Origin of the sequence: Halobaculum sp. CBA1158, assembly GCF_021431925.1 — an archaeon.
Taxonomy (GTDB): Archaea; Halobacteriota; Halobacteria; order Halobacteriales; family Haloferacaceae; genus Halobaculum.
Window position 1 is genome coordinate 56,641 of the sequence record NZ_CP090371.1, and the last position, 223,585, is coordinate 280,225.

Below are 223,585 nucleotides of genomic sequence, written 5' to 3' on the forward strand. Positions count from 1 at the left end.
GACTTCCCGGTCCCCTTCTCGCCGCGCACCAGCAGCCCCGAGAGGCCGTCGTGCGCGCCGACGGCGACCAGCGCCCGCTTCAGCTCCGCCTGCCCGACCACGTCGCCGAAGGCGGCGTCGGGCGTCGGCGGACCGCTCGCACGGCCTTCATCAAACACAGTTGAGATACCACAACGAGTCTTTACAAACCTTATGACGACGATCGGACTGTACACGGCGACGGAGAACGAACTCGGCGCGGTGGCGACGGCCGTCGACGAGACGGCGGCGTCGCTGGTGGCGCGCTCGAAGAGCGACCTGGGCGATCCCACGGACGTGGACGCCTTCTGCGACGACCTGGAGGCGGCCGACGCCGCGGCGGTCGTCCTGTGGCTCCACGGCGGAGTCGACAGCATGCCCGGCTACGAGCGGGCGCTCGACCGCCTCGACGAGGCCGGGATCCCGGTCGTGGTGCACTCGACCGGCGACGCGTTCGCCGCCGAGGACACGACCGCCGACTCGGAGACCGCCGGGACGGTCCGCGAGTACCTCGAACGCGGGGGCGCGGCCAACGCCGCCAACCTCCTGCGGTATCTCGCGGACGCCTACGGCGACCCCGGCGACGCCCCGCCGGGCGGCTACGAGTACGACGACCCCGTCGCGCTGCCCTCGGAAGGGGTGTACCACCCCGACCACCCGGGCGCTGACTACGAGGAACTCGTCTCGACGTTCGACCCCGAGACGCCGACGGTCGGCGTCTGGTTCTACGAGTCCCACTGGACCCACGAGAACACCCGCTACGTCGACGCGCAGGTTCGCGCGCTGGAGGCTCGCGGCGTCGACGCCCTCCCGGTGTTCTGCAACCCCGCGGGCGACGAGAACGGCTGGGACGCCGAGCGCGTCACCGACGAGTGGCTGCTGGACGCCGACGGCGACCCGGTCGTCGACGCGATGCTGTCGTCGTTCATGTTCGCCCTCTCGATGGACGAGCGCGGACGCGACGCCGACGACGAGGGCACGGGTGCCGAGGAGGTGTTCCTCGACCGGCTGGGCGTTCCGGTGATCCAGACGGTGACGACGATGCGCTCGCGCTCGCGGTACGCCTCGAGCGACACCGGCGTCATGGGATTCGAATTGGCGCTGTCGGTCGCGCTGCCGGAGTTCGACGGCAACGTCATCACCCACCCCGTCTCGGGGAAGGAGCGCACGGACGACGCGGCGGGGATCGGATCCGCGCCGAAACAGCACTTCCCCATCGACAACCGCGTCGAGCACGCCGCGTCGCTGGCGGTCAACTGGGCGCGCCTGCGACACCTCCCGAACGACGAGGCCGACGTGGCGGTCGTCCTCCACAACTACCCGCCCAGCGACGACGGCATCGCGACGGCCTTCGGCCTCGACACGCCCGAGAGCACGGCGAACCTTCTCGCGGAACTCGACGAACGCGGGTACGATCTGGGGGACGCCGGGAGCGACGCGACCGACGAACCGGTCGACGACGGGCCGCCGGCCGACGGGGCGGCCCTCATCGACGCGCTCACGGCTCAGCTCACCCTCGACGACCGCTGGGTCGCCCCCGAGGACGTGCGCGACCTCGCCGTCGACACGGTCGCGCCCGACACCTACCGCGAGTGGTTCGACGATCTGGACGACGACTTCCGCGGGAACGTCCGCGAGGAGTGGGGCGAGCCCCCGGACCGGCCGTTCGCGATCCCCGGCGTCGAGTTCGGGAACGTCCTCGTGACGGTCCAGCCGCCGCGCGGGTTCGGGATGGACCCCGAGAAGGTGTACCACGACTCCGACCTCCAGCCGCCCCACGACTACGTCGCCTTCTACGGCTGGCTCCGCGAGATGTTCGACGCCGACGCGGTCGTCCACATGGGGACGCACGGCTCGCTGGAGTGGCTCCCGGGCAAGACGGTCGGCCTCGACGGCGAGTCCGCGCCCGACCAGCTCGTGGGCGACCTGCCGAACGTCTACCCGTACGTCATCAACAACCCCGGCGAGGGGACGCAGGCGAAGCGGCGGTCGTACGCCGCCGTCGTCGACCACCTCACGCCGCCGATGGCCAACGCCGGCACCTACGACGACCTCGCGGAGCTGGAGGAGCTGGCCGAGCAGTACCGCGAGGCCGGCGCGACCGCCGCCCGCGGCGACGACGGCGACCGGATCGAGCGACTGATCCGCGAGAAGGTGGACGACCTCGATCTGGCGGTCGAGCTCGGCGTCGCCGGCGACGTCGACGAACGGGTGGACGTGCGCGGCCCCGAGGAGGCCGGCACGACGCTCGCGGACGGTGAAGTCGAGGGCGACGACCTCGCCGTCGACGACCTCGTCGAGCGGATCCACGCGTACCTCACGGACGTGAAGACCACCCAGATCCGGATGGGCCTGCACACGCTCGGGGAGCCGCCCGCGGGCGACCGCCTCGTGGAGTACCTCGTCGCGCTCACCCGGCTGGAGAACCCGGGCGCGCCGAGCCTCCGCGAGTCCGTCGCGGGCGTGCTCGGCGTCGACTACGACCGCGTGCGCGAGGAGCCCGGTGCCTACGACGAGGACCTGGGGATGACGTACGCCGCGGCCGCCGACCGCGTCCACGAGGTGAGCTGTGACCTGATTCGGACGCTCGCCGAGCACGGCTTCGACGTGCCCGACTCCGAGCGGGACGGCGACGCCGACAGCGAGGTGAACATGAACCTCCTCGTCGTCGACGTCGACACGATCGGCGACGCCCGCGCCCGGTCAGGCGCGCACGACGACCTCCGTGAGGCCCTGCACTACGTCTGCGAGGAGGCCGCCCCGCGCGTCGGCGGTGCCCGCGCGGAGGTTGGGAACGTCGCCGACGCGCTCGCCGGCGAGTACGTCCCGCCGGGCGGCAGCGGCGCGCCCACCCGCGGCGGCGTCGACCTGCTCCCCTCGGGCCGGAACTTCTACACGCTGGACCCGCGGAAGGTGCCCGCTCGGGCCGCCTGGGAGGTTGGCCGGGAGGTCGCCGAGGGCATGCTGGAGCGCCACCTGGACGACGAAGGAGAGTACCCCGAAGAGGTCGGCGTCGTCGCGTGGGGCACCCCGACGGTCAGGACCCGCGGGGAGACCATCGCGCAGGTGCTCGCGCTGATGGGCGTCGAGCCGGTCTGGTCGGACGCCGGCCGCGTCGAGGACGTGGAGCCGATCCCGCTTTCGGAGCTCGACCGCCCGCGGGTCGACGTGACGACGCGCGTCTCGGGGCTGTTCCGGGACGCCTTCCCCGCGGCCGCGGGGGTGATCCACGACGCGGTGGACGCCGTCGTCGACCTCGACGAGCCCCACGAGATGAACTACGTGAAGAAGCACGTCGAGGAGGAGACGGCGGAGCTCGCCGCCGAGGGCGTCGACGACCCCGAGGCCGCCGCGCGCCACCGCGTGTTCACGACGAAGCCCGGCGGCTACGGCGCGGGCACGAACAAGGCCGTCGACGAGGGCAACTGGGACGACCGCTCGGACCTGGCGGACGTGTACACCCAGTGGGGCGGCTACGCCATGGGGAAACGCGGGAGCGTCAGCGAGGCGCACGACAGCTTCGCCCGGCGGCTCTCGGGCGTCGAGGCGACCGTGAAGATCGAGGACACCGACGAGCAGGACGAGTTCGACTCCTCGGACTGGTACGCGTTCCACGGCGGGTTCATCACCGCCGTCACCGAGCACGCCGGCGAGGAGCCCGCCTCCTACGTCGGCGACTCGGCCGACCCCGACGACGTGCGGGTGTACACGAACGAGGAGAAGGTCAGGAAGACGATGCGCTCCAGAGTTCTGAACCCGCGCTGGCTCGACTCCATGGAGGAGCACGGCTACAAGGGCGCGGGCGACCTCTCGACGACGGTCGACGTCGTCCTCGGCTGGGACGCGACCACGGGCGTCGTCAGCGACACGCTCTGGGAGGCAGTCGCCGAGGCGTACGCCCTCGACGACGACCGCCGCGAGTGGATGCAGGAGGTGAACCCCTGGGCGGTCGACTCCATCGCCGACGCCCTGCTGGAGGCGATCGACCGCGGGCTGTGGGACGCCGCGGACGCGACTGAGGAGCGCCTGCGCGACCTGAAACTCCGCAACGAGGGCGCGATCGAGGAGCGCGAGACGCGCGACCCCGACGCGCTCGCGGACGCCGCGGGCGACGACTGAGAACCGAGCCACCGAGCACACGACACACCGCATGAACGACACACCCGACGCGACGGAGACGGCGGAGGAATCGACGGACGGAACGGCGAGCGACGGCCGCGAGGCGTACGCGGACCTCGGCGCGACGACCGAGGCCGCGATGGACATCGCGGAGACGAGCATGGACCGCGTCCACGAGCTGGTCCCGCAGGAGACGCTCGCGGACCGACTGCGCGCGAAGGCGGTCCACGCCACGGGCGACCCCGAGTTCCAGCACCTCGTGCGCTTCGCCGGCGACGACGAGGACGAACCGGTCCGCGCCGGCGCGCGAGCCGTCCTCGACGAGCGACCGATCGTCACCGACATCACGATGGTGAAGGCCGGGATCACCGGCCGCGGGCACGACTGCGAGGTGCGCAAGGCGATCGGCAACGGCGCGGAGCTGGCCGCAGAGACGGGGATGACGCGGACCGCGGCGGCCGTCCTCGAGCTCGACCGCGAGGGCGTCTACGACGGCGCGATCGCGGTCGTCGGCAACGCGCCCACCGCGGCGCTGGCGCTTTCCGACTGCATCGAGGACGGCACCCGCCCGGCGGTCGTCGTCGCCACCCCGGTGGGCTTCGTGAAGGCCGCCGACTCCCGCAAGCGCGTCCGGAAGGTCTGCGCCGAGCACGGCGTTCCCGCGGTGACGAACGTGGGACGCCGCGGCGGGAGCGGCCTCGCGGCCGGCCTGACGAACGAACTCGTTCACGTCGCCAGCGACGCCCGGGACGGCGAGGTCTCCCTGGAGGCCTCGGGGCTGGCGAGCGACGAGGACGCGGAGCCGCGAGACGGGGAGGGAGATCTGTGACCGGTCGGGACGACGGCGACCCGGAGCCCGGTCTCGACCTCCCGGACCGCCCGGGAGTCGCCGCGAGCGCGGAGCCGGAGCCGCACGCCGGCGACGAGCCGGTCGTCCACGCGATCGGGATCGGTCCGGGGAACCCCGAACTCCTGACGCGCCGCGGCGGCCGCCTGCTCCGCGAGGCGGACGTGGTCGTCGGCTTCGAGACCGTCGTCGACTACGTCGCCGACGAGACGGACGCCGACCTGCTGACGTGCGGCTACCGCGACGAGCGCGAGGCGCTGGCGCGGTTCGCCCGCCGCGTCGCCGCCGGCGACCGCGGGGTCGCCGTGCTGATGGGCGACCCGAACCACTCGGGCTACCAGTTCCTCGGGAAGGTCGAGGCGGCCGTCGACGCGCCGGTCCGCGTGGTTCCGGGGATCTCCTCGGTACAGGTGGCCGCGAGCCGGGCGCGGACGCCGCTGGAGGACTCGACGTTCGTCACGCTCCACGTCCGCGGCGACGTGACCGCGGACCTCGACCGGCTCGTCGGCGACGCCGGGGACCGGCACCTGATCGTCATTCCCCGTCCGTACGACTGGATGCCCGAGGACGTGGCGGGGCGGCTGGTCGACGCGGGAGCCGACCCAGCGCTCGACGCGCTCGTCATGGAGCGGCTCACCCACTCGGACGAGGCGATCACGCGGACCGACCTCGGATCGCTCGCCGAGGACGCCGGCGGCGACGCCCCGGAGGACAGCCCGTTCTCGGACCTGTCGGTGCTGGTCGTGCGACGGAACTCAGATCGGGTCTGATAGCGGGTCCCCGTTCAGAACGTGTACGCCATCATCGCCTCGTCGACGTACTCGTCGCCGATGGTGTAGTGGTCGCGGCGGATCGCCTCCGTCTCCCAGCCGTGGTCGCCGAGGAACTCCAGGGCGGCGGCGTTCGTCACCGGGACGCTGTTGTACACCTTCCGGAAGCCGTTGGCCTCGGCCCAGTCGAGCCCGCGTCCCAGGAGCTTTCCGCCGATCCCGGACCGCCGGTACTCGGGAACGACCCCGACGGTCTGCTTGGCCGTCTCGCGCACCCGCGACACCTGGGGCAAGTCGAGGTGAGTCCACCCGACGATGGCGTCGTCGGCCACGGCGACGAAGAACACTCGCGACTCGACGGAGTTGTGCCGCGTCACCGTCTCCTCGTACAGCAACTGCTCGGCGATGCTCTCGGCGACGACGTACGTCTCCTCGTCGGTGACTTGCCGGATCGCCGCCACGAGCCCCTCGAAGTCGTCCTGATCGGCCGGTCGGATGGTGAACGACGTGTCGGCGCTCTCGTACTCCTCGACCGCGCCGACGTCCAGCGCGATCCGGAGGGTCCCCCCGTCGTCGTCGAGGTAGCCGCGCGACTCCAGGCGGTCGAGCTCCCGCTCGAACTCCTCGGCCGGTGCCGAGACGGTCTGCTGGACGACGAGACGGTTCGCAGTTCCGTGCCGCTCGACGTACTCGTATATCCGCTTGCTCACCTCGGACTCGAACGTGGGCCGCTCTGCGACCTCCATATCGGCCTATCGACCGCTCGGGATTTAGCGTTTGGCACGCGGTAGCATCCAACGTGATTACGCGCGTTCGCCTACTCCCAGGGCTTCACGAGCACCTTCACCGCCTCGCGCTCGTCCATCATCCGGTACCCCTCGGGAACGCCGTCAAGCCCCACGGTCTCCGTGAAGATCGGCGAGGGGTCGAGGGTCCCCTGCAACACGTCGTCCATCAGTTCCTCGGCGTACGCCCGGACGGGCGCGACGCCGCCGCGCAGCGCGACGTTGTCGCCGAAGAACGGGAACAGGTCGAGGCCGCCCTCCATGCCGTGCGGGACGCCGACGTAGCCGACGGTGCCGCCGGGGCGGGCGACCTCGACGGCCGTCTCCATCGCCGAGGTCGCGCCGACGCACTCGAGCACGTGGTTCGCGCCGCCGTCGGTGACGTCGAGCACCTCCTCGACGGCCGCCTCGCCGCGTTCGGCGACCGTGTGGGTCGCGCCGAACTCCTCGGCGATCGCGAGGCGGTCCTCGTGGTGGCCGACGGCGACGATCCGCTCGGCACCGAGCCGGCGGGCGGCGGCGACGCCGCACAGGCCGACCGCGCCGTCGCCCACGACGACCGCGTCCTCGCCGGCTTCCACCCCCGCCGAGCGGGCGGCGTGGTGACCCGTCCCCATCACGTCGGTCAGTGGAAGCAGCGATTCGAGCACGTCCTCGTCGTCGGCGTACCGGTCGGGCACCCGGACGAGCGTGCCGTCGGCGTGTGTCGAGCGGACGAACTCGCCCTGGCCGCCGCCGTTGTCGCCGCCCCACGAGTCGCCGTTCACACAGGAGGTGTGCAGTCCCTTTCGACAGAACTCACAGGAGCCGCAGGAGATGGCGAACGGGGCGAGCACGCGGTCGCCCGGTTCGACCGAGCGCACGTCCTCGCCGACCGCCTCGACGACCCCCATCGGCTCGTGGCCGACGCCCGTGCCGGCGTCGCGGTCGCTCTCGCCGCGGTAGAACCACAGGTCCGAGCCGCAGATGGCGGTGTGGGTGACGCGGACGACGGCGTCGGTCGGCTCCTCGATCTCGGGCTTATCGACCTCCTCGACCCGGATGTCGCCGGGACCGTGGAAGACTGCTGCGCGCATGGTCGACACCCACGGGCGGGGACGGCTTCAACCCCAGCGTGTCGGCGACGCGTCCGCGACCGCACCGGCGACGGGCGCGGTCAGGCCGGGATCGCCCGCGACGCGGGACGAACGGTCACCGTCGCGCCGCAGTCGGGGCACCGCAGCGCCTCGCCGCCGGGTCGCGTCTCGACGATCCAGTCGCCGCCGGTGGTCGCGGCGTGGTCGCACTCGGGACAAAACAGCGTGCGCTTCGGGGGCGGCCGTCGCGTCGGTGTGGAGGAGTCGTTCATACACGCGATACGCGCCGACGACGGATAACCCCGTCCCCGATATTTCGGCTCGAGAGAGACTCACACGCTCGATCGTGTTACAATCGGCCGCTCGGCGAGAACACGCCCTCGGGGTCCCACTCGCGTTTCGCCCCGCGGAGCCAGCCGTAGTTGTCGCCGTACACGTCGCGGGCGGCCGACTCGCCGCGCTCGGTCCCCGAGAAGTTCGGGAGCTCGCCCGCGACGGTGCCGACCTCGCGGACGCGCGCCGCGGACTCCCGCGCCCACGACACGTGCGGGTCGTCGGCGGCGGGGTCCGACCAGCACGCCTCGAAGTTGCAGACGACCTCCGCGTCGCGCTCGGGCACGGCAGTCCCGTCGGGGTCGTGCTCCGCGATCGCCGCGCCCATCGGCCAGACGACGACCGTGCTGTCCGGTCCCGGACCCGGGTCGCCCGGGAGCGCCGCCATGCGGTCGGCGACGAGGTCGACGAGGTCGTCGGTGAACGACTCGACCGCGACCGACTTCCAGTAGTAGCGGTCGCCGGCGGCCGAGTCCCCTCCGAGGTACGCCTGTAGCTCCCTGTAGGGTACTCGCTCGGCGCGCTCGAACAGGGGATCGGCCGCGTCGCCGGCGCGGCCCGCCTCGCGCGCGAGGTCACGGAACGGCGCGAGGGCCCGCTCGCCCTCGGCGGGCGGGCCGGCGTGCGCGCCGAGGACACACACCGCGAGGTCGCCGACGCGGTCGTCCGGGAATCCCGGCTCGTCGGGGATCCGGGCGACGTACGGCGAGACGTTCGTCTCGCGGCGGGCACCCCGGTGGAGCCGACGGTACGCCCGGAGGAGTCCCGCGATACCGTCGGCGTCGTCGACCGCGAACCACGCGTCGCACATCGCCAGTTCCTCGGGAATCGACACGAGGTCGAACTCGAGTTCGACGGCGACGCCGAAGTCGCCGCCAGCGCCCCGGACCGCCCGGAACAGGTCGGGGGTCGACGACGGGCTTGCGGCGACGCGCTCCCCGTCGGCCGTCACCAGGTCGACCCGGCGGAGCCGGTCGCACGCGAGCCCGTGGGCCCGCGAGAGGTAGCCGGTTCCGCCGCCGAGCGTCAGGCCGGCCACGCCGACCTCGGGGGCGACCCCTTGGGGCGTCGCGAGGCCGTGGTCGGCCGTTGCGGCGTCGAGTTCGCCGATCGTGACGCCGGGTTCGACCACCGCCACCCCCTCCTCGGAGTCGACCTCGACCCGGTCCATCGTCCCCACGTCGCACACGAGCACGCCGTCGCCCGTCGAGGTGCCGACCGAGGAGTGGCCGCCCGACCGCGTCGCGATCCCCAGTCCCGTCTCGCGAGCGACTTCGACGACGCACGCGACGCCCTCGGGCGTCGTGGGATACGCGACGGCCGCCGGAAACGCCGAGACGAGGCCGTTCCACACCCGCCGGGCGTCGTCGTAGCGGTCGTCGGCGGGAGCCACCACGTCGCCGGGGAACAGCGTCCGCCAGTCGCCGACGGCGTCGCGGGCGACGGGTCGCCCCCCGCCCGTCAGGTCGGTCGCCAGCGACGCGAGCGCGTCGCCGTGTTCGGCCGCGAGGGACGCGGCGTCTCCGCGGTCGAACCCACCGTCCGCGGTCGCGCCCGCGGCAGCGTTTGATTCACTAGTCATACCACCCGGTCACCGCTCGGGGGACGAAAACCCGTCGGGCGGTGGCGGGAGCGGTCGCGACCGATCGCGAGCCGGAACCGGTCCCGAGCGACGGCCGCGGGTCGCCGCGATGGCGCAACGGCTATCCGCCGGCCGGCCCGACTGGCCCGCATGGAGCGACGGCGGGCGCTTGCGTACGCGCGGGTCGGGGTCGCGTACCCCGTCGCCACGGTGGTCGCGGCCGCGGGCCTCGCGCGGCTGCTCGGGTGGGATCCCGGCCTGGCGGTGCTGGCGCTCTCGATGGGGTCGGCGGCGACGCTGGCGGGGCTGCTCCTCTCGGAGACGGGCGGGATGCGTCCCCCGGAGGCCGACCGCGGGCGCGAGCAACAGCGCGGGGTCCTCGGGCTCGGCGGCGGCGGGGGCGGCGGCTCGAACGGCGACGTGCCGAACGTGGCCCGGAGCCGCCAGGCGCGACTGCGCGCGTTCTCGCTGGGGCTGTTCGTGCTCACCGTCGCGCTCGTGTTGGTGCTCGGCGGGGCGGTCCCGGGGCTGTAGGCGGACTCGTTCACGACTGACGGGCTCGTTTTCGGTTCGAGCGCGACACCGTGAGCCGCCGCTATCGGGCGCGGCGTCGAAGAAAATCGACGGTCGGTCGGGGAGCGATACGAGGGGGAGTCGGAGGTGGGTGGGGTGGCCTACGCCGCGATCTACATCGCGCCGCCCATGCCGCCCATACCGCCCATGCCGCCCATGCCGCCGGCCCCGCCGGGGCCGCCGGCGGGCTCGTCGCCGCCGTCGTCGGTGCCGCCGCCCTTGAGGTCGCCCGCGGCGATCACGTCGTCGATGCGGAGGATCATCGTGGCCGCCTCGGTGGCGGACTCGATGGCCTGCGTCTTGACGCGGCGCGGCTCGACGACGCCCTCGGCCTCCATGTCGATCACGTCGCCCGTGTAGGCGTCGAGACCGGCACCGAACTCGCCGCCGTCGTGGCGGGCGCGCAGGTCGACCAGCGAGTCGATCGGGTCGAGGCCGGCGTTCTCGGCGAGGGTGCGCGGGATGACCTCCAGCGCGTCGGCGAACGCCTCGACGGCGAGCTGCTCGCGGCCGCCGACGGAGTCGGCGAAGTTACGCAGCTCCAGCGCCAGTTCGGTCTCGGAGGCACCGCCGCCGGGCAGCACCTGTCCGTCTCGAAGCGTCGTGCGGACGACGCCCAGCGCGTCGTCGATGGCGCGTTCGACCTCGTCGACGACGTGCTCGGTGCCGCCGCGGAGGACGAGCGTGACCGAGCGGGCGTCCTCGACGTCCTCGACGAAGATGCGCTCGTCGCCGCCGATGTCCTTCTGGGCGACGGAGCCGGCGAAGCCGAGGTCGCTCTCCTCGATGTCGTCGAGGTTGGCGACGACGCGGCCGCCCGTCGAGCGGGCCAGCCGCTGGAGGTCGGAGTCCTTCGCGCGGCGGACGGCGAGGATGCCCTCCTGCGCGAGGTAGTGCTGGGCCATGTCGTCGATGCCGTCGCCGACGAAGACGACGTCCGTGCCGACGGCGGTCAGCTTGTCGACCATCTCCTTGAGCTGCTTCTCCTCCTGGTCGAGGAACTGCTGGAGCTGGTCGGGGTCGGTGACGTTGACCTCGGCGTCGATCTCGGTCTCCTTGACCTCGATTGCGCCGTCGAACAGCGCGACGTTGGCGTCCTCGACCGCGTAGGGCATGTTCTCGTCGACGCGCTCCTTGTCGACGATGACGCCCTCGATGAGCTCGGAGTTCCCGATCGAGCCGCCGACGACCGTCTCGACGGAGACGTTGTCGGTGTCGACGCTGCCGTCGTCGTCGCGGACGGCGAGCACGGCGTCGACGACGAGCTCGGCGAGCGTGTCGCGGGCGGACTCCGCGCCCTTGCCGGTCATCGCCGTCGCGGCGATCTTCTCGAGGGTCTCGCGGTCGTCCGCGGTGACCTCGATGGCGTCCTCATCGAGAACCTCCTTGGCCTTCGCGGCGGCCTGGCGGTAGCCCTGGGCGATGGTCGTCGGGTGGACTTCCGAGTCGATGAGCTCCTCGGCCTGGTCGAGCAGCTCACCGGCGATGACGACGGCCGTCGTGGTGCCGTCGCCGACCTCGTCCTCCTGGGTCTCGGAGACCTCGACGATCATGTTGGCCGCCGGGTGGTCGATGTCCATCTCCTTCAGGATGGTCACGCCGTCGTTCGTGACGACGACGCCGCCCGAGGAGTCGACGAGCATCTTGTCCATCCCTTTCGGGCCGAGCGTGGTGCGGACGGACTCCGCGACGGCCTTGCCGGCCGTGATGTTCATCGACTGGGCGTCCTTGCCCGACGTTCGCTGGCTGTCCTCCGAGAGTACGATCATGGGCTGGTTGCCCATTCGCTGGCGCTGAGACATGAGTCACTCTCTGATTGTTTTTGATTCTATAAAAAGGTTTCGCCAAGAGCTCGTCACGCCGTCGCACGACCGCTGTCTCGCCATGTGTGACAAGTTACCATACAACGTTTATATATTCGAAGTTCGGCCGATTCCGGGTCGCGTCCGGGCGGTCCCGACGGCCGGTGGTCCCGACAGCCGGTCGGCTCGGCGGTCGGTCGTCGTCACGAGTTCGCGGTGACGGGCGTCGTCGAGCCGCCCGATCGCCGCTACCGCGGCTCCTCGGCGCTTCCCGACGGCGTCGAGAGGTCGGGCGCGCCGTGGAGTTCGTTGTGCTTGCGCTCGAGGAACGAGTACACAGCGCCGTGGGGAGCGCCGTCGAGGATCATCCCCGTCGCGCGCCGGACGGCCTCGACCTCCTCGGGCTGGCCGATGACGCCGAGGGTGGTGCCCTTGATGACGACGTCCGCGCCGGTGAGATCCTCCATCAGCTCCCGGGTGCGGCCGTTCTCGCCGATGAGCCGGCCCTTCTGGCGCTGGAGGTCGTTCTTGTTGCGCGTCTCGGCGGCCAGGTCCACGAGTTCGAACCGGCGCAGGTCGTGATCCAGAAGCGACAGCGCCGCCTCGGGGGTGAATCCCCGACCGATGGCGCGAACGACGTCGGGGGCGACCAGCGCGGTGACGGGGTCGCCGACGGCGTCGATGGCGACCGAGCCCGACTCGGAGTCGATGTCGAGTCGCACCTCGGCGCGGTTCTCGATCTCCCGCATCGTCTCACCGCCCTCGCCGATGAGCACGCCGATGCGGTCCTGCGGTACCTTCACGTGCTGCATACACCCGGATTCCCGCCGGACGCGGTTAAGGGTTCCCTCGGAGACACGCCGAGGCAGGCCCTCACACGGTGAGTTCGTCGGCGTCGCCGACGCGCCCGACGGCGTCCCGATCGCTCGTCGTCGCGGGCGCGGTCGGCACTTCGTTACTCGCGCTCGTCGCCGTCGCGGTCGGGATTCGGGTCCGTCGCGGGGTCGGGCTCGGCGGCCGGCTCCGGCTCGGCGGTCGTCACGTACTCGCGCACGTCGTCGCCGTCGAGGTCGAGCCCCTGTCGCGAGAAGAAGGAGGCGACGTTGCGGCAGTCGCGCTCGAGGAACTCCTCGGCGTTGGGGTGGTGAACCGTCGCCGCCTGTCCGAGATCGATGACGACCAGTTCGCCGTCGTGGATGATGAGGTTGTACTCAGAGAGGTCGCCGTGGACGAGCCCCGCCGAGTAGAGTCGGCGCATGTACTCGCGCACGACCTCGTAGGCGGTCTGCGGGTTCTCCACGTCGACCTCCGCGAGCCGGCGTGCGCGGTCGTCGGCGTGGCCCACCAGCTCCATCACGAGCACGTTGCGCTGGACGGCGATCGGTTCGGGAACGCGGACGCCGGCCTTCCGGGCGCGCCGGAGGTTCGAGAACTCCTTGCGCACCCACGCGAGGACGACCTTCTTCTTGTCCGAGCCGATGCCCTCGAAGCGCGGGTCGCCCTCGAGGTACTCGCGCATGTGGTGGAAGTTCGAGGCGTTGATCCGGTACACCTTCGCGGCCACCTCGCGCTCGTCGGCCCCGAGCGCCTCGTAGACGTTCGCCTCCTTGCCGGTGGAGACGGGGCCGCCGAAGGCGACGATGTGGCCGTCGCGGGTGAGCTTGTACAGCGCCGCCAGCGTGGCGTCGTCGAACACCGACGCCTCGACTTTGAACTGCTCGGTGTTCTTGATCCGCTTGCGGAACTCGTCGAACTCGTCGTCCTGTCGGCGTGCGATCTTGTCGGCCTCGGTCTGCGCGATCTCTTCGAGGTCGAGGTCTTCCCACTCGTCGCCGGGCGCGTCCGCCTCGTCGGACTCGACGAACCCGAACTCTCCGGTCATCTACGGCGAGGTACGCGCCGGGGCGTGAAAAGCACCGGCACCGCGATCGTCCGTCGACGCCGCGCCCGTCGCGCGGGTGATCTCGTCGCCGTCGCCGACACGCTAGGCGATGTGGCCCTCCTCGCGCAGTTGGTCGGCCTCCTGGCTCTCGTACCGGTGCTCGATGTCCGCCTTCTCGTCCTGCCAGTCCCACGGGCTCACGAGGACGATGTCGCCCTCGCGGATCCAGGTGCGCTTTTGCATCCGGCCGGGGATGCGCGCGGTTCGTTCGGTGCCGTCGTTGCACCGCACCTTCACCCGGTTCGCGCCGAGCATGTCCGTCACCTCGGCGAACACCTCGTCGTCGTCGGGCATTCTGAGGTTCGTTCGGCCCGTCGCGTCGCCGTCGCTCATAGTTCCGTGTTCTCGGTTCCGACAGTTAAACTCGGTGGGTGCGCGGTCGAACGGACGTGAGACCGCGACGACGCGAACGGGGAGTGGAACGACCCGTGAGTAGGTGCGAGGTGCGAGCGCAGCGAGCACCTCGAATCGAGCGGGGAGCGCGTCGCCGCGAGACGCTGCGCGGTCGAGCGTAGCGAGACCGCGGAAACGCGAACGGGAGCAGCGATCCCGACCGCGCGTCGACCCGCCGCCCTTTTCCCGGCCTGCGACCACGGGCGCGTATGCTCGACAAACTCGGAACCGCCGGCATCGCCGGCGCGGCGCTGCTGGTCGCGGGACTCGCGCTCGTCGCGTGGGCGGCCCCAGTCGTCGCCGCCGGCCTCGCGCTCGTGCTCGTCGGCACCGGACTCGTGGTGAAGGGACTCGCGACCGGCCTGATGCGACAGTTCGGGTTCGCGTAGCGCCGCTGGACCGTCCGAGTGGCGGTCACCGCGGGTTGGAATATCCAAAAAATTCTTTACGAACCACGAACAATACGCTAGTGCAACGCGAGGTGACACAGCCATGGCGCTTCCCAGTAACACGGCGAGCTCCTGGATGCAGAACCTCGACCTGCCCTCGCGCGTCTTCGGCGAGGGCGGCTTCGGCGGCACCGACTACGAACTGTACGAGGAGGACGACGAGTTCGTCCTCACGATCGACATGCCCGGCTTCGACCGGGAGGAGATCGATCTCGCGTGGGACGACGGCGTCCTCAACGTCGCGGCCGAACACGTCGACGAGAACCGCGGGCGTCGCAAGACGTACCACCGACGCTTCCGGTTCCCGCGGGAGGTCGACGAGGACGCCATCTCGGCGCGCTACGAGAACGGCGTGCTCGAGGTGACGCTCCCCGCCGTCGTCGACGCGGCGGCGACGGGGACGACGATCCCCATCGAGGGCTGACGACAGCGTAGTCGGCCGCCGCGACGGCGGCGTCGCGACGGACGGTCGCGTCCCTGTTTCTTCGACGTATCGCGTCGGTCCGGACGCTACGTCCCGCCGAGTTCGCGCAGCACCTCGCGTCCCGGCGCGATCAGTTCGTCCAGGTAGTCGGCGAGCGCCCCCTTCGCGTCCGCGGGGTGGAGTTCGCCTGACTCCAGGTCCGCCGCCAGCGACTCGTAGTCGTCGTAAGTGAGGTCCCCGCCGTACTCCTCGGGGCGCTCGACGACGACGGTGTCGAACCGCGGGAACACGGAGTACTCGAAGATCTCGAGCACCGGGTTCTCCCGCTCGTTGCCGTCGTCGTCCGGCTCGGGATCGCGCGTCGGCGGGCAGTACGCGCCGTTGATCTTCGCTTCGATGTCCTCGCTGGAGTCCTCCATCGAGATGGTCGTTCCCGACGAGGAGGACATCTTGCCGACGCCGGTGTCCAGGTCCGCGAGGATCGGCGTGTGGAGGCACGGGCGAGCCTCGTAGTCGTGGTCGCTCTCGCCGTCCATCGCGGGCACTTGCTCGCGGTGGAGCATGTGGACCTTGCGCTGGTCGAGGCCGCCGACGGCCAGGTCGAGGTCGAGATAGACGATGTCGAGCGCCTGCATCAGCGGGTACACGAGGTGGCTCACCTTCGCCGTGTCGCCGCCTTGGATCTCCGCCATCGCGCGCTGTGCGCGGTTGAGCGTCGTCGACACCTCCAGTTCGTGGGTGTCGAGGACGTACTCCTCGTCGAGTTGGAACTCCGAGCCGTAGACGAACTCCGTCGCGTCGGCGTCGAGCCCGTACGCGAGGAACTGGTCGCGCATGCGCTCTGCGGTCTCGCGGATCTCGGCGAACGTCCCCTTGTCGTTGAGGTAGGCGTGCACGTCCGCCAGCAGGACGACGACCTCGAAGCCCGCTTCCTGCAGGTCGATCAGCTTGGTCGCCGTCAGCATGTGCCCGATGTGGAGAACGCCCGACGGCTCGTAGCCGACGTACACTCGCTTGCCCTCGGGCTCTTCGGCCAGCGCGCGTACCTCCTCGTCGGTGACCACCTCGGTCGCGTTCCGGGTGATCAACTCGTAGGCGTCCATACCCGAGGGTGTCGGGTGCGCCGAGTATGTCTTTCGGATGTGTGTCACGGCTTTTCTCCCCGTGCCGAGCGTCCGGGCCGTTCGCGCTCGCGACCGCCCGCGTCGACCGCACAGGGCAGGGGGTCGCGCCGTCCGCGCCCGGCTACCCCTCGATCCGCTCCAGCACGGCCTCGGGGTCGTACGCCAACGAGATCGACCGCGACCGCCCGCGCCCCTCGACCTCGGCGTACTCCGTCTCGACGAGTCCGAGTTGGTCCAGCTTGTTGACGATCTCCGAGTAGCGCGTGTAGCCCAGGTCGGTCCGGTCGTGGAACGCCTCGTAGACGGAGCCGGCCTGCTCGCCGTCGTGTTCCGCGAGCACCTCGACGAGCGCCGTCTCGGAGTCGGACAGCCCCCGCAGGCTCCGCGAGAGGTGGACGAACTTCGACTGCTCGTAGGCGGTCTCGATGTCCTCGCGGTTGATGCTGCGGGAGGCGCGCATCTCGGCGTTCAGCCCCGCCCGACGCAGCAGGTCGATGCCGACGCGGAGGTCGCCCGACTCGGCGGTCAGCTCGGCGACGCGGTCGAGTTCGGGCGCGCCGAGCACGCCCTCGTGAAAGCCGCGCTTGGCCCGCTCGCGGAGGATGTCGACCACCTCGTCGACGTCGTACTTCGGGAAGTACACCTCCTCCGGGCGGAACACCGACTGCACCCGCGAGTCCAACTCCTCGATGACCGACAGCGACAGGTCCGAGGAGACGCAGATGACCCCGATCTTCGCGCCCGCGTGGGCCTCGTGGGCGCGCAACAGCGAGTACAGCGTGTCGGACGCCTCGTTCTCGTAGAACAGGTAGTTCACGTCGTCGAGCGCGACGACGAGCACCTCGTCGTCGTCGACGAGGCGGTCGGCGATCTGGCCGAACAGCTTCTTGAACGAGATGCCCGAGGAGGGCGGCTCGTAGTCGAAGATGCCCTCGAACACCCGCGAGAACACGGCGTATCGGGTGGAGTCGACCTGGCAGTTCACCCGGACCGTCCGCACGTCCGTCTGGGCGCGGAGTTCGCCGAACAGCTTCTGGACGGCCGTGGTCTTGCCGGTGCCGGGGGGGCCGCGGACGACGGTGTTGAGCGGGCGCGACCCGCGCGCGGCCGGTCGGAGCGCGTACTTCAGCGACTCCAACTGGCTCTCCCGGTGGCGAAACGTCTCGGGAACGTAGTCGATCTCGAAGACGTGTTCGTCCCGGAAGACGGACTCGTCCCACGAGAGCATCTCGTCATCCGGGTCCCCGGACATGATACCGGAGTCTCGCTCGCCCGGCCACTTAATCGTTCCCCGGTGGCGAGGCGGAAGTGAAACCGCCTTCGAGACCCGATGAGACGAGTACTCGTCCGGTATCGGATTTCAGTATCGCCTCGGTTGATACGGCCGGCTCGGCGGCAGCAAGCGGGGTCGTCGGGCCCGACGTGCGGGGTGAATCCGAGTTAATCCGGCGAACCTGTCGTCGGGGTTGAGGAGGGAGCCGGCCGTGCGTCGGATCGATGACGGGGCACACCGACGGGGCGAGCGACGAGGGGGGCGATCCGGACCGGTCGGGTGTGCTCGTCGTCGACGACGAGCCGGACGTGCGCGAGCTGTACGCCGCCCGGCTGGCCGACGGCTACGACGTTCGGACCGCCGCCGACGGGGCGGCCGCGCTCGACGCGCTCGACGACGCCGTCGACGTGGTGCTGCTCGACAGGCGAATGCCGGGGATCCACGGCGACGACGTGCTCGAACGGATCCGGGCGTCCGGGACCGACGCCCGCGTGGCGGTCGTCACCGGCGTCGCCGCCGACCTCGACCTGGTCGGGCTTCCGGTAGACGCGTACCTGGAGAAGCCCGTCGACGCGGGCGAACTCCGAGACATGGTCGACCGGCTGACCCGGGTGTCGCGCTACGACGAGCGCGTCCGACAGTACCTCGCGGTGACGCGCAAGCGGGCCGCGCTCGACGACGCCGGCGTCTCCGAGTCCGCGTCGGCCTACCGCGAACTCGTTCGCCGCCAGGAGACGCTCGATAGGGGCATCGACGACCTCCGCCGTCGGCTCGACCACGAGGACTACGCGCTGCTGTTTCGTGACCTCTCCTCGGACGACTCTCACGACGAGCCCGCGGACCTGTACGCGTAAGCGCTGCATCGGGTCCCGCCGCGCGTCCGTCTCGATTCAGAACTTCTCCAGCAGCCCCTCGTAGAACGCGCGGTCCCCCTCCCCGGAGTCGTTCGCGTTCCCACCGTCACCAGCGTTCCCGTCGCCGGCGTCCCCGTCGGCCTCTCTCGCGAGCTTTTCGACGATCAACTCCGGCGTCGACCGGGCGAGGTGATCCTTCTTCGGCGAGCGGTTCACCACGAGGTCGCCGTCCTTCAGTCCGACCGCCTCGATGCCGTCGACGGCGACGGGCACGTCCGCGGCCTCGCGGATCTGCCTGGCGAGGTGGGAGACGAACACGCCCGTCGCGCCCTGCTCGTCGAGCGCCTCCAGGATGCCGGCGATGATCTTCGCGGAGGCACCCGGCTCTGTGATCGACTCCAGTTCGTCGACGAGGACGAGCCGACCGGACGCCCCGTCGACGAGGTCGCCGAAGTCCCGCAGCGTCGCCTCGAACGCACCGGCGTCGAGCGTCCCCTGCGACTTCGCGTAGTAGTGAAGCTCCGAGACGCGCCCGACGCGCGCCGAGTCGGCGGGGACGGGCAGCCCCATGTGCGCGAGGGTGACGATCAACGCGACGAGATCCAGCGTCGAGGTCTTCCCGCCGGAGTTGACGCCCGACAGCAGGGTGACGCCCGACACCGCGTAGTCGACTGGGTCGACGTCCCCGAACGGCACGTCGAGCAGCGGCGACCGGCCCTCCTCGATCGCGAAGCCGGTGCCCTCGTCGTCGATCTCGGGGACGACGCAGTCGAAGTCGCGGGCGAAGCGCGCGACCGCCAGCTCCACGTCGAGCTCCAGCGCGTCGGCGATCAGCGCGTCGGCGGCCTCCCGGAGCGCGGCGAGGTCGGACGCGAGCTCGGACTTGAGCGACGCGGCGCGACGGTCGCGCGCGGTCTTCAGCTCGGTTCTGAGCCGGTTCAACGGCTCCTCGTTGTGCTCGGTCGGGAAGGAGGGATCGCCCGCGAACACGCGCTCGGCGAACTCCGCTTCCCCCTCCCGGAGGTCGAGCGCGTCGACGAAGTGCTCGCGCGCCCGGCGGATCGCTTCGTCGTGCTCGTCGGCCAACTCCCGCGAGAGGAGGCTGTCGACGCGCGCGCCCTGCTCGACCAGCGAGAGGAAGTCGGTGCCCTCGATGGTCACGTCGCGCTCGCGGATCGCGTCGCGGAGGTGGTCGTTGGCGACCGAGGCCGCCGTCGACGCCGCGGCGTCGAGGTCGTCGACGGCGTTCGAGAGCCGCGTCAGCTCCTCGTCGCCGCGGACGGTCCCGTCGTCGTCCAGCCGCGAGAGCGCGTCCCGCAGCGCCGCGGGGTCGAGCCCGGGATCGATCCCGGCGGCCTCGTGCACGTCCAGCGCCGCCAGCAGTTCCTCGCGGTTCGCCGCGAAGAAGGCCAGCAGGCGCTCGGGGACGACCGTCTCCAGGTGGTCCTCGGGCTCGGTGATCACGCGCACGTCGCCGTCGACGTCGACGCCGGCGAACTCCTCGTCGACGGCGACGACGGTCGCGTACGAGCGCGCCAGCTCCGCCAGGTCGCGCGCGTTCTCGACGACTTCGACCGACAGCTCGGGGAACGCGTCCGACACCGCCGCGTAGCGCTCGGCGTCGGCGGTCGCGAGCGCCCGGTCCCGGACCCGCACGTCGCGCGGCTCGGTCGGTCGTTCGACGCCCGACAGCGCCGACCGGACCGCCTCGCTGGGCTCGCGTTCGACGGCCTCGGCGGCCCACTCGCGGGCCTCCCGGATCCGCGACTCCGTCCGCGACGGGTACAGGGTTCGCAGGCGCTTCTCGGCGTAGTCGGTGACCGCTCGCTCCTGGAGGAGGCCGAGGGCGTCCTCGTACACCTCGCGGGCGCGGTCGGTCGCGAGCCAGCCGCCGGGGTCGTCGTGTCGCCTGCGGATGGCCCCGCGCGCGATGGCCGCGGCCCGACCCTCGGTGAGCCCGCGGGCCCGCGCCAGCGTCGCCACGTCCCCGCGCCGCAGCGCCGCCTCCGCTCCGTCCAGATCCGCGAGGGCGGCGGCGGTCTTCTCGCCGACGCCCGGGACCGACGTGAACTCCATTCGCCACCCGGTAGCGCGGCGGGGGTCAAAACCGTGCCGGGGGCGAGGCGGGAGCGCAGCGACCGCCTCGGAGACGCGAGCGAGGAACGGAGTGACTCGCGAGCAGGGCGTGGCCGAGCGAGCGGAGCGAGCGAGGCCACGGAAACGCGAACGGCGAGCGTGCGCGGTCGAACGGAGGTGAGACCGCGGCAGCGAACGGCGAACGGAGTGAGCCGTGAGCGACTCGCCCACGCCGGTGTCGGGGGGCTTTTGCGTCCACACCCCCTCGCTCCGGGCATGAACGACGACGTGGCGGCGAAGGCGGCGGACGCGCGCTCGGCGCTCGCGGAACGCGACGGCGTGCTCGTCGCCTTCTCCGGCGGCGTCGACTCGTCGGTGGTGGCGGCGCTCGCACGCGACGCCCTCGGCGACGACGCGGTCGCGTGCACCGCGAAAAGCGAGACGCTTCCGGCCGAGGAACTGGAGGACGCGACCCGCGTCGCCGACGACATCGGTATCGACCACGCGATCGTCGAGTTCTCCGAACTGGACGACCCGGACTTCGTCGCCAACGGCGACGACCGCTGTTACCACTGCCGGACGATGCGGCTCTCGCGGATGTACGAAGCCGCCGCGGACCGCGGCATCGGCACGGTCTGCGACGGAACGAACGCCTCCGACCCGGGAGAGGGGCACCGCCCGGGGCTCGAGGCCGTCGAGGAACTCGACGTGGTCTCCCCGCTCCTGCAGGCCGGCATCACGAAGGAGGAGGTCCGCCAGATCGCCGACCACTACGGCCTCGACGTTGCCGACAAGCCCTCGATGGCGTGTCTCTCCTCGCGCATCCCGACCGGGCTGGAGGTGACCGAGGAGCGTCTCACCCGAATCGAGAAGGCCGAGCGCCTGCTGCGCACGTGGGGCTTCTCCCAGTTCCGCGTCCGCGACCACGACGGCCTCGCGCGGATCGAGGTCGGACGCGACGAGCTTGAGGCGGCGCTGAACCCCGACTTCGTCGCCGCCGCCCGCGAGCACATACTCGATCTCGGCTTCGACCACGTCACCCTCGACCTCCAGGGGTACGAGACCGGCAGCGTCAGCCCGGCCGGCGAGCCGGGTTCCGCCGACGGCGACGAGCAGAGCGCGAACCGCGACGGCGAGCCGGTGGTCGAGGACGTGTTCGCGCGCGACTACCCGACATCGTAGGGTCGTCGTCGATCCGACCGCCGTCGCTCCCGTTCAGTAGTTCTCCTGCGTCGTCGCTTCCGAAAGGAACGACGTGACGTTCTCGCGGACCAACTCGACCGTCGCCGATCCGTCGGACGCGACTCCGCCGTCGTCGTGTCCGACTCGAATCTCGTTCACCGCGCAGTTCCCCTGATCCTGGTCCAGCACCGCCGCGACCACGTCGAGCCCCTTGATATCGCCGGTCACGGCGTAGAGCGGACCGCCGTGGGCGACGACCGCGACCGTCTCCCCCTCGCCGAGGTCGTCCCGGAGACCGGTGAACCCCTCGCGGACGCGCTCCCACATGTCGAGGAGGGACTCGCCGCTCTCGGGGACCGCCTCGGCGGCGGCGTAGCCGATCTCGGAGAGCGTGTACTCGGGGTACGCGCCGAACAGTTCGTCGTAGGTGAGCCCCTGCATCCGGCCGAAGTCGCGCTCGCGCCACCGGGCGTCGAACGTCGCCTCCGCCCCCGTCGCCCGCGAGACGCCCCGGGCGGTCTCGGCGGCGCGCTCGAGGTCAGAGGCGACGACTCGGTCGACGGCGTACTCGGCGTCGAGGAACCCCGCGAGCGCGTCGGCTTGCGCGCGACCGCGCCCGGTCAACTCCGTCGGTGCCCACCCCTGGACGCGACGGTCGCGGTTCCACGTGGTCTCGCCGTGGCGACACAGCAGGATCGTTCCCATTCGGTTGGAGGTGAGCGTGGAGACGGCAAAAGCGTGTCTCGGGGCCGCGGCGGGATCGGTTCGGGCTAGTTCCCGGTCCAGCGCAACAGCGCGAGGGTCCCCTCGAAGAGCACGATCATCGTCGCGCCGACGATGATCGGCGACATCCCGGTCGGGTCCGGAGAGACGATGAACGCCAGCCCGACGAACGCCGACCAGAACAGCAGCCGGCGGTCCTCCATCCACTCGCGGGTGACGATACCCATCATGATCGCGAGCTGGATGAACAGCGGGATCTGAAAGACGATCGCCATGTAGCCCATCAACAGGAGAATGAGGTTGAACGTCTCCCGGAGACTGAACGCCAGCACCGCGCTGTCCTCGGTGTAGCTGATGAAGTAGTTGAAGATCGCCGGCAGGACGATGAAGTGTGCGAACGCGACCCCGACCAGCCCCAACACGAGGCTCGTCGGGACGGCCGCCAGGTAGTAGCGCCGTTCGTGGGGGTAGAGCCCGGGGCGCATGAAGCGGTACGTCTGGTAGACGAACACCGGCAGGCCGACGAGCAGCCCCGCCAGCGACGCCACCTTCAGCTTCGTCAGGAGGAACTCCAGCGGGCCGTACACCCGCGGGGCGTTCTGCTCGAAGCCGACGTGCGTGTCCCACAGGAACGCGATGATCTCCTCGGCGCTGGGGATCGTCGGCGAGACCGTCCCGACGAGCAACACCGCGACCACGACGACGCCGGCGATCGCGAACACGACGCCGAGCCGCCGCATCATCTCCTCGATGTGCTCGGTCAGCGGCATCTCCTGGTCCGCGCTCGGCCCGTCCTCGCCGCCGCCGAGCGCGTCGACGCCCTTGTTCACCGCCGCCATCCCCTTCTCGGCGGCCGTCAGGTCCTCGTCGGGGGCGGCCGGCGCGTCGCCGCCCGCGCCGACGCCGTCCGGCTCGTCTCGACCCCGCTCCTCGTCGACCGACGGCGTCGGTACCGGCTGCTCCGGCTCCATTTCCGGCTCCCGCACGACCGCCTCGGCGTCCGGCGCGCCGTCGCCGTCGCTGTCAGGATCGCGGTCGCCGTCGGAGTCACCGCCGCCGGCGTTGTGATTCTCGGGCATGAACCCCCCGTCGATACCCTCCACGCCGTCGTAGTTGTCGGACCCTGCATCGTCGTCGCCATCGCCGTCGCCGTCGCCGTCGTCGCCGTCGTCGCCATCGCCGTCGCCGTCGCCGTCGTCGCCGTCGTCGCCATCGCCGTCGCCGTCGTCGCCATCGCCGTCGCCGTCGCCGTCGTCGCCATCACCGTCGCCGTCGCTGCCGCGGTCCTCGAACGGGCTCCGACGGTCGATCTCGGACTCCTCGTCGTCTGCGTCGCGTGGTTCGTCCGAATCGCCGTCGGCGGTCGCGGTCGACGGCTCGGCCGACGCGTCGGGGTCGGAACCGCCGTCGGTGGCGTCCTCGGGTGGGTCGGTGGACTCGGGACCGCCGGCGTCGTCGCCGTCGTCGTCCGCCGGGGAGTCCTCCGGCGGGTCCGAGTCCGCAGTCATGGTGAGGGTCTCACCTCCGGTCGGTTATAGGCCTTTTCGGATTGGCTCGCGAGCGCGGGCCGCACGCGCCGCCGGGGGCGACGCCCGTGTTGAAAAGGTTGATAACCGGCAAGCGGCACCCATCCGGTATGTCCAGCGCGCTCGACGAGGACACCCAACGGACGCTGGCGGCCGGTCGCGAGACCGCCGGCGCGATGTTGCGGTCCGCACAGAAGGACCTCCAGAAGGTGTTCATCGTCTTCCTCGTCGGGTTCATGGGAACGTTCTACGCCCTCCGGCTGTACGTCTGGGACTTCCTCAAGCGCGTGACCCGCGCGCGACTCAGCGAAACCGCCGGGCAGGAGGTGGAGATCATCGCGCAGACGCCGTTCGACGTGATCCTGTTGCAGGCGAAGATCGGACTGATCGTCGGGATCGCCGTCGGGATCCCGCCGCTGTTGTACTTCTCTCGTGACGCCCTCCGGGACCGGGGGATGTGGCCGCAGTCGCCCGTCCCGCGGTGGAAACTCGCGCTCATCGCCGTGGTCGCCGTCGGACTGTTCGCGGTCGGCGTCGCCTACGGCTACCTCGTGTTCTTCCCGTTCATGTTCGCGTTCCTCGCGAACAACGCCCTCTCGGCGGGCATCCAGCCCACCTACTCGATCGTCAAGTGGGCGCAGTTCATCGCGCTGCTCACCTTCTCGTTCGGCTTCGCCGCCCAGATGCCCCTCCTCATCACGGCGCTGTCGTACGCCGAGATCGTCCCCTACGAGACGTTCCGCGACAAGTGGCGGCACGCAGTCGTCGCGATCTTCGTGTTCGGGGCGGTCTTCTCCCCGCCCGACCCGTTCACCCAGGTCATGTGGGCAGCGCCGCTGCTGGTGCTGTACGGCGCGTCGCTGTACCTCGCGAAGGTCGTCGTCACGGCCAGACGGGGCAGCGAACGGATCGACGCCGCCGCGACCGCCCGCCTGCATTGGAACGCCCTCGCCGGCGTCGGCGTCGCCGCCGCGGCCGGGGTGTACCTGTTCTACGACCGCGGCGGCGCGGCCGCGGTCAACGACCTCGTCGCCTCGACGAACCTCACGAACTACCGATTCCTCACGGATCTCGCGACGCCGGCGCTGTCGGCGCTCGCCGTCGCCGTCGGCCTCGTCGCGGCGGTCGTGACGCTCGCGTACTACGTGTACGCCGAACTCGACGCCACGACCGACCTCGTCGGCGAGACGGGCGATCCCGACGCGATCGATCTGGTGGCGCTCGACGAGGCAGGCGTGCGCGCGGCCCCGCCGGAGGCGTTCGAAGGGATGAGCGAGCCCGAGGCGCTCTCGGCGGCACAGACCGCGATGGACGCCGACGAGCCCAGAAAGGCGAAGGCGATCCTCGACCGCTTCGACGAGGCCGCTGCCGCTGGCGACGCCGGGGAGGCGACCGGCACGGGCGACGCGGAGGGGGGTGCCGCCGCGGGCGACGCCGCCGGCGCGGGAGCCGGGGCCGCGGCCGCGGGACCCCCCCGCGACCTCCTGGCGGGCGACGGAGGCGTCGCGGCCGCGATCCGCCGCGGCGCGGGCCTCGTCGACTGGCGCGGGCGACTCGGCTCGCTGTGGAACGTCCTGCTGGGGATCGCGGGCGTCGTCGCCGCCGCGGGCTACGTGCTCGTCGAGCGCCCGGCCCTCGCCGACTCGGTGCTGACCGAGTACGGCACCAGCGCGTCGGCGATCCTCGCGTCGCTGGGCGTCGACGGCACGGTCGCGCTGGCGGCGTTCGTCGCCGCCGGCCTGTCGCTGTCGGCGGTGCTGGCGCTGGCGCTTGCGGTCTACGTCGCGTACCTCGCCGGCACCGACCCGACGGCGGTCGACCTGGAGGTGCTGACCGCCGAGGAGGTGCGACGCGCGCCCGACGCGACGTTCGCGGCCCTCTCGGAGCGCCGGGCGAACTACCTCGCGGACCGCGCCGCATCCGCCGACGACTCGGCGAAGGCGCGGGCGGTGTTGGACCGCTTCGACGAGGTACAGTCCGTCACGGAGGCCGCCGAGTCGGCGGGCGGTCCCGGCGTCGACCCCTCGGCCGTCCCCGGGGCGGCCGACGACGTGGGGGACCGCGCCTCCCGGGCGACGGGGACGTTCCTCGAGGGGCTGACCGACGGCGACGCCGACGAGGACGACATCGGCGGCTACTACGACGACCTCGCGTTCATCGCGGCGTCGCTGCGCTCGCGGGCGTTCATCCTGACGGGCGTGTTCGGGGTGACGCTCGCGAGCGTGTTCGCGTTCCTCTATCTCGGCGGGATCGGGACGGTCCGGGAGAACTTCGTCAACCGGATCCCCGAGGAGATCGTCGGTCCGAACGCCGAGAACTTCGGGGTGATCGTGCTCCACCCGGTCGAGGCGCTCATCTTCGAGGTGAAGATATCGACCATCGCCGGGGCGGTCGCGGTGTTGCCGTTCGCGGCGTACTTCGCGTGGCCCGCGCTCAGGAACCGCGGGTTCGTCAGGGGTCGCAGACAGGTCATCTTCGGGTGGATCGCGGCCCTGTTGGCGGGCTTTCTGGGCGGGCTGACGCTCGGCTACAACGTCATCGCGCCGGCGGTCATCTCGTGGCTCGTCAGCGACGCGCTCCAGGCGGGCATGGTGATCAGCTTCCGCATCAGCGACTTCGCGTGGCTCGTGTTCTTCACCACCCTGGGGATCGGCTTCCTCGCCGACATCCCGGTGCTGATGGTGCTGCTCAACACCGCCGGCGTCTCCTACCGGGCGATGCGCTCGCGCTGGCGCGAGGTCACGGTCGCGATCCTGCTCGCGGCGGCGCTGTTCACCCCCGCGGACGTGTTCACCATGTTCCTCGTGACGGTCCCGCTGATGGCCGCCTACGGCGTCGGTCTCGCGATCCTGTGGGTGGTGACGCTCGGCGGCCGCCGCGACCTCGCCGAGCCGACGCTCGACCTGGTGCGCGACTCGAAACCCGGGACGTGACGCCCGGAACGCGAGTCGGCCGGCGGCCCGGCGGGGCCGACCGCTCTCGTCGCCCGCGTCGCCACCGAAGTGAGAAGACTCAAACCTTCCTCAGATAATCTCTGAGTATGCCCAAAATAAGCGTGGAGATGCCCGGAGAGCTGTTGGCGGACCTCGACGAGCACGTCGGCGACGACGGGAAGTTCGTGAACCGAAGCGACGCGATCCGCGCGTCGGTGCGCAAGACGCTGGACGTGCTCGACGAGATCGACGCCCGACACGGCCGCCTGGAGACCGATGGCGCAGCCACGGCTGTCGCGGACGCCGCGAATTCGGATGCCGATGCCGAGGCCGATACCGAGGCCGACGACGAGGGCGAACGATGAGCGCCGGCGAGGGGGGAACGGACGGCGTCGCGGTCGCGGAGCCGCCCCGGCTGCGCGTGCCGCTCGCGGCGGTCGTGCTCACCGCGCTGTTCGTCGCGGCGCTGGTCACCGCGCAGGTCATCTCGGCGAAGCTGCTGGCGGTGTCGCTGCCCGTGCTCGGGGCCGTCACCGCGCCCGGCGGGACGCTGGCGTACGCGGTCACGTTCTTCGCCTCCGACTGCCTGTCGGAGCTGTACGGAAAGGAGTACGCCCGGAAGGTGGTCAACGTCGCGTTCGTGATGAACTTCGTCCTGCTGGCGCTGGTGTTCGCCACCATCGCCGTCCCCGCCGCCGAGGGGTCGGTCGACCCCGCCGCCTTCGAGACGGTGCTGGGCCTGTCGGGCAACGTCGTCATCGGCTCGCTCGCCGCCTACGTGCTCAGCCAGAACTGGGACGTGATCGCCTTCCACCGCATCCGGGAGCTCACTGACGGCGACGCGCTGTGGCTGCGCAACGTCGGCTCGACGGCGACGAGCCAGCTCATCGACACGGTCGTGTTCACCCTCGTCGCGTTCGCGGTCGCGCCCGCGGTGTTCGGCGTCGGGGTTGCGCTGCCGAGTTCGGTGCTCGCGTCGCTGATCGTCGGGCAGTACGTCCTCAAACTCCTCATCGCGCTGGTCGACACGCCGCTGGTGTACGCCGCCGTCGCGGTCGTGCGCCGCGACGAAGCCGACACCGCGGGCGTGAGCGTCTGAGGCGGAAAAACGGGGGTCAGTCGACGCGCTCGGCGAAGCCGAACCGCGGCTTCACGTCGTCGACGACGACCTCGACGGTCTCGCCGGTCTCCGCGCCGGGGACGAACAGCGTGTACCCCTCGACGCGGGCGACGCCGTCGCCCTCCTCGCCGGTGTCGGTCACCTCGACCGTCAGGCGTTCGCCCTCGCTCACGGGCGCGTCGGTGCGGCCGCGGGCGATGAGGTAGCGCTCGGAGGAGCGCTTCCGGCTGGCCTCGGGCGTGTACGCCCGGACGTACTGGAAGCGCTCGGCCACGTCGTCGCGGAAGTCGGACAGGTCGGGGCCGTCGAACACCTTCACGACGAAGTCGCCGCCCGGCTCGAGGAGTTCCAGCGCGGTGTCGAACGCCTGGCGCGCGAGGTGGATCGAGCGGGCGTGATCCAGCGAGTACTCGCCGCTCATGTTCGGTGCCATGTCCGAGAGCACCACGTCGACCGGGCGCTCGGGGTCGGTGTCGTCCGCGGGATCCGGGTCCGGGTCGACCCCGAGTGCCTTCCGGAGGTAGTAGCGCGTGCGCTCGTCGGTCATGTCGCCGCGGACCGTCTCGACGTGCGGTGCTTCGAGGTCGTCGATGGCTTGGAGATCGACGCCGACGACGGTGCCGGCCTCGGTCACCTCCTCGGCGGCGACCTGGAGCCAGCCGCCCGGTGCGGCCCCCAGGTCGACGACGGTGTCGCCGCGGTCGAACAGGCCGACCTCCGCGTCGATCTGCTTGAGCTTGTAGGCCGAGCGGGCGCGGTAGCCCTCCTGTTTCGCTCGGTTGTAGTACTTATCCCGGTCTGTCATACGTACCTCACCAAATTCCTTGACATGTTCCGCGCAGGAACTGCCGGCGAATTCGCGTTCATACGAGAAGAGACGACGTCAAAGCGGAAAGGGACATCGGATGGATACCCTGAGGACGACTCCTAATGTGTAGCCTGATGACCGGTATATATCTCCTCGCAGTAGCCAGTTGAGTCTTTATAGTGAATAGTGACCTTGGCTGTAACTGTAATCGGGACACGTCCCACCGACGATATTTTAGGAGTTAGTGATAATTACTCTGTATGATGGAAGATTCTCGATTGGCGTACGCATCAATAACTGACTTTGATTGTTACGTCTGTGGAACTCCGTTTGAAATACAGCGTTTGAAATTTGAGTCGGGAGATGATACTGATTTCATTTCGGATTATGATTGTCACAAATGCGAAGCAGAATATGTGGTAGAGGTGGATGTTGACGAAGATGGGGTTGAAGCATATGCCTCCAGAACAGATCCTGAAGTACCCGACACTGAACTAGAATTTGATATTTCTCGCAGTTCAACTAGAGAAGCACTGTATGAAACAGCACATCCCGCACGAGACCTCGTTCAGGCATTGACTGACTTGAATAAAGCCGCAAGTATTCTATTTAGTAATGAAGAACGAGTGATGGATGTACAACAAGAGCTTGAATCAATCGACAATCTTGCTGAAGAGAGTCTAGATTCCGACCCATATCTTGAGACCCACAATTATCTATCGTCATCATATACATTTGACCAAATACTAGAGACAATCAAACCAGATTTACCAACAGGTGGGCCGGTTGCTGAAGCGATGGAGACGTATAATGAACAGCGTAGAGTGATTAATGGTCTTAGAATATATGCCCAGCATCATCTCATACCTGAGATTGGGTTTACGCACTATTATAGCTCTGAAGCAGACGAACAACGCTTTGCCCTTACTATTGATCTGGAAGAAGTCTCGACTATTGACTCATTAGAAGACGGGTATGAAAACGGTGTTGAGCACCACTATGGACATATTGACGATGACCTAATAGATGTCCCATTATGGACACAGAGATATTCTGAGGCCGCGAATGAGCTAATTGAGACGATCTGGACACACGTAGAAGACACAAAAGGAGATGATCTGGAAGATTATCAGGAAAAGACAAGCAGGTGAGTTACGGAAACGTGATTGCGGTAGTTGTAAATTAGATAGAGGGTACATACACGCATTTATGTTAATTATTCTCAATTGACCACGAAATGGCTGCCCCCTGTCTATGGACATCGTGCTGGAGGCCGTCGAATTCGGCGATGCGACACACGCTCGCATCAATCCCGTACCAGTGCTCGATATCCCGGACGATCTTCTCGGCGATCTCTCCCGCCGTGTACCGCTCCGGTAGCGCCTCTACCGTCTCTGGGTCGTCGTCGCTATGCTTGTAGAACAGGCCGAGCAACCCACTCAGTCCGCTGAACTCCGACGCATAAAGTCGGCGTGCATCCGTTAGCAGCGTGTTCTGGTGGAATGGGCTGAACACGTGGCCGTACATAGCGGGCTCCGGATCGCCGTTCGCCCGCCAGTAGCGGATCAGTTTCGCTTCGATGGGCATCCCGTTCGGCAGAACAAGATCGCATTTCTCGCTGCTATCAGGATACGGCACCTCGCGGTTGATCTCTTCGTAGCGGTCGTCCATCTCGCGGAGATGGTTGAGCAGCAATTCCACCTGACGTTCCTCGTCTTCCGACCCGATCCCATCGCCGTACTGGCCAGTTGTGTTGCGGTCGACCGTCGGTACTGCGTCAGCGATGGCCCCAGTGAACACATCAAGCGACAGGGCGTCCTCCATATATTCACCAGAGGCGTGGCTGTGATAGAACTGCCGTCAGAGTCAAGCAGGACACTTCAAGACATTTGCGGGCTTTCAGTCTCTGGAAAGCGGAATTTCAAGTTTTTCGCCCTCGGTATGAGTTGGTGTGTGCAACGAACGCGACTATCGCGAGCAGCGGTGGCACAGAGAGAGAAACTCACCTCCGTACGAGAGCGTAGCGGAGGCGCGTCAGGAACTCGATGATCTTGGGGTGTCGCCCGCAACGATCAACGAACTCTTCGAGGCCGCACAGAATGCGGCCGTCTCGCTTGTTTCCGAGTACGGGGTGAGAGATGAAGTGGATGCCGAGGTAGTCGCAAGGTGGCTGATGATCTCGGCGTGCGAATCCAGCGTGCAGTTCATCGAGAACGACGTGTGGGAAGATCCTCAGGAGGGCGTAGAGAGGCTGGTTGCGGATATGGATCAGAGTGCGGTCACGCTGGTCGGCGGAACGGAGACTCGCAACCGAGATATGGCCGTCCTGTTCAACGCAATGCTGGGCGAGAATCACGCGCAAAGATAGTTGAGAGTAATGCACTCGTCAGTTCCATAGCGGGCATCCGCGCGACTCGGTCGTATGATATGCGGTTCTATCGCCGTCCGCTTTCTGATAGAAGAAATCCTTATCGGGCTTTAGAGAATCTATGCCGGCATTTATTATCGTGTGGACGCTGGGGCCGATATGCCCAGTGGGAGTGACCCCGGTCGCGTGGAGGAATACACCGATCGACAGGTGGAACGCGTTAGGCGCACCGTCCAAGAACCAAATCGCTCGGACATCCTGAAAACTGTCCGGAAGGGGCGGCGAGGGAACATCGCGAGCCCGAAACCGAACCAGCGCACCAAGCCGTCGTGGAGCAAGGCGACAATCCGCAACAACGCTCGGGATCTCCGCATTCTTGCAGGACAACTGCAGGGGCTGGACGAGGTGGAGTACGAGGGTACGACGTGGACGGGTCGCGAGGGACGCGACGATTATCCCGACCGTCTCCTCGATCTCACGCCCGAACAAGTGACCGAACTGATCACCGAGATGTCCATCGAACGCGACTGGGCAAGAAGCAACGAGCGAGATTACTGCCTGACCGTACGGAATCACTTTCTCGCGCACGACCGAGTCGAGACTGCCACGGAAATCGACTATCCGCAGGTCGGACTGGAAAACGCCGCCGTGGATATCGAGACAGTTCCCAGCCGCGAGGATCTGCTCACGCTCATCGACAGCGAAAGCATCCGCGACAAGGCGATGTACACCGTTCTCTGGGAGTCGGGCTGTCGCGTCACCGCCCTTGCCTCCCTGAAGATCAAGCACTGGAAGCCGAAGGGCGAGGGATACGGCGTCGTCCAAGTTCCCGGCGCCTACGTCACCGGTCTCAAGGGTGCCGAACACTCGGCGAAACCCATCACATTCGCACGCGGGTACTTGGACAACTGGCTATCGGAACACGAGCTGTCCGACGATCCCGAGGCTCCTCTCTTCCACGGGATCCGCCCGCAAGATGATCCCTCCGAGCACCTGCACCCACACAGCGTTCACCAGCAACTCAAGCGGATCGCTCGTCGAACCGAGGAGATCGATGCCGAACACATCAGCCCGCACACCTTCAAGCACGGTCGCGCGAGCGAGATGCGGGCCTCCGACAAGTACAGCAAGGAAGATATCGAGCAGATCCTCGACTGGGAGGAGGGCACTCCGATGCACGGGAGATACGAACACGTCACGGAGATCGACGAGGCCGAACGTATCTTGAGAAAGCACGGCTTCGCGCCGACGGACGACGGCGACAGCGTCGAACACCGGGAGTGTCCTCGCTGCGGCACCATCGTGGACATAGATGCAGAGTACTGCCCGAAATGCTCGCTTCGGCAGCGCAACGAGCCCCCGCGCTGGTGGCGCATCTACCGCAGCATCACCGACGAGGACGATCCGGTTCGGGAGAAATATCGCGAAGAGCTACCGCCAGCCGACGCTGCCGAACTGGTTCCCGACCTCTTCGACCACGTGAAACGCGTGTTCCTGAGCGGGATGATCGGGGGTGCAGTCCGAAGCAAGGTTGACGGAGAACTTGCCGAAGAGCAGAAAGATACGTACCATCGGTCTATCGAAGACCCCGATGACAGGCAGTGGGTCTACGACAATATCAGCGGAATTGATCAACAGCACGTCGAAGAACATCCTCATGCAACGGACATCCGGCGTATCGAACCGAGCGAACTCGAAGGCTGACACTCTGGTTTTCATACAGTTCGGATAGTGGCAGGCATTTTGCTTCCACTCTCAAACAAACTACATTTTTCAATGGGTTTTTATCCGATCGGAAGATCTCGGCCGGCAGCGATGCTCACAAAAATCGGTTTGGAGGTGTCCGGCGGCGGACAGGAGAGATACAACAACTACTGGCCAGTGTTCCAGCACGGCCGTCTTACCGATGGGATCTATGACTGAATCCAGTTCGCCACCTTCGAGTCCGGATGAGTTCGTTGACGAACACCGGGAGGAGCTGATGGAAATCCTGCTTAACGGTGATAGAACACTCCGTGCGCTGGCCATTGCTATTCTTTTGGAAGGTGGCGATGAACCCGATGTCGATCTCGTCAAGCGCGAGTTGGAGTTGTTCGAAGACCTTGACGAAAAAGTTCGAGAGGAGTTGAGATAGGCTGTAAAAGGGCTATTTAAAGAATATTACGAGCCCTTGAAAATAGTTCGAAGGTCATCCTCCCCCTCACCCAACAATTCCATCACGCGATCGATGTTGATCCCATCGTATTCGGTCATCAAGGTGAATGCGACACTCTCTTTCGTTAGTTCGGGGTTGGAGTCCATCGCCTCAACTATATCAAGAGCGGTTTCCATCGAGCTAGCACTCACATCATAGTCACTAATCCGTTCCCTCAGATTCGACTTGGCGGCATGATTCATCTCCGCTTTGTTACGCAGTCTCTCCACTTCTGAGTCCCCTGTTTGCTCGTCTCCGGTCAGGTTCGAGCCACACCAGAAACAGGCCTCCAAATGTTGGGGAGACCACTGCTCACAACTGGAGCATTTGATCGGCGAGGGCTCGACATAGTCCTCCGCGATTTGGATCGGCGCACCGTCGATATCTGCGATCTGTTGGTTCGCTTCATCGCTGAATCTCGCGATGTAGTGTGCAGGAGCGGATGATCCAGCTTCCCAACCGAATCGGGTTCTAAGTGTGGATTGGTTGACCCCTTTCGCAGCGAGTATGCTCGCTCGACTTTTTCGAAATTGTTTGAGATTTGTTGGTCGACGATATCCGAGACGGTTTCCGATTCTACTACCACGCTGTTCAAATGTTGACTCCTTCAGTTTCTCGGAGTCTTTTTGTTTTGTCCATACCGGCTGGTCTGGAGGGAGGGACAGAGGCGAGGTCGGCAGTTTGACATCGTTGGTCATCTTGTCAACCTCCAAGAGCCACTTACGAAGGTACGGCATAGAGACCTGCAGGTGCGGGGTTCGATCGTATGTTTTGCTGTCTTCCACCTCGAATAAGAAGTAATCCCCCCGGTCGGAAAGATGGCCAGCTTTCATCCTAAATATTTCCGAGGGGCGAGCACCCGAGTCCCATGCGACTGCGATCAGGGCCTTATCTCGCAAGTGAACTTTCCCAGAGTCCAAGATCGGAACGACTGACTCATCCCAATAATGAATATTACTTCGTTTAGGTGTTGGATCAGTGTCTTTTTGTCGTGGAGAGAGGCTAGAGATATTTTCGATGTGGCTCGGTCGACCATTGTCTCCCATAAGATCGCCGTACTGCCGAACCATATTTCGATAATGCGACTCTGTTTTCGGCGCAATTCGATCGCCATCTTCGGTCTTGTGTTGAGTGATCCAATCTACGAACCGTTCTGCTGCGCTCGGTTCCTCTAAAAGTGCTTCAAGCGAGATGCTGTGAGCGGAGTCGTCGTACCCGTTCGGTGTTGGCGGATTTCGGTATCTACAGAAAGCGAGGGTCTTCTGCAAAAGAGTCGTATGATATCTGTCTTTTTTATGTCGGGTCAAGCGTTCATCAAATTCTATCAGCAGCGGTTTGTCTTCTGAATCGACGGGAAGGGATTCCATGGCTTGGTGTTCCGGGGCATCCTCGTGACACCGCTGTATGACCGTTCCGTCAGTCGGTACCTCCCGAATGGTTGCCTGCACCCGAGCGAGGCGTTCCTGAGTCATCGATCTGTGGGCATTCTATTTGTGGCGAGGGTGTTAAACCTCTAGGATAGTTTACACTACCACAATAATACTTATGCTTTTGAGGGGTGCCAGATGACCTCAGGGAGCAATAGAATTCATAAATAATATGTTAAATGCGGCCTTTAAATAGTATCCATCTAGCCCCTGTTGCACCACGGATTCGAACCCTCAAACCACCACTGCTAGAGGGATCCTTAAAAAGCGGCGTTCCGTAACCAGTCTTCGTCAACCGACATAAGATACGGAAGACAATCTCGAAGCATAGAATCAGAGGACATCTCTGGCGAGTGAGAGGGCTGTAACTGGGGCCACATACGCTTTTATGAGACAGGCGTGAAATCAACTAACAAATGAGTAATTCTTCGGGCGACTATACTGTAGAGGAGGCGAAGGAAAATCTCGATGTCCTTCGAGCAGTCCCGGATCAGGTTGTCGAAGCAATTGGTGATGCGAGCGATGAACGCGTTCTCGAATTCCTAATCCGCGAACAGCAACTCGACATCCATCATGAGGGCGACCAAGGTGTGGGAGTGATCAGGCAGGCCGTCCTCGAGTCACCTCTTGCGTCACAGGAACTGAAGCGGACAGTCATCACTCGAGGTGACGACACTCCAGAAGAGATACTGGTTCCCGATGATGTCGAGAGGAACGCGAGAACTGCCCTACGGACAGGCAAGCCGGTAGTTCTCTATGGCCCAACTGGAACCGGGAAGACGACGTTCGCAAAACAACTCGCTCTCCAGCACTGCGTCGGTTTCTCACTACACACGGCAACGCCCTCGTGGACAGCGAAGGACATCATCGGGGGTATCGGGCCAAATCTAACTGGCTCCTCGGGCTATCGGTCGTTGAACTACGAGACTGAACTCGGTGCTGTCTCGGAAGGTGTTAAGCGGGCTCGCGACTTCGACATCCCATACGCAGTCATCCTCGACGAGATCACCCGGGCCGATATCTCCCAGATCTTCGGGCCGCTGTACACGGCCATCGAGAATCGCAACCAGACCCTCATCGAGACCGACGACGGTGAGACCATCGAGTTGGACGAGGACGTGAGCATCATCTGCACGATGAACATGTCCGACCGGACGGTCAACGAGCTGGACAACGCCATCACCCGGCGATTCGCGATGGTCGAACTCGACGAGTACGAGGACGACGACCGACGGGCACTATTCGAGGGCTGGCTTGAGGATAACCTCGGAGACATCCCTCTCCTCGGCAATGACGATCTGCTCGACCTTTTCGAGGCCGACTACGACGGTATCAACAACGGCTCCGAACAGGCATCACGTGGCCCGATTATGCGGTTTGGGCCGATGCATTACCGCGACGTGACGATCTTCCTGCGTGAGGCACTCCAAGACGAGGCCCTGTATATGGACGCTCCCGAGCAGGCGGTCGGACAGGCGTTCCGCACGTTCATCGTACCGCGCCTGCTGAACTCGGCGGCCTTCCCGCAGATCGAACAAATTGAGGAGCACTATCGGGCACTCGACAACGACTTCGAGATGTTCGATCTCGCGCCGGCAGCCGACCTCGCCAGCCGGGAGCTTGAGGCTGAACGCCGTCAGATGGGTACCTACGAGCAATGAGCGTCTCCGATCCGGACGCATCGTACACCTACCAGCCCGGCACGTTCAGCGTGCCCGAGCGCGGTGAAATTCGCATCGAGGGATGTCCGCCCTCGATCGACGACCAACTCCGCCGGGCCTCCTTCGAGCAGGAAAGCGACAACGTCTTCGTGAAGACGCAGGAGTCGCTCGACGACCGCGACAAGGAGTACCGGGTCGTCAAAGTCCGGGTCGATGGCCCGGTACTGCACGTGACGGCGCGGGACAACGTGGGCATCGTCAGCCTCACGCCCCGGTCGAAGCTCCGCATCGAGCCGAAGATCGACTGGGACTACATTTTCGATATGCTGCTGGCGGTACACGGCCGCAAGCGGTCGGTCGAATACCACGGCATCCCGCTCGACGAGTTCCGCACCGAGGACGTCGATCTGGAGGACGTATTCCTGATTCTGGCGATCAACTACCTCAACGGGTTAGAGACCATCCACCGCAACGGGTTCGTACGGCGACTGGAGACGCGGCGTGCTGACCTCGAACAGCCTCGGGGTGTCATTGACATCGAGCAGTCGCTGGTTAATCAAGCCGAGGGTCGCGCCCAGCAACACTGTCTGCTAAAGGAGGTCAACTACGATAACGCGGCCAACTCGCTTCTCCACTACGCAGGCACGCACCTTCTTCGTCTCTTCCGGCAATACGAGGACGAGTACGACCATCAGGCGTACTATCATATCTTCTCGCAGGTGCATCAAGAGGTGCGCCACTTGGAGGAGCTGGACGTGACGAGCGGCCGTCGACGTATTCCCGAATACCGACGCTTCTCTCTCCACGACCTCCCCAAGCAGCGCCACTACTATCGACAGGCCATCGAGGTTGCGAAGGCGGTAGTGGCTTCCTCGCTTGGAACGCCGTCGATGGAGGGCGACCGAGAGCTGGTCGTGGATTACGTGTTGAATATGGAGTCGCTGTTCGAGCAGTACTCGCAGGTCGCCATCGAGGATGAGTTGGACGCCATCAAGACCTATGACCGGCTCGACCAGACCGCGAACGTCTCGGCCGTCCGGTCGCCAACGCTCCAGCCCTTCGAGAAGGAGGGACAAGTGTTCCACCAACCGGATCACGCCGTCGAGGAGGGCGACGAGACGCTGGCCGTCCTCGACTCGAAGTACTACGCCGAGGGCAAGGATCCGGTGAAGAGTGGCGGCTCGCGGTCGCGGCTGTTCAGTTACGCGTACCTGCTGAATACGCCACGGATGGGTTTCCTGACACCGCTCGGTGAGCCGCGGACGCGGACGGTCGCCCAAACCGGGGCGGAACTACAGGTGATCTCGCCCGACAGCGACCACTTCTCGCTCGATGGATACCACGCCTGCGTCCGTGACTACCTGCACGAGGCGCTCGCTGACGTGTATCCCGCCCTCGACGTCTACCGTGCCGTTGAGGAGCACGCTCTCTGTCTCGATCAGCACGACGCGTCCGCACTGGATCGCCTGACCGACCCGGATGGGCCGTTCGACTTCAGCAACGTCCACGAGTTCTCGCTTCGCGTGATCAACGCAGCCGCGGACACGCTATCGACACAGTACCGGTCGCGCTCCGATCTCGAACAAGATGGCAAGTGGACGCGGCGGCAAATCGAGACGCAATGCCGAGAACGGTCGGCGGAGTTCACGACTTGCGTCCCGGTCTTTCGTCGCGAGAACCGCGAGGAGCGAATCGACCTGTACTTCGTGACGCGTGGTGAAGACGGGAAGCCTACAGACGTTTCCGCCGAAGGCGATTTCCGGTTGCTCTGAGCAGGCACCTCAGAATGGTGCCGTGAGCCAGCCACCACTCCGACGCTCAATCTGCGGCCCAAACACGCGGCTGAGCCGGTAGAGATCACCGCCAGTCTGTAATTCAAAGTCCCGCTGACGTCGCTGAAACGACCCCTCGACGGCGAATTGGATAGTCGGCAGTGGACTGCGATTTTCAAGGGTGTTTGCGCTGCGATCCATCAGCGTCGACAGCTCGCTCGCCGCATCGTCGTCGCCAAACAGGTCGTCGAGGCCGACGACGCACACCTCGTCGGGCACATCGTTCTCGCGGAGCATCTCTTCGAACTCCTCGACCGGCACTCGGTGATCGAAGAGATCGTACTCGTCCTCGACGACGATGTTATACTCGCCGGGAAGTTTGCCGTGTTCGACCATCGTTACTCGAAGTTGATCTCGACCGAGATGTTTGATGCCTCGTCAGGCATACGCTCGAAGAGGTCGCGCACCTTCGTGAAGTCCTCGCCGGATTCAAGAGTGAGCTTTGTCATCGTCTCCTCGACTCTTGCAGTACCTTGGAGCGGCCCGGGAATCCCCATTCGATTGGTCAGCTGGAACCTCACCTCGCCGTAGGTGACCTCCCCGGAGTCTTCCTCCTCTCGCCATTTCCGACGCAGCGCGGCTGCGTCGTCGCCGTTGAACACGAACCGCCAGCCACCGCTCGGTATGCGGAACTGGTAGCCCGGCGACCACCGTGTCGGGTCGCCAGAGCCGTCAGAGGCGATGACGTACTCGGGCTCCGCCTCACGTCCGAGGTTTCGAAGCAGGAATGTCTGAACGGCGTCTTCTGAGACCGACGCATCAAACCGGTCAGCCACACTCCCAACCGTGAACTCGTCGCCCCCATCGAGCCCCTCGATGTAGTCGAGGATCTGTTCGGCGATGTCATCCGAAACTACGGGGACAAGCGTAACGTCGGTCGGATCGCGCTTGTCAAGCCCGTCAGCGTACTCGCGGTTGATGTCGACGAGGTAGTCATCGACGAGGAAGTCCGTCACAGCCTCGCGGAACGCACGCTCGGTCTCGCCGTCAGGGAGATAGACGGTTTCGTCGCGTCGAATGTCTTCGAGGATACGGTGGGTATTCGCTCGACCGCTGTCCTCTAGGGCTTCGTCGATGCGCTCGCGAACTTCGGACGCACCGATACGTTCAGCCTCGGAGATATCGCGGATCGTCGCGTCGGACTGGGCCTTCGTGACGATCTCGGTGCCGCTGTAGATGACGTATTGGCCGTCCTGTGCAAGTCGGCCAGCAGCGGTCATCACGGTGTCGTGGCCGTCACCTTCCAGCCATATCTCGGTGTCTTCGAGAAGTTCAAGCTCGAAATTCCCAATGTCGACCGACTTGGTACCGCTCCCGAATCGCTGGCGGAGTTCCTGCTCGACATCATCGGACGTCCACCGCTGGACGTCGCGTTCGTGGAGGAGCGTCGTGTCGAGAGAACTCCCCTCAAGCGACTCCGAGAAGCCGTTCGAACCGTGGGTGATCACTGGCTTGTCTTCAAGGGCATCAACGACGGCATCAACTACGTCGCCCGGACTACCCGGGATTGGATAGGTGGGCTGTCGGAGGAACTGCTCGTAGACATCTTCGATGCTGGCCTCGCCTCGCCGGTCGAGGAGGTCGTCAACGATCCCCCAGACGTGCTGTTGGAGGTCAATCCCTTCGGCAGCGACACTGTCGGCAATGTCGCCAGCGTTGAGCGGCTCGCCATCGGAGACGAACACGTCGAGATCCATCTCGGCGGCCAGATCGAACTCGTTCAGGAGGTCGTCGCCGTCGAGAATCTCGCCGTAGGCGAGTTCGACGCGATCGCGGAGTTCACGCTGCTCGTCCTCGCGCTGGCGCCTGACAGACGAGCGAATCTCGTCGTCGAGTGAGTTGTCTTCGAGGACGCGCTCGGCACCCTCGATGTAGCGAGCCTTCTCGATGAAGCCCGTTCCCGACTCGATTGCCTTGTCGCCGGCCGGCTGGACGAACACGAGCGTGTTACGCCACTCGCGCCCGGGACTGCCGTCCGCGTTCTTGATGACAGTCTCGACCTCCTCTTGCGTCCAGTCATCCACCTTGACGACGACCTTGACCTCCCGGTTGTCAGGCACCTGTTTGAGATCGCCGTCAGTGAACCCAACGGGGTACGCGTCGGAGCCAAAGACCTGCTCGACTGTGTCTGCGATCTGGCCAAGAGCAACCTTCTCGTCGACGTCCTCGGCCTTGTTCTGAATGAGCGCGTTGGGGTTTTGCCGGTCGCGGATAGCGTACTTGCCGTTGAGCTTGTGGAGGTACCACGCGACGCCGTAGAGCTGTTCGAGGTTGAGGACGATATCCGAGACGAGGTCTCCCGTCTGGTAGGTGCCCATCACGATCTCGGCCTTGCCAGCGCCCTCGCCCTCGTCGGGCTTGAGGCTGTAGAGGAGGATCGTGTTCAGGATGCGCCGGCCGTAGGGAATCGAATCGGGATCGACGCGGTTGCGGATATCGTCGATGCAGACGCCCGGACGATCGATATTGATCCGGGTCAGTTCGTCGTCGAACAGGACGGCGTCGATGTCGCCGTGTGTGACGAGGTCGGTCTCCTCGATGAGTCGGGAGGCGTCCTCATCGTCTGGATCGGCCTCGGGATCCGCGGCAGTCGTGAGAATTTTTGAGAAGAGATAGATCATCCCCCGCGTGTTCTGGTTGCCCTCGTCCGCGTAGTAGCGGGTCTCGAGGGCGTTGAGGAGAACGGGGTGGAACGGGTACGTGTCCCGCATCTTCTGCGCGAGGTCGCTCGGGATGTCGGAGTCCGGGACGTGGTCGTTGTCGGCGTACGCGTCCACGTAGCCCGAGACAATCTCGCTAACCGCACTCTCATCGATGTCGTCGATGAGGCGGTGGCGGATGACCTCCTGCTTGCTCACCTTGCTACTCATATTGACCTCGGACGCGTTCTCGCGGTCGAGGATGTTGTGAACCTCCGAGCCCTTGCGGAGGACGGACACGATGGCGAAGATGTCGCTATCGTCGAGGTCGGCGGTTTCGAGGAAAGCCTGCAGGAAGCCACGATTCCGCTTCTTGCGGTCGCCGCTGAGCGGTTCGAACCAGTCCTCGAGTTCGTCCATCAGGTAGGCGACCGTGCGCCCGTCGACCGCCTCCTGAATCGTCTCCATGTCGGGGTAGGGATCGAGGTCGCTGTCGGAGGGCTCGTAGTCGAGAATGTCGAAGAAGGGCTCCCAGAGGTAGTCCGGCTGGCGTTGCTGGAGGGAAACGGTGACCGCTTCCGAGTTCTCGGCCTCGGGCAACGCATCGCTGAAACCGTCGACGTGGCGGTCGCCGAACTCGCCAGCGGCCTCGGGATCGGCGAAGCAGTGGTACATCGCCACCATCTGGTGGGACTTCCCACTCCCGTACGGCCCGTAGAGGATGTGCGTGCCGTAGTTCGCGTCACCACGGAGCGTATCTCGAAGGTCAACGAACCCCTCGCGGAGTCCCTGTGTCATCAGCGTCCGGTCGAAGAAAGTGGACGCGTCGGCCTCGAATTCGTCGTCTTCATCGACGTTATAGAGCTTGACTTGGCCGTCGATTTCGCCCTCTTCTCGGAGTTCTTGGCTTATTGTGACCGTGTCCGCGATTGATTGTGAGAGAGATTCCGTACTGGCCATCTGATGTCATATACACCGTATGTTGACCGCTTAAGTACTGTGACTCGACGCACACACATAATCCTCAATGGGAATAGTGGAGGATTGGTCAATCTCGACAAAGAGATTATTATATAAGCGGGAGACGTCCGGGACATGCTCCTCCATTTCGTTAATGATGATAAACATGCCTTCTATTTTCCAGATGCCTCTGATTTTGATCAGCACTGGAAAGAAGCCCAGTCCGATCCCGACCAGAACTACCATATCAAGGCGACTCTCCGTTCCGTGTTCGTTTGGATTGAGGTTGCGGAGGCGTTCGGTGAATCACCACGGTACAAGATTTGGGATTTGATAGAGAATACAAGTACGAATAGTCGAGCGTTAGTCGCGGCTGGAGCCGCCACTGAGTGGTACGAAAAGAGTGGACGAGACGCCTATGATAATGCCCGTGCTGCAATTTCCTTACTCGATCAGGCCTACGAAGATGCTATTGCACGAGGGTGGAATTCAGTTGCTCTGTTTTGTCTTCAGAGGATCACCGATCTCGAAAACCAGCTTAACTCCGCAGGTTCCATCGAGAAGGAACGAGCCGTTGATCTGATCGAGATCATCACCGATACGTCCGATGTCCATCTCGGAAATCTATCTGAGGCGCTGCAACTGCTCGTTGACAACGAACCAATTCTCAACCCACAGGGACAACACGAAAAGCGAGCATTTGTATTGTGTATTAAGCAGGCCAACCGTCTACGCAATCAGAAGCAGTTCTCCCAAGAGCGGAGCCTTCTGTCGACTACCATCGAATTGGCAGAGATACTGAACATACCGACAGCAGATCTAGAAGACAGGTATGTCGACACCTATCGACTCAATGCCGATCTACAATCGGAGCGAAGCCCCTCCCTTGAAGCCCACGAGCTTGTTCGAGCATTCGAAGACCAGACTGTACTTGATCGCCTCTCGGATGACGAAAAAGAAGAGTGGAAATCACGGTTGCGTTCCGCTGTTCAATCCGCTGCACAAGAACTGAAGCGTGAGGGTGCGACCATAGACTCACCCCACCAACGGTATCTTCATCAGGCTAGCGTAGGGAAATTCGTTCGCCAATTCGAGCAGATCAAGGACGTGTACGATTCTGATGCTGCCTTGTTTTGGCTCCTGACTCACGATGAACTCATTCCAACTTACACTAAGGACACGGAATCATTCGGTATCCACGATATAATAACTCAGACGATGTACTCTCTCCAAGGGCATCTAATCGAGTTTGACCCTGACGAAGCAGATCTCTCAGCACGATATGCGATCGAAGCTAGAATTGCTATATCTACGATTGTCAACGTGATTAGCACGCTTATCTCCACTGGCAGTCTGACAGAGGCAGAGATCCACGCCTTCCTTAACGGGGTTCCAGATCTGGACTCGGAGAATCAGTGGTACCTCACGCGATTCATCTCCAACGTCTTTGACGGTAATGATGTTGAGGCAATTCATCTCGGTGCTACCCGAATCGAACCGATCTTGTACAATCTACTGCGGGAAGAGGGAGAGGACGTAGACGCGCTTATGGAAGAGGGGACTGGAACGCGGACACTCGGGAGTCTCATTCCAAAGCTAGACCAGTACGTGAGTGCGGATTTTCAGGAGTACCTTCGCTATGCGTACCATAAACCAGTCGGGCAGATGTTTAGTGGGAATATCCGAAATCGGGTCGCTCACGGGTTATTACTCCCGAGAGAGAACAACAGATTGTACTCGTTGCTCATACTGACTGACCTCCTCCGAATTGTGACTCGAATGAATCTCACAGTGCATCACGCCAGACACGGTATTCCAGACACTGTTCTCCTACCAACTCGGGGCTTGAACCCGTCTTTCCCTCTTGTGATACGGTCGTATAGTCAATCTGAGCTACCCGATCTGGATCGATTCTTGGAATATCTCGATGGTCAATCTCGCACAGTCGATGAAGTCGCCGAGTACTTCGACATTCCCTACAGTTTGGCGTTGACAAGTATCCGCCTCTCAGAAGCCGAAGCGGATGTTTCGTTTGATGAAAAGTCCGGAGTAGTTGAGAAAGACTGGCTCTCTGGTCATAGCTTGCCTGCGTGGTTTTAATTGCGCACGATCCGTCTACCGGGGTAGTAATGACATCTCCTGATGAGGTCTTTCGAGATTTCGCCGATAGTGAGGAGGCTCAGGAGTACTACGACGACCACAACCGTACGCGAGACGAGGTAGCTGAAGAGAACCTCGGGCCACTCATCGACGAGTTCCTAAACGGTGAAGTAGACATTGTCGAGTTTCGGAACCGGAATAACGGACTCAACAAGCAACACCCGCTCTGGGGATTCGACGGGTTCGTCGGCGGGATGCACTTCAACAAACTGCTCAAGGCCGTCCCGGACGAGTCCGAGTTAGAGCAGAAGCTCCGAGACGTCATCCAGCCACCAGAGAGTGATGCAGAAGCCCACGAAACGATCGACGCATTCGCCGAATACACACAGCGGCTCAAGGAGAACGACCTCGATTCTGACCCGTTTCCGAAATCGACGATTTTCTTCCTCAGCTATTTCTGGCACATCCAACAACCGGGCGAGTGGCCGTTGTACTACCCGACGACGGAGCAGTACCTCAAAGAGGTGGGGCTATTCGAGATGGAGGAATCGTACGGAGCGAGCTACGTCGACTTTATCGAGACGATGGATGATCTCCGGGAGGAAGCGTCCACGTGGTTAGAGGCTCCCGTTGAATACCGAGATGTCTCGAATGCGATCTACTGGCACGAGGAGTGGGATGAGTCTGAAATTGAGGAAGAGGAGACAAGCGGAGAAACCGAGGAAAGGGACACGTTCGTCGATGTGGACAAACCGTATCTTCCACCTGTTGTGGCCGATCTGGACGAGGTGGCGGCTGGTACTGACGAGGCCGTAAATCGGTACGCACCGGTCGAGACGGATCTCGCGGTCGTCTTCGAAAAGAAATGCGGGAGACTGTTCGAGATGCTCGGGTTCGACACTGAAATCTTGGGACAGGGGTCAGGGCGAAACCCAGACGGGATCGCCATCGCAGTTCGGAATGACTACGCGGTCATCTACGACGCCAAGAAGCGGGAAGACGGATATCGAATTGGCCGGGACGACCGAACGATCCGGGAGTACATTGAGGCGCACACGCGTCGGCTCCGCGATCAGGGGAAGCGGCACATCTACTTCGCTATCGTCTCAAGTTCGTTCCGGGACACCGAGGAGTCGACGCTTCGTGACCTGCGGACGAATACCGACATCGACAACATCGTCCTGCTCAAGGCCGGCGTGCTGCAGGAGTTGCTCAGGATTCGGTTGGAGGAACCGTATCTGAATCTTGACGACGTAGAGTGGGTTTTTGGGAACCGTCCCGGAGAAATTCAATCCGAGGAGTTAGAGAATATTGTACCTGAGTGGCGACAGAGTGACAGTGAGTTCTCTGTTTCGTGACCGATATTGTCTACACTCGATAGTATCGAAGGAAGACTGGTAAAGACCATATAGAATATCAATTTAGCGTCTTCACCAGACAGGACGAGAAGCTATACAACCCTCCCGAGAGCACGTAGAAGATAATCAATGTCTCAGGAGACCGGCGACTCTGAAAAAGGGGAGCGTAAAACGCTGCCCATTGAAAGAGGCTACCCCATCAAGCGAGTGAATGAAATTGTTGATAAAGAGAATCAAGCTAAAAGGTACTATCGCCCACTTTACACTATGCACAAATGGTGGGCTCGTCGTTTAGGGTCTGTCTTTCGCACAATCTGTTTATATACACTAGCGGATAATCCCGATTCGATTACCGTCAACGAACCGGGCAGTGACAACAGAAAATTAGCCGAGTTCTCAGAACGTGATGTAGATCTAAGTAAAATTGTAGAGGACGTCAATTTAGAGGATCCGTCTTCTCTATGGGCTCTTTATAACAAAGATACAACTATCGATGATAAGAAAATTCTTGATCCGTTTATGGGTGGGGGAACTTCCTTAATAGAAGCATCTCGGTTCGGTGCATCTATTGTCGGAAACGATCTAAATCCCGTTGCTTGGTTTGTTGTAAAGAAAGAACTTGAAGCCGCAGATACAAGCATTAGTGAGCTTGAGTCGGCGTATGAAAGAGTGAAATCTAGGGTCAAAGATGAGATAACAAGACACTACAAAACAGATTGTCCAAATTGTGATGAGAAAGCCGATGTGATGTATCATCTTTGGGTCGATGGAGTTCAATGCGTTTCCTGCGATGAGGTTGTTTCTCTATTTAAAGATTACAGAGTGGCAAAAGGTCGGTATGAACACAAGGGCACGTACAATGTGCTATGCCCCTCTTGTGAACACATCAATCGAGTAGATGACTGGAAGGACGAGTGTACTTGTGAATCATGTCAGGCAGAGTTTGTTCCGGCAGAAGGGAACGTAGGTAGTGGTGATTACTCTTGTCCGGCATGCGGGCAACAATATGGAGTGATGGATGCTGGTCAAGAACAAGGTGGGTACAGTTCTCACTTGTATGCTATCGAGTATTATTGCCCACATTGTGACGAAAATGGCGAGGAAAGATCGGTATATAAGGGTTATAAATCAGCAACCTCCGAAGATCGAGAAAAGTACAGGGAAGCAGTTGAGCAGTGGGAAGAGAGTACAGAGCTTCGTGAATTTGTTCCATCACAAGAAATTCCCTTAGGTATTAAAACAGATAGTTCCGCATTTGATGGCAGTATTGGGGGTGGATTTAATGTTCTCAGACAGGGATTCGAAGACTGGACAGACATGTTCAATGATAGGCAGCTTCTGCTATTATCTAAACTTCTTAAAGAAATAAATGAAATTGAAAACAAGAATATTAGAGAATATCTTCTCTTAGCATTCTCTGATTCCCTGATGTTCAATAACCGATTTACTATATATAACTTGCAGGGGCACAAGATCGAAGGTATATTCAAAGAAAATTCATTTAATCCACAGAGAGAATATGTGGAAAACAACGTATGGGGAACTGAGTATGGACGAGGGACTTTCGAAAAGAGTTGGAAAAAAGTTCTCGCAGGAATAGAGTGGGCACAGAATCCTGTTGAGCGTTATATTGAGGATGACGGGTCAACAGCAAAAACAGCCCCATTCAATACACCAGCAGGAGGCGAACACGAGATCTATTGTAGTGATGCCCGTGATCTTGAGTTTGAAAACGAATTTGATGCCGTAATAACTGACCCCCCATATTATCACAACGTAATCTACTCAGAATTATCAAATTTCTTTTATGTATGGCTTCGACTAGTGCTGGAACAAGACTATGACCAGTTTAAACCCGACACCACACCGAGAAAGGAAAGCATCGTAGCCAACCCTGCAGAGAATAAAACAGAGGCGACATTTGAGGATGAGTTGAGGGAGTCATTTGAAACGGTTCAAAAGGCGTTAAAGGATGATGGAGCACTTGTATTTACTTATCATCATAGTGATTCAGAGTCATGGGGGGAGCTTCTGGGGGCACTTTGCGATGTCGGATTTGAGGTTACCGCTACATACCCAATAACAGCAGACACAAACCGTGCTACTTCGAAGCTGACAGAAGGCGAATCGGTAGATTTCGATATTATTATTGTTGCTCGTACAGCTGTGGAGCGAAAATCTATTTCTTGGAACAGTCTACGCCGGAATATTTATCGAACCGCTCAAAAGACTCGCCAACGCTTGGAAGAAAATCGTGAATTATCTCGCGGGGATATTGGAGTAATTGAGATGGGACGGTGTTTCCACGAGTATTCGAAGCACCACGGCAAAGTCGAACGCGCCGGCGAGACGATGACTGCCAAGGAGGTAGTCGACGAGATCTATGGCGTCATTCAGCACGGCAGCGACATCGGCGAAATCGATGTCTTCCTCGACCTGCTGGAGACGCCGGATGCGTCCTACGACGATCTCAACAAGCTCTCTCGGGGGACGAACGCTACCCCCGAGCGTATGGAGGATATGCACCTCTACCGGATGGACGACGGCTTCACACTCGGAACGTGGGACGACGAGAAGCGCATCGCCTACATCCAGTCACGCGTCGACAGCGACGAAGAACTCACCGACCTCGACAAGGCGCAGTTCCTCCGCTATCGCTGGGAACACGGCAAGTCCGTCTCCGAGTACCTCGGTAAATGGGAGATCACCGACGATTTGCGAGAGCTGTGTGAGGGGCTGGCCGATGCGACCGGCGACGACACCTACCGGAACATTCTGGAGTCACGGCTGAGCGACTACTGAGGGCTGCAAATTTCCTCAACCACTTGAAGACGGTTTATTGCTTATCGCCTGTAGCAAGAGGTGGAAACGATTACGTAGGAGTGAACTGATGACCGTAACAACTAGAGATCCTGATGAAGTTGGAACGTTATTTCACTTGGAAGATCTATAGGGGCGGGGAGAAAGATGAAGAATATACGACTAGAATCGAGGTAGGTCACAGTGACACAGATATATTTCTCCTCGCAGAAGCGAAAAACAGGAAGAAGACACTCTACGAAGGGTTCCAGACACAATCTGATAAGGTGCTTAATTTCTGGACACAGAACCCTGAAGCGTTTACCCCTCTCATTAATAGCATATCACAGGCCCTGTCGACCCCGTCCGGTACAACAGTAACGGGAGTGATACCAGATGTATCTGGTGAATTCAAGGATCGATACGAGGATGAACCAGAACTGGATTTTGACTCGGTAAAGCACGAGATCGATGAACGTGCCCTTCATCTCCATCCCTACAACGATGATGAGTTTCTCGGTCACGTATTTGTCCCCTCCCGCCCCGAGATGCGAGATGGAGAACTATCAGAAGAAAGTCAGTTAGAAGAATTGAAGAGTCTACTTGAGTCAGTCCAGTCCTCGTTCAATTCCTCCGACAGTGATGATGAAACGGCTCCGGAAGGAGAATCAGCAGAGGAGTCAGGCCCCGATATTAGCGAACTACGAAAGAAAGAACTTGTCGAACTTTTGGAACAGGGAGAATCAGAACGGATTGAGTTCAAGGAGACGTTTCTATATCACACATATAAAGAAGAGCCGGATAAAGAACTCAAACAAGAGATTGCCAAGGAGGTCTGCTCATTTGCTAATACAGAGGGTGGTGTAGTCATTATCGGTGTTGAAGACGATGAAAAGGAGGTAACGGGCCTAAGCCGCGATTATGATATTATAAATAAGGGGAAAGATGGCTTCGAGGTTCAATTGCACACGGAGATCGCAAGCAGACTTGGAGATACAGTTGATGCGTCGTGTGTCGAGTCAGAATTCAGAACTCAAGATGAAAAAGAGATATGTCTGATTTGGGTTAGTACTAGTTCTGAACCTGTCTATTTCGAGGATGATGACAATACAACCTTCTACGTGAGGAGTGGGTCATCCAAACGGCCCTTGTCTATAGATGATGCTGTTAGATATATTGGCGAACATTGGAATTGAATTACAGAATGACACAAACCGACAGGAGCCTTTGAATATGAAAAAATTCAGGAGGCGATAGATGGTGTCAGAAGACCTCGTGGACGTCGAATTCCGCCACGAGGGCACCGATGGGTTGGTAACCCAAATTGTTGACGCGTCCTCGCTGGATGATCACTTCCTCACCGTGCAAGCCAACCGGCTCCAAGCCGGCCAGCCGGACTCGGAACTCCGGTCGCTCTCCCACCTCGACGAGGAGAACGTCAAACTTCTCGAACATCAGGTGGACGCCGCCCATCGCGCCCTCTTCGAGATGGACGGAAAGGCTCTTCTCGCCGACGAGGTCGGCCTCGGCAAGACCATCGAGGTCGGGATGATACTGAAGGAGATGCACTACCGCGGTACCGACGACGCGGTGTTAATCCTCACGCCGGCACAGCTCGCTCAGCAGTGGCAGGCCGAGATGCTGGAGAAGTTCGGCCTCGACTTCACCTGCAACTACGACGACGACTTCGCCGGATTCGATGCCCACGACCACATCATCGCCAGCATCGACACCGCCAAGAGCGATCGTCACCGCTCGACCGTTCTCGCCCGCGACTGGGACGTCCTCGTACTGGACGAGGCCCACTACGTGAAGAACGAGGACACCGACCGCTACGCTCTCCTCGAGAAGCTCTCCTACGACTACGCGTTCTTCCTCACCGCGACGCCCATCCAGAACGACGTCACCGACCTCTACAACATCATATCGCTGCTCCGCCCGGGCCTGTTCGGCACGCGCGAGGCGTTCCACAACTACTTCGTCAACTCCTCGCAGGAGACGCTGGTCAACCGCAACGAACTCCAGAACCGGCTCCGCGAGGTGATGATCCGCAACCGTCGCGAAGAGACGGACATCGACTTCACGCCGCGCAACGTCACCACGCATACCTTCGATCCGTCGCCGGAGGAGCGCGACCTCTACGAGGCTGTCACCGACTACGTTCGGACGGCGTACCGCGAGAGTCAGGGCCAGAAGCTCGTCCTGATGACCCTCCAGAAGGAGGTCGTCAGCAGCCCCGCTGCACTCAAACAGACCGTCGAGCGCCAGCTCGAAGGCGACGACGTGGAACCCGAGCACGTCGCCCCGCTCAAGCAGATTCTGGAGCGGATCGACGCCATCGAGACGCCGACCAAGCTCGAACGCGTCCGGCGCATCACTCGCGAGGCTCGAGACCGCGTCGACAAGGGCCGGGTGATCGTCTTCACGCAGTTCCGGGCGACCCAGCAGGAGTTGCTGGAGACGCTCGACGACAAGGGCTACACCACGCATCCGTTCCACGGGGGCCACTCCAGCGACGAGAAGGAGGAAATCGTCGAGCGATTCGAGGAAGAAGGCGGTGTCCTCGTGTCGACGGATGCGATGAACGAGGGGCGCAACCTCCAGTTCTGCAACGTGATGGTCAATTACGACCTGCCGTGGAACCCGATGAAGGTCGAACAGCGCATCGGGCGCATCCACCGGATCGGACAGGATCGCGAGGTCTACGTGTTCAACACCGCACTGAAAGATACTATCGAGGAATACGTGCTGGAACGGCTCTACCACAAGATCGACCTGTTCCAGCAGTCTGTCGGTGAACTGAGCGAGATCCTCACTCGACTGGAGGAGACTGGTCGTAACTTCGAGGACGAAGTGTTCGAGCGGCTGGTCGAAGCGGACTCAGAGATCGAGCTGGAGAACGACTTCGACGCGATGGCCGTCGACCTGCAGGAGCAGCGCGACCTCGCCGACAAGGTCGAGGACTTCAACAGCGGCGTTTTCGAGGGGTTCGACTTGGGGGCCAGCGATGACTGACGCCGCCCTTGCGGTTACAGAGCGGGCTGTCGAGCGATTCACCGAGACCTACCTCAAGTCTCTCGGAGCCGAAATTACGAAGGAAGGACGCCAGTGGACGGTCAGCCTCCCCGAGGATGCCCCCACTGATCTGGAACTGGATGGGGCGGTACTGGAGATCATCGACGATCCGAACGATGTGGACGAGGGAGTCTTTGCCATCGCCCCAGAGAGTCCCTTCGTAGAGCGTTTGCTCGACGAAGCGGCCGATCGAACCCCCACCGGTTCACTAGCGCTAACTGGCGAGCGGGTAGATATCCACCTCCCGCCGTGGCTGACTGATTCCCCGGTCGACGTTGTGGATCAGACGTTCACGCCGTACTACGACCGGCGGGCGGTCTGTGCGCTCTTTCACGTTGGAATCGAAACCGTCAGCGAATATCAGCGGGAAGAGCTTCACGCCGTCGCGATCGATCTCAACGATCACGAGGAGCGTCCCCGGCTCGCAGACACGTATCTTGAGCTGACCGACGACGAACAACCGGAACTCGACGAGGGGCGGGCTATCGACGAGCAGGAGCTGACGGACGCACTCGATGTTGCATATACCACCCTCGAAAACGAGCTATCGTCGACGGTACGAGAGACTCGCGAGCGGGCGACACGTGCCGCCGAGGTCGAACTTGACGAGTATCGCCAGTTCGTACGCCAGCGACGTGACGAACTATCGGACGAGATCGATAGCCTGACGACGCGAATAGAGGACGTGACCGAAACGATCGACACTGCCTCCCAACAGGAGGAACGCGTCGAGGCACTCCGGAAGCGGAAGGAACTCCGAGCAGAACGGGATGATCTCCGTTCCGAATTGGACGACTTGACGACCAAGATTGAAGCTGGATTCCCCGACAAGCGCCAAGAGATACAGGAGCGCCACGCCCTCACTGTTCGTTTGCGACCGGTGGCTGCGACAGCAGTTTCGTACGAACGTGGCGATCTCGATCTCACGCTTGGAGCTGACGAGACTACAATCTCGAAATCGTACGGATACGCCCTCGGTGTCGGCGTCGTAGAAGAAGTCGCCTGCGACAGGTGTGGGAAACAACTGACGGCCGAGAACCCGCTGGATATAGATGGGAAGCAAACGGTGGGAGCAGCCTGCTGTGACGATTGATCGGTTAGTCACCCACCCGATAGAGGAGAACATCTGAGGGGTGAGCGAGAACGCTCCCCACGAGAGCATCGGTGGTTGACCCGGCGGTCGAAACGCCGAACGCACAGACGGAAGCCGGATCTTGATACCCAACGTCGATCAGGGTCTCCCGTATCTCGGGCGCCAACTCTGCCTTCCCCACATCGACAGTTGGCACTCCCGCATCGCGGAACGCCTCGAAAGCCGCCGATGTCCTTGACAACACGAGTTCGCCGGAGTGCAGGAAAGAAAACTCCTCGTCGAGGATTGCCAGCAACCGCTCTTGCCGATCAGGATCGTCAACGACGTTTGCCCATTCGAGGTCATCCGAAGCTGTCTCACTGGAGTAGGTCTCGACGTCATTCTCGTCGAGAAGGTCGACAACATCGTCTGGGAATGCCGCTTCGGCCTGTCCACGGTAGAAGTCCCATACATCCGTCTTCTGTACGGTTGACTGTTCCTCGCTCGATAGGAGTTCGTGAAAGGTTGCGGGCACGTACAAGTCTCCAAGACGAGGTTCCGTGGGTGTCCGACCGAGTGTAGCCTGCGTCTGTGACGCGAAGACCGTCGAGTCGGCCAATCGTTCGAGAGAGCGGTTAGCAACGAGTAGTGACGGATCGAGTAGTACGTCGATCGGTGGTTGGAATTTGCGATCGAGTTCGGTTCGGAGTTGGTCGTTACCCGCACTCATTGTTACATCATTCAGTCCAACTCCTGATAAATCACGTCGTACTCTTTCAGGTACTGCTATCGAATAATCGGATCTTCCTCGCCGTCAGGCTGCGCTTCGGCATAGTCCCGATCGATCAAGTCGGCAATCTCGTCCTTCGAGAGAGGATCAATCTCGATGCGATCGCCATCAGCAGTGTAGAAGAGTGTCGTCGTGACGCGGGAATCAGGGAATGCGGCCCGAACGACGTGGTAATAGACGCTCAACTGCTTCCGATACTCCGATTCGGCATGGCGACCGAGATCGGTCTTGTAGTCCACGATGTCGACCCTGCCTTCGGCGACGTGGAGCAGGTCGATGATTCCAGAGATGGTCACCTCCTGTTCACCGACCGTCACCGGGAGGTAGGCGTTCTCCTCGGCTCGTAGCTCGCCGTCGAGAGCGTCCAAAAACTCGGCGACGCGCCGTTCATCTTCGTTCGACGGTTCGACGACCGCTCCCTCGGCATACTGTTCTGCGAAGTCGTGAACCTGATTGCCGAACTCGATCCCCCGACCCTCGTCAACATCGCTGAACACCCGGTCGTCCATCAGCGAGTGCGGGGACTGACCGGCCGGTATATCGGGGACTGGAACGGATACCTGCAACCGGGACTGTTCCGTCCGCGCTGTCCTTGCCTCCTCCACATCGGGTTCGACCGTCTCGGGCTCGAGCGGCAGGTTCTCGAAGAGCGGACTGGGTGATGAGCCAGCGGAGAACAGGACGTGGCTCTCCGCACGAGTGATCGCGACGTACATCAGCCGGCGCTCCTCGTCGTAGTCACGGTTGAGACACTTCGAGAGGATGCGGTATCGCCAGTTATCGTAGATGTGGGGGCGTCCGTGAGCATCCGCGTAGTGTTTCGTTTGCCGGAGCGCGACCGGATCCTCGTACCGAATTCGGTCGGCTCCGCCACCTGACGGCGGGAAGCTGTACTGGTTGATGTTCGCCAGAATGACGATCGGATGTTCGAGGCCCTTCGCGGCGTGGATCGTCTGGACGGTTATCGAGTCGCCACCGGGGTTGTCGTCCACGTCGTGGGTGGCGTCGGCCTCCAGACTCTGCTCCATGAAGCGAACGATGGCCCCACGGTTGTGGGTCGTGCTGTCGAACGTTCCCTGCAATACCGCCACCAGTGCATCCGCGTAGGCGTCCTCGAAGCCGTATCGATCGAACACCAGCCGTGCGATCCCCCCGACAGTCTCGGCGCTGGCGAGCCGTTCCCGGAACGAGAGCATATTCGACGGATACGACTCCCTCTCGAGGATCGCCTTGACCTCATCGAGTGTGTACCCCGCCTCTTCCAGCACGACCGCCCAACCTCGCTCTGAATGCCGATCTTCGAGGAGGCGCAACCACGCCAGCAGTAGGATCGCCTGTTCGGTGCCGAACAGCTCGACACCACCCTCGTAGGCGACCGGGATGTTGTACTCGCGGGCGTGACTCTGCAACTCACGACCGAACCGACGAGTCCGGGTCAAGACCGCGATATCCTCGTGAGAGGGAGGACGCAACTCACCGTCTTCGCCCTCGACAGCGTACGCACGATTGCCGACGATCTCCTGCACTCGCGTCAGAATGGCCTCGCACTCGTCGTCGCTCGTGAACGCCTCGATGTTCGAGTGGTCGTGGTCGGTGGTGGCCGTCAGTGGTGTGATGTCGTCCTCGATATCGAGGGCGACCTCCTCGTTGCTCGTCGCCGGCAAGCCGAGACTGTGCCGCGAAAAGTCCAGTATCGACTGGGTAGAGCGGTAGTTCTTCTCCAGTTTGATCTCGGTCACGTCGTCGACCGGAAATGCGACCCGCTCGCTGTCGCTGTTGAGTTCCCGCTTGTAGTTCTCGAGACGTTCCCCGAACTGACGGATGTTGTCGACCGAGGCGTACTGGAACCCGTAGATGCTCTGCTTCCAATCGCCCACCACGCAGAGGTTGTCTGTCCCCGCGAGCAACAGGGCGAGCTTGAACTGAATCTCGCTGGTGTCCTGAAACTCGTCGACCATCACGTGGTCGAACTGCACTGACTCCCGCAACGCGTGATCCTCACACAGCAACACGAAGGCGAACATCTGGAGGAAACTGAAGTTCAGATAGTTCTGGCGGAGCGCGAACTCGATGTACTCGAAATAGATGTCGTGGACGAACGCCTTCAGCGCATCGCGCTCCTCGTCGAAGGCACGGCCGGCCCACTCGTGGTCGATACTCGGGTAGTTGTCCCGGAGTTCCGACTCGGCCGGGGCGTCGGGAAGGAAACAGCGGTCACGCTCGAACCCACTTAGACCATCCCGTAAATCGGATTGCGTCGGCCCGTTTGCCCCCTCATTCGGCTCGTTTGCCGCCTCGAACAGTTCCTCGAAGGCCTCGAAATCGCCGTCGAGGTAGGACTCCCCGTTCCGGTACCAGCCGTCGGCAGTCGGGAAAATTCCCTTCGCAGCCAGTTCGCGGATCACCTCCAACAGCGACGTGTTCTCATTGAGAACACGGAGGTAGTCGTGGTGTTCGGGATGCTCGTCGGCGAACTGCGATATGAACTCCCGGAACCGATCTTCCTCGACCACCTCGTTTTCGAGCAGGCGCGTCGAGGACGTGATCCGATCGTCGATCCCGAGGTGTGTCGGAGCCGAGAATCCGTCCCGGAGCAGTAGGTCGTGACAGTGTCCGTGGAACGTGTTGATGGGCGCGTCCCGGAGCGCCGACATCGAGTAATCGCAGTTCGTGACGACGCGCTCCTTCATTTCGGCTGCAGCGTTGTTCGTGAACGTGATCAGCAGGATATCGTCCGGTTCGGTCTCGTCCTGCTGCAGGAGGTTCGCATACCGACGCGTGATGGTGAACGTCTTGCCCGTCCCGGCACCGGCGTCGACGACGTGAATGCCGCTCGTGGCATCGATTAACTCCTGCTGCTGGTCGTTGGGTTCGAAGTCAGTCATCGATTTGAATGAGGTCGCGGTGATCGACGCGGTCGACGTTCGGATCGCCGATGGGGAACTGGGAGCGCCGATACTCGTTGATTCGCTCGATCTGTCCTTGCAGGAACTGCTCGAAGGCATCCACCTCGTCCTCGAAGTAGTTTCGGCCACGCAGCCTGTGAAGTTCCTTCAGCGCTGAGTCGGTTCCATCGTCCACGTACACGTAGTCACCCACCTCTGCTTTCGCGCGTTCGGTGAACTCGGCGGCGAGGTCGGTTTCGAGCAGCGCGTCCGTGTCCTCGACGTCCGGGAAGTCGTGGCGGTCGAAGAACGCCTCGTAGACATCGTAGCCCATTCGTTCGAGCGTCTTGCGGCGGTCGTTGCTCTCGGCGACGCCTTCTCGAAGTGTGTCGAACGCCGCCCGTCGCTTGGCGAACTCGTGGAACGGTTCGGGATGGTACGTGACCCGGGTCAACGCGTCTTCGAGGGTAGCTTCCCCGACCACCTCCTCGTCGACCAACTCGAGAAAGTGGAAGAACACGAATCGAATCCGCTCGTCGGGATGGACGCGCCGGTGGTGAGCGAGGTAGAGGAGGGCTTGGAAATCCGGTTCATCGCTGATCTCATCGATTGCCGACTTGTCGACGACCTTGGAGGCCGACGTGTGGCTGCCGCTCTTGTAATCGACCAACTGCGATGGGGTGTGGATGAGGTCGACTTTTCCTTCCCCGCCGAGGGTGGGGTTCTCGAACCATCGCTCCGTGATGGGCGAATCAATCGGCTGGTCGAAGTGCTCGGCAAAGAAGTTCGAGTCTTCGCGATGCCCGTATCCCTCGTATTCACGTTCCGTCGGGTGTTCCTCGGTCAGGAATCGCTGGATGAGATCGATACCGATCTCGAACTCCGTCCGTAGCACCTCCAAGTCGACATCGTCGATGTAGGGGCGCATCTCGGCCAGCATACGGTCGACCAACTCGTCTCCGGCGGTCGCGTCGATGATGTCGGGATGGTTGACGTAGAACTCGGCAAAGTCGTGAAAGAGATTGCCCTTCTGGAAGTGATCGCGGTCGGGGCTGGTCACGACGCGATCAAAGAAATAATCGCGCGGACAGTTGGCAAAGGTGCTCAGACTCGACGGGCTGAGCGTCTCGATGGTCGTCGGCTCAGCGTCGATCGGTTCCTTCTCGAATCCGTCTCCATCACGACCGAGGAACCGAGTATGGGACGTGCTCGGAAGATCTCCGAACGTATCGAAATCTCCGTCGAGCAGGTCATGGAAGTAGAGACACGGTGTTACTGGTTCGCCGGCACTCGTCTCCTGCACGAGGAAGTACTGCTCGTTGCCGTTCTGCAGGAGCAACTGGAATTGCCGGAGGTACTGGCGATCCTTGGCATCGGCGTCGATCCACGGCCGGTCGAGGATGCGGTGCGTCCAGTCGGCGTCCATCCCGAGATAGAATACGGCCGGGCGATCCACGTAGGCCGCCGCGGTCGCGTCCGCAAGCAGGACGCCGGCGTCGTCTCGGTCGATTGGGACGTCGAACGACTGAAGGTAGAATTCGATCCCGTCGAGCGTGCCTTCCCTGACAGTAGCGTGTCGCACGCCGAGCCGATCCAACTCCTCGCGGAAGGCGTCTAACGACCGATCGCACCACGTCTCGAACGTGGAGAGAGCCTCGTCAATTGATTGCTCGTGAATGGTTTCACAGAACTGCTGGAGCGGTTCGATCTCCGGATGATCGAGTTCGTGCAGGCGTTTGTTATCGTCCTCGACTGACGGCCGGATACCGAGATGGTGAAGAATCGGTCGAACGTCGCCCAGCCGCGCGTGTCTATCGACGTGGGCCGTCCGCAACAAGCGGATGAATGTCCGCAAACTCTCGTCGTCGGCGAAGCCGGGGCCGCCATAGAACGGGATGTCGTTCGCCTCGAGTGCGGACTCGACAAGCGCGGGGTACTCACTGCCCCGATCCATGATGATGGCCACGTCTTCAGCGTTCTCGGGCGTCACGTTGCTAACGACGGTGTCGACGATGTCGGTTGTGGACTCGTAGAGATGGAACTCCGGCAACTCGAAGTCGTCGCCACCGAATGGGTCAACCGTCTCGTACTCGTCGGGGAGAACGGATCGGTCAAGTGCCGTGAATTGCTCTTCGCCGATGACGGCGACAGACCGCTCCTTTGGGATCGTATACTCGGCGAGGTCGTTGTGAGCACTGTCGGCAGTATCGATCACGTCGATGGCGCGGCGCGTGGCGCGGGTGTCGAACTGGTCGTATTCGAGGATGGCACGGAGGTCTCCGGTCTCCTCCCAGCAGCCGAGGATGCTTTCTAAGAGATACGCGGCGTGCTTCCAATTCAGGTCGGTTGCGTCGATGAGTTCGAGAAAGAGCTGTCGGTCGTCACGTGGACGAAACTCCCCGGAAGCCAGCATCCGCGGTGTCGCGGCAAATGTCCCGAGCCGGGGGCGATCTATCCGTCGGTTCAGAGCCTGACTGAGTGGTGCATCTGTCGTCAACACCAAGTCGTAGTCGTCGACTTCGTCATAGAGATCATCAATAGTTCGAGCCCGTCTTATTGACACATTCCAAATCCGCCTGTTGGCCTCAAAAAGATTGGTAGCCAAGTCGCATCTAAGCGGCAACAGTCCCTGTAACAGTAGTTGGGACTGCGATTCCGTTATTCAGCACACTTATGAAATGATATGCGACGTATCTTCTATCGCAATCCGAGAGAGATGCGGATTGCGTCATCAACAGCATCCATTTGCGACTGAGAGAGGCTACCGTACTTTTTCGTGATTCGCGCACTGATGTCAACGGTGCGAATCTGGTCAAGCTGGACATGCGAGTCTTTCTCCAGCTCCGGCATCGTTCCGGGTAGATTCACGTGGAACGGGTATCCCGTGTGGCCGTCAGAAATCGGGGCGATAATGGTCGTCGGGGAATTCTGGTTGCCCGCATCGTTTTGAATTACCACCGAACGGCGCGGTTTGTATATTTCACTTCCGCGGGTGTCGTCATCGTGTTTGCCCCCGAGATCCACTCGTACGACATCTCCTCGCTGAATATTCATTCGTCTCGTGGGGGGTCACCGAGATGCTGGTTTGCTTCCGTGCTGACCGCTGACCACTCCTCGTTCGTTTCCGCCGCGTGCTCGGCGTTCGCTTGATATGCCGCCGCGAGTTCGTCCTCCGTGGGACTCATTTCCTCATCAATCGCGTCTTGGACGAGTTGCGACAGGTTGATGTCTTGCTCATCAACCCACTCCTCCTGATCTTCTCGGATGGTGACGTTTTTCCGCTCCATATGAGTGTGTATCGAGTGTGTATTATTAAACTCACCGATGGTTCCTCGGGTTCTTGTTTTCAATAGAAATGCGAACGAAAAGCACACTCCCGACTACTGGTAATGAAAGGACTGAACGAGCGAAGCGATGGAAGCCCGCTTACTGGGAGTCTCTGACAGCATCTACGAACAATCCGACTCCCTTCACGGGATGATATCCATCGTCGGATTCGGAAATCAAGCGCAGTTCTTGCAAGAATCTCATCGTCGGACGATCCCTGTCGACAATCCCATTCGAATTCAGCTGGGTGAGAATTTCGTATGGTTCAAGCGGTGTATCGCTGATTCTGTCGACCTCGCTTTCGACTGTCGCTCCCGTCGGCGGAAGCTTTGTTGAGTCGTTCTGATCCGTGTCGAACGTTTGATCCGGTTGGTCGGTAATCTCGTCCGATGATGCCGCGGGATATGTGTGTATGATTCGGATGATCGATGCCGCTATCCTCTTCAACTCCTCCCGCTCAACTCCCGGTACTGCCGTGAACGTGTCTTTCTCGGTTATTTCCGCAGACTCAAGAGGGGAGGCTACCCGCTCAAACCGCTGTCCTGAAGCCTCCGTTCGTTCCCGATACTGGAGGAGGGTGTGCCATCCATCACTCGCCATGCCACTCTCTCCAATTACCCAAATGTGTGGAGTTGCAAGCTGTGTCTCCTCGCCAACGCTTCCAAACAATTTCAACAGTCCCGCATCTCGGTCGACATAGGACTCTGTCACCCTTGCGCTGAAGGATCTGTCCGCAGTTTGGAACTGGAGTATATCGCCGCTGGAACTCCGGTCGATCACCTTAACGATCTCTTCGTCAGAAGACGATCCCCCGTGAGCCGAAGGATTGGACTCCTCTTCCCTCGACATCAGAGTCAACTAACATATTGCATTCCAATCAGCGTTATCCCATCTGCTCCATCTCGAATTGAGTAGACGAAAAACAGTGGGTGGCTGTGAGAACGTTGAGCTACTCAGGGTCAGCAGGCGGGTCGAAATAGAACGTGTCGTCGCACTCCGTGTCCGAGTAGTGTTCGAGGAACTCATAGCGACACCCCATACGAATGGCGTCTAATGGGATCGCCTCTGTCCACGGAATCTGGACGAGCGTTTTCCCGTCCATCGTAGGGTGTGACGCTTTGAACGATACCGCTCCGTCGGTCGATATCGCGTAGTTCGGCAGCAGTTGTGTTGCGAGTACTGATGGGGGATCTAGCGGCACGTAGACCAGCAGGGCGATGTAGCCATCGTGCCGAAACAGCTTCGTCAGCTGTTCAAACCAGATCTTGAAGTTGCCTATCTGTCCGTCCTCGTATCGGTACTGGCAAGACTTGAGTTCGACTTTCTCACCTTCGCGCGTCCGGGCATCGTACCATGACCCGTGGTCTTCCTCCAGATCGAATTTCTCACGGAGATACCTCTCGGCACGCCACCAGATCGGCGGATCGTCTGAACTCGAAGAGGTGTGGTCGAGCTGGTACTCCTCATCGCGTAGAGGGTAGCGTCGCATCAGCGTCACCTCCAACCCCTATGGAATCGCTTTGAGGAGAGGGTGAAGCGACTCTTCAGCCCTCTTAATTGATGGCGAGAGGTTATGAATGGGTTGTCTCTCCCGGGCCGATCAACTGATCGTGCCAATCTTCCAGATAACCGTCTTCCGGCTGGTTGAATGTCAGTGCCTCTCCATCGTGGTCTTAGATGGCCAGTCATGCCTGTCTCGATCATTGTTTGCCCGTCTCCTGTGGTCGCTCTATAGCACCGACTGCTGGTGCTGCCCTCGAGGATCTACCCCGGGTAAATAAGAATTATGTCAGGAGTGGGATCTCGATGACTCCGGCCGTATTTATGGACAATAGGTATGAGTGGAATGCCCCGCTCAAAGAAGCGGTAAATTAGTTGCACCCTCCCAAAGGGCCAACAGCCCACCGCAGTCCGTGCGGTGAGTGCCGCCGACTGAGCGGGGCAACAGCATATAGTGACGTGATAAAAATGGGTGTAATACTGCCGGTAGATGTTGCAGGTTCTCCTCTTGATGACCTCACCTGACGTTCCCGCGGGAGCACACACCCCGTGTCTTGAATGAATATCTCGGCCCTCCACCTCTGTAGAGTCTCGGAGACTCTGGCACACACCCCTCGTCTTGAATGTAATTGCGAATCACGCTCCGTGAGAGAGGAGCCCTCACTCGATACTTTCTGTTATCGGAAAGGCAACATATTCTATCATACAGTGCATTGTCCCGAGTATGGAACGCCGCGAGTTCTTCGTAGCGGCTGCTGCTACGCCCATCGTGGGGTTTCCCGACTTTGAGAAGGCGCAGAGCGATTCCTCGAAGCTTCCAGACTCAGATGATCCGATGGTTTGGTTTGGCCTGCTCTCCGTGGCTGTAGAAGCGCCGGTCGACGAGGCGGAGGCGCTTGAGGCAGCTGAGTGGATTCGTGATGACCGCGAGATAGAGGAAGCGATACAACGGGCAGCTCGGGACGAGTACGACGAAGATGAACTGATCGAACGGTTTGTTGCGACATCGGACTGGGTGGAGTATGAGTGACGAGCTTCCTTCACACTCTGAATTGGATGATCTCCCGGATGTGATCCTTGAGCCGCCAGAACGGTTCGACCGGATCGAGAACCGGATCGGGTGTTGTGGCGTGAAACCGAACCTCGTCTATGGTGGGTATGTCCATCGGATTTGGGTGACGCACGCCGTCGATTTCGTTCGGGAAGTGTATGACGGAGATGTCGACGCCTATGTAGATATGTTCGCACCCAATCTCTGTTCCCCAGAGGTAGAGAAAGAAATGCGGGAAGCTGTCAAGCAGGCTCTCGAGTTCCACGACGAATACGAGCGAGAATTCGAGACACTGCGTGAGTACCGAGAACAGGAGTGGCAGCGGATCCGTGAGGAGAGCAGTAACAGTGGCTCAGATACCGTCCAATAGCTCCTGTAGCTCCCGCATTTTCTGCTCAGCTTCCCACTCCTCCGTCTTCTCGTGTTCTCCAGCGATTCGATAGGAGTGGGCGACGAGCGAGTTCACGCTTGCCAGAAAGTTCTGCATATTGTGTCGTAGCTGCTCGTCTGACTCGCTGCTTTCCAGCTCTTCGTAGTTCCTCCTCAGGATCTCCATTGTTGTGCCAAGGTCATCGGGCATATCCGGATCCGATGACTCAACCCTAATGAATGCCGGCCTGCAGCTGTTCTGACGTCTCTTTGACTGTGATGGCGTTCTGGCCTATTCCCGTAGGCACCATACTAACTTCACGGCTCTAATCAGTACGTCACGACCGGGATTTTAGAGTTCCACGAGAAACAGAGGGGTTAGAGTAGATTTCATTCAAGACGTGGGGTGTGTGGGTATCCAACTGGACTCCGGGACTGGTGAACTGTATTCTTGAGTTTTCATTCAAGACGTGGCGTGTGTGGGTGCTCAATTCAACTGCGGTGTCGATGATCTATACTCTCAAGCTTACATTCAAGACGTGGGGCGTGTGGGTAGATTTTGTTAGTCCTCGCGTGGGTCGCCAACTGGAACATCACCGTATTCCGGACAGGAGACCCAGCCCTGTCCAAAGGCACCGCCGAGCCCCTCATCAGGTCGCCACTCGTGTTTCTCGCCACAGTTTGGACACTCGACCACGGGTGGATCGATCTTGATCGCTTCTCTGCGAATGTAGTGGTTGCCTTGATAGGAATCGCAGTGCTGGCAGACGTTTCCCCACACCTCTTTTTCGAGAGTGTTGCTGTAGACACGCTCAACAGGCGTGTCGTAATTCGCAAGGACATCGCCGATTGGTGTATCGAGATGATCGTGCCGTGGCCAAACAACAGGAGTGTCCTTACCACACTGCCAACACTCTGTGCGCCACGTCAGCAACTGATCGGCGTCGACAGGAAGATCATCGGGAAGCATCTTAACTAAGATTTCTCAGCACAGTATTTGATTGCTATCTTCAGCGTGAGTAGTCGCACGCCGGTATTCCACCAGCACGGTCTTATCCAAGTAGAGGAGTACCAGTCGCGATATGTCTATCTCCCTTAAAAATATAAAGGGAGCTTCCGTTGGTCAAAAGCAGAACTATCGTAAGTGCAGAAAGAGAACATCAGACAGGTGAACGATGGAAACCGACCCACGTATCGACGCAACCACTCTCGACGACTTTCTTCTCGCGGCTCGTGAGCGGATGCGCGATGACGGTCGGATCAACTTTCGCGTCGTCTGTGTAACATCAGAGTTGGAGTGGGAGGATTTTCTTACTCGGTGTAGAGGCTGGTTTGACATCGAAGAACAGGGTGATTTCTATGAACTGCACGCAACATACACGAAGCACAACAAGAAGTTTGATGTCTTTCTCTACCTGTTCCGGCATCCCGAGACGGGATCGCCAACCTTCCTCACTCTGAACTCGCACGACGACTTCCGCCGGACAGCAGACTCGATGATCACCCGGGCCGAAGGAATCTACTATATGTGGTTCCCGCCTGACGAGATGTCTTTGCTGAAGGAGCAGATTCTTGACGAGGAGGGCAGTCGTCTAATCAAGTTTGAGGGCAAGAAGTTCGGTCGTGACCGGAAGTACGAGGAAGAGCGGAGACCGGGGACTCGCCGTGAAGGTGAATACGCCGGTGAAGATGCCGCAGAGACTCTTGAGGAACGGAAGAAAGAGTACGGGATTACGCCCACCCATCTCTACTTCGAATGGCCGACGAAGGGCGACTTCCACTTCCGCGACGAAGGTGAGTTCGTCCTCACGCGTGGCGACCCCAAGTATTTCTTCAATGAAATAGTCACTTCGGGCCTCAACGAGGTTGAGCCGCTCAACACCGCAATCAAAGCCTCGGAACTCCACATCGTAGAGCAGCAAGGCGTTCAGCAAATCGAGAAGGAAACCTTAGAGATCAAGCTGACGAAACCGCTGGAATATGAAGAGGCCGACGACCTCATTAATCAGATGAAAAACGTCGGTTTCTACCCGTACTCCTATCAAGCTGCCGAGGGCAGTCTACTTCTTAACGGCCGCATCGTTGACGAGTCGAATGGCGGGATGATTTCTCTCTCGACTGATGGCGAGGTTCTTTCTGTTCTCCCGCGGTACGAGTCTGGCTTCGACTCTCTCCTTCGATTCTACCGATTCATCGTGGAGCAAATTGACGCCGATGCCACCGTCGTGGGGGTGTCCTGATGACAAGCAAAGATCTCGATGCACGGATCGAAAATCTCCCCGAGGAGAAACGCGAGGAGTTTGAGGCTCGAATTGAGCCATTCGAGGAAGAGTTACATGAAGAGTTGTTTGACCAACATACGAGCGAGATTGAGAACCAGATCACGGATGACGAGGCCGAATTGAGTGACTTCAACGTCGTCGTCTCCGGATTTCTTGAACGGGATGGCACCGAGTACACGTTCATTAGGACGGAACCCCTCATACACGAGCAGGACAAGAACTTCGACCTGCTTGTCGCGGCCCCCTCAAAAGGGGTAGCGGTGCTAGTTGAGATTGAACGCACGCTTCTTGACCGGCTTCCGGGGAAACTCTCGAAATTCGAGGGTAAGATGGATGTCGTCAAGTCTAACGGGGCCGACTTTGACGTGAATGAATACTTCGAGAGGGTACTATCGATCAAGCCCGACGAGACCGATTACGTCCTCTCTTCCCAGCACCTCGGTGAGAGTGAACTCCGGGATGCGGCCGCTGCCGAAGACCTCAATTTCATCGCATGGTTGTTGGGATCCCATGGGAACACCTGTCGAATCAAGGACTTCACCATCAAGACAGACAGAACAGCTCCCTTCGACGGACACGCGGATGACGAGTTGACAGAGTACATCCAGACAGAGTTGGCCAAGGGAGTTGAGAAGCAGGATTACGTCAGCTTCACCTACTCCTCGTCGAAGTATTTGAAGCTGAAGCATATGTCGATCGCGCTGGTTAACCGATACCAGCGGCACTCCGAAGACGGCTCGTTTGATTACGAGGATTGGAAGCGACTGTTTGAGGCGGACGTTGATTTGTACAACTACCTTGAAGAGGAGAAGCGGACGCTGTTCAAGCGATATATCAAGTACGCGAAAGAGATTGGCGTCGTCACGGTTGAGGAGGACAACGGTGACCGTTTCGAGAACAAATACCGAGTGAAGTCGCGGGCAACGAAGGATCAGGAGAAGCTTATTGACGAGTTGATGGAGAAAATGGCGAAGACACGGATGGAGGAAGACTTTGAGGAGGCGTTGCGCGAGAAGAAAGAGCAGATTGTGACTGAACTGGAGCAGGATCACGCGACCGGTGGCACGACATTATTCGATTTCGAGGGCATCGAACTTGAGGAAGACGACGCTGAAGCGGATGATGATTAAGTCTTAGTGAAGGAGAAAGTACGATAAACTCTTGTCACAGAATTCAGTTCGCGTTCTCACACACCCCATCTGTGAGAGTATGCATGCAAAGTGAGTACTAGCACCCGCGCGAACGGGGGGAGCGTGATTCACTGAACCGAGGTCGAAGGTCGAGGTTCAGCCTTTTAAAATAGATTTTTGGGAGTGATTCCCGTAGCGAGCGAAGCGGGCGAGGAAATCCGACCGGAAAAAGTACGATGTATTGAACGAATACTGCTTGAGAGTGGAAACGGTCTATGTGACTCTTCCCCATAAGCAAATTCATATATCCAATACGTACCACGATTGTAAGTAATGAGCGACGCGGAACTATTAGACGACCTCTCTGGCTTCGAGTTTGAGGATCTGATGGAGGATGTTTTCCGGAATCTCGGCTACGAGAACGTTCGACAGGCCGAGCGTACAGCCGACAAAGGACGGGACATCCTTATGGAAGAGGTCGTCGACGGAACGCGTCGCGCAATCGTCGTGGAGTGCAAGCACACCGGTTCGGTTGGCCGGCCCGTGGTTCAGAAACTCCACTCGGCGGTGTCGACGTTCGACTTCGACGGCCCCAAACGCGGCATGGTCGTGACGACAGGCCGGTTCACCTCGCCGGCAAAAGAGTACGCTGACGACCTCCGCGAGGCCGGCGATCCCCATGCCATCGAACTCATCGACGGTACCGACCTGCGAGAGATCGCCGACGAGATCGGCCTTGATCTCTACAACGGCCGCATCGAGATCATCTGTGACGAGACCCTGCGCCCGTTCGATCCCACCAGCGGTGTCGATGCTCCCGTGCGCGAGGCCTTCCGCGACATCGACAACATCGACGCGGGTGAGATACCAACGCCCCAAGCACGGGCGGAATTCCAGCCGGTCGTCCTGATCACGGCGGATGTCAACGCCGTGTTCGAAACGTCGGTCGGCGTCATCCATCGTGTTGACGAAACCGACCGCTTCGTCGTCCACGCTCGGCGAGGACGGCCCGACATAATGAAAGGGGCGGTTCGTAGGCTCATTCAGGAGAACAGGCGCCAGACGACCGATCTGGATGAAGACGAGTTCGCCGATGTGTTCGATGCCATCGACATCCACCGGTTCGGCCAGACTGAGACAGAATACAAGGACTGGGCCGTCGACCGCCTACAGGAGCGCCACACCACGACGGTCTCCTACACCGGCGACAACAACGTCACCTACACCAAGACGTGCGAGCCGAATCAGTCGGACATCTCAGTGCAGTCGATCACTCCGATCTACCTCCCGGAGATCCGCCAGACCACACGTCTCCAGCAGTACGAGTACCCCTACGAGTACTATGCCGCTGGCCCGTCACGCGTGACAGTTGAGGATGGCATCCATCGGTGTGTCCACTGCGAGACGGCCGGACAGGATACCGACTACACGTTCTGTACCAACTGCGGGAGTATCAACTGTCCAGACCACACCAAGACGGAGCGGCTGGAACAGGCGCCCGTTTGCACGGGCTGTGCCGTCACCGAGCGATTCGCGTTCAAGACGAAGTACTTCTACGACGAGGAGAATCTGGAGACGTTCCGTGCCGAGTACGAGGAGATGCCGCTGCACGAAAAGGCACGAGAAAATCCACCTCTCGTTGCAGGTGTACTGGTATCGATGCTTCTTGCACTCATAGTCGGTCTCGTCAGTACAGGCATCATCTGACTGAGGGAGAACTCTATCGCAAATCGCTCCCCGTCAAGTACGTCGTTTGCCGTCGAATCGGTCTGTGAGCCGCTCCTTTGGGGAGTAACTCGGCAAGATAAACTGGCTACCACCTTCTTCGGCGAGAGCTTACGACCTTCTCGACCACTGGGTCTTCCCGGGTGCGCAGGCAGTATCAACCATTGAGGGCTGATGGCCCACCGTGGTCGCCTGAGTCGGTGTAGGCCTCGACGGCCTCTGTTGCGTCTGCGAGCGCGAGTGCGGCCCGTGCAAGCTTCAGGTTCCGATGCGTCGTCTGCCACTCTGTCACTGCCGCCGCATCCAGTTCTGTGTCATCGATGGCCGCGGCGCGTGGGGATTCTGCGCCGGTCTGTTCCTCGAATTCCCGGACAGTCTCGCGAAGCTCTGTGACGCGAGCCGAAAGCGTCTCAACATCGACCGAATGGAGGATCTGCCCCGCGCGTTCGAGGACAACCGAGCGGGGAGCGCGTTTGTACCGCGTCCCGTTCTCATCCGGCGGGGAGGCTGTCTTGACGAAGCCCTCCTCGGCGAGGATATCCAGATGCTTGCGTGCAGTCGTCTCCGAGATTAGCGCCCGTTTGGCGATGGTGACGACCGACTGGGGGTCGTACGTCCGTTTCATCACGGTGCGAACGCGCTCGCCGGGGTTGGTGTCCGCCGCCCACTCCTTGGTAACACGCTTGTTCACGTTGGTGGGACGGTCGTCGGCCATACGTCATCTCGTGGACGCGGATTAATTTATTTTGGGAGCAGCATACCTGTTCCCTGTCAGCCGCGATATCCATACAGAACACCAATGGTTCACGCTTTTGCTGTAGCCGGCTCTTTTCTCCTTTGGGGTGTAATATCCGAATATGGACGTGATCGAGGCTCTGGATAAGTTGCGTGAGGGCGAGATTGAGGCCGACGAAGTCCGTGAAATGCATTCGGATATAGACGGGATAGAACGATCGATCTCGGTCGCTATCGTACAGCGCGAGCAGACAATGGACGAGGATGAATTTAAGCAGTCATTTGAAGCGGATTTCGAGTTGGAGTGAATCCGACGCCGGCAACTAAGTTACCACACGGAGGATCCGGAGTCATGACCGATGACCTCCCCGACTCCATCCGAGACGCGCTCAACGATGCCAAGGAGGCATTCGAGCCACCTGCCGATCCCGACGAACTGGAGCCCGACTATCCCGCCGATATGACCCCGGAAGAGCGGGTCGATCACGTCCTCACGAACGAGTACCCGCGGTGGCGGGGGATGGAGTGGATCGCCGCTGCCGCCGACACTGATATCGAGCAGGCGCAAAGCGTTGTCCGAGAACGCCTCTCCGAGGGGGAAATTGAGGCCTCCGGTGAGGGAGTGAGGCGGAACCGGTATCACGTCTACTTCGAGGAGGTCGAGGAGCTGACTGAGAAGCTGGACGATCGGGGCCAGATCTGATAGTCTGGTCGGGAATGGGCTGTCACCCAGTCGACCGACCAGTCGGGAAATATGCTCGAGTGACCGTGACCTACTTGCTGCTAAATGTCTCCTGCATAATAGCACCGCTGAGTCGCATCATATCTCGGTGACGGGAGGCGACCCGACCCACCATCATTTTCGTGTTCGCCTCTGCGCACTCGTCCATCTCGGTGACGATCCGCTCCACATCTTCGTCTCCATCCCACACTCCCTGATCCGTCATCCACGCGATGTCCTCGCAGCAGGCGATCTTCAGGTACTCCCTCACAACATCGATGTCGACCTCTTCTTCAACACCGTACTCTTCGAGGAGTTTGGGAGCGACCTCGTCGGTTTTATCGAACAGTTTGTCGATCGACGCACGACTGATTCCATGAACTGTGGCCAGCGCGTCTTTGCCGTCCTCGCTGGAGTCGAACTTGGGCCCTCGCATATGGCGCCGACGTCACTGGATTCGGATAAATGCCGGCCCGATCACTGGGAGTTCAAATAAGGTAATTCAGAATTAGGTATTCTAAAATACCCTATTTTAATCTACCTTATCCGACGCTGTTATTGCGGTGGCCCCAGACTGTGAGCATATGGACGCGTTCGTTGACCGTGATGCGGACATTGCGGCCCTCCAAGAGCGGTACGATACCGACAAGCCCTCGCTAATCACCGTCTGGGGCCGCCGGCGTGTCGGGAAGACGGAACTGGTCGAACACTCCATCCGCGACAGGGACGACGTCGTCTACTACCAAGCCACGGAGACGACGAAGCAGGTGCAACTCGACGATTTCGTGGCAGAAGCTGCACGAACCTTTCCGGGTATCGAGCGCATTCGCCGCGAGTGGGAGGATGTCCTCGGCTACCTGATCGAGCAAGACGCGCTGATCGTCCTCGACGAGTTTCCGTTCCTGATCGAGAGCGACGAGAGCCTTCCCTCGGTCATCCAGCGACTGTGGGATCACGAGGTCGAGGGCACGAGTGCCACGCTAGTGCTCGTCGGCTCGTCGATCAGCATGATGAAAGAGAAGGTGATGAGCGGCGGAAGCCCGCTTCACGGCCGGTTCGATATGCGCCTCCAGCTTGAGGAGCTGTCGTTCGACGCTGCCACAGAGTTCTTCCCCGACTACGATCCCGAGGAGACAGTACTGGCGTGGGGTGTCTTCGGCGGGACGCCGCACTACCTGCAGGCCATTGACGACGATCAACCATTACGGGAGAACATCCGGGATGCCGTGCTTTCGAAGCGTGGATTCCTCCACGACGAACCCGAGTACGTGCTGCGTACCGAGCTGGAGAACCCGAACCGTTACTTCTCGATCCTGAAGACGATCGCCGCCGGGAACGAGAGCCCGAACGAGATCGCACAAGCAGCTGGCATCGACTCCGATCAGATCAGCCACTACCTGAAGAACTTGCAGGACTTGGAGATCGTCGACCGAGAGGTGCCGGTGACCGAAAACCCCGCGCAATCGCGACGCGGGCAGTACGTCTTGAAGGATGCGCTGTTCCGGTTTTGGTTCCGATTCGTCTACGGGCAGGGTGACAAGTACGACCGGGCAGGCACCGATGCCTACGAGGAGTTGATCGAACCACACCTCGCGGACGCGGTCAGTCCGAAGTTCGAAGAACTGTGTCGAACCGCCGTGTACAATCTCTACGACGAGTACACGTTCGATCGCGTCGGTCGCTGGTGGTATCAGGAGCAGGAGGTCGACGTGGTCGGACTGACATCCGGCGAGACGATGGTCGCCGGCGAGTGCAAGTTCACTAGCCAGCCGATGGGGTACGACGTGCTGCACGACCTCGAACGCGACGTGGAGGACATCCGTTGGACGCCGCAGGGCGGGGGAGACGTCACTCACGAGTTCTGCTTGTTCTCTCGGAGTGGCTTCAACCAGAGCCTGATTGAGGCCGAAGAGGAACGTGACGACCTCCGCCTGTTCTCCGTCGCGGACGTCGTCACTGTGTTCTGATTCCGCGACTCAGGTGGCCAACACTCGTTCCTTCCAGAAAGTGACGGCGGACGATTGTTTGACGTCAGATGTTTCCTGAGCAAGCACGAAGAAGAACCGATCACATACCAACTGGTTTGAACGAGAGCGACGGGAGAGTCGCTCAGTCACAGGGGTGGATGGCTTGCTCGATTGGAGTGTCCCCACCGAAGAGCCGGATCGTTTCTCCGACCGTCGCCTCGTCGTCGAGACAGGCGACGACCGTCTGCGCGACATCAGCTCGCGGGATGTCGGGCCCGTCGTCGTCGTGGTACTCGAAGGCTGCTGACACCCGCCCTGTTCCCTCCTCGTCGGTGAGCGTCGTCGGCCGCAGAATCGTGGCACCCAGTGCTGACTGTTCCAGATAGTCGTCGGCACAGCGTTTGACCACGCGATACGGGGCAAGTGCTTCTGGCTCGGCCAGCGGCTCGCTCGCGTTGTACGCGCTGATCATCACGTATCGATCGATGTCGCCGTCGACACAGGCGTCGATGCTCCGGCGGGCTCCCCACAGATCGATCAGCAGCGTCTTGTCCCAGCCGGTACCTCCACCGGAGCCAGCGGTGAATACGACCGCGTCGACACCCTCGAGCGCCGGCGCAAGCTCGCCCTCGAGGTCACCGTATCGCGGCTCCCCACCTCGCTCGCGGACGGCGTCGAATTGGGATTCGTCACGCACGACGCCGATCGGATCGTATCCGGCGTCCGCGAGGCGAGGCACTAACTCGCGGCCGATGCCGCCGTTCGCACCGATAACTGCGACTTGCATCGTGTATCGTATCGATGTGGACTCGGCTCAATAGACGCTGTGGTCGTCGAACACCGTCCTGATGGAACGACTGGGTTCAGAAATGCGATTGAGACATGACGACGCAGAACGATCAGAAAGAGTCGTACTGATACAGACAGAGGCAGACACGCGCCGATAGTCGAGTCCCGTATTCACCGGGTTCGTGTGCCGACAACGTTGCTCCATCCGTTAAGCATAATCCCAATGCCTGACATATAAGAGATAGCTGTACAGGGAAGTAGTGGTAACCAATCCTGACAATATATTTTAATAGTGGCAACCATGGCATCGTACAAACACCCGCTCGGTATCGTCGCATCGCTCCCGGAAGAAGACGTGAAAGAGCTGGACGAGGGAATCCGCGGCGATCTCGTCCTCCCTGATTCTGAGGACTACGAGGACACCCGCAACGTCTGGAACGGGCTCGTCAACAAGTATCCCGCACTCGTCGTCCGGGCGAAAGGGGCGTCCGACGTGGCCAATGCCGTCGGCTTCGCCACCGACCACGACCTCGACCTCGCCATTCGTGGCGGGGCACACAATCAGGCAGGCACCGCCCTCGCGGAGGGCGGGCTCGTCGTCGACCTCTCGGAAATGGACAGCGTCAGCGTCGATCCCGACGAACAGGTCGCGCGTGTCGAGCCCGGGACGCGAGCCGAGGATGTTCTCGCCGAGACCCAACCCCACGGCCTTGCGCCGCCGACTGGAAGCGCCGGTGATGTCGGCATCCCGGGCAGCACGCTGGGCGGCGGTATCGGCTGGATGCGCTGCAAGAACGGCCTCGGCATCGATGCCCTCCGGAGCGTCGAACTCGTCACCGCCGAGGGCGAGCTGGTGAAGGCCTCGCCCGAGCACAACGAGGATCTGTTCTGGGCGGTGCGCGGTGGCGGCGGCAACTTCGGCGTCGTCACCAACTTCGAGTTCGACCTGTACGAGGTCGGCCCGATGGTGCAGGGCCTCGGCATCTTCTACCCCGCCGACGCCGCGGAGGACGTGCTGGAAACCTACCGTGAGGTGATGGTGGATGCCCCCGAGGAGCTGACCACCATCCTCCTGCGGGGCGAGGTGCCGGGACTCCCGCCGATGCCCGACGAGTTGGCTGGCACGCCCGCGGTCGGCATCCTCGGCTGCTACACGGGCAACCCCGAGGAGGGCGAGGAGGTCATTGAGCCGCTTCGCAGCGTCGCCGAACCGTTGATCGACATGAGCGACGTGATGCCCTACGAGATGCTGCACGACCTCGGCACGCAGATGTACCCGTGGGGCCGCAAGTACACCCATCGCTCGGTCTTCCTCGATGAGCTGACCGACGAGGCTCACGACATCATCTTGGAGCAGATGGACGAGGCCCCGACGCCGATGGATGCGATCGGTATCTGGTCGATGGGCGGGAATATCGGTCACGGCCCGGACGCGGCCTACGCGTGGGCCGACAAGCAGTATATGATCACCATCGAGGGCAACTGGGAGGAGACCGCGAACTCCCCCAACCTCGAATGGGCTCGTGAGACCGAGCAGTTGCTCCGCGACCTCGATGATGCCGGAGCAGAAGGTGCGTACGCGGGCTTCACCGGTGTCGAAGAACAGGAGTGGGAAGACTGGAGCGAACAGGTCTACGGCGACAACTACGACCGGCTGGCCGAGGTGAAGGCTGAGTACGACCCCGACAACGTGTTCAGCCTGAACGTCAACATCGACCCTGCTGATCGCGGCGACTAGACCGTCGTACTATGGGAGTGAACGAGCACCGATCACTACATCGCCTTGACCCAGCCGGGGACGCTGGCCATCCCGTCTTTGTCCTCCCAGCCGTTCTCGAAGAGGTACTCGGGTAGGCGCGTGAACTCGAACCCGAACCGTTCTTCGAGTGCCGGGATATCAGCTGAGTAGCCGACCTCGTTGAACCACTCGCACATCACGGTGAATTCCTCGCCGAAGTCCTCGACGGCCTCGTCGGTCGGCACGTGGACGGGGTCGACGTCGACGCCGGTCACCCGCGAGAAGATCTCCGCTGTCTCCCTGAGCGTCAACTCGTCACCGGCGAGTTCGATGCGCTCGCCGATGAACTCGTCGGGGCGCTCGAAGGTAACAGCTGCAGCGTGTCCGAGGTCGTCGACGTCGATCATCTGCAGTTCGACGCCCTCCTCGAGCGGGAACGCGAGCGTGCCGTCGAGGATATCCTCGGCGAAGGCCTCGAAGTTCTGGAAGAAGAACACCGGCTGGAGGACGGTCATCGGGAGGTCGAGATCCTGTGCATGCTGTTCGATCTCCCACGCCGAGTCGAAGTGGGGGATACCGGTGTCCTTCTCGTGGCTGCCGACGCCGCTGAACACGAAGTGGTCGACGCCCGCCTCGGCGGCCACGTCGGCGATGTTCTTGCCCTGCTGCACCTGCGTCTCGTACCCCTGTGTCCAGAAGTTCGTCACCGCGAACACGGCGTCCACGTCGTCGACGTGTTCACGGAGGGTGTCCGGTTCGTTGAGGTCACCCTCGACCATCGTCACGCCACGGTCTTCGAGTCCTTGTGCGGTGTCACTCCCCGCGTCGCGAGTCAATCCACGGATGTCGAAGTCCGTGTCAGCGGCGAGCAGGTGATCGATGACTGCGCCACCTTGATTGCCCGTTGCGCCTGTCACGAGAACGCTGGTCTGGTTGTCACTCATAATTGAATTATCTACGCGTTGATTCGAGTGAAGCTAGTTGGCTTCCGATACACAGCCGCGATACGCAGTCGTACTGTTACAGCGGAAGGTAAAAATGACTTCTGTGGACGCCGGAATCACCACGTGACACCGATGTCACCTTGTGGAACCCAGATTGACGATTCGTTCGGCAGATTAGCGATCTCTAGCTACTACCGTTGGCCGCTTGTCGTTCGATCCTCTCTGATCGGCGGGCACAACGAATGAGACGCTGCCATCCCAACGGCCGGTATGGTCACTTACGACGGTGGTGAAGGCGTTTTGCTCGGGCTGGCGTGTGGTGACGCGCTCGGCGAACCGGTCGAAGGCTGGTCGGCCGACCGCATCGCCGCAGAGTATGGGACACTCACGGAGTTCGTTGACGGTCGCGTCCCGCCGGGCGGTCTCACCGACGACACTGAGCAGGCACTTCGGTTGGCGCGAAGCCTCGTCGAGTGTGGCGGCTTCGACCCCGACGACGCCAGCCGGCGATTCATCGAGTGGTTCGAGGGCGGCGCCGTCGGCATCGGCGGCCTGACCCGTCGCGTCCTGCGCCGGATCGTGGACGGTGACGACTGGGAACGAGCGAGCCGCGAAAGTTGGGAAAACAGCTCGGAGGGCCGCAACGCTGGCAATGGGAGCGTGATGCGGTGTGCCCCTATTGCTGTCGCGTACGCCCACGATTTCGACGAACTGACGACCGCCAGTCGCACCTCCTCGAAGCTCACCCACTACGACCCCCGCTGTGTCTACGGCTGTGAACTCCTTAATCGGGCGATCGCAGGCTACCTCCGTGACGAACCACGGCCGCTGGAGGACGCACTCTCCGCACTTCCCGAGGAGGCCCCGGACGAACTGATCGCGGCAGTCGAACCTGTTCCCGACGAGATCGATCCCGAGACGCTCTCGCCGACGGGATACGTCGTCGATACGCTGCAGGTGGCGACGTATCACGCGCTCACGGCCGACGACGCCGAGTCGGCCGTCGTGAACGCCGTGAATGGGGGCGGTGACGCCGATACTATCGGCGCCGTAGCGGGTGCGATAGCAGGCGCTCGCTTCGGTGCCAGCGCTCTCCCCGACAGATGGGTGGATGAACTCGATCGCGGCGACGACCTTCGGCGACTCGGTCGCGAGCTGGCCGACCTCGATACGTGACCATCACGCCCACTAGACGGTAACAGGGACTGAACTCGTCGTTGAGCGCGTCGCTTCCGACAAGAGAGAGTGAACAAGGAGCAGGCGGTACGGTTCGATGAGAGACACGACGAAGCCAACCCCGTCGACAGCGCACCCGACCGCTCTTGTGGTCGGTGACCTGAATGTCTCGTATGGTCGAGGTTCGAGCACTCGCGACCGACGCGGTGATCGTACTCGAAGGGGAGGTGGTGCTCCTTGAACGGGCACACTCGCCCTTCGAGGGAAGCTGGGTTCTTCCGGGTGGCCTTGTTGAACCCGACGAAACCGCACGAGAGGCCTGTGTCCGCGAGGTGAGTGAGGAGGTTGGTCTCGATGTCTCGGTTGAGGAGTTCGTCGGGCTCTACGACGATCCGGATCGGGACGAGCGGGGAAACGTCAGCGCGGCGTACCGATGTACGCCTGTCTCCGACGACACACCGACACCGCGTAAGGAAGCACGGCAGGTGGAGACCTTCGACCCGGCTGATCTACCGGAGATGGGCTTCGACCACGAGCAGATCGTCACCGACACGCTCCTCGACTGACAGGCGTATCGGCGAGTCAAATGGCTCGGTACATAGTCACCGGTCTGTCGGCTGCCCGAGTTTGTGTTTAGAGCCGGCTCTGGACACGGCGTATGACTTATATTACAGTAGTATATGTAATACACTATGGGAAGTGTGAGTTTCCGTGTCCCCGACGAGGTGAAAGCACGGATGGAAGAACACGATGAAGTAAACTGGAGTGCAGTGCTCCGTGACCACATCGAGGAGGAACTCCAGCGTCTGGAATCGAAGAATATCGCCCACGCAGTTGCGACCAGCGAGCGATTGAGCGGTGCTATCGACGCCGACGAGGTGGCGACGACGAACACGGCAGAACGGATTCGTGAGTTCCGTGATGCGCGGTACAGCGAGGAGTGACCCTGATGGCCGACGTCGTCGTCGATACCAGCACTGTTGTCAAGTGGTACATTCCCGAGCAGCATCACGAACAGGCCCGAGCACTTCGTGACGATTTCCTCAACGGCAAACACGACCTGTGCGCACCGGCACTCATGCCCTTCGAGGCCGTCAATGCACTCAAGTACAGCGGCCACTACGATGGCGAGCGCCTTCGCGAGGCTGCACACTCGCTCGATAACTACGGTATCGAACTCGTCTCGTTCGGGTCAGTCGGCCCCATCGCGGAGATTACGAACACCGTCGATATCACAGCCTACGACGCTGCCTACGTCGCACTCGCCGTCGAACGGGATGGGACAGCCTACACCGCCGATGGGAATCTCTTGCAGGATTTAGACGGGAGTGAGTACGAGGGCACCGTTGCCCACATCAAGACCTACTGAGCGATAAGTTGTGTTTCCTACTGCATACAGCCACTCTATTCAGCATCCCGCTCCAATCAGTTCCAGATGGTTTCAACAGAACCCGCGGTTCGTAATCACTGTGGCCGAACAGGTTCCTCACACTCGTAGCATTCCGCGAAGACCTGTGTCTCGTCCTCAGCCTCGTACTCGATGAGCACAGCTTCCGCTGGGATAGCCGACCCGCAGAACGGGCACGTGCCAAGTTCCGACGCTGTGTTCGCCATGGGAGTTGGGAAAGGGGGAACTTGGAGCGTGTGACAAGGTTCCAAGTTCCACGTGGATATTGAACCTCCATATGTAAATCACTCGGGGAAGCACGGTGAAAGTGATAAACGAGGCCGAGATCACTGAGCCGCCGAAGTCTCGACGGCGTGTTCCTCAACCAACTCAACGACATCGTAGACGTGAATCCCGGATTTGAACCACAGCACGCAGTCGGCGGTGTCGCCGAAGTCCTCCTCGGCGCAATCCAATCGCTCCGAGACGGCCACCACCAGATTGTCGACATCCGCGTCGCGGATCTTCGACAGCTTCTCGTCGAGATACTCGGGCGTCCAGAATCCCACGATTTCGAGGAGAGCCCGGCGACCGTCGGGATGTTCGACCGCAAAGTCCGGTAGCATCACCTCCTCGCCAAGATCCAGCACGTCATCCTCGCGCACCAACTCCCAGTCAGTGTTCGCCCGCTCCCATTTGGAAGCGAGCGTCCGCTCGACATCGCTGTCGAACTCGTCGCCGGAGCTGTAGGGCGATGACAGCGAATCTGTGTGGTCGAGTGCGAGTGTACGCGTCCGACTCACTGCGTCATCGTCTGCAATTGCTGCCTCCATCTCCCAGCGGTCACACAGCGGGAGCGCCGGCAGGAAATTCGCTAACCGGATGCCGTACTTGCGCGTTTGAGAGAACAGCGACGCCGGCCCGTCCAGCACGGCCTCGTATCCATCGGCCCGACCCGTGTTGGCCACGCGCTCGCCCTCTGCGTCGATGGGATAGATACGATGCATCAGCCCGAACAGCTTGACGTAGCTGAACACTGTTGCAAAGCGATCCCACACGCGGATGCGCATCTCCGTGGCGTCGTACAGCACGGCCTGCGCGAGTGCGAGATTGTAGCGGGCAAGCAGCCAATCGACCGTGATGTCGTCCTCGCGGTAGCGGTCGTCGGACTGGCCCGTGAGTTGGGTGGTTGATGAGCCGCTCTCGTCGTCGGCGTGATCCTCATGGATGCGATTTCCGAACCGAACGAGGCGCTTGTTGCGCTCCAAGTCCGCGTACATCCCCGTGTAGCACTCCTCCAGCGAGATGCCCAGCTCGTCGGCCACGGTGCTGTACACCTCCAGCTTCTGGGTGTCCTCACCGAGTGTGGGCTGGCGCACGATCGGATACCGCTCGTTGGCCTTCTCGAAGAGTCGCTGGCGAATCTCGCGTGGCTCGACAGGCGCCACTGTCTCGAACTCGGACTCGTCTCGCAACAGCTTCGCCAGTCCTTGGATGATCTTGTAGTCCGTGTCGGCGACGGTCAGCTCATCGATCTCGTCCTCGAGGTCGCCCTTCGGTTCGCCCAGATGTGCATCGAACAGGTCGATCAGCTCGCGGGCTGTCTGCCGGTATCGCTTCTCGTGGGGATCGATGAACTGGGGTTTGACCTCATCGTCGGTCGTGCGCGAGCGGGCGAGATCAGCTGTCAGCACTGCCGGTCACCCCCTGTCGTCGCTGTTGGGAGACGTAGTTTTCCTTGGTGTCGGCGGCGATGATCTCATACAGGCGGGCGGGTTCGCGTTCCTCTGTTGGGCGAAGAATCCGGCCAAGCCGCTGGGCGTACTGCCGCTTGGAGGCGCTTCCCGAGAGGATGATGCCGACGTTTGCGGCGGGCACGTCGATGCCCTCGTCCAGCACCTGCGACGTCGCCAGCATCGAGTACTCGCCGGTCTTGAACCGCTCCAGTATCTCGGTGCGCTCGTCGGTCTTGGTCTGGTGGGTGATGCAGGGGACGACGAACTCCTTGGAGATGTCGTAGGCGAACTCGTTGTTGGCGGTGAAGATGATGACGCGGTCGTCGTGATGGCGCTTGATCAGGTTGTCCAGCGTGTCAAGTTTCTTTGCGGCGGTGCGGGCGATCTTCTCGGCACGCTGCTTGGCGATCAGTGCCCGTCGTCCCTGCGGGTCGTAGGAGGTGCGCTGGAGGAACTCTTGATAGCCCGTCTCTTTCCAGAGGTCGAAGTCGTGGCTGTCGACGTAGTCGCGATAGATCTGGTACTCCTCGTCGTATCGCTCGCGCTCCTCGGACGTGAGATCGACAGAGAGATGGATCGTCTCGTACTCGCTGAGGTACTCGCCGGCGAGATTGTCCACCTGCTCCTCGTAGACGACCGGGCCGATCAGGTCTTCGAGCACCTCGTGCTTGTCGTCGGCCCGCTCGTAGGTAGCGGTCAGCCCCAACCGGTAGGGCGCGATCGTCATTTCGGGAATCTGCTGGTAGGTGGGGGCTGGCAGGTGATGCACCTCGTCTACGACGAGCAGGCCGAACCGGTCACCGTACTCGTCGATGTAGCGATAGGCGCTGTCGTAGGTGGTGACCGTGATGGGCGTCACGTCGTGGGAGCCGCCACCGAGGACACCGATGTCTTGTGAGAGCTGGTCGCCGAAGGCGTTGGTGAGAGTGGCGTGCCATTGGTTCATTAGGTCGATCGTCGGCACGACGACCAGCGTCGCGACACCGGCGTCAGCGATGGCTTGGATGCCGAGAAACGTCTTCCCGCTGCCAGTCGGGAGCACGACGCTGCCTCGACGGCCGTGGTCGCGCCACGCATTGAGCGCGGCCTGTTGATAATCCCGGGATTCGATCTGGACGGCTGGCATGAGCGCGATGTCGGGATAGGCCCGCGCGTCGTCCGTGAGATCGACGTCTTGTCCTGCACTCTGGTGGAGTTCTAATTGCCCATTCTCGGCCGTTGGATCGTCCCACTCACCGGCCCAGTCTCGAATCGACCGATAGTGGCGGGCCTGAGCGCGATACTCGTCGACGCGGTCGTCCCACTCCGCGTGAGGCACACCATCGGGGGCGTCCCGGAGCAAGAGCGTTCCATCGTCGAACTCGATACGCATTTCGGGTGGAGTGAGACTTTGCGACTGAGGCGGTTATCAGTACCGGAGATAAGGGTGTTATTCAACGGTTCAAAACACCAGTTCTCTGCTTCCTTGGTTAGTACAGAGGAGGTGAGTGGCGGCAATCACCGAAAGCTTATCAGCGTGATTCGCCACTAAACAGATATGGCGAGCACGTCACGCGACAAGAAGCGGGATGGGGTGGAATTCATCCGTGAAGATGACGGGAGCGTGACCGCTCATGATATCGAGACCGGTCTCGCGAGGGGTGGAGACACTCGTGCCGACGCCCTCGCACAACTGGCCGAAGTCCTCCGACTCGAAGACGGGGGCGGAGAGCCTATCGACGATCCGGACGACTTCCTCCGGACAGAGATGAACATCGATCCTGACGACCTCGACGAGCACGACGAACTGCCAGAATTTTTGCAGTGAATGGTTCGGAAAACGTTTTCCGGACGAGAGATAGCGAAAGTCCTCCGGAGTTTTGGATACGTTCCCGTCTCCCGCGAGGGAAGTCACGTCCGACTCCGATACGAACATCCCGAGACCGGTGAAGTTCGGAATGTCGACGTCCCTCAACACAAGGAAGTACGAATTGGAACACTGCGGTCAATTGCAGACCAGTGTGGTGCAGACGACTTCGAAGCGTGGTGTGAGTGGATCGACGACCACGCCTGAGCTTGGTTCGAATAGCCCTGAAGTCAACGCCAGTGCGAACTGCTATGTGATATCCGGGCACCAGAGTCCCGAATACCGTGTTGTCTCACGCGTCGCCGTGGTGGAACTCATCACGTCCGCACAATTGTAGGTCTTGAGCACGAATCGACGCGTATGGGCCGGAATATGCTCGTCGACGGCGAGTGGAAGACAGACCTCGAACCGTATACCGACGAGGGCGGCGCGTTCGACCGGGCCGAAACCTCGTTCCGCGACTGGATTCGGGGCACCCACCGAAACGCAGAAGATGTCGTCACGGACGGGCCGGAACCCGAGGCCGGTCGCTATCATCTCTACATCGCGCGGAACTGTCCGTGGGCACACGGGGCCGCGCTCACGCGCCAGTTGGCTGGACTCACCGACGCCGTCACGATGGACATCGTCGACCCCGTCCGCGAGGACGAGGGCTGGGAGTTCACGCCCAAAAAGGACGGCTGCACGCCCGAAACCGTCAACGGCGCCGATTACCTTCGCGAGGTGTACGTCGCCGCCGACCCCGAGTACACGGGCCGCGTGACCGTCCCCGTGCTGTGGGATAAACGGGAGGATACCATCGTCAACAACGAGTCGATCGAGATCATGCGGATGTTCGCCACCGCGTTCGACGATGTCGGTAACGACGGGATTGACCTGTATCCCGAGGCCTACCGCGAGGAGATCGACCGCATCATCGACGCGATCTACGACCCCATCAACAACGGTGTCTACCGCGCCGGCTTCGCGGAGTCGCAGGAAGCCTACGACGAGGCCGTCACCGATGTCTTCGACGCGCTCGACCACTGGGACGAGGTGCTGGCCGACCAGCGGTACCTCGCCGGCAACCGGCTGACTCTCGCAGACGTGCGGATGTTCCCGACGCTCGTCCGCTTCGACCACTGCTACCACACGGCCTTCAACTGCGACCGGCAGTACCTCCACCAGTACGAGAATCTCTGGCCGTACCTGCGCGACCTCTACCAGACGCCCGGATTCGCAGAGACGGTGCGAATGGAGCACATCAAGGATCAGGGCTACTATCAGGGCGAAATCACGCCCATCGGCCCGGATATTGACTTCGACGCACCACACGACCGCGACCAGCTGTCAAGTGAAGAGCCAGCAGTACAGACATAGGACGTGGGAAAGGCCAGCTGCGCCATCGAAGATGAACCTCTCCACCGAACAGATCCGCGATCTCGGCACGAGTGAAGTGTTCGATCGCGCCCGCAACTACCGCGACGAGGAGCGCATAGAGCGCATCGACCGCTTCGACGAGACCGTAAGCGCCGCCGTGCAGGGCTCCCAACCTGAACCCTACGAGGTCGAGATCCAGTTCGTGGATGGCGCTGTCGAGCCCGAAACCGTCGACGCCACCTGCACGTGTCCGTACGACTGGGGCGGGTACTGCAAGCATATCATTGCGGTGCTGCTGGAATTCGCAGAGGGCGATGTTGACCTAGAAGACGAGCGCGAGGCCGTCGAACGTGTCCTCTCTAACGCCCATCCCGAGGAACTCCAGAAGTTCTTGCTCGAGGAGTCCGAGCGCGACGCCGATCTGCGACGGCGACTGCTGACACGCTTCGAGGAGCAGGACACGCAGAGCCTCTACGATTACAAGAAGGAGATGAGCCAGCAGTACCGCGGCCCCTACACATACCAGTACGAGGGCCCCGACTTCTCGGAGTTTCACGACCTCGCGGAGACCCACCGTGAGCAGGACAATCCGCTGGAGGCGGCCATCATCTACCGCGCGATGACCGAGGTTCGGATCGAGAATATGGACATGGTGCAGGATTACTACGGCGAGGACTTCGAGACAGAACTCGACGCGTTCGTCGAGTGCATCCGCGAGGCCGACCTCGGCCACGAGGAGAAACGCGAGTACATCGACTACCTCTTCGAACGGTGGGGAAGCGACGATTCAGCCGTCGGCACGTTCTCGGGCCAGTACGAGGACGCACTCTGGGATCTTTGCACCCACGACGCGGATCTACAGTACTGGCGCGACCTCCTCGAAGACGACCTCCCGGCCGAGATTCCCGAGACGAACGAGCCCGACGACGGGATCGGATCGTTCGATACGCGCCGCTACGAGGCCGAACGACGCATCGAAATGTACGCGGACGTGCTGGATGCGCTCGGCGACACCGAGACACTCCGGGAGGTGTACGAGCAATACTATCCCAACATCCGGGAGTTCTGTGTGCGGTATGCCCGTCTACTCGCAGCTGAAGGCGAGAGCGACCGGGCAATCGAGGTTGCTGAAGAAGGGCTGGACGCGCTCTCGAATGTCGGAGAGCTTCGATGCTTTCTGATCGACGCGTACGCCGACCGCGACCCGGAGCGACGCAAGGAACTCCTCCGGGAGCAGTTCCTCCAGTCGGGGGACTGGGAGTACTACGAGCAGTTGCGGTCACGCTGCTCGGACGACGAGTGGAAGGAGATGGTCGCGGACTTCGAAGCGCGGTTCAAGGACTCGAACGTGCATCGCTTGATCGACCTCTATCTGCGCGAGGAGCACACGGCAGACGCGTTCGAGACGGTCATCGAGGCGGCTCGCGAGGAATCTGACGATACCTTCCGGCGAGCGGTCGGTGACAACGGCCTCACGATTTTGAGCGAATACCGTGATGATGTCGCGGACTACGATCCGGTGACCTACTACGAGGTCTACGAAGAACGTCTCGAACCGTTCCTCGCGGACACGACAGGCCGCGATCACTATCAGATGGTCGTGGAGTACCTCGAAGAGATGCGAGATTTGGGTTTCGACGAGGAATTTGAGGCGTTCGTCGCGCACCTGAAAGAGAAGCACTCGAACCGACCCGCCTTTCTCGACGAAATGGAGGCGCTCGATAATGATGTTTGAGCCACCGATCCCGCTCAAAACCAGCCCAAATTTTTGCCGCCACGGTGAGTACGTTCTTCCGTATGCCCTCCACCAGTATATCGTCAAATGTGCCCGATTGGATGAAGACACAGCGGAACCTCACAATCCTTGTAGCGATCCTCGTAGCCGTTCCGATAGCGTACGGCTTTCGGGTGATGGTCAGCGGTGCGGACTTCGGAGGCAGCTTTCTGCTGCTGATGACCCTTGCGGTCGGCGTTCCTTCGGCCTACGACGAGTACTGGCCGAAACACGACCGAATATGGAACGCGGTCATCTGGATGGTTTTGGCCTGCATAGTCGCCACCACGGAGTTCATCGGTCTCTATCTCCTCGGAACTGAGCTTGGCAATCTCTCTCCATTCCCTGCGTCAATCGGTGCGTTCCTCATTACTGACCTCGGGAACCTCGCGTGGCTCTCAGTTCGGAAACGTCAGCGCAATTCTGGCAGGTAGCATCTGTCCTAAGCTGTTCTCAGGGAAATCAGCGTGTCATAGAAACTTCCGCACGCTCTGCTTATCCAAGTCTTGTCAAGACTTCCGTGCAAGAGACAACGCGCGTATCGCTCACTGATCAAGATCGATATCGGTGAACTCAAACCGGGCTCCACCGTCAGTCCCATCGACGACCGCAACCTGCCAGCCGTGGGCCTCGGCGATCCGTTTGACGATCGTCAGCCCAAACCCCGTCCCGCCGCTTGCCGAGGTGTGCCCGGGGTCAAACACGTCCTCACGGGCCTCTTCAGGAATCCCCGGGCCGGTGTCTTCGACGTAAAATCCGCTGTCGTCAATTTGGCCGACGCGGACGGTCACGGCTGGCCCGCCGTGTTCAAGTGCGTTCCGAAAGAGGTTCTCGAAGACATGCTGGAGCCGGCCCCGGTCACCAGTAATCGTGACCTCGTCCGCGATCTCGATGGTTGCCTCGTCTGTTCGGACGTTTTTCCAGCACTTACCGAGTATATTGATTAACTCTATGCGTTCGGGGTCGGAGACGACTTGGCCCTGTCTGGCGAGTGTGAGCGTATCGGAGATGATTTCTTCCATACGATCAAGCGACTCGGCTATCGGGACAAGATGCTCGCTATCGCAGTCGTCGGCGAGCAGTTCTGCCCGGGCCTGTGCGACGTTGAGGGGATTGCGCAAATCGTGGGACACCACGCTTGCGAACTCGTCGAGTTGCTCCTTCTGGCTCCGGAGTTGTCGTTCCTGTTTGACCCGCTCGGTGATGTTCCGTGTGATACCGATGATCTGGGTCACCTCTCCGTTCGTCATAACTGGCGTAAGAACCGTTTGCCAAAACCGTGCGCCCGTCTCGACGGGGAGTTCCTCCTCGTACGAAATCGGTTCACGGGCTTGGACACACCGGCGGTAGTTAGCCTGAAGATCCGCTCCGATGTCCTCACCGAACACGTCTGTCGGGGTCTTCCCCTGAACCTCAGCGGTTGTAATCCCGGTCTGTTCCTCGTAGGCCCGGTTCAGGCGCTCGAAGCGAAACACGTACTCCGTGTCCTCTGACTCGACGGTCAGGAAGAAAATACTATCCTCGACATTCGCAAGGAGTGTTCTGTACTCTTCGGCGAGCCCCCGAAACTGTTGTTCCTGTCGTTTTCGCTGGGAGATGTCACGGCTATTCACGAGGATTCCGCTGATGTCCGGATCGTCGAACCGATTTTGCAGCGTTGCCTCGATCCAACACCACGAGCCGTCGGCACGACGAAACCGCGTCTCGATCACTTGGACATCATCAGGGTTCGTCTGAATGGTCTCGATAGCATCGGCAACGGCATCACGGTCATCGGGATGTTGATACTCATAGCCGACTTCTCCGACCAACTCCCCGGGCTCGTATCCGAGCGTCCGAGTGACCGAGGGGCTCACGTACGTAATCGTCCCATCCGAATCGATGATAGTCGCAATGTCCGAAGATTCTTCGACGAGCTTCCGATGCAAGTCCCCGTCCATAGAGGTGCTATGATGGGTCAGTACATAACTAACAGCACCGAACACAGAAAGCTGGCCCCCAATGAATTCACGCTCTATATCTTGCACTGCCTTCTGTAACTAGATCTACCCCAATATTTTCACGCCCGGTGGCACCGCAGTAAATCGGGTGGGACTGTTTCTATGACACGCTAGAGGAAGTAGTAAGGTAGGCAACTGTTGTATGACTCCCTGTGAGTGACAACACCGACCGCGCGTTGTCCGCTCGACACACCTCGGCCGATCACTGGAGCGCCCGATCTGTGAATGTCTCGTAAGCTTCGGCGATGGTCTCGATGATTTCGTCTCTGTCTTCGTCTGCGAGGCTGTCGCCTCGGAATTCGATGAGCGAATCGAGAACGACTTCAAACTCTGGTGGATCGACCGTCTTCGCCACGACAGTCCAGCCGTCCGCGTCGGTGTACGCGAGCGACGCCACGACGTTCGCAGTGAACACGAGGACGTTCCGAATTTCGCCAAGCGTTCCATCGCCTCCGACGAGACTGTCCGGAGTGGCTGGAATCACGAGCAGGTCGTCACGCTCGTGGGACAATCTGAGCGTCTCGCTAGCTGCGAGTGGTCGGTCGAGAAGTCCGCTGATCATTCTGCTCTCGACTCCGTATGGTACTCACCACCGGTCTTGAACTCGGTCAGCTCCTCGATCCGGCTCTCCAGCTCCTTGATCTCCTCGCGAAGTTCCTCGGCTTCAGGGTCGTCGCTCGTAGCGAGCCGGTCTTTCAGCCCCTGCAGTCGCGTTTCGCGTTGTTCCTCGTCAACCTCGGCCTTCCGGACGTACTCCGTTTCCTCGATATCGTACACGTCCGATTCGGAGAGTTCCGTCACGTCGAGAGCGTCGTCGACCTTGTCGCGGTCGACGCTCACCACGCGCTCGCGGTCGATGCCCGCGTCCTCCAACGCGGCCAGCACTTCCTCGTCGTCCCGGAGGTCTCGGTTGCGCCGCGTCGTTCGTTGGACGGAGCCGAACTGGCCGTGAACGGGCTGGTCATGGTGCAGGCGATCCAACAGCACGTCTGTCACGGTCTGGCGCAGGTCGTTGGCATCGCGCTGGATGTCCGAGAGCAGGGTGTAGAGATTGATGAGGGCGGGCGTGTCCAGCGCCTCCAGCGAGGAGAGGTCGTTCCGCTCCAGCGCGTCGACGAGAAGGAGTGCATCGCTGTAGACATCCACGTCGGGTTCAGTGCGCTCGGTGGAACCCTCGTCCGAGTCCTCGTCGTCTGTCCCCGTGATGATCTGGCTCCCGGTCGGTTCGTCGGTTTCGCGGATCACGCCCGCGCTCTCGTCGACCTCGAATCGTGGGTGCAGACTCAACACGGCGGGATACGGATCGGCGTCGGGCGGGAGCCGCGAAAGGTCGAATCCGTCGACGGTGTTACTGATGCGCTCATGGAGCGTCTCGAACTGGTCGCGCTGGAGCGGTCGGGTCTCGTCCACGTCGCGGTTGAGAAACTCGACGACGATTCGGTGTTCCTGTGTGTCGGTGATCCGGAAGCGACTTTGAGAGAGTGGTGTGAGCAGGGTCGCATCCTCGGCGAGATCCTCGCACTCGTCGAGGAGCGTATGCCACGTGACGCTGAACGGCATTACTGGGGAGTATCGTCGGAAGACAGGTAAAGCGTGAGGGTGGTTCGCTCAGACGCCGAGATCGCGGAATGTCCAGTCGTTCGGCAGGTTGGCGTCGAATCCGGTCTCTTCGACGAGGTCACGGATGCGCTGTTCGACCGTTTCGTCCAGCTCGAACGTGTAGTCGAATTCCTCGTGCCAGTCGTAGTACCGCGGCATCCCCGGCCAGTGGTCGTCCGTCTTCAGCCCGTAGACGCAGTCGAGCAGGTAGCGGCGATACGGCATATTGTCACGGGTGACGCGAGGGAGCGTCCCGTCGATCGACTCGTCTCTCACCAACTCTTCGAGCAGATCGACCGCCGCGTACTGGTCGGCGTAGAACGCATGTTCGAGCGTCGGATTGACGGAGAAGATGTCCTCCGAGGCGCGGGCACGGAGACGGTCGGCGACCGAGTGATCGGGATGGCCGATTCCCCATCCGTACGCGGGGACTTCCTCCCGCGCGGTATCGGCTGTATCGGGGGCATTGACTGCGATGTCATCGAGGTATTCGAGCCCCGCAACTGGAATCGCCGACACACCGTCGGTCAACCGCGTGCGGATCAGATTCCGTCCCACGGCGTTCGCAACCGTGGGTGTCACGAGCGGAATTTCGTCGTCTTCAGTGGGATCGTGAGCATCAATCACATCCTCGAGGAATGTCCAGTCCGCTGATCGCGCCGCCTTGTCGAGGGCGTCACTGACGCGCTCGTGGTACGGCCAGAACACGTCCCGGTATGTGTCGCCACTGTTGTCTTCCTCGAGTGCAGCCGAGAGCGCCGACTCGAATTCGACGACTGCGTAGTGAAGGGCGTCTTTGTCACCGTCCGAGAATCGATCGAGCAGGGTATCGAGTTCGGCAACGGACGCGTTTCGCTCTTCGGTTGGCGATGAGTAGCCGGAGTCAGAGCGATTTGAATCGGACGAAGTAGAGGATGTCTCCGATTGGACATCGCCACAGTTGTGGAGTCGAAGACGCGTGAGCGTATCGAACGACTCACCGCAATCGTCGCACTCGTGAGCCATAGTTCACCTACAGATGTCTGGCAGAAATGTGTTCCCGCTTTAGGCGGTCAGTTGGCTATCTCATCGCGATGACTCGCGTCGATGTCCACGTCGTGCTCGTCGGCGAGCATCTCCAACGCCGGTTCGTACGCCGGTCGGGTTTCCACCATCTGGCTGACCGTGGCGTCCAACGGAATCACGGGATTGCCGTCGACCCACTCGACGTCGATACTCTCTTCCTGCGGGAACAAGACATAGTGGACGCTCCCGTCAACATCGGCCGCATCCGGGCGCTCACCCACGGTCGTGTCGACCCCGAACTGCTCGAAGAACTCGATCCACCGATCGACATCGCGCTCGTGAACCTCGATAAACACGGGATAATCGTCGTGACTTCGAGCGATCTGGAATCCGCCGTTCGTCCAGACGTAGGCGGCATCGATCTCCGTGTAGGCGAACTCCATCCCGGCGAAGTGGGGGATCACGTACGCGTCCTCCTGTGAAACATCGTCGCGGCTGTACAATGTCCCCATCATCTCCTCGTAGCGCCGTCGCATCTCGTAGTCAAGAACTCGAACTCCGTTATCTGTATTTAAGATGATCTCTGCGTCGTCCAAGCGACCGATCCAGTCGTAGACCCATGAATACGACGTACCGATCTTATTCGAGATTCGGTTGATAGAATCCCCATGCTGTGCAGCCAATACGATCTTCGCAGCGGTAGGATTCATGAAGTCGGTCGTCGCCATCGTCTATTTAATTATCTCGAACGAGATGATAACTGATGAATATAGCGGTGCTGTGTTCCATCTGTGGCTCATCACCCATCTCAAGAATAGAAGTGAGAACAAGGAGTAAATATTCCCACACCATCTTTTCGGACATGAGTGGAGAAGTGCGAACGGACGAGCGTGGGCGCGTGACGATTCCGAAGGAGGTACGCGATCGCTACGGCGAGAAGTTCCGCCTCGTCGAGCTGAACAGCGGTATCAAGCTGGTGCCGATTCCCGACGATCCACTAGAGGCGTTGCGAGCGGCGGCTTCCGACGAGCTTTGCGAGGCGTCTCTCGCTGATCTCGAAGAGGCGGCTCAAGAAGAGGCACGCGAACAGGCTGTCGAGCAGATACGCTAATCTCAACTTCTGGCTGGCGCTACTGAAAGACGATGACCGGCTGACCGTCCTTGAGGTGGTGTATCTCCATCGTCCTGATCTCGATTTCCTTGCCCGTCGGAGGACGCCTCATCTGTCATCCTTCTGTATGCCGATTTACCCACTTTTTTGTGTGCTACCTCTGTTCACTCGCCAGTAAGAGCAATATTGTATGTCACTAGCTGATGCGCACAGACCGACGAACACGCGCGAGCGGTACCGCTTGATGACTGACGCGGCCTCCCGACCGTTTGCGGTCGGCGCCGTCGTCGTTCCCTTAGTACTGCCCGTCTTGGGCTATCTCTCGGGCGATGTCCGAATTATGTTCACTGTCCACCTCTTCCTCGGTGCCTTCTGGTTCGGAACTGCGGTACTCGGCGCGGTCGTGCTCGGGCCCGTGATGGGGAATCTCTCAGAGGAAGCCAACGTCGAGTTCGCTGAAGGCTTCGTCCCGAAGATGAACCTGCTGATGGAACCGGTCTCGGTCGGTGTGGTCGGCTCGGGGATTGGGCTCGCCAGCATGATGGGGCTGTGGGCATCTCCGACCCCATCGCTGTGGGCGGCACTCGTTCTCGCGATTGCGCTGCTCGTTCTCGGGTTCGGCCCACTCCACAAGTTCACAGCAGGCATGTTCGACGAGATCGCCGCCGACAATACTGACCACGAGCGCCTCGCCTCCCTGAACAAGAAGTACGGGATGCTGAGTCTGGTCGAACTCGTCCTGATGATCGCCATCGTCGCCACGATGTCCGGCCTCCGCTGGGGCTTCTAACACCGAATTTCCCGCCGGACAGCACTCGTTTTTCGCTCCATTCTATCCCTCTAACACTGTCTTCTCGGGGTAGTACCGACAACTTTGACGCGGCTGGCGCTTCAGGGAGGACATATGGCTGTTGACATCGCTATCTCTGATGCGCTTGTTCTCACGGTCGACGAGCGCAACCGTCTGTACGAGCGTGGGACGGTGCTTGTCGACGACGGTCGCATCACGGAGGTTCGAAAGTCCGAGGACGGCGATGGGGAGATCGAAGCCACGCACACGATCGACGGCGACGGAAAACTGGTGATGCCGGGACTGGTCAACGCCCACACCCACCTCGAACTGACGCCGCTGATCGGTGCGTTCAGCGACCTCGATTTGCTGGAGATGATGGGCAGTATGACGGCCATCTACGGCCGTCTCGGCGAGGGCGACTTCGACTATCTGGTCGAGGCAGGGTACGAGCTTGCCGCCCTAAACTTCCTCCTCGGGGGCGTCACGACGATCAACTCGATGGATATCCGGCCGAGTGCGGGCGCGGAGACGTTCGGCGAGGCGGGACTCCGGGGCTTCTTCGGATCGACCATCACGGATCTGTTCTGGGATGTTCCCGTCGACGAGCAGTTCGACCGCGCTCGGTCGTTCATCGACGAGTACCACGACACCTACGGCGGGCGAATCCGGGCGACGATCTGCCCGCACGACGACTGGTCGTGTACGCGTGACCTGTGGGAGCGCACCGCGGATCTCGCCGCCGAGTATCCCGACCTGCTCGTCCACACCCACTTGCTGGAACTCGAAGAGAGCAACACGATGGCGCGAGCATATGGCGGCGAGGATTCGCTCGATCTGCTCGATGACGTCGGATTGCTCGACGACCGGCTGGTTGCGGCGCATTTCCGCGTCGCCGACGAGGCGGATATCAAGCGCACTGCCGCGGCAGACGCGTCCGTGGCACACTGCCCGTCGGTGTTCTGCTACTGGAACCCGGACGCCGAGATGCAGTGGACGCCCGTCCCCGAACTGCGGGATGCAGGTGTCGACGTCGGGCTGGGCATCGACGACCACTACTGGCACGACTCCTACAGTATGTTCGGCGAGGCCCGACAGGCTCGTCTCGCGGCCAACGTCAAGCGGACGACCGGCCAGTTCTCTTCGATGGAACTGGTGCGGATGCTGACGATCGACGGGGCTCGTGCTCTGGGTGTCGGCGACGAGATCGGGAGCATCGAACCGGACAAGCGGGCGGACATCATCCTCCTCGACGTGGACAAGCCGAAGTTCACGCCGCTGACCAACGTGCCTGCCCACGTCGTGAACAACGCCGCGCCAGCCGACGTGGAGACGGTCATCGTCGACGGAAAAATCGTGATGCAAGGTGGGACACCGATGACGATGGACGCTGACGCGGTACAGGAGCGCGTGGAGGGAGCGGTCGAACGCTTCGCCGACGAGACCGGATGGGAACTGGACATTGGAGGCGGTGAACCGCCGGGGTCGGTCGAGACGATTCGAGACCTTCCTAAGCGTGGGCCCGCCCGCCTGCTCTCTCGGCTCGCCCTCCAATCGGCGCGTGACAAGCTCCCCTTCTGATCGACGATGTCCACGTCACTGTTTCCTCCCGGCTACGTCCGGTTCGATGACGTCCGAACCTCGATGCCGGAACCACGCCGGGTGCAGGTCTCTGAATCGGTCGCATTAGAAACGATTCATGTGGAAGGGCCGGATCCAGCAGTCGTGTTCGTCCACGGTGGTCTCGGCTCGCTGTGGAACCCGTATCCGCAACTGGACGCGTTCGAGGGCGAGCAGGAACTGGTGACGTATTCGCTGGCCGGAAACGGCAACTCCACGACGCGTCCAGAACAATCGCTCACCGGGCACGTCACCGACCTCCGGAACCTGCTCGATGCGCTCGACATCGACCGGCCGATCGTCCACGGCCACAGTTACGGCACCGCCATCGCGCTCGAATACGCCAAACGCCATTCGACGGCTGGCCTCGTGCTCCACGCAGGGGGAGACCACGACCTCACGCCGGCGTGGGAGAAACCGCTGTTACGGCTGTTCCTCGCGTTGCGGCTGTATCATCTGCCTGCGAACGACGCGCTCATCCGTCAACTGGCCTACGGCGTCGGCTTTCACGAGGAGACAGCCGAGGCCGTCGTTGAGGATTTCCTGCAATCAAACCCCTTGCCGCGCCGCCGATCAGCGTGGAACACCGTGACCGAGGCGTTCTGGGGCTACGACGGACGCTCAGATACAGAGCGGGTCGACGTGCCCACGCTCGTCATCCACGGCCCTGCCGACGGGATCGTCTCGGTCGATGCGGCACGCGGGACTGCGCGTCGGCTTCCTGACGGCGTGTTCTGCCGGATGGAGCGAACTGGGCACGTCGCTATGATCGAAAGGCCAGCAGGATACAATTGCCTCCTCCGAGCACTCATCACGACCGTCGAAGAGGAGTATGATCTCGAATCGGAGGTTCGAGACCGGCTTGGTGAGTACAACAGCGGGTAGTTGACCACCCCCACGAACACGTTGCCTCTCCGCTCACCCGGAACTTCTAACGAGAACGAGGTGACTGGCTTGGCGTAATGATAATCCGCAATCAAGCGTGTTCGGTTCCAGTAATCTCGAAACGTGTCCCGCCGGCCTCGCTTTCTGTGATCGTGATGTTCCACCCGTGGGCGTCGGCGATCTGCTTGACGATGCTCAGGCCGAAGCCTGTCCCGTCCTCCGCTGTTGAGTATCCTGCATCGAACACCGACTCGCGCTCGTCCGCCGGAATCCCCGGGCCGTCATCCGCAACGTAGAACCCGTCTTCGAGGTCTCCAACCGTCACCGTGACGTCGTCATCTCCGTGTTCGACGGCATTGCGAATGAGATTCTCTATTAGCTGCTGGAGACGGCTTCGATCGGCTCGAATCGTTGTGTCGGTCGTGATCTCGAGAGTCGCCTCGGCCGTTTCGACGTGTTGCCAGCACGCATCGCAGACATCCCCGAGATCGACATCTTCCATCTCGCTCACTCTGTCGCCCTCGCGAGCTAACGTCAGGATATCCTCGATCAGCGCATCCATCCGGTCGAGTGCTTGTTCGATGGGCGCTACCTGTTCGGTTTCACAGTCCTCTTTCAGGAGTTCCAGTCGTCCTTCGGCCACCCGCAGTGGATTCCGCAGATCGTGGGAGACGACGCTGGCGAACTCCTCCAAGCGCTCGTTTTGACGCGTCAGCTCCGCCTCGCGAGCGCGTATCTCTGCAGTCCGCTCGACCTGTTCGAGTGCCGCTGTAATATTGCTGGCCAAAATCTCCGCGAGAACACGATCCTCATCGTCGAAAGTTGCCGCTGTCGGTGAGCTGGCGATCAAAATCCCTGCCTCGCCGAGTGGAAGGATGAGTTCACTCCGCACCGGGGAGTCCGGATTGTAGATCTCCGGATTATCGTGGACATCCTCGATTGCACGTCCCTCGCCCTGTTCGTACACGCGCCACGCGATGCTGTCCTCGCCCGTGAACGTCGGTGGCTCACCGATGAGATCGCGTCCAGCATCGGTCTGCGCGACAGGAACGAGCCCGTCCTGCTCATCGTACAGATGAATCGCACTCGCCTCCAACCCCAGCACGTCGGCGGCGGCCTCAACGCCAATCTCGGCGACATCCGTTCGCGTCTCCGCGGCCATCAGCTCCGGCGTCGTTTCGTTGAGGGTTGCAAGGCGTGTCTCGCGCGTCTTTCTCGCGGTGATATCACGGTAGACCCACAGATGCCCGTCACCCTCCGAGAGTTCGATTGGATGGTAGCTCCGTGCATACGTCTGCCCGTCAGCAAGCTCCAACTCTTCGTTATACACCGGTTCTTGCCCAGCGATCAGGTCGTCAATCCGGTCGACGAATGCCTCAGAGTCAGCGAACGTGTCACTGATATCTGCCGCGAGTTGGGCGCAGTCCGTACCACGAATTTCGTCGGGGGAACCCGGCAGGTCGAACAGCTCGAACATCTGTTCGTTGACGGCGACGACGTTGCGTTCCTCGTCTTCGGCGAGCACGCCAACCGGGAGTGTATCGAACAACGTCGACAGGAGCGCATTCGTCTGCTCGAGTTCCCGCTCGTACTCCTTTTGCTCTGTAATCTCGCGGTCGGAGATGATGAGTGAGACGACGTCGCCCTCTTCGTCTCGGACAGGCCTGAAGACACCCTTGACGGTATATTGCTCACCACCGGGTTGGAGAAGATCAGTCTCAAACTCCACGTATTCGCCGTCTGCCGCCCGCTTGATCCAACCTTTCACGTCTTCTTGAAGCCTCTCTGAATAATTGAACCACGGCGTCTCCCAGAACGGTTTGTCCGTCACGTCCTCCCGTGTGGCGTTAACGTAGTCCATCGCGGTCTCATTGATTTCGAGAACCGTCCCGTCCGTGTCGATCAGACCGACGAGGATATTCGGATCGTCGAAGATCGCTTGATAGCGACGTTCCTTTTGCTTGAGTTCTTGCTCTCGCTCCTTGTACTCGGTAATCTCGCGAGCGATACCGATTACTTGGCGTGACTCACCACTGGATTCATTCTGGACAGAGACGGTATCCCGAATCCAGCGTACATCGCCCATCTCGGGTGTTGTTCGGTACTCTAATTGGCCGCCATCCCTCTCTCCGTCGACCAGTTGTTGGTAGAATTGCTGGAATTGGTCGCGGTCGTCTGGGTGTACCGCCTGCGCGAGATGGTCTTCCCACGTCGGCACCTCGTCTGCCGACAGCTCGAAAAACTCGTTGTAGGCCCCGTGTCGAACGACTTCGTCTGTGTCGCAGTCGATCTCGAAGATCACCGAGTTCGTGTGTTCGAGCGCGAGTTGCATCCGCTCGCGCGTGCGTTCAAGTGCCCGTTCGTGTGTCTTGCGCTCGGTGACATCCGCTGCGATACCGAGGACGGCCTGATCGTCGACATCGCCGAACTCGTACGGCTGTAATCGCGGTTCGAAGATGTGTGGCTCACCATCTGGATCGGCAATCTCAACTTCGGGAACTCGCTGTGTCGTCTCATCTTCGAGAACTTCGTCCAGATGTCGTCGAAATTGGTCAGCAGCCGATGCTTCAAGAACCTCCGCAATATTCGACCCTTCAATATCTTCAACAGTCGTGTCGTGGAACGTCGCGAGTGCTTCATTCGCCAGCAGATAGTTCCCTTCCTCGTCAACCACATAGAGAAGATGAGGAAGGGCATCGACGATCTCGCGCAACCGTTGCTCGCTTCGCTCGACTCGCTCCTGTGCCCGGTGGTGTTCGACAGCGTTCGTGATGCGGTTCGCAAGTACCGTGTACTGGTCGGTGCCGCCTTCCTTCTGGAGGTAGTCGGTCACACCAGCGGAGATGGCATCGCTCGCAACCTCCTCTGAACCCTTGCCAGTGAAGAGGATGAACGGCAGTTCGGGATGGTACTCCCGGACGGACTGGAGGAACTCAATCCCGTTCTGTCCGGGCATCTCATAATCCGATACCACACAGTCGAATTCGTTCTGTTCGAGTTCGTCTTTTCCATCGCTCGCACTGGTGGCTGTTTCGACAGCGAACCGGTCGTCCTCACGTTTGAGGAAAGTAGCGGTCAGATCAGCGAAATCAGGTTCGTCGTCAACATGAAGAACCTGAATGGAGTTTGGAGAGCCGTTGCTCATTATGTACAGCGTGATTGAGACAACGAATAACGGTTGGGACGTGAATATCGAGACTGAGTTCGACCATCTACATTTCCCTCCCCGATTGTTCAAATACCGTTGAAGTGGTGAATCAAATGTCTATGACATACTCGCGTATAATGCGAACCGAGCAACTATCAGCTCCAGAACTTCTTAGTGATTGCCAGATTCCGAACCTAGTATGGAACCGAAAGACTATGCCGTCCTGTTTGTACTCGACGTGATTGCAACCGTCGTTGGTATTTTTGTGTATCTTGGAATTGGTGGCTCATTCTAACCAGCGAGCAGGATAGAGATTAGCTGGGGTTGCGAGCGGCGGATTCAGACGAGCTTCGCGAGGCGTTGCTCGCCGATCTTGAAGAAGCACGCCGCGACGAGGCACGCGGGCAGACGAAAGAGCTGTGACGTACTCGGGGCGTCCGATACTGCCTCCGAGTGCTCGGGGGCTAATTAGTAGTCACAACAGGTCGGGCCGAGTAGTTGTAGAAGTCGTCCTTGCCAGACATGGGGATACCCGTTCGTTTCGTGTCGACCCGGGTAACTCGTTCGTTCGGCGGCCACGCGAACCGAAACGACCACGTCCCTCCCAGCACCCGCCGGATCGTATGCCGCCGTCTCTCGCGTCACCGCCGCCGGCGACGCTCCAGTCGTCAGCGGCTCTCGGGTCGCCGACGGGCATCGCGTCGACGTACTCCGCGGTCTTCGCGCCCGAGTTGTTCGTGCTCCTGTGCGGGCTGATCGCCCTCGGCTACGAGTGGCGGCGAGCGAGCCGACGATCGCTGGCGGGCCTCGCCGCCCGGATCGGCGTCCTCGGCGTCGGCTGGGGGGTCGCGTTCGCGGTGTATCAGGGGCTCCCTCGACTCCTCGCCGCCGCGCCCGCGTGGACGACGGACGCCACCGGAAGCGTGGGGCTCGGCGCCGGGTTGCTCGTCATCCGGGGATGGTGGCGACGCGCCGGGTGGGGAGCGGTCGTCCCCGAGTACGCGCTCGTGCTCGTCGCCGTGACCGTCCCGCATCTCGTGATCACTCCGGTGTGGGACGTGTCGAGCCACGTGCTGTACGCGGTGGTTCCGGCGGGCGTTCTCACCCTCGTTGACCGGCGGGCCGCACCGCTCGTGGTCGTCGCACTCGGCATGGTCGTCGCCCGACCGCTCGCCGGCGCACACACCTGGGGCGAGTCGATCGGCGGGCTGGCCCTCGGGGTCGCGGCGCTCGCGGTGTACGTGTCGGTCGGCGGGTTCGACGACCCGTCGCGGGCCGACACCTCGTCGCGACGACCGTGACAGTCGGAGAGCGGGTGACGCCGGAGACGAGCGGGTGGTAGATTAGCGTTCTACTCGTCCTCGTCGTCGCCCGTCTCGTCGCCGCTCCCCTCTTCGGACGCTTCATCCTCCTCCTCGACCGGCGCGTTCGGCGCGTGACGCTTCACGCGGTTGACGGCGTCGAGCGCCTTCGAGCGCGAGGTGTACCCCTCGCCGGAGGTTCCGAGGATCGTCCCGTTGCGGTGGCGAAGCCGCCAGCGGAACTCGCCGCCGGCGTCCTCGTACACCTCGACGGCCGCCGTGGTCATCGTGAGCCGGTCGGCCTCCGGGGCGTACTCGCGGACGCGGTCGACGGCGTCGGTCAGCGCCGAGCGGGAACTGTATCCCTCGCCCGAGTCGGCGATCGCCTCCCCGTTCGCGGCGACGAGCCGCCAGCGGTGCTCGGCGGCGGCGTCCTCGTACGTCTCGAAGCGGACGCCCGAGTCGGCGTCGACGCCGGCGTCGCCGGCGACCTCCTGGAACCTATCGGCGGCGCGTCGGGCGTTCGAGCGGTTCGCGTACCCCTCGCCGGAGTCGCTCAGGATGTTCCCGTTGCGGTGGACGAGTCGCCAGCGGAACTCGCCGGCGGCGTCCTCGTACACCTCGATCCCCGCGGGATCGAACTCCAGGTAGTCCGCGGGTCCGATCGACGACTGCACCGTCGCGACGCCGTCCGTGGCACCCCGCTTCGAGGAGAAGCCGCGGGTTCCGGCCGCGATGGTGTTGCCGTTGTCGTGGCGGAGCCGCCAGCGGTACTCGTCGTCGCCGTCGCGGTACAGTTGGAACCGCGCGGACGGCTCCTCGGCGACCGGCTCGACGATGGGCTCGGGCTCCTCCTCGTCGCGCTGCCACACGACCGCCGCGCCCAGCGAGTTTCGCTTGACGCTTCGCATCCCGCGGCGGGCGGTCCGGTCGCTGGAGTAGCTCTCGCCGGAGGTGGCGATGATGTTCCCGTTGCGATGGACGAGCCGCCAGCGCCACTTGCCGGACTTGTCGCGGTACACGTCGAACGTGGCGGAGCTCTTCGAGAGCGCGTTGACGTGGGAGGCCGCGGCGTTCAGGTCGTCGCGCACCGACGCCGTCTCCGTCCGGGCGGCCGCGCTCTCCTCGCTCGCCGTCTCGGCCGCGGTTTCGGCCGCTGCGGTCTCCGCTCGCGACTCCTCCAGGTCCGACTCGAGGGCCGCGATCCGGTCGTCGCGCTCGGCGACCGCCGCCTCCAGTTCCTCGATGCGTCGGTCGTCGGCCTCGTCGTCGGCGCGGGCGTCGACGAGCTGTTCCTCGACCGCCTGTCGGGCTCGACTCTGCCCCACCGATATCGGTGCGAGCGCGCCCGAAAGCGTGATGAGCGCCAGTCCGACGGTGTACACGGCGACGACGCCCCGTGCGGTTCCGGAGCCGAGCGCCCACTGCTGGGGGAAGACCGTGAGGAACCACGCCATCGCGGCCAGACAGACCACGAGGCCGACGTACACCAGTCGCTTCGCATTTCGATGGAACGACTGGCCGACGACGAGCCCCGCGAACGCGGTCGCGAGGCCGATCCCGGCGAACAGATACGCGATGCCGCGGGTGCCGGTCTGCCCTGCGCCCATCGACGTGAGGAACAGCGCCATTCCCACGATGGCCACGATCGTCCCGGCGACGAACAGCCAGTACCCGTACACCTCGTCGGTGGTGAACGGCTCCCCGAACCGTTCTCGGTACGTCGACACGAGCCGGCCGGTCTCGGATTCTACCATGGTATCTGGTAGCAAATTCCTGCCCGTTAGCTTCAACTTACGTGTTGCCGGTCCGCGGTCGACGAGCCCGATCCGACGACACCGGTTCGGGCGTCGACGGCCTCGCTCGCGACAGCGCCGAAACCGCGCGGTCGATCGGAACGGGAACCGCGGGTACTCGAAACGGGAACCGCGGGTATTTTTACGGGCACACTCGTAGCCCGCGATATATGTTCAAGGCCATCGTGAGTGCGTCTACCCTCCGCGACGCGCTCGATTCGGTGAGCGTGCTGGTCGACGAGTGCAAAATCCGTCTCAACGAGGACGAACTCGCGATCCGCGCGGTCGACCCGGCCAACGTCGGGATGGTCGACCTCACGCTCGAGGCCGCCGCGTTCGAGTCGTACGAGGCCGACGGAGGGGTCATCGGGGTCAACCTCAACCGCCTGGAGGACATCGCCGGCATGGCCGACACCGGCGACCTGATCGAACTGGAACTCGACGAGGAGACCCGAAAGCTCCACATCCATATCGAGGGGCTCAGCTACACGCTCGCGCTCATCGATCCCGACTCCATCCGCCAGGAGCCGGACATCCCGGATCTGGACCTCCCCGCCGAGATCGTGCTGGAAGGGGCACAGCTCGACCGCGGGATCACCGCCGCCGACATGGTGAGCGACCACATCCGCCTGCGCGTCGACGAGGCCGAGGAGGCGTTCTTCATCGAGGCGGAGGGCGACACCGACGACGTCGACCTCCGACTCGACCGCGAGGACCTCATCGATCTGCAGGCCGGCCCCGCGGACTCGCTGTTCAGCCTCGACTACCTCAAGGACATGAACAAGGCCATCCCGAAGGACGCGGAGGTCCGCGTCGAACTCGGCGAGGAGTTCCCTGTCAAGATGCACTACGAGTTCGGCGAGGGGATGGGTCAGGTAACGTATATGTTGGCTCCGCGTATTCAGAGCGACTGAGGTAGGCGTTTATTCTGCTCCCCGACGTTTGTTTAATTCCGATAACGCAGCGGTTGCGCTGTGCCGACGGTCCGAATTGTGGCCACTTACAACGGTGAGTAAGCACGCCACCGAACCGGCACTCTCGGTCCGTACCGGACCGCTTTTGTTGCACACATCCGACACGAAACCGTGACCGCCGCCTGGTTCTTCGACTGCGACGGAACGCTCGTCGAGTTCACGGCTCCGTACGACGAGATATTCGCGGACGCCTGCGTCGCCGTCGGCGTCACCCGCGACGACGCCGCGTCGATGCTCGATCCGTACAACGAGGCGTTCTTCGCCGCCTTCGACGACTTCCACCCGGAGCCGTACTGCGCCGGAATGGCGGCGGCGCTGGAGGAGACCGGACTCGGCGAGTCGACCGACGCCGACGCGGCGACGCTGGCCGAGTCGCTGTGTGAGACGGAGACGACGGCGACGACCGTTCGGGACGGGACCGTCGAGACGCTCGACGCGCTGGCCGAGCGCGGCGTCGCCTTGGGGGTGCTGACGAACGGGGTCGCAACTCAACAGCGCCGGAAGTTGGAACGCCACGGGCTGTTCGACCGATTCGATGCGTACGTCCCGAGCTACGAGGCCGGCGCACACAAGCCCGACCCCGAGCCGTTCGCGGTCGCCCGCGAGCGACTCCCGGCCGACGAGTACGTCTACGTCGGCGATTCGGCCGACCACGACATCGCGCCGGCCCGGGAGGCCGGCTTCCACGCCGTCCACGTCGACCACGACGCCGAGCGCGGCGTGGCGACGGTTCGGGACATCGGTGCGCTGGGGGGCTTGATCGTACAGCGCTAGCCGGACGGTCGCTCAGTCGTCGCCCTTCACGTCCCCGACCCCCCGCCGAGCGTCCTCCCCCGCGCCAACACGTACACCACCGGGACCAACAGCACAGCGCCGGCGACGAACGGCGACCAGTACGCCAGCACGTACGCCGAGGCGGCGACCGGCGGGCCGACGGTTCGACCGAGGCTCCCGGCCCCCTGCGTGACGCCGAAGGCCGCCCCCTGCGTCTCGTCGCTAGCGCGCTCGGAGACGAGCGTCGACAGCGAGACGTTCAGCGAGCCGTTGCCGAACGACAGCAGCGCGCCCACCGCGAACAGCGCGACCGTCGGGCCGGTGAGGACCGCTCCGTCCAACAGGCCGTCGCCGGTCCCGCCCGGCAGCGGGAGCAGCCCTCCGAGTTCGGGCGTGAACGGCAGGAGCGCGAGCGCCGTCGCCAGCGCTGTGCCGCCGATCACGGCCAGCCGGACCGCGCCGAGCCGGCGCTCCAGCGGCCCGACGAGCGCGCCCTGGTTGACCGTCCCGAGCACGCCGATGTAGGTGAGGAAGACGGCCGCGGCGGTCGCGTCGTAGCCGTAGAAGTCGGCCGCGAACGGGATGAACATCACCTGGATGCCCGCGAACGCGACCGAGGTGACGAAGTACGAGGCGACCAGCGGGCGGAGCGCGTCGTCGGCGAGCGCCGACCGGAACTGGCCGACGATCGAGCGGCCCCCTCCGCCCGTCCGGGTGCGTTCGGGCTCCGTCAGCACAGCCACCGCCGCGCCGGCGGCGAGGAACGACAGCCCGGCGGCGAGGAAGCTCGGGAGGGTGAACCGCGTCGTCGGGACGACCGCAGGGAGGAGGTCGTCGGCGGCGGCGACGACCTGATCGCTGGCGGCGACACCCCCCAGCGCGGGGCCGAACACGAACCCGAGCGAGAAGGCGGCACCGACGAGCCCGAGCGCGCCGGCCCGCTTCTCGCGCGGCGTCACGTCGGCGATGTACGCCTGCGCCGCGGAGATGTTGCCGCCGGCGGCTCCCGCGAGCGCCCGCGACAGCAGGAGCGTCGCGACGGCGGCACCGGTGCCGGCGACCGCGCCGATCTCGGTGGCGAAGCCGAACACCAGCCACGCGACCCCGGCCATCGCGACCGAGAAGGTGATGACGGGCCGGCGACCGCGCTCGTCGGAGATCCGGCCGAGCGTCGGCGCAGCGAGGAACTGCGCCAGCGAGTACGCGGCGGCGATCAGCCCGATGAACACGTCGCTGACGCCGAACGAGCGCACGTAGAAGGGGAGGATCGGGATGACGACCCCGAAGCCGAGCAGGTCGAGGAAGACGACGCCGATCACGACCGCGACGGCGCGGCGGGAGCCGCGCGGGCCGTCGCCGTCCGTGGACCCGGACGCGGAGTCGGGCGGGGAGCCGTCGCGGGAAGCGCACACGGGGGAATCGTCGGCCGGCGATGACTTAGCGGTCGTGGTGAGTTCCCGGGACAAGACACTTGACGCTCCTGTGTCCACGCCCGACGATGCCCTCCGATCGCACAGCACTCGTGATCCTCCTCGTCGGGCTCCTGCTGGTCCCGGGCCCGGCGTACGCGTTCGCGCTCGACGACCTCGGCCAGGAGGAACGGCACCGAAGCTCGACGGGGTACTCCGCTACTGAAGTCGACGTTTCGAACGACACGGTGCTGGCGGATCGCTACGGGACCGAACTCTCCGTCCGGCCGTCGAGCTTCCAGTATCGCCACGTCCGCGAGCGCTACCGCGCGCCGAACCGGACGCGCGAGACGCTCGAAGCCGCGATGGCCGACGGTGACGCGGCCGTCGAGTCGGACGCGGTCGCCGCCGACCTCCGTCGGCTCGACCGGAACCACTCGTTCCTGACGGCCGAGTACGACACCTACTACGCGTTCGATGTCGCCGACGGCGAACTCACGGCGACGCCCGCGAACGACGCCGAGGTCGCCGGGGTCGTCCGAGACCAGTTGGTCGTGAACTACAGCGCGCTCCCGCCCGACGAGCGGCGCACGTTCCGGAAGATCCGCAACGCGACCGCCTCCGAAGAGGCGTTCGACTACCGGCCGTGGAGCGACGAGCCGGTCCCCGAACGGCCGATCGTCGAGCGCGACGGACGGTACTACGCCGTCGAGGTCACCTCCCACACCGACGACTTCGATTTCCCCGACGGACTGCTGCTCGGGCTGGCCGGCTCCGGCGTCGGCGTCGTCGCTGTGGTGGGGGGACTCGGCACCCTCGGGTACAATCGCTGGCGAGGCTGACGTGAGACGGGAGACCGGCCCCGCGACGGCCCCGACTCAGCCGTGCCGTTCGATCACGCGCTGTGCGGCCTGCGCTTTCTCCTTCCAGCCGTAGCCGGCCTCGTACACGTGACGCTTGCTGTCGACGAGCTGCTCGGGACTGGACTCCTCGAAGCCGCCCCGCTCCCAGGTGCCCGACCGGTGGAGCCAGTCGATGACGTTCTCTCGGGTCTCCGCCCACGAGAGACCGACCATCTCGTACCAGGCTATCAGACTGAATATCGCGTTGTCGTGACACCCCGGATAGCTCCCCTCGCGGTAGACGGTCGCCATCGGCTCGCGGGTGGGCTCGGACACCTCCTCGCGGTAGCGCTCGGCGGTGAGCAGCTCCAGCGTGTCGCCGTTCTCTTCGATGCGGCCCTCGCGCCGGAGCAGGTCCAGCGCGGCGCGGTGGAGCCCGGACCACTCCCCGTGGACGGCGTGCTGGAGCGCCGATTCGGTGACGGACTCGTCGACGAGCACGGTCAGGACGTCCGTGTACGCCTGCTCGATGTGGTGCCACTCGGTCCCCTCGAAGTCGCAGTCGGCGTCGTGCAGGCTGTTCGTGGTGCGACAGCCCGGACAGGGATACGCGAACCGTGGCACGGTCACTCTCCGATGGGTGCGTTCCCGCCTTAGATGTCGTGGTTCGCCGATCGGGGGGCGGCACTCGACACCCGATTTCCCGGAGTTCGACCGACGGGCTCCGACGCTCAGGGCTCGTGGACGTGCCCGCACTCGGGACACTTCACCTCCTCGCCGCGCACCTCCGCGCTTGCCTCCCGAACGTCGCGCATCACCGAGGAGATCTTGTCCTCGGCGGCCAGCTCCTCCTCGACGGCGAGGTCCGCGCCCTCGACCTCCAGCAGGAACTTCGCGACCTCCGTCGACTCGTACATCACGTCGTCGAGGTCCTCGGCGGTGAAAAAGCCCGACATCGCGCCGTAGAGGAACGTCGCGCCCGCCTTTCGCACCTTCTCCTCGAAGGAGGCGCGCGCCTGGTTCACCGCCTGCGGCGTGTAGGTGTCGGTCATGAACGGCACGAGTTCCGGGAGGTTCTCGCCGATCTTCGTCATCTCGACGCCCGTCTCCGTCCGGAAGTCCGCACACAGCCGCGCGATCGCCCACTCGCGGGCGGTGACGTACGTGCGGTCGCGGAGGAACTCGTTGACGCGGTCGTACTCGGCGCGCTCCATCTTCTGGAAGCGGTCGTACTTCGCCACGTCCTCCGGCACGTCGGCCCCGACGTCCGGTCCCGGAACCGATCCCTCGCCGGCGCGGTCCGCGTCGTCGGCGTCGCCGGTTCGGTCGGCGTCGCCGCCGTCGTCGTCGCCGTCGCCGGTGCGGTCATCGGCGGCCTCGCTGGCCCCTCCGTCGTTTCCGGCGGCTCCGTCGACATCGCGCTCCTCACGGGCGTCGGCTCCGGCGGCCGTCTCGCGCTCGTCCGTCTCGCCGGCGACCTCGCCGCCGTCGGTCGCGCCCGTCCCGGCGGCCTCGGCGGCCGGACTCTGTCTCTCCCCGGAGTCGTCGGTCATGACGCCCCGTAACCGACCGACCGAGAAAAAGCCGTCCCCGCGTCGGTCGGGCGTCCGACGGGTCGCGCACGGCTTCCGTCGCTGTCTTCGGTGCCGTCGCTGTCCTCGGCGACCGCGTCGCCGTCGCGGTCGATGCCATCGCCACCGCCGCAGTCGCCACCGCCGTCGTCGAGACTGTCGCAGCCATCGTCGAGACTGTCGTCGCTGTTACCGGGACCGCCAGCGGTCGCGGTCACCGTCACGGCCGGCGATCGTCGTCGCCGGCGGCACGTTTTTGTCCGGCCCAGCCGACCGTCGGCGCATGAAGGTACTGCTGGGCGTCGGCGGGAGCGAGGACTCCTTCCGGGCGCTCGAGGAGACCGTCGAACGGGCGCGGGCCGCCGGCGACGACCTCACGGTCGCGGTCGTCGAGAACCCGCAGTCCGACCACACGCCCGACGCCGTCGAGGACCGCGTGCGATCGGTGCTCTCGGAGGTCGACCTCGCGGCCGACGTGCGCCGCGTCGAGGGCGACGCCGGCAGCCGGATCGTCGCCATCGCCGAGGAGGAGGGGTTCGACCAGATCGCCATCGGCGGGGGCGAGACGAGCCCGATGGGCAAGATCAACCTCGGCAGCATCGCCCAGTTCGTCCTGCTGAACTCCCACGTCTCTGTGAAACTGGTCAGATGAGCGGCGACCGCATCTACCCGGACGAGCCCGCCGGCCCGTTCGAGCCGCCGCCGACGACCTTCGAGGACCGCGAGGGTCGCGCCATCGAGATCCGACCGTACCCCCCGGACGCCGACGGTGAGTCCGGCGAGGCGGCCTTCGAGTCGCTCGTCGAGATGTACCTCGCGTTCGACCCCGCCGACCGCGCGCAGGGGATCCCCCCGGGTCGGGAGTCGGACGTGCGGTCGTGGCTGGAGACGATCCTCGGAGACGGCGGCTACAACGTCATCGCCTGGGAGGGAGACACCGCCGCCGGCCACGCCACGCTGGTCCCCGACGGCGACGCCTACGAACTGGCGATCTTCGTGCTCCAGGCGTACCAGGGCGCGGGCATCGGCACGCACCTGATGGAGGCGCTGTTGGGCCACGGTGCCGACAACGGCGTCAAGAACGTGTGGCTCACCGTCGAGCGGTGGAACCGGGCGGCCGTCGGCCTCTACAAGAAGGTCGGCTTCGAGACCAGCGACGCCGAGTCGTTCGAGTTGGAGATGACCGCCCGGCTCGCGACCCCGGAGTAGCGGCCGTCGGCGACGACGCTCCTCGCCGCGCGGGTCGCGGGTGTCACAGGTACTCCACGTCCGTCGCCTCGGTCCCCCAGATCCGCCAGTTCCCCTCGTACTCCCGTAACACGTGGACTCCCTCGGTTCTGTTGTCGCGGAACTCCCCGTCGCCCTCGGCGGTCGTTACCTGTATGAACCGGACACGCGCCTCGGGCGGCTCCTCGCAGTCGTCCTCCTGGACTTGTAGCGGGCGCAGCTCCGACTGCTCCTCACAGCCACACCCGTCTTGCACCTGTAGCGGTCGGAACAGCGACTTGTCCTGGCAGTCGTCCTCCTGGACCTGCAGCGGCCGGATCGCTGAGAACGCCCCGTCGTCGGTTCCGTCGCCGAAGCCGCCGTCGTCGGTCCCCGGTTCGTCGCCGGACGTCTCGGGTCGCTCGACCACCGTCACCTCCTCGAGTTCGTACTCCAGATCGTACTCACCCCACGCCTCGCGGGCCTGGTCGATGGCGGCCTCGTACTCCGGCGCGTCGGGGTGAAGGGTTCGCCGGTAGGCATCGAGATCCTCCCGGTTGAGCGCCGCCACGTTCTCGCGCACGACCGCCATGTACGGATTCGACGACCCGATCGGTCCACCGGGATCGCCCTCGTCACCACCGTTCGCGCTGTCGGTCGTGTCACCGTCACCGGGGCGTCGTGTTCGGGTCGGATCGCCGTCCGACCCGTCGCCGGAGAGACACCCCGAAACCGCGACTGCTGCGGCCGTCGCCGTTGCACGAAGCGCGGTGCGTCTATCCATGCTCCCGGATTCGCCTCACGGGCAAATACTGTTTCGCTGTTACTTGGCCGTGTCCTCAAGGTCGGATTACACCGACAGGACGGGCTGGCTCGCGTACAGCAGGACGTACTCGGCGGCCTTCTCCAGCACCTCGCCGGGCTCGCCCGTGAGCGGCTCGCGCGGGATCACAATGAAGTCGGCGTCGAGGTCCTCGGCGGTGTCGAGGATGACCGACCCGGGGTGGGTGGTCTTGCGCTTCGTCGAGAAGCCGTAGGCGATGGAGGAGGAGACGGGGACGCCCTCGGCCTCGGCGATGGCCCTGACCGAGTCGGTGAACGCCTCGGTGTCCTCGGCGACCTCCGACTGGTCGACGGCGGATTCCTCGATGGCGCGGACGACCTCCTCGCCGAGCACGTACACCGCGTGCACCTGCGCGCCGTAGCGCTCGGCGACGGCGACGGCGTACTCCACCGCCTCCAGCGACTCGTCGCTCCCGTCGACGGGAACCAACACGCGATCGACGGTCAGGCTCATACGCGTGCCTGCGGCGGAGGGCGTGAAAGGTGTTCCCCTCGTCGCCGTTTCGTGCCGTCGTCGACCGCCCTCGCCGGCCGGTCTCCCCCGACCGAGGTCGGTATCAACACCCCGACCCGGGCGGCCGGCAGCGACGATCCGGCCCGCGCGGCCGAGCGCCGGCGGCGAAACGTTTACCGAGCGGTAAGCGAACTACGCGGTACGAATGACACCGAACCACACGTCGACGCTGGGAGCGCCCCCGCGGACCGCGGTCGAGGAGGACGCGCCCAGCCCGACCGTCGGAGGCGACGCATGAGCGACGGCGACGACGGGCGGATCCTCGAGGGGGTCACCGTGCTCGACCTCTCGACGTTCGTCACCGGCGGCTTCTGCTCGGCGATGCTCGCGAACCAGGGCGCGGAGGTCGTCAAGGTCGAACAGCCCGGATACGGCGACGCGGTCCGTCACTCCGGCCCGCCGTTCATCCAGGGGGAGTCCCCGTACTACTGGACGCTGAGCTACGGGAAGAAGAGCATCGAACTCGACCTGAAGAACCCCGAAGCGAAAGAGGCGCTGTACGACCTCGTCGAGGAGACGGACGTGTTCATTCAGAACTACCGACCCGGGACCGCCGAGCGACTCGACGTGGACTACGAGACGCTCTCGGAGTACAACGACGACCTGATCTACCTGGCGATCTCGGCGTTCGGACAGACCGGCCCCTGGAGCGAGCGCTCGGGGTACGACCTGCTCATCCAGGGAATGAGCGGGATCATGAACGTCACCGGCGAGGAGGGCCGCCAGCCCGTGAAGGTCGGCCTGCCGATGACGGACCTCATCACGGCGATGTGGGCCGCCTTCGGCGCGACGACGGCGCTGTACCGTCGCGAGCGGACCGGCGAGGGGGAGTACATCGATCTGGGGATGTTGGAGGCGACCCTCCCGTGGCTCACCAAGCAGGCGGGGATGGTGTTCGCCGGCGAGGAGACCAAGCGGATGGGGACGAAAGACCCCGTCCTCGCGCCGTATCAGACGTTCGAGACGAAAGACGGCTTCATCAACATCTGCATCCTCAACGAGAAGCTGTGGGGGGAGCTGTGTGAAGCGCTCGACCGGCCGGACCTCCCGGCGGACGACCGCTTCGAGCAGAACGCCGACCGCGTCGACCACCTCGAGGAACTGGAGGCCGAGATCGAGGCGACGCTCGCCGAGCGGACCACCGACGAGTGGATCGAGATCATCGCGGAGGACGCGGGGGTGCCCGCCGGCCCCGTCTATGACGTGGAGGAGGCGCTGAACAACCCCCAGATCGACGCCCGAGGCACCGTCACCGAGATCGACCACCCCGAACTGGGGGAGATCCCCGTGATCGAGCACCCGTTGAAGTTCGGCTCCGCCGAGAGCGGCTTCGAGCTCCCGCCGCCGCTGCTGGGCGAGCACAACCGCGACGTGTTCCGCGAACACGGCTACTCCGAGGCGGAGATCGACCGCATGGAGGAGGCGGGCGTGTTCGGCGACCCCGACTCCGAGGAGTAGCTGACGCGGCGGAGTCGCCGTCGCAGTAACGGTCGCGGTCGCGGTTGCGGATTCCCTACGCCTCGTACAGCGAGTCGAGCACGAACTCGTCGATGGCGCGGCGGGCCTGTTCGGGGGCGTCCTCGTGCCCCAGCGAGATCCGCCGGCCGCGGGCCGCGTGGATCACGTCGGTGACGAGTTGCCCCATCAGCGTCGCGTCCACGTCGCGGAACTCGCCCGACTCGATCCCCTCTTCGACGACCTCGACGATGCTCCCGCGGATCCGGTCGTAGTGCTCGTCGAATATCTCGCGGTGCGCCTCGTCGTTCTGCGCGTAGGTGTACAGCTCGTGGTACACCTTCATCCGGTCCCAGTGGCCGAACTCCTCGAACTCCGGTCCGAACAGACACTGGTCGATCCGCGCGTCCAGTTCCGTCCGCGGGTCCGCGTCCGCTTCGACCTCGACGCTCCCCTCGTACTGGTCGATGACGTGCTCCAGAAACGACGACAGCAGGTCGTACTTCCCGTCGAAGTGGTAGTGGATCACCTGTCGGGTGAGGTCCATCTCCTCGCCGATGTCCCGCATGCGGAGGTCCTTGTACCCGTGCTTGCTCAGCGCGCGAAAGGTCGCCTCCATGATCACCTCCCTCGTGTCCTTGGCGGAGACCGTCTCGGAGGAATCGCTCATACGTCCTCTCACACGGAGAGGCATATAATACGATTGCCCCGACCGCCGTGTTTACCGTGCGGTAAACTTTTGTCCTCCTGGTCAAACCCACAGCCCGGAGATGCCACAAACGATCATTCAGGATGGGACGGTCGTCTCGCTCGACCCCGACATCGGGACGCTCGAGGGGGCCGACGTGCTGATCGAGGACGGCGAGATCGTCGAGATCGGCGGGGACCTCGCGGACGCGAACGCCGAGCCGATCGACGCGTCGGGCAAGATCGTCTTCCCGGGACTCGTCGACTCGCACATCCACCTCGCGCAGACCCAGGTACGGGGCATCGCCGGGGACTGGTCGCTCATGAACGAGTACTTCGACCACATGCTCGGCAACATCACCGGGCTCTACCGACCCGAGGACATGTACCTCGGCGGCCTCTTCGGGGCGTTCGAGAAGCTTCACACGGGGACGACGACGGCCCTGGACTGGTCGTACCCCAACACGCTCGAACACGGCGAACGCGCCGTCGACGCGCTGCAGGACGCCGGGATCCGCGCGGTGTACACCTACGGCCCGCCGGGAGACGACGCGGCAAAGTGGTGGTTCGAGAGCGACGTCGGACTCCCGGAGGAGAACATCCGCGAGCTTCACGAGGAGGCGATCCGCGACGACGACCTGCTCAGCCTGGCGCTCGGGCTTCGGGGGCCGGACTTCTGTACCGACGAGACGGCCCGAGCGGACCTGGAACTGGCGCGCGACCTGGACGCGCTCTCGACCATCCACATGGGCGCGGCGCTGTGGCCGTCGTCGGTGTACGGCGAGGACTACCAGGGGTTCGGCGCGATCGAGGACATGCTCGGCCCCGACGTGAACGTCGCCCACGGCAACCACTTCGCGCAGGAGGACATCGACCACGCCGTCGAGCAGGGCGTCTCCTTCTCGTCGACGCCGGAGGTCGAGATGCAGATGGGCCACGGCATCCCCGTCACCGGGAAGGTGCTGGAGGCGGGCGGCCGCCCGGCGTGGGGCGTCGACGTCTGCTCGAACGTCAGCGGCGACATGGGCTCGCAGATGCGCATCGGCATGCAGCTCCAGCGGATGTTCGACAACCAGGCGGTCCTGGAGGGCGACGAGGAGGTCACCGAGGTCTCCATCGCCGCCCGCGACACCCTGGAGATGGCGACGATCGAGGGCGCTCGCGCGCTCGGTCTGGACGACGAGATCGGGACGCTCACCCCCGGCAAGCGCGCCGACGTGGTGGTGCTCGACGCGAGCGACTTCATGACCGCCCCGTCGCACTCGCCGATCGAGACGATCGTCTTCCAGTCGGACCCCTCCCACATCGACACGGTCCTCGTCGACGGCGAGCCGGTCAAGCGCGACGGCGAACTGACGAACGACCTCGTCGAGTCGGAGTTCGACCGGTTCGTCGAGTCCGGCCACCGGCTCGTCGACGAGGCCGGGATCGAGCTCTGAGACGGGCGCGACGACGCGACGCCACTCACGCGTTCTTTCACGACACCGATACACATGCGACTTGGACAATACAGCACACCCGAGGACGACGCCGCGTGGACCGGCGTCGCCCGAGATGACGACGCGATCGTACGCCTCCCAGAAGCCGGCGCGGCCGCGGGGATCGAGATCCCCGACGCGACCGCCGATCTGCTCGGCGACTGGCGGTGGGAGCGAAAGGCGGAGTTGGCCGTCGAGTACGCCGAGGCGACCGGCACCGGCGTGTACGACGCCGCCGAGGTGGACAGACACGCGCCCGTCGGCGACCCGGAGAAGGTCGTCTGCGTCGGCTTGAACTACCGCGACCACGCCGAGGAGGGGGGAAACGAGATCCCCGAGACGCCGGTGCTGTTCTCGAAGTTCCCGACGACCGTGGCCGGGCCGGACGACGCGATCGGCTGGGATCCCGAGTACACGCAGAAGGTCGACTACGAGGCGGAGCTCGTCGTCGTCATCGGTGAGGAGGCCCGCCGCGTCGACGAGAGCGACGCGATGGACCACGTCGCCGGCTACCTCGTCGGCAACGACGTGTCCGCGCGCGATCTCCAGCACGGTGACGGCCAGTGGGTCCGCGGGAAGAGCCTCGACGGGTTCGCCCCGACCGGGCCGGAGCTCGTGACGGCCGACGAGGTCGACGACCCCCACGACCTGGACATCTACGCCGAGGTCAACGGCGAGCGCCTGCAGGACTCCTCGACCGACCAGCTCATCTTCGGGATCGACGAGCTCGTTTCGTTCTGCAGCCAGGCGTTCACGCTGACGCCGGGCGACCTGATCTTCACCGGGACGCCGCCGGGCGTCGGCGTCTACCGCGAGCCGCCGGTGTTGCTGGAGGAGGGCGACACCGTCACCGTCGGCGTCGAGAGACTGGGCGAGGTGACGAACGACTGCGAGTATCGCTAGGCGGGGTCGGTAGCCCCATCCGGTAGCTCCGTTCCGACGGATTCGTTCAACCTCTCGTCGGTGAAACAGCCGTTAGGTAGCTGCTGCATACTAGGCGACCCTCCTTTGGATGCCTAACCGCTCAGTAGACCTGCCAGTCTGTCAAACGAGTCTTTCATGTTACCTTTTGCTTTTCTTTCCCACCCTCTAAGTGAAAGCAATGAACCGCCGCCAACTCCTCGGTGTCGCAGGCGGACTGCTACCGGCACTTGCAGGCTGTCTCGACAGTGGTTCTGCGCCATCAACAACACCCGACTCACCGACCCCTCCCTCCGTAGAGTTTGAATTGGTTGACCCGGAGTTGAAAATCGAGGCCCCACCGGAAGTGAGTGTAGACGACGACACTGTTACTGTTCGCGGAACAGTGCAATACGGTTCAAGCAGTTGCGGAACAGTCAAATTGGCCCATGCTGAGTACGAGGATTCACAAGACCGGCTGGACCTGCTTATTGTCGCTGCGGACAATTCAGAGGACATCGAAGTCTGTACGGACGACCTCGTAGTGACCGGGTATCGCGCCGAGATCACCGTTGACGGACGACTTCGACGCATCGCCGCGACTGAACATCACATCTTCGGCGAAACATACTCAACAACCGTAGATTTGACAGATTACTGAATAATACTGTATGGAGCGGTAGAGATGGCTCCATGATTGCACCACCTGTATCTACCAATAGATCCTTTCCCTGTATCTATCGATCAGGCACGCAATTCCACATAGTCTCAGGGACTCCCGACAGCACCACCCTCCCGCGCCGCTCCGCGAACCGTGGCCCGTTCTTACTCCTCGAACCCGAGCACCCGCCTCGGGTTCTCCCACACGACCGTCCGGATGTCCTCGGCGTCGATGCCGTAGCGGTACAGTTCGAACATCGCCCGCTTGATGGCGTACGGGTCCGTCCGGAGCACGTTGGCGCAGTCGGTGTCGATCATGATCCGCTCGGGGCCGTACTCGTCGATGGCGTCGGCGACGGTCGCGGCGTCGACGCCGACGAGCCACGAGTGGCCGATGGTGTAGCTGAGGTGGCAGTCGGTCTCCTCCATCAGGTACGCCGTGTTGTTCTCGTCGGCGTGGGAGGCGATCACCCGGTCCTCGGGGAGACCGGCGTCGTGGGCCGCCGCCACGTCGATTTTCACCGCCTCCAGCGCGGGATTGTCGCCGTCGATGACCGGCTCGGTCCCGAGCCCGGGGTTCTTCTCGTACCCCGGAGTTCCGAGTTCGGGGCGGTAGGACCGTTTCGCCGGCGGCGACGTGTTCGGCGTGTGGAGGATCGCCGGGAGGTCGTGGTCGGCCGCCAGCGCCAACTGCGCCTCGACGACGGCGCGCTGCTCGTCGAAGTCCCACCCCTCCACGTGCTGGGTCGGCGTGACGCCGGTCTCGCCGACGGCCGCGACCGCGTCCAGGGTACAGTAGTCGGCCATCGCCGCCAGCAGTTCGTCGGGGTCCTCGATCCGGACGCCCGTGTGGACGCCCAGGCCGAGTTTCGGCTCGAAGAAGTGGTTGCGTTCGATGGCCGCGCGGCGGTTGATCGCGTCGTCCCAGAGGAACCGGACGTCGGCGGCCCGGACGGGCTTGTACGGCGTCCAGTGATATCCCGAGGCGACCATCACCATCCCGGCACACCCGGAGAGGGCGTACCGCTCGCGGTCCTCCCACGACAGCGTCTGGGCGTGGTTGTGGCCGTCGATCCACGGCGTGTTGAGCAGTTCCGTCGGGAGATCAAGGTCGTCATCGAGGTGCGAGGCGTCCGTCGGGCGGGCGGTGATGTCGTCTGAGGTCATTTGTGGATGTGGTGTGGGGTCGGTTTCGAGCCGCGGATACTCGCGGTTACACCCGCCGACACTTAGCGTTTTACGGCTTGGTAAAACTTTATTACGCGATCGACGTACATTCACGACCATGACACTCCTGATCGGGACCGACGACGGGCTCTATCGCGTCGCCGACGTGCCCTTCGACCGCGACGAACTCGAGCCCGTCCTCGAGTGTGGAGTCGTGACGGCCGTGAAGTCCTGGGACCACACCGAGGGGGTGTTCGTCGCCTCGACGACCGGCGCGTACCGCTCGGTCGACGGCGGCGACACGTGGGAGGACCTCGGCGTCCCGCTCGGGGACCGCTTCTGGCACGCCGGCCAAAGCGAGGTGTGGTCGATCCTGGCGACGCGCGACGGCGCGCTGTACGCCGGGACGAACGACCCGTACGTGTTCCGCTCGGTCGACGGGGGCGAGACGTGGTCGGAGCTGAAGGGGTTCCGTGACCTCCCCTCGCGCGGCCATTGGGAGTCGCCGATCGACCCGCACTACGCTCGACTGCGTGCCCTGGAGGCGGTCCCCGGCCGTCCCGACCACCTGATCGCCGGCGTCGAAGCCGGCGGGATCCACCTCAGCCGCGACGGTGGTCAGACGTGGCTCGACCGACGCGACACCATCGTCGACGACGTCCACCAGGTGCTTCCGATCTCCGAGGAGGTGTGGCTCGCGACGACCGGGTACCTGGACCACAATCTGGAGAACCTCGGGCTCGGTCACGCCGTCGGCGAGGGCGGCCTCTGGCGGACGACCGACGCCGGCGACTCCTGGCGGCGGATCGACCGCGGCAACGACTTCTCGTACATCCGGCGGGTGTTCGTCCACGACGGGCGCGTCTTCTTCTCCGGCGGCGAGGAGGCCCCGCCGGCGTGGGTGAACGACGACCACGAGACGGCGCTGTTCGAGTCGACGAACTTCGGCCGCGACCTCGAGCGCGTTCCCTACCCGGGCGACCCTCACGAGGTCGTCGAGACGTGGGCCGTCCTCGACGGCGACGTGATCTGCGGTTCGGGGCTGTTCGACGTGCCCGACCAGCGCGACGACGTGGCGGGTCGGATCGCCCGACGGACGGCCGACGGCGAGTACGAGACCGTCGGTCGCGTCGACGCGAACGTCAGCCGGATCGAGGTGGTGGAGTCGTGAGCGACGCCGGTTCCCCCGGCGACGCGCCGACGGACGCGACGAACGCGACGGCACCCCCGTCAACCCCGGCGACCACAGCGCCCTCGCGACTCGGGCGGACGCTGTACGCCGGCATCCTGGCGTACATGGCGATCGACGGCTTCCGGAGCAACGACAAGCGCGTCGCCGTCGCCGAGGAGAAGGGCGTCCCGATGCCCGACGTGCTCGTGCCGTTCGTCACCGGCATGCTGTTCGTCGCCAACCTCGGCGTCCTCCTGTGGAAGTTCCCGCGCGCCTCGGCCGGCGCGCTCGTCGTCTTCTTCCTCTCGACGACGCCCGCTATCCACGACTTCTGGACGATGGAGGGGGAGGAACGCCACGCGAACAAGATCAACTTCTGTAAGAACGTCGCCCTGCTGGGTGGGGCGATCGTGCTCCTCGACGCGGCCGCCGACGCCGAGGAGTAGCGCCGGCGACGCGCTCGGAGCCGGCGTCGCGCTCGCGGTATCGCCAGGGAAGAACGGTCCGCGTTACCGCAGCGCCGACACCGAGAACTCGAAGGCGGCCACCGGAACCTCCATGTCGCGGTCGACCAGCACCTCGGGGTGGAGTTCGCCCACGACGCCGACGGACTCCCCGTCGACGACGACTTCGGCGACGCGGCCGTCGAGGAAGCTCGGGTGCTCCGTCGCCGGCGTCTTCAGGTCGGCGTCGAAGTCGTTGCAGACGGCCTGCAGGCGCGCCTTCGCGTCCTCGTAGGTGGCGTCGGTGCGCGCGAGCACGCCGGCGACGCGGCGGTCCTCGGCGACGCGGGTGGTCACGTCGTCGTCGCGGTGGGCGACGAAGCCGACCTCCGCGAGGTCCTGCGGGTAGCTCCGGTGGGTGTTGTTCTCCAGCACCTGCACCAGCGAGGGGAGCGCCCACGTCCGCAGTTGGGTGTAGTCCTCGCTGTACGGGCTGGTGATCTCCGCGCGCGGCTCCGCGCCCAGCGGCGCGTCCGACGGGTCCGCGCCGGCGTCGCGCTCGTCCAGACGCATCCGGTCGTAGTTCTCGGCGGCCGAGGTCATGTGGAAGTTCAGCATGTCCTCGAACCCCAGACCGATGAGGCTCGTGCGCACCGCCCGCTCCAGCCGCGAACGCTCGTGGCGTCCGCCGATGGTGCCGATGTCCGGATAGCTGGGCTCCAATTCGTTGAAGCCGTACGCCCGGCCCACGTCGTCGACGAGGTCGAGGGGGTGGAGCACGTCGACGCGGTACGGCGGGACCTCCACGTCGTAGACGGTCTCCTCCTCGCCCAGGCTGTAGGCGGCGTCGAGGCCCGAGCGCTCGAAGAGGTCGACGACCGCCTCGCGCTCCAGTTCGATCCCGAGCATCGTCTCGATGCGGTCGTGCGTGACGGACTTCTCGTCGGTGTCGAGGTCCGGTCGGATCAGTTCCGGGCCGTACTCGTCGGGGTACCTCGCGCCGTCGGCGTAGTCGACCTGCACCTCCTCGACGGTGCCGCCGCGCGCGGAGAGGGCATAACAGAGGATGACGCACATCTTGTCGATGGTCCACTGGTCGGTCCCGGTGAGTTCGATGAACAGGTCGCGCGAGCCCGCGTCGACCTCCGTGCGCTTCCCGTTGATCACCGGCGGGAACGAGAACAGCCCCAGCTCGTCGTAGATCGCGGGGTAGCGGTCCAGGTCGGCGACGAGGTCGGCGTACGTCTCGCCGGTGTCGTGCTCCGCCAGCACGTCCGCGGGCGTCATTTCGCTGTTCGCGTCCAGCGGGACGAACCGGTCGCCCTCGGGCTCGACACCGCGGTAGGTGATCGTCTTCTCGGTCGCACCCAGGTCCGCGGTGGCGGCGTCGATGGTTCCGGAGGGCTCCGACTCCTCGGTGAGCGCCTGTCCCTTCAGCATCGTGAGGTCGTGGACGCCGATGGCACCCTTCGCGCGGCCGCGGCCCATCGTCGCGTGCAGCTTCTCCTGCAGTTGGATCAGCGACTCCAGCCCGGACTCGCCGAGCTCGACGCCGCGCACGACCGCGCCGGTGACGTACGGGCGCTCCTCGGGCACCGACGGATCGACCTCGATCGTCCAGTCGGCGTCGTTCGTCTCGGGGACGTACACGCCGCGGTCGTTCCCGTACTGGTAGCGCAGCGAGCGCGCGACGCCCTCGACGGAGAGGCGGTCGAGTCGGTCGGGGCCGAACTCGAACTGGAGCAGGCCGTCGTCGGTGTCGCCCTCGTACTCCAGTCCGAGCGCGAACAGGTCGGATTTGAACTCCTCGTCGCTCTTGTCCTCGCCGGTCAGTCCTCGAAGCTCGTCCGTGTCGATGTCGACGACTGGCATCAGTAGGTCACCTCCGCGTTCCGCAGGAACTCGAGGTCCGCAAGGGTGCCGTGCAGGTCGCGGATGTCCTCCGCGCCCGTCGTGAGCATCGCGAGCCGTTCCAGCGCGAGCCCCCACGCCATCACGTCGCAGTCGATCCCCAGGGGTTCGAGCACCTCGTCGCGGAACATCCCCGAGTTGCCGATCTCGATCTCCTCGCCCGTCTCGGGGTGCTCGCCGAACAGCTCGAAGCTCGGCTCCGTGTAGGGGTTGTAGTGCGGCTTGAACCGGATCTCCTCGATGCCGAACTGTCGGTAGAACTCCTCGAAGGTACCCATCAGGTCCCGCACCGAGAGGTCCTCGGCCATCACCCACCCCTCGATCTGGAAGAACTCCAGCAGGTGGGTGGCGTCGAGCGTGTCGTTGCGGTACGCCTTCTGCACGGAGAAGTACCGCTTTGGCGGCTCCAGGTCGGCGTCGGCGTACCCCGAGAGGTAGCGCATCGACAGCGACGTGGTGTGCCCGCGCAGGGCGATCGCCCGCGCGAAGTCCTCCGACCACGGCGAGTGGTAGCCGTCGCCGTCCTCGCCGACGCCGTCGCGGTGGGTCGCCTCCACGCGGTCGACGAGCCCCTCCGGGAGGTCCGCCACCGGCGGCACGTCCAGCGCGAATCGGTCCCAGTGGGTGCGCGCCGGGTGGTCCTGCGGCATGAACAGGCAGTCGTTGATCCAGAAGTCGGCGTCGGCGTGCGGGCCGTCCATCTCCTGGAACCCCATCCCGACGAGCACGTCCTTCACGCGCTCGGACATGCTCCGGAGGACGTGCTCGCGGCCCCCCTCGACGGCCGGGGCGTCGGCCTCGACGTTGTAGTCGGCGAACTCCACGTCCGCCCACTCGCCGCTGGTCAGCAGTTCGGGCGTGAGGCGGTCGACCGTCTCGGCGACCTCGACGCCCTCCATCAGCGCGGTGACGCCCTCATCCGTGAGCGTGACCGAGCGAACGGTCCGCTCGTCGACCTCGACGAGTCCGCGGCTCTCCAGTCGGTCGAGCAGGGCCGCGTCGTCGACCGCCTCGCCGTCGGCGAGCGCGTCGAGCGCGGCGGCCTCCTCGTCGCCGTCGGGGTCCGCGTCGCCGTCGGCGGTCACCTCGCCGGAGTCGACGACGCCGTAGCCCTTGCGGGCGTAGTTGGCGAGCGCGATGTCGACCTCGGGGCCCTCGAGCCCGGCCGCGCCGATGGCCTCGCCCATCGCCACCGGGTCGCCGTCGCCGACCTCGCGGGCGGCGCGGTGGAGGCGAACCTCGGGGAGCCCCTCGCTCCGGTAGGTCTCGCCCTCGTCGGTGAGCGTCGCCGACTCCTCGAGGCGCTCCTCGACGGCGACGAGCCCCTCCTCGCGGAGGTCGAAGGCGGCGCGAGTCACAGTCTCGGGCTTCAGGTCCGTGTCGCTCGCGAGCTGTTCGACGGTCGTCGCGTCGGTCGCGCTGGCGCGTTCCAGCAGCGCGACCTGCGCCTGTGGGAGTCGCATTCGGTTGTGTGCTTGTCCGTCCGGTCGGTGGTTAGTCGTGTCGTTCCGGGACGACGGTTCACCTCCCGAGTCCGCCGCTCCGCGGCGTCGACTCGCTCGGACCGGATTCCCCGCGGCGTCGACTCCCCCACCCCGGCCGCCACACCGTTTATATCCCCACGTGGGAATCTCGTCAGCATGTCATCCGCCTCGGCCGACACGTCGGTGCTGAACGACACGTCCACGTTCAAACACGCGGCCATCGGCGCGGTCATCACGCTCGTGACGTTCTTCCTCCCGTTCTCGCCGGTCATCGGGGGCGGCGTCGCCGGCTACCTCCACGGCCCCGACGGGCGGGACGGGGCGATCGTCGGCGGGCTCGCGGGGCTGCTCGCTGCGGTCCCCGGCGCGGTCCTCGCGACGCTGGTCGCCTCGGTGTTCATCATCGCTGGCCCGGGCGCGCGCTCGGGGATCCTCGTCGCGCTCGTGTTCTTCCTGCTCATCCTGCTGGTTTCGACCCTGTACGGCGGCGTCCTCGGCGCGCTCGGCGGCTTCGCCGGCGCTGTGCTCAACCGCGAGTTCGACGGCCCGACCGAGACCGATCCCGACCGTCTGCACGACCCGACGACGCTCCGAGACGACAGCCCGGAGGTGGACGACGGCCTCGACTCGGACGACCACCCCGATTCGGACGCCGACGGCGGCCCCCGCTCGGAGTCGACGGAGTTCGACGCCGACGGCTCCTCGCGGGAGTGACGGCTCGGGCCGAGCGACAGCTCGGCCGGACCGACTCCCCCGAGTCGCCCGCGCGGTTCAGGCGACGTTGCGCTCGACGGGCCCGCCGCCGTCGCCCTCGAACCGCTCGCGAGTCAGCCCGGACACGTCCACGGTCGACGCCGCGCCGTCGAGAACCAACTCCGCGACGCACGCGGCCGTCGCCGGCGCGTGCTGGAAGCCGTGGCCGGAGAACCCCGCGGCCGTGACGACGCCCGGCAGCGACTCCTCGACGATCGCGTGGTGGTCCGGGGTGACGGCGTACAGGCCGGCCCACCCGCCCGCGAGGCGGCTCTCGGGGCCGAAGTAGTCGGCCACCCTCCCGGCGCGCTCGAGTGCCGACACGGCCCAGTCGGTGTCGGGCGTCTCCGAGAACCGGTCCGGGTCGTCGACGACGGGATCGGCCTCGGCGAAGTGACCGCCGACGAGCGCGCGGCCGTCGCGCTCGGGCCGGAAGTGCGCGGTCGTGTCGGCGTCGATGACCAGCGGGTCGGTCTCGGGGACGGGGGACTCGGGCTCGACGACGGCGGTCTGCCGGCGGTGGGCGACGATCGGGAGGTCGTACCCCGCGGTCTCGGCCAGCCGGGGAGCCCACGCGCCCGCGGCGTTGACCGCGGCGTCGGCCACCAGCGGGTCGGCGTCGTCAGCCAGTTCCACCCGGACGCCCGACTCGCGCGGATCGAGGCTCGAAACCGGGGTGTTCGTCCGTATCTCGACGCCCTCGGCGCGTGCGGCGCGGGCGTACCCCTGGAGCGCGAGGTGCGGGTCGGCGAAGCTGTCGGTCGGACAGTAGGTGCAGGCGACGAACTCGTCCGGTCGGAGTCCGGGGCACAGGTCGGCGGCGTCGGCGGGGTCGACGAGGCGGCTCTCGACGCCGTACTCGCCCTGCATGGCGACCTGGTCGGCGAAGGCGTCGGCGACGTCCCCCTCGCGGGTGCAAAAGAGGTAGCCGGTGGTGCGGCGGTCGACGTCGACGCCGAAGCGCGCCTCGAACTCGTTCCACACCTCGATGGAGGCGACCGAGAGTTCGACGTTGACGCGGGTGGAGAACTGCGCGCGGATGCCGCCGAGCGCGCGGTCGGTGCTGCCCGCGCCGAGGCTCCCGCGTTCGAGGAGGGTCACGTCCGCGCCGCGGGCCGCGAGTTCGTACGCGCTCGCGACGCCGACGATCCCTCCGCCGACGACGGCGACGTGCATGGTCGCCGCAACGTCGGCGCGTCACAAGAGCGTTGCCGACGGGGACCCCGCGGACGAGACGCCGCCGCCCGCCGATGGCGGCCGACGCGAGGAAACACCGAAGTCCCGCCGCGTCGACCACCCTCCATGCACGTTTTCGACGACAACGCGGTCGCCTCGCTGCTGTCGCTCGATCCGCTCCTCCCGGTGATCGAGGAGGCGTTCCTGAAGCAGGGCCGCGGCGAGGTGGAGCGCCCCGAGCGTCCGCACTTCCCGGTCGGCGAGGGCCTCGACGGCCGGAGCGAGCCCGCGGGTACGGCCCTCGCGATGCCGGCGTACCTCCACGGCGATCCCGCCTACGCGACGAAGCTCGCGTCGGTCCACCCCGGAAACGCCGACTCCGCCGTCGACCGGCCGACCGTGCAGGCGCAGGTGATGCTCACAGACGCCGGGAACGGCGCGCCGCTGGCGCTGTTTGCCGGCGAGCGAATCACCAACGCCCGGACCGGCTGCATCGGGGGGCTTGCCGTCCGAGAACTGGCCTCCGGCGACGACCCCGTCGATCTCGCGGTGCTGGGCGCGGGTGCACAGGCCCGCTGGCAGACCCGCGCGATCCACGCCGCCCGCGGCGTCGCCCGCGCCCGGATCCACTCGCCGACGCCCGCCTCCCGCGACGGCTGCGCGGCGGACCTCCGCGCGGCGGGGATCGACGCCGCGGCGGTCGACTCCCCGGAGGCGGCCGTGCGCGACGCGGACGTGGTGGTCACCGCGACGACGAGCGAGACTCCGGTGTTTCCGGGTGAGGCGCTTTCGCCCGGCGCGCTCGTCGTCGCCGTCGGGGCCTACGAGGCGGGAATGTGCGAGCTCGACGCCGCGACGTTCGCGCGCGCCGACCGCGTCTTCGCCGACGTTCCCGAGGAGGTCGCGGGCATCGGCGACGTGGCCGACAACGACGTCGACCCGGCTCGGCTGGTCCCCCTGTCGGCGGTGTTCGAGGGGGAGGCGGGTAGGGGGGCCGCGGACGAGGTGATCGTCGTCGAGAGCGTCGGCTCGGCGGTGTTGGACGCGGCGACGGCGACGCACCTGTGGGAGGTCGCGAGCGACGGAGACGGAGCGGAGATCGACTTCTGAAACCGTACCGCAGACGTGAGAGACGCGCGGGCGGTAGCCTCAGTTCTCGCCCTGCAGGGTCGTGATGGTGAGCCCGTAGGTGGACCCGCACTCCTCGCAGACGGCGACGGTGTTGACCTCCACGTCGTCCCCGCGCGTGAAGTCCGCAACCTCCGCCCCGCAGGAGCACTCGAACGCGTATTCCATTTGATCTGCAACTCTTGCGTGGCGGTAATACCTTTTTCGGTCCCGAACTCCTTCGAATCGATCCTCCCGGCGGCTCCCGGGCGGAGCGACACAGGCCCCCGCCGCCGGTGTGCCGGGGCGCTCGCTCGGTCCGTCCGGGCACTCCCTCGAGTCCCGCTACTCCTCGTCGCCGGGGATCCCCCGCCGCGACCCGTCCACGTCGAGGTCGATGTCGAGGTCGTCGAGCAGCTCCTCGGCCTCCGCGCGCTTCTCCTGGTGGTCGGCGAGGAACTCCTCCATCAGCGTCGCCGCCTGCTCCTTGCAGCCGCCGCAGAGGCGCTCGCCGTTCACGCACTCCTCGTACACCTCTTCGGCGAGCCCGTCGTCGTCGCCCGCGAGCAGGTACGCGTACAGTTCGTACACCGGACACTCGTCGGCCTTCCCGCCGAGTTCGCGCTGCTTCTCGGCCGTCTCGCGGCCGCCGGTCGTCGCGGATTTCACCTTGTCGTACCCCTCCTCCGGGTCGTCGAGCAGCGAGATGTGACTCGCCTCGATGGATGAGGACATCTTCCCGCCCGTCAGGCCGGTCATGAAGCGGTGGTAGATGGACGAGGGCGTGTAGAAGCCGAAGCCGCCGTTGTCGACTTCCACCTCGCGCGCGAGTTCCTCGGCGGCCTCGCGGTCCAGTTCGAAGGAGTCGACGTGCGCGTCGAACACGCGTTTCTCGCCGGGCACCGCCTCGATGAGCGCCTCGAACGCCGCCGCGCTCGCGTTGCGGTCGAGGAAGCGCGTCCGGGGGCGAAGCGGCTCCATCCCGGCGTTCTCCAGCTTTTCGACGGCGCTCGCGCGGGCCGCCTCGAACTCCGCGTCGACCTCGGCCCCGCGCAGGTACTCGGCTGCGTTCTCACACCGCGGCGTCTCCGGGTCGTCGGCCCACGCCTCGCGCTCGTCGTACGCCTCCCGGACCAGGGTTCGCTCGGGGGCGTCGAACTCGGGGCTGGCGAACGCCTCGGTCACCCTGAAGTACCGGGACTTGCGCGCGATGTCCCGCGAGAAGCGGACGTGCGGGTCCTGGTCGGGGCCGACCGGGATGACCGTCGGCTTCGGCTCGTCCAGTTGTGGGTAGAGGATGTCGGCCATCTGGGTGACGACCGACTGCATGTGCGAGACGGAGGTCTCCCCGCCGAAGCCGTAGATCGACTCGAACTCCGCGAACCGGGCGTTCGACCCCAGCTCGAAGGCGAGGTCCTGCAGCCGGCGGTTGGTGGACTGTCGGTACAGCGTCCCCTCCTCGGCGTCGAACCCGAGCGCGAGCAGCGACAGCAGGTAGTCGCGGGCGTGCTCGTCGATCTCCGCCCAGGTCATCCCGCGGGCGGAGTGCGCCTCCAGATCCGCGATGAGGCCGTAGGTGTCTGCACCCTGCTCCTGGTGGTAGATCAGCTCGTCGAACACGAGCTTGTGGCCGATGTGGGGGTCGCCGGTGGGCATGAACCCCGAGAGCGCCGCCGCGGGCTCGTCGTTCGCGAGCGCTCGGGCGACGGCGTCGTAGCCGCGGTGACCGAAGATGACCCCCCGTCGCATCAGGTAGTGCGGCGCGGGCACCTCGTCGATGATCTCCTCGAAGGCCTCGATCCCGAACTCCTCGAACAGCCCGCGGTAGTCGTCGACGGTCGCCGAGCCCCACGGGTCGAGCGCGACGCCAGCGCCGTCTGTTCGCGCGCGCTCCGCCTCGGTGTCGGCTCCGTCGTGACCCCGTCCGGGGCCGGTGTCGTCGTCGCTCATGGGGTGAGTCGCTCGACCGTCAGGTAGCTGTTCGAGTCGTCGCCGGCGAGCGCAAAAACCATTCGCTTCCGCACGCCGCCGGCCAGCCGCACGTCGAGCGCGAGCTCGCGCGGATGAAAGCGGTGGTCCGACGGCACCACGCGAACCAGCGCCTCCGAGTGGGGAAGGTCCTCGACGGAGTCGACTGCGTCGTAGGTGCGGAAGTCCGCCCCGAACTTGTAGCCGGTCTTCGGGACGACCCCGCGATCGCGAAGCGCCCGGTAGACGGACAGCCGGCGGTCGAACCGGTTGCCCTCGACGCTCCGACCGCGTTCGATCACCGCGTCTGCGCCGAGGTCGACCGCGCCGCGGGCGGCGAGGTCCGCGGCCTCGACCAGCGACAGCTGAAGCGCGTCCACGTCGGCGTCGTCGCGTCCGGAGACGGGCTGACCGTAGAACGCGGAGGCGTACAGTCGCTTCGGGGGCGACCAGCAGACGACGCGGTCGTCGAACAGGTCGGCCTCCAGCCCGGTCGGGAGGTCGTACTCGCTCGCGCCCGCGAAGCCGCCGCCGGCCGAACACGCGAAGTACGACACCTCGCTCTCCTCGTCGACGACCGCGAGCGTCGTCCCGCGGAGGTCGCCCGCGGGCAGCTCCTCGCGCTCGCCGGCGACGCGCACCCGGTGGGCGACCGGCCCGCCGGGCTTCTCGCCGCGCTCGAACACGAGGATGTCCGCGTCGCCGTCGCGCTCCTCGGCGTCGCGGTCGCCGGCGCTCCCGTCGTCGTCGCTCCCCGCTCGGGAGCCGCCCCCGGTCCCCGGCCATCCCTCGCGTGCGGGGACGAGATAGAACCCCCGCTCGCGCAGGTCGGCGTAGACGAGAAACCGGGCGGCGAAGCGGTCGCCGGCGGCGACGCTGTCGCCGAAGAACGCTCGAAAGTCCATCCCCGACACCGTCTCGATGTCGCCGCGATACAGCAGGTGGGCCGCCTCCACGCGCGCGAGGGTCACCTCCGGGCCGTCGGCCCGTCCGTACCCCCGGGCGTCGTGGAAGCGCTGGCGGGCGTCGCCCCCGGCGCGGACGACGTCGCCGTCGAGTGTCGCATTCATCGTGTGTGAACGGGCGAGTGGTTCGGGTATAGTGGCTGTGGTCGCTCGACACGACGTGTCACGCCGCGATCTGGTCGGGCGTCGACTCAGCCCCACCGGTCGGCGGACGGACCGAGCGTCGTCGGGGGCGACTGCGTCGTCGGGGGCGACTGCGTCGTCGGGGGCGACTGCGTCGTCGGGGGCGACTGCGTCGTCGGGGGCGACTGCGTCGTCGGGGGCGACTGCGCCGCCACCGCGCCGGGATCAGGGGCCGACGTTCGGCTCGGCGGGTCGGTCGCGCTCGCAGGTACCGTCGAGACAGCGCACGCCCGTCGCCGTCTCGAAGCGCGGCAGGCCGCAGGCGCACTCGCCGGCGAACGTGCCCGACGGCACGGAGAAGGCCGTCTCGCAGTCCGGATAGCCGTCGCACCCGAGGAACGCCCGGCCGCGGTGCTCCCGGACGCGCAGGTCGCGCCCGCAGTCGGGGCAGTCGAACCGCCGGTCGAGCACCCCTCGAACCGCCTCGGTCAGCGACTCACACGCGTAGTCGACGCACAGCCGGAGCTTCTCACCGCGCGCGACGGTCATCGTCGGAAGCCCGCAGTCGTCGCAGGTGTCGTCGTCGTGGACCGTCGCGCCCGGCGGGAGGCCGTACGCGTCGCCACAGCCCAGACAGACCACGTCGCCGCCGGCCCGCACCAGCGCCGCCCGGCAGTCGGGGTCGGGGCACTCGCCGACCGGGACGCCGGCGGCGGATATCGGTCGCTCGACGACCTCGCCGGCGTCGTGTGAGCGCACTGAGAGCCGTTGGTCGCCGTCGCGGGCGGTGACCGCGAAGCCGTCGTCGTCGGCCTCGACGGTGAGCGAGTCGGGTCTGGTGAGCCACGCGACGGGCTGGTAGCCGGCGCGGTCGTGGACGAGGACCGTGCGGTCGGGCTTGGCGAGGACGACGACCCGCCCGCGATGGATGCGCTCGTCGCTGGTCGTCGCCGTCTCGAACCGGGTCGTGCAGTCGCCCGCGAGGATCGTCGTGGTCTGCGACATGGGGGCGGTGGTCCCGTCTCCCTACTTGGACCCTCGCAGGCGATCGACGATCCGCGGTCCCGATCGCCGACCGGTGCCGTCAGACCTCCGTCGGGGCGACCCCACTCGCGGGCCGGAACGCCCATGCCGCCGGGCGGGAACCGTTCGGTGTGAGCGACTCATCCGGCGGCGACGCGGGCGACGCCCGGAGCGGCACCGACTCCCCCGACGCCACCGACGCGGCGGACACGACCGACTCGGCGCGGGTCGATAGCTCGGACTCCGCGCCCGGGACCGAACAGGCGGTCGCGACCGACGGCCCGCCGGTCGTCGTCTGCCTCGATATGGACGGCGTCCTCGTCGACTCCGAGGACTACTGGCACGCCGCCGAACGCGAGGAGATCCTGCCGCGCGTGCTCGCGGACGGCACCCCCGTGCCCGACCTCGACGAGATCACGGGGATGTACTACGGCGAGATCTACGACTACCTCGCGGAGCGCTACGAGCCGACCGTCGACAAGGCGGCGTTCATGCGACTGTACGACGAGGCGGCCGAGTCGATCTACGGCGACCGAGTGGCCCTCCTGGCGGGGGCCGGCGACTTCGTCGCCGACCTCCGGGAGCGCGGCGTTCCGGTCGCGCTCGTCTCCTCGTCGCCGCGCGACTGGATCGAGACGGTGGTCGATCGGTTCGACCTCGCGTTCGACGGGATCTGCCCGGCCGAGGAGTTCGACGGGCCCGGCAAGCCTGAACCGGGGCTGTACGAGGCGGCGATCCGCGACCTGGGCGGGGTGCCGGACCGCGCGGTCGCCGTCGAGGACTCCGAGAACGGGGTGGCCGCGGCCGCCCGGTCGGGCGCGTACACGATCGCCGTCCGCGACGACCACAACGCGGACACCGACCTCTCGGCGGCCGACGAGGTGGTCGACCGCGACGACCCGGCGGCCGTGTTCGCCGCGGTTCGTCACTCGATGCGGACGATCCGCGAGTCCGTCTCGGGCAACAGCGGCAGTTCCGGATAGACCACCTCCACCTCGTAGCGCATCTCCTCCTCGTCGGGAGCGCCGAACACGCCGACCGGGACGGTCGTCTCGTCCGAGAGATACAGCGTTTTCTGGGTCATCTCGACTCCGTTGGCGGTGACGCGGACCCCGGCGCGGGCGCTCCCGCCGACGTTGCGGACGGTCACCTCCAGCATCTCGTTTTCGCCGACGCCGATCGCGTCCGGGAACGCGCCCCACTCGACGACGGCGTTCGGGAGGTCCTCCGCCTGCCGGATCACGCGCTCGGCGACCCCCTCGGACAGGCCCGCGCGCGCGAGTCGCTCCGCGCCCGCCGCGATCACGTCCGCGGGGGTGGTGAGCCCGCCCGCAGACAGCGACTCCGCGCGCCCCTCGCCGACGCCCTCGATGGCGGTGAGGCCGACGGCCTCGCGCTTGACGCCGTGCTCGACGCGGGCCTCGACCCGGCGGACCAGGTTCGCCGCCCGCGGACCGGCGACGGCGTCGGCGAACTCCCGCAGCGCCGCGAGCAGCCGCAGCGCGTTCTGCCGGATGATCCACGCGTCCGAGCGCAGGTCGGAGGGCATCGACCCGCGGACGGCGGCGTGGAGGATCGCGAGCACCTTTCGGTTGCCGCCCTCCAGGTCGGTCTCCACGTCCGAGAGCACGCGGTCGACGGCGTCGGCCTCCGATGAGCGCGCGGAGGCGGAGTCGAACTCGGCGGCCGAGGCGACGGCGCGGAGGACGGCGCTCTCGTCGACCGTCTCCCGGTCGGCGAGGCCGGCGAAGCGCTCGGCCGTCTCCATGCGGAGATAGTACTTCGAGGCGAGTCGCCCCAACGTGGTGGCCTCGATCCCGAGTCGCTCGTCGGTCTCGACGAACCCGCGGTCGACGAGTGAGTTCAGCGTGTCGCGCACGCGGTCGCGGACGCCCTCGAAGTCGTACGCCTCCGGTTCGGTGCCGGCACGGACGTAGTAGAAGGTGGTCTCCAGCCAGTCCATCACGTCGTCGAGTCCCGAGATCGTGCCGAGCGCGATCTCGGCGTTCAGGTGGGAGTCGAGGTCCTCCGCGAGTCGCGATTCGATCTCCTTGCCCTCCCGGAGGAGGCTCCGGTACTTGTCCGCGTCCGACCGGTCGCAGACGACCCAGCCGTACCCCACGTCGTCGTAGCCGGGTCGCCCCGCCCGGCCGAGCATCTGGAGCACGTCCAGCGGGCTGATGTCGACTTCGCCCTCCAGCGGATCGTGGTACTTCGTGTCTCGGATGACGACGCACCGGGCGGGGAGGTTCACCCCCCACGCGAGCGTCGAGGTCGAAAAGAGGAGCTGGATCTTTCCCTCTTTGAACCACTTCTCCACCCTGTCTTTGTCGTTCTTCGAGAGTCCGGCGTGGTGGAAGGCGACGCCGTCGACGACGGAGTGGCGCAGCGTGTCGTTGTCGAGTTCCTTCGCGGCGGTGTGGAAGTCGTAGTCGCCGCGCGCGCCCATCTCCAGGTCGCGCTCGCCCACCTCGTCGCGGGCCTTCTTCGCCGCCATCACGGTGTCCTGGCGCGAGGAGACGAACACGAGCGCCTGCCCCTCCTCGCGGATGTGCGGCTCCGCGAGGTCCAAGGCGCGATAGAGGCGGCGGTACTTGTCGGCGAAGGAGTTGTCGCCGTGGGTGTACGTCTTCACGCCCGTCTCCAGGTCGACGGGGCGGTACTCGTCGCCGAACTGGAAGGTGGTCTCCGGCGGGGCGTCGAGCCACTCGGCCACGTCGTCGACGTTGGGCATCGTCGCCGACAGCGCGACGACCCGGGGGTCACAGAGGCGGCGCAGGCGGGAGACGGTGACCTCCAGCACCGCGCCGCGCTTGTCGGAGTCGAGCAGGTGAACCTCGTCGATGACGCAGCAGTCGACGTCGTTGATGAAGTCGTAGCGCGCGGACTCGTGTTTCCGCGTGGCCGAGTCGGTCTTCTCGGGCGTCATCACGAGGATGTCAGCGCGCTCGGCGCGACGGGGGTTGAGGTCGCGCTCGCCGGTGACGACGTACACGGAGTAGCCGAGTTCCTCGAAGCGGTCCCACTCGGCCTCCTTCTCGTTCGTCAGGGCGCGCAGGGGGGCGATGAAGAGGGCTGTGCCGTCGTCCTTAAGCGTCTCACAGATCGCGAGTTCCGCGAGCGCGGTCTTGCCGGAGGCCGTGGGCGCGGCCGCGACGACGTTGTCGTCGCGCTCGAGGATGGCCGGCAGCGCCTCCCGCTGCATCCGGTTGAACTCCTCGAACCCGAACGCGTCGGCGAACTCCGGGACGGCGTCTGCGACTTTCATTCGTTGAGTGTCGTCATGGGCGGTTGACTCTGGGGGTGGCGCGGTCCGCGATCGGTCGGGACTGGTGGATCGGATCGAGTCGGATCGCGTCGGCGGACCGCGCCGGCAACTACGAGTAGGTCGGGGCGCTTCGGCGGATGAACCTTTCCCTCTGCGTCGATCATCGGTTGTCGGGTTCGTGTACGTATCCTCCGTGTCCGAGTTGGAGCGGTGGATCGCGAAAGCCCCCGCGCACTCGCGGCCCTTTTCAGTCCCACCACGATCGCACTACCACACCCTACCCGGCCGACTCACTCGCGCGCGTCCGACGGGAACAGAGGCCCGTCGGCGCGCGCCCCTGCGGTGTCACTAGCAGTTGTACCGCGAGCGAGGCCGAAGGCCGAGCGAGCGGCTGCTTTTGGCATGAACGGGTTTTCAACGGGGGGTTCCCGCAGGGAGCGAGCGAAGCGAGCGACCGAGGAAACCCCCCGTCAGAAAAGAGGTTCGTTAGAAGTCCTCGACGTGCGGCCGCAGGTCCAGTTCGAGCGTCCACGCGCTGCGGTCCTGCTGGACGAGGTGCCAGTAGCTGTCGGCGATCGCGTCCGGATCGAGGTACTCCTCGGGGGCCTCCGGCTCCGTTCCAGGCGGTCGGATCCCGCCGTCGATCACGACGTGGGCGACGTGGATCCCCTCCGGGCCGAGCTCCCGCGCCATCGACTCCGCGAGGCCGCGGGAGCCGAACTTCCCCATCGAGAAGCCGACCGCGCCCTCGCGCCCGCGCACGGACGTGGTCGCGCCCGTGAAGATGATCGTCCCCGCCGTGTCGTCGCCGCCCGCGCCGGCGCGCATGTCCCTGACCGCCTCCTGCGAGCAGAGGAAGTCCGCGCGCGGACCCACCTTGTACGCCCGGTCGAACGCGTCGAGGTCGGTGTCCGTGAGGCCGGTCCACCCGGCGGCGCTGGCGTGGTTCACGAGCACGTCTACGGGGCCCAACGCCGCCCGAACGCGGTCGAACGCCGTCGAGATGTCCTCCGGGTCGGCCAGGTTCGTCGGGGCCGCGACCGCCTCGGTCGGGAGGTCGGCCGCCAACTCCTCGATGTACCCCTCGCTTCGCGCGAGCAGCCCCAGGTCACAGCCCTCGGCGGCGAACCGCCGCGCGATCGACTCGCCCAGTCCGGGTCCGACGCCCGCGATCACCGCTGTCGTCATGCGCGGTGGATCGGACGCGCGACGCATAACCGTTGGCGCGAGGACGCCGGCACCCGGCGGAGGCGACGGCGCTCCCGCCGTGTGACCGCCCCTCTCACAACCGAGGCGCTTAACAGTCGTTCGGGGGAAGTACGGGTGAAATGCCCAGTGGGGACTACGACCCGGAGACCACAGAGCCCGAGTGGCAGCGGCGCTGGGTCGACCAGGAGACGTACGCGTACGACGAGGAGGCCGCGACCGACCCGAACACCGTCTTCTCCATCGACTCCCCGCCGCCGACGGTATCCGGCGACCTCCACATGGGCCACCTGTACGGCTTCACCCTGCAGGACTTCGTCGCCCGTTTCGAGCGCATGAACGGGGAGACGACGTTCTTCCCGTTCGGCTACGACGACAACGGCATCGCCTCCGAGCGGCTCACCGAGGACGAACTCGACATCCGCCATCAGGACTTCGAGCGCCGGGAGTTCCAGCGAAAGTGCCGCGAGGTGTGTGCCAACTACGAGGAGCAGTTCACCGAGAACATCCAGGGGCTGGGCGTCTCGGTCGACTGGAACCACACGTACCAGACGATCGAGCCGCGCGTCCAGCGGATCTCCCAGCTCTCCTTCGTCGACCTGTACGAGCAGGGCCGCGAGTACCGCGAGAAGGCCCCGGCCATCTGGTGTCCCGAGTGCGAGACGGCGATCTCGCAGGTCGAGACCGAGGACGACGAGCAGGACAGCCACTTCCACGACATCGAGTTCCCGGTCGGGAGCAGCGACGACGACGAGACGTTCACCATCTCGACGACGCGCCCCGAACTCCTGCCCGCGTGCGTCGCCGTCTTCGTCCACCCCGACGACGACGAGAACCAGCACCTCGTCGGCGAGTCGGCGGAGATCCCGCTGTTCGGCCACGAGGTCCCGATCCTCGCCGACGATGGCGTCGACATGGAGACCGGGTCGGGGATCGTCATGTGCTGTACGTTCGGCGACCAGAACGACATCGAGTGGTACCAGATCCACGACCTGGATCTGCGCGTCGCCATCGACGAGTCCGGTCACATGACCGAGGTCGCCGGCGAGTACGAGGGGATGCACTCGGAGGAGGCCGGGGAGGCCATCGTCGAAGACCTCGACGACGCGGGGGCGCTCCTGGACCGGCGCGCCATCACGCACACCGTCAACGTCCACGAGCGCTGCGGCACGAGCGTCGAGTTCCTCGTCACCGAACAGTGGTACATCGAGATGCTCGACAGGGCCGACGAGTACCTCGAGGCCGGCCGGGAGATGGAGTGGTTTCCCGAGAAGATGTTCACCCGGTACGAACACTGGATCGAGGGGCTGCAGTGGGACTGGCTCATCTCCCGCCAGCGTTCATCGGGGATTCCGTTCCCGGTGTGGTACTGCGCCGACTGCGACGAGGAGGTCATCGCCGACAAGGCCGACCTCCCGGTCGACCCCCTCTCGGACGACCCGCCCGTCGACGCCTGTCCCGCGTGCGGGCACGACGAGTTCGTTCCCGAGGACGACGTGCTCGACACGTGGGCCACCTCCAGCCTGACGCCGCTGATCAACGCCGGCTGGGACTGGGACGACGAGGCCGGAGAGTTCACGATGGAGCACCCGGAGCTGTACCGCTTCGACATGCGCCCGCAGGGCCACGACATCATCAGCTTCTGGCTGTTCCACACAGTCGTCAAGTGCTACGAGCACACCGGCGAGGTCCCGTTCCACGAGACGCTCATCAACGGGATGGTCCTCGACGAGAACCGCGAGGCGATGTCGAAGTCGAAGGGGAACGTCGTCCTCCCCAAGGAGGTGCTCGCGGAGTACCCCGTCGACGCCGCGCGCTTCTGGGCCGCCGGCTCGGCCGTCGGCGACGACCTCCCGTACAACGAGAAGGGGCTGCGCGCCGGCGAGAAGCTGCTCCAGAAGCTGTGGAACGCCTCGAAGCTCGTCGAGTCCTTAGTCGGCGACGCGCGCGAGGACCGCCCCGCCCTCGCCCACGAGGACCTGCGGGAACTCGACCGCTGGCTGCTCGCGGAGCTGGACGACCTCACCGAGACGCTCACCGAACAGCTCGAGAACCGCGAGTTCTCGAAGGCCCGCGACGACCTCAGGGGGTTCTTCTGGCACACGTTCTGTGACGACTACCTGGAGGTCGCCAAGACGCGCGTCCGGGAGGCCGAGGACGACGACCCCGCCGCACGGTACACGCTGTCGGTCGCCCACGAGCGTTTCCTGACGCTGTTCGCGCCGATGCTCGCCCACGTCACCGAGGAGCTGTGGCAGGACATGTACGCCGAGGAGCGCGCGGGAGAGGACTTCGACTCGATCCACCTGCGCGAGTGGCCCGAGCCGCTGGGCGTCGAGGCCGACCACGAGGCGGGCGTCGCCGCGATGTCGGTCGTCGGCGCGCTCCGGCGCTACAAGAGCGAGCGCGGGCTTCCCCTCAACGCCGAGGTCGACCGCGTCGAGGTGTACGGCGCGGGCGACCTCGCGGCGTTCGCCGACGACATCCGCGGCGTGATGAACGTCGGCGACCTCGCGGTGCTCGCGGACGAGCCCGAGATCGAGTCGGTAGTCACGGGGATCGACCTCGACTACGCGCAGGTCGGCCCGCAGTACGGCGAGCGGGTCGGCGACATCGAGGCCGCGATCGCGAGCGAGGACTACGAGATCGCCGACGGCGAACTCCGCGTCGCCGGCGAGACGCTCGGCGCGGACCTGTTCGAGGTCGAGCGCGAGCGCCGCTACTCCGGTGAGGGCGAACTGCTCCAGCCGGAGGACGCGGTCGTCATCGTCCACGACGGCGAGTAGCCGACGCGTTCACCGACCGACCCAAACCCTCTTTTCGTCGCCGGCGCTTCCACACGCGTGCACAGACGCGCCCTCTCGCTCGGCGGATTCGTCGTCGCCGGCGTCTCCCAGTTGCTCCTCGGCGTCGCCATGTACGCCGCCGGCGACTCCCCCGCGAATCCGCTGTTCTCGGTGCTGGGCGGGCTGTTAGTCGCGGGCGTGTTCACGCGAGCGCTCCTGCAGGGGAACGACCTGAACGGCCTCGCGACCCGCCCGCTGTTCGTCGCCGTCGGCGTCGCCTCCGGCGTCCTCTCGGCCGTGCTCACCGGCGCGGTACTGTTCGGCGCGTGACCGACCTACAGGTCCGCGCCGACCGCGTCGCCGACGGAGTCGAAGCCGTCCCGTTCGAGCAGGTCCAGCAGGCCCTCGTTGATGTCGCGCGCGAGGCTCGGCCCCTCGTACACGAGGCCGGTGTACAGTTGGACGAGGCTCGCCCCCGCTCGGATCTTCGCGTACGCGCCCGCGGCGTCGGAGACGCCGCCGACGCCGACCACCGGCACGTCCGTCCGCTCGGCGATGAACCGGACCATGCCCGTGGCGCGCTCCTCGATCGGTTTCCCCGACAGGCCGCCCCGTTCCGCCTGCTGGGGGCTTTCGAGCGTCTCCGGACGCTCCGTGGTCGTGTTCGTCGCGATGACGCCGTCGAGGTCGAGGTCGTCGACGACTGCCAGCGCCTCTTCGATCGCCGGCTCTGGGAGGTCCGGGGAGAACTTCACGAGCAGGGGATCAGCGCCGGCGTCCGCGAGGGTGCCGAGGATCCGCTCCAGCGACTCGCGATTCTGGAGCGAGCGCAGCCCGGGCGTGTTCGGCGAGGAGACGTTGACCGCGACGTAGTCCGCGTGCGCGCCCACGCGCTCGAAAGTGTACAGGTAGTCGTTCGCGGCGTCCTCGAGGGGCGTGGTCTTCGACTTCCCGACGTTGACGCCGAGCGGGACCTCCGGCGCGGGCTCGCGGTCGAGTCGGTCGCCGACCCGGTCGGCTCCTTCGTTGTTGAATCCCATGCGGTTGATCAGCGCCTCGTCCTCGCGCAGGCGGAACATCCGCGGACGGGGGTTTCCGGGCTGGCCCTCGGCCGTGACGCCGCCGACCTCGACGTGCCCGAATCCGAGGGCGGCGAGCGCGCGCGGCACCCGGGCGTTCTTGTCGAAGCCGGCGGCGACGCCGATCGGGTTCGAGAACTCGAGGCCGAACGCGTCCGTTCCCAGTCGCTCGTCGTCGACGACGTACCGGTCGCGAAGGAGCGACTCGACCGGCGTCCCCTGTGCCGCGCGTAACAGTCGGTGTATCCCCTCGTGGGCGGTCTCGGCGGGTAGCGCGTACAACGCGGGCTTCGCCAGGTCGTAGGCCCTCATGTCGATAGTCGGGCGGAGGTCCGCCCGGGTCGGCCTTGAACTGCGGGGGTCTCCTCCGGTCAGAAGTCGTGCTCGACCTCGTCTGAGTCGGCCTTCTGAATGATGATCTTTCCGTCTCGGACGCGAACGAACACCTCGTCGCCGATGTCCATCCCGGCGACGGCGAGTTCGTCCTCGTGGAGGTTCACGTGAACGTTGTGGTACTCGCCGTCCTCGTCTTTCGCGCCACTCGGGCTGAGCGTCTTCTTCCGGACCATCGCGTTCGGTGTCCCGTGAGTCGAGAGACGAGACACATAAGTATTGTTTCCCCCCGATCGCCAGCGCCCCACGGCGTCATCGATGTGATTCCGACGCGCGCACGAGCGAGTTCGGGCCTCGATCGGCGGCGATTCCCTCGATCGACCGGGCAAATCGCGTGGCGGCGACAGCATAATATAAGTGCTTTGTGACCGATTCGGGTCGAACCCCCGATACGTTTATCATATAGTGTGTGTTCGCTTCACACGGAGGCGAAAAACCATGGTACGTGAGGACGGTAAGCGGAACTTCGCGCTGCGAGAGAGCGACGGATCCGAGGAGAGCGTCTTCTCCGGCAACACGCCGCGCCAGGCGGCGCTGAAGGCCGCCCGTCGGCTCGAACCGGCCAGTTCGGAGGACGCGGCCGATCGGATCGAACTCAGGCTCCGAGAGAAGGGTACCGACAAGGTACACATCTACGAGGGCTGGTCGTGGCGCGAGACCGCCCCGGACAACAAGCCGGACTGGATGCCCGACGAGATCACCGAGGCGAACGTCTCGAAACAGGGCATCGAGCATCTCGAGAGCTGAACTCGCGAGCGTCGACGGTTCTTTCCCGAGCCGATTCGTCCTCCAGCGACAGCACAGCGTCGACCGCGCTCGCCCGCTGTCACGACGGCTCGAGCGCACCTCTGCGACCGGCTTACCGTCGGCGGGCCGTTCGTCGTACCGCGCCGTGAAACCGCATGACGTGGCGTCCTCGAGACGACGACCTTTTACGTACCCCTGCCATTCGATGTGATGCGAAGGTCGCCCGGTCACCCGGGTGACACGGCACGCCCCTTCGGGGCGTGTCGGAGGACGTTCCGACGGCCTTATGTGCGAACATGGCCTCGGAGAGAACGCGAAGACACAGGCGCGAACTGAGGCGGTTCGATTCCGTCGCCGTTCGCCGCGTTCGACCGCGCTTCGAAGGGGTTAAGTCCCCTCGTGGCGTTGGTTGAGATCCGCAAAAGATGAGGATTCCGCCCCTGCGGTCCGCCGCAAGACGGTATCTGATGTGAGCCTCGACAGTTCGGTGTCACCCGATCGGTGTCGCCGAACTTGGACCACGCAATGGTGAAGTCACGCATTGCGCGTGACTTCCCGCCAACCCTCCCTCTTTGAGGGAGACATTCCGGTTGATCCTGCCGGAGGTCATTGCTATCGGAGTCCGATTTAGCCATGCTAGTCGCACGGGTTCAGCCCCGTGGCGAATAGCTCCGTAACACGTGGCCAATCTACCCTACAGACCGGTATAACCTCGGGAAACTGAGGCTAATCCCGGATATCGCTCTCACGCTGGAACCGCCGAGAGTGTGAAACGTTCCGACGCTGTAGGATGAGGCTGCGGCCGATTAGGTAGACGGTGGGGTAACGGCCCACCGTGCCAATAATCGGTACGGGTTGTGAGAGCAAGAACCCGGAGACGGAATCTGAGACAAGATTCCGGGCCCTACGGGGCGCAGCAGGCGCGAAACCTTTACACTGCACGACAGTGCGATAGGGGGACTCCGAGTGCGGAGGCATAGTGCCTTCGCTTTTGTGCACCCTAAGGCGATGCACGAATAAGAGCTGGGCAAGACCGGTGCCAGCCGCCGCGGTAATACCGGCAGCTCGAGTGATGACCGATTTTATTGGGCCTAAAGCGTCCGTAGCCGGCCGGGCAAGTCCGTCGGGAAATCTACCAGCTCAACTGGTAGGCGTCCGGCGGAAACTGCACGGCTTGGGACAGGGAGACTCAAGAGGTACGTCCGGGGTAGGAGTGAAATCCCGTAATCCTGGACGGACCACCGATGGCGAAAGCATCTTGAGAGAACTGCTCCGACGGTCAGGGACGAAAGCTGGGGTCTCGAACCGGATTAGATACCCGGGTAGTCCCAGCTGTAAACAATGTTCGCTAGGTGCGACGCAGACTACGCGTCTGTGTTGTGCCGTAGGGAAGCCGAGAAGCGAACCGCCTGGGAAGTACGTCCGCAAGGATGAAACTTAAAGGAATTGGCGGGGGAGCACTACAACCGGAGGAGCCTGCGGTTTAATTGGACTCAACGCCGGACATCTCACCAGCCCCGACTGTTCGAATGAAGACCAGTGTGATGAGCTTGTCAGACGAACAGAGAGGAGGTGCATGGCCGCCGTCAGCTCGTACCGTGAGGCGTCCTGTTAAGTCAGGCAACGAGCGAGACCCGCATCCCTAATTGCCAGCAAGACCCACGAGGTCGTTGGGTACATTAGGGAGACTGCCGCCGCCAAGGCGGAGGAAGGAACGGGCAACGGTAGGTCAGTATGCCCCGAATGGGCTGGGCTACACGCGGGCTACAATGGTCAGGACAATGGGTTCCAACGCCGAAAGGCGACGGTAATCTCAGAAACCTGGTCGTAGTTCGGATTGTGGGCTGAAACTCGCCCACATGAAGCTGGATTCGGTAGTAATCGCGTGTCACAAGCGCGCGGTGAATACGTCCCTGCTCCTTGCACACACCGCCCGTCAAAGCACCCGAGTGAGGTCCGGATGAGGCCTGGGTTGCCAGGTCGAATCTGGGCTTCGCAAGGGGGCTTAAGTCGTAACAAGGTAGCCGTAGGGGAATCTGCGGCTGGATCACCTCCACAGATCGAGACCGGGCCGACGCGCCCGGCTCACCTTCAGCGGTCCGTTCCCGACGCCGATCGGGCACCTTCGAACTGTCGAGGCTCGCTCGCTCCCCCGAGAGGGGGTGGGCCCATAGCTCAGTGGTAGAGTGCCTCCTTTGCAAGGAGGATGCCCTGGGTTCGAATCCCAGTGGGTCCATGTACTCGTGGTTCACCGCGAACCGTGTGCCTTATACGGCAGACGGCGATACGGTGAATCCCGACGCAAGACCGATGCACCATTCCGCGAGAGCGGGAATGGGAAGGGTTGAGCACGCTCGCGTGACACCCACGTGACGTGCGATGACGACCGTATGTACGTGCAATCCAGACGTCCACTGGACCCGTTCACTGGGTCACAGTGTACCATCAGTCAACTGGCTACTGTGCCAGCTGGTGAATGGCTCGGCTCGAGAGCCGACGACGGACGTGCCAAGCTGCGATAAGCCGTAGGGAGCCGCATGGAGGCGAAGAACTACGGATCTCCGAATGGGAATCCCTCTACAATTGCTTCGCGCAATGGGGAACGCTCCGAATTGAAACATCTCAGTAGGAGCAGGAAGAAAAATCAAACCGAGATGTCGTTACTAACGGCGAGTGAACGCGACACAGCTCAAACCGAAGCCCTCACGGGCAATGTGGTGTTCGGGCTGATATCAATCGGAACACTCTCACGAGAAGTCTCCTGGAACGGAGCACGATACAGGGCGACAGTCCCGTATCGTGAGCGTGTTCCGAGGATCAGTTCCCAGAGTAGCGGGGGTTGGATATCCCTCGTGAATATCTCAGGCATCGACTGAGAAAGCTAAACACTCCTCGAGACCGATAGCGAACAAGTAGCGTGAGCGAACGCTGAAAAGCACCCCGAGAAGGGCGGTGCAACAGGGCCTGAAATCAGCTGGCGATCGAGCGACGGGGCATAAAAGGCCCCTCACAGAATGACCGAGGCGCGAGCCTCCAGTAAGACGTGAGGGGAGCCGATGTCGCGTCGTGCGTTTTGAAAAACGAACCAGGGAGTGTACTGCTCCGGCGAGTCTAACACGAGCATCGTGGAAGGCACAGGGAAACCGACATGGCCGCAGTCTTACGACGAGGGCCGCCGTGTTCAAGCGCGGGGAGTCGAAGCAGTACGACCCGAAACCGAGTGATCTACTCCGAGGCAGGATGAAGCGTGCCGAAAGGCACGTGGAGGTCCGTTAGCGTTGGTGTCCTACAATACCCTCGCGTGATCTTGGAGTAGGGGTGAAAGGCCCATCGAACTCGGCAACAGCTGGTTCCGACCGAAACATGTCGAAGCATGACCTCTCCCGAGGTAGTTCGTGCGGTAGAGCCACCGATTGAGAGACCCGCCTCCGAGAGGAGTCGGCCTCTCTGTCGAACTCCGAACGTACGAACGCTGTCGACGGAGGGAGTCCGGTGTCCCGGGGTAAGCTTGGGCACCGTGAGGGGAACAACCCAGAGTTAGGTTAATGACCCAAAGTGTGGATTAAGTGTAATCCTCTGAAGGCCGTCTTGAGCCCTAAACAGCCGGGAGGTGAGCTTAGAAGCAGCTACCCGCTAAGAAAAGCGTAACAGCTTACCGGCCGAGGTTCAAGGCACCCAAAATGAACGGGACTCAAATCCACCTCTGATACCTAACCGTCCCTGTAAGAAGGGAACCGTGTAGGTCGGCGTACTGTCCGGGCGGAAGCACGGGTGAGAACTCGCGTGGACCAGACAGTAACGACAATCCTGGTCACAGTAGCAGCGATATTCGGGTGCGAACCCCGAAGGTCTGAAGGGTAAGAGTTCCTCGGCACTGCCAATCAGCCGAGGGTTAGCCGATCCTAAGTCCGGCCGCAATTCGAACCGGACAACCGGGAAACTGGTTAATATTCCAGTGCCACCACGCACTGAAAGTCGACGCTTTGGGAACTGGTGAACCGGGCACTCGCCCGGTCCAATCAGGGAATCCCGTGGAAGCCGTAACGGCACGAAGCGAGAGAAGCCTGAAACAGCGCAAGTCACCACTACCCAGAGCCCGTGAAAAGACGAGCGTGGTGTTCGTATCGAGATCCGACACAGGTACCCTGGCAGCGCAAGCCAAGACCAACGGGAACAACCGACGTTAGGGAATTCGGCAAGTTAGTCCCGTACGTTCGCAATAAGGGATGCCTGCCTTTCGCGAGGCAGGTCGCAGTGACTCGGTGGCTCCGACTGTCTAGTAACAACACAGGTGACCGCAAATCCGCAAGGACTCGTACGGTCACTGAATCCTGCCCAGTGCAGGTATCTGAACACCTCGTACAAGAGGACGAAGGACCTGTCAACGGCGGGGGTAACTATGACCCTCTTAAGGTAGCGTAGTACCTTGTCGCTTCAGTAGCGACTCGCATGAATGGATCAACGAGAGCCACACTGTCCCAACGTTGGGCCCGGTGAACTGTACGTTCCAGTGCGGAGTCTGGAGACCCCCAAGGGGAAGCGAAGACCCTATAGAGCTTTACTGCAGGCTGTCGCTGAGACGTGGCCGCTGACGTGCAGGATAGGTAGGAGACGCTACACAGGTACCCGCGCCAGCGGGCCACCGAGTCAACACTGAAATACTACCCGTCAGTGGCTGCGACTCTCACTCCGGGAGGAGAACACCGGTAGCCGGGCAGTTTGACTGGGGCGGTACGCGCTCGAAAAGATATCGAGCGCGCCCCAAAATCTCCTCACGCGGGACAGGAACCCGCGGAAGAGCGCAAGAGCACAAGGAGGTTTGACAGTGTCATTCCAAGCGAGTGACGCTGACGCGAAAGCGTGGTCTAGCGAACGGATCACGGGCCTCAATGGCCCGGATTTACGACAGAAAAGCTACCTTAGGGATAACAGAGTCGTCACGCGCAAGAGCACATATCGACCGCGTGGCTTGCTACCTCGATGTCGGTTCCCTCCATCCTGCCCGTGCAGAAGCGGGCAAGGGTGAGGTTGTTCGCCTATTAAAGGAGGTCGTGAGCTGGGTTTAGACCGTCGTGAGACAGGTCGGCTGCTATCTATTGGGGGTGTTACGGTACTTGACGGGAACGGTCGTATAGTACGAGAGGAACTACGACTGGTTGCCACTGGTGTATCGGTTGTCCGAGAGGGCAGCTGCCGAGAAGCTACGCAACACGGGGTAAGAGCTGAACGCATCTAAGCTCGAAACCCACCTGGAAAAGAAGTACCACCGAGACCACTCGTCCAAGACGAGTTCAATAGACTCGGGATGTACGCGCCAAGGCAACGAGGCGTTCAGTCCGCGAGCACTAACAGGTCAAGCCACACTCATATGCACTGGGACCCACGAACGGGTCCAGGCGTTAGCTGGATTGCACGTACACCACGGTTACCACACACATACCGGACCCCACAAGTCCACACCCGAATCCGAACCCGGGATCACCCCCGGGTTCGATTCACCACCGACGACGGCGTACATCGGATCATTCCCGATGGTCGGAATTCGGGCGGCCACAGCGGCGGGGAAACACCCGTACCCATTCCGAACACGGCCGTTAAGCCCGCCAGCGTTCCGGCAAGTCCTGGAGTGCGCGAGCCTCTGGAAACACCGGTTCGCCGCCCACCACTCATACACACACACGAACCAGAGTCATCCACGCCCACCGGTCGCCACGCCCGTGGGCATTTTTCATATACACCGACCGTTCCACCAGCGACAGCGCACACCCCTCACGAGCGACGGCGTTCACCGCCCGCGCGATCTCCCGCACGCGAACCCACGACCGCGGGGGGCGGATCCGCTAGGCTTAAACGCCCCACACGACTCGATTTACACGCGCCAAGGTGGCAGAGTCTGGCCATACGCATCTCCCTGCAGAGGAGAACCACGCCGGTTCAAATCCGGCCCTTGGCTTCGTACCTTCTCTTCGAACGCGGACACGCGGCAGCGGCCGGTGTTCAACGAAAGAAAACGGTTAAACTCCGGGCGACCTGTCCATCGGGTATGCAACGACGTGCCGCGGCTATCTACGTCGCGTTCTTCCTCGTCGTGGGTGCGGCTTCGTTCTCGCTCATCGCGACGGCGAGCGCGCCGCAGCTCTCCTTCGAGAATCCCGACCACAGCCTGAGCGAAGGCGAATCGATCACCGTCGACGGGGAGGAGTATCTCGTCCAAGACATCTCAGCGGAGACCGAGGAGGGGGAACTCACCCGTTCGGGGACGCTGAACACGACCAACGAATCGGCACGCTACGCCATCGAATGGGCGAACGATTCGACCGTCACCTACGACGGCACCGACTGGACCGTCTCGACGGATAACGAGTCGGAGACGTTCACGCTGACCGAGGAGATCGACCGCGCGGCGATCCTCCAGAACGACTCCGACGTCGAGAACGAGACGACGACCGTCGACGGCCAGGAGTACGTCGTCGAGCGTGCGAGCGGTAACGAGAGCCGAGAGCTGATTCCCGTCGACGAGTACTTCCCCGCGCCGGAGACGCGCGAGTACGCCGTCGGCGACGAGATCGAGAACGTCGAGAACGAGACCGTGACCGTCGCCTCGGTGACCACCGACGCGGCGACGCTGGAGTACTTCGCCCCCGAGACGACCGAGATAGCGGTGTCCGACGAGGCGAACGTCACCGTCGGCTCGACGACCTACTTCGCGCACTTCCCGGACAACTCGACGATGGTGCTCACCCAGGAGTTCGAGACGTACGACCAGTACGAGGAGGAGGTCGCGATGCAGACCACGATGACGAACGGACTGTGGGGCGTCAGCATTCTCAGCGGCCTGTCGGCGTTCTTCCTCCTCGGGCTGGCGTACCTGCCCTCGCGGTACTGAGTCGCCTGCCCTCGCTCGGCGCTTGCGTCTATTCTTTCGGGCTACCGCTTCCGCGACAGCGACGCCTCAGCCGTCGAACCGATACAGCGACGTGACGAACGGCAGGCGGTTGAACATCCAGTAGGCGACCGGTAGACCGACCACGGTCACAGCGAGGAACGCGGCGACGTTGGCCCACAGGAGGCTGGCCCACCACCCGACGAACAGGAAGTAGACGCCGCGAACGACCAGCGATCGCTGGCCGCGACCCCCCTCGGGTGCGGACAGCGACCGCGGCTCCTTCAGCGACAGCACCGTCGGAACGACGTTGATCAGCTTGATCCCCAGCGGGAGGCCGATGACCGTCGCGTTGAGGAACCACGCGACGTTGACGACCGCGGGCGTGGCCCACCAGCCGACGGCGACGAACCACAGCGCGCGTGTGAACAGCGAGCGTTGTGCCATGCTCGAGGGAACGCGCTCGCCGGGTGAAGCCTTTGTCCCGACTCGAGCGAGATGCCCCCCATCGTCGCTGTCGCTCGGGAGCCGGAATACGGGCGCGACGGGAGTCACGCGAGCGAACGGCGTGAGCGAGTGTGACTACGTCGCGGTTGTGAACGAACGAAGTGAGTGAACGGGCGCGACGGGATTTGAACCACGCCGAGACGTGCTCGCTCCGCTGTGCGCGCCTCGTTTAGTTCAAATCCCGCGTGCCGGTTCGCTCGTCGCTTCGCTCCTCGCTGCACGGGCGCGACGGGATTTGAACCCGCGACCGTCGGATGGCTCCCCACGCCGGTACCCCGGCGCGGTTAGAAGTCCGACGCTCTGAATCCGGACTGAGCTACGCGCCCACGAACGGTGACAGACGCGGCGTCGCCAAAAGCGGCGCGGTCGCGCCCGACGGCGACGCGTCCGGTCCCCGTCTCGGCGTTGACGGCGGTCGTTCGTCTCGCAGGGTTTAATCCGGCCAACGGCGAACCACGGACGATGCGAGTCATCGGAACGGTCGGCCTGCCCGGAAGCGGGAAGGGCGAGGCCGCCGCCGTCGCCGAGCGGGAGGGCGTCCCCGTGGTCACGATGGGCGACGTCATCCGCGCCGAGTGTCGCGACCGCGGGCTCGACCCCGCACAGCACCACGGCGCGGTCGCGCGGGCGTTGCGCGAGGAGGAGGGCCCCGCCGCCATCGCCGAGCGCTCGATCCCGCTGATCGAGGACGCCGCCGCGGACGACGCGGACGCCGTGCTCGTCGACGGCCTGCGCGCGCCGGTCGAACTGGAGCGCTTCCGCGAGCGCTTCGGCGAGGGGTTCACCCTCGTCGCCATCGAGGCCCCGTTCGACCTCCGAGCCGAACGGCTCGGCGCGCGCGGCCGCGACGACTCCGACCTCGACACGGAGGCGCTTCGCGACCGCGAGGAGCGCGAACTCGGCTTCGGGATGGGCGAGGTCATCGACGCCGCCGACGTGACCGTCGAGAACACCGACAGCCTCGAGGCGTTCCGCGAGCGCGTCCGCGGGATCCTCCGCGGCGACGCCGCCGCCGGAGGAACGGACGACTGCGCCGGGCCGGACGGGCCCGCGGCCGCCGACGCGGGGGTGGAGAAGTGACGACCGTCTACAGCGTGGACGCCCGGATCGAGGCCCCGGTGCACGACACCGAGGTCACCGACCGCGTGCGCGACGCGGTCGAGGCGCTGTTTCCCAACGCCGAGTTCGTCTCCGAACCGGGCCGGCTCGTCGCCGAGACGCACACCCTCGACGACTTCTCGGACAGACTCCACGAACAGGAGATCCTCGACACCGCCCGCCGGGAGTTCCGGCGCAACCGCACCGACGACGGCTTCAGGTTCTCGCTGAAGAAACAGGCCGCCTTCCAGGGCGTCGTCAACTTCGCCGTCGGCGAGTCCGACGAACTCGGCGAGATCGACGTCGAGGTGACGGTCCGGTCGCCGTCGGTCGACGAGTACGTCGACCACCTCGCCCCGCCGACGGAGGACGGTACTCCCGTCGACCCCGACGGGCGCTGACCGGGGACGGCGCGCCCGTCGACACGGACCCTCGCCGACCACGGTCGCGCTGCCGGCTACGCCGACCGAGCCGGCTCGACACGCGCTTTGAGGTTCTCCAGGGTCCTGCGGAGCTGGCGCTCGTTGTACCGCACCGCGAGGGGATCGGCGACCGCCCCGAGCACCCCGCCGGGCAGGTCGTACTCGGCGGCGTACGTGACGTGCGTCCCCCCGTCGTCCTCCTCGAACGTCCAGGTGAGCGTCCCCGTGAGGTCCCCGTCCATCTCGAAGACGATGCGTTCGTTCTCGACGTATTCGGGCGTGGTGAGGGTCCCGGTCAGCTCGACGCCGATCATTTCGTAGGTGTACTCGAGGCGCTTGCCGCCGTTGTCGAGCGGCTCGACGTTCGAGACCGCCGTGATACTCGGCGTCAACTCCACGTGGTTCTCGGGTTCGTCGACGCACGCGAACACTTCCCCGACGGGGGCGTCGACGCGGACCGTGTGGCTGGCGGCTGCCATCCTCGATGGATACGGTCGCGGAGGCAAAAACGGCGGCGTCGAGTCCTGTCGTCCGGACGCGCCAGCCCCCCGGCGGCTTAACGACCGTCGAGGTGGACGTGGATCGTCCGCCCGCAGTCGACCTCGCCGCACACCGGACACGCGCCCTCCCCGTCGCCGCCGCCCCCGCCCGTCCGCCCTTCGGCCAGCGTCGCCGCCCCGTCGGGGTCTAGGTCGGCGGCCGCGAGGACGACCCGCTCGCCCGCGTGTCCGAGGACGTAGCCACCGTCGCGCTCGCGAACGAACCGTCCGCGAAGCTCCCCGAGGTGGTAGTTGAACCGTCCGGTGTCGCGCATTCCGACCCGCTCGCGCAGCTCCGAGAACGTCAGCGGGGCGTCGGCGGCCGCGAGCTCGCGGAGGATCGCGACGCGATGTTCGGAGGCGAGCGCCGAGAGGTCGTCGGCGGCGTCGCGGGCGGTGCCCCCGGATCCGCGACTCGTCTCGTCCCCATCGTCGTTCCCAGTCCCGCCGTGACGCCCGCTGTTCGGCGTGAACTCCATGGTCGACGGCCGACCGCCGCCGTGACATACTTTCTGTGTCGGCGATCGAACAGAAACGTCGTTCGCGGAACGCGTTTCACGGCCCCCGCCGTCGAGGCGGGCATGTCCGGTGCCGATATCGAGTTCCGGTTCGAGTCGACCGACGACGAGGAACGGTTCGTCCGGGAGTACCTGCCCGACGCGTGGACGCGGTTCGAGACGGCGGACTACTGGGAGACGGGGTGGTTCTGGCGGTACGGCGGTTTCGCGGAGTACGATTCGGGACCCGACGGCGGGCTCGTTCGCCTCGTCCTCGAGGGCGACCCCGACGGGATCGTCGACGCGGAGTCGCCCCGGTGGGACGCGTTCGAGGGGCTCGACTCGTGGGAGCTGCGCCGGTATGAGGAGACGGACGAGGGGTACGACTCCCTGCTGGCACAACAGCGCGACGCGAAAGGGCGCGTCGGCGGGGAGCGCGAGTACCTGCTGAAGCCGCTTGCGGCGCGGTTCGTTCTCGACTACTACCGCACGTTCGAGGAGTCGCTCCCGGCCGTCGGGGAGGCGGCCGACGAGAACCCGGCCGGGGTCGGCTTCTGGGCGCACCTCCACTTCGCGATGATCCAGGCGGGGTACGACTGGTACGACGAGACGGAGGCGTGTCTGAAGGGACTGCGAAACCGGCTGAAGTCGCTCGCGAGCTACCGCGGTGGCGACGCGGCCCGCAGGGAGTACGAACGGCTCCGCGAGGACTGGCAGGCGTACGGGGACGAACTGGAGACGTGGATCGCCGAGCATCCGACCGGGGAGGCGAGCGAGCCGTGAGTGGGGGACGACCCGCGCGACCGATCCCCTACCCGAACAGTACCACCGCGGCGAACAGCGCGACGACCCCGGCGCGTCGACCCTCCGGAGCCGTGTCGACGCCGGCGATCGCCGACCGACGCGCACTTGTCCTCGAGCGCCCACGTTCCGCCGATGACCGCCTCCCGGCCGCACGTGTTGGTGACGAACGACGACGGGATCGACTCGCCCGGACTCGCGGCGCTGTACGAGGAACTGCGCGCCGTCGCCGAGGTGACCGTCGTCGCCCCCGCCGAGGACCAGTCGGGGGTGGGTCGCTCGCGCTCTCGCGCGGTCGACGTGGACGACCACGAGTGGGGCCACGAGGTCCACGGCACGCCCGCCGACTGCGTCGCGTTCGCCCTCCGCGCGCTCGAGGCGGAGTTCGACCTCGTGGTCTCGGGGTGCAACCTCGGGCCGAACTGCGGCGAGTACATCATGGGCCACTCGGGCACGGTCGGCGCGGCCGTCGAGGCGGCGTACCTCGGGGTGCCCGCGCTTGCCGTCTCGGCGTACCACCGCGAGGAGTTCTTCCCGCCCGCCGAGTTCACCTTCGAGACGCCGGCGCGGGTCACGCGACTGCTCGCAGAACACGTCCTCCCGACCGCCGGCGACGACGAATCGACGCCTGACGACGAACCGACGGACGGCGACGGGGAGAACGACGCGGCCGCCGGCGCGCCCCGCGCGGATCTGGCCGGGGCGGACTTCCTGTCGGTGAACGCGCCCGTCGACGGGAGCGACGGAGTCGGCGGGACGGACGGCGATCTCCGTCTGACGGAGCCGCTCGCCGACTACGGCGTCGAGGTCCGCGAGGCCGACGCCGACGAACGCGAGACGTACGGCGGCGACTGGCGGCTGGCGTCGGACTTCTGGGCGCGACTGGACCAGCCCGACCGCCACCCGACGCTGGAGCAGGTCGGCGACTCCTACCCCGCGTGGTCCGACCGCGCGGCGGTCGTCGACGGCGACGTGAGCGTCTCCCCGCTTCGGGTGCCGCAGACGCCGGTCCACTCCGAGCGCCTGGACGCCCTCGTCGCCGCGGTGAACCGCGACTGGCGGGCCGAGCGCGAGGCCGTCGCCGCCGCGGACGACGACTGAGGCTCGCCGCCTCACCCGGCGGGACGCCTACACGACGGCGGCCTCGCCGTCGGCCCAGACCTCGTAGCCGACCTCGCGGCCCCGCTCCTCGACGGCGTCGGTGTGCATGCGGAGTATGTGCTCGGAGACGTTGGTCGCGACTCGCCGGTCCGCGTCCAGGCGAGCGATCCCCTCGTGCAGGATCACGGCGTCGGCGTGGAGTTCCGCCCCGAGGACTGACCCCTCCGCGAACAGCAGGTCCAGCGCGTTCGCCGGAACGGCCCCGGGGCCGGGCGCGGCGTTCAGGTCCGGAAGGTAGCCGACGGCGGCCTCGTCGGTGTCGCCGGTGGTCCCGGAGAGCCCACGGACGACGTACCCGAGCGTCGGGAACAGCGGCTCGCCGTGTTCGACTCGGAGCGCCTCGACGGTCACCGGGCCGACGCCGACGCGCTCGCCCGGCGCGACGACCGCCAGTCGGAGGCGGTCGGCCAGCCCCGGCCGCTCCGTAGCGTATCTCTGGAGCACGCTCCGCGGCACGCGCACCTGGAACGGCTCCGCGACCGGGTGGTCGTGACCGAGTTCGGTGCCGTTCCGGAGGTGTCGGTCGTAGCGTGCGTGATTCAACTCCGAGAGCCCGGCGGAGTGGTCGTAGTGGCCGTGGGTGAGGAAGGCGGCGTCGAGGTCGGTCACACCGGCCTCGTGAAGTCCCCGGGTCACGTCCGGCGGCGCGTCGAGGAGTACGGCCGTTCCGGCGGCCTCGACGAGCAGACCGGGCCGTCGTCGCGGGTCGCTCTCCGCACAGTACTCACACTCACACAGCGGCGCGGGGACGCCGACGGCATCGCCCGTGCCGAGCAGGGTGCAGCGCATACGGATCCGAGGCGCACCTCGGACTACCAGATTGCGAACACGCAGACGACCTGTCGGTCCACGCCGCCCGTCCGTTCGGGCCACCGCTCGGCCGATCAGTCCACCACCGCGACGACGCCCGTCAGCGCCACGGCGGCGATCATCGCGGCCGCGAGTAGGCCGAACGCGACGCGGAAGTCGGTCGCGTCGGCGACGCCGCCGACGACGGCGGGCGCGAGCGCGCCGGCCCCCATCAGCAGCGTGCGGACGACCCCGAGGCCGCCGCCGGCGGCGGAGTCGGGGATGACCGCCGCGAGGTACGCCCCGCGCACCGGGCGAAAGCCGTGACAGCCGAGGCCGAACGCGACGACCGCGCCCCCGACGAGGAGGACGCCGGACACCGACAGCATGGCCGCGAGGCCAGCCGTCGCCAGCACGAGCGTCGCTGCGATCACCGGGAGTCGGCCCACGCGGTCGGAGAGGTCACCCGTCACCAGTTGGACGAGCGAGACGACGAACAGTCCGCTGTACAGCAGCGAGGCGGTCGTCTCGGGGAGGCCGGCGGCGTCCGTCAGGAACAGCGGGAGGAACGCGACCGCGCCGTTGTACGCGAACGAGAAACAGATCGTGAGGGCGACGAACGTCGCGAAGGCGGGATCGCGAAACAGCGCGGCGTACGCGCGGAGTCCGCGGGTGTCGTCGCCGTCGCGGTTGCTGTCGTGGTTACCGTCTCCGTCGCGGTTGCTGTCGTCGTCGCGGTGGCGACCGGCGGCGTTCTCTCGGTCGCGATCGTCGCGGGGAACTCGGCGAGCGAACAGCGCCGCGAGTCCGCCGGCGGCGACCGCGCCGGCCAGGAACAGCACGTGCCAGTCGAGGGAGACGCCGTCGAGGCCAACGACCGCGAGCGTCGTACCCGTCACCGCGACGACGGCGGCGGGCGCGGCGACGCCGCCGAACGCGCCGAGGGTGTCGAGGATCCCCAGCGCCCGCCCGGTCCGGGCGGGGTACATGCGCGCGAGCAGGCGAACGGCGACGGTCTTGTGCGCGCCTGTGCCGAGGCCGACGAGGAGCATCCCCGCGCCGATGGCGACGAGCGCCGCCGACTCGGGGACGGGAACCGCGAGCACGAGCGCGCCCGCGCCGGTGACGGCCGCGCCGGCGACGATGACCGCCCGCGCGCCGACCCGGTCGGCGAGCGCGCCGCTGGGGAACTGCATCGCGGCGTAGACGGTCAACATGGCGGTGAACGCCAGTCCGAGGACGCCGTTCGAGACGCCCAGCGAGTCGCGAAGCGTCGGGAACAGCGGGGGGAAGGCGTACCGGAGGAACTTCGCGAGAAACCAGATGAGCGCCGAAAGCGCCAGCACGTCGTAGTCGGCCAGCGCCCGAAGTCGACCGCGCGATTCTGCTCCCATTCGTCTCTCGGGAGGCCCCTGGGGGGCAAAAGACGCGCGAATGCGGTCGATACAGCACGGGCGAGGCGCGTCGCGAAGTGGCTTGGCCGGCCCGCGCGGTCGTCCGTTGTGCCGCGCTTCGTTCCTACGCTTCTCCTGCTCTTCTCCTGCCTTTCGTTCCTACCCTTCTCCTGCCCTTCGTTCCCGCGTTCGCTACGGGGCCCCGGCGAGCACGAACGTGCTCTCGGCGTCGCCGTTGCGGATCTGCCGGCTCGACTCCGGGGGGATGCGAATCGCGTCGCCGGCCTCCATGTCGACCGCCTCGTCGTCGACGGTCACGGTCGCTTCCCCGTCGATCAGGAGGTACACCTCCTCGTGGTCGCGCTCGGCGTGATCGTGCTCCTTGCCGGTCCACCCCGGCTCGCAGTCGACGACGGTGACGCCGACGTGCTCACACTCCAGCGGGTCGCGCAGGAAGTGCATCGCGCCCGCGGTCGGTTCCACGTCTCGGTAGTTGACTCGGGTGTACGACACGTAGTACCGATCGACGCGATCCGCCGTGTAGCTGACGGCCGTTCCCGCGTCGGACGAAGGCAGCGCTGGGGAGTCGGACGGCTGCCGGGAGCGCGGGCCGGGACGGAACTCTGACTACCCGAACGGACCCATGCCGCCACCGCCCATTCCGCCCATTCCGCCGCCACCGCCGCCCTGCTGTTGCAGCTTCTTCATCATGCGCTGCATGTCGCCGTCGCCCATGTTTCCGAACTGGTCCATCGTCCGCTTCATCATGTTGTACTGCTCGAGCAGTTCCTCGATGCGCTCCTCGGGGACGCCCGACCCGCGGGAGATCCGTTCGAGGCGGTCGCTTCTGATGATCGACGGGTCCTCCATCTCGGCCTCGGTCATGGAGTCCATCGCGATCTCGAAGCTGCGCATGCGCTCTTGGGTCACGTCCATCGCGTCGTCGGGAAGTTGGTCCATCATCCCGCCGCCGAGTCCGGGGATCATGTCCATGACCTGGTCGAGGGGGCCCATCTTGTCCATCGCCTTCATCTGGTTTCGCATGTCCGTGAGGGTGAACTCCCCCTCCATCATGTCCTCGGGGTCCCAGTCGTCCTCCTCGCCGGTCTCGCTCATCGCGCGCTCGACGCGCTCGGAGAGCTGCTTGAGGTCGCCCATCCCGAGCAGCCGCGAGATGAAGCCGTTGGGCTCGAAGCGCTCGATGTCCTGGACCGTCTCGCCGCTGCCGAGGAACGCGATCGACGAGCCGGTCTCGTTGACCGCGGTCAGCGCGCCGCCGCCCTTCGCGGTCCCGTCGAGCTTGGTGATGGCGACGCCGTCGATGCCGATCGACTCCTCGAACTGGCGGGCCTGATCCTTGGCTCCCTGCCCGATCGCGGCGTCGAGCACGAGCAGCGAGCGGTCGGGTTCGACCACGTCGTCGATCCGTTCGATCTCGTCGATGAGGTCGTCCTCCAGCGCGTGGCGGCCGGCGGTGTCGACGATGCGCACGTCGGCGTCCTCGGTGGCCTCGAGCCCCTCGCGTGCGATCTCGACGGGGTCGTCGGCGTCGGGGTCGCCGTAGAACTCCACCTCGGCGTTCTCGGCCATCTGCTCGGCCTGCTCGTACGCGCCGGGCCGGAACGTGTCGGTCTGGATGACCGCCGGACGAAGCCCCTTCTTCGAGAACCACCACGCCATCTTGGCGGCCGTCGTCGTCTTCCCCGACCCCTGGAGCCCGGCGAGCATGATCGTCTGCTCCTCCAGCGGGATCTCGGTCGACTCGCCGATGAGGTCGACCATCTCCTCGTAGACGATCTTGAGGACGTGGTCGCGGGCGGTGGTGCCGCCGGGGGGCTCCTCCTCGAGCGCGCGGGTCTCGATGCTGTCGGACAGCTCCATCACGAGATCCACGTCCACGTCCGCCGCCAGCAGCGAGCGCTGGATCTGCTTGACGACTTCCTGCACGTCGTCCTCGTCGATGCGGGACTTCCCGCGGAGCGAGTCCATCGTGCCCCGGAGAGAGCTTCCCAGGTCGTCGAGTACCATTGGTCTTACCCGAGGTTGTCGGTCCGTGCGGTAAAGGCTTCCCTGTCCTCGATCCGTGATCGTGGTCGGGGTTCGCGGTTCCGGTTCGTGGTTCGCGCGAGCGGCTCGGATGAGTGAGACGAGGCCAGCGGTGGCTCCGGCGACCTCGAACGCCTCCGCTCAGTCACGCCCGCCGCGACCGCAGCGCACTCGCCCTCCGGATCGCACCGGAACGCCTTCTGTCGATAGCGCGAATACGGAGCCGTGCTCGCCGTCGACCCCGCCACCCTCGCCGCCTACGTCGCCGCCGCGGGCGCGCTGATCCTCGTCCCCGGTCAGGACACCCTCGTCGTCCTCACCCACGGCCTCGCCTCTCGGAGGGCGGGCGTCGCCGCGGCGGTCGGCGTCGCCGTCGGCGTCCTCGCGCACGCGACGGCCGCGGCGCTGGGGCTGGCTGCCGTCTACCGCGCGGTCCCGGCGGCCGCGACGACCGTGACGCTCGCGGGCGCTGCGTACCTCCTCTGGCTCGCCGTCGAGACCGCTCGCGGGGACGGGATCGGGTCGACCGCGACCGATGCCGGGGCGGGCCCCGACGCCGGCGACGACGCCTCGCGAGCCGCCGGTCTCCACACCGGCAGCGCGGCCGCCCGCGCCGGCTTCCGTCGCGGGCTGGTCACCAACGTCGCGAACCCGAAGGTGGCGCTCTTTTTCCTCGCGTTCCTCCCGGGGTTCGTCGGGGGCGGCGAGACGGCTGCGATGATCGCCCTCGGGGGCGTGTACTCCCTGCTCACCGTCGCGTACCTCGGCGCGGTCGGCGCGCTCGCCGGCCGGATCGGTGCCGTGGCGACCGGACAGACCGCGCGAGCGATCCGGCTCGGCTCGGCGACGGTGCTGGTCGCGCTGGCGGCGGCGCTGGTCGTCCGGGTCGCGTGAGTCGCCGCCTCCGTAGATGGTCGCCTCCGCGGATACGGCTCCCGTTACGCGGACGCCTCCCCACCGTCCAGGTCGCGTCCGCGGAGGCGGTCGATCCGGTCGCCCAGGGCGACGTTCGCCGAGAGCGGGTTCGGCACCCGCCGACGCGACGGCTCCATCGCGTGCACCTCGGCGTACCGCTCCAGCGCGTCGGCGACGGCGTCGGCACCGACCGACCCGGCCGCGCGGTCGTCGGCCGCGACGATCCCCCGGCGCGCGTACCACAGCCCCCCGACGAGCGCGACGCAGGCCACGGCGACGAGCGGGCCGTTCGGACCGCCCGAACCGGAGAACGCGGCGATCAGCGGGACGGCCGCGGCGATCACCGCGCCCATGCGACGCGACAGCGCCCGCGAGCGGACGCGTCCGGCCTGAACGGCCAACAGCGCGGCGGCGGTCTCGTCGTCGAGGGCGTCGAGGAACGTGCTCGTCACGAACAACCGGCGGGCCGGGCCGATCCCGCGGACGAACGCGTTCGCGGTCTCCTCGTCGTCGGTATCGAGCACGCGAACCTCGTCGACGAGCCCCGACCCGACCCCGGCGCGCTCGCGAAGGCGGTCGATCCGGGCGGCGTCGTCGCCGGACGGCTTTCGCGTCGACCGGAGCACGCCGACTACCCACGGCGACGCCGCGAGCGCCCCGACCACCAGCACGATGAGCCCGACAGCGACGGTGACGGTCGACGTTCCGACCCCCAGTCCGAGTCGAAACGGCGTGATGACGAGCGCGAAGACGGCACTCGCGCCGAGCAGCCACCGGGCCATCAGGGCGACCGCACGGCCCGTCCCGAGGTCGATGTCGCGGACGGCGCGGACGCCGCGAACCGTCGGGGCGTACGCGACGAGCGCGACGGTGCCGGCCGCCGCCATCGTCAGGAACTCCGAGAGGAACACGTCGACGGCGACGGTGCCGGTCGATCCGCCGGCGAGCGCCGCGCGGACGGCCGCCCCCAGATCGAGGACCGACAGGAGGCCGTACGCCAACACCCCGAGCGGGAGGACGCCGCCGACGTACAGCAGGCGATACTTTCCGACGGGGTTCGAGAGCCGGCGGGCGACGGCGCTGCCGACGACGCCGACGACCGCCCCGAGCAGACAGAGGAGCACCCAAAAGGCCACCGGCGGGCCGAGATCGGCCGTGGAGGACGCGACTGCGGACTGAAGCGGGACCATGCGCGGCGATCCATTCGCGCGGATGAAAACCGTGCCGAACCGCCGGGCTTCCGGGAGCAGTCTCGGCGACGAGCTCGGTGCCGGCCCCGACGGACTCAAGGACGGCCCCGCCGTCCCCCCGCCCATGCGCATCGCCGTACCCAACAAGGGCCGCCTCCACGAGCCGACGATGGCGCTGCTCGAACGCGCCGGCCTGCACGTCGAGGAGACGGCCGACCGGCAGCTGTACGCCGACACGGTCGACCCCGACGTGTCGATCCTGTTCGCGCGGGCCGCGGACATCCCGGAGTACGTCGCCGACGGGGCCGCGGACGCCGGGATCACCGGGCTCGACCAGGCTCGCGAGTCCGGCCGAGAGCTGGCCGAGCTGCTGGATCTGGAGTTCGGTCGCTGCCGACTCGTGCTCGCCGCACCCGAGGACGGCGACGTCCGGTCGCCGGCGGACGTGGCCGGCGGCACCGTCGCCACCGAGTTCCCCCGGATCACCCGCGAGTACCTCGACGGCGAGGGCGTCGACGCCGAGGTGGTCGAGGTGACCGGCGCGACCGAGCTCACCCCCCACGTCGACATGGCCGACGCCATCGTCGACATCACCTCCACCGGCACTACTCTTCAGGTGAATCGCCTCGCGATCATCGACGAGGTGCTCGCCTCCTCGGTCCGACTGTTCGCCCGCCCCGACGCGGCCGACGACGAGAAGGTCACGCAGGTCGCGACCGCCCTGGAGTCGGTCGTCGCCGCCGAGGGGAAGCGCTACCTGATGATGAACGCCCCCGCCGACAGCCTCGACGACGTGAAGCGGGTGCTCCCCGGAATGGGCGGTCCGACCGTGATGGACATCGCGGACGGCGACGACGACCACGTCGCCGTCCACGCCGTCGTCGACGAGCGCGACGTGTTCGAGACGATCACCGCGCTCAAAGGCGTCGGCGCGAGCGACGTGCTCGTCACCGAGATCGAACGGCTCGTGGAGTAGTCCCGTCGTCCGAGGCGACGCCGCCTCCCCGTCTCGCCCTGCCCCGCCCCGCCTCGTCTCGATCCGTCCCGCCCCGCCTCATCTTCCCCGTCCCGCCCCGACTCGTCTTCCCCGTCCCGTCCTTAGTCCTCGTTCGTGGTTGCCGGCGTGGTCGATCGTGATCCCCCGTGTTCGTCCCCGTTCTCGCTCTCGCTCTTGCCACGGAGGTCGGGCACGGCGATCCGGGAGTCGATCAGCCCCTCGGGCAGGCCATCGCGGACGCGGACCCACCACGCGGTCGCCGCGACGCCGACGAGGACCGCGCCCATCCCCAACAGGCCGGCCTCCGGGCCGAACGACCCGCCGGTGACGAGCGTCGGGCCGGTCGGCTCCAGGTCGACGACGGCCGCCTCGACGCCCAGGCCGCTCACGGGGAAGCCGAACACGAGCCCCTGGGCGGCGTTCCAGGACACGTGGACGCCCACCGGGAACGACAGCCGCCCCGTCAGCGCGAAGCCGACGCCGAGGAACAGCCCCGCGAGGGTGATCCCGACGGTCGACGCCGTCGACGCCCCCGGGTTGCCCGCGTGAAGGAGTCCGAACGTCGCCGAGGAGGCCGCGAGCGCGACGCCGACGGCGACGCGGTCGCCGGCGAACCGGAGCCCCTCGGCGACGTTGACAAGCAGCAGCCCCCGGGCGAACAGTTCCTCGTACACGCCGACGACGAGGAACACGAGGAGGACGGTCGCGCCCCCGGCGACGCTGCCGACGAAGGCGTCGACGACGCGGAACCAGCCGGCGGCGACCCCGACGCCGGCGATCAGCGCCTGGAGGAGGACGCCGAGCGCGAGGCCGGCCCCGAGGTCGGCGATCCACCCCGGCTCGCGACGCAGTCCGAGGTCCGACAGCCTGCGACGGTCGACGTACCGCGCCGAAAGGAGGGTCGCGCCGGCGACCGCGAGCATCGGGAGGACGGTCGAAAGCGGGGCGGAGAGGCCGGCGACCGCCGCTCCGCTCCCGGCGACCACGAGCGCGACGACGGCGAGCGCGGCCGCCGTGAGGAGTCGGACCGGCGCGCGCGGTCTGTGCTCTGCGGCGTTCCACACCGGGGAGACGAGACGGCCGAGCAGCGAGGGCTCGCGGGAGTCGCGGTCGCGGTCGCCGTCGGCGGGCGGTTCGTCTCCATCTCGCTCGGGGTCGCCGACGCGGTCGTCGCTCATACGGGCGCGGTCTGATACACCGCGAGCACCCGCTGGACCCCGACGGCCGCGATGACCGTGAGCGCGTAGTGCATCGCCGTGATCATCGCGGTGCCGCGGCGGTCGAGTCCGTACGCGAGTCGGACCATGACCGCGTCGACGACGAGCGCGAGCGCGATGACGGCGGCGGCGGGGAGCACGGCCGCCGTGAGGCCGACCAGCGCCATCGCGACGCCCGGGGGAACCGCCTGTCGGAACTCCGCCTCGTCGCCGAGGACGAAGTAGGCGGACGTGTTGGCCAGCAGGGTCGACAGCACCGCGATCAGGACGAGGCCGCCCAGCAGGCCGACGACGGCAGTCTGAAGCAGCACGTCAGCCGAACAGCCCGAGCTCCGAGAGGCGCTCGGAGATCACCTCGACCGCCGCGTGGGCGTCGGCGGGCTCCTTCCCGCCCGTGATGACGAGCTTGCCGGAGCCGAACAGCAGCGCGACCACGTCGGGGTCGTCGAGGCGGTACACCAGTCCGGGGAACTGCTCCGGCTCGTACTCGATGTTCTCCAGCCCCAAGCCGATCGCGATGGCGTTGAGGTTGAGGCTCTCGCCCAGGTCCGCGGAGGTGACGATGTTCTGTACAGTGACCTCGGGGTCGTCGCCCACGGGGATGTCGAGCTCGCGCAGCTTCTCGAACACGATGTCGAGCGCCTCGTGGACCGCGTCGGTGCTGTTCGCGCCCGTGCAGACGATCTTCCCGGACCGGAAGATGAGCGCCGCGCTCTTGGGATCGATCGTCCGGTACACCAGTCCGGGGAACTGCTCGGGGTCGTAGTCGGCCCCTTCCAGGTCCATGGCGACCGTCTGGAGGTCCAACTCCTGGTCGATTCCCGTCGACGCGACGACGTTCTCGATGTTGATCGACTCCGTGGGGTCAGCCATTCTCTTGTTTAAGTGTCGGCGCTGGCGTTTAAAGTAGTACCGCCGCGCCCGGTGGGGGTTCCCGGCCGCGCTCCCGGCGACGCGGGGGGGACCGACGGGTCGCGGGCCGTCGCGAGGCGCTTCGACCCGTCGTGAACCGTCGTGAACTGCGAACCCGTGCGTTCAAGCGCGCCGGCGCGCCACGTCCGGGCGTGTACGGACTCGAGTTCGTCGGCGAGGAGGACGCCTTCGCCGCGCGGGAGGCGCGGGTCGCCGCCGCCGGCGTCGACCGCGTCGCCCCGGGAGTCGCGGTCGCCGACGCCGTCGACGCCGAGCGGGTCCGCGGGCTGGCGTACACCCGCACGGCCCTGGACCTCCTCGGCCGCGCCGACGCCGACCTCCACAGCGCCCGCGCGGTCGTCGAGGCGGCGTCGCTCGACCGCGCGGGCACGGTCGCCGTCCGAGCACGCGTCGTCCGCGACTCGGCGGCCGTCTCGACGGGCGAGGCCGAACGCGCGTGCGGCGCGGCGCTGGTCGAGCGCGGGTACGACGTGGACCTGGACGACCCCGACCACACCCTTCGGGTGCTGTTCGCGGGCGACGCCTGTCTGGTCGGGTGGGTCGTCGCCGAGTCGCGCCGGGACTTCTCGACGCGCCGGCCGACCGACCGGCCGTTCTTCCAGCCGGGGAGCATGGCACCGATGGACGCCCGCGCGTACGCCAACGTCGCCGGCGCGGGCCCTGGAAGCCGAATCCTCGACCCGATGTGCGGCACCGGCGGCGTGCTCATCGAGGCCGGCCTCGTCGGCAGCGACGTGATCGGCAACGACGCGCAGGCGAAGATGGTCCGGGGCGCACGCGAGAACCTCTCCCACTACCTCGATGCGGCGGGAGGATCGGCGAGCGTCGCCGGCGACGATACCGACGACAGCGACGACAGCGCCGTCGCCGCCGCCGACGACGCGGCTGACGGCACCGTCGACTGCGACGTGATCCGCGGGGACGCGACGGACCTGGGTGTTCGCGACGACGCCGTCGACGGCGTGGTGTTCGACGCGCCCTACGGTCGGCAGTCGAAGATCGCACGCCACGACCTCGCGGACCTCGTGAGCGAGGCGCTCGAGGAGGCCGTCCGCGTCGCGCCGCGAGGCGTGCTGATCGCGGACCGCTCGTGGCACGAGGAGGCCGTCGCCGCCGGCTGGCGCGTCACCGACACCTTCGAGCGTCGGGTCCACAGAAGCCTCGTCCGCCACGTGCACGTGTTAGAGCGGACGTGATCGACCGGATCCGTCGCGGCGTCGCTCCGGTCGTGACGGTGCAGTCGACCTCGCTGTCGCTCCGGTCGCGAGACGCCGACTGAGAAGTCCGTCGGGGTCGAGCCGAGCGCGGTCTACTCCTCGCCCAGCAGCGAGTCGACCAGTTCCTCGGGGTCGAACAGCTCGAGGTCGTCGTACCCCTGCCCGACGCCGAGAAAGAGGATCGGCTTGCCCGTGACGAACGCGATGGAGATGGCCGCCCCGCCCGAGGAGTCGGCGTCGGCCTTCGTGAGCACCGAGCCGTCGACGCTAGCGGCGTCGTTGAACTCCTGGGCGCGCTTGACGGCGTCCTGGCCGGCGACCGCCTCGTCGACGAAGAGGGTGAGGTCCGGGTCGACGACCCGGTCGATCTTCTCAAGCTGCGCCATCAGGTCGTTGCTCGTGTGGAGGCGACCCGCGGTGTCGCCGAGCACCACGTCGATGTCGTTCGCCTCGGCGTACTCGACGCCGTCGTAGATGACGGCGGCGGGGTCGCCGCCCTGCTCGTGGGCGATGATCTTCCGGTCGAGCGCGTCGGCGTGCTCGCGGAGCTGCTCGTTCGCCCCGGCACGGTAGGTGTCGCCGTTCGCCAGCACCGACGAGTAGCCTCGCTCGTCGAGCCACTCCGACAGCTTCGCGATCGTGGTGGTCTTGCCGACGCCGTTGACGCCGGTGAACACGATGGTGACGGGCTTGTCGGACTCGGCGATGCGCTCCTCGAAGTCGAACTGGCCGACGGAGATGACCTCCAGCAGCGCGTCGTGCAACGCCTCCGTGACGAGCTGGTCGGTCGTCTCCACCTGCGCACGCGTCTCGCCGACCATCTTCTCGCGTACGGTGTCGAGGATCTCGCTGGCGACGCTCATCTCCACGTCGCTCGAGAGCAACGCGAGCTCGAGGTCCTGAAGGGGCCCCTCGAGGTCCTCCTCCTCGATGATGACCTTCCCGGTGGCCAACGCCGCGGCGCGTTTGAGCCGACCCGGTCCGGCGTCCTCGCCGTCGCCGTCGGCCGCATCGGCGTCGACGCCGTCGGCGGCTCCGGCGGAGTCGTCGGGTCCGGCCGTCTCGGCCGCGTCGGCGGGGGCCTCGGCGACCGCGTCGCTCTCCGATTCGGCCTCGGCCTCGGCGTTCGCGGCCTTCTCCTCGACCTCCTCGGCGGCGTCCTCGCGGAAGGAGGAGAGCTTGTCCTTCAGCCCGTCGAACATCCCTTACTCGTCCCCGTCGTCGCTCTCGTCGGCCATCTGCTGCATCTGCTGCATCTGCTGTTGCTGCATCTGCTGTTGCATCTGCTGGGCCTGCTGTTCGAGCTGCTGGCTCTCGGCCTCGAGGTCGGCCTTCTCCTCGCGGACGCGCTCGATCTGCTCGTCGAGGGCGTCCTTTCGGTTCTCGAGCGCGTCGACGGCGTCGCCCTCCTCCAGCTCAGCGGCGTAGTCGCCGCCGAGGCTCACGACGATCTCGTCGAGGTCCTGCACCTCGGCGCGGACGTACGCGCCGCCGCCCAGCGGGACCTGCACCGTCGAGCCGGTGTCGATCTCGCCGATCGCGTCGATCGCCTCGTCCATTTCGCGCTGCTCCTGCTGGAGGTCGTTGATCTCCTCGTCGAGCTCGTCGATCTCCCCCTCGATCGCCTGGATCTCCTGGGAGATCTGCTGCATCTGCTGCTGGCCCGGACCGCCGCCGCCGCCGCCACCACCGAGGCTCATTCGGCGACCACCTCGCCGATCTCGATCTGGCTGCGATTCAGGTTGTGCTCGGCTCCGAACTGCGAGAGGACGTGCTCGCGGGCGACGTTCTCGTTGACCGCGTCGATGCTGCGTGTGAACGTCTGCAGCCCGTCGCGCGCTTGGAACTCGCCGCTCACGGTGAACTGGCTCATGTGCCTCAAAAACCGCTCGGGAGCGGGAAGTACCTTCCGACTCGGACCCCGTAGCCGGGTCGACGCCCGCGGCGACGGCGAACGTCGGATCGGCCGGTGGTCCGGGTCTCGCTTCTTCGATGGGCGGCGCGCCCGCAAGCGCGCCGCCACCTGTCTGTCGCCTCGCTCGCTACGCTCGCTCGGCGACGCGTCCTTCATGGGCGGCTCGGCACGATGACCTCGCCGCCGTTAGGCGAGCCGCTCGCTACGCTCGCGGCTCGCCCTACTCGATGAACCCGAGCGTGTCGTCGATCCGACCCAGCTCCGGCCCGGTCGTGTCCTCGCCGACGGCGTACCCGTCGTCGTTGGCGAGCAGTCCCGAGCCGACCAGCGGCGCGCCGTAGTTGACCGTGCCCAGGTCGGCGTACACGTCGAGGTGCTCCTCCAGCGCCTCCAACTCCGGCTCCTCGCTTTGCGGGTGACAGAGGACGCCGGTGTTGGTGGCGACGGCGGCGGTGCCGACGGTGTTGACGCCGCCCAGCGAGCCGCGCTCGACGGGCACGTCGAGCGTCTCGGCGACGGTGTCGACGGCCTCGTCGGTCAGCTCCGGGTGGACGTACGCGCCGTAGTCGTTGGCGAGCACGACGTTGCCCGCGGCGTTGAGCTTCCCCGGGAGTCGGGCGACGGGGTCGCCCGTCGCCTCCGCGAGGGCGTCGACCTCGCGGTCGGTCGCCTGTCGGGAGACGAGCGTCCCGTGCTCGTTGCCCGCGACGAGCGACCCGACCGTCCCGGAACCGCCGACGGTCGTGGCGAGCACGTCGACGCCGAACTCGTCGCCGAGTCGGTCGACCAGGTCGTCCTCGACGTCGGGGCGCACGATGAGGCAGTCGCTGGCGGCGTGCGCGTAGACGCCGACGTACGACGACCCGGCGAACGAAACGCGAAGCACGCCGTTAGGCGGGCTCCGCCTCGACGACGACCGAACCGTCCTCGTCGAAGCGGGCCGCGCGCAGGCGCACCTTGCTCGGCGGCTTCTTTCGACCGCGCTCCCAGACGGTCTCGTTGACCGCGGGGTCGAGGCGCACGTCGGACTCGTCGACCGAGAAGTGCTTCGCCAGGTGCTCGCGGATGAGCGACATCGCCTTGTCGCCGCGCTCCTGGGCGGGCGCACGCTTCGCTTCGCGCAGCGGGACCGTGACGACGCGCTCCTCGAAGTCGCTTGCGCTCATTTACTCGTCGGTGTCCGAGCGCCGCCAGTGGCGTCGCTTCGGGTTGCGGGTCACTTCCATGTCGGTCTTCATCATCACCCACGCCGGAACGCGGCTGTTCTGCCGCTCCAGCTTGGCCAGGCGCTTCTTCTTGGCCTTGGATTTCTTGGTCATGGTATCCGGCAGATTCCACGCCGGAAGGGAAAACCCTGTCCATCCGCGAGCGGACCCCGGTACGGCCGGCGAACTTTTATTCGATCGCCAACGCCCTCCACCGCACCGAGGGCTGGGACGAGTACCGCTTCAGTTGGCGACCGAGCGACCTCCCCGACGAGGTGTACCTCTCGCTCGGCGTCGCCGTCGTCTGGGAGGCCGATGCTACCCACTACCTCGATGACGTGCGCGTCGAGGCGATCCGGTAGTTCCGCCGCCTCCTCGTCACAGCCCCGAGAGGGAGCCGAGTCCCGCGCCGACGGCGGCCGCGAGCGCGCCGCCGAGGACGACCCGGACGGCCGCCTCCACCACGTCGCCGCCGACCAACTGCACGCGCAGGCCGGCGACGACTCCCAGTTCGACCGCGACGACGGCGACGCCCGGGAGGAATCCACCGGCCAGTCCCGACGACACCACGAGCGAGGGGAGCGCGCCGGCGAGGAACCCCCCGCCGGCGGCGATCCCCGCCCGTCGGATCGGCTCGTCGGCCGCCGAGAGCGCGCCGTCGTCGTCGCGGGCGGCCGCCAGTCCCGCGTGCAGCGCGACCCCGACGGTCGCCGCGAGGCCGACGAGTCCGCCGGTCCACGGCCCGAGTGCCACGGTGGCGGCGAACAGCGGAGCCGGAACGACGACCGCGCCGGCGGTGAGGTCCGACACAGCGGGCTCGCTCACCCGGTGGCGCACGGTCGTCCGCGTCCGGCCGCGTCGGCGCATTCGCTCGGTGTTTTCAGGGTGACATCATAAACCCCCCGTCGGGGACGCGGTCGGCGAGGGAGGCAGTCGTGCGAAACCGGCTTGTGGACGCGACCCCGTCCCATCGGTAATGGCGACCCCCGGCGTCGACGCGCTCGCCCTCGCGATCGCGGACCTGCTCCCGCTGGTCGCGGACGCGCTCGTCCGGGTGGCCCGGATCGCCGTGCTCGTCGCCGTCGGCGTCCTGCTGGCGAACGTCGCCGTCGAGTTCGGCCTCGTCGAGCGGATCGCGGGGTTCTCGCGGTACCTCACCGGTCCGGCGAACCTCCCGGACGAGGCGGGCACGGCCATCGTCACGACCGCGGCGTCGACGACGGCGGGGTACGGGATGCTCGCGGACTTCCGCGAGTCGGGCCGCCTCTCGGACCGCGCGACGCTGGTCGCCGTGACGATAAACACGTTCTTCGGGTTCGTCCAGCACCTGTTCACGTTCTACGTCCCCGTAGTGATCCCGATCCTGGGCCGCGAGACGGGCGTGCTGTACGTCGCAACGAGGGGGGCCATCGCGCTGGGGATCACCCTGACCGGCGTGCTCGGGGGCGCGCTCCTGCTCCGGGGCGAGGCGGCCGACCGCGCGGACTCCGATCCGGACTCGCTCCGGGAGGCGACCGACGGCGGCACGGCGGACGATACGGACGCCGACGGCGACCGCGCGAGCGACTCCCCCGCCGACGGCGGCACGGCGGGCGACGCGGACGCCGACGCGACGGCTCGCGAGCGCGTCGCGGCCGCGGCGCGGTCGACGTGGTCGACGCTCCGGCGGATCCTCCCCCGCCTCGCGGTCGTGTACGTGTTCGTCACCGTGCTGGTCGCTCGGGTCGACCTCCGGGCGCTGTCCGGTGACGTGGCCGGCCCGTTCGCGGAGGTGTTCGGGCTGCCGGCGGCGACGATCCCCGCGATCGCGGTGTTCGTGTTCGATACGACCGCGGGGGCGGCGGCGTTCGCGCCGCTCGTCGGGACGACGCTGACGCCCGAGCAGGCCGTCGCGGGGATGTTGATCGGGGGGATCGTCTCGTTCGCGTTCTCCACGTTCAAGCGGTCGATCCCGTTCCAGTACGGCGTCTGGGGTCCGGCGTTCGGCTCGAAGGTCGTGCTGTTGAACACGACGCTGAAGGTCGCGTTCATCGGCGCGGCGCTGGTCGCGTTCCTGGCGTGAGCGGTCGCCGGCGCGGTCGCCGTGCGGGGCAAATCCGATCCCGACGGATTCACGCCCCCGCCGCCGCCACCCACCAACATGACCGACACACTCGCCGTCGCGGGCGGCCGCGTGCTCACACCCGAACTCGCCGTCGTCGAGGCGGACGTCCTCGTCGACGCGGACGCCGGCGATATCCTGGAGGTCGCCCCGGACCTCGCGGGCGACGCCGACGGCGTGCTCGACGCCGCCGACGGCCTCGTGATCCCCGGACTCGTCAACGCCCACTGTCACGCCGCGATGACGCTGCTGCGCGGCTACGCCGACGACGAACCGCTCGAGACGTGGCTGCGCGATCACGTCTGGCCGGTCGAGGCGGAACTCGGCCCTGACGACGTGCGCGTCGGCACCGAGTTGGGGCTCGTGGAGATGGTCCGCTCGGGCGTCACCGCGTTCGCGGACATGTACTTCCACGTCGACGAGGTCGCCGACGCGGTCGAGCGCGCCGGCGTGCGCGCCCGCCTTGGCCACGGCGTCGTCACGGTGGGCAAGGACGACGAGGCCGCCCGCGAGGACCTCGACGAGTCAGTCGCGGTCGCCGAGCGCCTCGACGGCGCGGCCGAGGGACGGATCCGAACCGCTGTGATGCCGCACTCGCTGACGACCGTCTCGGACGACCTGCTCGCCCAGGCCGCCGACCGCGCCCGCGACGCGGCCGTCCCGATCCACTTCCACCTCAACGAGACCGAAGCGGAGGTGGAGCCGATCGTGGACGAACACGGCGTCCGTCCCAGCGAGCACGCCGACGACCTCGGTCTGCTCCGCGAGGACACCTTCGTCGCCCACGGCGTCCACACGGACGCCGCGGAGATCGAGACGCTGGCCGAGCGCGGCACAGCCGTCGTTCACTGCCCGGCCTCGAACATGAAGCTCGCGTCCGGGATGGCACCCGTGCAGGAGCTGCTCGACGCGGGCGTTCCAGTCGCGCTCGGCACCGACGGGGCGGCCTCGAACAACGACCTCGACGTGTTCGACGAGATGCGCGACGCCGCGATGCTCGGCAAGCTCGCCGCCGACGACGCCGCGGCCGTCGACGCCGAGTCCGCGGTCCGGATGGCGACGACGGGCGGCGCTGCCGCCCTCGGCTTCGACTCCGGCCGGATCGAGGCGGGCGCGAACGCCGACCTCGCCGTGCTCGACCTCGACGCCGCCCACCTGACGCCCGAACACGACCTCGTCTCCCACCTGGTGTACGCCGCCCGCGGCGGCGACGTGCGCCACACGGTCTGCGACGGCGAGGTGCTCATGCGCGACCGGGACGTGCTCGCGTTCGACGATGCGGCCGTCCGCGAGCGGGCCCAGCAACACGCGGAGGCGGTGGTGTCCCGGGCCGAGGAGTAGCGAGGAGAGGGAACGGAAGGAACCGCGACCGGACGCCGCGACGGATCCCGCGTCCGCGACACGGACCACGAGGAATCCCAGCCGAACCGGCTGTGCGAAATTATCGCACGACCGAGGGGCGTTTACGGGACTGTTCGGCGAGGTGTCGCCGTGGCGCTTCCCTCCGCAGGAGACGAGCGCGTCCTCAAACCGAGCGGTCTCCTCATCGCCGTCGTCGCCTTCCTCCTGACCCGGTTCCTCGTGGCGGACCTGATCTACACGACCGCGGCCCCCACGCCGCGGATGACGGTCCTGCGAACCGTCCCGTTGGTGTTCGGCTTCGCGGTGGTGTTGTACGGATTCAACCTCGGGATATCGACGTACGGCAGGCGGTACGTTCGCACCGTCGCCGGCTGGTTCGCCGTCGGCTGCGTCTTCTTCGCGGTGACCTCCCTCGTCGCCGTGACGGGGGCGATGGGGGGTCCGATGGGGTCGCGCCTCGGCGGGGTCGTCGCGACGATGGTGCTCACCGGCGGGGCGGCCGGCGCTGTGATCGGGACGCGTTCGGCGACCGCCGACCGATACCGGAACCGACTCGAACGGCAGGCGGACCAGGTGATCCTGCTCGACCGGAAGCTCCGCCACGAGGTCCGCAACTCGATCACCGCCATCCGAGGGCACGCCGACCTGCTCGCCGACGGCGACGCCCCGGACGCCGACCGCAGCCACGCCGCGATCCGGTCGGGGATCGACCGCATCGAGCGGACGATCGAGGGGCTCGAGTTCCTGACCCGGTCCTCCAGCGAGACGAACGCGTCGCTCGCGCCGGTTCCGCTCGGCGAGGCGCTCGCGTCCGCGCGCGAGGCGGTCGACGGCTACGTCACGGTTCGGGGCGACGACGTCGGGTCGGTCTCGGTGCGCGCGGACTCGGACCTCGCGACGCTGCTGGTGGAACTGTTCTCGCTGCCGCCGGCATCGACCGACGACTCGACGACCGTCGACGTCGCGATCGACGCGACGACGGTCACGGTCGCCGTCGAGGCCCCCGGCTCGTGGCTCTCCGACCGCGAGACGGACGTGCTGGTCGACGGCGTCCCCGAGTACGAGCGCAACGACGTCGACTACGGGGCACCGATCCTCCACCTCCTCGCCGCGCAGTACGGCGGCGGGGTGGAGGTCGTCCGCGACGCCGGCCGGACCCGGGTGGCGGTCCGCCTGCTCCGGACCGGTGAACACGCCCCTCCCGGGAACGACCCGGGCGTGAAGCCGGAGACGCTGCGACGGTCGCTGGTCGCCGGACTCGTCGCCGGAGTCGCGATGGGGGCGATCCTGGAGGCGACGACCGGGTCGCTCGCCGTCATCGGCGCGCTGTACGGCACCAGCGCCTCGCTCAGCGGGTGGGTCGCACACCTGTTCCACAGCGCGGTCTTCGCGACGGTCTTCGTCGCCGGGCTCTCGGCGTCGCCCGCGTCGGCGGCCCTCGGCTCCCCACGCCGATCGATTCCCCTCGGGATCGCGTACGGCGTCGCCCTCTGGCTCGTCGCCGCGGGCGTCGTCATGGGGCTGTGGCTGAACAGCGTCGGGATCCCGACGGAGCTTCCGAACCTCACGCTGCCGTCGCTGCTCGGTCACGTCGTCTGGGGCAGTCTCGTCGGGGCGTTCGCCCCGCTCGTGGCCCGGAACGGCTGAGGCGGCGTGATCGGAGTTCGGCGGGATTATACCGCCCCCGACCCACCTCCTTCACATGAGTACGCAGTCGTATCCGCCCGTCACCGACCACCTCGACGACCCCGAGTCGGCCCGCGAAGAGGGCCGTCGCAAGATGGACTGGGCGCTCCAGCACATGCCCATCCTGAACCACCTCCGGGAGTCGTTCGAGGCCGACCAGCCGTTCGCCGGCCAGACGATCGGCATGGCGATGCACGTCGAGGCGAAGACCGCCAATCTCGTCGAACTGCTCGCCGAGGGCGGCGCGGAGGTCGCCATCACCGGCTGCAATCCCCTCTCGACGCACGACGACGTGAGCGCGGCGCTGGACGCCCACGAGAACATCACCTCCTACGCCGTGCGCGAGGTCGGCGACGAGGACTACTACGCCGCCATCGAGTCGGTCATCGCCCACGAGCCGACGATCACGGTGGACGACGGAATGGACATGGTCGCGGCCATCCACGAGGACTACCCCGAACTCATCGACTCCATCGTCGGCGGTGCCGAGGAGACGACCACCGGCGTCCACCGCCTGCGCGCGATGGACGCCGACGGCGAGCTCCACTACCCCGTCTTCGCCGTGAACGACACGCCGATGAAGCGGCTGTTCGACAACGTCCACGGCACCGGCGAGTCCTCCCTCGCCACCATCGCCATGACGACGAACCTCTCCTTTGCCGGCAAGGACGTCGTCGTCGGCGGCTTCGGCTACTGCGGCAAGGGCGTCGCCAAGAAGGCGGCCGGCCAGAACGCGAACGTCATCGTCTGCGAGGTCGACTCCCGCAAGGCGCTCGAGGCCCACATGGAGGGGTACGACGTGATGCCGATGGCGGAGGCCGCAAAGGAGGGCGACGTGTTCATCACCACCACCGGCAACCGCGACGTGATCACCCGCGACCACTTCGAGGAGATGCAAGACGGCGTGCTGCTCGCCAACGCCGGTCACTTCGACGTGGAGATCAACCTCGACCAACTCGACGACCTCGCGGTCGACCGCTACGAGGCCCGCGACGGCGTCGAGGCGTACGAGCTGGCCGACGGCCGGCGGCTGAACGTCCTCGCGGAGGGGAGGTTGGTGAACCTCGCCGCGCCCATCGCGCTGGGCCACCCGGTCGAGGTCATGGACCAGAGCTTCGGCGTGCAGGCCGTCTGCGTGCGCGAACTCGTCGAGAACGGCGACGCGTACGACGCGGGCGTCCACGAGGTCCCCGACGAACTCGACCGCGAGGTCGCCGAGGTGAAGCTCGCCGCCGAGGGCGTCGAGTTCGACGACCTCTCCGACGAGCAGCGCGAGTACATGGGCTCCTGGCAGCACGGGACCTGACGCGAGCCGCTCCTCCTCTCCTCTCCTCTCCTCACCGCCGATCGCTCGGCTCGGTATCCCCCTCGCGAGCGGCTGGGTCGCCCGGCGCGTTACCGCGACTCGCCGAACCGGAAGCCGTCGTCGTCCGACCCGCCGTCGGTCGCCGCCACGGCTCCGTCCGCGCCGGTCTGGCCCCCGGAGGTCGCACTTCCGGGTCCGTCGCCGTCGGCGTCGTCGGCCGTCTCGAAGGCGTCGACGCGCTGATCGAGGCGTCCAGCCTCCTCGCGGAGCGCGTTCGCGCGCTCTGCGGCGTCGCCGACGGCCGTCGCCCCGCGACCGGCGGCGTCGTCTGCGCGGTCGGCCGCCTCCGCCATCGTCCGCCCCGCCTCGCGCGCCTCCTCGGCGGCCGTGACGACCGACTCCGCCGTCGCCGCCTGGTCGTCGGTCGCCCGCGAGATCGCCTCCACCGAGTCGGCGGCCGACTCGACCGCGTCCGCGAGGTCGTCCATGCGCCCGACGGCCGACTCGACGGCCGACGCGCCCGACTCCATCCGGTAGCTCATCCGACCCATACGGTCGGAAGTCTCCCCCGTCGCCTCGGTCACCTCGTCGATGGTCGCGGCGATCTCCTCGGTCGCCTCGCCGGCCTCCTCCGCGAGGGTCTTCACCTCCTCGGCGACGACCGCGAAGCCGCTGCCAGCCTCGCCCGCGCGGGCGGCCTCGATGTTGGCGTTGAGCGCCAGCAGGTTCGTCTCGGCGGCCACCTCCTCGATCAGCGCCACCATCTCCGTGATCTCGTCCATGCGCGACTCCAGCGTCACCACCGCCTCGTTCGCCTTGTCCACCTGGTCGCCGATGGCCGACATCTCCTCGGCGGCCTCGCCGGCGGCCTCTCGACCGGCCTCGCCCAACTCCGCGGCGTCCTCGACCTCGCGTGCGACCTCGTCGGTCTGGCTCGCGACCTCCTCGACGGTCGCCGAGAGGTCGCTCAGGTCCGCCGCGACCGCCTCCAGCCGGTCGCGCTGGTCGTCCGCCGTGCCCGCGATGTCGTCGACCGCCGCGGTCGCCTCGTCGATCGCGGTCGCGGCCGCCCCCACGTCGTCGGCCAGGGCGTCGCTGTCGGCGTCGACCGCCCGCGCGTCCGCTTCCACCGCGCCGACGGTCGACTCCAGGTCCGTGAGCATCTCGTTCGCGGCCGCCTCCAGGTCCGCCAGCGCCGCCTCATCCGTCTCGGCGTCGAGCCTGACGGTGAGGTCGCCCGCCGCCGCGGCCGCAAACGCCGTCTCGTACTCGTCGACGGCCGTCCGCATCTCCCGGACGACGCCCTCGGCGCGCTCGCGCGCCGCCGTCGCCTCCTCGCGAGCGTCCCGGGCCTCGTCCAACCGCTCGCGCAGCGACTCCTTCAGTTCCGTGAGCGCGTCGTTCAGTTCGCCCAGTTCGTCCTCGCGGTGCTCGTCGAACGTCTCGGAGAAGTCGCCGTCGGCGAGCGACCGGGCGCTCTCAGTCAGCCCGTTCGAGACGCCGATGAGGTCCATCGAGATGATCGCGCCGCCGCCGACGAACCCCGCGGCGGTGACGCCCCAGCCGAACGCCGCCGCCGACAGCGGAAGCCCGAGGGCGGTCGCACCCCCGGCGGTCACGGCCGCGGCGACGACGGCGATCAGCCCGTACGTCGCCATCACCTCGGTGATCATCCGTTGTCGTAACACGCGCGGCATCAACGAGACGACGTCCATGCCGAGGGTGGGTCCGTCCGAATGATAAACCGTTTCGACCCAGCTATTCGAACCGATAACGCCGGAATACCGGCGGGACGACGGTACCGCCGCGGGCTACAGCGACACCCGCGCTCGCGTCTCGTACTCCGGCCCTTTCTCCGTCAGCGTCGACTCAGTCAGCCGGATCTCGTCGACCTCGAACCGCCCGACGGTCGGATCCGTCTCCAGGTACTCGAGCACCCGATCCTTCCCCCGAGCGTCGTCCATCCGGGCGAGCGTGACGTGCGGCGTGAACTCGTGGTCGGCCTCGTCGAACCCGAGCGCGACCGTCGCGCGCTCGACGGCCCCGGCCAGCCGCGTCAGCTCGGCCGCGCCCTCCCCCTCCCGGACGCCGACCCAGATCACGCTGACGTACTCGCGCGACGGGAAGACGCCGAGTCCGCCTACCTCGGCGTCGAACGGGCCGACGCCGGCGTCGTCGGACTCCGTTCGGCTCTCCGCGGCGCTTCGCGCCGCGCTCGCAACGGCGCGCTCCAGCGCCTCGGTCACGTCGCCGACGCGGGACTCGTTGACCTCGCCGAAGAACTTCAGCGTGACGTGCGCCTGTTCCGGGTCGGTGAACCGGAGGCTCGGAACGTCCCGGAGGGGGTCCTGGAGGGCGGCGACGCCGTCTGCGAGCCGGTCGGGGAGGTCGACTGAGACGAACAGTCGCGGCATACGGTAGCGTTCACCGCCGCCGGAGAAAAATCGCACGCGCAACATACATCCGTCCACGCGGTCGACACACGACCAATGAGCGACGACGAGCCCGAGAGAGAGTCCCACCAGTTCTCGGAGGGACAGGGCCTCAACGAGGACTACGAGGAGTTCACGCTCGACCCCGAGGAGCTGAACGCCGACCCCTCCCAGGTCGACCCCGTCGACACCCGCGTCATCGCGGACCTGCTCGACGAGCGCAACATCCCCAAGGACCGCGTCGACGTGGAGAGCCTGATGGAGGTCGGCCTCTCCTACATGGGGATCAACCGCTTCGAGGAGGCGACGGAGACGTTCGAACGCGCCGCCCAGTTCGCGGACGACGACTCCCTCGAACAGCAGGAGGCGTGGGTGAACAAGGGCGCGGCACACGCGCAGTTGGAGGAGTGGGACGAGGCCATCGGCTCCTACCGCGAGGCGCTGCGCATCGACGACGACTCCGAGCACGCCGCAAGCGCCGAGACGAACCTCGCGTACGCGCTCCACGAGAACGGGCAGGGAGAGCAGGCGCTCGAGCACGCCGAGAAGGCCGTCGAGATCGACCCGCGCTTCCCGCAGGCGTGGTACAACCGCGGCTTCTTCCTCGTCGAGCGCGGCCTCCTCGAGGACGCCGTCACCGCCTTCGACAACGCGATCCGGCTGGGGATGCGCAACGCCGAGGTGCTCGAGGAGAAGGCGCGCGCGCTCGACGAACTCGGCCGCGAGGACGAGGCCGAGCGCGCGGCCGAGCGCGCCGAGGAGATCCGCGAGGAGGCCGAACAGCGAATGGTCGAAGAGCAGGCGGAGGGCGGCGCGATGGGCGCGGGCGGCGCGGGCGGTGCCGGCGGTGCGCCCGGCGATCCCGGGCGTCGCGACGGCGACGCCGGCGGACTCGACGGCGACGACCTCGACCTCGGGGGTCTGTAGATGGACCCCGACGGCGACGGGGGTGCTGACGACGTCGACCGCGACGCGGCCGACAGCGACGCCGATGTCGACGCCGACTACCTGCTCACGCGTCGGGAGACGCCCGAGGGAACCCTCGTCGCCGTCTGCGACACGGCCGTGCTCGGGGAGACGTTCGAGGAAGGGTCCGTCTCGCTCGAGGTGACCGAGGAGTTCTACGGCGGCGCGGACGCCGAGCCGGCCGAGGCCGACGCGGTCGTCGAGGGACTGTACGACGCCGACACCGCGAACCTCGTCGGCGAGGGCTGCGTCACCGTCGCCGTCGACGCCGGCGTCATCGACGCCGAGCGCGTGCTCGAGGTCGGCGACACCCTGCACGCGCAGTTGCTCTGGCTGTAGGCGGGCGTGGACCGCGATCGAGATCCGCGTCGGACCCGGCCGAGCGTGCCTCAATTCGGTTACGTCGACCCCGAACGACCGAAGGGATGTTACCCCTCCGCGCCCTCGTATCCGGTAATGGAAGCGCCTGAGCAGGAGTCACAGCCGTATCCGCTCGACGTGGAGGCCGTCCGCGCCGACTTCCCCATCCTGGAGCGGAAGGTCGGCGGCGACGTGACCGTCCCCGGCGAGGACGAGGGCGACACGGAGCCGCTCGTCTACCTCGACAACGCGGCGACGAGCCACACGCCCGAGCCGGTCGTCGACGCCATCGCGGACTACTACCGCTCGTACAACTCGAACGTCCACCGCGGCATCCACCACCTGAGCCAGGAGGCCAGCGTCGCCTACGAGACGGCCCACGACCGCGTCGCCGAGTTCGTCGGTGCCGAGGGCCGCGAGGAGGTCGTCTTCACGAAGAACACCACCGAGGCGGAGAACCTCGTCGCGTACGCCTGGGGCCTGAACGAACTCGGCCCCGAGGACAACGTCGTGCTCACGGAGATGGAGCACCACGCCTCGCTGGTCACCTGGCAGCAGATCGGCAAGCGGACCGGCGCGGACGTGCGCTTCGTCCGCGTCGACGAGGACGGTCGCCTGGACATGGACCACGCCCGCGAACTCGTCGACGACGACACCGCGATGGCGAACGTCGTCCACGTCTCGAACACCCTCGGCACGGTCAACCCGGTTCGCGAGTTCGCGGACCTCGTCCACGATCACGACGGGCTGATCTTCGTCGACGGCGCGCAGTCGGTGCCGCACATGCCGGTCGACGTGGGGGCGATCGACGCGGACTTCTTCGCCTTCTCGGGACACAAGATGTGCGGCCCCACCGGGATCGGCGTGTTGTACGGGAAGGAGCACCTGCTGGAGGAGATGGAGCCGTACCTCTACGGCGGCGAAATGATCCGGAAGGTCACGTTCGAGGACTCCCAGTGGGAGGACCTCCCGTGGAAGTTCGAGGCCGGCACGCCCGTCATCGCCCAGGGGATCGCCCTCCACGCCGCTATCGACTACCTGGAGGACCTGGGTATGGAGAACGTCCACGCCCACGAGCGACTGCTCGCGGAGTACGCCTACGACCGGCTGACCGAGTACGACGACGTGGAGGTGTACGGCCCGCCGGGCGACGACCGCGCCGGCCTCGTCGCGTTCAACCTCGACGGCGTCCACGCCCACGACCTCTCCAGCATCCTCAACGACCACGCCGTCGCCGTCCGCGCCGGCGACCACTGTACCCAGCCGCTGCACGACAAACTCGGCGTCGCGGCGAGCACCCGCGCGAGCTTCTACGTCTACAACACGCGCGAGGAGATCGACAAACTGGTCGAGGCCGTCGACGACGCGCGCCAACTGTTCGCGTAGGCGCTCGCCATCGGGGTCCGTTCCCGCTCCGCGAGAGAGGAGTGACCTCGCTCCGCATCTTACCGAGCGAGCGCCGAAGCCGTTCACGCACCGCGAGCGGCGGCGGAACCGTTTTCCCTCGCACTCGCCAATTCCCGTCAACAATGGGCATTGGCGGCGGCTCCGACATGTATCGCCAGCAGATCCTCGACCACTACAAGAACCCGCGCAACTACGGCGAACTCGACGACGCCACGTTCTCCCACACCGGCGAGAACCCCTCCTGTGGCGACACGATCACCGTCGACGTGCGGCTGGAAGACGACGGGGAGACCATCGAGTACGTGGCGTTCTCCGGCGACGGCTGCGCCATCTCGCAGGCGTCGGCGTCGATGCTCTCCGAGCGCCTGCCGGGCACGACCCTCGACGAACTCGAGGCGATGGACACCGACGACGTGACCGAGATGCTCGGCGTCGACATCTCCCCGATGCGGATCAAGTGCGCCGTGCTCGCCAGGCAGGTCGCACAGGACGGCGCGAAGCTCCACGAGGGCGACATCGACGACCTCGACGTGACCAGAACCGAGGACTGAGCGGTCGGTCGGTCGCCCCCGAGTCGCGGCCCGTCGCGTCACGCCTCGCCTCGGCTCAGGGTACCCGCCCGAACAGGTCGCGATTGACCGCCTCGTACTCGAGCGTTCCCCGTTCGAGTTGCGTTCGCCTCGTCTCCGCCCACTCCGACAGCGTCGCGTCCGCGACCGCGCCCGATTCGCGAACCGACGCGACCACCGTGTCGAGGACCGTCTCCAGGAAGGTCGCCTCGTCGGCCGGGTAGCCGTCCCCCTCCTCGCTCGCCCCCTCGCCCGCCACGTCGCCCGCGACGACCCAGTCGGCGCGCGCGTCGACCGCCGGCGGCGACCCCGCCGCCCGGAGCCGTTCGACCAGCAGCGTCGCCGCCCGTCCCCGATTCCGCATCGTCCCGTGGAAGGCGTCGATCACGGCGTCGTCCGCGGGGTGGTCGGGCGCGAACCGCGTCTCGCCGTCGAAGGTGAGCGGCAGGTGATACCAGCCCTCCGGCGCGGCCGAGCGGAGCAGGGCGAGCACGTCCTCGGGGGCCAGCAGGTCCGCGAACGACCGAGCGACGACGCCGTCGAACGGCTCTTCGCTCCCGTCCTCTGCGACCGCGCGGGCGTCGTCGACCCGGAAGCGGACCCGCAGGGCGGCGTCGCGGTCGCGGTGACCGATCCGAACTCCGGTACCGCCCGCCGTCTCACCTCCCTCGCTCACCGCGGTCGAGTCGACCGCGTATCCGGCCTCGGCCGCCTCCTCGCACAGCCGCGCTCGGCCGGCCGCGAGCGCGCGCTCGTCGGTGTCGACGGCGACCCACTCGCCGAGGGGGAGCGCGCCGTCGGCGACGAGGCGACGGAGCACCCCGCAGGTGCCGGCACCGGCTTCGAGCACGCGGACGCCGCGGTCCCCATGGTCGTCATGGCCGCCGTGGTCGCCCTCGTGCCTCCGATCAGTCCCTCGATCGCCCCCGACCAGCGCCGACCGGAAGGCCGCGGTCGCGGCGTCGCTGTGGGCGCGGTCGTCGACCGTGCGCGCGGCCTCGAGGTACGCCACGTCGTCACCCTCCATCGGCCACCTCCGCGAGGAACCCGGCGACGCCGGCGACCGTGTCGCCCCACGGGGGGTGGGACGCGAAGCGGTCGAGCGCGGCCGCGCCCATCCGCGCCAGGGCGTCGCGGTCGGTCGCGAGCGTCGCGAGCGCGTCGCGGACGCCGGCCACGTCGCCCGGATCGACGAGGAACCCGGTCTCGCCGTCGGCGACGACCGAGGACGCCCCGCCGGCCGCCGAAGCCACCGCCGGCAGGCCGAATCCCATCCCCTCCAGATACGCCATCCCGAACCCCTCGTACGTCGAGGGGACCGCGAGCGCGTGCGACTCGCGCAGCACCGCGGCGAGGTCGGGCGTCGACAGCCGCCCGCGAAACGACACGCGGTCGGCGACGCCCAGATCTCCCGCGAGCGCCCGGACCCGGCGGCGGTGTTCGGGGTTCGGTTCGGGGCCGACGACGGCGAGCCGCCAGTCGGGGACGGTCGTCTCGCGGTCGCTGTCGCGGTCGCGGTCGGCGTCGCGGTCGCTGTCGCGGTCGGCGTCGCGGTCGCTGTCGCGGTCGGCGTCGCTCTCGCGGGCACAGCACGCGCCCTCCTCGTCGAGCCCGGCGAGCGCCTGCAGCAGCGTCCCGTGTCCCTTTCGGGGGACGAGCGAGCCGAGCGCGACGACGCGGAACGGCGATTCTCCCGCCCGCCGAGTCACGTCGGCCGCCGTCACGTCCGGGTCGAACTGGTCGGCCGGCGGCGGCGCGACGTGGGTCGGCACGTCGTCGCCGACGAGCGCCGTCACGTCACGCGCGGTCGTATCGCTCACGCAGACGGCCGCCGAACACCCCCGTAGGAACAGCCGCTCCAGTCGCGCGGCGACGGGCGCGAGGCGACCGCCCTCCGCGTGCCGGAGGTGATGCACCAGCGCCACGGCCGGCGTCCCCCCGCGGCGGAGTCGGCGGACGAGCCCCCACGCTCCGGGGTGTGCCAGCTCGTCGACGACCACGGCGTCGGCCTCGCGAAGGCCCGTGGGGATTCCCGTCGCGAGCCCCGGGGCGTCGAGGACGCCGATGGGATAGCGACGCCACGGCACAGAGAACGCTCGAACGGACGCGCCGGCCGCGCGCAGGCCGGCGACGAGTCGGCGGTCGTAGCGAAACCCTCCGGAGGTGGTGTCGGGGTCGCCCGGCACGACGAGCGCGACCGTGAGGCCGTCGTAGGCGGCGGAGTCGCCTGCTGTCCCGCGAGACGGCGACTCAGCCATCGCCGCCCGTTTCGCGGGCGTCCTCGGCGGCGTCGGAGTCGCCGGCGGCGGCGATCGACCCCTCGTAGCCCGCGGCGGCCTCGTCGTCCTCCCAGACGGTGACGCGCAGCGTCTCGGCGGGACCGTCGGCGGCCGCCGGGGCGAGTCGGTCGTGGAGGACGCGCGCGAACCGCTCGACGCTGGGATTGTACCCTTCGAACTCGGGCAGGTCGTTCAGCGTCGCGTCGCGGTAGCGTCCCTCGGCGTCGTCGAGGGCGTCGCGCACGTCGTCGATGTTGACCAGGTAGTCGTACTCGGTGAGCGACTCGCCGGCGAAGGTGGCCTCCACCGAGAACACGTGCGAGTGGAGGGTTCCCTCGGGACCGGGATCGGGAACCGTGAGGTAGTGCTGTGCGACGAACTGTCGTGTGACGGTCGTGCGGTATGTCATGCGTGGAGACCGACGGCCGGACGCGGCGTCGCGACGCGACGATCCGGCCTCCCGCCGTCGCGTCGGTCGAACTGCTGAGAGATGCCAACGGCTCCGACGCCCTAAACGTGTCGCGAGCCTTCGGGTCACAGGACGGGGCCGGTCGCTCCTCGTTCGGCCCCGACCGATTATCCGACGAACTCCTCGACGACCGGCGGGAGTCGACGGCGGACGAGCGCGTACGCGACGCCGAGGGCGACGCAGGCGGCCGCGATCGCCGGGAGCGGTCGCGGGTAGTACGCCACGACCGGCACCGCGAGCACGGCGGTCGCGGCGGCGTCCTCGGGAGCGCCGTCGTATCGGATCCGGTAGCGCGGTCGGATCCACCGCCCGTGAAGGTGGTCGAACACCGCCTCCGAGGAGGTCCGTTCCCACGGGCGTATCTCGTCGCCCGCGCCGAGTGCGTCCGTCCCGGCGTGAACGGCGAACGAGGCGGCGAACGTCGCCGCCGACACGGTCGAGAGCGTCGGGACGGCGACCGCGACGGCGACGGCCGGGACTGCGAGCGCCCACCCCAGGACAGGGAAATGGAGCGTCCGGCGGTGGCGGCCGACGAACAGGTCGACGTCGGGCACCAGCCCTCCGACCACCCCGGCGAGCGCGGCCGGCACGGCCAACTCGGGCGCGAGCGCGACGACCGGGGCGGCGACCAGCGCGCCGACCAGCGCGTGCGTGAACGCCATCATCGACGGACGGATCGCGGTCGCACGGCCGTTAGGACTCCCGGCGGTACAGCACGACGAGCACCGCGATCAGCGCCACCTGCACCACCTTGTCGGCGATCCCGGTCGCGCCGAACTCCGGGGCGTTCGCGACGTACCACAGCGGGATCTGCCCGGCGGTGAATGGGATCCCGAGCAGGTAGAACAGCCGCCGTCGATATTCGAGCAGCACCGCCGCGATGCCGCCGAGGAAGCCGACGCCGGCGACGAGGAACGCGACGGCCATCCCCGCCTCCGACCGGAACGCCCACGCGAGCCACAGGTGGATGACGCCGGTGACGGCCGACAGCGCGACCCCCGCCCAATGGAGTCCTGTCAGCGAGTCCGTCTGCAGCGTGCTACCGCCAGGCGCGGTTTGGGTGCTCATGGCCGTGTACTGGGGCGGAATCCTGTTAAAAACTCGCGTCGCGGTGGCTCCTCGGCCCGCTCGGTCGCGGGGCCTCTCGCGGACGCCGACTGACCCCGTGCTTACTCGGGCTTCAGCCCCTCGTTCTGGACGCGCATCACGGCCTCGCCGTCGGCGAGGTTCGGCGCGTCGACGAGCCGGACGATTCGCTTGTCGCCCTTCGACTTGCGCAGGTAGATGCGGAACGTGGACTTGTGACCGAGGATGTGGCCGCCGATCGGCTGGGTCGGGTCGCCGAAGTACGAGTCGGGGTTGGCCGCGACCTGGTTCGTCACGAGCACGGCGACGTTGTAGAGGTTGCCGACCTTGTCCAGTTCGTGGAGGTGCTTGTTGAGCTTCTGCTGGCGCTCGGCGAGCTCGCCGCGGCCGACGTACTCGGCGCGGAAGTGGGCCGTGAGCGAGTCGACGCACAGCAGGCGGATGGGGTACTCGCTGTCCTCGTGCTCGCTGGCCAGCTCGTTGGCCTTCTCGGCGAGCAGGATCTGGTGGTTGGCGTTGAACGCCTTCGCGACGTGGATGTAGTCGAGGAAGTCGTTCACGAGGTCCTCCATCGCCTCGTCGTCGTCCGGCGAGCCCTCGATCTCGCGGCGCTCGAGTTCGTCCTCGAGGATCTCGTCGTCGAGTCCGCGGACCATGTCGTCGATCCGCTCCGGGCGGAACGTGTCCTCGGAGTCGACGAAGATACAGCCGCCCTCCAGACCGCCGTTCTCGTTCGACAGCTGGACGTTCACGGCCATCTGGTGGGTCACCTGCGACTTACCCGAGCCGAACTCGCCGTACACCTCGGTGATCGACTGCGTCTCCAGTCCGCCGTCGAGCAGGTCGTCGACCTCGTCGATCTGCCAGGAGAGCTTCCCGATCTCCTCGCGTCGCTCCAGCACGGCCGCGCCCGTCTCGAAGCCGCCCACGTCGGCGGCCTCGCGTGCCCCGTTGATCACGTCCGCTGCGGTCGACTCGCCGATGTCGGCGGTGTTGCCCAGGTCGCCCGGGCTCGCGACCGCGAGACTCTGATAGCTGCTGAAGCCCGCGTCGACGAGCTTGTCCGCCGTCGCCGGCCCGACTCCCGGAAGCGCCTGTAGATCGTCTTCTGGCATCGTACTCCGTCCTTGCTCGGCTCTACACATAAACCCTCGTTAACAGCAAAGTGAAAGTGAAACGGCGGTACGCGGACGGGTCGCTCACGCGAGGTGTGCGAGGGTTCAGAAGGGATCGGGCGGTCGACGACGGGCTACCGCGGGCGACGGATCACCGGGGGCGGTGCGACGATCGGAACCGGCGCGCGCTCAGCCCCACGGGTGGCCGTTCGGCGCGTCGGGCCACAGCGGGTACCAGTACTCCTTGTCGGACTCGATACCGAGTTCGCCGTCGAGCACGGACTCCAGTTTGAACTCGATCCTGCTGTCGCGGTCGTCGGTGCCCGTCGGCGCGAACGGGTAGTACGCGCCGCGGCGGAACGAGTACACCCAGTACGCGCGGTCGCCGTCGCCGGCGCAGCCGCTTCCGCCGCCAGACCGCTCGAACCCGAATACGGCCGCCAGCAGCCGCGAACCGTAGCCGCGCTCGACGAACTCGTCCGCCGCGAAGTGGACGGAGGTGACCAGGTCCTCGGGGTCGTCGTCGGCGAGGACGACCCACTGGTAGCCGTAGTCGTCCGCGTGTCGACGGAACTCGGTGCCGGTCTCCTCCTCGCCGGCGTCGAGGATCGATTCGACGGCGTCGACCGTCTCGGCGAAGTCTGTGGAGTCGACCGAGGAGAAACACAGCGCCGCCTCGCCGACCGAGCGGAAGTCGAGATCCGCCTCCATCGTGACGTAGGCGGTGCTCATCCCGAAGAGGTCCTCGGGGTCGGCGTCGCTGACGGCGTCGGTCTCCGCGCGGGAGCCGAGCATCGACCGGAGTGTGTCGAGAATGCCCATCGTCGGTACTGACAGGTCGGCGCGGCGGCGTGTTCAAGCCGTCGGCTCCGGCGGTGCCGATCCGTCGTCGCGGGTCCGGTCGCCGTGGCAGTCGCGGTCGCTGTCGGTGGGTCAGTCGCAGTCGCGGTCGCTGTCGGTGGGTCAGTCGCCGTGGCGATCGCTATCGCCGTCGGCAACCCTCCCGGCCTCTCCGGCGGCGATCGGGCCCTTCGGCGTCAGTTCCCCTGGATGGCGTCGATCACCATCGCGGCGGCGACGACGGGCTCTTTCGGCACGTCGCTGGCGTCATCGATCGTGATCTCGTAGGTGTCGCGCAGCGAGAACTTCCCGGCGATCGTGCCGACGTGGCCGCCGTCCGCGTCGGTGATCTCGTAGCGGTGCGGGATTAGATAGCCGAACGGGAGGACGTTGCGCGCGATCGTCGTCGCCGCGCCGCGGGAATCGATCCGCGCGATCACGGCCTCGGTGTCGGCGTCGCGGATCGTCCACGTGTCCTGGAGGATCGAGTAGTCGTTGTCGAGGATCACCAGGTCCTCGCCGGTCCGGGAGTCGGTGAGGACGTAGTTGCCCGCCACGTCGACGATCCCGCCCGCGCGCACCTCGAACACGTCGTTGCCGTCGGCGTCGACGAACGGGAACTGCTCTTTCAGCTTGAACATCTTCTGCTTGCCGCGCAACACGACGTTCCCGGCGGAATCCTCCGCGCGGTACTTGTTGCGGACGAGGCTCTGGACGACGGTGTAGGTGTCGTCGGTGAGGGCGATGCCGGCGATGTCGTATGCGGGGTCGCTCACGACCTCCGATTCCGCGGACTCGTATTTGAACGTTCGTGTGGGACGACGCCTCAGCGCGTCTCCATCTCGCGCTCCAGGTCGCGGAGGCGCTCGACGCGCTTCTCGGTGCTCGGGTGCGTGGAGAACAGCTTTCCGACGAAGCCGGACCTGATCGGGATGACGAAGAAGGCGTTCATCTCGGCGGTGTCGCGCAGGTCCTCCTTCGGAACGCGGTCCATCCCGCTGTCGATGGTGACCAGCGCCGACGCGAGCGCGCCCGGCTTGCCAGAGATGGCCGCCCCGCCGCGGTCGGCCGCGAACTCGCGGTAGCGCGACAGCAGGCGGATGAGCAGGAACGAGATCACCCACACGACCAGCGAGACGACGATCGCGACGAGCACGGGTGCCTGGTTACCGCCGCCGCGGTCGCCGCCGCCGCCGAACAGCCAGCCCCACCGAACGACGATGAACGCCAGCGTCGACAGGAACGACGCGATGGTCATCACCATCACGTCGCGGTTCTTGACGTGCGCCAGCTCGTGGGCGAGCACGCCCTCGAGCTCCTCGTCGTCGAGCGTGCGGAGCAGGCCGGTCGTCACGCAGACGGTCGAGTTCTTCTGCGAGCGCCCGGCCGCGAAGGCGTTCGGGACGCGCGTGTCCGCGACTGCGACCGTCGGCTTCGGGAGGTCGGCCTGCTGAGAGAGGCGCGTGATCGTCCGGTGAAGCTCCGGATACTCCTGTTCGGACACCTCGGTCGCGCCCATCGAGTACAGCGCGAGCTTGTCGCTGAAGAAGAACTGCCCCAGCGAGAACAGCCCCATGATCGCCACCATCGCGAACAGCCCGACGAAGCGGGACAGCACCGCGATGAACACGATGTAGAGGGCGAACAGCAGGAACCCCGTGATGACCATTCGGCCCCGGAGGCCCCAGTCCGTCTTCCATTCCATGCCGTCCACTACCGGGCGGACGAATTAAACGCTGTCGTGGCTGGCCGTCCGTCGTGACCGGTCCGCTCGCGATGTTCTCGTGTCCCGAGATAGCACGTGTGATAACCGGACCGAACCGATTAACTGAGATTTGACCGTATTTCGGACAGAGTGCACCATCGCGCGCAGTCGGAGGTCGTCAGCACCATCACCATGGTGGCGGTGGTGCTGTTGACCACCACGACGGTCGGGTTCGCGTTCGTCGAGTCGACGGGCTCCGGCGACGCCGCCGCCGGTCCGCTGGCGACGATCGCCGTCGAGAACGACGGCGGGGACCTGACGATCACGCACCGCGGCGGCGACGCGCTCGCGGTCGACGAGATCGCGGTCACGGTCGCCGACGCGACGTTCGAGGGTGCCGACGGCGACATCTCGGGACCGGACGTCGCCGACGGCGAGTTCTCCGTCGACGACGCCTTCACGCTGAACGCCTCGGCCGCGCTCGCCGACGCCGACGGCTCGGTCGTCGTTCGGATGGTCCACCGTCCCAGCGGGAGCGTCGTCGACGAGGGCCGCGTCGCCGCCGACGCCGGGTCGTCGCCGGCGACCGCGACGCCCGAATCGACGCCGACTGCCACCGCTACCGCGACGGGGACGCCGACGGCCACCGCGACCGCGACGCCCCCGCCCGACGACGACCCGCCGACGATCGGCGAGTTCGACGCCGATGGCGAGGGCGACCGGATCGAGATCACCGTCCGCTCGGACGAGGCGCTCGACACGCTCGACGTGCGCGTGTCCGACGACGACGGCGACGTGGTCGCCCGACTCGACCGCGACGCGTTCGTGCTGGACACGGGCGACGACTACACCTACACGGCCAGCCTCGGCGTTGACTCGGGTGAGTACACCGTCTCGTTCGTCGGCGCGACCGACGATGCCGGCAACGATGCAGTCGGTGAGGACGACGACACGCTCGATGACCGCGAGGTCGATATCGAGGAGGAGGAGGAGGACGACGATGACGACGACGACGATGACGATGACGACGACGACGATGACTAACGACCCGACCGCTCCGAGCGCGTCCCTCACGACGGTCATCGAGTCCGGAAACCGTTCGACACCGACCGGCGCACTCGGCGACTCCCACCGGGACCGTCCCCCGATCGGACGGACGCGACGGGATGCGCCGGGGTGAAACGGGACGACACGAGGCGGACGAACCGCGTCGAACGGCGGCGGCGACGAGCCGTCGATCCACCGGTCGGCCGGGACCACGATCGATCACGCGGACGATCGGATCCTCCGATTTTGGCACACCTAAAGGCCGTACGACGGCGATATCTGCCGAGAGATAGCAACACCTAATGGTGCGGGAGGTCAAACCGAGGACGAGATGCCCACGGTCGAATACCTCAACTACGAAGTGCTGGACGACAACGGCTGGGACATGGACGACGACGACCTCTTCGAGCAGGCCGCCGACGCGGGGCTGGACGCCGAGGACTACGGCGAACTGGAGGTCAACGAGGGCGAGTACATCCTCGAGGCCGCCGAGGCCCAGGGCTACGACTGGCCGTTCTCGTGCCGCGCCGGCGCGTGTGCGAACTGCGCGGCGATCGTGAAGGAGGGCGAGATCGAGATGGACATGCAGCAGATTCTCTCCGACGAGGAGGTCGAAGAGAAGAACGTCCGTCTCACCTGCATCGGGTCGCCCCAGGCCGACGAGATCAAGATCGTCTACAACGCGAAGCACCTGGACTACCTCCAGAACCGCGTCATCTGATCTAAATCCGCGTCGGCTTCGGTTCGGACGTCGGCGTGACGCCACCCGTTTTCCGATTTTTCACCGATACAGCGGCGTCATCGATCGCCGCACCCGATCTCACGTCTGAGACGCCGAGGGCAACGCCTAACTCCTCGGCCCGACGCGACCGGGTATGACCGTTCTCGGCGTCGCCGCCGCGGCCGACCTCCTGCGCCTGCTCGTCCTCCCGGGGTTCGCGTGGGCCGCCTACCGCGACGTCCGCACCCGCCGCGTCGCGAGTCGCCTCTGGGTTCCGCTGCTGGCGATCGGCGCGCTGGCGTTCGCCGTCGAGGCCGCGGGGGCGTACCCGTTCGCCGACTACGCGGGACGACTGTTTCTCGTCCGCGCCGGGTTCTCGCTGCTGTTTCTGATCCCCTTCTCCCTGCTCGCCTACCGGCTGGCGGCCTTCGGCGGCGCGGACGCGAAAGCGCTCGTCGTGCTCGCTGTGGCGTTTCCGACCACGCCGCAGTACGTCGTCCCGCTGTGGCTGTTCCCGGAGGCGACGTGGCTCCACACGGTCGCGTTCCCGGTGTACCCGTCGACGCTGGGCGTCGGGGCCATGTCGGCGCTGACGAACGCCGTGCTCCTCGGCGCGGTGTACATCGTCGCGCTCGCGGTCGCAAACGCCGTCGCGGGGCGGTTCTCCCCGGCGATGGCTGTCGGCCGGTGGACGCCCGTCGACGACCTCCCCGAGACGCACGGCCAACTGCTTCGCGTCTCGGGACTGCGTCCCGAGCGCGGCCTCGACCTGGACGCCCTCCGGATGTACCTCCGGTGGCGCGGCACCACGCTGGCGGCGCTTCGGGCGGACCCGGCCGCCCACCGCGACCCCGGTTCAGTCGAGGAGACGCACGCGCCGACCGACGGCGCGGTCCACGACGGCCCGCGGACGGACGGGGGCGTCGACGACGGCGGCTTCGAGTTCCCCGACTCCGAGGGCGACGCGACCGGCGACACCGACGCGACCGGCGACCCGTCCGACGCCGCCGACACGACCGGCGACACGTCCGCCGCCGGCGACGCGGCCGGCGACACCGACGGGTCCGACACTGACGGCGACGGCGACACGCTCACCGTCGACGATCCGTGGGCCGCCGAGCGGTTCCTCACGGACATCGAGGGCAGCGCCTACGGCACCACCCCGGAGACACTCCGTGAGGGACTCGACCGCGTGACACGCGAGGAGGCGCTGTGGGTGTCGCCGGGGCTTCCGTTCCTCGTCCCGCTGTTCGCGGGACTGGTGCTCGCGCTCACCTACGGCGACGTGCTCACGGTCGCGCTCGGCGCGCTCGGCCTGGTGTGAGCGGTCGCGATCGCTCGCGTCCGCCGGGGCGGCCGGCGGAGTCGTCGCGGTGGATGTGGTCGCTGCGGTCGATGCGGTCGCCCCGCTGCGACGCCGCCGCACAAAAGACCTATGCGCGCCAGTCACGACCGCTCGATCGATGAGTGACCCGCAGGCCGACGCCGCGAGCGACGGCGGCATCGACGTGGACTTCGGGGAGGACGGCCTCGTTCCCGCGGTCGCACAGGACGCCGACTCCGGCGAGGTGTTGATGCTCGCGTACGTGAACCGGGAGGCGCTCGACCGCACCCGTGACACCGGGCGCGCGCACTACTACTCGCGGTCCCGGGAGGAACTCTGGGAGAAGGGCGCGACCAGCGGTCACACCCAGTCGGTCGAGGAGGTACGCGTCGACTGCGACGCCGATACCCTCCTGTACCTGGTCGACCAGACCGGCGGCGCGTGTCACACCGGCCACCGCTCCTGTTTCCACCGCACCGTCGACGGCGAGCACGTGGGCGAGCGCGTGTTCGACCCGGACGCGGTGTACGAGTAACCGATGGGGAGCGACGCAGACCGGGGCGCGGACGGCGACGACCGCGCGGGCGACCGGGGTGCGGCCGGGTCGGACGCGACGAGCACCGACGCCACCGCCGCGGATCCGTCGCCGGACGCGACGGCGACGCCCGACCCGCTTCCGGACGCAGACCGCGACGCCGCCGATCTGCTCGACGCGCTGGAGGCGGCCCGGACGCGTCACGAGGACGCCGAGGCGGCCGTCGCCGAACACGGCGCGGACGCGCTCCGCGAGGTCAGCGAGGCGGTCCGCGAGGCCGACCGGCTGTTGAACAGCTACGAGGACTCCGCCACCGGCACCGGCGACTTCAAGGCGTACGTGCGGTTCCAGGGCGAGTTCGCCGACGTGGCGGAGGGGTTCGACGACGACCGCCCGGGAAGCGACGCGCTCGAGCGGGCCAACGAGGCGGTCGACGGCCGTCGGCTCTCGGACTCGGACTTCGAGCGCGCCCGCGAGGCGCTCGCGCCGGCCCGCGAGCTCGCCGCCCGACTGGACGAGCGCGAGGACGCCGAGGCGGCCGTCTCAGAGGCCGAGCGCGACGTGAACCGCCGGATCGACGCGCTCGACGATCGGATCGCCGACCTGGAGCGGCTGGTCGACCTTGGCGAGGCGGACCTCGACGCGCCGACCGACGAGCTCCGCGAGCCGATCGCGGCGTACAACGACGCCGTCCGCGACGCCCTCGACGACTTCCGTCGGGAGGCGAGCGCGCGGGAGTTCCTCGCGTTCGTCGCCGAGGCGGCCGAGACGCCGTTCGTCGACTACGACGCGCCGCCGTCGGAGCTTCGCGAGTACCTCGAGAACGCGCCGACGGGCGCGGAGCCGATCCCGGACCTGCTCGACTACGTCGACTACTCCGCCTCGAAGCTCGACCACTACGTCGACGACCCCGGCACGTTCACGGCCCGGGTGCGACCGCATCGGACCTACCTCGAACGGCTCTCCGCGGAGCCGCTGACGGTGGCGTGGCCCCCGCCGCCGGCCGGGACGCTCCGGTTCCAGCGCCGGGAGCTCGTCTCGCTGACCGCGAAGTTCGCCCCCGAGTCGGTCGTCGCTCGCGCGCGTGCCCTGCGAGAGGTCGCCGACCACCCCGAGTATCGGCGACTGCGTCGCGCCGCCGAGGCGGAGGCGGAGCTGTCGGACGCCGAGGTCGAGCGGGTCGCCGCCGGCGAGGCCGCCGCGGAGCTTCGCGCGGCGCGGGCCCGGCGGGCGGCGCTTCGCGCGGCGCTGGCGGGCGAGGACGCAGCCGTCCCCGCGAGCGGTGTCGACGCCTGACGATGCGAAGCGCGCGCGTGACCCGGTCCCGGCTCCGCTATAGCGGCTGCGCGTACACCGTCGTCGGGTACGCCGTCCCCTCCACCTCGAACGACGATGCGCCCACGCGCTCGAAGCCGCGGGCCTCGTAGAAGCCGCGGGCGTCGTCGTTCTCGCGGAACGTCTCGAGGACGAGTCGCCCGTGACGGTCGGGAGCGCGCTCGACCGCCTCGGCGAGCAGGGCCGAGCCGATCCCCTCGCCCTGCCGGTCGGGGGCGACGTACAGCGCCCGCAGTTCGGCGTCGTCGCGCTCGCAGAACGCCTTTCGCCCCTCGCCCCACACAGCGCCGGCGAAGCCGACGACGGCCCCGGGCTCCCGGTCGACGGCGACGAGGAACGTCCGGCCGTCGCCCGTCGAGCGCTCGTATCGCTCCTGCAGGTCGACGCCGTCGGGGACGCCCATCGACTCCAACTGCTCCGCGGGGAGGATGTCGACGTAGGCGTCGCGCCAGGCGTCGCGGTTGACCACCATCGCCGCGCGGAACTCCGTCGGCGACGCGACCGGCCGTATCTCCACGGACATGGCCGAACCTGGGAAGCCGGCCGCGAAAAACCCTGGTCCTCGGCAGCCTCAGTCGTCAGCCGCCTCGCGCTTGGCGTCCGTCAGGGCCGCGACGGCCCCCTCGGCCAGCGCGGCCGCGCGGTCGGGATCGCGCGACTCGGCGTACACGCGCAGCTTCGGCTCCGTCCCCGACGGACGCACGAGCACCCAGGCGTCGCCGTAGTCGAGCCGGTAGCCGTCCTTGGTGTCGGGCTCGGCGTCGGCGCGTTCGGCGTACTCCGCGGCGGCCGAGAGCATCGCCTCCAACTGTTCCTCGGAGTCGTACGCGACGTTCTCGCGGACGTTCGTGTAGTCCTCGTAGGGGGCGATCACCTCGCTGACGGTCGCCCCGCGTTCGGCCAGCAACTCGAGGAACTTCGCGGCGATGAACGCGCCGTCGCGCACGAGCCGGTAGTCGGGGAAGAAGACGCCGCCGTTGCCCTCGCCGGCGACGGGGACCGACTCGCCGGCGGCCCACAGCTCGCGGACGCGGGTGATGATGTTCGTCGAGCCGATCGGCGTGAGTTCGAGGGTCGCGCCGACGGCGTCGCACACGTCCACGAGCCGCTGTGAGACGTTGACTGCGGCGACGGTCGTGTCGCCCTCGCTCAGGTCGCGCTCGGCCAGCGCCGCGAGCGAGGCGTCGCCCTCGACGTAGCTCCCCGTCTCGTCGAAGAAGACGGCGCGGTCGGCGTCGCCGTCGTGGGCGATCCCCACGTCGGCGTCGGCGGCGCGGACGAGCCGACCCAGGTCGTCGAGGTTCGCCTCGACCGGCTCCGGATCGCGGCCGGGGAAGTGGCCGTCCGGCTGGGCGTTGACCGTCACCACGTCGCAGCCGAGTTCCCGGAAGAACTCCGGCGACGTGAGCGCGCCGGCTCCGTGGCCGGGGTCGAGCGCGACCGTGAGATCCGCGGCGGCGATCGCGTCGCGGTCGACGGCCGCGAGCAGGTCGGCGACGTAGTCGTCGTTGGCGTCGTCGACGCGGCGGGAGTCGCCGACGGCGTCCCAGGCGACGGTCGTCGCCTCCTCCGACAGCAGGCGCTCCTCGATCGTCTCCAGCCGGTCGACGGGGAGTTCGACGCCGTCGTCGCCGACGAGCTTCACGCCGTTGAATTTCGGGGGGTTGTGCGACGCGGTGATCATCACGCCCGGGACCGATTCGATGTCGCAGTAGCGGACCAGACTCGGCGTGGGAACGACCCCCAGGCGCTCCACGTCGACGCCGGCGGCGGTGACGCCGGCGGCGGCGGCGTCGGCGAACGTCCGCCCCGAGGTGCGGGTGTCGCGGCCGAGGGCGACGCGGTCGGCGTCCCACGTCGCCGCCGCGGCCGCGGCCACGCGCGAGACGAACTCGGGGGTGAACTCCTCGCCGACGACCCCGCGAGTGCCGCTGGAACCGAAGACCTTCATTCGGTTCGTTGGTCCGACGGCCGTCGGGATAGTGGTTCCGAACCGGCGCGTGGTCGGCTCGGCCCGTCGTATCGCCGAGGCCGTCACATATGTCGATCCTACCCGACTGTCTCCCGAAGCGATACCGCATAGCCGAGAAACTAACTAACGGCTCTCGGCGCGAAGCGCGCCCCCATGAAACTCGGATCGGGCCCCGGGAATCGTGTCTACGCGACGCGCGGGCTGACCGTCGGCAGCGTCACGGCGCGCGGGGAGTTCGAGCCACGCGGGGACCTGCCGAACCCACGGGTCCCGTTCTCCGGCAAACAGCGCGTCAACTTCGGTCCGCTGAACCGCTGGCGGACGAGACGGCTGCTCAGTCCGTTCACCGGCTGGTACACGACGACGAACGTCTGGGCGGTCGCCGACGGCGTGTTGTTGGCCACCGTCGGCCACCACCTCTACCGCTCGGTCGACGACGGTCGGTCGTGGTCGCACGTCCGCGAACTCCCGTTCGACTCGGGCCCGATGGGCTCGCTGCCGACGTCGGTGTGCGTCGCCGACGGCCGCGTGTTCCTCGCGGAGTACACCTTCGAGACGGAGCCCGCTCGCGTCCTCGTCAGCGAGGACGACGGCGCGTCCTGGCGACCGTATCTCGAGACCCGCGACCACCGTCACTTCCACGGCGTCTTCTCGGACCCGTACTCGGACACCGTGTGGGCGACGGCGGGCGACACCGACGAGGAGAGCGCGATCGGCCGGCTGGAAGACGGGGCGTTTCGGCCGGTCGGGACGGGGAGTCAGCGATGGCGAGCGGTGGGGCTCGCGTTCCTCCCCGACGCCGTCGTGTGGGGGATGGACTGTTCGTACGCCGAGGAGGTCCGCCTGTTCCGCCTGCCCAGGGACGCCGTCGGCGAGCAGGCTCCGAGGCCGGAGCAGATCGGCACGGCCGACGCCTCCGTCTACTACGCCGAGACCGTCTCGGTCGACGGCGAGGAGTGGGTCGCGCTCGCGACGGCGGCCGAAAGCGGCGTCGACGACACGTCCCCCGCCGGTTCGGTGAACACCTGTTCGCGGTCCGCTCGAGTGCTCGTCGCCGGGTCCGACTCGAACTACGAAGCATGGCACGAACTGTGTTCGTTCGACCGCCGGCGAACGGTCAACGAACACGTCTCGGGACTTCCCGACGCGAGCGCGTACGTCTTCATCGAGTCGACCGGCCGCGGCGAGCTGCTCGTGAACCCGTTCAACACGGCGACTCGACACGGGGAGGTCCTGGCGTTCGGTCCGGACGACCTCTCCGCGCTGCGGTAGAAGACGGCCGCGATCGCGTAACCGAACGACGGTCGTCGCCGGATCGGTCAGGTCACGAGGTAGTACGGATCCGCGGCCATCTCGCGGCCGACGAACCGGTCGAGTTCCCTGATCGGCGTGACGTACACGCCGAGCCCGTTCAGATCGTAGCTCTCGAGGACGCCCGCGGCGTCGAGATCACGCTGGAGCTTGAGCTTGTTGAACGTCCAGAAGATGCTGTCGTAGTAGTTCGTCCGCTGTTCGATCTCGGTGGCCTCGCCGTCGTCGTGTACGACTCCCTCGATGGTTCGCTCGACCGAATAGGGGGCGTCGTACTTGGCCTCGAGGTGGTGGAGGTACGAGCACTTCCAGTGGGGCGTTCCGATCGCGACGACCAGCACGTCGTCCTCGTAGAGCCGCTGGAAGCAGCCGTCAGCGGCGAACGTGTCCCGGTGGGTGCAGCCGTCGAACCGATACTCTCCCGCGACGAGGATCGACTTGCACGGATCGCTCGTCCGGTAGTCGGCCTCCTCGAGAAGGAGGGTGGAGAACGTCCCGTGCATCGGCTTCGAGTGCTGTCTGTCGAAGACCCCCGACTCCCGGAAGTAGTCCGTGAACCCGGGCGCGAGCACGGAATCGAACGCGTCGGTCAGGGCGTCCACGAGCAGTTCGTACGGGTTCCCGTCGAAGGCGGCGTTGACGTCGCTCAGCCCCACGTGAACGAACACCTCGTCGTAGTCTGCGTACGCGTCCAGGACCCGCTCGAGGCGGCGTCTGTCGCTCCGCTCGACTCGGCGGGGTCGGTTCTCCCACGCCTTGTTGACCGCGATCGTCGGCCATCGAGTTAGCTTCACGAGAGAGCGGAGCAGCCGCTGACGCCTTAGTAATCGGCAAAAACCGGAAGTAGGGCCGCGTTACCGATATCGAGTGGACGGCCGGACCGGCGAACGGACGCTCCGACGACCCTCGCGGCGGTGAACAGCCGGATCCGACGTTTCAGCCCTGATAGCTGGGGCCGAACGGTTATCCTCCGTCCCGGCCCCGGTCGGGGCGTGAACGCGAAGCACATGTCCACGGTGTCGATCGGCATGCTACTGGCGATGGCGACGGGCGTCGCCGCCCTCGTCGCCGTACAGGTGATCTGAGCCGTCGACGGCGAACCGACGGACCCAACCCCGCCGAGCGCCTGCGCTCTCCCGATGGAGATCCAGTTCCTCGGCGGTGCCCGCGAGGTGGGGCGATCGGCGGTCCTCGTCGACGACGCGCTCCTCCTCGACTACGGGATGGGCACCGGGGAGCCGCCGCGGTACCCCGTCGACCGACCGGAGCCGGACGCCGTCGTCGTCAGCCACGGGCACCTTGACCACGTCGGGCAGGTGCCGGCTCTCCTTCGCGGCGACCGTCGTCCGTCGATCTACTGGACGCCGCCGACGGCCGAACTCGCGCGGGTGCTCGCGCGAGACACGCTCAAGCTCCGCGGCTACGACTGCACCTTCACCGACAGCCACGTCCAGCGCCTCGGCGAGGTCGAACAGCGCCACGGGTACGGCGAGCCCTTCGAGGTGAGCGCCGGCGGCACCGACTACGAGGTCACGTTCTTCGACGCCGGCCACATCCCCGGAAGCGCGCACGTCCTCGTCAGCGACGGGGAGACGCGACTGCTGTACACCGGCGACTTCCACACGGACGACACCCGTCTGCTGTCGGGATCGACGGCGCGACCCGATGCCGACGCCGTGATCTGCGAGAGCACCTACTCGGACGCGGCCCACGAGGACCGCGCCCGCGTCGAGGAGCGCTTCGTTGAGACGGTACGCACCACCCGATACGAGGGCGGAACCCCGTTGATCCCGGCGTTCGCCATCGGCCGCACCCAGGAGGTGCTGTCGGTGCTCGCGGACACCGAGATCCGGCCGTACCTCGACGGGATGGGGCAACGGATCACCGACATCGTCCGCGAGCATCCCGAGTACGTCCGCGACCCGGATCTGCTTCGACGGGCGAAAGCCGGCGCGCGCTACGTCACCGGCGACGACGGCCAACGCGAGCGGATCGCCGCCGACAACGAGGCCATCGTCACCACGGCCGGGATGCTCTCGGGCGGTCCGGTGATGCGGTACCTCCCGATGCTCCGGTCGAACCCCACGAATCGGGTGTGTCTCACCGGCTACCAGGTCGAGGGAACCAACGGCCGGCGACTGCTCGACCACGGGCGGTGCGAACTCGACGGCGGCGTCGTCCCCGTCGCCGCCCGCGTCGACCTGTTCGACTTCTCGGCGCACGCCGACCGCGACGGCCTGCGCGCGTTCCTCGACGACTACCGCGACGCACGGGTCCTCGTCAATCACGGCGATCGTTGCCCGGCGTTCGCAGAGGAGTTGCGCGGCGACGGCTACGCCGCCGCCGCGCCCGAACTCGGCGACCGTGTCGCGATCTGACCCCGATGCCGGGGCGCTCGCCCTCCAGAACCGATCGACGGCCGGGCGCGACGCGGACGGGATACGGTGGCGACGCGGACGCGACACGGCCGCAGCATCCGGTGCGGCGTAATATCCAATGAGTTCCCAGCCGTACTAACGCGCGTGTCCGAAGACGGGGATCCGATCGACCCGGAGTCGATCATCGAACGGCGGGACCGTCGGCTGTCGCGCCAGGGACACGCCGCGGTCAGCGGAGCGCTGGCCACGTCGGCGCTCGCGGTCGCGGTCCTCTCGCTGTCGGTCGCGCTCGGGCTGGTCGGCACGCGCGCCCTGTATCCCGTGTTCATGCTCATCGCGCCGGGCGCGATCGGGGGCGTGTGGCTCAACACCGTCCTGATCGACTACGTCGACCGGCCCGTCCGGTGGTTCAGACGGATCGTCGGCGGGGTGCTGGGCGTGGACGCGGCGGTGTTCTCCGCCGCCATCGCCCTGGGCGGCGCGGAGTTCGATGCGGTCCGGCTGCTCGGGGCCTTCTTCGCCGTCGCGTGGCTCGTCGGCGTCGCGGCCGTCTGGCGGTTCGGGTGACCGTCTCCGGGAGCAACAGCGGTCCCGAAATCGTCGACGGCTATTCCAATCGGCGTCCCGTCGTCGTGGTCATGGATCGACACGAACGAGCCGCGTCGCTCGACCGGCGAGAACTCCTCCGTCGTACGGGAGCCGCGGGGACCCTCGCGGCGGTCGCCCTCCCGGGGTGTGTCGGGTCCTCCGGTGCACCCCGGGCATCGACCGACGGGACGCCGTCGAGCGGACCCACGTCGACCACCTCGACCGAGCCGACCGAGCCGACTGAGGCGACCGCGCCGACGGCCCTCGCGACCGACCTCGTCGCCGAGGGGTTCGACGCTCCGCTGGGGCTGGAAGCGCCCGCCGGCGTCGACGGCCGCCTGTACGTCGTCGACCAGGGCGGCACGGTGACCGTCGTGAGCGGGAGCGGAGACGGGCGGTCGACGTTCCTCGACGTGACGGGGAGACTCGCCCGCGCGGGCGGCGAGATGGGGCTGCTGGGCCTCGCGTTCCACCCCGAGTTCCCCGACGAGGACCGCGTTTACGTCCGGTACAGCGCCCCGCTGGGCGACGACGCGCCCGGCGAGTACAGCCACACGTTCGCGCTCTCGGAGTTCCGCGCGACGCCCGAGGGGGCCGACCCCGACAGCGAGCGCGTCCTGCTCGAGGTCCCGGAACCGCAGCCCAATCACAACGCGGGCTCGGTCGTCTTCGGCCCCGACGGTCTGCTGTACGTCGGGGTCGGCGACGGCGGCGGCGCGAACGACCGGGGGACGGGTCACGTCGAGGACTGGTACGACGCGGTCCCCGGCGGCAACGGCCAGGACCTGACCGAGAACCTCCTCGGGAGCGTCCTCCGGATCGACCCGCTCGGCGGCGACGGCGTGGGCGTCGACGGCGACGGCGACCCGTACGGGATCCCCGAGGACAATCCCCTCGTCGGGGTCGATGGCCTCGACGAGCAGTACGCGTGGGGACTCCGCAACCCCTGGCGGTTCGGCTTCGACCGCGAGACCGGCGACTTCCTCGTCGCCGACGTGGGACAAAGCGCGTACGAGGAGGTGAACCGGGTCGAACGCGGCGGCAACTACGGCTGGAACGTGCGGGAGGGGTTCCACCCGTTCGGGGCCGAGGAAGCCCCGACGGAGACGCCCGACGGCGAGCCGCTGCTCGACCCCGTGCTGGAGTACCCGCACTCGGACGCCGAGGTGTCGGGCGTCTCGGTCATCGGCGGCTACGTCTACCGCGGCGACGCGGTCTCCGACCTCGCGGGGACGTACGTCTTCGGCGATTACCGACCCGGCGGCGACCTCTTCCTCGCGGAACCACGAGAGTCCGGGCGCTGGCCGATCCGGGCGGTGCCGACGGAGGGACTCGGCGAGGGCCTGCTGTCGTTCGGCGAGGGGCCCGACGGAGCGCTGTACGTCTGCACCGTCGGCGACGGCGGCGGCGCGGTGCGCCGGGTCGTGGACGCCTGAGATCGGGGGCGACCGGGAGTCACAGCCAGCCCTCTCGGCGGAAGTACGCGACGAGCACGACGGCGATGCCGGCCATCCCGAGCATCGTCGCGTGGTAGGCGTACGGCCACGTCAGCTCCGGCATCGTCTCGAAGTTCATGCCGAAGACGCCGGCGACGAACGTCAGCGGGAGGACGACCGTCGCGACGACGGTCAGCCGGCGCATCACCTCGTTGGTCGACTGCGAGAGTGTGTTGAGGTAGATGTCCCGCGCGCCCGCCGTGAGGTCGCGATACGTCTCGGTCAGCTCGACCAGCTGGACGAGGTGGTCGTACACGTCGCGGTAGTACTTCTCGGTCTCCCCGGCGACGTGGTCGGCGTCGCCCCGCGAGAGCGCGTTCATCGCGTCGCGCGTCGGCCACACGACACGCCGCACCGACAGCAGCTCCCGCCGAAGCTCGTTGATCACCGGGAGGGTGTCCGGGTCGGGGGCCTCGACGACCCGCTCTTCGACGGTCTCGATGTCGTCCTCCAGCTCCTCCAGCAGGCGGAAGTAGCCGTCGACGATGCGGTCGACGACGAGATAGCCCGCGAAGTCGGGGCCGCGCGCGAGCGCCCGGCGCTCGGCCCCCGCGAGACGCTCCCACACCGGCTCGACGGCGTCGCCGCCGTCGGTCGTCACCGTCACCAGCCAGTCGTCGCCGACGAACACGCCGACGGGTCGCGTGCGGATCTCCTCGAGGAACGTCGTCTCGCCCACCCGGAACTGTGCGGCCTTCACGAGCAGGAAGGCGTACTCCTCGAGCAGCTCCGACTTCGGGCGCGCATCGCCCAGCACGTCCTCGGCGTGCAGGGGGTGGATGCCGAACCGGTCGGTCACCTCGGCGAGGTCGCCCGTCGGATGGAGCGGTCCGCCGGATCGACCGGTCTCGTCGCCGACGCGGTCGCTGTCGCCGATACTGCCGTCGCCGACGCGGTCGCTGTCGGCGTCGCGGTCGTCGTGCGACCCGTCAGCGTCGGCGACGTCGATCCAGACCCAGGTGGTGCCGGGGGCCGCCACGGCGGGCTCCGGCTCGTCGAAGGTGGACGCCTCGCCGTCGGTGTACGACATCGCTCGGATCACGGCTCGGTCCCTCCCGTCGGCTCCGACCCGGCGTCCGTCGCGGTCCGCGATCGGCCGTACGTCACCGCCGCGAGCGTCACGCCGATCATCATTCCCGCGAGCGCCGCCTCTCGACCGGGGTACGCGGTCACGGTTCCGGCGAGGTAGCCGACCACCGAGAGCGCGGTCACCGCGATCGAGGCGAGAAACGTCCGGTCCATGCCACCTCTCTCATCGCGGGGCTCCCTAACCGTTCGGGGGACGCACAACGCCCTTGTCCTGTGATGTCGTATCTCATGGTATGTCGTCCGAAGACACCGCAACTCGCGCCCCGGACCTCGACTCCGACGAGCGCGCGGCGCTCCACTCGCTGCAGTTGGGCATCGAACACGTCTATCGGGCGTACGCCGACCTGCTCGCGTGTCACCACCGGACGGGGCACGCGATGGACCGCTTCGCCGACGCCGAGCGCCTGCTGCGTTCGGCCGGTCACGAGGCGTACGCCGACGACCTCCGCGACCGACTCCTGCCGGCCGGCGCTGTGGACGACCGGTGGACCTACGAACTGGTGACGGCCTTCAGGACGGGGCTCGTCGACGACCTCGACGCGTTCGAGTCGGCCGTTCGCGCGGACCTCGCCGACGGGGTCGACCACGTGAGCGAGCGCGCCCAGCAGCGCGCGTGGCGCGAGCGGGCGCGCTCACGGGCGTGGCGCGAGAGCGAACGGGAGCGATGAAAATCGGGGCGTTCAGTCGTCGTCGACGACGACCTCGACCGGCTCGGCCGCCTCGTCGTCGGCGTCTCCGTCGCGACTCCCCTGCTCCAGGTACAGCATGAGCCCCGCGACGACGAGCACGACCCACGACCGCCAGCTCGCGAGGTTGAGCGTGTAGCCGATGCCGAACGGCTTCTTCACCAACATTCCCTTGCCGGGCTGCCAGTACGAGGAGAGCAGGCGGCCGACGCTCGGGCGCTCGAAGTTGTACGGGATGCCGAAGAGTTCCCCCGATTGGGGTTTATCTGCCATGTCCACGACAACGACGCCCCGCGATAAATCGTTTTGGCTCGCCGACGGCACCGCTCGGGCGAGCGTTTATCACCGATACCGACCCAGCCCTCCCGATGCGGTGACCATCGCGGCGCGTCGGGACGCGGATGCGAGGTCGACCGAACGGAGGCCTCGATGCGAACGGCGTCGGCCGTGAGCGCGTGCGGCCCGACGACGCGCCGACGGGAGCGACCGCGGGACCGACCGCGCCGTCGCCGGACGCTTCCCCTGCCCCGAGCACGGCCGCCGGTTCGCAATCGACCGGTTACTGGTAGCGACCGCGCCCCTCGACGCCGCGAAGTCGCTCCAGCACCGCGGGGTCGCCGACCGCGCGGTACCCCTCCTCGACGGCCGCGACGAGCGCGTCGGGCTCGTCGGCGGTCCCCTCGATCGACTGCTCGAACACGTGCAGGTCCATCGCGTAGTCCTCGACGTGGTCGGAGTTGAACCCGAGGCCGAAGTCGATGCAGAAGAGGCGGTCCGCGTCGAAGTCGGTGTGTCCGTCGCTGTCGCCGACGCCGCCGGTCACGCGGACGTTCCGTGTCGTCGGGTCTCCGTGGACGATCCCCGCAGCGTGGAGTCGGGCGAGGTGTTCGCCGACGGTCCGGGCGCGCTCGACGCCGAGCGCCGCCGCCAGGTCGCGATCGCCGACGCGCTGGAGCCGCAGGGTCGCCTCGGACACATCCACGTCGTGCACGAGCGGCGTCGGGACGCCTGCCCGCCTGGCGGCCGCGAGCAGGCGCGCCTCCGCAACTGTTCGCTCGCGACGGAGCGTCGCGTCCAGTTCGGGATGGCGATACCCCTTCGGGAGCCGTCGCTTCGTCGCCGCGTCGGCGTCGACCGTGACGATCGCCTCAGCGCCGCGCAGGTCGCGGGCGTCGTCGTCCCCGGGGACGCGCGCGACCGACTCCTCCCCGTCGCGCCACGTCACCGGCACCTGGTCGGGACGGAAGTCGGGGTCGATGGCCGACTCGTCGACGGCGACGGCGTCGCCGGCGGCGGCCATCTTCGCGCCGAGCACGGCGATCATCCCCGCGTTGTCGCGGAGGAATCGCGGCTCCGGCGCGTGAAAGTCCGCGCCGCGCTCGTCGCACATCTCCGCGAGCATCTCACGGAGGCGGGCGTTCTGTCCGACGCCGCCGCCCAGCACCAGTTCGTCGGTGCCCGTCAGCGACAGCGCACGCTCGGCCACCTCGGTCAGCATCGCGAACACGTGTTCCTGCAGCGAGAAGCAGACGTCCTCGACGGGAACGCCGTCGTCGTACGCGGCCTTCGCGGCCGACATGATTCCCGAAAAGGAGAAATCCATCCCCTTCACCACGTACGGCAACTCGACGAACTCGCCCGACTTCGCGTGCTCTTCGATCTTCGGACCGCCGGGGTGGCTCCAGCCGACGTGACGGGTGAACTTGTCGAGGGCGTTGCCGACGCCGGTGTCCATCGTCTCCCCGAGCACGCGGTACCGGCCGTCGTGATACCCGAGTAGGTGCGCGTTCGCGCCCGAGGCGTTCAGACAGACCGGCGAGTCGAAGCCGGCGCGGTGGCGGCCGATCTCCAGGTGGGCGACCATGTGATTGACGCCGACCAGCGGCACGTCGAGTGTCCGCGCCAGCGCTCGCGCCGCCGTGGCGACGATCCGGAGACACGGGCCCAGTCCGGGGCCGCGCGAAAAGGCGACGGCGTCGACTGGCGAGTCGGTGGGGGAGTCGCCGGAGCCGTCGCCGTCGCTATCGCTGTCGTCGTCGTCGCCGTATTCGGTTCTCGCGTGATCCAGCGCCGTCTCGATCACCCGCGGGATCGCCTCGCCCATGTGCTCTGCGGCCTCGCGCGGGTGAATGCCGCCGCTGTCGGGTTCGTACGGGTCCGAGTCGATGAACACGGAGTCGGTCTCGGCGTCGAACACCGCGGCGCTGGCGCACCAGGCCGTGCCCTCGACGCCGAGGACGCGCATCCGGCGTTAGGCTTCCTCTGCCTCGGCGTCCTCGTCGCCGGCGATGGCGTTGCGCTCGAGGACGTAGTCCTGCTCCACGTCGGTGGCGTGCTCGGCCGACTCGTACACCTTCGCGTAGCCGACGGTCTTGCGCATGCCGAACTTGGTGTCGAGCTCCTGAATGACGACCTCGTCGGAGCCCTTGTCGAGCTTGGCCGCCAGCGAGTCGCGGACCTGCAGGCGAGCGGGGGTGGCTTCCTCGTGACGCATCTCGAACCGGACGTCCGTCCGGTGGAGCATGGGGTTCTCCTCCTCGGAGATGATGTCGATGTCCATGGTTCAGTTGTCAGTCAATGCATCCGGCACCGGGAAAAGGACTTCGAAGCGCCGTGACTCCCGCCACGCCCGGCGACGCGGTGGCGTCGGCCGGCGACCGCTCACTCCCGCGCCACCAGTTCGAGTGCGGCCTCGGCGTCGCCGTCGAACCGCGCGAGCAACGCCCGCGCGTCCGCCGTCGTCTCGGCGGTCACGTCCACGAGCACCATCCCCTCGTCGGGCTGGCCGTAGACGACGCTCGCGCCCTCGGGGGCCGCGACGATCGCGGGGACGGTCGCGAGGTCCTCCTCGCCGGTCACGTGGATCACGACCGGCTCGTCGCTCGCGAGCGCCTCGACCAGCGACGAGAGCATCGCGCGAGAGAGCGTCGCCGGCTCGTTGTCGACCTCGATCCGGCGGCTCTCCCCGTCGAGCACGGCGGCGATCTCCGCGCCGACGGCCTCCCGTTTGGTCTTTCCGTCGACCACCGCCACGTCGGGGTCGCGGCCGGCGACCCGGAGGTGGTAGGTGACCACGTCGCCGACGGCGACGATCGGGTCGCCGGCCTCGGCCAGCAGGCGCTCCGTGTCGGTGTACACGGGACCCATCGGCTCTTTGAACGCGCCGCGAAGGTCGTCCGGAAGCGTGAGCAGCGTCATCGAGTACTGATCGGTATCGGCGTCGAGCCGTCGTTACCGGACCTTCAGCGCGTAGCTGCCCGGCTCCTGAACGTTCATCTCCGGAGCGATCTCGGACTTCTCGGGGTGCGGGATGATGACGTAGCCGGCCCAGTCCTCCGTCAGCGAGGAGGAGCCGCAGTTCTCGCACGTCTGGGCGTCGGGGCCGTTGACGAAGTGGCACTCGCGACACGCGAGGCGGTCCTCGGCCATTAGTTGCCCTCCGCGGGGGCCTCCTCGGCGCGTCGGCGCACGTCGGCCTCCAGCCACTCGTGCTTGCCGAGGCCGGGCTGCTTCGCCGTGAGCCCGATCTTCGAGTCGCGGGGGTTGCGCTCGTCGATGGACTTCGTGACCACCCGCACGCGGACGGCGTCGTCGACGCCGAGCGTGTCGTCCGACTCCGTGGAGGCGAGCTGCTGGTTCTCGCCGTCGTACGCGAGGTACTCGTCGGAGATCTGCGAGACGTGCAGCAGGCCGTCAACGGGGCCGATACCGACGAAGGCACCGAACTCCACGACCTCGACGACGTTGCCGTCGACGACCTCCTGCATGTCCGGATCGAAGGTCACGGCGTCGAACTCCGCCTGGTAGTAGACGCCCGGTCTGTTCGGGAGGACCGCGCCGTCGCCGATGTCTTGGACCTCGATGACGCTGACAACGCTGCCGACGTCCTCGTCCATGCGTCCCTCCAACTTGTCCTGTAAGAGCTTGCGGACGCGGTCGCGGCTCACGTCCGCCAGATGCTCCGGCGGGACCTCGACCGTGTCCTTGAGTCGTACCCGTTTGTACATGCTATGGTTCTGTTACCGCGAGTGTGTTCGCGCCCCTTAAACCGATTACGCGTACGCCCCGAGCGAGGAGGCGCTCGCGCAGGGGGCGGTCGTTCGTGACGACGTAGCCGTCGAACTCCCCGCCGGCGTCGGTGCCGGAGTCGGCACCGCCGGAGGCGAGTTCGACGACCGCGTCGTCTGCGTACGATTCAGTAGTGGCGACGACCCGGCACCGCTCGACGAGGTCGTGGCCGACCGAGGCGGCCGTCGCCTCCGCGCCGGAGCCGTCGGCCGCCAGCTTCTCCAGTTCGGCGACGACCGCCTCCGGGGTGACGAGCTCGGGGTCGTCGAGGAGTCGGTCGAGTTCCTCGAACACGCGAACGTCGCACTCGACCGGCATCATGAGCGCGTTCGTGTCGAGGACAACCATCGTCACCGGATCTGTTACTCCGTGAGGGTCCCGACGCCGATGAGTCGCCAGCGCGCGCCCATCCGGCGGTTGATCGCGATCTTCGCGCCCTCCTCGGCACAGACGGGCCGCTTGAGGTTCACCTCGCACTCGCCCGTGCGAGCGCTGGTCACCGCGCCCACGGTGGTCGCTGTGCCGACGGTGAGCATCAGCGGCTCGCCGGTGGAGATCTCCTCGACTGCGCCCTCGCCGACGACGCGGTCGAGCAGTTCGACCTCCATTTCGAAGTCGTTCCGGGTGGGCGGGAGCGTTCCGGGCTCGCCGGCGACCTGGCCCGCGAGCGCGTCGCCCTTCGTCAGGCTGGGGTCCAGTCCGGTCCCGACGCCGAGCAGCCCGCCCGGTCCGACCTCCTCCTGCGACTGGCCGCCCGCCTGCAGCGAGCGAACGGAGGTCTCGATCGCGTGGTACTCCGAGGAGCCGCCCTCTTCGACCTCGCGGCCCGGCCGGAGTTCGATCTCGTCGTCGACCTCCAGGGTGCCCTGGGCGAGCGACCCGCCGATGACGCCGCCGAGCAGGTCGTCGGCCGTCGTGCCGGGGCGGTTGATGTCGAACGAGCGGGCGGTGTACATCCGCGACGGGAGGGACTCGTCCCGCTCGGGCGTGGGGATCTCCTCTTCCAGCGCCTGGATCACGAGGTCGACGTTGACCTCCTGTTGAGCGCTGACGGGGACGATCGGAGCGTCCTCGGCGACGGTTCCTTCCACGAACTCCTGGATCTGTTCGTAGTTCTCGCGGGCGCGCTCGCCGTCGACGAGGTCGATCTTGTTCTGGGCGACGACGATGTTGTCGATGCCGATGATGTCCAGCGCCATCAGGTGCTCTTCGGTCTGCGCCTGCGGCACGTCCTCCGTGGCGCTCACCACCAGCACCGCGCCGTCCATGATCGATGCGCCCGACAGCATCGTCGCCATCAGCGTCTCGTGGCCCGGGGCGTCGACGAACGAGACCGTCCGCAGGGTCTCTGTGTCGACGCCGTGCTCCGGGCACGTCTCCTCGACGGTGTAACACTCGGGCTCGGCACAGTCCGGGCACCGACGCAGCGTCGCGTCGGCGTAGCCCAGACGGATGGAGATCCCGCGCTTCATCTCCTCGCTGTGCTGGTCGGTCCAGTCGCCCGACAACGCTTGCACTAGCGTCGTCTTTCCGTGGTCGACGTGACCGACGAGTCCGATGTTCACCTCCGGTTGTGTTTGCTCCGTCACCATGGGCCTCCGAGAGTAATCTCGTTGGAACTTCGCTCCGTGCGACTGATAAAGGTGCTGTTACGGCGATGTCGCCGATGCGTGCGTGTCTGTGTGTTTCACGGCTGATCCATGTGGGACCCGGCGGAGCCGTCGTGTCCGCCGTGACCGTCTCCTCGCCCTCCCCAGCCGACTCGCTCGCTCACTCCGAAGTGCGGTCCCGTGCACGCCGGACGGGACGGACGCGGTGCCCGGCCCGTCCGACTCGCGGGTGGACGGTCGGAAAGCAGGTGGACGGTCGGGACCCGCGTTCTCGCGGTCGCGGGTGCGGTGTCCGCGCGACGGATCGAGTACCGTCGATGGGTGAGAACACACTCGAGAACACGCGAGACCCGAACGAACGGGCTTATACGCCGTCGTCGTCAACTCCCGGCAACTGACTATGACATTCGAAGACCTCCCCACCACCCCCCGCGCGGAGGAACTCCTCGACAAGGCGTTCTCGCGCGCCTCCCGGACGGGGCGCGCCAAGGACGGCTGGGACGCCCAGGAGTCGATGCTGATCACGGCCGCGAACATCCTCTCGGACAACCTCGCCAACGTCTCCACCTCCTGGCCCGACTTCGAATTCGAGGTCGAGCCCTTCTACTACGAACTGGCCGACGCCGTCGTCGACGTGGACGAGCTCCGGCAGGCGCTCTCGGAGGTGAACTGGGCCGCCAATCGGATCGACGAACTCCGCTCGGAGTACCAGGCGAAGATGCGCAAGTCCGGCGTCGAGACCGCCCGCAAGCACCGCAAGCAGGCGTTCGCCCGGATGGCCGACATCATGGACGAGATCGAAGACGATCTCCTGACGGTCGGCGAGGCCCGCGACGCGCTCAAGACGCTCCCCGACATCCGTCCCGACGAACCCGCCATCGTCGTCGCCGGGTACCCCAACGTCGGCAAGTCGTCGTTCGTCAACCGCGTGACGCGCGCCTCCAACGAGATCGCCTCCTACCCGTTCACGACGAAGGCGATCCAGATCGGTCACTTCGAGCGCGACCGCATCCGGTATCAGATCATCGACACCCCCGGCATCCTCGACCGGCCCGAGGAGGAGCGAAACGGCATCGAGCGGCAGGCTGTCTCGGCGCTCACGCACCTCGCCGACGCCGTCGTCTTCGTCCTCGACGCCTCCGGCGACTGCGGCTACCCGTTGGAGTCCCAACTCGAACTGCTCGCGGAGGTCGAGGAGCGGTTCGAGGCCCCGGTCCTCGTCGTCTGCAACAAGAGCGACCGCTCGAGGGACGTCGAGGCGGACGCGTACATGAGCGTCACGGAGGACGAGAACGTCGAGGGCGTGCTCGACATGGCCGTCGAGGCGGTCGGCTTCGAGCCGGATCTGCCCTCGCGCGGCGAGAGCTGACCCGATCCGGCTGAACTACTCCGATTCCCGACGCCGCTCGGTGACGGCTTCGTCGCGCCGGTTTCTCCCCTTGGCCCTGTCGTGCTGGCCTCTCCCGTCGTCCCCGTCGGCGTGCTCCGCCCGGCTGTCGGCGTCGAGCAGGCGGTCGAGCCGGCGCTCGAACTCCTCGTCGGAGATCTCGCCGTCGGCGTAGCGGCGCTTGAGACGGACGAGCGGGTCGGCGTCGTCGGGATCGCTCACGGTCGATGACTCGCCGGCGTCGGCCGCCGTGGACCTCCGGAGACGGACCCACCGGACGGCGACCCACAGCGCGAAGCCGGCGAGGATCGCGGCCGAGACGCCGCCCGCGACCGCGCCGGGGAGCCGGTCGACGTACCACAGCGCCGCGACGATCACGATCACGTCGACGCCGAACGCGAGGAACGCGCCGAGCATCGCGCCCGTGACCACTCGCTCGTCGGAGTCGCTCACGGGGCGACCTCTCCGGCGCGTCGCCTTTGCGATTGCGGTCGGGTCGATCGCGGCGGCGACTCGGTCGCCCCGGGGATTCGGTCGCCCCGGCGATCCGGTCGGTCGAAGCGACCGACCGGGCGGCCTCAGTCGAGTTCGTACGTAACCGTCACCGTCGCGGACACGGTCACGCTCCCGGGTTCGAAGGAGGTGGACGCGCTGTCGGCGGCGACGGTCTCGTAGGCGACGCGGGGCTCGTACGGCGAGACGCCCGCGGACCCGACAGCGATCGACAGCTCGGTGCCGACCGAGCGGTTCGCCGCGTCGGCGACGGTCGTCGCCGTATCGCGCGCGTCGTCGACGGCGTCGGCGAGCGCCTCCTCGCGGAGTTCGGCGCGGCGCTCATCAGTCAGCGTGAACTGCACGTTCTGGACGCGCGTCGCGCCGTTGTCGACGGCGGTGTCGACGGCGCTGCCGGCGTCGTCGGGTTCGGTCTCGAACGTCAGCGTGTGGGCGGCTCGGTAGCCCACGAGTTCGCGCTCGTCGCGGGAGTGGTCGTACTCGGGCGAGAGGCGGAAGTCGACCGTCTCGGGCTCGTAGCCCGCCTCGGTCAGCGCCGAGCGGAGCCGCTCGACGTCGGCGGCGACCGCCGAGCGGGCCGCGCTGGCGTTCTCTGCGGTCGCCTCGACGGCGACCGTGATCCGCGCCAGATCGGGCTCGGCGCTCACGGTCGCGGTACCGTCAGTAGTGATGTCGTTCACGTCGGCGGCGGCCGTCGCGTCGGTCGCGTCCGTCGCGCCGACGGCGTCGGTCGCCGCGCCCGGATCGGGCGTGTCGCTGGTGACCGCACCGGCGCAGCCGGCGACGACGAGCATCGTCGCGACCGCCAGCGCGGGGAGGAGTTTGTCGGATCTCACGACCGGTGAGACGCGGTCTCGGGGCTTCAGCGTGCCGTAAACTCAAACGTCGGTTTGTGTCACGATTCGCGCCTCGTCGCGTCCGTTCGGATTCCCGCTCTGTTCGCTTCGGTTCACGCTCTGTTCGCTCCGGTTCACGCTCCGTCCGATCCGACGCGGGCGTCCTCGACGGCGACGTACCGCACGGACACGTCGACGGTCGCCGGCTCCCCCAGGCCGAGCGGCGCTCCGGCCTCGTCGTCCAGCGCCCGGCTCAACTCCGCGGCGATCCCCGGCGGCGGCGCGTCCGGCGGGTGGCCGACCGTGACCGTCACCGCCGTGGGCTGGCGGAACGGGAAGCCGCCGTAGGTGACCGCCACGTCGAGCACGTACGCGTCGCCCGACAACAGCGCGTCGGCCTCTTCGTGGGCGGCCGATTCGAACTGCGCGCTCTCGTAGGACGCGACCGTCACGCCCGCGAGCACGGCCGTCGACAGCAGGATGGCGACGCCGAGCACGCCGACCCGCCGGATGGTCGTCGCGCGCGCCTCGTCGAGGCGCCAGAACGACTCCGGTCGGTACCCCTTGTACCACAGCGTCGCCAGCGCGGCGAAGTTGATCGCCACGAAGTTGACGACGACCAGAAGCGCCGCGCCCGCGACGGTGCCCGGACGACCCCACGCGATGCCGATACCCACGACGGCCGTCGGCGGGACCAGCGCCGCCGCGATCATGACGCCGACGAGCGCCGACGAGACGCCGGAGGCGAGCGACAACGCGCCGGCGACGCCCGATCCCAGCGCGATGGGCAGCGAGAGCACGTCGGGCGCGAGTCGCTCCCGGACCTCCGCGATCGAGAACACCTCCTCGACGCCGAAGGGGACGACCCGCCCGTACCGAAGTATCGCCGCGAACACGGCCGCGCTCGCCACCCCCAGAACGGCTCCGAACGCCTGGAGCTTCACCCCGCGAGCGAACAGTTCGTCGTTGTCGAGTACGGTGCCGACGCTGGCGGCCATCGCCGGCCCGATCAACGGCGCTATCACCATCGACCCGACGACGACCGCCGCCGAGTCGAGCAGCAGCCCCGCCGTGGCGACGACGGTGCTGATGACTGTCATCGTCACGAACGCGCCCAGCCGGGGCGACATCTCCGTCGCGCGCGCCTCCAGTTCTTCGCGGGCGATCCGGTCGCCGTTGCCGTTCTCGTCCTCGGCGTACCGCTCTTCCAACTTCTCGAAGCGCTTCGAGACGACCGTCTCGGCGTTGAGGACGACCGTGTACGCGTCGCGCTCGAGGCCGGCGTCGCGAAGCTCCGCGAGCACCGGCTCGACGGCCTCCGTCGGCAGCGGGAACGAGACGACCGCCGTGTACTCCCGGCCGCTCGTCTCGTCGGAGAGCACGTAGTCGATCTCCTCCCCGTCGAGCGTCGAGAGGACCGTCTCGCGCTTGCCCGCCGGCACCATCACCTGAACGAGTCGCACGGGCGAACCTCGGGGACAGGACAGTTATAATCGACGGGCGGAGCAGCCGTCGACGTCGCCCCGCGCTCACTCGGGGGAGAGCCGACGCAACGCCGGGATCGACTCCAGTTTCTCCTCCGGGAGCGCCTCCCAGTCGATCCCGTCGGGTCGCGGCGGCCGGTCGACGCGTCGCCGACCATCGTCGCGGTCGGGGTAGCTGTCGTCGTCAACGCCCCGAGAATCCGCCGTCCGGACCGTCCGTTTCGGGGTACAGATCAGGTCCAGCGGCACGTCGTGGGCGGCCAACTCGACCGCGCGGTCGACGACCTGCATCGGGTGCACAGTCGTCGCGACGGTCGTCCCGTCGTCGACCGCACCAAACTCCGACAGCACGGCGAACTCAAGGTCGGCGAACCCCTCGCCCTTCCCCACGCGGCCGCCGGACTCGGTGACCGCGACGCTCCCCGAGACGATCAGGTCGACGTGCGGCATCTCGTCGGGGTCGACCGGGACGCCGTGGTTCGAGGACCCGGACACCGTGGTCGCCTCGTCGATGTCGGGCACCTCCTCGGGCGCGAGACGGAGGAACGGCCGCTCCTCGCGGAGGCGGGGGACGGCCATGTACACCGTCTTTCCGGCCCGGAGGGCGGCGCGACGCACCGGAAGCTGCGGGGCGTCGGGGTTCGCCTTGATCGCGTCGGCCGCCTCCCACTCCGGGGTGTCGGTCAACCGCCGGCAGGCGGCGTCTGCGCCCGCGAAGTTCGGGATCCGGCCGTGCGGCGGGAACGGGAATCGGGCCTCGCCCGACGTCTCCAGGGCGTCCCAGACTCGCTCACGGAGGGGCTGTTTGTCCATGTCCGTGCGTCGACGGGCGGAGACTTGGGCGCGTCGCTGCCCGCGGGCGACTCGGGGGGCGTCCGCGAACGGCTCGTAGTCGCGTTCGTCGCGCGCACCCGCGTCCCTTATCCGCCGCGGCGGCCCACCACCGGACATGACCTTCGAGGGGCGGCCCGACCGGGACGCGGAGGTCGTCCTCGTCGGGCGGTCGAACGTCGGCAAGTCGACGCTGATGCGCGAGCTGACCGGCCACGACGTGGCGACGGGCAAGAAGCCGGGCGTCACCCGGAAACCGAACCACTTCGACTGGACCGGCCAGTCGTTCATGTTCACGGACCTCCCGGGGTTCGGATTCATGTCCGGCGTCGAGGAGGAGCAGCGCGAGGCGATCAAGACGGACGTGGTGCGCTACGTCGAGAAGAACGCCGACTCGATCATCGCGGGCGTGCTCGTCGTCGACGGGAAGTCCGTGATCGACATCATCGACCGGCACAGCGGCGAGGGCGAGATCCCGCACGACGTGGAGCTGTTCGGCTTCCTCCAGGACGTGGACGTGGCTCCGGTCGTCGCGGTGAACAAGATGGACAAGGTGGACGACCGCGACGAGCGCCTGAACGAGCTGTGCGACCGGCTGGGGCTGTACCCGCCGTGGCAGCAGTGGTCGGGCGAGGGCGGAACGATCGCGCCGATCACAGCGAAGAAGGGTCGGATCGAGCCGCTGAACGAGGCGCTCCGGGGGCACTTTCGGGAGGCGAAACGCGACGACCTGTTGCAGTTCGTGAAGTGACCTCGATCCGATCGCCGTCCGGGTCGGGACCGCCGTCCGGGTCGGGACCGTCGTCCGGGTCGGTTCGACGACCTCGGCGGCGACGCTCTCGAACGCCCCCGGCACGTCGGCTCCTTGCGGTTCCACCCACAGCGACTGCACCCGCCTGCACCGCGCCTCGCCCTCCCCAGCCGCCTCACTCCCTCGCTTCGCTCGGTCGTTCGCCCCTCGCACGCGGCGGCCGCGCACGAGGCGCGGCCGGTCGCGCGCCACCGCGGTCGCGCTCCCGCGCACGCAGTCTCCCCATCCGTCCTCAGTAGCCGGACTATCCGTCCCCGGTAGCCGAACCGACTCCCGGTCGACCACCGTCAGAGTACGAGCGTTTATCCCGGAGAACGCCTCACCCTCGCACAGGATGGCGAGCGCGGACAGCGAGGACGAGGCGGAATCGGTCGCGAGCGAGGGGTTTCCCGTCCCCGAACTCCGCGAGCGCGCCGAGGCGTGCGCCGCCCGGCTCCGCGACGCCCGGGAGTTCCTCCTGTGCTCGCACATCGACGCGGACGGCCTCACCAGCGCCGCCGTCGCCGTCGCCGCGTTCGAGCGCGCCGGCCTCGACTTCGAGACGGCCTTCTTCAAGCAGCTCGACGCCGACGCCGTCGCCTCCATCGCCGCGACCGACTACGACGTCATCTGCTTCACCGACTTCGGCAGCGGCCAGCTCGACGTGATCGCACCGCACGAGGACGCCGGCGAGTTCGTTCCCGTGATCGTCGACCACCACCAGCCCGCGGAGGCAGACACCGAGTTCCACCTCAACCCCCTGCTCGAGGGGCTCGACGGCGCGAGCGAACTGTCGGGCGCGGGAGCCGCGTACCTCCTCGGGCGCGCACTCGGGGACGCGACGGGCGTCGACAACCGCGACCTCGCGGCGCTCGCGGTCGTCGGCGCGGTCGGCGACATGCAGGACACCGAGGGCGGACTCTCGGGTGCTAACGAGGCGCTCGTCGCCGACGCCGTCGCCGCCGACGCGCTGGAGGAGGTGACCGATCTGGCGCTGTACGGGCGACAGACCCGGCCGCTTCCCAAGCTCCTCGAGTACGCCAGCGAGGCACGGATTCCCGGGATATCGAACGACGAGGCGGGTTCGATCGAGTTCCTCTCGGGGCTCGACGTGCCGATGAAAGACGACGACGGCGAGTGGCGGCGCTGGGTCGACCTCGACGCCGAGGAGCGACGCACCGTCGCCAGCGCGCTCATCCGGCGGGCGGTCTCCTCGGGGGTGCCGAGCGAGCGCGTCGACGGGCTCGTCGACACCACCTACGTCCTCGCCGACGAGGAGCCCGGCACCGAACTGCGCGACGTGAGCGAGTTCTCGACGCTCCTGAACGCGACCGCGCGATACGAGCGCGCCGACGTGGGACTCGCTGTGTGTCTCGGCGACCGCGAGGAGGCGTTGGCGGAAGCCAGGGCCCTGCTGCGCAACCACCGCCGGAATCTCTCGGAGGGGCTCCGGTGGGTGACGAACGAGGGCGTCGAGCGCGAGGAGCACCTCCAGTGGTTCGACGCCGGCACCCGGATCCGCGAGACGATCGTCGGGATCGTCGCGGGCATGGCCGTCGGGGCCGACGGCGTCTCCCGGCAGAGACCGATCGTCGCGTTCGCGGACGCGGGCGACGGCGAGACGAAGGTCTCCGCCAGGGGAAGCGGCCACCTCGTGCGCGAGGGACTGGACCTGTCGGCGGTGATGCGCCAGGCCAGCCGCGCGGTCGGCGGCGACGGCGGCGGGCACGACGTCGCCGCGGGCGCGACGATCCCGGCGGACGAGCGCGACGCGTTCCTCGAGGCGGCCGACGATCTGATCGGCGAGCAGATCGGTGAAGAGTAGGCGAGTCGAGCCGGCGAGTCAGGCGGACTCGGAGGCCGACGACCGGGACTCGCCCATGTCACGGAACAGCATCCGGTAGTCGTCCGGGGAGAACGCGGCCGCGAGATCGTCGAGGTCGGACTGGAGGGCGTCGATGCTCGACAGCAGGTCCTCGTACTTCGGCGAGGAGCGAAGCTCCGCCGGCGTTCGCTCCGCCTCGAGGACGGCTCGTTTCGTCACGAGCGAGGCCGTGCGCTGGAGGGTGTCGTCGTACTGCGCTCGGGTACCGAGGCGCTCGACGGCCGACTGGATGTCGTCGCGCGTCGCCGGCTTGACGAGATACAGGTCGAAGCCCATCTCGACGATGTCGACGTCGGGCTCGACGGCCGTCACCATCGCGACGCGGCAGTCGAGGTCGCGGTCGCGGATCTCCGCGAGGATCTCCGAGCCGGACGTATCGGGCAGCCGACGGTCGAGCAGCACGGCGTCGGTGTCGGCGTCGACGCGCTCGAGGGCCTCCTCGCCGGTGTTCGCGACGGACACGTCGTAGTCTCCCGCGAGGTATCCACGGTACAATTCCGCTACCTCGGGCTCGTCCTCGACGATGAGCACGCGGCGCGTCACCGGATCCACCTCCGGCCCCGATAGCTCCCGGCGCGTCGACCCCCGCCGTCAGTCATGTTCGTCATCCGGATGTGTTTGAGCTTAAAACTGTCGCACGCGAGGGGCGGTCTCGCGCCCGAAATTTCAGGCGTAGTGACACGACACCGCGGCGCGGAGGCGACACGGTCGTCGGCCACACGGCGGAACCGTTTTCATTTGTGAGGACGGCGGGTATGCACATGGTAGGTACGGTTCCGACCGGAGTCGACGGACTCGACTCGGTTCTCAACGGCGGGCTGGTGGAGAACGCGACGGTACTGGTGAGCGGCAACCCCGGTACCGGGAAGTCGCTGTTCGGTATACAGTACCTCTACAACGGCGTTCAGGAGTACGACGAACACGGCATCTACATCTCCTTCGAGGAGAACGAGGAGGACATCCGGCAGGCCGCCGAGTCGATCGGCTTCGACGAGTGGGGCGACCTCGTCGACAGCGGCGCGATCAAGGTGTACGACAAACAGCACATGCTCCGCGAGGGCGACTTCTCGTCGGCGCTCGACACGCTGATGGAAGACTTCGCGAACACCTCCTACGATCGGCTCGTGCTCGACTCGCTGACGATGTTCTCGCTGTTCTTCGACGACGAGAAGGAGAAGCGCACCTATCTCCTGAAGTTCTCTGACATCCTGAAGCAGAACGGACTCACGTCGCTTCTCATCAACGAGCAGGGCGCTGTGTTCCCACAGACGGAGATCGGCCTGGAAAACTTCCTCACCGACGGCAACATCTACTTCATCCAGACGCCGACGGACTCCGGCGTCAACCGCTACGTCTGGGTGGCGAAGATGCGCAAACAGGACATCGACACCGACATCTTCCCGATGGAGATCGACGACGGCGGCCTCAAGGTGTACGACCGCGCCGGCGGGTTCTCGATGATGGGACGCGACGGTCCAGAGGCCGGGTTCTGAGGCGTCGCCTCGCCGTCGCGTCGATCCCCTCGCGACGACCCCGACGGCTCAGCCGTCGGTCATCGTCCGCCACACGTCGTCGAGTTTGTTCTTGACCTCCGAGCGCTCCTCCAGTTCCACGGTCAGGCCGTCGCGGAACGTCACGTTCACTCCGTCGACGCACCGACGGTACACCTTGATTCGACGGTGTTCCTCCGACAGCGGTCGGTCGTGTAGCTCCAGGAGCTCGGTGTCCTCGAGCTCGTTGATCCGACGATAGCAGGTGGCGATCGGCACGTCGAGCTGGTTCGACAGCTCCTGTGCCGACTTCGGCTCGCCCGCCGCGTCGAGGATCTCGGGGTTGTACTTGTTCCCCAGCACCTCGATGACTTCCTCGTCGTCCGCAGCCATGCTCTCAGTACTGATTGTGAATGGGATAAGCGTACCGCCTCGACCCCCATCCAGTCGCTCGATCTCTTCGAGAGCGTGATATCGCTATCGCGATCGATACGCACACTCCGAATTATCGAATGTGAATTTTGGTGCCGTGGCTTTAATATGCAATTCGGTGTCGAACTGCCTACAACTCGTCCTCTACCGCGGGGGCGGGACCGAGAGAACCACAGCAATGTTCGAGTTCATCACGGACGAGGAGGAGCGCGGGCAAGTGGGAATCGGGACGCTCATCGTGTTCATCGCGATGGTACTGGTGGCGGCGATCGCCGCCGGCGTCCTGATCAACACCGCCGGCTTCCTCCAGTCCAAGTCACAGGAAACGGGACAACAGAGCAGTAAACAGGTCAGCGACCGCCTCCAGGAAGTCGTCACCGTCGGTCAAGTGAAAGATAACGGTGCCGATCCGAACACCATCGACGCGGTGAACGTGACGGTCACGCAGGCACCGGGTGCCGGCGAGATCGACCTCCAGAACGCCACGATCAACTGGATCGGTCCATCGGGCACCGAGACGCTGGTCCACGATCAGGCGTCCGGAACCGACTGGAAGTTCAACACCACCGCGGTCAAGAACACCGACGACTCGAAGACCGTCCTCAACGACCCGGACGACCGGTTCAACATCAACTTCGACCTCACCGCGACCGATGCGCCTGATACCCTCCAGGAGGGGCAGGAAGTGACGATCAAGATCAACACGATGGCCGGCGCGACGACGACGATCCGGTTCACCGTGCCCGAGTCGCTCGGGCAGAAGAGCGCCGTCGAGCTGTAACCATGTTCGAGTTCATCACGGACGAGGAGGAGCGCGGGCAAGTGGGGATCGGGACGCTCATCGTGTTCATCGCGATGGTGCTGGTGGCGGCGATCGCCGCCGGCGTCCTGATCAACACCGCCGGCTTCCTCCAGTCCAAGGCGCAGGAAACGGGTCAGCAGTCGACCCAGCAGGTCAGCGACCGACTGCAGGAGGTTGCGACCGTTGGGAACGTCACGGAGAACAACGGTGAATCGGTCATCGACGCGGTGAACGTGACGGTCACGCAGGCACCGGGTGCCGGCGAGATCGACCTCCAGAACGCCACGGTCACGTGGATCGGGCCGGAGGGAACGTTCATACTCAACCACGAGAACGCCGGCAGCTCGATCGACGACACGTTCACCACCGAGGCCGTGAAGGACGCCGACGGCGGCGCTGACAGCACGGTGTTGAACGATCCCGACGACCGGTTCAACATCCAATTCAACCTCAGCACGGCCTCAGAGAAACCCAACCTGCTCCACGAGGGTGAGGAGGTGACGGTCAAGATCAACACGATGGCCGGCTCGACGACGACGATCCGGTTCTCCGTGCCCGAGTCGCTCGGGCAGAAGGAGGGCGTCGAGCTGTAAGCCGTCGCGACCACCGCCGACTACACTTTTCACGTGCGCGTCCCAACCGACCACGCATGAGCGACGACGCCCCGCGCGGCAACCCCGGTGTCGACCCGGACGACCTCGACATCTCCGAGAGCGAGTACGTCCGCGAACTGGGCGAGGACCGCTACGTCGTCTCGGCGGGGAGCCGCCCTCCGCGGGTCGGGGACCGCGCGGGCGACGCCGACGGGGATCCGGACGGGGACGCCGCGCCCGAGGCGAGACAGGACCCCCGTACCGAGGACCCCCGTTCCGAGGACGCTCCCGACGCCGCGTCGCTGGCCGAGGCCGCGCGCGAGGGACTCGCGCCCGACGAGGGGCCGGGAGCCGCCGCCGTCGACGACGGCGTCGCCGACGCGGACGCCGCCGCTGGTCCGCCGGCCGCCGACACCGACACCCATGCCGAAACCGACACCGGTGTTCGTTCGGGCGGAGGCACCGCTGATGCGAGTGCCCGAACGGACGAGACCGCCCCCGGAGCCGCTCGTCCCGCGGACGCCGGGTTGCCGGACGCCGGGTCGTCGGACGCCGGGTCGTCGGACACCGGATCGTCGGACGCCGGCACGGCCAGGGATCGATCGACCGCACGCGACCGCCCGGCATCACACGAGCGACGGGGCGCGCCGCGCCGCGAGGACGCCGGCGCGACGGACGCCGGCACGGCCGATCCGGCGGCGCTCGACGCTGGGGCGGTCGGCCAGTGGCTCGCGGCGTCGCTGGCTGACTCGGAGTTCGCGTACGGCTTCGACGCGACGCTGTCGCTGAACGGGAGGACCGCCCGTCACCGGATGGCCTCCGACGACGTGGGCGAGACGTTCGAGACGCTCGTCACCTGGTTCGCGGGGGCCGCCGGCGGCGACACCCCGACCGAGGACGCCCTCGGGATCCTCTTGGCCGGAATGGACAACGGCCCGCGGGTTCCCCCGAACGCCGTCCGATCGGCGCTGGGGCGGCTCGGGCTCTCACGCGACGACTCGATGGAGGATCTCCTCGAGGCGCTGGAGCGCGAGGGCGGACTCCGACTGTAGCGCCGGCCCGTCGCGACTTCGGCCCCCGCGTTTTCACGCCTGATACCTACGGGGATGCGTTTATCATCGCCGCCGGAAGCCGATCCCGTATATGCCGACCAGCGTTCTGATCGCGGACGACTCGGAGTTCATGCGGAACCTCCTGCGGGAGATCCTCGAGGGGGAGTTCGAGATCGTCGGCGAGGCCGAGAACGGCGTCGAGGCGGTCGACCTCTACGGCGAGCACTCGCCCGACATCGTGATGATGGACATCGTCATGCCGATCCGCAACGGGATCGAGGCGACCACCGAGATCACGGAGGAACACCCCGACGCGAACGTCATCATGTGCACGAGCGTCGGGCAGGAGGAGAAGATGAAGGCCGCGATCAAGGCGGGTGCGGAGGGGTACATCACGAAACCGTTCCAGAAGCCGAACGTGCTCGAAGCCATCAACGACGCCGTCCCCGCGTAGGGATGTACGTCGACATCCAGTCGCTGGGGGAGTTCTCCGACCTCGCGAGCCAGGGGGCCGACCGCGCGGCGGACGCGCTCGGACAACTCGCCGACGCGAACGTGTACGTCGACGTGACGGACGTGACGCTGATGGCCGCCGGCGACCTCCGGGAGGCGTTCGCCGGCCGGGAGTTCGTCGGCGTCGAGATCGGGCTGGAGGGCGGTATCGCCGGACAGACCGTGATGGCGTTCGAACTGGAGGCGGCCGAGAGCCTCGTCGACCGACTCATGCCCGGCGGCGGCGACGGGGAGTTCGTCAGAAGCGGCGTCACCGAGGCGGGCAACATCATGACCTCGGGGTTCATCGACGGCTGGGCCGACCACCTCGGCGTCGCCATCGACATGACCCCGCCCGCGTACGTCCGCGCCTCCGGCACCGACATCCTGCCCGACGGCGCGTTCGACGACGCCCGCGAGGGCGTGTTCATGTTCGAGTCGAAGGTGTCCTCGATGGACGAGGAGCTCGAGTTCATGATCTACATGCTCCCCGAGTACGCCGGGTTCACCGACATGCTGGGTCACGACAGCCCCGTCGGCGACGCCGGCGAGGCGGTCCCGGTGGAGAAGCTGCCGACGTTCAACGAGATGACTCGGCAGGGCGCGTCGTCGGCCGCCGATAACATCACGATGATGACCGGCACCGAGACTGACGTGGACGTGTCGCGTCTCCGGTTCGTTCCCGTGCAGGACGTGCCCGCGGAACTCGGCGAGGAGACCGTCGCCGGGACGGTGTTCGAGCTCCACGGCGACCCCAGCGGCTACCTCGCCATCCTCTTCGACGAGGCCTCCGCCGAGGAGGTCGCCGGCGGGATGATCCCCACGGAGACTGATCCGGGGATCGGCGACATGGAGAAGGGCGCGCTCCGGGAGCTGGGCAACATCATGACCTCGGGGTTCATCGACGGCTGGGCGAACGTGCTCGGCACGAGCATCGAGCACACCCCGCCGCAGTTCGTCCACGACATGGGATCGGCGGTGATGAGCCCGCTCGTGAGCCGGCTCGGGAAGACGCAGGACCACGCGTTCATCATCGACTCCACGGTCCGAACCCCCGACGGCAGCGTCCGCTGTGACATCTACGCCCTGCCGGACCAACGCGAACTGGCCGCGGCCCTCGACCGGATCGAGCCCGCCGCGACCGACGGCGGCCACGCCCGGTGACCCCCACGTGAGCCCCTCCGACTCCACGCCGGCGGACGCGGGCGCGTCCCCGTCGTCGCCCGACGCGTCGGTTCCGCGCCGGAAGGTCGGGCTCTCGGAGTCGGCGGTCGCCGGCGACGACGCGCTGCTGGTCACCAGCGGACTCGGCTCGTGTCTCGGGATCGCGGTGTACCACCCGGAGACCGGGGTCGGCGGGCTGCTCCACGCGATGCTCCCCGCGGCCGACGGTCGCCCCGGGGTCGACGAGAAGTACGTCGAGGAGGGCGTCGCCGCCCTGGTCGAGGCGGTGGTCGACGCGGGCGGCGACTCGACGGCGCTTCGCGCGAAGATGGCCGGGGCCGCCGAGATGATCGAGTTCGACCGCACGGGCGGCGGCGACTCGGTCGGCAGGCGCAACGTCGCCGCGGCCCGCGCGGCGCTCGACGCCCGCGGGATCCCGCTCGTCGCCGCCGACACCGGCGGCGACCGCGGCCGCTCGCTCCGGTTCGAGACCCGCTCGGGCCGACTGCACGTCTCGTACGCCGGCGGCGAGACGGTCGTTCTCTAGCGCCGAGAGCACCGCTGCACAGGATTCATCGATCCGTGTCGCCTCCGTCCGTGTCGATCGAGTCGTCCCCGTCCGTACCGCTCGTTTCGTCACCGTCCGTACGGCCCGTGTCGTCCGTTATCGGGGGCGATAATCCGCGGGATGGGTTTAAGTTTTGTTCGGAGGTGTCTCGTGGTAATGGGTCTCCTCACCGCACTATCGGGAGTCGGGGTCGCTGGGGTGCCGGGAGCCGAGGCGGGGCTGCTGGTCTCGCTGGGGCTTCTGGGTGCCAGCCTCCTCGATCGCTTCCGCGACGGCGACGACGGACCCGGGGACGTCGAGGCCGACGACGACGACGATGACCTGTTGGGCGGCGACGACGGCGCGTTCGGCGGCGACGACGGCGGCGACGACGACCTCGGCGACCTCGGTGGTATGGACGACTGGGACGACGACGGCGACGACCCCTTCGGCGGCGACGACGGTGGCGACGACGGCGTCGCCGAGTTGGAGAAGCGCGTCGACGACCTGGAAAACGAGGTCGCGAGCCTCTCCTCGACGGTCAACACCGTCCGTTCGGAGAACGAGGAGATCTCCGGGAAGGTCGAGGACATGGGCGAGGACGTCCGGAGCCTGCTCGACATCTACGAGATGGTCACGCGCGGGATCAATCCCTTCGTCGACGACGTGCAGGGCGGGGGCGATCTCGGCGGTGCCGGCGAGGGCGGCTTCGGTCTGTTCGACGACGCCGGCGAGGAGGAGGAGACGGACGACGAACTCGACGAGGACCTCGCCAGCGCCGACGCCGAGGGGTTCTTCGACGACGACCTCGCCGGCGACGACGAGGACGAGTTCGGGGACGACCTCGGTGACGGGGACGACCTCGACGGCATGGACGACATGGACGGCATGGACGACATGGACGGGGGGATGGACGACGGCTTCGAGGACGGAGCTGAGTTCGACGACGACCTCGACGGCGACTTCGAGGACGAGGAGACCGACGACACCGATTCAGAACCCATGGGGACCGACAACGGCAGCGGCAAGAGCTTCAGTGAACTGAAAGACGAGTACGAGTCCGGCGACGCCGACTGGGACGAGGGCGAGGAGCCGGCCGGCGAGGCGGACGCCGGCGGCGACGCGCTCGACGCCGAGCCGGAGTCGAACGGCCACGACGCCGGCGGCGACCTCGGTCTCGACGACGGGTCGGATCCGGAGCCCGAACCGGAGCCGGAGTCGACGGCCGGGCCGACCGATCCGAGCCGACGCGGCGAGGGGGTCGACGAGAACGGCGGCTTCGAGTTCGTCGAGGAGGACGACCTCTCCGACGAGCCGGACAAGCCGTACCTCACCAGCCTGCCGGGCGACTACGTGGGCGACCTGATGGTGATGGAGTGGCTGGAGTTCCTCGTCGAGGAGTCGACCACGACCGACGCCGTACGGGCGGTCAACTACTACGAGCGCGTCGAGTGGATCGACGGGGAGGTCGCAGACCAACTCAAGGGCTTCCTCTCCGGGTTCGGCGACATCGACCGCAACCTGATGGACCGGCCCGGCACGGACCAGCTCGACCTCGATCACCACACTCGGAGCCTCAAGTACATCATGCAACTGACCGACGCCACCGCGGAGTCGGTGGTCATCGACCGCTGGCCGCAGCTCTCCGGAGGCATGCATGGGCCTCAGCGTTAGCGCCTCCGCCGGCGTCGTCTTCCTGGGCGTGTTCCTCGCGGTCGGCATCGCCTACCCCGCCGCGGCGAACGGCTTCGAGCGAGTGACGGACGCCCGCGGCGACGCAGCCGACCGCGCGCTCGAGCGCGCCAACACCGACGTCGAGGTGACGAACGCGACGTACTTCGAGGCCAACGAGACGCTCGTGGTGCGCGCCGACAACGACGGCACCACGAGCGTCGGCGTCGAGGACGCAACGCTGTTCGTCGACAACGTGATCCCGGCGGCCGCGAACACGACCGTCACCGTCGAGGGCGACGGCGACACCGGGCTGTGGCTCCCCGGCGAGACGGCGCGCTTCGAGGTCGACCTCGCCGGCGAGCCGACGCCCGAGCGGGCCCAGGTCGTCGTCGACCACGGCGTCCGCGACGCGAGCGAGGTCGGGGTGAACTGAGATGGCGGGTGGGAGCGCCGCCGAACTCATCCTGTTCATCGCGGCGATCGTCATCGCCGCGTCGGTCGCGGGCACCCTCACGAGCGAGGTCACCCGCGTCAGCGACGCCCTCTCGGCGAAGTCGCTCGACGTCGCCGGCGACATCCGCGCCGACGCCGAGATCGTCTCCGACGCCGGATCGCGGGTGTACAACCGGTCGGGGAACGGAAACGTCACGATCCACGTCCGCAACACGGGTGCATCGGATCTCCCGGCGGACCCCGGGACGATCGACGTCCTCCTCGACGGCGAGTACCGGACGGACGTGACCGTCACCACCGTCGACGGCGACGCGACGTGGCACACCGGCGACGTGGTGCGCCTCGAGTTCCCGGCCGACCTCGACCCCGACACCGACCACCGCCTGAAGCTGGTCGTCCGCGGCGACGAGGAAGTGTTCCGCTTCAGGACCTGAACCGACGCGACTCACCGACTCACACCAATGTCACGAGCACAACAGAATACGCTGCTATCGATCGGGATGCCCGAGCGCGACCAACTGAACAAGGAGCTCGGCGGGGGGATCCCCCGCGGGTCGATCGTCCTCATGGAGGGCGACTACGGCGCGGGGAAGTCCGCGCTCTCCCAGCGATTCTCCTACGGTCTCGTCGACGAGGGGTCGACGGTCACCCTGCTGTCGACGGAGATGACCGTCTCGGGGTTCATCGACCAGATGTACTCCCTGGGGTACGACGTGACGAAGCCCCTGCTCAACGAGGAGCTCCTCTTCCTGGCGGCGGACTTCGACTCCGGCGGTAACTTCTCCGAGAGCGACGGCGACCGCAAGGAGCTGCTCAAGCGCCTGATGGAGGCGGAGGCGATGTGGCAGTCGGACGTGATCATCCTCGACACGTTCGACTCCATCCTCCGCAACGATCCCACCTTCGAGGCGCTCGTCCGCAACAACGACGAGCGCCAGGCGGCCCTGGAGATCATCTCCTTCTTCCGGGACATGATATCCAACGGGAAGGTGATCGTTCTCACCGTCGACCCCTCCGCCGTCGGCGACGACGCCATCGGTCCGTTCCGCTCCATCGCCGACGTGTTCCTCGAACTGCAGATGGTCGAGGTCGGCTCCGACGTGCGCCGCAACATCGCCGTCAAGCGCTTCGCCGGCATGGGGAGTCAGGTCGGCGACTCCATCGGCTTCTCGGTGCGCTCGGGCACCGGGATCGTCATCGAGTCCCGCAGCGTCGCCTGAGCGGTCCCTCGATTCCTCGACGGCATCGTCGCGGTCGCTGTGGCGGTCGCCGTCGATCCCTCTCGTCGCCCCCGGCCTCGTTATCCGAGCTGATAGCTCGCGGGGAGGGTTTAAGCCTCGTTCGCGGGTGTGTCGTCGTAATGAGTGCCACCCCTGGAGGGAGTCGGGGGCCCGGGGCCGCTGCACGCGCGGTGACGGACGCGCGCCGGGTGATGCCGGCGCGGAGGTGTGATCCATGACCGACCAAGGACAGGCGAACCCGTCGAGCGAGCTGAAGCAGATGGCGATGAAGCGACCGCATCTGCGCGAGCACCTGCAGAAGTTCAAGCAGATCACCGGCGAGTTCCCGATGTTCGTCGACGACATCGAGGGCGAACACGAGGCCCAGCGTCCGAACGTGCTGTACCCCGTGGGCGGTCCGATCTTCTGTCACGTGTACGGCGACTTCGGACAGGACACGAAGTACTACACCGTCGAGCCGACCCTCTCGGGGGCCGAGGAGGAGGTGCTCGACTCGGTGAAGTCGAAGCTCCTGCGCCAGAGCGGCCACAAGCCCGCACCCGAGGAGGAGTCGGGGTACGACGACCTGATCGAGGAGTTGCTGGAGGAGGTAACCGCGATCACCGAAGAACAGGGGCGACGCAACGTCCTCTCGTCGATCAAGAACTTCGGTCGGATCGAGGTGTCCAAGCAGACGTACGACAACATCCGCTACCGACTCAACCGCGACATCGTGGGCTTCGGCCCGCTGGAGCCGGTGATGCGCGACCCGGAGAACGAGGACATCCACGTCATCGGCCCGAAGGAGTGCCACGTCGACCACGGCGTCTTCGGCATGCTGGAGACGACCGTCGACTTCGGTACGCCGAGGGAGTTCGACAACTGGCTGCGCAACATGGGCGAGCGGATGGGCGACCCGGTCTCCGACTCCAACCCGATCGTCGACTCGACGCTGCCGGACGGGTCGCGCATCAACATCATCTACTCCGACGACGTCTCCATCAAGGGGTCCTCGCTCACCATCCGCCAGGGCGAGGAGACCCCCCTCTCGATCAACCAGATCACGAAGTGGGGGACGCTCAGCCCCGAACTGGCGGCGTACCTCTGGCTGTGTCTGGAAAACGAGCAGACGGTGTTCGTCGTCGGGGAGACGGCGTCCGGGAAGACGACGACGCTCAACGCCGTCCTCTCGTACATCCCCCGCGACTCGAAGATATACACCGCGGAGGACACCGCCGAGGTCGTCCCGCCCCACAGCACCTGGCAGCAGCTCCTGACCCGCGAGGGCGACGGCGGCGAGTCCAACGACGTGGACATGTTCGACCTCGTCGCCGCGGCGCTGCGCTCGCGCCCCGACTACATCATCGTGGGGGAGGTCCGCGGGGCCGAGGGGCGCATGGCGTTCCAGGCGGCCCAGACGGGTCACCCGGTGATGCTCACCTTCCACGCCTCCGACATCGTCTCGATGATCCAGCGGTTCACGTCCGAGCCGATCAACGTCCCCGAGACGTTCATGGACGTGGCCGACGTGGCGCTGTTCCAGAACCGCGTCAAGCAGGGCGACGAGGTCCTGCGCCGGGTCACCTCCGTTCAGGAGATCGAGGGATACTCCAAGGAGATGGACGGCGTCGTCACGCGGCAGGTGTTCGACTGGGACCCCGTGGAAGACGAGATCGTCTTCCGCGGACGCAACAACTCCTACGTGCTCGAAGAACAGATCGCGACGCTGCTGGGGTACGCCGACACCCGCGACATCTACGACGACCTGAGCTTCCGCGCGGAGCTCATCGAGCGGATGATCCAGGAGGGCATCCTCGGCTACCACGAGGTGAACGAGGCGATCACCTCCTTCCAGCGCGACGGCGTCGACGGGCTCCCCTTCGACATGCACCGCAGCACCTGAGCGCCGCGCATGAGCACGAACAGCGCGTCCGCGTCCGACTTCTTCCCCGATTCGGCGGCCGACCTCGCCGCCGACCTGCTGGAGTCGTACGACGCGCTCGACATGTCCAAGCGGAAGTACGTCGGCTACATCCTCGCGCCCTCGGCGGCGTTCCTCCTGCTCACGATCGCGGGGGCGTTCCTGCTCCCGCTGCCGCTGACGGTCCGGCTGCCGATCCCGGCGCTCGGCCTGCTGGTGTTCGCCTCGGCCGTCTTCTACCCGAAGCTGTACCTCAACGGCCGCCAGGTGGCCATCGAGAACCAGCTCCACCTCGTGATGACGCACATGACCGTGCTGTCGACGACGAACATCGACCGGATGGAGGTGTTCCGAACGCTCGCTCGCGAGGAGGAGTACGGCGCGGCCGCCGACGAACTCGCGCGCGTCGTCCACCTCGTCGACACCTGGAACCAGTCGCTCGACGACGCGCTGCGCCGCCGTGCCAAGGAGGTGCCCTCGGACGCCTTCTCTGACTTCTTCGACCGCCTGGGCTACACGATCGGCGCGGGCCAGTCGCTCGACGAGTTCCTCCTCTCGGAGCAGGACGCGGTCATCCAGAACTACATCACCGTGTACGAGGGCGCGCTGGCGAACCTGGAGGTCATGAAGGACCTCTACATGTCGATGATCCTCTCGATGACGTTCGCGCTGGTGTTCGCCATCGTCCTCCCGATCCTCACCGGGGACAACCCCACGCGGACCGTCTCGGCGGTCATCGTCCTGTTCATGCTGGTCCAGTTGGGCTTCTACGTCGTCATCCGAGCGATGTCGCCCCACGACCCGGTGTGGTTCCACTCCGAACAGGGCGCGCCCTCGGACTTCCGGCTGTGGGCCAGTTTCGCCGTCGGCGTCGCCGGCACCGCCGCGCTCGTCGTCTTCGTCGGGGCGGGGCTGTTCGGGTACGGCCCCGGGCTTCGGGGACTGTTGTTCTTCCTCGAGAACATCCCGCTCGCGCTGTACATCTGCGTCCCGATCACGCCGATGGCGATCACCGGCGTCATGCTCCGGCTGGAGGAGCGCAACATCGAGGAGCGCGACTCGGAGTTCCCGTCGTTCATCCGCGCGCTCGGGGCGGCCGAGTCGGCCAAGCAGTCCACCACCGGCGACGTGCTCGCGACGCTCCATCAGAAGGACTTCGGTGCGCTCACGCCGGCGATCATCCGGCTGTACCGGCGGCTCAACATGCGGATCAGCTCGGAGGAGTCGTGGTACTCCTTCGCGACCGACACGCGCTCGTACCTCATCCAGAAGTTCTCAGACATGTACCTCGAGGGTCGGTCGATGGGCGGTCGGCCGAAGCTGCTGGGGGAGCTCATCTCCCAGAACATGAACACCGTCATGCAGCTTCGCGAGCAGCGCCGGCAGGCGACGATGACGATGATCGGCCTGCTGTACGGGATCACCTCCGCGTCGGCGTTCGCGTTCTTCATCGGCCTCCAGGTCGTGAACATCCTCGCAGACCTGTCCCAGCAGTTCGACGTGACAAACGCCGGCGGCGTCGGGCAGATCATCTACGCCGGCGTGTACGACATCGCGCTCATCGAGTTCCTGCTCCTGTTAGTCATCCTGTTCAACGCCGTCCTCTCGTCGGTGATGATCCGCACCATCGACGGCGGCAACAAGGCCAACGCCTACCTCCACTTCGTGCTCATGACGTGGCTCGGCTCCGGCGTGGCCATCTTCACGAAGTACCTCGTCAGCACCATCCTCACGATCTGAGGCCGTCGCGATCGCGGTTGCCGTCGTCGTTGTCGATGCGGGTGCCGTCGCTGCCGGTGCGGTTCTCGTCGTCGTTGTCGCCGACCGCCTCGAGCGCTCCCGTCGCTCTCGGAGCTGATATCCGGCGGCGAACGATTTTAGGTCGGCGTTCGAACGATCGGACAGCGGCGGCCGGTGGGACGATGGGAGTCGGCCGCCGTCGGGTCACGGCGAAGCCATGGGTAGGGACCTGGCGTTCGACCGCCGACTCCGACATCGGTTTTCACGCACCGTCGCCGGCGAGTCCCGGCCCCGTTCGCGGTCGCTCGCGTCGCCGGTGTTCACGTGCGTCGAAAAATCGGAACCGCGATCGGCGGTCGACCGTGCGGTTAGTCGTCGCCGCGGCCGCCGTCGGTGGCCACGGCACCGCCCTCGCCGCCCGCGCCGCTGCGGGCGTTCTGGATGTTGTCGTACCCTATCTTCACCAGCGACAGCCCCAGGTACAGCAGGACAAACGCGATCACGATCTGGACGACCGCCGACAGCATCGCGAAGACGCCCGCGTCGGCCATCCACTCGCTGTTGAGGAACTTCGCGTAGATGTTGTCGTGCAGCGCGAGCCACAGCAGGGCCAGCGAGGTGATCGTCACCATGATCGCCATCGGGCCGCCCGTGGAGAGGAGCTGCTTCGAGTCGCTCCAGTTGGCCAGCCACACCGTCGCAGTGAGCAGCGCCAGCGCCGCGAGCAGCTGGTTCGCGCTGCCGAACAACTGCCACAGCGTCAGCCACGAACCGCTCGTGATGAGGACGTACGCCGGCAGCGCCTGCACGGCCGCGTTGCCGTAGCGGTCGGCCGCGACCTCCTCGGCCGTGGTCTCGGGGGTGCCGACGATCTCCTCCATCATGTACCGCCCCAGCCGGACGGCGGTGTCCGTCGAGGTGAGCAGGAAGCTCACCAGCACCAGCGCCATGAACGGAGCGCCGAGGCTGGTCGGAATGCCGAAGCTCGTCAGGATCACGCCCCCGCCGGTCGCGAACGTCGGCAGCGCGAGCCCGATGCCGCCGCCGACCTCCGGCGCGACGAGCGCCACGGTGATCAGCGCGACCGTCGCGAGCAGCCCCTCGCCGAGCATCCCGCCGTAGCCGATGGCGCGGGCGTCGGTCTCCTTGTTCAGCTGCTTCGAGGTCGTCCCCGAGGACACCAGCGAGTGGAACCCGGAAATGGTCCCGCACGCGATGGTGATGAACAGCAGCGGGAACAGCGGCGCGCCGGAGCGGCCGATGAACCCGTAGAACGGTTCGAGGTTCGTCACCAGCGGCTGGCTCGGCGAGATCGCCGCGATGCCGAGCGCGCCGCCGAGCGTGCCGACGATGATCGCCAGCAACGCCCCGCCGACCCCCGTGTACAGGAGGAACGACGAGAGGTAGTCACGCGGCTGCAACAGCACCCAGACCGGAAGGGCGCTCGCGATCGCTCCGTACACGAGGATGAACGGCACCCACGCCGCGGTGTTGGGTGTGAGGGTCGCGCTCGCGTCGACGACGGCCCCCGGGAGCCACCCACCGTTGCCCAACATCGACAGCAGGACGATGGTCCCCTGGGGGTAGGTACCGGCCTCGACTGCCGGGAACAGCGCCACGGGGTACTGAATGCCGACCCAGACCCCGGCGAACATCGCGATGACGAACGCGATCGTTCCCGGGATGAACGGGAGGTCCAACTGGTACAGGTACACCCCGAGCAACACGGCCAGCCCGATGTAGATCAGGCTCGCCGTCGCCGCCTGCGGGAAGGCGTTGAACACGATCGCGACGACGAGCGCGAACACGGCCACGACGAGGATGATCGTCAGGAACGCGAACCACAGCAGCATGTTCTTGCCGCGTTCGCCGACGTACTCGCCGATGATGTACCCGACCGACTTCCCCTCGTGCCGGAGGCTCG

The 223,585-nt window shown here is 66.1% G+C and carries 215 protein-coding genes, 3 tRNA genes, 3 rRNA genes and 1 pseudogene (2 of these 222 running past the window's edge); 111 read left to right on the plus strand and 111 right to left on the minus strand.

Going from position 1 to position 223,585, the window contains the following annotated elements; genetic code table 11:
• Positions 1-158, minus strand: partial view of an ATP-binding protein gene (locus tag Hbl1158_RS00265; protein ID WP_234298090.1) — the beginning only. The gene continues 2,137 nt to the left of window position 1, outside the view; the window shows 158 of its 2,295 coding nt (coding positions 1-158); its start codon is at positions 156-158; its stop codon lies beyond the left edge, outside the window.
• 34 nt (positions 159-192) lie between these two features.
• Between Hbl1158_RS00265 and cobN the strand changes: the two genes are divergently transcribed.
• The 3 genes from cobN to Hbl1158_RS00280 all read left to right on the plus strand — a co-directional run bounded on the left by cobN (position 193) and on the right by Hbl1158_RS00280 (position 5,754).
• A complete protein-coding gene (cobN, locus tag Hbl1158_RS00270; RefSeq protein ID WP_234298091.1) occupies positions 193-4,137 on the plus strand; it encodes a cobaltochelatase subunit CobN in 3,945 nt (1,314 codons plus the stop codon).
• Positions 4,138-4,276: 139 nt separating this feature from the next.
• Entirely contained in the window at positions 4,277-4,966 is a 690-nt protein-coding gene (locus Hbl1158_RS00275; protein WP_234299557.1) for a precorrin-8X methylmutase, read from the plus strand.
• Positions 4,963-5,754 carry a cobalt-precorrin-7 (C(5))-methyltransferase gene (locus Hbl1158_RS00280; protein ID WP_234298092.1) on the plus strand — a complete coding sequence of 264 codons (792 nt, stop codon included), beginning with the start codon at positions 4,963-4,965 and terminating at the stop codon, positions 5,752-5,754. Before Hbl1158_RS00275 ends, Hbl1158_RS00280 begins: the two co-directional genes overlap by 4 nt.
• Positions 5,755-5,768: 14 nt before the next feature.
• On the opposite strand, the gene Hbl1158_RS00285 is transcribed toward Hbl1158_RS00280, so the two are convergent.
• From Hbl1158_RS00285 to Hbl1158_RS00300, 4 genes are all read right to left on the minus strand, one after another.
• Complete coding sequence (locus Hbl1158_RS00285) at positions 5,769-6,500, minus strand: GNAT family N-acetyltransferase (protein WP_234298093.1); 732 nt, start codon at positions 6,498-6,500, stop codon at positions 5,769-5,771.
• A gap of 71 nt (positions 6,501-6,571) precedes the next feature.
• Positions 6,572-7,615 (minus strand): zinc-dependent alcohol dehydrogenase family protein, encoded by a 1,044-nt coding sequence (locus Hbl1158_RS00290; RefSeq protein WP_234298094.1) that lies wholly within the window; start codon positions 7,613-7,615, stop codon positions 6,572-6,574.
• An 80-nt stretch (positions 7,616-7,695) separates the two neighbouring features.
• On the minus strand, positions 7,696-7,887 hold the full coding sequence (locus Hbl1158_RS00295) for a hypothetical protein (RefSeq protein WP_234298095.1): 192 nt from the start codon (positions 7,885-7,887) through the stop codon (positions 7,696-7,698).
• Between the two features lie 77 nt (positions 7,888-7,964).
• Positions 7,965-9,530: an FAD-binding oxidoreductase gene (locus Hbl1158_RS00300; RefSeq protein ID WP_234298096.1), complete on the minus strand. Its 1,566-nt coding sequence runs from the start codon at positions 9,528-9,530 to the stop codon at positions 7,965-7,967.
• A 150-nt stretch (positions 9,531-9,680) separates the two neighbouring features.
• On the opposite strand from Hbl1158_RS00300, the gene Hbl1158_RS00305 reads away from it, so the two are divergent.
• Positions 9,681-10,064 carry a hypothetical protein gene (locus Hbl1158_RS00305; RefSeq protein ID WP_234298097.1) on the plus strand — a complete coding sequence of 128 codons (384 nt, stop codon included), beginning with the start codon at positions 9,681-9,683 and terminating at the stop codon, positions 10,062-10,064.
• Between the two features lie 152 nt (positions 10,065-10,216).
• Here Hbl1158_RS00305 and thsA read toward each other — a convergent pair whose 3' ends face one another.
• The 4 genes from thsA to eif1A form a co-directional block, all read right to left on the minus strand.
• Positions 10,217-11,872 (minus strand): thermosome subunit alpha, encoded by a 1,656-nt coding sequence (gene thsA / locus Hbl1158_RS00310; RefSeq protein ID WP_234299558.1) that lies wholly within the window; start codon positions 11,870-11,872, stop codon positions 10,217-10,219.
• Between the two features lie 281 nt (positions 11,873-12,153).
• A complete protein-coding gene (locus Hbl1158_RS00315) occupies positions 12,154-12,717 on the minus strand; it encodes a KH domain-containing protein (protein ID WP_234298098.1) in 564 nt (187 codons plus the stop codon).
• A 143-nt stretch (positions 12,718-12,860) separates the two neighbouring features.
• Positions 12,861-13,787: a serine/threonine-protein kinase Rio1 gene (rio1, locus tag Hbl1158_RS00320; protein ID WP_234298099.1), complete on the minus strand. Its 927-nt coding sequence runs from the start codon at positions 13,785-13,787 to the stop codon at positions 12,861-12,863.
• Positions 13,788-13,889: 102 nt separating this feature from the next.
• Complete coding sequence (gene eif1A / locus Hbl1158_RS00325) at positions 13,890-14,180, minus strand: translation initiation factor eIF-1A (RefSeq protein ID WP_234298100.1); 291 nt, start codon at positions 14,178-14,180, stop codon at positions 13,890-13,892.
• Between the two features lie 269 nt (positions 14,181-14,449).
• Here eif1A and Hbl1158_RS00330 point away from each other — a divergent pair, with 269 nt between their 5' ends.
• Positions 14,450-14,629, plus strand: a complete 180-nt coding sequence (locus tag Hbl1158_RS00330) for a hypothetical protein (protein WP_234298101.1) — start codon at positions 14,450-14,452, stop codon at positions 14,627-14,629.
• Between the two features lie 103 nt (positions 14,630-14,732).
• Positions 14,733-15,113, plus strand: a complete 381-nt coding sequence (locus Hbl1158_RS00335; RefSeq protein WP_234298102.1) for an Hsp20/alpha crystallin family protein — start codon at positions 14,733-14,735, stop codon at positions 15,111-15,113.
• Between the two features lie 86 nt (positions 15,114-15,199).
• On the opposite strand, the gene Hbl1158_RS00340 is transcribed toward Hbl1158_RS00335, so the two are convergent.
• On the minus strand, positions 15,200-16,216 hold the full coding sequence (locus Hbl1158_RS00340; protein ID WP_234298103.1) for a tyrosine--tRNA ligase: 1,017 nt from the start codon (positions 16,214-16,216) through the stop codon (positions 15,200-15,202).
• A 142-nt stretch (positions 16,217-16,358) separates the two neighbouring features.
• Positions 16,359-17,489: an ORC1-type DNA replication protein gene (locus Hbl1158_RS00345; RefSeq protein WP_234298104.1), complete on the minus strand. Its 1,131-nt coding sequence runs from the start codon at positions 17,487-17,489 to the stop codon at positions 16,359-16,361.
• Positions 17,490-17,734: 245 nt separating this feature from the next.
• On the opposite strand from Hbl1158_RS00345, the gene Hbl1158_RS00350 reads away from it, so the two are divergent.
• On the plus strand, positions 17,735-18,364 hold the full coding sequence (locus tag Hbl1158_RS00350) for a response regulator (protein WP_234298105.1): 630 nt from the start codon (positions 17,735-17,737) through the stop codon (positions 18,362-18,364).
• Between the two features lie 36 nt (positions 18,365-18,400).
• Here the strand turns inward: Hbl1158_RS00350 and Hbl1158_RS00355 are convergent, their stop codons facing one another.
• Positions 18,401-20,440, minus strand: coding sequence for an endonuclease MutS2 (locus Hbl1158_RS00355; RefSeq protein WP_234298106.1), 2,040 nt, complete (start codon positions 20,438-20,440; stop codon positions 18,401-18,403).
• Between the two features lie 276 nt (positions 20,441-20,716).
• Between Hbl1158_RS00355 and larE the strand changes: the two genes are divergently transcribed.
• Positions 20,717-21,622: an ATP-dependent sacrificial sulfur transferase LarE gene (larE, locus tag Hbl1158_RS00360; protein WP_234298107.1), complete on the plus strand. Its 906-nt coding sequence runs from the start codon at positions 20,717-20,719 to the stop codon at positions 21,620-21,622.
• A gap of 33 nt (positions 21,623-21,655) precedes the next feature.
• Here larE and Hbl1158_RS00365 read toward each other — a convergent pair whose 3' ends face one another.
• Together Hbl1158_RS00365 and Hbl1158_RS00370 are read right to left on the minus strand one after the other, a co-directional pair.
• A complete protein-coding gene (locus Hbl1158_RS00365; protein WP_234298108.1) occupies positions 21,656-22,327 on the minus strand; it encodes a histidine phosphatase family protein in 672 nt (223 codons plus the stop codon).
• A gap of 65 nt (positions 22,328-22,392) precedes the next feature.
• Complete coding sequence (locus tag Hbl1158_RS00370) at positions 22,393-23,853, minus strand: twin-arginine translocase subunit TatC (protein ID WP_234298109.1); 1,461 nt, start codon at positions 23,851-23,853, stop codon at positions 22,393-22,395.
• Positions 23,854-23,981: 128 nt separating this feature from the next.
• On the opposite strand from Hbl1158_RS00370, the pseudogene Hbl1158_RS00375 reads away from it, so the two are divergent.
• The 4 genes and pseudogenes from Hbl1158_RS00375 to Hbl1158_RS00390 all read left to right on the plus strand — a co-directional run.
• Positions 23,982-25,253 (plus strand): annotated as a pseudogene (locus tag Hbl1158_RS00375) (twin-arginine translocase subunit TatC); the annotation flags it as partial.
• A gap of 669 nt (positions 25,254-25,922) precedes the next feature.
• Positions 25,923-26,804 (plus strand): twin-arginine translocase subunit TatC, encoded by an 882-nt coding sequence (locus Hbl1158_RS00380; RefSeq protein ID WP_255764216.1) that lies wholly within the window; start codon positions 25,923-25,925, stop codon positions 26,802-26,804.
• A 107-nt stretch (positions 26,805-26,911) separates the two neighbouring features.
• On the plus strand, positions 26,912-27,169 hold the full coding sequence (locus Hbl1158_RS00385; protein ID WP_234298110.1) for a type II toxin-antitoxin system ParD family antitoxin: 258 nt from the start codon (positions 26,912-26,914) through the stop codon (positions 27,167-27,169).
• On the plus strand, positions 27,166-27,903 hold the full coding sequence (locus tag Hbl1158_RS00390) for a queuosine precursor transporter (protein ID WP_234298111.1): 738 nt from the start codon (positions 27,166-27,168) through the stop codon (positions 27,901-27,903). The genes Hbl1158_RS00385 and Hbl1158_RS00390 overlap by 4 nt, the downstream gene beginning before the upstream one ends.
• 16 nt (positions 27,904-27,919) lie before the next feature.
• Here Hbl1158_RS00390 and Hbl1158_RS00395 read toward each other — a convergent pair whose 3' ends face one another.
• Positions 27,920-28,729, minus strand: a complete 810-nt coding sequence (locus tag Hbl1158_RS00395) for a 23S rRNA (uridine(2552)-2'-O)-methyltransferase (protein ID WP_234298112.1) — start codon at positions 28,727-28,729, stop codon at positions 27,920-27,922.
• 263 nt (positions 28,730-28,992) lie between these two features.
• On the opposite strand from Hbl1158_RS00395, the gene Hbl1158_RS00400 reads away from it, so the two are divergent.
• Complete coding sequence (locus Hbl1158_RS00400) at positions 28,993-29,883, plus strand: hypothetical protein (protein ID WP_234298113.1); 891 nt, start codon at positions 28,993-28,995, stop codon at positions 29,881-29,883.
• A 61-nt stretch (positions 29,884-29,944) separates the two neighbouring features.
• Here the strand turns inward: Hbl1158_RS00400 and Hbl1158_RS00405 are convergent, their stop codons facing one another.
• Entirely contained in the window at positions 29,945-30,556 is a 612-nt protein-coding gene (locus tag Hbl1158_RS00405; RefSeq protein ID WP_234298114.1) for a hypothetical protein, read from the minus strand.
• 127 nt (positions 30,557-30,683) lie between these two features.
• On the opposite strand from Hbl1158_RS00405, the gene Hbl1158_RS00410 reads away from it, so the two are divergent.
• The 3 genes from Hbl1158_RS00410 to Hbl1158_RS00420 all read left to right on the plus strand — a co-directional run bounded on the left by Hbl1158_RS00410 (position 30,684) and on the right by Hbl1158_RS00420 (position 33,234).
• Complete coding sequence (locus Hbl1158_RS00410) at positions 30,684-31,100, plus strand: hypothetical protein (RefSeq protein ID WP_234298115.1); 417 nt, start codon at positions 30,684-30,686, stop codon at positions 31,098-31,100.
• A gap of 186 nt (positions 31,101-31,286) precedes the next feature.
• Positions 31,287-32,804 carry a site-specific integrase gene (locus Hbl1158_RS00415; RefSeq protein ID WP_234298116.1) on the plus strand — a complete coding sequence of 506 codons (1,518 nt, stop codon included), beginning with the start codon at positions 31,287-31,289 and terminating at the stop codon, positions 32,802-32,804.
• Positions 32,805-33,015: 211 nt separating this feature from the next.
• Entirely contained in the window at positions 33,016-33,234 is a 219-nt protein-coding gene (locus Hbl1158_RS00420; protein WP_234298117.1) for a hypothetical protein, read from the plus strand.
• Between the two features lie 26 nt (positions 33,235-33,260).
• On the opposite strand, the gene Hbl1158_RS00425 is transcribed toward Hbl1158_RS00420, so the two are convergent.
• The gene (locus Hbl1158_RS00425) at positions 33,261-34,766 is read right to left on the minus strand and encodes a site-specific integrase (protein ID WP_234298118.1); all 1,506 of its coding nucleotides are present in this window, start codon (positions 34,764-34,766) and stop codon (positions 33,261-33,263) included.
• Between the two features lie 371 nt (positions 34,767-35,137).
• Between Hbl1158_RS00425 and Hbl1158_RS00430 the strand changes: the two genes are divergently transcribed.
• The gene (locus tag Hbl1158_RS00430; RefSeq protein ID WP_234298119.1) at positions 35,138-36,382 is read left to right on the plus strand and encodes an AAA family ATPase; all 1,245 of its coding nucleotides are present in this window, start codon (positions 35,138-35,140) and stop codon (positions 36,380-36,382) included.
• Positions 36,379-38,154 (plus strand): restriction endonuclease, encoded by a 1,776-nt coding sequence (locus Hbl1158_RS00435; protein ID WP_234298120.1) that lies wholly within the window; start codon positions 36,379-36,381, stop codon positions 38,152-38,154. The genes Hbl1158_RS00430 and Hbl1158_RS00435 overlap by 4 nt, the downstream gene beginning before the upstream one ends.
• A gap of 9 nt (positions 38,155-38,163) precedes the next feature.
• Here the strand turns inward: Hbl1158_RS00435 and Hbl1158_RS00440 are convergent, their stop codons facing one another.
• Together Hbl1158_RS00440 and Hbl1158_RS00445 are read right to left on the minus strand one after the other, a co-directional pair.
• A complete protein-coding gene (locus Hbl1158_RS00440; protein ID WP_185194287.1) occupies positions 38,164-38,550 on the minus strand; it encodes a hypothetical protein in 387 nt (128 codons plus the stop codon).
• A gap of 2 nt (positions 38,551-38,552) precedes the next feature.
• Positions 38,553-41,813 carry a DUF499 domain-containing protein gene (locus Hbl1158_RS00445; protein WP_234298121.1) on the minus strand — a complete coding sequence of 1,087 codons (3,261 nt, stop codon included), beginning with the start codon at positions 41,811-41,813 and terminating at the stop codon, positions 38,553-38,555.
• Between the two features lie 135 nt (positions 41,814-41,948).
• Between Hbl1158_RS00445 and Hbl1158_RS00450 the strand changes: the two genes are divergently transcribed.
• The 6 genes from Hbl1158_RS00450 (at position 41,949) to Hbl1158_RS00475 (ending at position 52,238) form a co-directional block, all read left to right on the plus strand.
• Positions 41,949-43,913, plus strand: a complete 1,965-nt coding sequence (locus Hbl1158_RS00450; RefSeq protein ID WP_234298122.1) for a hypothetical protein — start codon at positions 41,949-41,951, stop codon at positions 43,911-43,913.
• A 29-nt stretch (positions 43,914-43,942) separates the two neighbouring features.
• Positions 43,943-45,271: a hypothetical protein gene (locus tag Hbl1158_RS00455; protein ID WP_234298123.1), complete on the plus strand. Its 1,329-nt coding sequence runs from the start codon at positions 43,943-43,945 to the stop codon at positions 45,269-45,271.
• 129 nt (positions 45,272-45,400) lie between these two features.
• Positions 45,401-48,073 (plus strand): DUF1156 domain-containing protein, encoded by a 2,673-nt coding sequence (locus tag Hbl1158_RS00460; protein ID WP_234298124.1) that lies wholly within the window; start codon positions 45,401-45,403, stop codon positions 48,071-48,073.
• 113 nt (positions 48,074-48,186) lie between these two features.
• On the plus strand, positions 48,187-49,266 hold the full coding sequence (locus Hbl1158_RS00465; protein ID WP_234298125.1) for an ATP-binding protein: 1,080 nt from the start codon (positions 48,187-48,189) through the stop codon (positions 49,264-49,266).
• A 61-nt stretch (positions 49,267-49,327) separates the two neighbouring features.
• The gene (locus Hbl1158_RS00470) at positions 49,328-51,085 is read left to right on the plus strand and encodes an SNF2-related protein (protein WP_234298126.1); all 1,758 of its coding nucleotides are present in this window, start codon (positions 49,328-49,330) and stop codon (positions 51,083-51,085) included.
• On the plus strand, positions 51,078-52,238 hold the full coding sequence (locus Hbl1158_RS00475; protein WP_234298127.1) for a hypothetical protein: 1,161 nt from the start codon (positions 51,078-51,080) through the stop codon (positions 52,236-52,238). Before Hbl1158_RS00470 ends, Hbl1158_RS00475 begins: the two co-directional genes overlap by 8 nt.
• 4 nt (positions 52,239-52,242) lie before the next feature.
• Here Hbl1158_RS00475 and Hbl1158_RS00480 read toward each other — a convergent pair whose 3' ends face one another.
• From Hbl1158_RS00480 to Hbl1158_RS00510, 7 genes are all read right to left on the minus strand, one after another.
• Complete coding sequence (locus Hbl1158_RS00480; RefSeq protein ID WP_234298128.1) at positions 52,243-52,947, minus strand: hypothetical protein; 705 nt, start codon at positions 52,945-52,947, stop codon at positions 52,243-52,245.
• A gap of 56 nt (positions 52,948-53,003) precedes the next feature.
• Positions 53,004-55,892 carry an ATP-dependent helicase gene (locus tag Hbl1158_RS00485; protein WP_234298129.1) on the minus strand — a complete coding sequence of 963 codons (2,889 nt, stop codon included), beginning with the start codon at positions 55,890-55,892 and terminating at the stop codon, positions 53,004-53,006.
• Positions 55,885-58,455: a PD-(D/E)XK nuclease family protein gene (locus tag Hbl1158_RS00490; protein ID WP_234298130.1), complete on the minus strand. Its 2,571-nt coding sequence runs from the start codon at positions 58,453-58,455 to the stop codon at positions 55,885-55,887. The genes Hbl1158_RS00485 and Hbl1158_RS00490 overlap by 8 nt, the downstream gene beginning before the upstream one ends.
• Before the next feature lie 134 nt (positions 58,456-58,589).
• Positions 58,590-58,946 carry a type II toxin-antitoxin system PemK/MazF family toxin gene (locus tag Hbl1158_RS00495; RefSeq protein WP_255764108.1) on the minus strand — a complete coding sequence of 119 codons (357 nt, stop codon included), beginning with the start codon at positions 58,944-58,946 and terminating at the stop codon, positions 58,590-58,592.
• The gene (locus Hbl1158_RS00500; protein WP_234298132.1) at positions 58,943-59,179 is read right to left on the minus strand and encodes a hypothetical protein; all 237 of its coding nucleotides are present in this window, start codon (positions 59,177-59,179) and stop codon (positions 58,943-58,945) included. The genes Hbl1158_RS00495 and Hbl1158_RS00500 overlap by 4 nt, the downstream gene beginning before the upstream one ends.
• Before the next feature lie 139 nt (positions 59,180-59,318).
• Complete coding sequence (locus tag Hbl1158_RS00505) at positions 59,319-60,068, minus strand: hypothetical protein (RefSeq protein ID WP_234298133.1); 750 nt, start codon at positions 60,066-60,068, stop codon at positions 59,319-59,321.
• Positions 60,069-60,168: 100 nt separating this feature from the next.
• Positions 60,169-60,708 carry a hypothetical protein gene (locus Hbl1158_RS00510; RefSeq protein WP_234298134.1) on the minus strand — a complete coding sequence of 180 codons (540 nt, stop codon included), beginning with the start codon at positions 60,706-60,708 and terminating at the stop codon, positions 60,169-60,171.
• A gap of 735 nt (positions 60,709-61,443) precedes the next feature.
• Between Hbl1158_RS00510 and Hbl1158_RS00515 the strand changes: the two genes are divergently transcribed.
• Positions 61,444-61,749 carry a hypothetical protein gene (locus Hbl1158_RS00515; protein ID WP_234298135.1) on the plus strand — a complete coding sequence of 102 codons (306 nt, stop codon included), beginning with the start codon at positions 61,444-61,446 and terminating at the stop codon, positions 61,747-61,749.
• On the plus strand, positions 61,742-62,140 hold the full coding sequence (locus tag Hbl1158_RS00520; RefSeq protein ID WP_234298136.1) for a hypothetical protein: 399 nt from the start codon (positions 61,742-61,744) through the stop codon (positions 62,138-62,140). Before Hbl1158_RS00515 ends, Hbl1158_RS00520 begins: the two co-directional genes overlap by 8 nt.
• Here Hbl1158_RS00520 and Hbl1158_RS00525 read toward each other — a convergent pair.
• Both Hbl1158_RS00525 and Hbl1158_RS00530 read right to left on the minus strand, forming a co-directional pair.
• On the minus strand, positions 62,123-62,350 hold the full coding sequence (locus Hbl1158_RS00525) for a hypothetical protein (protein WP_234298137.1): 228 nt from the start codon (positions 62,348-62,350) through the stop codon (positions 62,123-62,125). The genes Hbl1158_RS00520 and Hbl1158_RS00525 overlap by 18 nt on opposite strands.
• A 351-nt stretch (positions 62,351-62,701) precedes the next feature.
• Positions 62,702-63,109 (minus strand): hypothetical protein, encoded by a 408-nt coding sequence (locus tag Hbl1158_RS00530; RefSeq protein WP_234298138.1) that lies wholly within the window; start codon positions 63,107-63,109, stop codon positions 62,702-62,704.
• 205 nt (positions 63,110-63,314) lie between these two features.
• Between Hbl1158_RS00530 and Hbl1158_RS00535 the strand changes: the two genes are divergently transcribed.
• The 3 genes from Hbl1158_RS00535 to Hbl1158_RS00545 all read left to right on the plus strand — a co-directional run bounded on the left by Hbl1158_RS00535 (position 63,315) and on the right by Hbl1158_RS00545 (position 67,258).
• Positions 63,315-64,379 (plus strand): hypothetical protein, encoded by a 1,065-nt coding sequence (locus Hbl1158_RS00535; RefSeq protein ID WP_234298139.1) that lies wholly within the window; start codon positions 63,315-63,317, stop codon positions 64,377-64,379.
• Positions 64,379-65,551: a hypothetical protein gene (locus tag Hbl1158_RS00540; protein WP_234298140.1), complete on the plus strand. Its 1,173-nt coding sequence runs from the start codon at positions 64,379-64,381 to the stop codon at positions 65,549-65,551. The genes Hbl1158_RS00535 and Hbl1158_RS00540 overlap by 1 nt, the downstream gene beginning before the upstream one ends.
• A gap of 333 nt (positions 65,552-65,884) precedes the next feature.
• Positions 65,885-67,258, plus strand: a complete 1,374-nt coding sequence (locus Hbl1158_RS00545) for a restriction endonuclease (RefSeq protein ID WP_234298141.1) — start codon at positions 65,885-65,887, stop codon at positions 67,256-67,258.
• Positions 67,259-67,433: 175 nt separating this feature from the next.
• Here Hbl1158_RS00545 and Hbl1158_RS00550 read toward each other — a convergent pair whose 3' ends face one another.
• A complete protein-coding gene (locus Hbl1158_RS00550) occupies positions 67,434-67,991 on the minus strand; it encodes a winged helix-turn-helix domain-containing protein (protein WP_234298142.1) in 558 nt (185 codons plus the stop codon).
• Positions 67,992-68,133: 142 nt separating this feature from the next.
• Here Hbl1158_RS00550 and Hbl1158_RS00555 point away from each other — a divergent pair, with 142 nt between their 5' ends.
• Complete coding sequence (locus tag Hbl1158_RS00555) at positions 68,134-68,319, plus strand: hypothetical protein (RefSeq protein ID WP_234298143.1); 186 nt, start codon at positions 68,134-68,136, stop codon at positions 68,317-68,319.
• A 44-nt stretch (positions 68,320-68,363) separates the two neighbouring features.
• Entirely contained in the window at positions 68,364-68,714 is a 351-nt protein-coding gene (locus tag Hbl1158_RS00560; protein WP_234298144.1) for a hypothetical protein, read from the plus strand.
• Between the two features lie 70 nt (positions 68,715-68,784).
• On the opposite strand, the gene Hbl1158_RS00565 is transcribed toward Hbl1158_RS00560, so the two are convergent.
• Complete coding sequence (locus Hbl1158_RS00565) at positions 68,785-69,168, minus strand: hypothetical protein (protein WP_234298145.1); 384 nt, start codon at positions 69,166-69,168, stop codon at positions 68,785-68,787.
• A gap of 148 nt (positions 69,169-69,316) precedes the next feature.
• Here Hbl1158_RS00565 and Hbl1158_RS00570 point away from each other — a divergent pair, with 148 nt between their 5' ends.
• Positions 69,317-70,699 carry an ATP-binding protein gene (locus Hbl1158_RS00570; RefSeq protein WP_234298146.1) on the plus strand — a complete coding sequence of 461 codons (1,383 nt, stop codon included), beginning with the start codon at positions 69,317-69,319 and terminating at the stop codon, positions 70,697-70,699.
• 142 nt (positions 70,700-70,841) lie between these two features.
• On the opposite strand, the gene Hbl1158_RS00575 is transcribed toward Hbl1158_RS00570, so the two are convergent.
• Positions 70,842-71,486, minus strand: coding sequence for an SDR family oxidoreductase (locus Hbl1158_RS00575; RefSeq protein ID WP_234298147.1), 645 nt, complete (start codon positions 71,484-71,486; stop codon positions 70,842-70,844).
• 303 nt (positions 71,487-71,789) lie between these two features.
• Between Hbl1158_RS00575 and Hbl1158_RS00580 the strand changes: the two genes are divergently transcribed.
• Positions 71,790-73,226 carry an FAD-binding oxidoreductase gene (locus tag Hbl1158_RS00580; RefSeq protein WP_234299560.1) on the plus strand — a complete coding sequence of 479 codons (1,437 nt, stop codon included), beginning with the start codon at positions 71,790-71,792 and terminating at the stop codon, positions 73,224-73,226.
• Positions 73,227-73,261: 35 nt separating this feature from the next.
• Here the strand turns inward: Hbl1158_RS00580 and Hbl1158_RS00585 are convergent, their stop codons facing one another.
• Entirely contained in the window at positions 73,262-74,143 is an 882-nt protein-coding gene (locus Hbl1158_RS00585) for an NmrA/HSCARG family protein (protein WP_234298148.1), read from the minus strand.
• 297 nt (positions 74,144-74,440) lie between these two features.
• On the opposite strand from Hbl1158_RS00585, the gene Hbl1158_RS00590 reads away from it, so the two are divergent.
• The 4 genes from Hbl1158_RS00590 (at position 74,441) to Hbl1158_RS00605 (ending at position 76,715) form a co-directional block, all read left to right on the plus strand.
• Positions 74,441-75,346: an ADP-ribosylglycohydrolase family protein gene (locus tag Hbl1158_RS00590; protein WP_234298149.1), complete on the plus strand. Its 906-nt coding sequence runs from the start codon at positions 74,441-74,443 to the stop codon at positions 75,344-75,346.
• A gap of 173 nt (positions 75,347-75,519) precedes the next feature.
• A complete protein-coding gene (locus Hbl1158_RS00595; RefSeq protein ID WP_234298150.1) occupies positions 75,520-75,912 on the plus strand; it encodes an NUDIX hydrolase in 393 nt (130 codons plus the stop codon).
• A gap of 126 nt (positions 75,913-76,038) precedes the next feature.
• Entirely contained in the window at positions 76,039-76,290 is a 252-nt protein-coding gene (locus tag Hbl1158_RS00600) for a hypothetical protein (protein WP_234298151.1), read from the plus strand.
• 5 nt (positions 76,291-76,295) lie between these two features.
• A complete protein-coding gene (locus Hbl1158_RS00605; RefSeq protein WP_234298152.1) occupies positions 76,296-76,715 on the plus strand; it encodes a type II toxin-antitoxin system VapC family toxin in 420 nt (139 codons plus the stop codon).
• A 365-nt stretch (positions 76,716-77,080) separates the two neighbouring features.
• On the opposite strand, the gene Hbl1158_RS00610 is transcribed toward Hbl1158_RS00605, so the two are convergent.
• Both Hbl1158_RS00610 and Hbl1158_RS00615 read right to left on the minus strand, forming a co-directional pair.
• On the minus strand, positions 77,081-78,427 hold the full coding sequence (locus Hbl1158_RS00610) for a DUF790 family protein (protein WP_234298153.1): 1,347 nt from the start codon (positions 78,425-78,427) through the stop codon (positions 77,081-77,083).
• Positions 78,414-79,841 carry a DEAD/DEAH box helicase family protein gene (locus Hbl1158_RS00615; protein ID WP_234298154.1) on the minus strand — a complete coding sequence of 476 codons (1,428 nt, stop codon included), beginning with the start codon at positions 79,839-79,841 and terminating at the stop codon, positions 78,414-78,416. Before Hbl1158_RS00615 ends, Hbl1158_RS00610 begins: the two co-directional genes overlap by 14 nt.
• 165 nt (positions 79,842-80,006) lie before the next feature.
• On the opposite strand from Hbl1158_RS00615, the gene Hbl1158_RS00620 reads away from it, so the two are divergent.
• The 5 genes from Hbl1158_RS00620 to Hbl1158_RS00640 all read left to right on the plus strand — a co-directional run bounded on the left by Hbl1158_RS00620 (position 80,007) and on the right by Hbl1158_RS00640 (position 83,882).
• On the plus strand, positions 80,007-80,276 hold the full coding sequence (locus Hbl1158_RS00620) for a hypothetical protein (protein ID WP_234298155.1): 270 nt from the start codon (positions 80,007-80,009) through the stop codon (positions 80,274-80,276).
• The gene (locus Hbl1158_RS00625) at positions 80,277-80,522 is read left to right on the plus strand and encodes a type II toxin-antitoxin system HicA family toxin (RefSeq protein ID WP_234298156.1); all 246 of its coding nucleotides are present in this window, start codon (positions 80,277-80,279) and stop codon (positions 80,520-80,522) included.
• A gap of 153 nt (positions 80,523-80,675) precedes the next feature.
• Entirely contained in the window at positions 80,676-81,674 is a 999-nt protein-coding gene (locus Hbl1158_RS00630; protein WP_234298157.1) for a glutathione S-transferase family protein, read from the plus strand.
• Positions 81,649-83,409 carry an SWIM zinc finger family protein gene (locus tag Hbl1158_RS00635; RefSeq protein ID WP_234298158.1) on the plus strand — a complete coding sequence of 587 codons (1,761 nt, stop codon included), beginning with the start codon at positions 81,649-81,651 and terminating at the stop codon, positions 83,407-83,409. Before Hbl1158_RS00630 ends, Hbl1158_RS00635 begins: the two co-directional genes overlap by 26 nt.
• A 62-nt stretch (positions 83,410-83,471) precedes the next feature.
• Positions 83,472-83,882 (plus strand): hypothetical protein, encoded by a 411-nt coding sequence (locus Hbl1158_RS00640; protein WP_234298159.1) that lies wholly within the window; start codon positions 83,472-83,474, stop codon positions 83,880-83,882.
• 111 nt (positions 83,883-83,993) lie between these two features.
• Here the strand turns inward: Hbl1158_RS00640 and Hbl1158_RS00645 are convergent, their stop codons facing one another.
• From Hbl1158_RS00645 to Hbl1158_RS00665, 5 genes are all read right to left on the minus strand, one after another.
• Positions 83,994-85,388 carry a PAS domain-containing sensor histidine kinase gene (locus Hbl1158_RS00645; RefSeq protein WP_234298160.1) on the minus strand — a complete coding sequence of 465 codons (1,395 nt, stop codon included), beginning with the start codon at positions 85,386-85,388 and terminating at the stop codon, positions 83,994-83,996.
• A 262-nt stretch (positions 85,389-85,650) separates the two neighbouring features.
• On the minus strand, positions 85,651-86,010 hold the full coding sequence (locus Hbl1158_RS00650; protein WP_234298161.1) for a hypothetical protein: 360 nt from the start codon (positions 86,008-86,010) through the stop codon (positions 85,651-85,653).
• Positions 86,007-87,008, minus strand: a complete 1,002-nt coding sequence (locus Hbl1158_RS00655; protein WP_234298162.1) for a hypothetical protein — start codon at positions 87,006-87,008, stop codon at positions 86,007-86,009. The genes Hbl1158_RS00650 and Hbl1158_RS00655 overlap by 4 nt, the downstream gene beginning before the upstream one ends.
• Positions 87,009-87,056: 48 nt before the next feature.
• On the minus strand, positions 87,057-88,052 hold the full coding sequence (locus Hbl1158_RS00660) for a hypothetical protein (protein WP_234298163.1): 996 nt from the start codon (positions 88,050-88,052) through the stop codon (positions 87,057-87,059).
• A gap of 47 nt (positions 88,053-88,099) precedes the next feature.
• On the minus strand, positions 88,100-88,780 hold the full coding sequence (locus Hbl1158_RS00665) for a helix-turn-helix domain-containing protein (RefSeq protein WP_234298164.1): 681 nt from the start codon (positions 88,778-88,780) through the stop codon (positions 88,100-88,102).
• 134 nt (positions 88,781-88,914) lie between these two features.
• On the opposite strand from Hbl1158_RS00665, the gene Hbl1158_RS00670 reads away from it, so the two are divergent.
• From Hbl1158_RS00670 to Hbl1158_RS00685, 4 genes are all read left to right on the plus strand, one after another.
• Positions 88,915-89,163 carry an AbrB/MazE/SpoVT family DNA-binding domain-containing protein gene (locus tag Hbl1158_RS00670; protein WP_234298165.1) on the plus strand — a complete coding sequence of 83 codons (249 nt, stop codon included), beginning with the start codon at positions 88,915-88,917 and terminating at the stop codon, positions 89,161-89,163.
• Between the two features lie 244 nt (positions 89,164-89,407).
• On the plus strand, positions 89,408-89,953 hold the full coding sequence (locus Hbl1158_RS00675; RefSeq protein WP_234298166.1) for a hypothetical protein: 546 nt from the start codon (positions 89,408-89,410) through the stop codon (positions 89,951-89,953).
• Positions 89,954-90,067: 114 nt separating this feature from the next.
• A complete protein-coding gene (locus Hbl1158_RS00680) occupies positions 90,068-91,534 on the plus strand; it encodes an amidohydrolase family protein (protein ID WP_234298167.1) in 1,467 nt (488 codons plus the stop codon).
• Between the two features lie 6 nt (positions 91,535-91,540).
• Positions 91,541-92,458, plus strand: a complete 918-nt coding sequence (locus tag Hbl1158_RS00685) for an alpha/beta hydrolase (RefSeq protein WP_234298168.1) — start codon at positions 91,541-91,543, stop codon at positions 92,456-92,458.
• A gap of 91 nt (positions 92,459-92,549) precedes the next feature.
• On the opposite strand, the gene Hbl1158_RS00690 is transcribed toward Hbl1158_RS00685, so the two are convergent.
• Positions 92,550-95,603 carry a PAS domain S-box protein gene (locus Hbl1158_RS00690; protein ID WP_234298169.1) on the minus strand — a complete coding sequence of 1,018 codons (3,054 nt, stop codon included), beginning with the start codon at positions 95,601-95,603 and terminating at the stop codon, positions 92,550-92,552.
• Positions 95,604-96,229: 626 nt separating this feature from the next.
• Here Hbl1158_RS00690 and Hbl1158_RS00695 point away from each other — a divergent pair.
• On the plus strand, positions 96,230-96,907 hold the full coding sequence (locus Hbl1158_RS00695) for a hypothetical protein (RefSeq protein ID WP_234298170.1): 678 nt from the start codon (positions 96,230-96,232) through the stop codon (positions 96,905-96,907).
• Between the two features lie 50 nt (positions 96,908-96,957).
• On the opposite strand, the gene Hbl1158_RS00700 is transcribed toward Hbl1158_RS00695, so the two are convergent.
• Positions 96,958-98,664, minus strand: a complete 1,707-nt coding sequence (locus Hbl1158_RS00700) for a DUF1508 domain-containing protein (RefSeq protein WP_234298171.1) — start codon at positions 98,662-98,664, stop codon at positions 96,958-96,960.
• A 209-nt stretch (positions 98,665-98,873) separates the two neighbouring features.
• Here Hbl1158_RS00700 and Hbl1158_RS00705 point away from each other — a divergent pair, with 209 nt between their 5' ends.
• Together Hbl1158_RS00705 and Hbl1158_RS00710 are read left to right on the plus strand one after the other, a co-directional pair.
• Positions 98,874-99,617, plus strand: a complete 744-nt coding sequence (locus Hbl1158_RS00705) for a DNA polymerase sliding clamp (RefSeq protein WP_234298172.1) — start codon at positions 98,874-98,876, stop codon at positions 99,615-99,617.
• A 171-nt stretch (positions 99,618-99,788) separates the two neighbouring features.
• Positions 99,789-100,451 (plus strand): HAD family hydrolase, encoded by a 663-nt coding sequence (locus Hbl1158_RS00710; RefSeq protein ID WP_234298173.1) that lies wholly within the window; start codon positions 99,789-99,791, stop codon positions 100,449-100,451.
• A gap of 26 nt (positions 100,452-100,477) precedes the next feature.
• On the opposite strand, the gene Hbl1158_RS00715 is transcribed toward Hbl1158_RS00710, so the two are convergent.
• Positions 100,478-101,863, minus strand: coding sequence for an MFS transporter (locus Hbl1158_RS00715; RefSeq protein ID WP_234298174.1), 1,386 nt, complete (start codon positions 101,861-101,863; stop codon positions 100,478-100,480).
• An 86-nt stretch (positions 101,864-101,949) separates the two neighbouring features.
• On the opposite strand from Hbl1158_RS00715, the gene Hbl1158_RS00720 reads away from it, so the two are divergent.
• Positions 101,950-102,702 (plus strand): hypothetical protein, encoded by a 753-nt coding sequence (locus Hbl1158_RS00720; protein WP_234298175.1) that lies wholly within the window; start codon positions 101,950-101,952, stop codon positions 102,700-102,702.
• Positions 102,703-102,738: 36 nt separating this feature from the next.
• Here the strand turns inward: Hbl1158_RS00720 and Hbl1158_RS00725 are convergent, their stop codons facing one another.
• From Hbl1158_RS00725 to Hbl1158_RS00735, 3 genes are all read right to left on the minus strand, one after another.
• Positions 102,739-103,326: a hypothetical protein gene (locus Hbl1158_RS00725; RefSeq protein WP_234298176.1), complete on the minus strand. Its 588-nt coding sequence runs from the start codon at positions 103,324-103,326 to the stop codon at positions 102,739-102,741.
• Between the two features lie 107 nt (positions 103,327-103,433).
• Complete coding sequence (locus Hbl1158_RS00730; RefSeq protein WP_234298177.1) at positions 103,434-104,255, minus strand: DUF5806 family protein; 822 nt, start codon at positions 104,253-104,255, stop codon at positions 103,434-103,436.
• Positions 104,252-104,497, minus strand: a complete 246-nt coding sequence (locus tag Hbl1158_RS00735) for a hypothetical protein (protein WP_234298178.1) — start codon at positions 104,495-104,497, stop codon at positions 104,252-104,254. The genes Hbl1158_RS00730 and Hbl1158_RS00735 overlap by 4 nt, the downstream gene beginning before the upstream one ends.
• Positions 104,498-104,556: 59 nt before the next feature.
• Here Hbl1158_RS00735 and Hbl1158_RS00740 point away from each other — a divergent pair, with 59 nt between their 5' ends.
• The gene (locus Hbl1158_RS00740) at positions 104,557-104,925 is read left to right on the plus strand and encodes a universal stress protein (RefSeq protein WP_234298179.1); all 369 of its coding nucleotides are present in this window, start codon (positions 104,557-104,559) and stop codon (positions 104,923-104,925) included.
• The gene (locus Hbl1158_RS00745; RefSeq protein ID WP_234298180.1) at positions 104,922-105,482 is read left to right on the plus strand and encodes a GNAT family N-acetyltransferase; all 561 of its coding nucleotides are present in this window, start codon (positions 104,922-104,924) and stop codon (positions 105,480-105,482) included. Before Hbl1158_RS00740 ends, Hbl1158_RS00745 begins: the two co-directional genes overlap by 4 nt.
• 43 nt (positions 105,483-105,525) lie before the next feature.
• On the opposite strand, the gene Hbl1158_RS00750 is transcribed toward Hbl1158_RS00745, so the two are convergent.
• On the minus strand, positions 105,526-106,263 hold the full coding sequence (locus Hbl1158_RS00750) for a hypothetical protein (RefSeq protein WP_234298181.1): 738 nt from the start codon (positions 106,261-106,263) through the stop codon (positions 105,526-105,528).
• A gap of 66 nt (positions 106,264-106,329) precedes the next feature.
• A complete protein-coding gene (locus Hbl1158_RS00755) occupies positions 106,330-106,776 on the minus strand; it encodes a universal stress protein (protein ID WP_234298182.1) in 447 nt (148 codons plus the stop codon).
• Positions 106,777-107,070: 294 nt separating this feature from the next.
• On the opposite strand from Hbl1158_RS00755, the gene Hbl1158_RS00760 reads away from it, so the two are divergent.
• Positions 107,071-108,294, plus strand: coding sequence for a CoA transferase (locus Hbl1158_RS00760; protein ID WP_234298183.1), 1,224 nt, complete (start codon positions 107,071-107,073; stop codon positions 108,292-108,294).
• A 55-nt stretch (positions 108,295-108,349) separates the two neighbouring features.
• Here Hbl1158_RS00760 and Hbl1158_RS00765 read toward each other — a convergent pair whose 3' ends face one another.
• A complete protein-coding gene (locus Hbl1158_RS00765) occupies positions 108,350-108,961 on the minus strand; it encodes a TetR/AcrR family transcriptional regulator (RefSeq protein ID WP_234298184.1) in 612 nt (203 codons plus the stop codon).
• 100 nt (positions 108,962-109,061) lie between these two features.
• Here Hbl1158_RS00765 and Hbl1158_RS00770 point away from each other — a divergent pair, with 100 nt between their 5' ends.
• The 3 genes from Hbl1158_RS00770 to Hbl1158_RS00780 all read left to right on the plus strand — a co-directional run bounded on the left by Hbl1158_RS00770 (position 109,062) and on the right by Hbl1158_RS00780 (position 112,017).
• On the plus strand, positions 109,062-110,417 hold the full coding sequence (locus Hbl1158_RS00770) for an amidohydrolase family protein (protein WP_234298185.1): 1,356 nt from the start codon (positions 109,062-109,064) through the stop codon (positions 110,415-110,417).
• Between the two features lie 54 nt (positions 110,418-110,471).
• The gene (locus tag Hbl1158_RS00775) at positions 110,472-111,359 is read left to right on the plus strand and encodes a fumarylacetoacetate hydrolase family protein (protein ID WP_234298186.1); all 888 of its coding nucleotides are present in this window, start codon (positions 110,472-110,474) and stop codon (positions 111,357-111,359) included.
• A gap of 199 nt (positions 111,360-111,558) precedes the next feature.
• The gene (locus Hbl1158_RS00780; RefSeq protein WP_234298187.1) at positions 111,559-112,017 is read left to right on the plus strand and encodes a hypothetical protein; all 459 of its coding nucleotides are present in this window, start codon (positions 111,559-111,561) and stop codon (positions 112,015-112,017) included.
• A gap of 164 nt (positions 112,018-112,181) precedes the next feature.
• Here the strand turns inward: Hbl1158_RS00780 and Hbl1158_RS00785 are convergent, their stop codons facing one another.
• Positions 112,182-113,183 (minus strand): TatD family hydrolase, encoded by a 1,002-nt coding sequence (locus Hbl1158_RS00785; protein WP_234298188.1) that lies wholly within the window; start codon positions 113,181-113,183, stop codon positions 112,182-112,184.
• Between the two features lie 118 nt (positions 113,184-113,301).
• On the opposite strand from Hbl1158_RS00785, the gene Hbl1158_RS00790 reads away from it, so the two are divergent.
• The gene (locus Hbl1158_RS00790) at positions 113,302-114,354 is read left to right on the plus strand and encodes a sialidase family protein (RefSeq protein ID WP_234298189.1); all 1,053 of its coding nucleotides are present in this window, start codon (positions 113,302-113,304) and stop codon (positions 114,352-114,354) included.
• A complete protein-coding gene (locus Hbl1158_RS00795) occupies positions 114,351-114,800 on the plus strand; it encodes a DoxX family protein (RefSeq protein WP_234298190.1) in 450 nt (149 codons plus the stop codon). Before Hbl1158_RS00790 ends, Hbl1158_RS00795 begins: the two co-directional genes overlap by 4 nt.
• A gap of 63 nt (positions 114,801-114,863) precedes the next feature.
• Here Hbl1158_RS00795 and pheT read toward each other — a convergent pair whose 3' ends face one another.
• On the minus strand, positions 114,864-116,669 hold the full coding sequence (gene pheT, locus Hbl1158_RS00800) for a phenylalanine--tRNA ligase subunit beta (protein WP_234298191.1): 1,806 nt from the start codon (positions 116,667-116,669) through the stop codon (positions 114,864-114,866).
• Positions 116,669-118,171 carry a phenylalanine--tRNA ligase subunit alpha gene (locus tag Hbl1158_RS00805; protein ID WP_234298192.1) on the minus strand — a complete coding sequence of 501 codons (1,503 nt, stop codon included), beginning with the start codon at positions 118,169-118,171 and terminating at the stop codon, positions 116,669-116,671. The genes pheT and Hbl1158_RS00805 overlap by 1 nt, the downstream gene beginning before the upstream one ends.
• Before the next feature lie 177 nt (positions 118,172-118,348).
• Between Hbl1158_RS00805 and Hbl1158_RS00810 the strand changes: the two genes are divergently transcribed.
• On the plus strand, positions 118,349-118,906 hold the full coding sequence (locus Hbl1158_RS00810) for a DUF5518 domain-containing protein (RefSeq protein WP_234298193.1): 558 nt from the start codon (positions 118,349-118,351) through the stop codon (positions 118,904-118,906).
• A gap of 57 nt (positions 118,907-118,963) precedes the next feature.
• Here Hbl1158_RS00810 and Hbl1158_RS00815 read toward each other — a convergent pair whose 3' ends face one another.
• Positions 118,964-120,121: an FAD-dependent oxidoreductase gene (locus Hbl1158_RS00815; protein WP_234298194.1), complete on the minus strand. Its 1,158-nt coding sequence runs from the start codon at positions 120,119-120,121 to the stop codon at positions 118,964-118,966.
• 126 nt (positions 120,122-120,247) lie between these two features.
• On the opposite strand from Hbl1158_RS00815, the gene Hbl1158_RS00820 reads away from it, so the two are divergent.
• Positions 120,248-121,231 carry an ornithine cyclodeaminase family protein gene (locus Hbl1158_RS00820; RefSeq protein ID WP_234298195.1) on the plus strand — a complete coding sequence of 328 codons (984 nt, stop codon included), beginning with the start codon at positions 120,248-120,250 and terminating at the stop codon, positions 121,229-121,231.
• Positions 121,232-121,270: 39 nt separating this feature from the next.
• On the opposite strand, the gene Hbl1158_RS00825 is transcribed toward Hbl1158_RS00820, so the two are convergent.
• From Hbl1158_RS00825 to Hbl1158_RS00840, 4 genes are all read right to left on the minus strand, one after another.
• Positions 121,271-121,417 (minus strand): hypothetical protein, encoded by a 147-nt coding sequence (locus tag Hbl1158_RS00825; RefSeq protein ID WP_234298196.1) that lies wholly within the window; start codon positions 121,415-121,417, stop codon positions 121,271-121,273.
• A 156-nt stretch (positions 121,418-121,573) separates the two neighbouring features.
• Positions 121,574-123,178: a tryptophan--tRNA ligase gene (locus Hbl1158_RS00830; protein WP_234298197.1), complete on the minus strand. Its 1,605-nt coding sequence runs from the start codon at positions 123,176-123,178 to the stop codon at positions 121,574-121,576.
• Positions 123,175-124,266, minus strand: coding sequence for a tRNA-intron lyase (endA, locus tag Hbl1158_RS00835; RefSeq protein WP_234298198.1), 1,092 nt, complete (start codon positions 124,264-124,266; stop codon positions 123,175-123,177). The genes Hbl1158_RS00830 and endA overlap by 4 nt, the downstream gene beginning before the upstream one ends.
• Positions 124,267-124,509: 243 nt before the next feature.
• On the minus strand, positions 124,510-125,289 hold the full coding sequence (locus tag Hbl1158_RS00840; RefSeq protein ID WP_234298199.1) for a topoisomerase DNA-binding C4 zinc finger domain-containing protein: 780 nt from the start codon (positions 125,287-125,289) through the stop codon (positions 124,510-124,512).
• Positions 125,290-125,438: 149 nt separating this feature from the next.
• Between Hbl1158_RS00840 and Hbl1158_RS00845 the strand changes: the two genes are divergently transcribed.
• On the plus strand, positions 125,439-126,290 hold the full coding sequence (locus tag Hbl1158_RS00845) for an HAD family phosphatase (protein WP_255764112.1): 852 nt from the start codon (positions 125,439-125,441) through the stop codon (positions 126,288-126,290).
• Here Hbl1158_RS00845 and Hbl1158_RS00850 read toward each other — a convergent pair.
• Together Hbl1158_RS00850 and Hbl1158_RS00855 are read right to left on the minus strand one after the other, a co-directional pair.
• Positions 126,233-128,575, minus strand: coding sequence for a DEAD/DEAH box helicase (locus Hbl1158_RS00850; RefSeq protein WP_234298200.1), 2,343 nt, complete (start codon positions 128,573-128,575; stop codon positions 126,233-126,235). The genes Hbl1158_RS00845 and Hbl1158_RS00850 overlap by 58 nt on opposite strands.
• A 486-nt stretch (positions 128,576-129,061) precedes the next feature.
• Positions 129,062-129,763, minus strand: coding sequence for an SDR family NAD(P)-dependent oxidoreductase (locus Hbl1158_RS00855; protein WP_234298201.1), 702 nt, complete (start codon positions 129,761-129,763; stop codon positions 129,062-129,064).
• A gap of 140 nt (positions 129,764-129,903) precedes the next feature.
• Here Hbl1158_RS00855 and Hbl1158_RS00860 point away from each other — a divergent pair, with 140 nt between their 5' ends.
• Together Hbl1158_RS00860 and Hbl1158_RS00865 are read left to right on the plus strand one after the other, a co-directional pair.
• Positions 129,904-132,567: a valine--tRNA ligase gene (locus Hbl1158_RS00860; protein ID WP_234298202.1), complete on the plus strand. Its 2,664-nt coding sequence runs from the start codon at positions 129,904-129,906 to the stop codon at positions 132,565-132,567.
• A gap of 57 nt (positions 132,568-132,624) precedes the next feature.
• Positions 132,625-132,897: a hypothetical protein gene (locus Hbl1158_RS00865; RefSeq protein ID WP_234298203.1), complete on the plus strand. Its 273-nt coding sequence runs from the start codon at positions 132,625-132,627 to the stop codon at positions 132,895-132,897.
• Positions 132,898-132,902: 5 nt separating this feature from the next.
• On the opposite strand, the gene Hbl1158_RS00870 is transcribed toward Hbl1158_RS00865, so the two are convergent.
• A complete protein-coding gene (locus Hbl1158_RS00870; RefSeq protein ID WP_234298204.1) occupies positions 132,903-133,958 on the minus strand; it encodes a quinone-dependent dihydroorotate dehydrogenase in 1,056 nt (351 codons plus the stop codon).
• A gap of 59 nt (positions 133,959-134,017) precedes the next feature.
• Complete coding sequence (locus Hbl1158_RS00875) at positions 134,018-134,215, minus strand: hypothetical protein (RefSeq protein WP_234298205.1); 198 nt, start codon at positions 134,213-134,215, stop codon at positions 134,018-134,020.
• 262 nt (positions 134,216-134,477) lie between these two features.
• Here Hbl1158_RS00875 and Hbl1158_RS00880 point away from each other — a divergent pair, with 262 nt between their 5' ends.
• The 7 genes from Hbl1158_RS00880 to Hbl1158_RS00910 all read left to right on the plus strand — a co-directional run bounded on the left by Hbl1158_RS00880 (position 134,478) and on the right by Hbl1158_RS00910 (position 141,672).
• Entirely contained in the window at positions 134,478-134,786 is a 309-nt protein-coding gene (locus Hbl1158_RS00880; protein WP_234298206.1) for a non-histone chromosomal MC1 family protein, read from the plus strand.
• A 583-nt stretch (positions 134,787-135,369) separates the two neighbouring features.
• Positions 135,370-136,842, plus strand: a 16S ribosomal RNA gene (locus tag Hbl1158_RS00885).
• Between the two features lie 108 nt (positions 136,843-136,950).
• Positions 136,951-137,022: transfer RNA gene (locus tag Hbl1158_RS00890), tRNA-Ala, on the plus strand.
• Between the two features lie 212 nt (positions 137,023-137,234).
• Positions 137,235-140,155 (plus strand): 23S ribosomal RNA (locus Hbl1158_RS00895).
• Positions 140,156-140,328: 173 nt separating this feature from the next.
• Positions 140,329-140,450: ribosomal RNA gene (gene rrf, locus Hbl1158_RS00900) — 5S ribosomal RNA — on the plus strand.
• Together the 16S, 23S and 5S rRNA genes with 2 tRNA genes alongside form the textbook arrangement of a ribosomal RNA operon.
• A 213-nt stretch (positions 140,451-140,663) precedes the next feature.
• Positions 140,664-140,739 (plus strand) — tRNA-Cys (locus Hbl1158_RS00905).
• Between the two features lie 90 nt (positions 140,740-140,829).
• Positions 140,830-141,672: a hypothetical protein gene (locus Hbl1158_RS00910; RefSeq protein WP_234298207.1), complete on the plus strand. Its 843-nt coding sequence runs from the start codon at positions 140,830-140,832 to the stop codon at positions 141,670-141,672.
• A 66-nt stretch (positions 141,673-141,738) separates the two neighbouring features.
• On the opposite strand, the gene Hbl1158_RS00915 is transcribed toward Hbl1158_RS00910, so the two are convergent.
• Together Hbl1158_RS00915 and Hbl1158_RS00920 are read right to left on the minus strand one after the other, a co-directional pair.
• Positions 141,739-142,116, minus strand: a complete 378-nt coding sequence (locus Hbl1158_RS00915; protein WP_234298208.1) for a YccF domain-containing protein — start codon at positions 142,114-142,116, stop codon at positions 141,739-141,741.
• A gap of 280 nt (positions 142,117-142,396) precedes the next feature.
• Positions 142,397-142,502 (minus strand) — tRNA-Arg (locus Hbl1158_RS00920).
• Between the two features lie 136 nt (positions 142,503-142,638).
• Between Hbl1158_RS00920 and Hbl1158_RS00925 the strand changes: the two genes are divergently transcribed.
• Positions 142,639-143,256, plus strand: coding sequence for an AAA family ATPase (locus Hbl1158_RS00925; protein WP_234298209.1), 618 nt, complete (start codon positions 142,639-142,641; stop codon positions 143,254-143,256).
• Positions 143,253-143,675 carry an RNA-binding domain-containing protein gene (locus Hbl1158_RS00930; RefSeq protein ID WP_234298210.1) on the plus strand — a complete coding sequence of 141 codons (423 nt, stop codon included), beginning with the start codon at positions 143,253-143,255 and terminating at the stop codon, positions 143,673-143,675. Before Hbl1158_RS00925 ends, Hbl1158_RS00930 begins: the two co-directional genes overlap by 4 nt.
• Positions 143,676-143,731: 56 nt before the next feature.
• Here the strand turns inward: Hbl1158_RS00930 and Hbl1158_RS00935 are convergent, their stop codons facing one another.
• Complete coding sequence (locus tag Hbl1158_RS00935; protein ID WP_234298211.1) at positions 143,732-144,175, minus strand: SRPBCC family protein; 444 nt, start codon at positions 144,173-144,175, stop codon at positions 143,732-143,734.
• A gap of 77 nt (positions 144,176-144,252) precedes the next feature.
• On the minus strand, positions 144,253-144,714 hold the full coding sequence (locus Hbl1158_RS00940) for a helix-turn-helix domain-containing protein (RefSeq protein WP_234298212.1): 462 nt from the start codon (positions 144,712-144,714) through the stop codon (positions 144,253-144,255).
• Positions 144,715-144,816: 102 nt separating this feature from the next.
• Here Hbl1158_RS00940 and Hbl1158_RS00945 point away from each other — a divergent pair, with 102 nt between their 5' ends.
• Positions 144,817-145,515, plus strand: a complete 699-nt coding sequence (locus Hbl1158_RS00945) for a hypothetical protein (RefSeq protein WP_234298213.1) — start codon at positions 144,817-144,819, stop codon at positions 145,513-145,515.
• 153 nt (positions 145,516-145,668) lie between these two features.
• Positions 145,669-146,634: a 5'/3'-nucleotidase SurE gene (gene surE / locus Hbl1158_RS00950; protein ID WP_234298214.1), complete on the plus strand. Its 966-nt coding sequence runs from the start codon at positions 145,669-145,671 to the stop codon at positions 146,632-146,634.
• A gap of 27 nt (positions 146,635-146,661) precedes the next feature.
• Here surE and Hbl1158_RS00955 read toward each other — a convergent pair whose 3' ends face one another.
• The 4 genes from Hbl1158_RS00955 to Hbl1158_RS00970 form a co-directional block, all read right to left on the minus strand.
• Positions 146,662-147,483: an MBL fold metallo-hydrolase gene (locus Hbl1158_RS00955; RefSeq protein ID WP_234298215.1), complete on the minus strand. Its 822-nt coding sequence runs from the start codon at positions 147,481-147,483 to the stop codon at positions 146,662-146,664.
• A gap of 95 nt (positions 147,484-147,578) precedes the next feature.
• Entirely contained in the window at positions 147,579-148,877 is a 1,299-nt protein-coding gene (locus Hbl1158_RS00960; RefSeq protein ID WP_234298216.1) for an MFS transporter, read from the minus strand.
• A 192-nt stretch (positions 148,878-149,069) separates the two neighbouring features.
• Positions 149,070-149,390 (minus strand): cupin domain-containing protein, encoded by a 321-nt coding sequence (locus Hbl1158_RS00965; RefSeq protein ID WP_234298217.1) that lies wholly within the window; start codon positions 149,388-149,390, stop codon positions 149,070-149,072.
• 114 nt (positions 149,391-149,504) lie between these two features.
• Complete coding sequence (locus tag Hbl1158_RS00970) at positions 149,505-150,905, minus strand: signal recognition particle protein Srp54 (protein WP_234298218.1); 1,401 nt, start codon at positions 150,903-150,905, stop codon at positions 149,505-149,507.
• A 243-nt stretch (positions 150,906-151,148) separates the two neighbouring features.
• On the opposite strand from Hbl1158_RS00970, the gene Hbl1158_RS00975 reads away from it, so the two are divergent.
• Positions 151,149-151,817, plus strand: coding sequence for a LysE family transporter (locus Hbl1158_RS00975; protein ID WP_234298219.1), 669 nt, complete (start codon positions 151,149-151,151; stop codon positions 151,815-151,817).
• Positions 151,818-151,861: 44 nt separating this feature from the next.
• On the opposite strand, the gene Hbl1158_RS00980 is transcribed toward Hbl1158_RS00975, so the two are convergent.
• Positions 151,862-153,028, minus strand: coding sequence for a M48 family metalloprotease (locus tag Hbl1158_RS00980; RefSeq protein ID WP_234298220.1), 1,167 nt, complete (start codon positions 153,026-153,028; stop codon positions 151,862-151,864).
• A gap of 124 nt (positions 153,029-153,152) precedes the next feature.
• On the opposite strand from Hbl1158_RS00980, the gene hisG reads away from it, so the two are divergent.
• Entirely contained in the window at positions 153,153-154,004 is an 852-nt protein-coding gene (hisG, locus tag Hbl1158_RS00985; protein WP_234299439.1) for an ATP phosphoribosyltransferase, read from the plus strand.
• Between the two features lie 122 nt (positions 154,005-154,126).
• Here hisG and Hbl1158_RS00990 read toward each other — a convergent pair whose 3' ends face one another.
• From Hbl1158_RS00990 to Hbl1158_RS01000, 3 genes are read right to left on the minus strand one after another with little or no spacing between them, the layout of a single operon-like run.
• A complete protein-coding gene (locus Hbl1158_RS00990; RefSeq protein WP_234298221.1) occupies positions 154,127-155,203 on the minus strand; it encodes a CPBP family intramembrane glutamic endopeptidase in 1,077 nt (358 codons plus the stop codon).
• Entirely contained in the window at positions 155,200-155,553 is a 354-nt protein-coding gene (locus tag Hbl1158_RS00995; protein WP_234298222.1) for a hypothetical protein, read from the minus strand. The genes Hbl1158_RS00990 and Hbl1158_RS00995 overlap by 4 nt, the downstream gene beginning before the upstream one ends.
• 1 nt (position 155,554) lies before the next feature.
• Complete coding sequence (locus Hbl1158_RS01000; RefSeq protein WP_234298223.1) at positions 155,555-156,115, minus strand: TATA-box-binding protein; 561 nt, start codon at positions 156,113-156,115, stop codon at positions 155,555-155,557.
• 191 nt (positions 156,116-156,306) lie between these two features.
• Between Hbl1158_RS01000 and Hbl1158_RS01005 the strand changes: the two genes are divergently transcribed.
• Positions 156,307-157,371: a THUMP domain-containing protein gene (locus Hbl1158_RS01005; protein ID WP_234298224.1), complete on the plus strand. Its 1,065-nt coding sequence runs from the start codon at positions 156,307-156,309 to the stop codon at positions 157,369-157,371.
• A gap of 113 nt (positions 157,372-157,484) precedes the next feature.
• Here Hbl1158_RS01005 and ftsY read toward each other — a convergent pair whose 3' ends face one another.
• From ftsY to Hbl1158_RS01040, 7 genes are all read right to left on the minus strand, one after another.
• Positions 157,485-158,594, minus strand: a complete 1,110-nt coding sequence (gene ftsY / locus Hbl1158_RS01010; protein ID WP_234298225.1) for a signal recognition particle-docking protein FtsY — start codon at positions 158,592-158,594, stop codon at positions 157,485-157,487.
• Positions 158,595-158,597: 3 nt separating this feature from the next.
• On the minus strand, positions 158,598-159,092 hold the full coding sequence (gene pfdA, locus Hbl1158_RS01015) for a prefoldin subunit alpha (RefSeq protein WP_234298226.1): 495 nt from the start codon (positions 159,090-159,092) through the stop codon (positions 158,598-158,600).
• Entirely contained in the window at positions 159,089-159,265 is a 177-nt protein-coding gene (gene rpl18a, locus Hbl1158_RS01020) for a 50S ribosomal protein L18Ae (RefSeq protein ID WP_234298227.1), read from the minus strand. Before rpl18a ends, pfdA begins: the two co-directional genes overlap by 4 nt.
• A 262-nt stretch (positions 159,266-159,527) precedes the next feature.
• Positions 159,528-160,193: a translation initiation factor IF-6 gene (locus Hbl1158_RS01025; RefSeq protein WP_234298228.1), complete on the minus strand. Its 666-nt coding sequence runs from the start codon at positions 160,191-160,193 to the stop codon at positions 159,528-159,530.
• 4 nt (positions 160,194-160,197) lie between these two features.
• Positions 160,198-160,473: a 50S ribosomal protein L31e gene (locus Hbl1158_RS01030; protein ID WP_234298229.1), complete on the minus strand. Its 276-nt coding sequence runs from the start codon at positions 160,471-160,473 to the stop codon at positions 160,198-160,200.
• The gene (locus tag Hbl1158_RS01035; RefSeq protein ID WP_073308560.1) at positions 160,474-160,626 is read right to left on the minus strand and encodes a 50S ribosomal protein L39e; all 153 of its coding nucleotides are present in this window, start codon (positions 160,624-160,626) and stop codon (positions 160,474-160,476) included.
• A gap of 264 nt (positions 160,627-160,890) precedes the next feature.
• Positions 160,891-161,379, minus strand: a complete 489-nt coding sequence (locus Hbl1158_RS01040) for a hypothetical protein (protein ID WP_234298230.1) — start codon at positions 161,377-161,379, stop codon at positions 160,891-160,893.
• Positions 161,380-161,488: 109 nt separating this feature from the next.
• Here Hbl1158_RS01040 and Hbl1158_RS01045 point away from each other — a divergent pair, with 109 nt between their 5' ends.
• From Hbl1158_RS01045 to Hbl1158_RS01060, 4 genes are all read left to right on the plus strand, one after another.
• Entirely contained in the window at positions 161,489-162,574 is a 1,086-nt protein-coding gene (locus tag Hbl1158_RS01045) for a nucleoside recognition protein (RefSeq protein WP_234298231.1), read from the plus strand.
• A 78-nt stretch (positions 162,575-162,652) separates the two neighbouring features.
• Positions 162,653-163,954, plus strand: coding sequence for an amidohydrolase (locus tag Hbl1158_RS01050; protein ID WP_234298232.1), 1,302 nt, complete (start codon positions 162,653-162,655; stop codon positions 163,952-163,954).
• 150 nt (positions 163,955-164,104) lie between these two features.
• The gene (locus Hbl1158_RS01055; RefSeq protein ID WP_234298233.1) at positions 164,105-165,622 is read left to right on the plus strand and encodes a histidine kinase dimerization/phospho-acceptor domain-containing protein; all 1,518 of its coding nucleotides are present in this window, start codon (positions 164,105-164,107) and stop codon (positions 165,620-165,622) included.
• Positions 165,623-165,677: 55 nt separating this feature from the next.
• Positions 165,678-166,967 carry an adenosylhomocysteinase gene (locus tag Hbl1158_RS01060; RefSeq protein ID WP_234298234.1) on the plus strand — a complete coding sequence of 430 codons (1,290 nt, stop codon included), beginning with the start codon at positions 165,678-165,680 and terminating at the stop codon, positions 166,965-166,967.
• Between the two features lie 89 nt (positions 166,968-167,056).
• Here the strand turns inward: Hbl1158_RS01060 and Hbl1158_RS01065 are convergent, their stop codons facing one another.
• Positions 167,057-168,682 (minus strand): HAMP domain-containing methyl-accepting chemotaxis protein, encoded by a 1,626-nt coding sequence (locus tag Hbl1158_RS01065; RefSeq protein WP_234298235.1) that lies wholly within the window; start codon positions 168,680-168,682, stop codon positions 167,057-167,059.
• 96 nt (positions 168,683-168,778) lie between these two features.
• The gene (gene thpR, locus Hbl1158_RS01070; protein ID WP_234298236.1) at positions 168,779-169,381 is read right to left on the minus strand and encodes an RNA 2',3'-cyclic phosphodiesterase; all 603 of its coding nucleotides are present in this window, start codon (positions 169,379-169,381) and stop codon (positions 168,779-168,781) included.
• Between the two features lie 75 nt (positions 169,382-169,456).
• Here thpR and Hbl1158_RS01075 point away from each other — a divergent pair, with 75 nt between their 5' ends.
• The 4 genes from Hbl1158_RS01075 to sufU all read left to right on the plus strand — a co-directional run bounded on the left by Hbl1158_RS01075 (position 169,457) and on the right by sufU (position 172,683).
• Positions 169,457-170,326, plus strand: a complete 870-nt coding sequence (locus Hbl1158_RS01075; protein WP_234298237.1) for a tetratricopeptide repeat protein — start codon at positions 169,457-169,459, stop codon at positions 170,324-170,326.
• Positions 170,327-170,407: 81 nt separating this feature from the next.
• Positions 170,408-170,704 carry a DUF424 family protein gene (locus Hbl1158_RS01080; RefSeq protein WP_321169948.1) on the plus strand — a complete coding sequence of 99 codons (297 nt, stop codon included), beginning with the start codon at positions 170,408-170,410 and terminating at the stop codon, positions 170,702-170,704.
• A gap of 117 nt (positions 170,705-170,821) precedes the next feature.
• Positions 170,822-172,111, plus strand: coding sequence for a cysteine desulfurase (locus tag Hbl1158_RS01085; RefSeq protein WP_234298239.1), 1,290 nt, complete (start codon positions 170,822-170,824; stop codon positions 172,109-172,111).
• A gap of 149 nt (positions 172,112-172,260) precedes the next feature.
• On the plus strand, positions 172,261-172,683 hold the full coding sequence (gene sufU / locus Hbl1158_RS01090; protein ID WP_234299440.1) for a Fe-S cluster assembly sulfur transfer protein SufU: 423 nt from the start codon (positions 172,261-172,263) through the stop codon (positions 172,681-172,683).
• Between the two features lie 55 nt (positions 172,684-172,738).
• Here the strand turns inward: sufU and Hbl1158_RS01095 are convergent, their stop codons facing one another.
• The 9 genes from Hbl1158_RS01095 to htpX form a co-directional block, all read right to left on the minus strand.
• The gene (locus tag Hbl1158_RS01095) at positions 172,739-173,728 is read right to left on the minus strand and encodes a class I SAM-dependent methyltransferase (RefSeq protein WP_234298240.1); all 990 of its coding nucleotides are present in this window, start codon (positions 173,726-173,728) and stop codon (positions 172,739-172,741) included.
• Positions 173,718-174,959, minus strand: coding sequence for a glycosyltransferase family 4 protein (locus Hbl1158_RS01100; protein ID WP_234298241.1), 1,242 nt, complete (start codon positions 174,957-174,959; stop codon positions 173,718-173,720). The genes Hbl1158_RS01095 and Hbl1158_RS01100 overlap by 11 nt, the downstream gene beginning before the upstream one ends.
• Positions 174,952-175,389 carry a 6-carboxytetrahydropterin synthase gene (locus tag Hbl1158_RS01105; RefSeq protein WP_234298242.1) on the minus strand — a complete coding sequence of 146 codons (438 nt, stop codon included), beginning with the start codon at positions 175,387-175,389 and terminating at the stop codon, positions 174,952-174,954. The genes Hbl1158_RS01100 and Hbl1158_RS01105 overlap by 8 nt, the downstream gene beginning before the upstream one ends.
• A 167-nt stretch (positions 175,390-175,556) precedes the next feature.
• Positions 175,557-176,111, minus strand: a complete 555-nt coding sequence (locus tag Hbl1158_RS01110) for a metal-dependent hydrolase (RefSeq protein ID WP_234298243.1) — start codon at positions 176,109-176,111, stop codon at positions 175,557-175,559.
• A 31-nt stretch (positions 176,112-176,142) separates the two neighbouring features.
• Positions 176,143-176,517: a hypothetical protein gene (locus Hbl1158_RS01115; protein WP_234298244.1), complete on the minus strand. Its 375-nt coding sequence runs from the start codon at positions 176,515-176,517 to the stop codon at positions 176,143-176,145.
• Positions 176,518-176,618: 101 nt separating this feature from the next.
• Positions 176,619-177,650 (minus strand): DNA repair and recombination protein RadA, encoded by a 1,032-nt coding sequence (radA, locus tag Hbl1158_RS01120; RefSeq protein WP_234298245.1) that lies wholly within the window; start codon positions 177,648-177,650, stop codon positions 176,619-176,621.
• A 189-nt stretch (positions 177,651-177,839) separates the two neighbouring features.
• Positions 177,840-178,472 (minus strand): hypothetical protein, encoded by a 633-nt coding sequence (locus Hbl1158_RS01125; RefSeq protein WP_234298246.1) that lies wholly within the window; start codon positions 178,470-178,472, stop codon positions 177,840-177,842.
• A 215-nt stretch (positions 178,473-178,687) separates the two neighbouring features.
• The gene (locus tag Hbl1158_RS01130; protein WP_234298247.1) at positions 178,688-179,266 is read right to left on the minus strand and encodes a hypothetical protein; all 579 of its coding nucleotides are present in this window, start codon (positions 179,264-179,266) and stop codon (positions 178,688-178,690) included.
• 50 nt (positions 179,267-179,316) lie between these two features.
• Positions 179,317-180,195, minus strand: a complete 879-nt coding sequence (gene htpX, locus Hbl1158_RS01135; protein ID WP_234298248.1) for a zinc metalloprotease HtpX — start codon at positions 180,193-180,195, stop codon at positions 179,317-179,319.
• Positions 180,196-180,345: 150 nt separating this feature from the next.
• On the opposite strand from htpX, the gene Hbl1158_RS01140 reads away from it, so the two are divergent.
• The 5 genes from Hbl1158_RS01140 (at position 180,346) to Hbl1158_RS01160 (ending at position 185,118) form a co-directional block, all read left to right on the plus strand.
• Positions 180,346-181,239 (plus strand): type IV pilin N-terminal domain-containing protein, encoded by an 894-nt coding sequence (locus Hbl1158_RS01140; RefSeq protein ID WP_234298249.1) that lies wholly within the window; start codon positions 180,346-180,348, stop codon positions 181,237-181,239.
• Positions 181,240-181,573: 334 nt separating this feature from the next.
• On the plus strand, positions 181,574-181,963 hold the full coding sequence (gene fer / locus Hbl1158_RS01145; RefSeq protein ID WP_234298250.1) for a ferredoxin Fer: 390 nt from the start codon (positions 181,574-181,576) through the stop codon (positions 181,961-181,963).
• A gap of 154 nt (positions 181,964-182,117) precedes the next feature.
• The gene (locus tag Hbl1158_RS01150) at positions 182,118-183,287 is read left to right on the plus strand and encodes an A24 family peptidase (protein ID WP_234298251.1); all 1,170 of its coding nucleotides are present in this window, start codon (positions 182,118-182,120) and stop codon (positions 183,285-183,287) included.
• A 139-nt stretch (positions 183,288-183,426) separates the two neighbouring features.
• Positions 183,427-183,822: a phosphoribosyl-AMP cyclohydrolase gene (hisI, locus tag Hbl1158_RS01155; RefSeq protein ID WP_234298252.1), complete on the plus strand. Its 396-nt coding sequence runs from the start codon at positions 183,427-183,429 to the stop codon at positions 183,820-183,822.
• Positions 183,823-183,825: 3 nt separating this feature from the next.
• Positions 183,826-185,118, plus strand: coding sequence for a hypothetical protein (locus Hbl1158_RS01160; protein WP_234298253.1), 1,293 nt, complete (start codon positions 183,826-183,828; stop codon positions 185,116-185,118).
• A gap of 37 nt (positions 185,119-185,155) precedes the next feature.
• Here the strand turns inward: Hbl1158_RS01160 and Hbl1158_RS01165 are convergent, their stop codons facing one another.
• A complete protein-coding gene (locus tag Hbl1158_RS01165) occupies positions 185,156-185,680 on the minus strand; it encodes a GNAT family N-acetyltransferase (protein WP_234298254.1) in 525 nt (174 codons plus the stop codon).
• Between the two features lie 48 nt (positions 185,681-185,728).
• Entirely contained in the window at positions 185,729-187,108 is a 1,380-nt protein-coding gene (gene glmM / locus Hbl1158_RS01170; RefSeq protein ID WP_234298255.1) for a phosphoglucosamine mutase, read from the minus strand.
• Between the two features lie 174 nt (positions 187,109-187,282).
• Here glmM and Hbl1158_RS01175 point away from each other — a divergent pair, with 174 nt between their 5' ends.
• A complete protein-coding gene (locus tag Hbl1158_RS01175) occupies positions 187,283-188,401 on the plus strand; it encodes a sialidase family protein (RefSeq protein WP_234298256.1) in 1,119 nt (372 codons plus the stop codon).
• Positions 188,402-188,448: 47 nt separating this feature from the next.
• On the opposite strand, the gene Hbl1158_RS01180 is transcribed toward Hbl1158_RS01175, so the two are convergent.
• Positions 188,449-189,234: an AAC(3) family N-acetyltransferase gene (locus tag Hbl1158_RS01180; RefSeq protein WP_234298257.1), complete on the minus strand. Its 786-nt coding sequence runs from the start codon at positions 189,232-189,234 to the stop codon at positions 188,449-188,451.
• Positions 189,235-189,579: 345 nt separating this feature from the next.
• Here Hbl1158_RS01180 and Hbl1158_RS01185 point away from each other — a divergent pair, with 345 nt between their 5' ends.
• The 3 genes from Hbl1158_RS01185 (at position 189,580) to Hbl1158_RS01195 (ending at position 192,842) form a co-directional block, all read left to right on the plus strand.
• The gene (locus Hbl1158_RS01185) at positions 189,580-190,818 is read left to right on the plus strand and encodes an MBL fold metallo-hydrolase (protein ID WP_234298258.1); all 1,239 of its coding nucleotides are present in this window, start codon (positions 189,580-189,582) and stop codon (positions 190,816-190,818) included.
• Between the two features lie 144 nt (positions 190,819-190,962).
• Complete coding sequence (locus tag Hbl1158_RS01190) at positions 190,963-191,385, plus strand: hypothetical protein (RefSeq protein ID WP_234298259.1); 423 nt, start codon at positions 190,963-190,965, stop codon at positions 191,383-191,385.
• Between the two features lie 71 nt (positions 191,386-191,456).
• Positions 191,457-192,842 carry a PQQ-dependent sugar dehydrogenase gene (locus Hbl1158_RS01195; protein ID WP_234298260.1) on the plus strand — a complete coding sequence of 462 codons (1,386 nt, stop codon included), beginning with the start codon at positions 191,457-191,459 and terminating at the stop codon, positions 192,840-192,842.
• Positions 192,843-192,861: 19 nt separating this feature from the next.
• On the opposite strand, the gene corA is transcribed toward Hbl1158_RS01195, so the two are convergent.
• Both corA and Hbl1158_RS01205 read right to left on the minus strand, forming a co-directional pair.
• Positions 192,862-193,944, minus strand: a complete 1,083-nt coding sequence (corA, locus tag Hbl1158_RS01200) for a magnesium/cobalt transporter CorA (protein ID WP_234298261.1) — start codon at positions 193,942-193,944, stop codon at positions 192,862-192,864.
• Positions 193,941-194,144 (minus strand): hypothetical protein, encoded by a 204-nt coding sequence (locus Hbl1158_RS01205; RefSeq protein WP_234298262.1) that lies wholly within the window; start codon positions 194,142-194,144, stop codon positions 193,941-193,943. The genes corA and Hbl1158_RS01205 overlap by 4 nt, the downstream gene beginning before the upstream one ends.
• An 80-nt stretch (positions 194,145-194,224) precedes the next feature.
• Between Hbl1158_RS01205 and Hbl1158_RS01210 the strand changes: the two genes are divergently transcribed.
• A complete protein-coding gene (locus Hbl1158_RS01210; RefSeq protein WP_234298263.1) occupies positions 194,225-194,659 on the plus strand; it encodes a hypothetical protein in 435 nt (144 codons plus the stop codon).
• Positions 194,660-194,671: 12 nt separating this feature from the next.
• On the opposite strand, the gene Hbl1158_RS01215 is transcribed toward Hbl1158_RS01210, so the two are convergent.
• The 8 genes from Hbl1158_RS01215 to Hbl1158_RS01250 all read right to left on the minus strand — a co-directional run bounded on the left by Hbl1158_RS01215 (position 194,672) and on the right by Hbl1158_RS01250 (position 200,337).
• The gene (locus tag Hbl1158_RS01215; RefSeq protein ID WP_234298264.1) at positions 194,672-194,950 is read right to left on the minus strand and encodes a DUF5808 domain-containing protein; all 279 of its coding nucleotides are present in this window, start codon (positions 194,948-194,950) and stop codon (positions 194,672-194,674) included.
• A gap of 286 nt (positions 194,951-195,236) precedes the next feature.
• Positions 195,237-196,922: a bifunctional N(6)-L-threonylcarbamoyladenine synthase/serine/threonine protein kinase gene (locus Hbl1158_RS01220; protein WP_234298265.1), complete on the minus strand. Its 1,686-nt coding sequence runs from the start codon at positions 196,920-196,922 to the stop codon at positions 195,237-195,239.
• A gap of 6 nt (positions 196,923-196,928) precedes the next feature.
• Positions 196,929-197,237 (minus strand): 30S ribosomal protein S24e, encoded by a 309-nt coding sequence (locus Hbl1158_RS01225; RefSeq protein ID WP_234298266.1) that lies wholly within the window; start codon positions 197,235-197,237, stop codon positions 196,929-196,931.
• Between the two features lie 101 nt (positions 197,238-197,338).
• Positions 197,339-197,869: a GTP-dependent dephospho-CoA kinase family protein gene (locus Hbl1158_RS01230; RefSeq protein ID WP_234299441.1), complete on the minus strand. Its 531-nt coding sequence runs from the start codon at positions 197,867-197,869 to the stop codon at positions 197,339-197,341.
• 39 nt (positions 197,870-197,908) lie between these two features.
• Positions 197,909-198,106 carry a transcription elongation factor subunit Spt4 gene (gene spt4, locus Hbl1158_RS01235; RefSeq protein ID WP_234298267.1) on the minus strand — a complete coding sequence of 66 codons (198 nt, stop codon included), beginning with the start codon at positions 198,104-198,106 and terminating at the stop codon, positions 197,909-197,911.
• Positions 198,106-198,684, minus strand: a complete 579-nt coding sequence (locus tag Hbl1158_RS01240) for a DNA-directed RNA polymerase (protein ID WP_234298268.1) — start codon at positions 198,682-198,684, stop codon at positions 198,106-198,108. Before Hbl1158_RS01240 ends, spt4 begins: the two co-directional genes overlap by 1 nt.
• 1 nt (position 198,685) lies before the next feature.
• On the minus strand, positions 198,686-199,093 hold the full coding sequence (locus tag Hbl1158_RS01245) for a PIN domain-containing protein (protein WP_234299442.1): 408 nt from the start codon (positions 199,091-199,093) through the stop codon (positions 198,686-198,688).
• Positions 199,094-199,107: 14 nt separating this feature from the next.
• Positions 199,108-200,337: a translation initiation factor IF-2 subunit gamma gene (locus Hbl1158_RS01250; protein WP_234298269.1), complete on the minus strand. Its 1,230-nt coding sequence runs from the start codon at positions 200,335-200,337 to the stop codon at positions 199,108-199,110.
• Positions 200,338-200,755: 418 nt separating this feature from the next.
• Here Hbl1158_RS01250 and Hbl1158_RS01255 point away from each other — a divergent pair, with 418 nt between their 5' ends.
• A complete protein-coding gene (locus Hbl1158_RS01255; protein ID WP_234298270.1) occupies positions 200,756-201,724 on the plus strand; it encodes an NOG1 family protein in 969 nt (322 codons plus the stop codon).
• Between the two features lie 15 nt (positions 201,725-201,739).
• Here the strand turns inward: Hbl1158_RS01255 and Hbl1158_RS01260 are convergent, their stop codons facing one another.
• The 4 genes from Hbl1158_RS01260 to Hbl1158_RS01275 all read right to left on the minus strand — a co-directional run bounded on the left by Hbl1158_RS01260 (position 201,740) and on the right by Hbl1158_RS01275 (position 205,388).
• Positions 201,740-202,195, minus strand: a complete 456-nt coding sequence (locus Hbl1158_RS01260) for an SHOCT domain-containing protein (protein ID WP_234298271.1) — start codon at positions 202,193-202,195, stop codon at positions 201,740-201,742.
• A 125-nt stretch (positions 202,196-202,320) separates the two neighbouring features.
• Entirely contained in the window at positions 202,321-203,091 is a 771-nt protein-coding gene (locus Hbl1158_RS01265) for an SIMPL domain-containing protein (RefSeq protein ID WP_234298272.1), read from the minus strand.
• Between the two features lie 134 nt (positions 203,092-203,225).
• Positions 203,226-204,554, minus strand: coding sequence for a TIGR00341 family protein (locus tag Hbl1158_RS01270; RefSeq protein ID WP_234298273.1), 1,329 nt, complete (start codon positions 204,552-204,554; stop codon positions 203,226-203,228).
• A gap of 66 nt (positions 204,555-204,620) precedes the next feature.
• Positions 204,621-205,388: a 5-formyltetrahydrofolate cyclo-ligase gene (locus Hbl1158_RS01275; RefSeq protein WP_234298274.1), complete on the minus strand. Its 768-nt coding sequence runs from the start codon at positions 205,386-205,388 to the stop codon at positions 204,621-204,623.
• A gap of 136 nt (positions 205,389-205,524) precedes the next feature.
• On the opposite strand from Hbl1158_RS01275, the gene engB reads away from it, so the two are divergent.
• Positions 205,525-206,157 carry a GTP-binding protein EngB gene (engB, locus tag Hbl1158_RS01280; RefSeq protein WP_234298275.1) on the plus strand — a complete coding sequence of 211 codons (633 nt, stop codon included), beginning with the start codon at positions 205,525-205,527 and terminating at the stop codon, positions 206,155-206,157.
• A 394-nt stretch (positions 206,158-206,551) separates the two neighbouring features.
• On the plus strand, positions 206,552-208,021 hold the full coding sequence (locus Hbl1158_RS01285; RefSeq protein ID WP_234298276.1) for a DHH family phosphoesterase: 1,470 nt from the start codon (positions 206,552-206,554) through the stop codon (positions 208,019-208,021).
• Positions 208,022-208,039: 18 nt separating this feature from the next.
• Here Hbl1158_RS01285 and Hbl1158_RS01290 read toward each other — a convergent pair whose 3' ends face one another.
• Positions 208,040-208,624, minus strand: a complete 585-nt coding sequence (locus Hbl1158_RS01290; protein WP_234298277.1) for a response regulator — start codon at positions 208,622-208,624, stop codon at positions 208,040-208,042.
• A gap of 218 nt (positions 208,625-208,842) precedes the next feature.
• Between Hbl1158_RS01290 and Hbl1158_RS01295 the strand changes: the two genes are divergently transcribed.
• Positions 208,843-209,574 (plus strand): ATPase domain-containing protein, encoded by a 732-nt coding sequence (locus Hbl1158_RS01295; protein ID WP_234298278.1) that lies wholly within the window; start codon positions 208,843-208,845, stop codon positions 209,572-209,574.
• Positions 209,575-209,622: 48 nt separating this feature from the next.
• Here the strand turns inward: Hbl1158_RS01295 and Hbl1158_RS01300 are convergent, their stop codons facing one another.
• The gene (locus Hbl1158_RS01300) at positions 209,623-209,964 is read right to left on the minus strand and encodes a helix-turn-helix domain-containing protein (RefSeq protein WP_234298279.1); all 342 of its coding nucleotides are present in this window, start codon (positions 209,962-209,964) and stop codon (positions 209,623-209,625) included.
• Between the two features lie 217 nt (positions 209,965-210,181).
• Between Hbl1158_RS01300 and Hbl1158_RS01305 the strand changes: the two genes are divergently transcribed.
• The 12 genes from Hbl1158_RS01305 to flaJ all read left to right on the plus strand — a co-directional run bounded on the left by Hbl1158_RS01305 (position 210,182) and on the right by flaJ (position 221,661).
• Complete coding sequence (locus Hbl1158_RS01305; RefSeq protein WP_234298280.1) at positions 210,182-210,784, plus strand: archaellin/type IV pilin N-terminal domain-containing protein; 603 nt, start codon at positions 210,182-210,184, stop codon at positions 210,782-210,784.
• A 2-nt stretch (positions 210,785-210,786) separates the two neighbouring features.
• Positions 210,787-211,398, plus strand: a complete 612-nt coding sequence (locus Hbl1158_RS01310; RefSeq protein WP_234298281.1) for an archaellin/type IV pilin N-terminal domain-containing protein — start codon at positions 210,787-210,789, stop codon at positions 211,396-211,398.
• Between the two features lie 56 nt (positions 211,399-211,454).
• Entirely contained in the window at positions 211,455-212,450 is a 996-nt protein-coding gene (locus Hbl1158_RS01315; RefSeq protein ID WP_234298282.1) for a hypothetical protein, read from the plus strand.
• 91 nt (positions 212,451-212,541) lie between these two features.
• Positions 212,542-212,904, plus strand: coding sequence for a chemotaxis protein CheY (gene cheY / locus Hbl1158_RS01320; RefSeq protein WP_234298283.1), 363 nt, complete (start codon positions 212,542-212,544; stop codon positions 212,902-212,904).
• 2 nt (positions 212,905-212,906) lie between these two features.
• Positions 212,907-214,106, plus strand: coding sequence for a chemotaxis protein CheC (locus Hbl1158_RS01325; RefSeq protein WP_234298284.1), 1,200 nt, complete (start codon positions 212,907-212,909; stop codon positions 214,104-214,106).
• 7 nt (positions 214,107-214,113) lie between these two features.
• Complete coding sequence (locus Hbl1158_RS01330) at positions 214,114-214,653, plus strand: chemotaxis protein CheD (RefSeq protein WP_234298285.1); 540 nt, start codon at positions 214,114-214,116, stop codon at positions 214,651-214,653.
• A gap of 177 nt (positions 214,654-214,830) precedes the next feature.
• Positions 214,831-216,327 (plus strand): FlaD/FlaE family flagellar protein, encoded by a 1,497-nt coding sequence (locus Hbl1158_RS01335; protein ID WP_234298286.1) that lies wholly within the window; start codon positions 214,831-214,833, stop codon positions 216,325-216,327.
• Entirely contained in the window at positions 216,311-216,760 is a 450-nt protein-coding gene (locus tag Hbl1158_RS01340) for a flagellin (RefSeq protein ID WP_234298287.1), read from the plus strand. The genes Hbl1158_RS01335 and Hbl1158_RS01340 overlap by 17 nt, the downstream gene beginning before the upstream one ends.
• A 1-nt stretch (position 216,761) precedes the next feature.
• Complete coding sequence (locus tag Hbl1158_RS01345; protein WP_234298288.1) at positions 216,762-217,214, plus strand: flagellar protein G; 453 nt, start codon at positions 216,762-216,764, stop codon at positions 217,212-217,214.
• Between the two features lie 27 nt (positions 217,215-217,241).
• Positions 217,242-218,000, plus strand: a complete 759-nt coding sequence (locus tag Hbl1158_RS01350; RefSeq protein ID WP_234298289.1) for an ATPase domain-containing protein — start codon at positions 217,242-217,244, stop codon at positions 217,998-218,000.
• A 235-nt stretch (positions 218,001-218,235) separates the two neighbouring features.
• Positions 218,236-219,903: a type II/IV secretion system ATPase subunit gene (locus Hbl1158_RS01355; protein WP_234298290.1), complete on the plus strand. Its 1,668-nt coding sequence runs from the start codon at positions 218,236-218,238 to the stop codon at positions 219,901-219,903.
• A 9-nt stretch (positions 219,904-219,912) separates the two neighbouring features.
• On the plus strand, positions 219,913-221,661 hold the full coding sequence (flaJ, locus tag Hbl1158_RS01360) for an archaellar assembly protein FlaJ (protein WP_234298291.1): 1,749 nt from the start codon (positions 219,913-219,915) through the stop codon (positions 221,659-221,661).
• Here flaJ and Hbl1158_RS01365 read toward each other — a convergent pair.
• A complete protein-coding gene (locus Hbl1158_RS01365; RefSeq protein ID WP_234298292.1) occupies positions 221,651-221,917 on the minus strand; it encodes a hypothetical protein in 267 nt (88 codons plus the stop codon). The two genes, flaJ and Hbl1158_RS01365, sit on opposite strands and share 11 nt — an antisense overlap.
• Positions 221,918-222,029: 112 nt before the next feature.
• Positions 222,030-223,585, minus strand: partial view of a carbon starvation CstA family protein gene (locus tag Hbl1158_RS01370; protein WP_234298293.1) — the 3' portion only. It continues 322 nt past the right edge of the window; the window shows 1,556 of its 1,878 coding nt (coding positions 323-1,878); its start codon lies beyond the right edge, outside the window; it ends in the stop codon at positions 222,030-222,032.

What these genes read in the sequence shown, in the direction of transcription:
- Hbl1158_RS01310 (WP_234298281.1), top strand. Translation starts at nt 210,787, where the DNA reads ATGTTCGAGTTCATCACGGACGAGGAGGAGCGCGGGCAAGTGGGGATC.
- Hbl1158_RS01250 (WP_234298269.1), bottom strand. Translation starts at nt 200,337, where the DNA reads ATGGTGACGGAGCAAACACAACCGGAGGTGAACATCGGACTCGTCGGT.
- Hbl1158_RS00540 (WP_234298140.1), top strand. Translation starts at nt 64,379, where the DNA reads ATGACAAGCAAAGATCTCGATGCACGGATCGAAAATCTCCCCGAGGAG.
- Hbl1158_RS00805 (WP_234298192.1), bottom strand. Translation starts at nt 118,171, where the DNA reads ATGCGACTCCCACAGGCGCAGGTCGCGCTGCTGGAACGCGCCAGCGCG.
- Hbl1158_RS00680 (WP_234298167.1), top strand. Translation starts at nt 90,068, where the DNA reads ATGGCTGTTGACATCGCTATCTCTGATGCGCTTGTTCTCACGGTCGAC.
- Hbl1158_RS00560 (WP_234298144.1), top strand. Translation starts at nt 68,364, where the DNA reads ATGACCGATGACCTCCCCGACTCCATCCGAGACGCGCTCAACGATGCC.
- Hbl1158_RS01175 (WP_234298256.1), top strand. Translation starts at nt 187,283, where the DNA reads ATGAAACTCGGATCGGGCCCCGGGAATCGTGTCTACGCGACGCGCGGG.
- Hbl1158_RS00300 (WP_234298096.1), bottom strand. Translation starts at nt 9,530, where the DNA reads ATGACTAGTGAATCAAACGCTGCCGCGGGCGCGACCGCGGACGGTGGG.
- Hbl1158_RS00810 (WP_234298193.1), top strand. Translation starts at nt 118,349, where the DNA reads ATGTCATCCGCCTCGGCCGACACGTCGGTGCTGAACGACACGTCCACG.
- Hbl1158_RS00940 (WP_234298212.1), bottom strand. Translation starts at nt 144,714, where the DNA reads ATGGAGTTCACGCCGAACAGCGGGCGTCACGGCGGGACTGGGAACGAC.
- Hbl1158_RS00400 (WP_234298113.1), top strand. Translation starts at nt 28,993, where the DNA reads ATGATGGAAGATTCTCGATTGGCGTACGCATCAATAACTGACTTTGAT.
- hisG (WP_234299439.1), top strand. Translation starts at nt 153,153, where the DNA reads ATGCGCATCGCCGTACCCAACAAGGGCCGCCTCCACGAGCCGACGATG.
- Hbl1158_RS00700 (WP_234298171.1), bottom strand. Translation starts at nt 98,664, where the DNA reads ATGGTAGAATCCGAGACCGGCCGGCTCGTGTCGACGTACCGAGAACGG.
- Hbl1158_RS00690 (WP_234298169.1), bottom strand. Translation starts at nt 95,603, where the DNA reads ATGAGCAACGGCTCTCCAAACTCCATTCAGGTTCTTCATGTTGACGAC.
- Hbl1158_RS01305 (WP_234298280.1), top strand. Translation starts at nt 210,182, where the DNA reads ATGTTCGAGTTCATCACGGACGAGGAGGAGCGCGGGCAAGTGGGAATC.
- Hbl1158_RS00295 (WP_234298095.1), bottom strand. Translation starts at nt 7,887, where the DNA reads ATGAACGACTCCTCCACACCGACGCGACGGCCGCCCCCGAAGCGCACG.
- Hbl1158_RS00430 (WP_234298119.1), top strand. Translation starts at nt 35,138, where the DNA reads ATGAGTAATTCTTCGGGCGACTATACTGTAGAGGAGGCGAAGGAAAAT.
- Hbl1158_RS00605 (WP_234298152.1), top strand. Translation starts at nt 76,296, where the DNA reads ATGGCCGACGTCGTCGTCGATACCAGCACTGTTGTCAAGTGGTACATT.
- Hbl1158_RS00650 (WP_234298161.1), bottom strand. Translation starts at nt 86,010, where the DNA reads ATGATCAGCGGACTTCTCGACCGACCACTCGCAGCTAGCGAGACGCTC.
- Hbl1158_RS00515 (WP_234298135.1), top strand. Translation starts at nt 61,444, where the DNA reads ATGGAACGCCGCGAGTTCTTCGTAGCGGCTGCTGCTACGCCCATCGTG.
- Hbl1158_RS00285 (WP_234298093.1), bottom strand. Translation starts at nt 6,500, where the DNA reads ATGGAGGTCGCAGAGCGGCCCACGTTCGAGTCCGAGGTGAGCAAGCGG.
- Hbl1158_RS00555 (WP_234298143.1), top strand. Translation starts at nt 68,134, where the DNA reads ATGGACGTGATCGAGGCTCTGGATAAGTTGCGTGAGGGCGAGATTGAG.
- Hbl1158_RS01275 (WP_234298274.1), bottom strand. Translation starts at nt 205,388, where the DNA reads ATGGACAAACAGCCCCTCCGTGAGCGAGTCTGGGACGCCCTGGAGACG.
- Hbl1158_RS00435 (WP_234298120.1), top strand. Translation starts at nt 36,379, where the DNA reads ATGAGCGTCTCCGATCCGGACGCATCGTACACCTACCAGCCCGGCACG.
- Hbl1158_RS00580 (WP_234299560.1), top strand. Translation starts at nt 71,790, where the DNA reads ATGGCATCGTACAAACACCCGCTCGGTATCGTCGCATCGCTCCCGGAA.
- hisI (WP_234298252.1), top strand. Translation starts at nt 183,427, where the DNA reads ATGAGTGACCCGCAGGCCGACGCCGCGAGCGACGGCGGCATCGACGTG.
- Hbl1158_RS00770 (WP_234298185.1), top strand. Translation starts at nt 109,062, where the DNA reads ATGCCACAAACGATCATTCAGGATGGGACGGTCGTCTCGCTCGACCCC.
- pfdA (WP_234298226.1), bottom strand. Translation starts at nt 159,092, where the DNA reads ATGAGCCTCGGTGGTGGCGGCGGCGGCGGCGGTCCGGGCCAGCAGCAG.
- Hbl1158_RS00855 (WP_234298201.1), bottom strand. Translation starts at nt 129,763, where the DNA reads ATGACGACAGCGGTGATCGCGGGCGTCGGACCCGGACTGGGCGAGTCG.
- Hbl1158_RS01100 (WP_234298241.1), bottom strand. Translation starts at nt 174,959, where the DNA reads ATGGCTGAGTCGCCGTCTCGCGGGACAGCAGGCGACTCCGCCGCCTAC.
- Hbl1158_RS00660 (WP_234298163.1), bottom strand. Translation starts at nt 88,052, where the DNA reads ATGGCTCACGAGTGCGACGATTGCGGTGAGTCGTTCGATACGCTCACG.
- Hbl1158_RS01225 (WP_234298266.1), bottom strand. Translation starts at nt 197,237, where the DNA reads ATGGACATCGACATCATCTCCGAGGAGGAGAACCCCATGCTCCACCGG.
- Hbl1158_RS01035 (WP_073308560.1), bottom strand. Translation starts at nt 160,626, where the DNA reads ATGACCAAGAAATCCAAGGCCAAGAAGAAGCGCCTGGCCAAGCTGGAG.
- glmM (WP_234298255.1), bottom strand. Translation starts at nt 187,108, where the DNA reads ATGAAGGTCTTCGGTTCCAGCGGCACTCGCGGGGTCGTCGGCGAGGAG.
- Hbl1158_RS01110 (WP_234298243.1), bottom strand. Translation starts at nt 176,111, where the DNA reads ATGGCGTTCACGCACGCGCTGGTCGGCGCGCTGGTCGCCGCCCCGGTC.
- Hbl1158_RS00665 (WP_234298164.1), bottom strand. Translation starts at nt 88,780, where the DNA reads ATGGCGACGACCGACTTCATGAATCCTACCGCTGCGAAGATCGTATTG.
- Hbl1158_RS00915 (WP_234298208.1), bottom strand. Translation starts at nt 142,116, where the DNA reads ATGGCACAACGCTCGCTGTTCACACGCGCGCTGTGGTTCGTCGCCGTC.
- Hbl1158_RS00945 (WP_234298213.1), top strand. Translation starts at nt 144,817, where the DNA reads ATGTCCGGTGCCGATATCGAGTTCCGGTTCGAGTCGACCGACGACGAG.
- Hbl1158_RS00625 (WP_234298156.1), top strand. Translation starts at nt 80,277, where the DNA reads ATGGTTCGGAAAACGTTTTCCGGACGAGAGATAGCGAAAGTCCTCCGG.
- thpR (WP_234298236.1), bottom strand. Translation starts at nt 169,381, where the DNA reads ATGCCGCGACTGTTCGTCTCAGTCGACCTCCCCGACCGGCTCGCAGAC.
- Hbl1158_RS00385 (WP_234298110.1), top strand. Translation starts at nt 26,912, where the DNA reads ATGCCCAAAATAAGCGTGGAGATGCCCGGAGAGCTGTTGGCGGACCTC.
- Hbl1158_RS00525 (WP_234298137.1), bottom strand. Translation starts at nt 62,350, where the DNA reads ATGCCCGATGACCTTGGCACAACAATGGAGATCCTGAGGAGGAACTAC.
- Hbl1158_RS00495 (WP_255764108.1), bottom strand. Translation starts at nt 58,946, where the DNA reads ATGAATATTCAGCGAGGAGATGTCGTACGAGTGGATCTCGGGGGCAAA.
- Hbl1158_RS00345 (WP_234298104.1), bottom strand. Translation starts at nt 17,489, where the DNA reads ATGTCCGGGGACCCGGATGACGAGATGCTCTCGTGGGACGAGTCCGTC.
- Hbl1158_RS00645 (WP_234298160.1), bottom strand. Translation starts at nt 85,388, where the DNA reads ATGGACGGGGACTTGCATCGGAAGCTCGTCGAAGAATCTTCGGACATT.
- pheT (WP_234298191.1), bottom strand. Translation starts at nt 116,669, where the DNA reads ATGCCAGTCGTCGACATCGACACGGACGAGCTTCGAGGACTGACCGGC.
- Hbl1158_RS00575 (WP_234298147.1), bottom strand. Translation starts at nt 71,486, where the DNA reads ATGCAAGTCGCAGTTATCGGTGCGAACGGCGGCATCGGCCGCGAGTTA.
- Hbl1158_RS00305 (WP_234298097.1), top strand. Translation starts at nt 9,681, where the DNA reads ATGGAGCGACGGCGGGCGCTTGCGTACGCGCGGGTCGGGGTCGCGTAC.
- Hbl1158_RS00535 (WP_234298139.1), top strand. Translation starts at nt 63,315, where the DNA reads ATGGAAACCGACCCACGTATCGACGCAACCACTCTCGACGACTTTCTT.
- Hbl1158_RS00750 (WP_234298181.1), bottom strand. Translation starts at nt 106,263, where the DNA reads ATGGATAGACGCACCGCGCTTCGTGCAACGGCGACGGCCGCAGCAGTC.
- Hbl1158_RS00460 (WP_234298124.1), top strand. Translation starts at nt 45,401, where the DNA reads ATGTCTCAGGAGACCGGCGACTCTGAAAAAGGGGAGCGTAAAACGCTG.
- Hbl1158_RS00565 (WP_234298145.1), bottom strand. Translation starts at nt 69,168, where the DNA reads ATGCGAGGGCCCAAGTTCGACTCCAGCGAGGACGGCAAAGACGCGCTG.
- Hbl1158_RS00440 (WP_185194287.1), bottom strand. Translation starts at nt 38,550, where the DNA reads ATGGTCGAACACGGCAAACTTCCCGGCGAGTATAACATCGTCGTCGAG.
- Hbl1158_RS01105 (WP_234298242.1), bottom strand. Translation starts at nt 175,389, where the DNA reads ATGACATACCGCACGACCGTCACACGACAGTTCGTCGCACAGCACTAC.
- Hbl1158_RS01085 (WP_234298239.1), top strand. Translation starts at nt 170,822, where the DNA reads ATGGAAGCGCCTGAGCAGGAGTCACAGCCGTATCCGCTCGACGTGGAG.
- cheY (WP_234298283.1), top strand. Translation starts at nt 212,542, where the DNA reads ATGCCGACCAGCGTTCTGATCGCGGACGACTCGGAGTTCATGCGGAAC.
- Hbl1158_RS00730 (WP_234298177.1), bottom strand. Translation starts at nt 104,255, where the DNA reads ATGACCGACGACTCCGGGGAGAGACAGAGTCCGGCCGCCGAGGCCGCC.
- engB (WP_234298275.1), top strand. Translation starts at nt 205,525, where the DNA reads ATGACCTTCGAGGGGCGGCCCGACCGGGACGCGGAGGTCGTCCTCGTC.
- Hbl1158_RS00600 (WP_234298151.1), top strand. Translation starts at nt 76,039, where the DNA reads ATGGGAAGTGTGAGTTTCCGTGTCCCCGACGAGGTGAAAGCACGGATG.
- Hbl1158_RS00695 (WP_234298170.1), top strand. Translation starts at nt 96,230, where the DNA reads ATGCCGCCGTCTCTCGCGTCACCGCCGCCGGCGACGCTCCAGTCGTCA.
- Hbl1158_RS00935 (WP_234298211.1), bottom strand. Translation starts at nt 144,175, where the DNA reads ATGGCAGCCGCCAGCCACACGGTCCGCGTCGACGCCCCCGTCGGGGAA.
- Hbl1158_RS00350 (WP_234298105.1), top strand. Translation starts at nt 17,735, where the DNA reads ATGACGGGGCACACCGACGGGGCGAGCGACGAGGGGGGCGATCCGGAC.
- thsA (WP_234299558.1), bottom strand. Translation starts at nt 11,872, where the DNA reads ATGATCGTACTCTCGGAGGACAGCCAGCGAACGTCGGGCAAGGACGCC.
- Hbl1158_RS00765 (WP_234298184.1), bottom strand. Translation starts at nt 108,961, where the DNA reads ATGAGCGATTCCTCCGAGACGGTCTCCGCCAAGGACACGAGGGAGGTG.
- Hbl1158_RS00785 (WP_234298188.1), bottom strand. Translation starts at nt 113,183, where the DNA reads ATGACCTCAGACGACATCACCGCCCGCCCGACGGACGCCTCGCACCTC.
- Hbl1158_RS00520 (WP_234298136.1), top strand. Translation starts at nt 61,742, where the DNA reads ATGAGTGACGAGCTTCCTTCACACTCTGAATTGGATGATCTCCCGGAT.
- Hbl1158_RS00630 (WP_234298157.1), top strand. Translation starts at nt 80,676, where the DNA reads ATGGGCCGGAATATGCTCGTCGACGGCGAGTGGAAGACAGACCTCGAA.
- htpX (WP_234298248.1), bottom strand. Translation starts at nt 180,195, where the DNA reads ATGGAATGGAAGACGGACTGGGGCCTCCGGGGCCGAATGGTCATCACG.
- Hbl1158_RS00500 (WP_234298132.1), bottom strand. Translation starts at nt 59,179, where the DNA reads ATGGAGCGGAAAAACGTCACCATCCGAGAAGATCAGGAGGAGTGGGTT.
- Hbl1158_RS01075 (WP_234298237.1), top strand. Translation starts at nt 169,457, where the DNA reads ATGAGCGACGACGAGCCCGAGAGAGAGTCCCACCAGTTCTCGGAGGGA.
- endA (WP_234298198.1), bottom strand. Translation starts at nt 124,266, where the DNA reads ATGAATGCGACACTCGACGGCGACGTCGTCCGCGCCGGGGGCGACGCC.
- Hbl1158_RS01050 (WP_234298232.1), top strand. Translation starts at nt 162,653, where the DNA reads ATGACCGACACACTCGCCGTCGCGGGCGGCCGCGTGCTCACACCCGAA.
- Hbl1158_RS01350 (WP_234298289.1), top strand. Translation starts at nt 217,242, where the DNA reads ATGTCACGAGCACAACAGAATACGCTGCTATCGATCGGGATGCCCGAG.
- Hbl1158_RS01060 (WP_234298234.1), top strand. Translation starts at nt 165,678, where the DNA reads ATGAGTACGCAGTCGTATCCGCCCGTCACCGACCACCTCGACGACCCC.
- Hbl1158_RS01165 (WP_234298254.1), bottom strand. Translation starts at nt 185,680, where the DNA reads ATGTCCGTGGAGATACGGCCGGTCGCGTCGCCGACGGAGTTCCGCGCG.
- Hbl1158_RS00475 (WP_234298127.1), top strand. Translation starts at nt 51,078, where the DNA reads ATGACTGACGCCGCCCTTGCGGTTACAGAGCGGGCTGTCGAGCGATTC.
- Hbl1158_RS00670 (WP_234298165.1), top strand. Translation starts at nt 88,915, where the DNA reads ATGAGTGGAGAAGTGCGAACGGACGAGCGTGGGCGCGTGACGATTCCG.
- Hbl1158_RS00290 (WP_234298094.1), bottom strand. Translation starts at nt 7,615, where the DNA reads ATGCGCGCAGCAGTCTTCCACGGTCCCGGCGACATCCGGGTCGAGGAG.
- Hbl1158_RS01185 (WP_234298258.1), top strand. Translation starts at nt 189,580, where the DNA reads ATGGAGATCCAGTTCCTCGGCGGTGCCCGCGAGGTGGGGCGATCGGCG.
- Hbl1158_RS01240 (WP_234298268.1), bottom strand. Translation starts at nt 198,684, where the DNA reads ATGTACAAACGGGTACGACTCAAGGACACGGTCGAGGTCCCGCCGGAG.
- surE (WP_234298214.1), top strand. Translation starts at nt 145,669, where the DNA reads ATGACCGCCTCCCGGCCGCACGTGTTGGTGACGAACGACGACGGGATC.
- Hbl1158_RS00860 (WP_234298202.1), top strand. Translation starts at nt 129,904, where the DNA reads ATGCCCAGTGGGGACTACGACCCGGAGACCACAGAGCCCGAGTGGCAG.
- Hbl1158_RS00570 (WP_234298146.1), top strand. Translation starts at nt 69,317, where the DNA reads ATGGACGCGTTCGTTGACCGTGATGCGGACATTGCGGCCCTCCAAGAG.
- Hbl1158_RS01335 (WP_234298286.1), top strand. Translation starts at nt 214,831, where the DNA reads ATGGGTCTCCTCACCGCACTATCGGGAGTCGGGGTCGCTGGGGTGCCG.
- Hbl1158_RS01220 (WP_234298265.1), bottom strand. Translation starts at nt 196,922, where the DNA reads ATGCGCGTCCTCGGCGTCGAGGGCACGGCCTGGTGCGCCAGCGCCGCG.
- Hbl1158_RS01125 (WP_234298246.1), bottom strand. Translation starts at nt 178,472, where the DNA reads ATGGGCATTCTCGACACACTCCGGTCGATGCTCGGCTCCCGCGCGGAG.
- Hbl1158_RS00370 (WP_234298109.1), bottom strand. Translation starts at nt 23,853, where the DNA reads ATGACTGCGGACTCGGACCCGCCGGAGGACTCCCCGGCGGACGACGAC.
- Hbl1158_RS00780 (WP_234298187.1), top strand. Translation starts at nt 111,559, where the DNA reads ATGAACCGCCGCCAACTCCTCGGTGTCGCAGGCGGACTGCTACCGGCA.
- Hbl1158_RS00685 (WP_234298168.1), top strand. Translation starts at nt 91,541, where the DNA reads ATGTCCACGTCACTGTTTCCTCCCGGCTACGTCCGGTTCGATGACGTC.
- Hbl1158_RS00675 (WP_234298166.1), top strand. Translation starts at nt 89,408, where the DNA reads ATGACTGACGCGGCCTCCCGACCGTTTGCGGTCGGCGCCGTCGTCGTT.
- Hbl1158_RS01045 (WP_234298231.1), top strand. Translation starts at nt 161,489, where the DNA reads ATGGCGACCCCCGGCGTCGACGCGCTCGCCCTCGCGATCGCGGACCTG.
- Hbl1158_RS00720 (WP_234298175.1), top strand. Translation starts at nt 101,950, where the DNA reads ATGCCCTCCGATCGCACAGCACTCGTGATCCTCCTCGTCGGGCTCCTG.
- Hbl1158_RS00595 (WP_234298150.1), top strand. Translation starts at nt 75,520, where the DNA reads ATGGTCGAGGTTCGAGCACTCGCGACCGACGCGGTGATCGTACTCGAA.
- Hbl1158_RS00850 (WP_234298200.1), bottom strand. Translation starts at nt 128,575, where the DNA reads ATGAAAGTCGCAGACGCCGTCCCGGAGTTCGCCGACGCGTTCGGGTTC.
- Hbl1158_RS00615 (WP_234298154.1), bottom strand. Translation starts at nt 79,841, where the DNA reads ATGCGTATCGAGTTCGACGATGGAACGCTCTTGCTCCGGGACGCCCCC.
- ftsY (WP_234298225.1), bottom strand. Translation starts at nt 158,594, where the DNA reads ATGTTCGACGGGCTGAAGGACAAGCTCTCCTCCTTCCGCGAGGACGCC.
- Hbl1158_RS01040 (WP_234298230.1), bottom strand. Translation starts at nt 161,379, where the DNA reads ATGCGCCGACGCGGCCGGACGCGGACGACCGTGCGCCACCGGGTGAGC.
- Hbl1158_RS00875 (WP_234298205.1), bottom strand. Translation starts at nt 134,215, where the DNA reads ATGGTCCGGAAGAAGACGCTCAGCCCGAGTGGCGCGAAAGACGAGGAC.
- Hbl1158_RS00970 (WP_234298218.1), bottom strand. Translation starts at nt 150,905, where the DNA reads ATGGTACTCGACGACCTGGGAAGCTCTCTCCGGGGCACGATGGACTCG.
- Hbl1158_RS00405 (WP_234298114.1), bottom strand. Translation starts at nt 30,556, where the DNA reads ATGGAGGACGCCCTGTCGCTTGATGTGTTCACTGGGGCCATCGCTGAC.
- Hbl1158_RS00960 (WP_234298216.1), bottom strand. Translation starts at nt 148,877, where the DNA reads ATGGGAGCAGAATCGCGCGGTCGACTTCGGGCGCTGGCCGACTACGAC.
- fer (WP_234298250.1), top strand. Translation starts at nt 181,574, where the DNA reads ATGCCCACGGTCGAATACCTCAACTACGAAGTGCTGGACGACAACGGC.
- Hbl1158_RS00510 (WP_234298134.1), bottom strand. Translation starts at nt 60,708, where the DNA reads ATGCGACGCTACCCTCTACGCGATGAGGAGTACCAGCTCGACCACACC.
- Hbl1158_RS01285 (WP_234298276.1), top strand. Translation starts at nt 206,552, where the DNA reads ATGGCGAGCGCGGACAGCGAGGACGAGGCGGAATCGGTCGCGAGCGAG.
- Hbl1158_RS01245 (WP_234299442.1), bottom strand. Translation starts at nt 199,093, where the DNA reads ATGGTTGTCCTCGACACGAACGCGCTCATGATGCCGGTCGAGTGCGAC.
- eif1A (WP_234298100.1), bottom strand. Translation starts at nt 14,180, where the DNA reads ATGAGCGACGGCGACGCGACGGGCCGAACGAACCTCAGAATGCCCGAC.
- Hbl1158_RS00910 (WP_234298207.1), top strand. Translation starts at nt 140,830, where the DNA reads ATGCAACGACGTGCCGCGGCTATCTACGTCGCGTTCTTCCTCGTCGTG.
- Hbl1158_RS00655 (WP_234298162.1), bottom strand. Translation starts at nt 87,008, where the DNA reads ATGCCGTTCAGCGTCACGTGGCATACGCTCCTCGACGAGTGCGAGGAT.
- Hbl1158_RS00790 (WP_234298189.1), top strand. Translation starts at nt 113,302, where the DNA reads ATGACACTCCTGATCGGGACCGACGACGGGCTCTATCGCGTCGCCGAC.
- Hbl1158_RS00335 (WP_234298102.1), top strand. Translation starts at nt 14,733, where the DNA reads ATGGCGCTTCCCAGTAACACGGCGAGCTCCTGGATGCAGAACCTCGAC.
- Hbl1158_RS00450 (WP_234298122.1), top strand. Translation starts at nt 41,949, where the DNA reads ATGCTCCTCCATTTCGTTAATGATGATAAACATGCCTTCTATTTTCCA.
- rpl18a (WP_234298227.1), bottom strand. Translation starts at nt 159,265, where the DNA reads ATGAGCCAGTTCACCGTGAGCGGCGAGTTCCAAGCGCGCGACGGGCTG.
- Hbl1158_RS00425 (WP_234298118.1), bottom strand. Translation starts at nt 34,766, where the DNA reads ATGACTCAGGAACGCCTCGCTCGGGTGCAGGCAACCATTCGGGAGGTA.
- Hbl1158_RS01340 (WP_234298287.1), top strand. Translation starts at nt 216,311, where the DNA reads ATGGGCCTCAGCGTTAGCGCCTCCGCCGGCGTCGTCTTCCTGGGCGTG.
- Hbl1158_RS01150 (WP_234298251.1), top strand. Translation starts at nt 182,118, where the DNA reads ATGACCGTTCTCGGCGTCGCCGCCGCGGCCGACCTCCTGCGCCTGCTC.
- flaJ (WP_234298291.1), top strand. Translation starts at nt 219,913, where the DNA reads ATGAGCACGAACAGCGCGTCCGCGTCCGACTTCTTCCCCGATTCGGCG.
- Hbl1158_RS00505 (WP_234298133.1), bottom strand. Translation starts at nt 60,068, where the DNA reads ATGTCGAGGGAAGAGGAGTCCAATCCTTCGGCTCACGGGGGATCGTCT.
- Hbl1158_RS00740 (WP_234298179.1), top strand. Translation starts at nt 104,557, where the DNA reads ATGAAGGTACTGCTGGGCGTCGGCGGGAGCGAGGACTCCTTCCGGGCG.
- Hbl1158_RS00550 (WP_234298142.1), bottom strand. Translation starts at nt 67,991, where the DNA reads ATGGCCGACGACCGTCCCACCAACGTGAACAAGCGTGTTACCAAGGAG.
- Hbl1158_RS01065 (WP_234298235.1), bottom strand. Translation starts at nt 168,682, where the DNA reads ATGGACGTCGTCTCGTTGATGCCGCGCGTGTTACGACAACGGATGATC.
- Hbl1158_RS01365 (WP_234298292.1), bottom strand. Translation starts at nt 221,917, where the DNA reads ATGTCGGAGTCGGCGGTCGAACGCCAGGTCCCTACCCATGGCTTCGCC.
- Hbl1158_RS00390 (WP_234298111.1), top strand. Translation starts at nt 27,166, where the DNA reads ATGAGCGCCGGCGAGGGGGGAACGGACGGCGTCGCGGTCGCGGAGCCG.
- Hbl1158_RS00420 (WP_234298117.1), top strand. Translation starts at nt 33,016, where the DNA reads ATGACTGAATCCAGTTCGCCACCTTCGAGTCCGGATGAGTTCGTTGAC.
- Hbl1158_RS00480 (WP_234298128.1), bottom strand. Translation starts at nt 52,947, where the DNA reads ATGAGTGCGGGTAACGACCAACTCCGAACCGAACTCGATCGCAAATTC.
- Hbl1158_RS00545 (WP_234298141.1), top strand. Translation starts at nt 65,885, where the DNA reads ATGAGCGACGCGGAACTATTAGACGACCTCTCTGGCTTCGAGTTTGAG.
- Hbl1158_RS00825 (WP_234298196.1), bottom strand. Translation starts at nt 121,417, where the DNA reads ATGGAATACGCGTTCGAGTGCTCCTGCGGGGCGGAGGTTGCGGACTTC.
- Hbl1158_RS01255 (WP_234298270.1), top strand. Translation starts at nt 200,756, where the DNA reads ATGACATTCGAAGACCTCCCCACCACCCCCCGCGCGGAGGAACTCCTC.
- radA (WP_234298245.1), bottom strand. Translation starts at nt 177,650, where the DNA reads ATGCCAGAAGACGATCTACAGGCGCTTCCGGGAGTCGGGCCGGCGACG.
- Hbl1158_RS00275 (WP_234299557.1), top strand. Translation starts at nt 4,277, where the DNA reads ATGGACATCGCGGAGACGAGCATGGACCGCGTCCACGAGCTGGTCCCG.
- Hbl1158_RS00745 (WP_234298180.1), top strand. Translation starts at nt 104,922, where the DNA reads ATGAGCGGCGACCGCATCTACCCGGACGAGCCCGCCGGCCCGTTCGAG.
- Hbl1158_RS01295 (WP_234298278.1), top strand. Translation starts at nt 208,843, where the DNA reads ATGGTAGGTACGGTTCCGACCGGAGTCGACGGACTCGACTCGGTTCTC.
- spt4 (WP_234298267.1), bottom strand. Translation starts at nt 198,106, where the DNA reads ATGGCCGAGGACCGCCTCGCGTGTCGCGAGTGCCACTTCGTCAACGGC.
- Hbl1158_RS00590 (WP_234298149.1), top strand. Translation starts at nt 74,441, where the DNA reads ATGGTCACTTACGACGGTGGTGAAGGCGTTTTGCTCGGGCTGGCGTGT.
- larE (WP_234298107.1), top strand. Translation starts at nt 20,717, where the DNA reads ATGAACGACGACGTGGCGGCGAAGGCGGCGGACGCGCGCTCGGCGCTC.
- rio1 (WP_234298099.1), bottom strand. Translation starts at nt 13,787, where the DNA reads ATGACCGGAGAGTTCGGGTTCGTCGAGTCCGACGAGGCGGACGCGCCC.
- Hbl1158_RS01000 (WP_234298223.1), bottom strand. Translation starts at nt 156,115, where the DNA reads ATGGCTGACCCCACGGAGTCGATCAACATCGAGAACGTCGTCGCGTCG.
- Hbl1158_RS00640 (WP_234298159.1), top strand. Translation starts at nt 83,472, where the DNA reads ATGCCCTCCACCAGTATATCGTCAAATGTGCCCGATTGGATGAAGACA.
- Hbl1158_RS01215 (WP_234298264.1), bottom strand. Translation starts at nt 194,950, where the DNA reads ATGGCAGATAAACCCCAATCGGGGGAACTCTTCGGCATCCCGTACAAC.
- Hbl1158_RS00755 (WP_234298182.1), bottom strand. Translation starts at nt 106,776, where the DNA reads ATGAGCCTGACCGTCGATCGCGTGTTGGTTCCCGTCGACGGGAGCGAC.
- Hbl1158_RS01325 (WP_234298284.1), top strand. Translation starts at nt 212,907, where the DNA reads ATGTACGTCGACATCCAGTCGCTGGGGGAGTTCTCCGACCTCGCGAGC.
- Hbl1158_RS00925 (WP_234298209.1), top strand. Translation starts at nt 142,639, where the DNA reads ATGCGAGTCATCGGAACGGTCGGCCTGCCCGGAAGCGGGAAGGGCGAG.
- Hbl1158_RS00355 (WP_234298106.1), bottom strand. Translation starts at nt 20,440, where the DNA reads ATGGAGTTCACGTCGGTCCCGGGCGTCGGCGAGAAGACCGCCGCCGCC.
- Hbl1158_RS01160 (WP_234298253.1), top strand. Translation starts at nt 183,826, where the DNA reads ATGGGGAGCGACGCAGACCGGGGCGCGGACGGCGACGACCGCGCGGGC.
- cobN (WP_234298091.1), top strand. Translation starts at nt 193, where the DNA reads ATGACGACGATCGGACTGTACACGGCGACGGAGAACGAACTCGGCGCG.
- Hbl1158_RS00760 (WP_234298183.1), top strand. Translation starts at nt 107,071, where the DNA reads ATGAGCGACGGCGACGACGGGCGGATCCTCGAGGGGGTCACCGTGCTC.
- Hbl1158_RS01030 (WP_234298229.1), bottom strand. Translation starts at nt 160,473, where the DNA reads ATGAGCGCAAGCGACTTCGAGGAGCGCGTCGTCACGGTCCCGCTGCGC.
- Hbl1158_RS00775 (WP_234298186.1), top strand. Translation starts at nt 110,472, where the DNA reads ATGCGACTTGGACAATACAGCACACCCGAGGACGACGCCGCGTGGACC.
- Hbl1158_RS01345 (WP_234298288.1), top strand. Translation starts at nt 216,762, where the DNA reads ATGGCGGGTGGGAGCGCCGCCGAACTCATCCTGTTCATCGCGGCGATC.
- Hbl1158_RS00815 (WP_234298194.1), bottom strand. Translation starts at nt 120,121, where the DNA reads ATGCACGTCGCCGTCGTCGGCGGAGGGATCGTCGGCGTCGCGAGCGCG.
- Hbl1158_RS00445 (WP_234298121.1), bottom strand. Translation starts at nt 41,813, where the DNA reads ATGGCCAGTACGGAATCTCTCTCACAATCAATCGCGGACACGGTCACA.
- Hbl1158_RS00330 (WP_234298101.1), top strand. Translation starts at nt 14,450, where the DNA reads ATGCTCGACAAACTCGGAACCGCCGGCATCGCCGGCGCGGCGCTGCTG.
- Hbl1158_RS01115 (WP_234298244.1), bottom strand. Translation starts at nt 176,517, where the DNA reads ATGAGCACCCAAACCGCGCCTGGCGGTAGCACGCTGCAGACGGACTCG.
- Hbl1158_RS01210 (WP_234298263.1), top strand. Translation starts at nt 194,225, where the DNA reads ATGTCGTCCGAAGACACCGCAACTCGCGCCCCGGACCTCGACTCCGAC.
- Hbl1158_RS00465 (WP_234298125.1), top strand. Translation starts at nt 48,187, where the DNA reads ATGAAGTTGGAACGTTATTTCACTTGGAAGATCTATAGGGGCGGGGAG.
- Hbl1158_RS01355 (WP_234298290.1), top strand. Translation starts at nt 218,236, where the DNA reads ATGACCGACCAAGGACAGGCGAACCCGTCGAGCGAGCTGAAGCAGATG.
- Hbl1158_RS00485 (WP_234298129.1), bottom strand. Translation starts at nt 55,892, where the DNA reads ATGACTGACTTCGAACCCAACGACCAGCAGCAGGAGTTAATCGATGCC.
- Hbl1158_RS00705 (WP_234298172.1), top strand. Translation starts at nt 98,874, where the DNA reads ATGTTCAAGGCCATCGTGAGTGCGTCTACCCTCCGCGACGCGCTCGAT.
- Hbl1158_RS00340 (WP_234298103.1), bottom strand. Translation starts at nt 16,216, where the DNA reads ATGGACGCCTACGAGTTGATCACCCGGAACGCGACCGAGGTGGTCACC.
- Hbl1158_RS00880 (WP_234298206.1), top strand. Translation starts at nt 134,478, where the DNA reads ATGGTACGTGAGGACGGTAAGCGGAACTTCGCGCTGCGAGAGAGCGAC.
- Hbl1158_RS00980 (WP_234298220.1), bottom strand. Translation starts at nt 153,028, where the DNA reads ATGGTCCCGCTTCAGTCCGCAGTCGCGTCCTCCACGGCCGATCTCGGC.
- Hbl1158_RS01300 (WP_234298279.1), bottom strand. Translation starts at nt 209,964, where the DNA reads ATGGCTGCGGACGACGAGGAAGTCATCGAGGTGCTGGGGAACAAGTAC.
- Hbl1158_RS00530 (WP_234298138.1), bottom strand. Translation starts at nt 63,109, where the DNA reads ATGCTTCCCGATGATCTTCCTGTCGACGCCGATCAGTTGCTGACGTGG.
- Hbl1158_RS00840 (WP_234298199.1), bottom strand. Translation starts at nt 125,289, where the DNA reads ATGTCGCAGACCACGACGATCCTCGCGGGCGACTGCACGACCCGGTTC.
- Hbl1158_RS00620 (WP_234298155.1), top strand. Translation starts at nt 80,007, where the DNA reads ATGGCGAGCACGTCACGCGACAAGAAGCGGGATGGGGTGGAATTCATC.
- Hbl1158_RS00955 (WP_234298215.1), bottom strand. Translation starts at nt 147,483, where the DNA reads ATGCGCTGCACCCTGCTCGGCACGGGCGATGCCGTCGGCGTCCCCGCG.
- Hbl1158_RS01315 (WP_234298282.1), top strand. Translation starts at nt 211,455, where the DNA reads ATGAGCGACGACGCCCCGCGCGGCAACCCCGGTGTCGACCCGGACGAC.
- Hbl1158_RS00470 (WP_234298126.1), top strand. Translation starts at nt 49,328, where the DNA reads ATGGTGTCAGAAGACCTCGTGGACGTCGAATTCCGCCACGAGGGCACC.
- Hbl1158_RS00365 (WP_234298108.1), bottom strand. Translation starts at nt 22,327, where the DNA reads ATGGGAACGATCCTGCTGTGTCGCCACGGCGAGACCACGTGGAACCGC.
- Hbl1158_RS00395 (WP_234298112.1), bottom strand. Translation starts at nt 28,729, where the DNA reads ATGACAGACCGGGATAAGTACTACAACCGAGCGAAACAGGAGGGCTAC.
- Hbl1158_RS00455 (WP_234298123.1), top strand. Translation starts at nt 43,943, where the DNA reads ATGACATCTCCTGATGAGGTCTTTCGAGATTTCGCCGATAGTGAGGAG.
- Hbl1158_RS00315 (WP_234298098.1), bottom strand. Translation starts at nt 12,717, where the DNA reads ATGCAGCACGTGAAGGTACCGCAGGACCGCATCGGCGTGCTCATCGGC.
- Hbl1158_RS00830 (WP_234298197.1), bottom strand. Translation starts at nt 123,178, where the DNA reads ATGAGCGACGACGACACCGGCCCCGGACGGGGTCACGACGGAGCCGAC.
- Hbl1158_RS01195 (WP_234298260.1), top strand. Translation starts at nt 191,457, where the DNA reads ATGGATCGACACGAACGAGCCGCGTCGCTCGACCGGCGAGAACTCCTC.
- Hbl1158_RS01205 (WP_234298262.1), bottom strand. Translation starts at nt 194,144, where the DNA reads ATGGACCGGACGTTTCTCGCCTCGATCGCGGTGACCGCGCTCTCGGTG.
- Hbl1158_RS00990 (WP_234298221.1), bottom strand. Translation starts at nt 155,203, where the DNA reads ATGAGCGACGACCGCGTCGGCGACCCCGAGCGAGATGGAGACGAACCG.
- Hbl1158_RS00870 (WP_234298204.1), bottom strand. Translation starts at nt 133,958, where the DNA reads ATGAGGGCCTACGACCTGGCGAAGCCCGCGTTGTACGCGCTACCCGCC.
- Hbl1158_RS01095 (WP_234298240.1), bottom strand. Translation starts at nt 173,728, where the DNA reads ATGGAGGGTGACGACGTGGCGTACCTCGAGGCCGCGCGCACGGTCGAC.
- Hbl1158_RS00820 (WP_234298195.1), top strand. Translation starts at nt 120,248, where the DNA reads ATGCACGTTTTCGACGACAACGCGGTCGCCTCGCTGCTGTCGCTCGAT.